Here is a 230686-nt window from a genome sequence, read left to right as displayed (position 1 = left end):
CCGGTCCTCGCGACCATCGGCGCCGACGCCTCCGACCCGATCGGCACCATGAAGGGCCTGTTCACGCTCATCGGCGACGCCACCGGCCGCGCCGAGCGCGCGCAGGTCGTGCTCGACGAGTTCGATGCGCATGTCGCCGAGGCGACCCAGCAGGTCGCCGACGCCGATCTCGCCACCACCGACTTCGTCTACTTCGACGGCTGGGTCGACGGCGGCAACGTCTCCATCCGCCCCTTCGGCGAGGGCGCGCTGTTCTCCGCCCTCGGTGAGGAGCTGGGCCTGACCTGCGTGTGGACCGAGGAGACCGATCCGACCTACGGCCTCGGCCAGACCGACATCGAGGGACTCACCGCCGTCGGCTCCGCGAACCTGATCTACACCTCGACCGACGATCCCGAGGGGAACTACGTCACCGAGCTCGAGAAGAACGACGTGTGGACCTCCCTCCCCGCCGTCGAGGAGGGCCGCGCCTACGGCTTCCCCGCGGGCATCTGGACCTTCGGCGGTCCCCGCTCCTCCGAGCAGGCCATCGACGCCTACGTCGACATCCTGACCGCCCCGTGACCGTCGCTCCTGGGGACCTGCGCGACCGGCAGCCCGACGACCGGCAGCCCGATGGCGGTCGGCCCGATGGCGGTCGGCCCGACGGCGCCGCCGCGCCCGCCCGCGGCGTCCGCGAGACGCTGCGGGTGGGGGCCGGGGGCCTCGTCGGCGGGATCGCGACGCTGATCCTGCTGGCCCTCGCCGTCGTCGTGGTCGGGGCCTGGCATCTGACCCAGGGCACCTCGGGCGTCGGCCTGCAGGACCTGCTGGCGTATCTCGCGGGGGCCGACGGCACCGTCGGCGGCGTCGCGATCTCCGACATCGTCGCGGCCTCCCGCCTGCCGCGTCTGCTCGCGGGCGTCGCCGTGGGCGTCGCGCTCGGCAGCGCGGGCGCGCTGCTGCAGTCCGTCTCCCGCAACGCCCTGGCGAGCCCCGACACCCTCGCCGTGACGGCGGGCTCCTACTTCGCGCTGTGCCTGGTCGCCGCGTTCAACATCGCGGTGCCGCTGTGGGCCTCCAGCGGCGTCGCCTTCCTCGGCGGCCTGCTCGCCGCCGGGATCGTGCTGGCGCTGTCGGGCGGGGCGGGCTCCTCGACGACGCGGCTGATCCTCGCCGGCTCCGCCGTCGCCATGGCGCTGCAGTCCGGCAGCTCCATGCTCCTGATCCTCTTCGAGGCGGAGACCACGGGCCTGTACGCCTGGGGCAGCGGCTCCCTCGCGCAGCTGAACATCACCGCCTCGCTGCGGGCGCTGCCGGTGATCGTCGTCGTGATCCTCGTGGCGCTGGTGCTCTCGCGCCGGCTCGACGTGCTGGGCCTCGGCGACGACGCCGCCTCGAGCCTCGGCGTGCCCGTGCGCTCCACCCGCGTCGTCGCCGTGCTCGCGGCCGTCCTGCTGACCTCGACCGCCGTCACCGTCGCCGGCCCCATCGCCTTCGTCGGCCTCGGCGCGCCCGTGCTCGCCCGGCTCCTCGGCGGCCTCGTGCGGCCCCTGCACCGCCATGCGCTGCTGATCCCCGCCTCGGGCCTGATCGGCGCGCTCGTCGTGCTCCTCGCCGACGCGACCGTGCGCGCGATCCTCGGCCCCCGCGGCGCGACCGCCGTGCCCACCGGCATCCCCACCGCCATGCTCGGCGCGCTCGTCATCATCCTCATGGCCCGCCGGCTCCCGGACTCCGGTCCCGCGAAGCAGCCGCCGCAGGCCCGTACCGGCCTGCGCACCCGCCGCCGCTTCCTGATCGTCCTCGCGCTCAGCGCCGCGGCCCTCGCGGGGATCGCCCTGCTGGGACTGCTCTCCGGCAGCATGTGGCTGCGCACCGGGGACATCGCGCTGTGGATCCAGGGAGAGGCGCCCCGCCTCGTCGGCCGTGCCCTCGGCGAACGGCTCCCGCGCACGACCGCGGCGATCCTCGCCGGCGCGGCCCTCGCGCTCGCGGGCTGCATCGTGCAGTCCACCGTCCGCAACCCGCTCGCGGAGCCCGGCCTGCTGGGCATCACCGCGGGCGCGGGCCTCGGCGCCGTCGTCATCGTGACGCTCGTGGGGGCGAACCGTCCGCTGATGATCGTGTGCGCGGTGCTCGCCGGCATCGCCACCTTCGCCCTCATCGGCCTGCTGGCCTGGCGGGGCGGGCTCGCGCCCGAGCGCTTCGTGCTGGTCGGCATCGGCGTCGGCTACGGGATGAGCGCCCTGACCTCGTTCCTGCTGCTGCAGGCGAACGCCTGGGACACCCCCAGCATCATGACCTGGCTGTCGGGCACCACCTACGGCAGGCGTCTGACCGACGTGATCCCGGTGCTGATCGTGCTGGTCATCGCCGCGCCGCTGCTGATGGCGCTGCACCGCGAGCTCGACCTCCTGGCGATCGACGAGGACTCCCCGCGGATCCTCGGCGTCCGCCTCGAGCGGACCCGCGTGCTCGTGCTCGGCATCGCCGCGGTGCTCTCGGCGATCAGCGTGATCGCCGTGGGCGTCGTCGGCTTCGTCGGCCTGGTCGCGCCGCACCTCGCGCGCGCCCTCGTCGGCGGACGCCACCTGCGCGCGATCCCCGTGGCGATGCTGCTGGGCGGCGTGCTCGTCGGCCTCGCCGACGCCCTCGGCCGCACCCTCATCGCCCCCTCGCAGGTCCCCGCGGGCCTCATGGTCTCGCTCATCGGCGCGCCCTACTTCGTCTGGCTGCTGTGGAGGTCGCGGGCCTGAGCCCGCCGGCGGGTCCGGACCTGCCGACGGGTCCGGACCTGCCGACGGGTCCGGGCCCGCCGGTGCGACCTCAGCGCAGGAGCGAGAACAGGTCCTTCGGGTCCGACGGCGCGGCCACCAGGTCGAGCGGCGTGACGAGGTCCGTGCCCGCAGTCGCCGCATGCGCGAGACGCAGCACGGAGAAGTCCGCGAGCGCGAAGCCGACGGAGTCGAAGAGCGTCACCTCGTCGGCGTCGGCGTCGGCGTCGGCCTCAGGGCCGGTGGTGCCGGTGGGGCCGGCGTCGGTGGCTGTCCGTCGTCCGGGGGCGGCGCCGGTGACGATCTCCCACAGCTCGGTGACCGGGAAGTCGGGCTCGACCTGCTGGATCTCGCCCTCGATGCGGGTCTGCGGGGCGAACTCGACGACGACGCGGGAGGCCCGCACGACCTCCGGCGCGAGCTCGGTCTTGCCCGGGCAGTCGCCCCCGATGGCGTTGAGGTGCAGGCCGGGGCGGAGGTCCTGGCGGTGCAGGACCGCCTGCCGGGCCTTCGCGGCGGTGCAGGTGGTGACGACGTCGGCCCCGTCGAGGGCCTCGGCGAGGGTCGCCGCCGCGCGGATCTCGAATCCCAGCGGCTCGAGGTTCCGGCGCAGCGTCGCGATCGCCGAGAGGTCGGGATCCAGCACCTGCACACGGTCCAGGCCCAGCACGGCCCGCATCGCCAGCGCCTGGAACTCGGCCTGCGAGCCGGCACCGATCATCGCGTGCACGCGCGCCCCGGGCCGGGCGAGGTGCCGCGCCGCGAGGGCCGACATCGCGGCCGTGCGCAGCGCCGTCAGCAGCGTCATCTCGGCCAGGAGCAGCGGATAGCCGGTGGCGACGTCGGCGAGCGCGCCGAAGGCGGTGACCGTCTGCAGCCCGCGCGAGGGGTTCACCGGATGGCCGTTGACGTACTTGAAGGCGTAGAGGCGCCCGTCGGAGATCGGCATCAGCTCGATGACGCCGACGGGGGAGTGGCTCGCGATCCGCGGGATCCGCTCGAACTCCGCCCAGCGCCGCAGGTCCTCCTCGAGGACGCCGACGAGGCGGAGGAGCACCGCCTCCGCGCCCTCGCGCCGCAGCCAGCGCACGGTTCCGCCGACGTCGAGCAGGGACGGCTGGTGACCTGTGCCGACGGGCGGGCCGGCGGCTGATCCATCGGCTGTGCCGGCCGGGGCGGGATCGGGGGCGTGCGCTGCGGTGTGCTCGGACATGACGGCCTCCCCTCGGACGACGCTCCCTCGCGTCGTCGCTGCGATGCTCCTGCCCAGGCTACGCCGGGCCGATTCCGGCGACGCCCGCCGTGGCTCGCCGCCGCCCGGCGTTGCTCGCTGCTGCTTGCCGTTATGCGCATAACCTGTTTCGCTCGTCCTCACCGGGTCGGCACCGTCGCCGTTCCGGGATCGCCGGAGAGGAAGCACCGCGCATGCCGCAGGACATCGTCGCCCCGCCCCGCAGGCCCACCCAGGCCGACGTCGCCCGTCGGGCGGGCGTCAGCCAGGCCGCGGTCTCCATGGCGCTCAACGGCGGCCCCGAGGCGGAGCGCCGGCTCACCGAGGAGACCCGGCAGCGGATCCTCGCGGCCGTCGAGGAGACCGGCTACTGGGGCAACCTCGCCGCCAAGCAGCTCGCCGGCGGCCGCACCTCCGTGCTCGGCGTGTTCACCTACGAGCCCGTGTTCCCGCACGCCGCGAGCGACTTCTACTACCCGTTCCTGCAGGGCGTCGAGGCGGAGGCGCTACGCCACGACGTCGACCTGCTGCTGTTCACCTCCAGCCACCGCTCCCGCGAGGGCGGCGGCGGACAGGGCCTGCGGGACTGGGCGCGCCGCGGCCGCCTCCAGCTCGCCGACGGCTGCATCCTGCTGGGCCGCCACAGCGAGCGCCGCGACCTCGCCGAGCTGCTCGCCCACGACTACCCCTTCGTCTTCGTCGGCCGCCGGGAGGCCGACGGCGTCGCCGTGCCCTACGTCGGCGCCGACTACGAGGAGGCCACCGCCGCTCTCGTCGAGCGGCTCGTCGTGCGCGGGCACCGCCGGATCGCGCTCGCCCTCGAGTATCCCGAGCACGAGTCCGGCGTCGACCGTCGGCGCGGCTTCGACCGCGCGATCCGCCGCACCGGCGCGACCCCGCTGCTGCTCGACGCCGCCTCCGGCGCCTCCTTCGACGCCGCCCCCGACCTCGGCGGCCTGCTCGAGGACGTCGTCGGGACCGGCACCACCGCGATCGCCGCGACCCCCGACATCGCCGCCCGCCTGCGGCTCGAGGCCCTCCGCCGCGGGCTCTCGGTCCCCGGGGACCTCTCGATCGCGCGGCTCGGCGACCCCGAGACCCCGGACCGCTCGGCCGTCGACTGGAGCGGCTTCAGCGTCCCCCGCCACGAGATGGGCACCGGCGCCGTGCAGGTGCTCCTGCGCCTGCTGGCCGACCCGACCGCCCTGCGCGACCCCGCCCGCCTCGCCGAGCAGCAGGTCACGCTGCCGTGCACCGTCCACGCCGGCACCACCGTCGGCCCCGCGCCCACTGTCGGCCCCGCATCCGCCGTCGGCCCCGCATCCGGCGGCGGCCCCGCCGTCGGCCCCGCAGCATCCGAGACCGCCCACCACCCCCAGGAGACCGCCCGATGACCCAGCACGATCCCCATGTCGACCTCCTCGTCGTCGGCGGCGGCCTCGGCGGCGTCGCCGCCGCCCTCGCCGCCGCCCGCCACGGCCTGCGCGTGCACCTCACCGAGGAGTACGCCTGGCTGGGAGGCCAGCTGACCAGCCAGGGCGTCCCGCCCGATGAGCATCCGTGGATCGAGGAGATCGGCTGCACCGCCTCCTACCGGCGGCTGCGCGACGGGATCCGCGCGCACTACCGGCGCGCCTATCCGCTGACCGACGCCGCCCGCGCCCGCGAGGACCTCAACCCCGGTGCCGGCTGGGTCTCCAAGCTGTGCCACGAGCCCCGCGCCGGCGTCGCCGTCATCGAGGAGATGATCGCCCCGCACCTCGCGAGCCGGCGCCTCACGGTCGAGAGGGGCGTGCGTCCCGTCGCCGCCCGCGTCGACGGGGACGCCGTGCGCGCGGTGACCCTGCGCGAGCTCGCGACCGGCGCGGAGCATGAGGTCGCAGCGCAGTACGTCATCGACGCCACCGAGACCGGCGAGCTGCTGCCCCTGACCGGCACCGAGCACGTCACCGGCTTCGAGTCCCGCGCCGAGACCGGGGAGCCCAGCGCGCCCGACGAGGCCCAGCCGGAGAACATGCAGGCCCTGACCTACTGCTTCGCCGTCGACCACATCGAGGGGGAGGACCACACCATCCCCCGGCCCGAGCGCTACGAGCACTGGCGCACGGTGCAGCCGGACTTCTGGGGCGGCCCGCTGCTGTCCTGGACGGCGCCCAACCCGCGCACCCTCGAGATCGGGCAGCGGCACTTCGCGCCCAACCCCGGCGACGACGCCCTCGCCGTCACCGCCGACCAGTCCCGTGACCCCGGTGACGGCAACCTCTGGGCCTTCCGCCGCATCATCGCGCGGGACCTCTACGAGCCCGGCGCCTTCGCCAGCGACATCTGCCTCATCAACTGGCCCAGCATCGACTACTTCGAGCAGCCCGTGGTCGGGGCCGACGAGGCGGAGATCGCCGAGCGCCTCGCCGATGCCAAGCAGCTCTCGCTGTCGATGCTCCACTGGATGCAGACCGAGGCGCCCCGGCCCGACGGCGGCACCGGCTGGCCCGGCCTGCGCCTGCGCGCCGACGTCATGGGCACCGCCGACGGCCTCGCCATGGCCCCCTACCATCGCGAGTCCCGCCGCATCCGCGGCCTCGAGACGATCCGCGAGCAGGACGTCTCCGGGGCGATCCGCGGCGACGCCGGCGCCCGCAGCTACCCGGACTCCGTCGGGATCGGGATGTACCGGATCGACCTGCATCCCTCGACCGGCGGCGACAACTACATCGACGTGCCCGCCGAGCCCTTCGAGATCCCGCTCGGCGCGCTCATCCCGCAGCGCATGACGAACCTGCTCCCCGCCTGCAAGAACATCGCCACCACGCACATCACCAACGGCTGCTACCGGCTGCATCCCGTCGAATGGAACATCGGCGAGTCCGCCGCGCTGCTGATCGTGCACTGCCTGCGGGAGAGCACCTCCCCGCACGCCGTCCACGGCAGCAAGCAGCAGGTCTCCGCGCTGCAGGAGCTCCTCGTCGCCGACGGCGTCGAGCTGCGCTGGCCCGACGGCGTCCACGGCTACTGACCCGAGCACCACCCGACAGATCACCATCCGACGCAGCACCACCCGACAGAGCACCACCCGACAGAGCATCATTCGACCGCGCATCACCGATCCTTCAAGGGAGAAGATCATGATCAACCGCCGACAGTTCGCCACCGGCTCCGTCCTCCTGGGCGCGCTCGGCCTCGGCGCCGCCTCCTGCGGCAGCGGGGACGGGGGCGCCCCCGACGGCCCCGTCGAGCTCCGCATGACCATCTGGACCGCCGACGAGGCCCACCTCGCCCTCTTCCAGGAGATCGCCGACGAGTACGTCGCCGAGCACGCCGACACCGTCTCCGGCGTCGTCTTCGAGACCATCCCCTTCGAGGACTACACCACCACCCTGACCACGCAGCTCTCCGGCGGCAGCGCCCCCGACCTCGCGTGGATCCTCGAGAGCTCCGGCCCCGAGTTCGTCGACTCCGGCGCCCTCGTCGAGGTCGGGTCCACCCTCGAGGCCGCCGAGGGCTACGAGTACGACGACATCGACCCCTCCGCCCTGACCCTCTGGCAGAACGACGAGGGCCTGTTCGCCTACCCCTTCTCGAACTCCCCGTTCTGCGTGTTCCTCAACACCACGCGGCTGCAGGAGGCCGAGCAGGAGGACCTCGTCGCCGTGTTCGACGCGGGGGAGTGGACCTACGACACGGCCTTCGCCGTGAGCGCCGCCAGCGTCGAGGCACTCGGCGGCGCCGGCCTCGTCGTCCGCGACTTCAACTACGAGACCTGGGACAACCTCGCCAGCGTGTGGGCCGGCTACGGCGCCCGCGCCTGGAGCGCGGACGGCACGGCCTGCGAGTTCGCCGAGAAGCCGATGGTCGACGCGATGACCGCCCTGCACGAGGCCGCCTTCGCCACCGGCGCCATGCCCGGCCCCGGCGACGACGTCGACTTCTTCGGCGGCCAGACCACCATGACCATCACGCAGATCTCCCGCGCCTCCGCCCTCGACGGCTCCTTCGAGTGGGACGTGCTGCCGCTGCCCGCCGGACCCGCGACCCAGCAGAACGTCGTCGGCCAGGCCGGCATCGGCGTCCTCGCCCAGGGCCAGGCGCCCGAGATCGCCGCCGACTTCCTCGCCCACTTCACCTCGCCCGCCTCCGCCGAGAAGCTCTCCGCGTTCTTCCCGCCGCCGCGGCTCTCCCTGCTGACCGTCGAGGCGATGGCCGCGGCCAACCCCCTGCTCGACGACGACCAGATCCAGCGCGCGGTCGTCGACGGGATCACCGGCGCCATCACCAAGCCCGCCCACCGGAACTTCGCGGAGCTGCAGACCACGATCCGCAGCGCCCTGGACCCGCTGTGGACCGCCGACGCCGACATCCCCGGCGTGCTGGACGAGGTGTGCACCGTCGCCCAGCCGCTGCTCGAGGCATGACCGCCGCGACCGGCGTCCGCCGCGGCTCCTGGCAGCGGCGGGACTCGCTGCTGGGATATCTCTTCGTGGCCCCCGCCGTGCTGGGCGCGATCGTGCTGGTCATCGTGCCCCTCGGAGCGGTCGCCTGGTACTCGCTGCACGACTGGAACGCCCTGTCGGGCGAGTTCAGCTTCGTCGGCGGCGAGAACTATGCGGCGCTCGCCGAGGACAGGACCCTGCGGGCCTCGCTGCGCGCGACCGTGCTGTTCTCCGCGGGCATCGTGGTCCTGAACATCTCGCTGGCGATGCTGCTGGCGGTGCTGCTGAACCAGAAGGTGCGCGGGACGACGTTCTTCCGGGTCCTGTTCTTCTCCCCGGTCGTGGTCTCGCTGGTCGCCTGGTCGATCGTCTGGGGCTTCCTGCTGCAGAACTCCGGCGGCATCAACGGGATGCTCTCGGTCGTCGGGATCACCGGGCCGAACTGGCTGCGCGAGGGATGGACGGCGCTGCTGGCCGTCGTCGTCGTGCAGGTGTTCAAGAACGTGGGCCTGAACATGGTGCTGTTCCTCGCCGCGCTCCAGGGCGTGCCCGAGGAGATGCTGGAGGCGGCCCGCATCGACGGCGCCGGCGCCCTGCGGCGGTTCTTCTCGATCACGATCCCGCTGATCAGCCCCACCGTCATGCTCGTCTCGGTGATCACCGTCGTCGGCTCGCTGGAGACCTTCGCGCTGATCGACGTGCTCACCGGCGGCGGACCGGGCAACTCCACGAACGTCCTCGTCTACTACTTCTACCAGCGGGCCTTCCGCTTCAACGACTTCGGGTACGCGAGCGCCATCGCCATGCTCCTGTTCGTGATCGTGCTGGCCCTGACGCTGCTGCAATGGCAGACCCGACGGAGGTGGGTGCACCATGAGCGCTGACGTCCATATCCCCGGGCCTCCGGCCCGCACGGGCGACCGTCCCCCGGGGGACCGCCCGGGCGAGCGGCCCGACGACCGGTCGGGCGACCGTCCGGCCCGTCGGCAGCGCCCGCGGCGCATGCGCGGCACCCGACGCCGCACCGTGCTCGTGATCGCCCTGATGGTGGTGCTCGCGATCCCCTTCGTGTTCCCCACCTGGTGGATGATCTCCTCGAGCCTGAAGACCACGAGCGAGATCCTGCAGGTGCCGCCGTCGCTGTGGCCGGCCGACCCGGACGTCTCCAGCTACCGGTCCGTGTTCACGCTGCAGCCCTTCGCACGCCAGTACCTCAACAGCCTCTACATCGCCGTGCTGGTGACCGCGGGGACGATGGCGGTCTCCTCCCTCGCCGGCTACGGCTTCGCCCGGATCCGCTTCCGCGGCCAGAACGCCCTGTTCCTGGTCGTGCTGGTCGGACTGCTGGTGCCGATCGAGGTCACGATCGTGCCGATGTTCCGCGCGGTCAGCGCCCTCGGCCTGATCGACACCCACTGGCCGCTGATCATCATCCCGATCTTCGGCGCCCCCAGCGTGCTGGCGACGTTCATCATGCGGCAGTTCTTCGTGGCGATCCCCGACGAGCTCGAGGAGGCCGGACGCATCGACGGCCTGGGCCGCTGGGGGATCTTCGCGCGGGTCGCCCTGCCGCTGGCCGGGCCGGCGCTGGCCTCGGTCGCGATCATCACCTTCCTGAAGTCCTGGAACATGTACCTCGAACCGGTCGTGTTCCTCTCCAGCCGGGAGATGTTCACGCTGCCCCGCGCCCTGACCCAGTACGTCGACGCCTACGGCGGCCCCATGTGGAACATCCAGCTGGCCGCCACGACGCTCACGGCCGTGCCGGTGCTGATCGTCTTCGTCCTCGCCCAGCGCCACTTCATCCAGGGCCTCGCGCACTCCGGCCTGAAGGGCTGAGCGCCCGGGCCGACGGGCGGGCCGACGGGCCAGGGCCGACGGGCGGGCCGGCAGAACAGGGGAGGGGCAGGGCCGATGCGGCCCTGCCCCTCCCGTCTGCGCTGATCCTCGCGGTCAGCGCTGCTCCCGCGGATCAGCCCTCGTCATCGCCTCCCTCGGACTTCGCCGCGCGGAGGCTCCGCGCCCGGGCCACGAGGCCCACGCCCAGCGCGATCGCCGCCGCGATCATGCCGGCGACCGGCAGCAGGTCGACGCCCGTGCGGGCGAGCGGCCCGCCGTCCTCCTGGCCGTCCTCCGCGGAGGTATCGCCATCGGTGTCGGCGTCACCATCGGTGTCGCCGTCGGAACCGGTGTCGCCGTCGGTGCCGGTGCCGTCGCCCGGCTCCTCCGAGCCGGTGCCATCGCCGGGCTCCTCCGAGCCGGTCCCGTCACCGGGCTCGTCGGTCGACGTGCCGTCGCTGGGCTCGTCGGTGCCGGTGCCGTCGCCCGGCTCCTCCGAGCCGGTCCCGTCACCGGGCTCGTCGGTCGACGTGCCGTCGCCGGGCTCGTCGGTCGACGTGTCATCGCCGGGCTCCTCGGTCGGAGTCCCGTCGCCGGGCTCGTCGGTGCTGGTGCCATCGCCGGGCTCGTCGGTGCCGGTGCCGTCGCCGGGCTCGTCGGTGCCGGTGCCGTCGCCCGGCTCCTCCGTGCCGGTCCCGTCACCGGGCTCCTCGCCGTCGTCGCCGCCGGCCTGCGGGGCCACGAACACGGCGACCGTCGCGGCGGGGACCGTCGCGGTGCCCGTCGAGGCGTCCCAGGTCGATCCCTTGACGACCTCGTCGGAGCCGTCGGCCTGGATCGGCGAGAGCTCGTACTCGAGGCCCTCCATGCCGTCGATGGCCTCGGTGATCGGCTCGCCGGAGGCGTTGAAGACCACCACGATGCCGTCGAGCGCGGAGTCGGCGTCCTCGCCCACGGTGTCGTCGATCCGCATGACCAGCAGGCCCGCGGTGGCGTCGGCACCGGCGTTGGGGAAGGTGACCTTCTGGGTGATCAGGTCCGCGTCGCCGAGGGTGAACAGGTTCGACGAGGAGCGCAGGCGCAGCAGGTCCAGCGTCACATCGCTGCTCAGGGCGATGTCCTCGGCGCTCGGCGTCAGGGACTCGTCCTCCAGCATCGGGGTGATGAGGTCCCAGGCCTCGCCGTTCTTCTCCTCGACCGGCAGGCCGTTGCCGAACCCGTTGGTCATCTCCGTCCAGTCGATCGTGTTGAAGTGATCGCCGGAGTTGTAGCTGTCGCGGTCCATCGACTTCGAGCGCAGCAGGTCGGTGCCGCCGGCCCAGAACGAGGGCGACTGGCCGAGGGTCGCGGTCGCGAGCGACAGGGTGTTCATGCGCACCCGGGTCTCCATGCTCGTGTCCTCGGGCAGCTTCCACACGTTCATGTCGTACAGCGCCTCGTTGTCGTGCGCGTCGACGTAGTTGACCGACTCCTCGGGACGGGTCGCGTATCCGGCGGGGGCACCGTTGTAGTCGAGCTCGTCGCCGCGGGTGATCTCGCCGTCGGAGGCGAGCAGCTCGTAGTCGGCGAGGTTGCCGGCCAGGCCCAGACGGATCAGATCCGTCTGGTGCAGCAGCGTCCGGTACTGGTCCTCCTCGCTCGCCTCGGAGTAGCCGTTGGGCATCGTGTACGAGCCGTTGCCGAAGCCCTGGTTCGTCCGCTTGTCGGTGTCGAACGGGCTGCCGCCGTGGACGGCGTCCCGCAGCCGGTCGTTGAAGGCGCCGATCGAGGTGCCGCCCAGCTGGCCCTGCGTGGCCTGCGTGAAGCGGGCGTTGTCGGCCACCTCGCCGAAGTTCCAGCCCTCGCCGTAGAGGTAGATGGCGGAGCCGTCGACCCCGTCGTCCTCGAGGGTCAGCTCGTCGAGCGCGGCGCGCACGGCCAGCATGTTCTCCACGGAGCTGTGGCCCATGAGGTCGAAGCGGAAGCCGTCGACGTGGTACTGCCGGGCCCACAGCACGGTCGAGTCGACCATGAGCTTCTGCGCCATGGCGTTCTCGGTCGCGACGTTCGAGCAGCAGGTGGAGGTCTCCACCGTGCCCTGGAGGCTGAGCCGCTGGTAGTAGCCGGGGACGATCCGGTCCAGCACGCTGCTGTCGTCCTGCCCGGAGGCGGCGGTGTGGTTGTACACCTGGTCGAGGACGACCTGCAGGCCCATGTCGTGGAGGTTCCCGACCATGGAGCGGAACTCGCTCGTGCGGTCGCCGCCGACCTGGTGGCCCTCGGTGGCGTAGGAGCCCTCGGGGGTCATGTAGTGCAGCGGGTCGTAGCCCCAGTTGTAGGCGTCCTGGTCGGCGACCGCGGAGACCGCGGCCTGCTGCTCGGTCGACGCCGGTCCCGCGTCCGACGGGATGTCGGGCACGGCCTGCTCGGCGCGGTCCTCCTCGATCGTGGCGATGTCGAAGGTCGGCAGCAGATGCACCGTCGTGATGCCCGCGTCGGAGAGCTCCTGCAGGCGGTCGGTGCCGGCGGAGTCCTCGGCGCCGAAGGCGGCGTAGGTGCCGCGCAGGTCCTCGGAGAGGGCCTCGTCGCCGGCCGAGAAGTCCCGGACGTGCAGCTCGTAGATCGTCTGATCGGCGAACTGCTCGACGACGGGCGCCGCGGTGCCGGACCAGATCTCGGGGGCCCAGCGCGGGTCCTCGAGGTTCAGGAGCACCGAGTGCGTGGAGTTCAGCGTCAGGCCCGTGGAGTACGGGTCGGTGACGAGGTTGGTCTCCACCGCGCCGGTCGAGGGCACGTAGACCTCGACCGCGTAGCGGTAGGCGAGATCCTCCCAGTCGGCGGGGCCGGTCGCGGTCCAGACGCCGTCCTCGCCGCGCTCCATCGCGACCTCCGTGGGGGAGGCCGCCGCGAGCTCGGCGGAGAGCTCGCTCGCGGTGCGGTCGGCATCGGAGGTGACCGCGCCGACGCCGTCGAACAGCTGGAGGGTGACGGTCGCGGCCGTCGGCGCCCACAGCGAGAGCGTCACGGAGCCGTCCTCGTCGAAGACCGGCCCGAGAGCGGCGCCCTCGGCGGCGTCCGCGTACAGGGCGTCGAGGACGCCGGGGATCTGCAGGCCGGTGAAGGCCTCGATCGTGCCGTCCTCGGCGATCTGCGCGACCATCAGCTCGCCGCGCAGCGCCTCCTCGAGCTCGGCGTCGGTGACGCCCTCGAGGTCGAGCGCGAGGAACGAGGCCAGATGGGCCCGGTCGGTGAGCTCCTCGTCGGTCAGGGCGCCGTCGCGCAGGGCGAGGGTGCCGAGCTGCGTCCCGCCGGTGATCGCGCCGTCGGCGATCCCGAGCCCGCCGGTGGGGGCGGACCACAGCTGGAAGCTCTTCGCGTCCGCGCCCTCGCTGGCGAGGTAGTCCGGCCAGGCGATGGTGTCGGCGTCCACGAAGTGCGCCAGCTGCTTGCCCTCGCCGGCGGTCAGCGGGTCCTCGGACTCGATGGTCAGCACATGCGTGGCGATGTCGTAGCTGAAGGTCACGACCTTCCCGGCCTGCGTGGAGAAGCCGTAGTTGGCGCCGTCGGGCGCGCCGTCGACCCCGTAGTTCTCGCTCCACGAGCCGCCGTGGACGACCTTCGTCTCATAGGAGCCGGAGGGGATGGCGTCCGTCGTGAAGGTGTAGATCCCGTCGCCGTCGGCGTCCTGCATCCAGGTGCGCATGCAGGAGGGCATCCAGTCCTCGGGGCAGCCCAGCGCCGCGTTGAACGAGCCCGGCAGGGTCACGAACGGCCCCTCGGTGCTCGAGGCGACGACGTGGGTGGTCGGGTCGTACCAGAAGGTGACCTCGCCGCCCTCGGACGTGTAGGTGATGTTGTCGCCGCCGGGCACGCCGCCCGCGCCGTAGTTCTCGTCCCAGGAGCCGCCGACGGCGACCTTGTACTCGTAGGTGCCGGCGGGGATCGAGAAGGTGCCGGTGTACAGGCCCGAATCCGCATCGAGGGTCAGGGCGGCGGCGGTGCAGGAGGGATCCCAGTCGCCGGTGCAGCCCATGGCCGCGTTGTGGCTGCCGGGGAGGGTGACGAACGCGCCCTCGCCCTCGGAGCCGGAGCCGCCGTCGGACGATCCGTCGGCGGAGAGGTCGGCGCCGACGACCGCGGTCGCCGAGGCGGCGACGCGGTTCCCGGCGGCGTCGGTCGAGACCGCGCGGTACTCGACGAGGGTGCCGGTGGGGAGGTCCGAGACGTCGTGGAAGACGCGCGGGCTGTCGTCCTCGGCGGTGCCGAGCGAGGTCCAGGTCGGGTCCCCGGCGAGGCGGAAGCTGAAGGTCGTCTCCGCCCAGCGGTCGTCGGCGATGTCCGCGGTGATCGGGGCGGTGCCGGAGACCTCCGCGCCGTCGGCGAGGCCGAGGCGGATCGCCTGCGCGTCGCCCGCGGCGGCGACCTGCTGGTCGGCCACGAGCACGACGGCGCTCAGCGCGGGCACGGTGATCGTGACGGAGCCGTCGGCGTCGGCGGTGACCGTCTGGTCGGTGCCGTAGAGGGGCGTGTAGGTGGCGCCCGGGGTGAGGGTCGTCAGCGTGACCGTCTGCTCCGAGGAGGCGTTGTTGAGGGCGACCAGGTGCTCGATCTTCTCGTCGCGGTCGACGCGGGAGAAGGCGTAGACGCCCGTGCCGTCCTCGGCGTAGAGCTCGATCTGCGCGCCCGTGGAGAGGGCCGGCGTCGAGGTCCGCAGGGAGGCGAGCTCGCTGATCAGGGTGTACAGCGCGGCCTCCTGGTCGAAGTGGTCGCCGGTGCCGTAGGCGCTGCCGTCCACGAGGGTGTCGTCGAGGTAGGAGTCGACCTGGCTGGCGAACATGGACTGGCGCGCGTCCTTGTCGACGCCGTCGCCCGCGAAGCCCTGCTCGTCACCGTAGTAGATGACGGGCTGGCCGCGGGTGAGGAGCATCGTCTCGTTGGCGAGCGCGGTGCGCTCGTCGACGCGGTCGGAGTCCTTCAGGAGGTAGCCGATGCGGCCCATGTCGTGGTTGCCGAGGAAGGTCGGCAGGTCCGCGGACGAGGAGCTCGCGGTCGTGTAGAGGTCGTCGTCGGCGTAGAGGGAGGCGAGGCCCTGGGCGGTATAGCCCTTGGCCCAGTTCGTCGCCGCCGCCTGGAAGGCGAAGTCGAGGACGGAGTCCATCTCGGTGTCCCGGACGTACGGGGAGAGCAGCTCGGCGTCGGCGTCGTAGACCTCGCCGAAGGTGAAGAAGTCCTCGCCCGCGGGGGTCGCGGCCTGGTGGTCGACGAGCGTCTGCGTGAAGTGCTGCCAGAAGGAGAAGTCGACGTGCTTGACGGTGTCGATGCGGAAGCCGTCGATCCCGAAGTCCATCCAGGTCGTGTAGACGTCCTCCATGGTCTCCAGCACGACCGGGTCCTCGGTCATGAGGTCGTCGAGGCCGTCGAAGTCGCCGAAGGTGACGGACTCGCCGGTCCAGGTCGAGTTGCCGCGGTTGTGGTAGAGCGTGACGTCGTTGAGGGCCTCCGGGACCATCACGGTGTTCTCCTCGGAGCGCACCGGGGTGTAGGGGAAGGAGGTCGCGGCGTCGAGCTCGGGGAAGTCCGAGGACTGCGCGAGGGCGGTCACGTCGACGGGGTCGCCGTTCGCGTCGAGATAGGGGGAGGTCGCCTGGTCGACGTAGGAGTAGGTGCCCTCCTCGTAGTCGATGAGGTCCGCGGTGTGGTTGGTGATGATGTCGAAGTAGACCTTGATGCCGCGCGAGTGCGCGTCGTCGATGAGGTCCTCGAGCTCCTGGTTGGTGCCCAGGTGCGGGTCGATCGTGGTGAAGTCGGTGACCCAGTAGCCGTGGTAGCCGGCGCTGGCGTTCTCGCCCTCGCCCTGCACGGGGTTGTTGGTGAACGACGGGGTCAGCCAGATCGCCGAGACCCCGAGGTCCTCGATGTAGTCCAGCTGGGAGCGCAGGCCGGCGAGGTCGCCGCCCTGGTAGAAGCCCTTGTCGGTCGGGTCGTAGCCGGTCGAGTACCTGTCGCCCTCGAGCCCGCCCTCGTCGTTGGAGGAGTCGCCGTTCTCGAAGCGGTCCGTCAGCACGAAGTAGAAGACCTGGCCGTCGCCGGGATGCCGGTAGGGCTCCTCGGCGAGGTCGGCGTCCGCGTCGGTGTAGTCGCCGGCCGCGTCCGCGAGGGCGACCGAGAGGCGGTGCGTCGCGGAGTCGAAGCGGAAGGTGACCTTCGTGGGGGCGGCGACCGCGAGCGGGATGTTGTCCTCGCCGCCGTCGAGGCCGTACGACTGGTCCCAGCTGCCGCCGACGGTGACCTTGACCTCCCACTGCCCGGCGGGGACCTCGAAGGTCGAGGCGTACACGCCCTCGTCCCCGGTCGGCGCGAGCTTCGTGTCCTCGCAGTCGGCGATCCAGTCGTCGTCGCAGCCGAGCTCCGCCTGCAGCGATCCGGCGAGCACCGGGTCGTTCGGTCCGACGGCGCGGACCATCGGCGCGGTCCCCAGCAGGCTGGCTCCCGCCAGCAGCAGGGCGCCGATGACGGCGATTGCGCGCACACGCGCGGGATGCGCGTCCGCGGCGCGGGGCGGGCCCGCAGGACGCGGGCTCGTCAGGGGGTCGAGAGAGCGTGACCTCGAGGAGGGCATGCGGGACTCCTTCGTCCGGGCGGGGGCCGGGGGACCGGCGGGGAACAGGACGCCGACGGCAGGGGGAGGGGGCTGCCGGATCGGTGCTGGATTCGTCGATGGATCAGGGGGTGCTGTCGGTGCGGCTCGCGCCGCCCTTGCGGTTCTTGCAGTTCTTGCGAGCCCCCATGGCGCCTCCGTGCGCGGGGTAGCTCGCCTCGACCATACGAGGCACGATGAATCGGCTCAAGCGGTTCGACAGGATCTGCAAGAACTTTCAGTCACGAGTCGGTCACGGGGCGTACCCGACGTGAGTAGGGTGCGACCCATGTCGTCGACACCCCCGGCTCCTGCCCCCGACGCGTCCGACGCCCCGGATGCTCCCGCTGTGCCCGCCGATCCCGGCGCGCCCGTCGTCCACGGCACCGTCGACACCCGCACGGGCGGGCCGATGCTCGGCGGCGAGCGCGAGCAGCTCGACGCCTGGATCGCCGAGTACCGTCTGGCCCTGCTGCTGAAGATCGACGGCCTGACCCCGGCGCAGCTCGCCGAGCGCTCGGCCCCGCCGTCGGCTCTGAGCCTCGCGGGGATCGTCCGGCATCTGGCGGAGGTCGAGGAGTACTGGCTGCGGGAGGTGCTGCACGGCATCGACGTGCCGCCGCGCTGGTCCTCGGCCGAGCGGCCCGACGACGACCTCGAGGGCGCCACCGCGGCCACCGCAGCCGACGACGTGCAGACCTACCTGCGCGTGATCGCCGAGACCTCGGCCGACGCCGCCCGCTGGGAGGATCTCGACATCCCCGTCACGGGGCTCCGTCACGGCCAGCCGCTGAACCTGCGGTGGATCCTCACGCACCTCATCGAGGAGTACGCCCGCCACCTCGGGCATATGGACCTGCTGCGCGAGCGCATCGACGGCGCGACCGGCTACTGAGCGCGGGTCGGGGCCGACGGGCGGGTCGGGCCCCGCGCGGGACGGGGCCGACGTGCGGGTCGGCCGCGCGTCGGCCCGCTCAGCGGGTCGAGGAGATCGCCAGCAGCGCGTTCGGCGAGGCGAACAGCGTGGTCAGCACCGTGATGGCGGCATAGCCCGTGAGCACGGTGCACAGCAGCCACTCGCGCTTCGAGCCGGCGTCGCCGAGGATCGGCAGGGCCACGTCGCCGCTGCGTTGCCAGACGTCCGAGGCCAGCCCCTTCGGGGGCTTTGCGACCAGCGGCCAGGTCGGGAAGGGGATCCCGTCGGTCGTCAGCAGATCGCCGACGAGATGGGTCACGCAGCCGACGGCGACGGCCGCCGGCAGCCAGAACGCGGTGTCGGGGGCGATGACGGCGATCATGAGGGCGGCGATGATGCCCACGATCCACGGCAGCACCAGGCCGTCGACCATCTTCAGCGCCCGCGTCCCGAAGGCGCACATCGCGCCCACCAGGAGCGCGGCGCCCGTCTGCACCTCGCCGAGGACCGGCAGCCGCAGCGCCCAGTCCACGGTGTTCACGAGCATCGCGAGCCCGGTGAACACGGCGACGGCGAGGAGTGTGTGGGTCGCGCCGCGATGACCTGCGAAGGAGCTGACCGTGCGGGTGATGGCCTTCGTGAATCCGCCGGCGGAGCGCGAGATCGTCGCGCTGGGATGGTCGACGTCGGGGAGCAGCGCCGCCCCCGTCGCGACGACGGCGCCGGAGAGCACCTGCCCGCTGTCCAGGTCCCACAGGTCCAGCCCGATGGGGTGCCCCAGCACCTGCACCGAGCCCGCCAGGGCCATCCATGCCGCCGTGCCGCTGATCGCGTGATGTCCGCCCATCATGGGGCATCGTCCTCCTCGGGGAACCGGTCCATTGCGCCCCCACCAAGGGAAGGTCGCGGAAGAAACCGCTGGTGGGACGCAGGACGTCGCCGGGCAGGAGGGGCCGTCGGCAGAGTACTGGCGGGAGCCGACAGGCCAGAGCCGAGAGCGCTCCTCGCGCCGGAAGGAGGTGCGGATCACAGCGGGGCCTTGCGGACCGCACCGCGGTCTGCGACCGTCGGCGCCATGACCGGTGCCCCGTCGACCGACCCGATCGTCCCGCCTGCTCCGTCCGCTCTGTCGGCTCCGTCGGCTCCGTCGGCTCCGACGGACTCGACGTCCCCGACGGCGCTGGCGCGCTACCTCGATCGTCTCGCGTCCGACCTCTCCGCCGCGGGCGGCGAGGGCCGCATCCCGTCCCTCTCCCGGCTGTCGGGGGCGAGCGAGGAGCATGTCGGCATCGCCCTGTGCACGGTCGACGGCGAGATCGAGTGCGCGGGCAGCGAGCATCCCTTCCCGGTGCAGTCGATCTCCAAGGCCTTCGCCTACGGGGCCGCGATCGACCTCCACGGCCTGGACTACGTCACGACGATCGTCGACCTCGAGCCGACGGGGGAGCAGTTCAACGCGCTCAGCCTCGACCCCGTCACGAAGCGGCCCAAGAATCCGCTGGTCAACATCGGGGCGATCCGGACGCATGCGATGCTCGGCCCCACCCAGGTCGAGCGCACCGACCGCCTGCGCTCGGCGATGGACGCCGCCGCGGGCCGCGAGCTCGAGGTCCACGGGCCGACGCTCGCCGCCGAGGCCCGCGCCTCCGACCGCAACCTCGCGCTCGCGCACATGCTCCGCGCCGCCGGCTCCATGGACGAGGACGCCGAGGAGGTCGTCGCCGGATACATCGCCGGCTGCGCGGTCCTCGCGAGCGTCCGGGACCTCGCGGTGATGGCCGCGACCCTCGCCTCCGGCGGCGTGAACCCGCTGACGGGGCAGGAGGTCTTCTCGCGGGTCGCCGCCCGCCAGGTGCTCTCGGTGATGCTGACCTGCGGGATGTACGACAACGCGGGGGACTGGGTCAGCGACGTCGGCCTCCCCGCGAAGTCCGGCGTCGCCGGCGGGATCATCGCGGCCCTGCCCTCCCGCTTCGGCATCGCCACCTATGCCCCGCAGCTCGACGGGCACGGCAACTCGGTGCGCGGGACCTGGGCCTTCGAGCGCCTCAGCGAGGACTTCGCGCTCCACATGCTCGACGGCGTCGAGCCCCTGGATCTCCAGGAGCGGGCGCGGGAGCTTCTCGAGGCGGGGGAGCGCCCGTGACCGCGCCGCGGCGGGCCGCGGACGTGCTCGCGTCGCGGCCGCGGAGGGAACGCCGTGGTCGGTAGACTTCCCGCCATGACTTCCGCCCCCAGCAACGACCTGGTCCGTCGCCCCTTCGAGGGCCTGCCCAACGAGCGCGACCTGGTCGCCATGCGGCAGCTGATCCCGGCCGCGACGATGGCCGCGCGGACCACCGCCGAGCACGGCGCCGTGGACGTGGTCCTCGCGACGATCCTGCCGATGGCCTGGCCGGCGGTGCGCCGCTCCGACGGCTCGATCGCGCTCGGCATCCAGGCCACCTATCCCGGCGGCGACCTCTCCCGCGGCCTCGGCCAGGCCCTCGCGCAGGCGCTCGAGGTCGAGGCCGGCAGCCCGGTCACGAGCGTCGAGCTGAGCGCGGACTCCCCGCGCCTGCAGGACCTCCTCGACCTCGACGGCGACTTCGCGATCGAGGTCCACGAGACCTTCGAGTACTGGCTCGACCCGAGCGCAGAGCGCACCGGTGAGGTCGAGGCCGCGATCGCCGAGGCGAACGAGTCGATCATGCCGACGGCGCCCGTCGAGGGCCTCCCGCACGCCTACTGGGTCGACGCCGGTCCGAAGGAGCACCTGCGCTGGGTGCTCGACGCCGACGAGGACCGCGTGATCGATGCGGTCGCCCGTCTCCACGCCCGCCGCGAGTCGGCGATCGGCGAGGGCACGAAGTATGTCGGCTCCTTCCGTGCCGAGGGCCTGACCATCCCCGTGTGGGACCTGCCCTCCGGCAGCGGCGTCGCGGGCGTCGAGGCGGAGGCCGAGGCGTTCCGCATCCGCTTCGAGGAGGCCCTCTCCTCGACGGAGCCGCTGACGGCGCTCGAGCGTCGGGCCCGCGGCGGGATCGTGGCCCGTCAGGTGACTCTGCGATGAGCACGGCGGGGCCGTTGTCCGCGGAGCGACCCGAGCGGGTCGCCGTGGTGATCCCCGCCAAGAACGAGGCGGAGCGCATCGAGGCCACCATCCACGCCGCGCGGGCGATCCACGGGGTCGACCTCGTGGTGGTGGTCGACGACGGCTCCACCGACTCGACCGCGGCGGTCGCGATGGGCGCGGACGCGCTCGTCGTGCGCCACCGCGCGAACCGCGGCAAGGCCGCGGCGATGGCGACGGGCGCCCAGCTCGTCGCCCTGCGGGAGGACGCTGAGCGCGCCGACGGCGGGGCTGACTTCCGCGAGGAGCTCCACGCCGAGCCGCGCGTGCCCGGGCACACGGGCCCGCTGCCCGTGATCCGCCCCGACGGCGACGTCCCCCACGCCCTGCTCTTCCTCGACGCCGACATGGGCGAGTCCGCCTCCGCCGCGCAGCCGCTCGTCGACGCGGTCCTCGAGGACGGCGTCGACATGGCCATCGCGCTGCTGCCCCCGCAGGACGGCGCCTCCGGCATGGGCATCGTCGTGCGGACCTCCCGCAACGGCATCGAGCGCGCGACCGGATGGGCTCCGATCCAGCCGCTCTCGGGCACCCGCTGCATCACCCGCGAGGTCTGGGAGGAGTGCCAGCCGCTCGCGGCCGGATGGGGCGTGGAGACGTCGCTGACGATCGACGCGCTCTCCGCCGGCTTCTGGGTCAAGGAGATCGACTGCGATCTCCACCATCGCGCCACCGGCCGCGACCTGCGCGGACAGCTCCACCGCGCGGCCCAGCTGCGCGACGTGCTGCGCGCCCTCGCCCGTCGGCGCCATCTCGCGCCGCCCGAGCCCGAGGCGGAGCCGGCGTCCGAGGACGCGTCCGGCGTCGGGCCCGACACGGATCCCGGGTCCGTGTCGGAGGGCGCGACCGACAGCACCCCCGACAGCGCTTCCGACGGGGCATGGCCGGAGGCCGACGCCGTCGCGCCGGTCGAGTCCGTCGCCGCCGAGGCCGAGCCGTCGGCCGAGCCGGCCCCCGCCGCGCAGCCGCCCGTCGCCGCCGAGCCCGCCGCCGGACCCGTCGCCGCCGAGTCCGTGGTCGCCGAGTCCGTCGTCGACGAGCGCGCCGCGGACGAGGAGGACGACGAGCCGGAGGCCTCGGCCTGGACGGTCGTCGCCGAGGACCCCGCCCCGCCCGTCGTGCGCCCGCACGATCAGGCCGCGGAGGAGCGCTTCCGCGAGGATCTGCGCGTGCAGCTGACCGACCTGCCCGTCGAGGGCGAGTTCAGCGCGGAGCAGGTCGACCGCCTCGAGGACACCGATCTCGGGGCCCTGGACCGGGCGTTGCGGGCGCTGCCCGTCGAGGGCGACTTCGCCCCCGACGACATCGCCTATCTCGTCGGCACGGATCTGGCGGAGCTCGGCGAGCGTCTGCGGACCGCTCCCGTGACGGGCGCCTTCGAGCCGACGCAGGCGGTCATCATCGCCTCGCATCTCGATCTCCCGCATCCGGAGCTGCCGCGGGCGATCCGTCCGCCGCTCACGCCCGACGAGTACACCTCGCTCGTCGTGCACGCCGCCGTCGAGGCCGAGAACTCCTGACCGCCCGCTGATCAGGCCCCGTCGGCCTCGCCCGGTCGCTCGTCGGCGTCCGACGGGTGCTCGTCGGCCCCGACCGGCAGACCGTCGGCATCCTCCGTGCGCGCGGCGAGCTCGCCGGGGGTCGGGACGACCGCGGGGAGCAGGGCGAGCCACACGCCGAGCATGGCCGCGACCAGCACCGGGCCGGTGTCGTTGACGGCGTAGCCGAGCCATCCGCCGGCCACCAGCGCGATGCGGACGGCGTACGAGGCGGGATGGGCGGCGTCGAGCGCGTCCAGGCGCCGCAGGCGCAGGCGCACGGGCATGAGGATCGCGATCGACAGCAGCACCGTCGCGATCAGCACGAGACCGAGGGACCAGTAGCCGGTGGTCATCGCGACGTTCTGGGCGAGCTTGCGGACGATCACGCTGAACAGCTCCCCGGAGAGCAGCTCGTCGATGAAGCGGCCCAGATGGGTGCGATCCTCCGCGGGCCGCAGCCAGTCCAGGAAGGACACGCCGAGCACGGCGACCGCGCCCGCCGCGCACAGGCCCAGGACGTGCCAGGGCCGCAGGCGGATCCCCGAGACCAGCAGGGCCAGCAGGCCGAAGGTCGGGATCGTCGCGAGCATCGAGCCGAAGTCCGCGCCCATCGACGGGGCCACGCACACGCCGGCGACGACGACGCCCGTCGCGATCGACCAGATCACCCGCGCGCGGCGCGAGGTCACGTGCGCGAACAGGCACAGCAGCGCCATCAGCGAGGCGGCCAGGACCAGGCCGAACAGGTGGTTGGACAGACCGTAGAAGCGTCCGCCGGAGATCGGCTGCGCGCCCAGCGGCGAGGACAGCTGGAGCCGCGACCCGGTCGCGGACTCGCCCAGCACGATCACCGCGATCAGCGCGGAGGAGACGCCGACCGGGCCGAAGCGCGAGCGCCGCCACGGGCCCAGCAGGACGAGCGCGGAAAGGATCAGGCAGCCCGCCCAGACGACGCCCGCGAGCGCGAGCGTCGGATTCTCGGCGCGCCACCAGGGGGCGATCGAGGCGACGAGGCCGACGGGCAGCGCGAGCGGCGCGATCGTCGCGAGCGCCCGGCCGACGGCCGCGAGCCGGGGCCGACGGGCGAGCGGCGGCACCAGCAGGATCACGACCCCGGCGACGCCGAGGGCGAGCCAGGAGCCGAGCGCCGGGACGGTCGCGCCGTCGACCAGGGCGGCGGCCTCGGAGCGGTCCACGGCGAGCTGCTGCGGATCCGCGTGCTCGACGCCGCGGAAGGGCTCGCCGGGGATCAGCCCCTCGGGCTCGACGTCGTAGGAGTCGAGGATCGTCGCGACCACGTCGGTGAGCATGACGATGCCGTCCTGCTTCGTGGACCCGGAGGTCAGCGCCTCGCCCGCGAGGGCGGAATCCATCGCGACCTGCAGGCCGACGGTGCGGGAGGCGACCGCGCCGGTGGCCTCGACCTGCGCCGGGTCCTCCGGATCGGTCGCCGCGACGGACACCAGCAGGGTCCGCGGCAGATCCGCGGACTCGCAGCCGCCCGCGGCCTCGAGCACCATGCCGACGTACTCGTCGACGGCGGCGAGCGAGGCCGTGCGCTCGGGATCGTCGTGGTCGGCGACGGAGCCGACATCGATCTGGACGATCGCCCCGGAGTCGAGGGCGGAGGCGACCTCGTCGGCGGCGGTCACGCCCTCCCCGGCGCCGGTGTCGGCCGCGTCGAGCACGACGGCGTCCACCGGCAGCTGCTCCCACTGGTCGAGGGCGGGGGAGGGGATCCCGCTGGTCCGCGGGGCGGTCTCGGCGAGCCCGCGATAGCCGGAGCGGAGGGTCTCCAGGCCCTGCCGCTCCGTCGAGACGACGGTCGTCGAGGTTGTGTTCATCGCGCCGAGGCCCGAGCGGTCGGCCAGGCACTGGAGGTTCGGGGTCGTCTCCGCGGAGATGTCCTCCCAGCCCAGGCCCGAGGTCGTGAGCACCAGCCGGACCGGGTCCGCGGCCGTCGCCCCGTCGTCGGCCCGGGCGGAGAGCACCGACAGGGGCGCCAGCAGGACCGCCGCCATCACGGCCAGCAGCAGGATCGAGCGCTGTACGGCAAGGCCTCGGAGAGCGGGACCCCGGAGGGCAGGACTCCGGAGAGCGGGACCCCGGAGGGAGGGGCCCCGGAGGGCGCGGGGCGCGGGGACGCGGCGCGGATCAGGCATGGTGCCGATGGTACGGGGCGGGAGGAGGGGGACCGGTGTCGGGAGGCGGGGGCCGGTGACGGGAGGCGGGGGACCGGTGACGGGATCGTGCCGAGTCGGGGCGAGCGGGCCGACTTGTGTCGGGAGGTTGACACAAGAGGCCTCGACGCCGCATTGTGTCACCTAGGCGGTACAAAGGGTGCCGCGCTGCCCACGATCTGCGAGGTCGCCATGTCCGTCGCCCTGCCCGTTTTCGTCCTCGTCGTCCCCGCGGCCGTGCTGCTCGGCGCCGTCGCCCTGCTGCTCACGGCCGGCCTGCTCGGCAGCGAGCGCACCGGACTGCGTCCCGGGGCGCTGGTCGCGCGCTGGGCCGGCCTGCTGCTGGGCACCGTCGGCGTCCTCGTGACCGGTGCCGTCGGGGCCCGCCTGGGCGCCGGCGGCGGAATCCTCGGCTACGGCGCCGCGGCGGCCTTCGCCCCGGCCGTCGGCGCCGTGCTCCTCGCGCTCGCCGTCGGCGCGGGGGAGCTGACCCTGCCCGCCCGCCTCGGCGACGGGCCGCGCACCGCCTCCCTCGTCCCGCGCACGCTCCGCGCCGTGGTGCCGCGCCGGGCCCGCATCGTCGTCGCGATCGGCCTCGCCCATCTGCTGGCGACCACGATCGTCCTGGGGACGATGGCGCTCGACGGCCGCGCCTACGAGACGTACCGCGTCGACGGCACCGGCGAGGCCCACCGCACCGTGAGCACTCCGTTCCCGGGCTGGTGGTACAGCGCCCCGCTGTGGGCCGGACTGCTCGTCGCCCTCGCTGCGGGCCTCGCTGTGATCGCCGTCATCGTGCGGCGCCGACCCAGCGGCGACGTCCACGACCTGCACCTGCGCCGCTGCTCGGCGACCTCGGTCCTCGGCGGCGTCGCGCTCGCGGTCTCCGCCGCGCAGATCGCGATCTCCGCGCTGGCCGCCCAGCGGATCGGCGGCGACGACGTCGGCCTGCTGCAGGGCAGCGAGCGCGCCGCGCTCGTCTACACCCTCCTCAGCGTCGCCGTCGGCCTCGCGTCCCTGCTCGTCGGCCTCGCGATGGTGGTCCTGCCGGCGCTCGTGCTCGGCCCGTCGGAGGCCGGCCGACGCGAGCGCGACGGACGGATCGACGATCGGGCCGACGGGCGGGCGGACGATCGGACGGGAGGGCGCGGGAGCGCGGGCGGGCGCTCCTCGCAGGTCCGGCCTCAGGCGGCGCGATGAGCGACATCGTCGTCGACCTCGAGGACCCGACGCCCCCGTTCGAGCAGGTCCGGCGGGCCATCGCCGATCGCATCCTCAGCGGTGCGCTGCGCGAGGGCGACCGTCTGCCGAGCATCCGCGCACTCGCTCGCGACCTCGGGCTCGCCCCCGGGACGGTCGCCCGCGCCGTGAAGCTCCTCGAGGAGGCGGATCTCGTCGTCACCCGCCGAGGCGCCGGAACGCGGGTCGCGCCGGGAGCGGGCTCCGGCATCGAGGCGACCGCCGGCGCCGAGACGGACGCCGACCAGGGGGATGCGGTCCCGTCGACCGAGCTCCTCGAGATGATGATCGATGCCGTGACCGCCGCCCGCGAGCTCGGCTACGGCGATGCCGAGATCGGCGCCGCCGCTCGCGCCGCGCTCCATCGGCGGCCGACGGCGACGGGGCGCTGAGACGGTGTCGACCCCGGCCGCATCGCCCGCCCCGCCTCTGCGTCTCGAGCCCCTCGCACCGTGCCACGGTCCCGCGATCCTCGCCGGTCAGGACGAGATGCTGGCGCGCGAGGTCGTCGGCCGACGCTGGGAGCCGACGATGCTGCGGGACTTCCTCGAACGGGCGGCGCGCTGGCGGGAGGGCGGGCCCGTCCGCGAGCTCGCCGCCGTCGTCGGCTCCGGTCCTCATACCGGTGCCGGTGCCGGTGCCGGTGCTGGTGCTGGTGCTGACGCGCAGTCGGTGCTGGTCGGCGGCGGGGGCATCGCCCGTCTCGGCGCCGGCCTCGAGCGCGGCGAGGCGTCCCTCAGCTACTGGCTGCTCCCCGCGCACCGCGGCCGCGGCCTCGGGCGGGTGCTCGCCGCCGAGCTCGTCGGCCTCGCGCGCGCCGACGAGCGGATCGACGCGCTCGTCCTGCGCATCGCCCCCGGCAACGCCGCCTCGCAGGCCGTCGCCCGGAGCGTCGGGGCCCGCCCCGTCGGCCGCACCGAGCGCCATCCCGCCGACGCCGCGCGCCGCGTCGATCGCTGGGAGCTGCCGCTGCGCCCGCCGGCCTGATCCGTCGGCCTGATCCGCCGGTCTGATCCGCCGGGCGGATCCGCCCCGCGCTCCCGGGCCGCGGACCGACCGGCCGGCGCCCCGACCCGGCGCTACCCTTCGTCCTATGCGGTACGGATACCTGGGCCCCGAGACGACCTTCACCCATCAGGCGCTGCTGCAGGCGCTCGCCGAGGTGCCGGAGGAGTTCGCGCAGCAGGACGTCGAGACCGTCCCCTTCACCGCGGTCGCCACCGCGGCCGGCGATCTGCTCGCCGGGGACATCGACGCGCTGATGGCGCCGATCGAGAACTCGATCGAGGGCGGGGTCTCCGGCACGCTCGACGTGCTCGCCGCGACCGACGACATCACGATCGTCGCCGAGCAGATCGTGCGCATCACCTTCGTGCTCGCCGCCCGTGAGGGCACGACCCTCGAGGACATCGAGGTCGTCTCCTCGCATCCCCATGCGCAGGCGCAGGTCCAGGGCTGGGTCCGCACGCAGCTGCCGGAGGCGCGGGTGGCGACGGCGTCGTCGACCGCGGCCGCCGCCCGCGACCTCGCCGCGCTGAGCCCCGAGGAGGCGAAGGGCCGCGCCGCCGTGTGCTCGCCGCTGGCCGCCCGGCACTTCGGGCTCACGGTCCTCGCCGAGGGCATCGAGGACAACGAGGGCGCGCAGACCCGCTTCGTGCTGGTCACCCGCGAGGGACGGATCCCCGCGCGCACCGGCGCCGACAAGACCACGATCGTCATCCAGCTCCCGCACAACCGCTCCGGCGCGCTGCTCGAGGCGCTCGAGCTGCTCAACGCCAACGGCGTGAACATGTCGCGGATCGAGTCCCGTCCGCTCGGCGACTTCCTGGGCCGCTACTCCTTCTCGATCGACCTCGAGGGCCATATCGAGGACCGTCGCGTGGCCGCGGCCCTGCGCGGCCTCCACCGCGTGTGCCCGGTCGTCCACTACCTCGGCTCCTACCCGCGCGTCGACGGGGAGGCCCCCGCCATGCGCGAGGACTTCGCCGACGACGCCTACGACGCCGCCCACGCCTGGGTCGACGGCCTCACGGACCTCGTGACCCCGGGGAGCTGATCTCGAGGAGCCATCACGGGGCTGACCTCGGCGGGTCCGAAGCGTCGACCGAGGTCCGCCCGGGATGACGTTGCGGGCCGGGGCCCCTAGGGTGGGGGCATGAGCGCTGCGATCCCTCCCTTCGAGCTGGTCCGACGCGAGATCCTCGACAAGGTCCGGTCCGGGGAACTGCTCCCCGGCGACCGCCTGCCCGCGATCCGAGCCGCCGCCTCCGAACGGCGGCTCGCGGCCGGCACCGTCGCGAAGGCCTACAAGCTGCTCGAGGAGGCCGGGGTGATCCTCACGCGCCGGGGCTCCGGCACGACGATCGCCCCGGAGGCGGTCGCCGCCGCGGAGGAGCAGAACGCCGTCATCGCCCGCGAGAGCGGGGGAGGGGCCGACGAGGACGCGATCGCGCTGCTCGCCGCCCCGATCGCCGAGGCGCTCGAGCGCGGGCACGAGCCCGCGACGATCCTCGCCTCCGTCCGCGAGGCGCTCGCCGCCGCGCAGATGGACCAGAAGGCCCGACCGCGCCGCTGACAGGTCCGGTCTCCCTGCTGACGACCCGCTGACCCGCTGGCGAGCCGCTCAGCGCGAGGCGCCGTCCGGCACCCGCATCAGCAGCGCGCCGGCGTCGACGCGGGCGATGATGTGCGTCGCCCGGTCCTCGGTGTCGCCGTCGAGTTGGACCGGCTGCGGCTTGTGGGTGGTCACGCGGACCTCGGTGACCATGCCCTTCTCCATCGTCGCGAGCTGCGGGTAGGTGGGGGCGTGGGGGTTGACGAGCTTCGCGCCGATCTGGCTGAGGCCGGCGGCGCCGCGCCAGGACAGCGCGAGGATCTCGAGCTTGCCGTTGGAGGCGTCGGCGTCGGGCATGAGCACGATCCCGGCGGGCAGCTTGCCGACGTTGCCGATCAGCACCGTGCGCACGTCGAGGTCCTGGGTGCGGCCGGGGACCATCTGCACGCGGGCGGCGAAGGAGCGGCCGACGATCCTGCTCAGCCCGGGGATCACGTAGGCGGGCCAGCCGATGCGCTTCTTCATCGTCGGATCGGTGGCGCCGATGATCTCGGCGTCGGCGCCGACGCCGGCGATCACGAGGAACGGCTGGGGGTCGGCGCGCTCGGTGTAGGCCTTCGAGGTGCCGGTGCGCATCCATCCAATGTCGACGCCGCGGTCCTCGCCCTCCAGCGCCGTGAGGAGCGCCTTCTCGAGGTCGAGCGGGATCTCGAGGTTGCGGGCCATGAGGTTGCCGGTGCCGACGGGCAGGATGCCCATCCGCACGCCCGAGTGGGCGAGCGCCGCGGCGACCATCCGCACGGTGCCGTCGCCGCCCGCGGCGATGACCAGGTCGGCGTCGTCGCGCAGGGCCGTGAGCGCCTGGCCGTAGCCGGCGTCCTCGCGGGTGGTGTCGTGGAAGGCCAGCTGGACGCCGCCGACGCGCTCGGCGATCAGGCGCAGGCGCTCGCGGAACGCCTCGGGATCGTCGTGCTTGGACGGGTTCATGACCACGGCGACGTGGCGGAACCCGCCCGCCGGGCCCCCGGCCCCGATCCCGGATCCGTCCGGGGCGGCGTCGTCGGCGGCCGCGCGCCCGCGCCGCAGCTCGTCGGAGTCCCGTCGCAGGGCGTCGAGCGCGCCGCGGTGGCGACCGAGCGCGACGAGGACGACGACGAGGAGCACGACGGCGATCACGCTGAGGCCGATCGAGACGGAGGAGAGGACGGCGCCGAGATCCATGGCCACAGCGTACTGACGGAGTCCTCCCGGCGGCGGTGCCCGCGCCGATCCGCGCGCAGGTACCCTGGAGCAATGATCGATCTGCGGCAGCTGCGCGAGAATCCTGACCTGGTCCGTGAGGCACAGAAGGCGCGTCGGCGCGACCCCTCCGCGGTCGACGCCGTCCTTGCGGCCGACTCCTCCTGGCGCGAGGCGACGACCGCCTTCGAGTCCGCGCGCGCCGAGCAGAAGGCCTTCGGCAAGAAGGTCGCGCAGGCCAAGGGCGAGGAGAAGCAGGCGCTGCTGGCGGAGGTCAAGGACCTCGCCGCGCGCGTGAAGCAGCTCGAGGCCGCGGCGGACGAGGCCATCGCCGCCCGCGACGCGGCCCTGCGGGCGATCCCGAACCTCGCCGAGGGCGCCCCCGAGGGTCTCGAGGCCGACTTCGTGGTCCGCGAGACCGTCGGCGAGATCCCGACCTTCGACTTCCCGGTCAAGGACCACCTGGAGATCGCCGAGGGCCTGAAGGCGATCGACATGGCGCGCGGCGCGAAGGTCTCCGGCGCCCGCTTCTACTTCCTCACCGGCGTGGGCGCGCAGCTCGAGCTCGCGATCCTCAACGCGGCGATCGACCTGGCCACCAAGGCCGGCTTCACCCCGATGATCACCCCGACCCTGGTGCTGCCGGAGTCGATGGAGGGCACCGGCTTCCTCGGCGAGCACGCCGACGAGGTCTACCACCTCGACAAGGACGACGACCTCTACCTCGTGGGCACGAGCGAGGTCGCGCTCGCCAGCTACCACCGCGACGAGGTCCTGGACCTCTCCGACGGCCCGATCCGCTACGCGGGCTGGTCGGCCTGCTACCGGCGCGAGGCCGGCAGCTACGGCAAGGACACCCGCGGCATCATCCGCGTCCACCAGTTCCACAAGGTGGAGATGTTCAGCTACTGCCGCCTCGAGGACTCCTACGCGGAGCACGAGCGCCTGCTGGACTGGGAGCGCCAGATGATGGCGACGATCGACGTGCCCTACCGCATCATCGACACCGCGGCCGGCGACCTCGGCACCTCCGCCGCCCGCAAGTTCGACTGCGAGGCCTGGGTCCCCAGCCAGGGCACCTACCGCGAGCTCACCTCGACCTCGAACACGACGCAGTTCCAGGCGCGCCGCCTGAACATCCGCGAGCGCACCGAGGACGGCCTGCGCCCGGTCGCGACCCTGAACGGGACCCTCGGCACCACCCGGTTCATCGTCGCGATCCTCGAGAACCATCAGCAGGCCGACGGCTCCGTCGTCGTCCCCGAGGGCCTGCGTCCCTACCTCGGCGGCCGGGAGGTCCTCGAGCCCGTGCGCTGAGCGCACGACGGAGGGCATCGTCGGTCGCGCCGCCCCTCAGGCGGCGGCACGGCTGAAGGTGCCCTCCTCGACGTCCCCCTCCGGGCCGCCGGCGACCTCCCGGTGGGCGATCTGCCAATGGCACAGCCGGGTCGCCGATGCCGGCGGCCCTGTCGGCGGCGGGGCGATGCCGTCGAGGACGTCGGCCGCATCCGCGTGGGTGCGATGCACGGAGACGTGGAAGGGCCAGGCGCCGTCCGCGATCGTGAGCACCCATAGCCCCCGCGGATCCGGGGCGGAGGCGCCGAAGGAGAGAACGTCCAGCTGCTCGAGGTCCTCCCAGGCCGGCTCGAAGGCCCACGCGCGCTCGTCCTCGGCGAAGGGGTCCAGCGGGCCCTCGCCCGTCCACGGCTCGCGGTCCCAGATCGGATCGGAGGGGTCGAGGAGATCGCCCAGTCCGTCGTCCTCCGCCGGATCGTCGTCCCACACGTCGTCGTCCCAGGTGCCGTCGCTCCAGGAACCGTCGTCCTCGGGTTCGTCCCCCCATGTGCCGTCGAAGGGACCGATCCCTCCCCAGGGATCCTCCTCGGCCTCGTCGAAGGGGCCGCGCACCGGCGGCCACGACCACTGCGCGAAGAAGGAGCCGAGATCGGGCTGCGCAGGATCCGGGAACCAGCGGCCCGCGCGGGCGGCCTCGCCGCCCATCCCCGCGCCCCAGCCCTCCGGCAGCAGCGAGCGCGAGAGCAGCAGCCCCGCGGTGCAGCCCATGACCTCGGCGACCTCGCGCCGTGAACGGGCCAGGCCGATGCGCACGCAGCGGTCGGCGATCTCGTGCTCCCGCGCGTGCACATCGCGGGCGATGGTCGGCAGCGTCTCCCGGCCGTCGGCCCAGGCCCGTTCGAGGCGCTCGTCCAGGGCGGCGTCGAAATAGGGGCGCCGACGGGCCGCATGCCAGGCGCGCGCCCGGCTCTCCCAGTCCCAGTCCGGATCCACGATCGCCTCCGCGGCGAGGAGCGCGAGCCAGTTGCGCCGTCGGCCGATCGCGAGCTCGTCGTCGGGATGGACGACGAGGCAGACGGCGCGGGCACGCAGCGAGTCGGGGGAGCGGCCGAGCTCCCGGGCGATCGCATCGAGCGGACGGCGCGCGCCGAGGCCCTCGACCAGGAGACGGTAGTCCTCCGGATACCAGGGCGTGCCGCGACGATCGGGGATCTGCTGCGGCCCCGCGGCCTCGGTCCCCGCAGAACCCGTCCCCTCGGATCCTGTGCTCCCGGTGTCCGTGCCCCCGGGCCCTGTTCCCGCCATCCTGCCTCCTCCATCGCACCCCTCGGAGCCCTGAGAGTAGGGACGCGCGGGCGTCGTCCGCGCCGGTCGGACCGCGGTTGTGGAGAACCCCCAGCTGGGGAGGAGCGCCCCGGCGGTACGCTCGAGGGCGGGCCCCATGCGGATGAGGGGCCGCAGCGACCGCGGAGGCGGGACGCCGGGCGCAGGTGCGCAGGGCGTCGCGCGAGCGCAGAGGGAGACGACGTGCAGGCAGAATCGGGCAGGATCATCGACGCCGACGAGCTGGGCGCGGACACGCCGCGCCGTGGAGGGCGTGTGGCCCGCTGGCTGGCCCCGCTGCGACGCCTGCGGTTCACCCGGACGTCGGAGGCCGATGGAACACTGGCCGATATGAGCACTCATGCGACCCTCGCAGGCTCCGGGACCGCGCCGTCCCCCTCGGTCACCGCCGCCGAGAGCGCCCGTCGGACCCTTCGCGACCGCCTCGCCGCCCTCCCGGAGGGCCCCCTCCTGATCGGCCTCGACGTCGACGGGACGCTCGTCGACCACGACGGCGCGATGACCGACGCGATGCGCGCGGCCCTGCGCGGCGCCGCCGACCGGCACACCGTCGTGATCGCGACCGGCCGCTCCATCGGCGCGACCGTCCCGGTGGTGCGCGCCGCCGGCATCGAGCACGGCTACGCGGTGTGCTCCAACGGTGCGGTCACCCTGGAGATGGATCCGTCGGCCCCGAACGGCTACCGCGTGATCGACACCCGGACCTTCCAGCCCGGCCACGCCCTCGCCACCCTGCGCGAGGTCGCCCCCGACGCCCACTACGCGGTCGAGACGGCCGACGGCGGCTTCCATGCGACCGCGGGCTTCCAGGACGCCAGCTTCGGCGTCGAGGCCGTCGAATCGGACCTCGACCAGCTGATGGAGCTCGAGGCCGTGCGCGTGGTCGTGCACGTCCCGGACCTCACGCCGCATGAGTTCAGCACCGTCGTCGCCGAATCCGGCGTCCACGGCGTCGAGTACTCGATCGGCTGGACCGCCTGGCTGGACATGGCCGCCCCCGGCGTCTCCAAGGCGACCGCGCTGGAGACCATCCGCGCGGACCTCGGCATCGACCCGGCCGCGACGGTCGCCGTCGGCGACGGCTTCAACGACACCGAGATGCTCGGCTGGGCCGGCGTCGGCGTCGCCATGGGGCAGGCCCCGCAGGGCGTCAAGGACGCGGCCGACGCCGAGACCCTCTCCGTCTACGAGGACGGCACCGTGCTGGTCCTCGAGCAGCTCACCGCCTGACCCGTCGGCGCAGGCTGCTCGCCGGACTCAGCGCCGGGGCCCGGGCAGGTGCTTCGACCAGGCCGACGCCACGATCGCCAGGCACACCGCCGCGAGCACCGTGCCGATGCCGAAGAGCACCGGGTACGGGATCGCGAGGGACAGTGCCGCGAAGATCATCGGGATGAAGAAGCCCAGGTAGGACACCGAGTAGTAGACGGCGGTGAGCCCCGCGAGGTCGTCCTCGTCGGCGATGCGCTGGACCTCGCTGAGGCCCGCGACGAGCGCGAGCCCGTACCCCATGCCCATGGTCGCCGCGGCGAGCAGGCCGACGGGCAGGTCGAGCGTCGTCGCGGCGATCGCCCCGAGGGCGACGCCGACGGTGATCACCGCCATCGCGATCACCGAGGCCCGGGCGGAGCGATGGGTGTCGATCCGCTTGCCGAGCACCTGGATGCCGGCGCCGCAGCCCAGGGTCAGCGCCGTCATCAGACCGGAGAACGCGATCGGCAGGCCATGCGCGCTGTCCATCAGCAGGGAGGGCAGCACCGCATAGGCGGCGCCCGCGCAGCCGAAGACCCACGGCGCGACCGGCAGCACGACCATGAGGAAGCGCCGATGCGCGGCGCTCGGCACCCGCAGCAGCGACAGCACGCCCCGCAGACCACGTCGGCCGTCGGCGGCGGACCGGCGGCCGACGACGCGGGTCTCGGGCGCCGTGAGCACCCAGATCCCGGTCACGGCGGTCAGCAGCATGTGCACCGCGTAGGCGGTCCCCGTCGGCCACGGCGCCCACTGGGCGAGGACCGCGGCGACCCCCGCCCCGACGAGGAAGCCGCCGGTCAGCGACAGGGAGGCGCGACGCGGTCCGGCCCCGGCGTCGGCCGACGAGGCTCCCGGGGCAGCAGAGGCTCCCGAGGCTCTCGAGGCGGCAGTGGCAGCAGAGGAGGCAGCGGCGTCGGAGAGCTCCTTCACCCAGGCGGTTCCCACGGCCATCACGAGGCCGAGCGCGAGCCCGCACAGGATGCGCCCGAGCGCGAGGAGCAGCGGCGCCCCCGGGTTCAGCGCGAGCAGCAGGGAGCCGGCGAAGGACAGCGGCGCCGCGGGGATCATCAGCGCCCGACGTCCGTGGAGGTCCGACAGCGGCCCGCCGAGGAGCAGGGCCGGGACGATGCCGAGGATGTACGCGGCCAGCAGGCCGTCGACGATGAGCGCCGAGAACTCGCTGACCTGCCGATACATCACCAGCAGCGGCGTGAACTCGTTGCCTCCCCAGGCCACGGCGACCATGGCGGCGGCGACCGGCAACCAGGCCCGTCGGCCCACCGGTCGGCGCTCCGGCGCCGACCCGGCCGGCGGGGCGGTGACGGCCGACGAGGCGGCCGCGGCCGGTGCAGCGGCGAGGTCCGACGGATCGGCGAGGGCCGACGGTTCGACGGCGGGTGCGTCGGGGACGACGACGGGGATCGGGGCGGTGGCCGTGCTCATGCGAGCGTCTCGCGGGAGAGGGCGAGATGCTGGTCGAGCTCGAGGAGGTAGCCGTCGGCGTCGGCCGCGCGGAGGCGCTCGAGCAGGCGATGGTGGCCCTCGACGTAGAGCGCGGCGCGCTCGAGGTCGCGCTGCACGGTGTGGGCGATTAGCCGCTCCTGGCGCTCGCGGAGGGTCACCGCGAACTCGGTGACCAGCGCGTTCCCGCCGCCCGCGACGATGCCCTGATGGAAGCGAGCGTCCTGCAGCGAATAGGCCGCGAGGTCCTCCGCGGCGATCGCCGCGTCCTGCGCGGCCAGGATCTCGGCGAGGGCGTCGACGACCCGGGCACGGTCGGCGCTCGGCAGGGCGCAGATCGTCCGGGCGGCATGCGCCTCGACCATGCGCCGGGCATCGAGCACGTCATGCGCCTCGCCCGCGGCCACGGGACGCACCAGGGCGCCCCGCTTGGGGTAGAGGGTGAGCCACTGCTCCGCCTGCAGACGGAGGAATGCCTCGCGCACCGGCGTCCGCGACAGGCCCGTGGCCTCGGCGATCTCGCCCTCGGTGATCATCGAGCCGCCCGCGATCTCGCCCGCCAGGATCCGGTTCTTCACATGCGCGTAGACGCGGTCGGCGGCGGGCGGGGCAACAGCACGGGGAGTCATAGATACATGTTGCATCTAAGGCGGGGGTGTGGCCAAATCTGCGCCGCGGGAAGACCGGAGCGTCACGTCGGGAGGCGGGCCCCGGTGCCGGGGATGCCCCGAGTTCCGGGGGCGGTCAGCGTGCGCGCAGCGGCCGGGCCCAGCGCGGGTAGAGCGCATCCGGCACCGGGAGGAAGGTCATGAGCGCCCAGGCGAGGGGGAGGAAGGCCAGCACGCCCAGGGGCGCGACGAACGCCGTCAGCGAGGGACCGACCCCCGGGAGCGAGATCGCCGCGGTGCAGAGGCTGAGCACCGCGAGGCTCGGCACGCCCAGGACGATGATGCGCTCGTTCCGGGCGCGGGGGCCGACGGTTCCTCGCATCCAGGCCCGGGCCGCCGGGGTGCGCCCGCGACGGGTCCACACGGTGAAGGCGAGCAGGGCGATGCCCAGCAGGGCGAGGCCGAGGGGGGCGAGGAGGCTGGAGAGCTGGTCGTTCACCCCGGCAGTCTGCCATTTGTCGGGGAGATCTCGAGGACGACCTTGCCGAGGTGGCCGCCGCGGTGCAGGATCGCGTGCGCCTCGGCCGCCTGCTCGAGCGGCAGGCGCGCGGCGACGGGGATCCGCACTCGACCGTCCTCGAGGGCGGGCCAGACCAGCTCACGGGTCCGCTCGAGGATCCGACGCTTCTCCTCGACGGGGCGCGGGCGCAGGACGGTGCCGATCACGCGAGCGCGCTTGGCCATGAGCAGGCCGATCGGCAGCTCGCCCGTGCCGCCGCCGAGCGTCCCGATGATGACCAGGCGCCCGTGGACCGCGAGCATCCCGACGTTGTCCGCGAGCATCGACCCGCCGACGACGTCGAGGATCACGTCGGCACCGCCCGCCTCGGCGACGGCGGCGGGCAGGTCCGTCGTGCGCCGGTTCCAGGCCTCGTCGGCCCCGAGCGCGCGCACGGCCTCCGCCGCCTCGTCGGAGCCGACGACGGCGAGTACCCGGGCACCGAGCGCATGCGCGATCTGGACCGCCGCGGCGCCGACCCCGCCGGTCGCGCCATGGACCAGGAGCGTCTCGCCCACCTGCAGTCCGGCCTCGACCACGAGGTTCGAGACGACGGTCGCGGCGGCCTCGACCACCCCGGCGGCGTCGACCGGATCCACGCCCGCCGGCACCGGCAGCAGCTGTCCGGCGGGCACGGCCACGACCTCGGCGTAGCCGCCTCCCGCGAGCAGTCCGACCACGCTCTCGCCGGTGTCCCGTCGTCGGCCGGAGATCTCGAGGCCCGGCAGCGCGGACGCGCCAGGAGGCGGGGGATAGACCCCGGCGACCTGCGCGAGGTCGGCCCGGTTCACGCCCGCCGCGATGACGTCGACGAGCACCTCGCCCTCGGCGGGGATCGGCTCGGGGAGGTCGACGAGCTCGAGGGTCTTCGACTCGGAGATCTGCATCGCGCGCATGCGTCCACGGTAGTCCGGGCCGGGCCGGGCCGGGCCGGGCCGGGCCGGGACGGGGCAAGGCGGGGCGGGGCGGGACGGGGCAAGGCGGGGCGGGGCGGGACGGGGCAAGGCGGGGCGGGGCGGGCTCGGCTCGGGCGGGACGGGCCCCTTGACGCACGCCCCGGTTCCATGGTTCATTAGTGGAGTAATGAACCATGGAACCCCGGGGGCGGCAGCGCCCCGGGCCGAAGGAGCCAGGGAGGCGGCGTGCTCGACGAATCCAAGCCGCTGTTCATCGCAGTGGCCGAGCAGATCGAGAGCGGGATCCTCGACGGCACCTATCCGGAGGACTCCGCGGTCCCCTCGACCAACGAGCTCGCGGCGTTCCTGCGGATCAATCCCGCCACCGCGGGCAAGGGGCTGAACCGCCTCGTCGACGGCGGTGTGCTCGTCAAGCGGCGCGGCATCGGCATGTTCGTCGCGCCCGGCGCGGCGGAGATCCTGCGCGGCCGTCGCCGCGAGGCCTTCCTCGCCGACTACGTCGTCCCGCTGCTGCGCGAGGCGGCCCAGCTCGACATCGGACCGGACGAGCTCGTCCGGATGATCACGAAGGAGGCGTCCCGATGAGCATCATCGAGACCCGATCCCTGACCAAGCGCTACCGCGACGTCGCCGCGATCGACGACGTCGACCTGGACCTCGCCGAAGACGTCGTCCACGGCCTGCTGGGCCGCAACGGCGCCGGCAAGACCACCCTCATGAAGCTGCTGACCGCGCAGGTCTTCGCGACCTCCGGGAGCATCCGCGTGCTCGGCGAGGAGCCGCGGGAGAACGCCGCGGTGCTCTCGCGCACCTGCTTCATCCAGGAGAGCCAGAAGTACCCCGACGGCTTCCGGGCCCGCGACGTGCTGCGGATCGCCGAGGGCGTCTACCCCTTCTGGGACGCCGCCTTCGCCGCCGACCTCGCCGCGGACTTCCGCCTCCCGTCGACCCGGGCCATCAGCAAGCTGTCCCGCGGGCAGCTCTCCGCCGTCGGCATCATCATCGGGCTCGCCTCGCGGGCGCCGCTGACCTTCTTCGACGAGCCCTACCTGGGCCTGGACGCCGTCGCCCGGCGGCTGTTCTTCGACCGCTTGCTCGCCGACTACGGGGAGCATCCGCGCACGGTCCTGCTGTCGACGCACCACATCGACGAGGCCGCGAACCTGCTCGAGCACGTCACCCTCCTCGACGAGGGGAAGGTGCTGCTGCAGGGCGGCACCGACGAGCTGCGCAGCGCGGCGGTCGAGATCAGCGGCCGCACCGAGGACGTCGACGCCTTCCTCACCGGACGCGAGGTCCTGCACCGCGCCCGGATCGGCGCCCTGTCGACCGCGACCGTCGAGGTCGGGGCCGACGGCGGAGTCGTCCGCGCGGCGCGCGCCGCCGGGCTGGAGACCGGCCCGGTCTCCCTGCAGGACTACATCGTCCACCGCACCACCGCCGCCGCGGCCTCCGAGACCGCGTCAGCCCGTTGAGAGGAGACGCCATGCGCTACCGCAGCGTCATCAGCATGCACTTCGTCAACCGTCGGCAGGCGATACTGTGGCCCCTGGCCATCATGCTCTTCGCCCTCGCGATCGTCCTGGTGATCGGCATCGTCGTCGGCTCCCAGGGCGCGGAGGCGCGAGCGGGGATGAGCGAGGGGATGCGCTGGAGCGGCGCGATCTTCGCCCTGCTGGGGCCCATGATCGGCTACGGCTTCGTGTCCATGGGGCAGCACTTCCCGCTCGCCCTGGGCCTCGGACTCACGCGCCGCGAGTTCGCGACCGGCCTCGGGATCGTGTTCCTCGGCAACGCGCTCGCGTACTCGCTCGTGGTCACGATCGGCAAGGCGATCGAGGTCGCGACCGACGGCTACGGTCTCGGCGTGCGCTTCTTCGACGTCGCCTACACGAGCACAGGCAGCGTCGGCCAGACCTTCGTGCAGACCTTCCTGCTGATCACCGCCGTGCTCTTCCTCGGCGCGGCGATCACCTCCGCGCACCTGCGCTTCGGCCAGGGCTTCCTGTGGACCGGCGGCGCGGTCCTCGCGGCGATCGGCGTCGCCGTCCTCTCCGGGGCGATCCTGCTGGACGGCTTCCGCGCCGCGCTCCTGGACATCGTCGAGATGGGCTGGGGACCGTGGATGGGCGTCGTCGCGGCGATCGCCGTCCTCGCCGCCGCGGTCTGGGCGCTCATGGTCCGACGGACCCAGGTGCGGTGAGATAGCTCTCCTCCTCCCCGGAATCCCTGCGTGACCAGGCGGTCGGCGTCCTCGGACGTCGGCCGCCGCACCCAGACTGGGGCGAGGCCGGCGCTCGTCCGGCCCGGATCCCGGGGCCCGGACGCGCGGCACTGCGATCCGCAGCGCGCGCGGGAGGCAGGGCATGGCTCGGGATTCGCAGGCTCGAGATTCGAAGGCTCGAGATTCGAAAGCTCGGGGATCGCAAGCTCGGGGATCGCAGGCTCGAGGGACGCAGCGGAAGGGCCGCCAGGGCATCGGGGCGACCACGAAGGTCGGCGTCCCCACGGTCATCGCCTGCATCGGGATCCTGCTGCTGCTCGTGTTCGGCGACGCTGCCCAGCTCGAGGCCTATCTCGACGAGATCCTCGGCGGCTCCGGCACGACCTCGACCTCCGACTACGTCCCCGCCGCCGACGGCGCCACCGCCCTCGACGAGCTCGAGAGCCTCGAGGTCGAGGGCTTCGCGACGAAGGCCGGCTACGACCGCGACTCCTTCGGGTGGCGCGACGACGTCGACGGCAACGGCTGCGACACCCGCAACGACGTGCTGCGACGCGACCTCACCGACATCGTCCTCGAGGACGGCACCAAGGACTGCGTCGTCGAGACCGGCGTCCTCTCGCCGTCGGCCTACACCGGCGAGATCGTCGAGTTCGACCGCCACGAGGACAACAACCTCGACATCGACCACGTCGTCGCGCTCTCCAACGCCTGGCAGACCGGCGCCTACGCCTGGGACGACGACGTGCGCCGCGAGCTCGCCAACGACCCCCTGAACCTGGTCGCCGCCGAGGACAGCCTGAACTCCTCCAAGGGCGACAAGGACGCCTCCGCCTGGCTCCCGCCGCTCGAGTCCTACCACTGCGAGTACGTCGCCCGGCAGATCGCCGTGAAGGCCAAGTACGAGCTCTGGGTGACGCCCGACGAGAAGGCCGCCATGCAGGACGTCCTCGCGACCTGCGAGGACTATCCCGCCTTCACCGAGCCCACCGCGACCCCCGCCGCCGGCGAGTTCGGCCTCGCCGCCTGACCTCGGCGCGGCCGGGGAGGGACGGCCGTCCGACGGGCCGCCGTCTGCCGGGCCGATGCTCCGCCGGACCGTTGCTCCACCCGGCCGATGCTCCTCCGGGCCGTTGCTCCGCCGGGCCGCGGGCGGTTCAGCCGCGCAGGATGTCGAGGTGCTCCTGCTGGGGAAGGTCGACGGAGGCGTCGAACTCGTGATGCGTGCTGAGCCACCGCACGACATAGGGGCACACCGGCACGATCCGCAGCCCCGCCGCGACGGTCGCCGCGAGGGCCTCCCGGGTGAGCGTCGAGGCCAGGCCCCGGCCGGAGAACTCCTCGTGCACGATCGTGTGGAAGAAGATCCGCTGACGGATGCGCTGCTCGTCGGCGGTGTCCTGTCCGTCGGCTGAAGCCCGCCCGTCGGCCGTGTTCTGCTCGTCGGCCGCGCTCTGCTCGTCGGGCTCGCCCGGCTCGCTCGAGGCGGGGCCGGGCGCGTCGACGTCCTCGTACATCGAGTAGCCGGCGCCGACGCCGTCCACGAGGATGTCGAAGCGCGAGCGCTCGGGGGACTCGACGACGGTGACCGGCGGGGCAGGGCGGCCCGGGTCGGCGCTGTTCTGATCGGTGCTGTCCTGGATGCTCATCGGGGCTCCTCGGCTCGTGATGCGACCACGGTACGCCGCGTATTCGTCCGCCGTCGGGCGGGCGTCGGGCGGGCGCGGCGGGGGCCGGTCGCCGCCCGTCGGCGGCGGGCGTCATCCCGGGGCGGCGGCGCGGTCCGATACCCTTTCCTGTGGTGATCCCCCGGAAGGGTCGGATCCACCGGGAGGGTTGACAGAGCGGCCGAATGTGGTGGTCTTGAAAACCACTGTGCGGCACCCCCGTACCGCGGGTTCGAATCCCGCACCCTCCGCCGTCCGCGGTCCGGCGTCGGCCCGCTGCCGGTCCGTTGCCGGCCCGGCGTCGGCCCGTTGGCTGTCCGTCGGCGGCCCGACGTCGGCTGGATGACGCTGCCCTGCAGGCCGGCCGTCGCCGGTCGTCGGATGTGACCTCGCTCGCCGCTCCGCGAGCGAGGTCCGCCCGAAGAGCCGAAGGACTCCGGCGGGAGCCTCTGCAATGCGTACGATGACGATGTCGCCGCGGCGCGCCCCGGACGCCCGTCCTCCGGGTCCGGCGCCCCGACCGCACTCCAATCAACGGCAGAGGAGAGGGCACGTCATGGCCCAGTACACAGGTGTAGCAGTCAGCCCCGGCCGCGTGGTCGGGACCATCCGGACGATGGCCCCGCCGGTCACCGAGCCGGCCGCCGATCAGACCGCCCCCGAGGGCGTCGCCCCCGAGACCGAGGCCGAGCGCATCCCCGTCGCCGCCGCCGCCGTGCAGGAGACGCTCACCCGCATGGCCGAGCGCGCCACCGGCGGCGGGAAGGCGATCCTCGAGGCCACGGCGCAGATGGCCGCGGACCCGTCCCTCGCCCACACCGCCAAGGGCCTCGTGCTCAGCTCCGGCAAGTCGGCGGAGCGCGCCGTCTGGGAGGCCGGCGACCAGGTCGCCTCCATGCTCGAGGGCCTCGGCGGCTACATGGCCGAGCGCGCGACCGACGTCCGCGACGTCCGCGCCCGCATCGTCGCCGAGCTGCGCGGCGAGCAGGCCCCCGGCATCCCCGACCTCGACGAGCCGTTCATCCTCACCGCGGTCGACCTCGCCCCCGCCGACACCGCGACCCTCGACCCGACGCGCGTGATCGCCCTGGTCACCTCCGACGGCGGACCCCAGTCGCACACCGCGATCCTCGCCCGCCAGCTGGGCCTGCCCGCGATCGTCGCCTGCAAGGGGATCCACGAGTTCGCCGACGGCACCGAGGTCTTCGTCGACTCCGGCTACGGCACCGTCACCGACGAGGTCACCGAGGAGCATCACCGCCTCGCCGAGGCCTGGACCGAGCTGCAGAAGAACCCCCTCACCTACGAGGGCGGGGGCGGCGTCCTCGCCGACGGCACCCGCGTGCAGCTGCTCGCCAACATCGGCGGCGCCAAGGACGCCGAGAAGGCGCATGCCGCCAACGCCGACGGCGTCGGCCTGTTCCGCACCGAGTTCCTCTTCCTGGACCGCGAGGACGAGCCCTCCGTCGAGGAGCAGACGACCGCCTACGCCGAGGTGTTCGCGCACTTCCCCGGCAAGAAGGTCGTCGTGCGCACCATCGACGCCGGCGCCGACAAGCCGCTGCCCTTCCTCACCGACTCCGACGAGCCGAACCCGGCGCTGGGCGTGCGCGCGTACCGCACCTCCTGGGACAAGCGCTCGGTGCTGACGAACCAGCTCGACGCGATCGCCGCCGCCGCGAAGCAGTCGGACGCGACGCCCTGGGTGATGGCCCCGATGATCGCCACCGTCGACGAGACCGAGGACTTCGCCGCCCTCTGCGCCGAGCGCGATCTCTCCCCGGCCGGCATCATGGTCGAGACCCCGTCGGCCGCGCTGATCGCCGACCGTCAGCTCTCCGCCTGCGACTTCGTGTCCATCGGCACGAACGACCTCACCCAGTACACGATGGCCGCGGACCGTCAGCTGGGCTCCCTCGCCCACCTGAACAACCCGTGGCAGCCCGCCGTCCTCGCCCTCGTCGCGATCACCTGCACCGGTGCCCGCACCGCCGGCGGCGACCCCGAGTCCTTCGGCGAGAAGGCCGCCAAGCCCGTGGGCGTGTGCGGCGAGGCCGCCGGCGACCCGGGCCTCGCGGTCGTCCTCGTGGGCCTCGGCGTGAACAGCCTCTCGATGACCCCGCGCTCGCTCCCGGCGGTCGCCAAGGTCCTCTCGACCGTCACCCTCGAGCAGGCCAAGGAGCTCGCGGCCGCCGCGGTCGCCGCCCGCACCGCCGAGGAAGCCCGCGACCTCGTCCGCGCCGGCCTCCCCATCCTCGGCGAGCTCGGGCTCTGAGGTTCGGGCTCTGGGGGGGGCGGCCTCTGAGGCTCGGGCTCTGGGGTTCTGCCTCTGAGGGGGGCTCTGAGGCTCGGGGGAGTGTGCGTCCTGCGGAAGGCTCCCTCCGCGTGAGCGAGTCCGATCCCCGCATCGCCCAGTCCCCGCATCGTCGAGTCCCCGTATCGCCCAGTGTCCCTCAGCCCCCGTTTTGCAGCATGCAAAGCGGGGACTGAGGGACACTGCTCGTGATGGGGGATGACGTCGCCGCTCGGGGAGGGGCCCGCTTCCCCGTGAGGGTCCATTTCCCCTCGAGCGGCCCCCGAAGCTGCAGGGAAGTCGTCGAGTGTCCCTCAACCCTCGAATTGCATCATGCAAAGCGTGGGCTGAAGGACACTGGTCGACGTCAGGAAGGGAACCTCGTCGCGCACGGTCCGCTTCGCCTCGGCGAGAGGTGCCAGGCGGGACACGGCCGGACGTGCACCGTGCTGAGCGGCGAACGCCGAGATCGCGAGGCATCGGGTAGAGAAAGGCCCCTGACCAGCACCGAGACGGTGCAGGTCAGGGGCTTATCCGGGCTGAGCGGCAGCTTGGCTGTGCCTGGTCGACACCTCAGCGAGCACGCCTCCGCGAGTTCGTTGCAGCGACTGCGCCTCGGTGACCTCGCCTCCGCGATGCCACCTCAGCTGCACCTTCTCAGCCTGGCTGCCGGGCAGGGGCCCGGCGGGGGTTCACTGGGCGTCGAGGTCGGTCTCGAGCAGAGCGGCGAGGGCCGCGACGGACTCCTCGGCACCCTCGCCCTCGGCGCGCAGGACGACCTCGTCGCCGTTGCCGGCGCCGAGGGTCATGAGCATGAGCATCGAGGCGGCGGGGACGGGGCTGCCGCCGACCTTCTCGATGGTGACGGAGGCGGGCTGCTCAGCGGCGGCCTTGGAGAAGATGGTCGCCGGGCGGGCGTGGAGACCGGAGGAGCTGGCGATCTTGACGGTGCGCTCTGCCATGGGAGTGCCTTTCGTGGAAGGGGGCCGCGGGAACGGCCCCGTGTGGGTCGGTCGCCGCGGCGGCCGGCATGCCCCGGACGGTCTCGGCCGGGAAGTGTACGGGTCGGACGATAGCTGACGAAGTCGAGCATCGGGCGGGGACGCGGTCCCGGATCGCCGATGGTGCCGGGTGCATCACGTGGATCGTCGCCCCGAGCCCGAGCCCGAGCCCGAGCCCGAGCCCGAGCCCGAGCCCGAGCCCCGAGCCCCGAGCCCCGAGCCCGAGCGCGGAGCCGGGAGCAGGAGGCCGGGCCTCAGAGCTCGGACTGGCGGGCGGCGATGCGTTCGCGCACGGCCGCGCGCAGCGGGTGGTCCTCCTCGAGTCCGGTGATCTCGGCGGTGGCGGCGTCGGCGTCGGAGGTCCGCAGGATCTCCTGCAGTCGCGTGACCTCGTCGTCGCCCTCGGGGGTGAAGGCGAGGGCGGCGGAGAGTGTGGCGAGCAGCCCGTCGTGGCCGAGTCCGCGCTCGGCGAGCTCCGCGGCGGGGCCGACGATGCGGTCGTGCCGGGAGAGCTTGCGCAGCGGCGAGCGGCCGACGCGCTCCACGGGATCGGGCAGCGACCGGTTCGCGAAGCGGCCCATGACCTTGGCGACGTAGGCGCTCTGGGTGTCCTCGGCGAAGCCGTGCTTGGCGACGAGGAGGGCGGAGGTCTCGGCGAGCACGGCCCGCACGGCGGACTCGACGGCGGGGTCTTCGATCGCGTCGGCGATGAGCGCATGGCCCGCCGCCCAGCCGGTCCATGCGGTGGTGGCGTGGCCGGTGTTGACGGTGAACAGCTTCCGCTCGATGTAGGGGCCGAGGTCGTCGACCCAGGTGATGCCCGGGACCTCGGGCTCGGCGCCGTCGAAGGGGGTGCGGTCCACGGCCCACTCGTGGAAGTCCTCGACGGTGACGTCGAGGCCCGCGTCGGGCGCCTGCACGGGGACGATCCGGTCGACGGCGGTGTTGGCGAACAGCGCCTTCGCATCGAGATCGTCGGCCCCGGCCGCCGCAGCGGCCGCGCGGATCTCCTGCTCGAGCAGGTCGGTCGCGTTGATGGCGTTCTCGCAGGCCATGATCGCGAGGCGGGGCGCGTCGGCGGGTCGGCGGGCGATGCCCGCGGCGATCGCCGGGGCGACGAAGCGCAGGATGTGCGCGCCGACGGCGGTGGTGACGATGTCGGCCGAGGCGATCTCGGCGGCGACGTCGTCGGGGTGGGTCTTCGAGTTCACGGCTCGGAACCCGTCGACGACGGTGCTGGTGGGGTTCGCCCCGACGGTCTGCACGGTGTAGGAGTCGGCCTGCTGGAGGGAGTCGATGAGGGCGTCGGCGACGTCGGCGAAGACGACCTCGTACCCGGCCTCGTGCAGCAGGAGGCCGACGAAGCCGCGGCCGATGTTCCCTGCTCCGAAATGGACAGCCTTCATGGGGTGATCACTCTCCGGTCTCGCTGAAGATGGACAGGATCTCGTCGGCGGAGGAGGCGCTCTCGAGCTTCTCCACCTGCACGGGATCGGAGAAGGTCATGGCGACCTTCTGCAGGAGCACGAGATGCTCGTCGCCGATGCCGGCGATGCCGACGACGAAGCGCACCTCGTTGCCGTTCCAGTCGATGCCCTCCGGGTAGCGGGTGAAGGTCATCGCGGAGCGACGGATGGACTCCTTGGCCTCGTTGGTGCCGTGGGGGATCGCCAGGCCGTTGCCCATGAAGGTGGACACCGAGGCCTCGCGGTCGTGCATGGCGGCGACGTAGGACGCGTCGACGGCGCCGGCCGCGACCAGCAGTCCGCCCGCCTCGTCGATCGCCGAGGCCGCGGAGTCCGCGGTCCCGGCGAGGATGATCGACGCCTCGGAGAGGATCTCCCCGCCGCGCGGCGGCACGTCGGCGGCGCGGCGCCCGCGGACGGGTGCGTCGGCCGGCGCGTCCGCCGTTGCATCCGCATGCGCATCCGCCTGCGCGGGAGCGGTCGTCTCGGGAGCGGTCGTCTCGGGAGCCGACGACGGAGCGTCGGCCGCACCGGCGTTGCGCTGACGGACCAGGTCGACGACCTCGTCGTAGCGGGGCGAGTTCATGAACTGGTCGACGCTGACGTGGACTGCGCTGCCGGTGCGCTGTCGGGCGCGGTCGGTGAGCTCCTTCTGCGTGACCACCACGTCCCATTCGTCGCTGAGGGACGAGATGGCCTTGTTGGTGACCTCGATGTCGTCGAAGCCGGCGGAGCGGACCTTCTTGCGCAGCACGGTCGCGCCCATCGCGGAGGAGCCCATGCCGGCGTCGCAGGCGAAGACGATCCGGGAGATGGGGCCGGTACGGCCGGAGGCGGCGGAGGCGGCGGCGAGGTCGCCGGAGGAGTCGCCGACGAGCGCGCCGGCCACGGAGGACTTCTTGCCCTTCATCTGCTCCATCTTGGCGGTGGCGGCCGCGAGGTCGCCGTCGTCCTGCTTGCCGACGCGCAGCAGGATCGCCGAGAGCACGAAGCTGACGGCGGCCGCGCCCGCGACCGCGAGCGCGATGCCGAGGTAGGAGTCGCGGGCGGCGACGCCGAAGATCGCGAAGATCGAGCCGGGGGAGGCGGGCGCGATGAGGCCGGTGCCGAAGGCGACGTTGATGGCGACGCCGGTCATGCCGCCGCCGATCGCGGCGAGGATGAGGATCGGCTTCATCAGCACGTACGGGAAGTAGATCTCGTGGATGCCGCCGAAGAACTGGATGATCGCCGCGCCGGGGGCGGAGGCGCGGGCGGCGCCGCGGCCGAAGAACGTGTAGGCGAGCAGGATGCCGACGCCGGGGCCGGGGTTGGCTTCGAGCAGGAACAGCACGGACTTGCCGTTCTCGGCGGCCTGCGAGATGCCCAGCGGGGTGAGGACGCCGTGGTTGATGGCGTTGTTGAGGAAGAAGACCTTCGCCGGCTCGATGAGGATCGACACCAGCGGCAGCAGGCCGGCGTCGACGAGGGCGCCTACGCCGTTGGACAGGAGCGTCATGAGCCCGTTGACGATGGGGGCCAGGCCGAAGAAGCCGATGACCAGCATGATGAAGCCGAAGATGCCGGCGGAGAACATGTTCACGAGCATCTCGAAGCCCGCGGGGATGCGGTCCGACCACAGCCGGTCGAGCCGCTTCATGAGCCAGGCCGCGAGCGGGGCCATGATCATCGCGCCGATGAACATGTGGACCTCGCCGAGCGCGCTGTACTCGTCGGCGGCGTTGCCGTCGGCGACCCACTGCGCGAGCAGGCGGGCGTTCTCCTGCGCGATCAGCCAGTCGGACCCGGCGATGACGCCCATCGTGGCGATCACGCCGACGACCGCGCCGCGGGCCTCGTAGACCATGCGTCCGCCGGTGTTGGCGATCAGCAGCGGGAGCAGGTAGTGGATCATCGGGCCGACGGCGCTCGCGAGCGGCTCGTTCGGCGTCCAGCCGTCGGGGATGAAGAACGCCGTGAGGATGCCCCAGGCGATCAGGGCGGGGATGTTCGGCATCACCATGTTCGACAGCGAGGTGCCGACCTTCTGCAGCGCCACGCGCGGGCTGAAGCCGCTGGGCGCCTCGGTTGCTGTGCTCATCAGGAGTCCTCATCGACACCCGGGGACGGCAGGCGCCCCGGTCTGGGCGGCTCGGCGCACCGGACGGCGCGCGACGCCGACGGGCGCGACCTCCCCGCAGCACGGGGCAGTGCACCGACAGCGCAGGCCCAGTCTAGGTCGGGAGTGCGCTGCATCACAGGAGGTTGGGGATATGTCCCGCGCGGGGCCCATGCCGCCCAGCGGTCAGCGGGCCGTGCGCCGACGGTCGGCGCGTCGTGCGTCGGCGGTCAGCGCATCGTGCGTCGGTGGTCAGCGGGCCGCGCGCCAGCGGCGGAACGAGAGGACCGTGAGCACGCCGACGAGGATCCAGGCGAGGACGACGGCCGTTCCCTGCGGGATGCCGGGGTCGACGATGAAGGCGCCGATCGCCACCAGCGAGAGCTGGCCGGGCAGGGAGGCCACGCAGGTCGCGATCAGGAACTCGCGGGTGCTGACGCCGAGCGCGCCGCTGCCGTAGTTCACCGGCCAATAGGGGAGCCCGGGCATCAGCCGCAGCGTGCACACCGCCCAGAAGCCGCCGTCCTCGAGCCTCTCCTCGACGACATCCGCATGCGAGCCGAGCAGGCGCATGACGACGTCGCGGCCCAGCAGGCGCGCGATCCAGTAGGCGCCCCAGCAGCCCAGCACCACGCCGACCATCGAGAGCAGGGTGCCTCCGCCGAGGCCGAAGACCATGCCGCCGGCGACGGCCGTGATGGTCACGGGGATCGGCGTCAGCGCGACGAGGGCGTAGATGACCACGAAGCCCAGGGGAGCCCACGGCCCGAGGTCCTGGATGTCCTCGCGGAGGGTGTCGAGGTCGGGGAGGCGCACGTTGGCCGCGAGCCAGATCATCCCGAGGATCGCGAGGGCGAGTGCTCCGTTGCGCAGATAGGTGCCCCAGGGCGTCGTGCCGCGTCGGGAGCCTGCGCCGGTCTCCTCCTGCGGGGACGCCGCGACGGCTGAGTCCGGGGCGGGAGGGGCGGTCGAGGCGGGGGCGGCCGTGCCCGCCGCGGTCGCGTCGGAGGGGCGCACGTCGGGTGAGGGCGCGTCGGGCGTCGGGGACATCCTCGGATCCTACGGTCCGGCGGTCGCGGCATCGGCCGTGCCGCGCGCCGGGCCTCACGCGCCGGGCCCCAGGTGCCGGACCTCAGAAGCCGATGAGCGGCATCTTCTCCAGCGCGCGGTCCACGGCCTCGGAGGGGAGGCCCTCCTCGCCGCTCTCGGCCCAGTCCAGGAGCGCGTCGAAGGTGGCGACCTGGTAGGCGACGGCGATGCCGTGGAGGACCGGGCGGGGGGAGCCGGGCATGCGGTCGGCGAGGAAGTCCTCGAGCGCGCCGATCCAGGGGCCGTGCGCCTCGACCGAGGTCGCGATGAGCGACGGGGCCCCCGAGATGATGCGGAGCCAGTGCGCGATGTCGGGCGAGGAGTCGTCGGAGACGGCGGTCGAGCCGACGATGGCGGTGCGCAGGTCCAGTGCGAGGTCGCCCGTGTCGACCAGGGCCAGCGCGTTGCGGAGCGCGTCGGTCGCGGGGACGATGCCGGTCCAGGCGAGCGTCTCCTTGGTGGAGAAGTGGCGCAGGAGGGTACGGGTGCTGACTCCGGTGGCCTCGCTGATGTCGGCCCAGCTGACGCACTCGAAGCCCTTCTCGTTCCAGAGGCGGAGGGCGGCGGAGCTCACGACTGCTCGATCGATCACCGTGGGGCGACCGCGGCCTGCACGGGGGCGGGGGGCGGACGGGGCCTGGAGAGTGTCGGTGGCAAGGCGGGGAGGGAGCATGGAAGAAATCAAACATCTGGTGGGAAAGTAGTCAACCGGTTCCCGTGGAGGTCATAGAGGTATGGGACTCACTGTGACCTACCAGTCGCCCCTATAGCGTGAGAGCGCGCTCATAGAGAGGAAAGGCAACCCTTCCCGACCTGCAGGGATACTGCAAAGTAATGGAAGTGTGATGCAAGGGGGAGTTACTCCGAAGTCAATTGTTTCCGCCTCTTCCTGTGCTTCACCTGGGCGTTTCAAGGAGCCTTCCCGTTCAGCGCTCCGTCGCCCCCACGGAGCGCTCACCGGAGCGCACTGCGAAGGGCAGGCGGTTTCCCGCCGGAGGTTTCGGACAAGTCGCCCACAGGCTGAACGCGCAGGGGAAGTCGACGGCCCGGTTGAGGTCCACGCGGATCGCCTCGCCGTCGATCTGCGCGCCGACCACCCGCCAGCCCGGGGTCTCGGTCCCGGAGGTGTCGTCGTGGAAGAGGATGCTGGACTCTCCGGTCACGAGGAGCTCCGTCTCCTCGCCCGCGATGTCGAACGTCGCGGTGCCGGCGACGGGGAGGCGCTGCTCGAGCCAGGGCAGGGCGGAGCCGACGACGACCTCCGGCCGCTGACCGTCCGCGCCCGCCTCCGCCGCGACGAAGCGGCCGACGAGCACCTGCTCGGCGTCGAAGGGAAAGACGGGAACGCCGTCGAAGGCGAGTCGGCGCGGAGCCGACGGGTCCAGCACCCGCAGCCCGATCCGATCCCCGCGCGGGATCACGTCGATCTGCACGTCGTCGCCGAAGCGCGCCAGGCGCACGTCGCCCGCGATCTCGCGTCGGGCCCGGTGCCGCCCGGCGCGGTGCTGTCCGGCGTCGTCGGGCTCGTCCTCAGCGCCGGGCTCCAGCAGCTCGAGCTCCTCGCCGCTCCAGGAGACGGTCAGGGTCGTGCCGGTCCGCGACCAGCGGCCGGGAACGCCCTCGAAGCTCTGCTCCCCGGCATCGGGCTCGACCCAGTGGAGAGCGACCTGGGACAGGATCCCGTGGGGCTGGCGCAGGGATTCGTCGCGGCGAGCGCGGAACTCCTCCCACGCGTGCTGAGGGTCGGTGTCGGGGGAGATGCCGGAGTCGGTGGCGGCCATGCGGGCTCCTCGGGTCGATGCGGACGACGACCGAGCGCCCGCGGCGTCCTCGTGCGCGCTCGGCGTCAGCGGCGCTCGACGGATCGGGCGCTCGTTGTCCTCGAAGTCTGCTCCTGTCCGCGGGATCCGTCGAGTCCGTGAACGTTCGCGACGAGTCCCCGGCGCGGTCATCGCGCAGGACCGGGCGCGCGCGGAGCCACGAGGGTCACCCGGGGGCTCGCGCTGTCCTCCCGCAGCAGGCGCACCACCTCCCGCACGGCGAGCTCGGAGACCTCGTCGCGGCGGGGGTCGATCCGCGGGATGCCGGAGAGGAGCGGGCTGACCTCGGCGAGATCGTCGTCCCCGAGGGCGAGCACGCCGACGCGCGGATCGTCGAGCAGGGAGCCGGTGGCGAGGGCGAAGAGCACCTCGCCGATCCCGCCGAGGCCGAACAGCAGCATGCGGCCGCCGTCGGCCGTGCTCCCGCTGTCGGTCGTGCTCCCGCTGTCGGCCGCCGCGGCCGCCGCCTCCGACGCAGCCGACGCGGCAGCCTCGGAGGCGGCGAATCGGGCGCGCACCCGGTCCGGGAGCTCGGCGAAGGATCCCTCGTCGAGCACGAGCGTCAGCGGATGCTCGGTCAGGGCATCCTCCACGCCGGTGAGGAAGCGGGAGGTGTCGGAGCGGTGGCGCTGCCGGGCGGGGCTGCCGACGATCATCAGCTCGTCGGCGCCCGTGGACGCGGCGTGCTCGACGACCATCCGGCCGAGGGCCTCGAAGTCGAGGTCGACGGCGGAGCCGTCGGGCAGGTCCTCGGGGGTGCCGATCAGCACGAACGGCAGGTGCGACTCCAGCAGGGCCTCCATGCGCTCGTCGTGCCGGGAGACCTCCATGAGGATCAGCGCCTCGCAGATGCCGGTGCGCACCACGCGGCGGACCCCGTCGGCGCCCTCCTGCGCGGTCACCAAGAGCAGGTCGTAGCCGTGGCGCCGGGTCTCGCGGGCGATGGTGCCGACGAAGCGCATGGTGACCGGGCGGGCGCCGTCGGCGTCGGGCACCATCAGCCCGATCACCCCGCTGCGCTTCGAGCGCAGGGCCCGGGCGCCGGAGTTCGGGTGGTAGCCGAGCTCCTCGATCGCGGCCTCGACGCGCTGGCGGGTGGCGGGGGAGATGGGGCGGGAGCCGGTGAGGACGTAGCTCACGGTGGATTGGGCGACGCCGGCGAGGCGCGCGACGTCCTGGCTGGTGGGTGCTCTGCGTCGGCGTCCGCCGACGGTCGCGTCGTCGCTGTTCACCGGCATCGGCACCGGCCCCCTCTCGTCCGGGTCGACGGTCCGGGCCGACCGTCCGTGTCAGCGACCGGTCGCTGCGAGGCCGCTGCGGCCATCGTTCCACGCCTCCAGGGCGCGGCTGCGTCCGTCGGCCGCATCCGCCGCCCGCGCCGCGGCGAGGGCCTCGTCGAGGAGCTCGTCCAGGAGCACCCGACGGTGCTCGTCGGCCGAGCGCACCGCCGCCTCGACGATCGCCTGCGTCCAGACGTTGTCGTGGACCTCGGCCTCGGGGACCGTGCCCGCGCGCAGCGCCCGGCAGAACTCGTCGAGCGAGGAGTCCAGCTCCCAGAGCTCGTCGGGCCCGGGCTCGCGGCCGACGAGCGCCGCCGCATCCGCAGCACCCGCAGCGTCCTCGACGTCGGCTGCGCCGTCGGACCCGTCGCGCGGGGCGACGGTCGCCGACGGCACGGCGTCCCCGTCCCACTCGACGGTGCCCTGCGGGCAGGACAGCGACCACTCGCCGTTCCAGCTGGTCTCGCGGCCCGGCGACGCCCAGGAGCCCTCGTAGACGTGGACCGCGCCGGAGGAGTAGCGGATCGTGACGCTCGCGGCGGCGTCCCCGTCGTACCAGCTCCAGGCGGGGTTGAAGGAGACCGCGTCGACGGAGACGGGGTCGCCGTCCACGAGCACGCGGGCCGCGTCGAAGGCGTGGATCGCCATGTCGACGATCAGCGGATGCGCCATCTCCTCGCGGAAGCCCCCGAAGCGGGGGGCGCGCGAGAAGCGGGTGCGGACGATGCCGGCGCCGCCGAGCGCGTCGGCCAGGCGCCGTGCCTCGCGCAGATGCGGATTGTGCCGACGGGACTGGGAGACCATGAACAGCCGCCCGGTCGTCTCCGCGTGCCCGGCCAGCGAGACCGCCTCGGCGAGGGTCGCCGCGCAGGGCTTCTCGCCGAGGATCGCGAGGCCTGCGTGGAGGGCGTCGGCGGTGACCTGGTGGTGGGCGGCGGGGATCGTCACGTCGACGACCGCCTCGGCCCCGGAGCGCGCGGCGACGTCCAGCAGATCGGTGCCGACGGCGACGCCGTCGCGCTCGTCGGCCGGCACCAGGTCCTCGACCGCGCGGCGGGCGGACTCCTCGATCATGTCGACGACGCCGACGAGCGACGCGCCGCGCGAGCGCAGCACCGTCCCGATCCAGGCGCGGCCCATGGCGCCCGCGCCGACGACGACGATGCGGACGGGCGCGTCGGTCCCGCTCGCGCCGGGCGCGGAGGAGTGGGCAGCGGCGGAGGAGGCGGTGGAGGCGGAGGCGGCAGCGGAGGAGGGAGCGGTCATGCGTCGGCCCCGTCCTTGCCGGCCGCCTCGGCGTCGCCGACGCCCTGGCCGCCCTCGCCGGTGAGGAACCAGTCGGTCGGGTAGCGGTCGAGGAAGGGCGCGGTGCGGTCCGCGGAGGCGGGTCGCGCCCAGGAGACGCCGTTGGCGATCACGCGGCGGACGTCCGGGTGCTGGTAGACGGGGTAGTCCTGGTCGCCGGGGGAGAAGTAGAAGATCTTGCCCTTGCCGCGGCGGAAGGTGCAGCCCGAGCGGAAGACCTCGCCGCCCGAGAACGAGGAGACGAAGATCAGCTCGTCGGGGGTGGGGATGTCGAAGTGCTCGCCGTACATCTCCTGCTCGGGGATGACGATCGGATGCGGCACGCCCTCGGCGATCGGGTGCGAGGGGTTCACCGTCCACACCAGCTCGCGGTCCGACTCGTTGCGCCAGCGCAGCGTGCAGGAGGTGCCCATGAGCCTCACGAAGGGCTTGGACCAGTGACCGGAGTGCAGCACGATCAGGCCCATGCCCGACAGGACGTGGCGCTGGACGCGCTCGGCGACCTCGTCGGAGACCTCGTCGTGGGCCATGTGGCCCCACCAGGTCAGCACGTCGGTCTCGGCGAGGACCTCCTCGCTCAGGCCGTGCTCGGGGTCGTCGAGCAGGGCGATCCGCGTGGTCACGGAGTCGCCGAGGGTCTCGACGATGCCGTCGCGGATGGCCGCGTGCATGCCCTCGGGGTAGTGGGAGCGGACGCGCTCGTCGCGCTGCTCATGGCGGTTCTCGCCCCAGACGGTGACCCGCAGGGGAGCGGCGGTCGTGGAGGTGGTCATGCGGTGTCCTTCCCGGATCGTGGCGGGCCCTCGCGGCGCCTGCTCCTGTGCTGGCGCGTCCCGAGGCCTCGGAGTGATCGAATCGTATCGACATCGATGGGGTCCATCCTGTCCGCGTCCGCGCCCGAGCGCAAGGGGGTGCGCCAGGCGGTATTCTCCGGGAAGCGCGCGTGCGCAGGTCACGCGCCGGTCAGGAGCGGCATGGTGCCCACGATGCGCGAGGTCGCCGCGCAGGCCGGGGTCTCCATCACGTCCGTCTCCCGGGTGGTCAACGGTCACCCGCACATCAGCGACGACATCCGCGAGCGCGTCGAGGCCGCGATCCGGGAGCTCGACTGGAGGCCCAACCTCCATGCGCGGACCCTGCGCACCGGGCGCACCGGGGTGCTCGCGCTCTCGCTGCCGGATCTCACCACCCCGACCGCCTCGCGGATGGTCCAGGAGCTGGTCACCGAGGCCGCGCGGCAGGGGATGCTGGTCTCGATCGAGCCCTCGCGCGGGCGGGCCGAGCGCGTGCAGCAGACGATCGACGCCCTCGGCGCCTCCTTCGACGGCGTCGTGCACGTCGGCCCGCTCCCGGCCGGCGTCGCGGTGGATTCAGCGCCGGATCCGGCGCTGGGTCCGGCGGTGGCTCCGGCGTCGGGCTCAGCGGTGGTCGCAGCGGCGGCCGCGGGGCCGCGGGCGCTGGTCGGCGTGATGACCGGTGCTCCGCCCGACGAGCCGCCGGCGGGGATGGATCTCGTGGAGGCCGACGAGGCCGCCGCGGCGCTCGCCGTCGCCCGTCATCTGCGCACCCTCGGCCGCACCGCGCCCGTCCTGCTCGGCCACCCGGCCGGCCGTCCCGACGAGCATCTGCGCCGCCTGGCCGAGGTGCTCCCCGGCGCTCCGGTGCTGCGGCCCCGCGACCAGGCCGACCGGGCGGCGGGCCGCGCGCTCGCCGCCGCGGCCCTCGCCGCGCACCCCGACCTCGACGCCCTGGTCTGCGCCGACGACGAGCTCGCGATCGGCGCCCTCTCGCTGCTGCGCGGGCGCGGCATCGGCGTGCCGGATCCGGTGGCGATCGTCGGCCACGGCGGGCTCGAGGACACGGGCTTCACGACCCCGTCGCTGACCACGGTCGATCTGGGGGCCACGGAGATGGCGCGGCGCGCGGTCGACCTCGTGCGCTCACGCCTCGAGGATCCGCGCCGGCCCCTGCAGCGGACTGTCGCCCCGATCTCGCTCCTGCGCCGGGAGTCCACGCTGGGCGGTCCGCGCTGATGGCCCGCGTGACGCTGGCGGACGTGGCCCGGCGGGCGGGGGTCTCCTCGGCCGCCGTCTCCCATGTCCTCAACGGCACCGGCAGCGGGCGCATCCGCGTCTCCGCGGCCACCCGGGAGCTCGTGGCCCGCGCCGCGGAGGAGCTGCAGTACGTGCCCTCGGCGGCCGGCCGCGGCCTCGCACGGGGCTCGTCGGGGCGGATCGCGATCGTCATCCCGAACCTGTTCCAGCCCTATTTCGCGCGCATGGCCGAGGCGCTGATCCTCGCCCTCGAGGAGCGGGGGCTGTCGACGACGATGCGGCTGACCGAGGACGCCGCCTCCGAGCGCGAGGCCGTCCTCGGCAGGTCGACGGAGGGCGCCGACGGCGTGATCGTCTGCCCGCACTTCCTGACCCCCGAGCTGCTGGCCGGCGAGAGCCCTCGGGTGCCGGTCGTGCAGGTGGGCGGTGGGCCGATGGACGGCATCGACTGCGTCGTGATGGGGGAGCTCGACGGCGCCCTCGACGCCGTGCGGCACCTGATCGACCGCGGTCGGCGCAGCATCGCCTATCTCGCCGAGCCCTGGCTCGACGTCGAGCGCAGCCAGCGCTATCTCGCCTACCGCCAGGCCCTCGACGAGGCCGGTCTCGAGGTCGATCCGCGCCGCGTGGTGCGCGGATCCGACTGGGACCGCCGCGAGTCCGGCATGGAGGCGATGGTCGGGCTGCTGCGCACGGGGGTCGAGGTCGACGCGGTGATGTGCGTGAACGACGCCGTGGCGGTCGGCGCGCTGCGGGCCGCCTCGCTCGCGGGCCTGCGCATCCCCGAGGACGTCGCCTTCGCCGGCTTCGACAACACCGAGGAGGCGGCGTTCACGACGCCGCCGCTGACCTCGGTGGATCCGGGCGTCCAGCAGATGGCCTCGCTCGCGGTCGAGATGCTCGCCGATCGCCTCGCCGGCGCAAGCGGTCCCGATCGTCGCGCGACGGCGGCGACGTCGCTGGTCATCCGCGAGTCCACGGGCATCTGAGCGCACTTGCCCCACGGGCCGACGGCGCTGTCCTCGGTGCCGTCCCTGCACCGCCCCTGCACCGTCTTCGTGTCGTCCCGGCGCCGCCTCGTCACCGTTCCAGCGTTGCCCTTCCGTAACCTTTCAACGTTGTGACTCGCGTTGACAACGCTTTATCGCTCCCGCAGGATGAGCCACGTCACCCCGCTTGATGAGGAGCTCACGTTGACCGACGCGATCCGACCGGCCTCCGCCGGTGCCGCCCTGCTGGACCCCGCCGCGCCCGCCGCGAGCGCCGCCCCTGCCGCGAACGACGTCTCCGCCGTGGACGCCGCCCCCGTCGCGACCGCGGCTCCCGTCGTCGCCCCGGCGCTGCCGCGCTCGGGCGCGGCCGGATCCGGGCTGCGTCCGCTGGACCTGCGGGCGGTCCGCCTCGCCGAGAGCGGTCCGCTCGGGGCGTGGCAGCGGCTCAACGCCGAGGCGACCATCCCGCACTGCATCGAGCAGCTCGAGACCTCCGGCGTGATCGACAACTTCCGGCGGGTGGTGGGGGAGTCCGGTGCCCCGCATCGCGGCTTCGTGTTCGCCGACTCCGACCTGTACAAGGTCATCGAGGCGGTCGCCTGGGAGATCGGGCGCACCGGCACCACCGCGCACGACGCCTGGCTCGACGAGATGATCGCGCTGATCGGGCGGGTCCAGGAGCCGTCGGGCTATCTCCACACCTGGATCCAGGGCGTGCACCCGGAGAAGCGCTTCGCCGAGCTCCACTGGACCCACGAGATGTACGTGCTCGGGCACTGGGTCCAGGCCGCCGTGGCCCTGGACCGGGCCAGCGGGCGCAGCGATCTGCTGGAGATGGCGCTGCGCTTCGTCGACCTCGTCGACCGCCGCTTCGGCCCCGGCCGCGAGGACGGGATCCCCGGGCATCCGGAGATCGAGACCGCGCTGGTCGAGCTCCATCGCCACACCGGGGATCCGCGCCACCTGCGCCTCGCCCAGCACCTGGTCGACCAGCGCGGGCGCGACATCCTGCCCGACGAGGGCTTCGGGCACCACTACTACCAGGATCACCTGCCGGTCCGGGAGGCGGTCGACCCGACCGGCCATGCCGTCCGCCAGCTCTACCTCAACGCCGGCGTCACCGACCTCCACCTCGAGACCGGCGAGGAGGCGCTGCTGGCGGTCATGCGCGAGCAGTGGGACCGCGTCCACGAGCGCAAGATGTACCTCTCGGGGGCATTCGGCTCGCGCCATCGCGACGAGTCCTTCGGCAACGACCACGAGCTGCCCTCGGACCGGGCCTACGCCGAGACCTGCGCGACCATCGCGGACCTCCAGTGGACCTGGCGCATGATGCTCGCGGCCGACGATCCCCGCCACGGCGACGTCATCGAGCGCGAGATCCACAACGCCCTCGCCGCCTCGGTCGACGCCACCGGCACGCGCTTCTTCTACTCCAACCCGATGCAGCGCCGTCCCGACCGCTTCTCCGAGGAGAACGCGCCCGCCGAGCGCCAGCCCTGGTACTCCTGCGCCTGCTGCCCGCCCAACATCGCCCGGGCGATCGCGCAGCTGAGCTCCTACGTCGCGGGCGTCCGCTCCGGCGATTCCGGCCCGACGCTCGAGATCCTGCAGCACGCCGCCGCCGACATCGACCTCCCGGCCGAGATCGGCACCGGGATCCTGCGCATCGCGACCGCCTACCCGGCCGACGGGGAGATCCGTCTCGCGCTCGTGCCGGCGGGGGCCCAGGCTCCCGCGCTGCGAGCAGGCGCGCAGGTCGCGCTGAGGATCCCCGGATGGGCGAGCGCCGGCACCCTCGCCGCAGGCGGCCGCCCCGCACGCGGGCTGACCGAGGACGAGCGCGCCCGCGGCCGCGTCGTGCTGCAGGCCGACGAGGTCGACGGCGCGGTGCTCGTGCTCGACATGACCCCGCGCTGGACCGCCTCCCATCCGCGCGTCGACGCGACCCGCGGCTGCATCGCCCTCGAGCGCGGTCCCGTCGTGTACTGCCTCGAGCAGGCCGATCTGCCGTCGGGAGCGGAGGCCGACGATCTCGTCGTCGCCCTCGGCTCCGCCGTCGAGGAGTCGTCCCCGGCGCCGACCGGCGGGACGCTCCCGGCCCTCGTCGTGCGGGCGTCCGCCCGCCCCGATGCCGGCCCGCTCCTGCGCGCCGCCGGCACCGACCCGGAGGAGGGCGTCGCCGTCGACGCCGTCCTCGTCCCGTTCTCGACCTGGGGCGATCGCGGCCCCGGGGCGATGCGCATCTGGTTGCCCACCAGCTGAGCAGCTTCACCCCATGCCGCCCCGGATGACCGGGGTCCGGCCACCGGGCATCCGGTCCCCGGCGTCGCATCCCCGACGCCGGGCACCGGATCCGTCGGCGCATCCGCGTCGGCGTCGTCGGCGCACCGCGCGCCGCAGCCACAGGAGACGATGATGTCCACCTCGCCCTTTCCCACGCCCCGTCCCACGCCCCGTGCCTCGTCCGGCTCCTCGTCCGGACTCTCCTCCTCGGCCTTCGCCCGTCCCTCGCGCCGCACCGTCCTCGGGGGCCTCGCCGCGACCGCCGCGGTCGGCGGCTCCCTCGGCCTGACGGCCTGCGGCGGCGGGAGCTCCGGCAGCAAGGAGGGCGAGCTGCGGATCCTCGTGATCAAGCACCCCCTCACCAAGCCCATGACCGAGATGGCCTGGGCCGCCGAGCTCGAGGAGGCTGCCGGGATCCCGATCGTCTGGGAGGAGGTCTCCGCGGACTGGGACCAGAAGAAGTCGACGATGCTCGCCGCCGGCGACGTCCCCGATCTCGTCGTCGGCACGCAGGCGATCAACGACTCGGACCTGGCGACCTACGGGTCCCTCTTCGAGGACCTCACGGAGTCCCTCGGCTCCCTGCCGAACGTGTCCGCGATGTTCGAGGCGAAGCCCGAGCTGAAGGCCCTCGCGACCCAGTCCGGCGGCGAGATCTACTCGGTCCCCGGCTACAAGCGGTTCTGGCCGCCGACGGTCCAGCACCAGTACATCAACCGCCGCTGGCTCGACGACCTCGGCCTCGAGATGCCCACCACCTGGGACGAGCTGTTCGACGTGCTCGTCGCCTTCCGTGACGGCGACCCCACCGGCACCGGCCAGACGGTCATCCCCATGGACTGGAGCCCCGTCGGCACCGGCGGCTTCGGCTACTTCCAGTCGATCCTGCTGCTGGGCTCCACCGGCCTGCCGATCTCCGGCGGCGGCGGTCAGGGCTACTTCCTCGAGGACGGGAAGGTGGGCACCTTCCTCATCGACGACCGCTACCGCGAGGTCGTCTCCTTCCTCGCGCGCTGCAGCGAGGCCGGGCTCCTCTCCGGCGAGGTCATGACCCAGGACTACTCGACCTACCAGTCGGTCGCCCGCGGACCCGGCGACGGCACTGCGACCGTCGGCTTCACCTGGGGCTGGACGCGCTCGGACCGCTTCGGCCCCGACATCTACGAGCAGTACGAGGCGATGCCCGTGCTGCAGGCCTCCGCCTCGCAGAGCGCCCCCGTCACCTGGAGCTTCGACCAGTACGGGGAGAACTACCCGGGCAACCAGGTGGTCATGTCCGCGACCTCGAAGAACAAGGAGGCGGCGCTGAAGGCCATCGACGCCTTCTACGGGCAGGACATGTCCCTCCAGGTCCTCTTCGGCGACATCGGACCGAACATCGAGAAGACCGGCGACAGCGCCTACCGGGTCCTCCCGGCGGAGGACGGCACCGACCCCTCCACCTGGAAGTGGACCTCGACCCTCGCCGACAACGGTCCGATGTGGATCCGCGACGACATCGAGGTCGAGCTCCCCACCGACCTGCAGGAGGCCACCGAGGAGTCGGTGCCGCTGCAGCCGGCCATCGACAGCATGGACCTGGACGCCGACGTGTATCCGGGGCTCTTCATCAAGATGAGCGCCGACGACCTCAACGCCATGGCGCTGGTGAACACGACCCTCATGAACGTCACGATGACGAAGTTCGCCGAGTGGGTCACCACCGGCGGGATCGATGAGCAGTGGGACGAGTACGTCGCGACCGTCCAGGAGACCGGCGTCGACGACAACATCGCCACCATGCAGTCGTACTACGACGACTACATGGCCACGAAGGGATGACCCCGATGTCCGCCGACACCGCCGCGACGGAGCGCGGGAGCGCCGGGCCGACGTCGGCCCCGGTGCGTCCCGCGCGCGCCGGCAGGGCTCCTGCGGGACGGGCCGACGCCGTCCCGCAGGGCCCGCGCGCCCGTCTCGCGCGCCACCTGCGCCGCTACTGGCAGCTGTGGGCGATGGTCGCACCGGCCATCGGCTTCGTGGCCGTCTTCTCGTACGTGCCGATGTACGGGATCCAGCTGGCCTTCCGGGAATTCGATCCCACCACGGGGCTCACCGGCGGCGACTGGGTGGGGCTGAAGTACTTCATCCAGTTCTTCGAGAGCCCCATGTTCTGGGATCTCATGCGCAACACCGTGGTGATCAGCCTGTCGACGCTCGTGCTCGGGTTCTTCACCCCGATCGCGCTCGCGCTCGTGGTCAACCAGATCCTGCGCAGCCGGATCAAGCGCTTCGTCCAGACCGTCACCTATCTGCCGCACTTCATCTCCGTCGTGGTGATCGTCGGCATGCTGCAGGTGTTCCTCTCGCCGACCTCGGGCCTGCTCACCCGCGTGCTCGCGGCGATCGGGATCGACGACGTGAACTTCCTGGGATCCACCTCGGCGTTCGTGCCCGTCTACGTCCTCTCCGACATCTGGCAGCACACCGGGTGGAACAGCATCATCTACCTCGCCGCCCTGGCCGGGGTGAACACGCAGCTGTACGAGGCGGCCCGGATCGACGGCGCCTCCCGCTTCCAGATCATCCGCAACGTCGACCTGCCGGCGCTGGTGCCGACGATGATCATCCTGCTGATCCTCACCATGGGCGGGGTGCTCAACACCGGGTTCGAGAAGGTGTTCCTGATGCAGAACACGCTGAACCTGCCGGTCTCCGAGGTCATCGCGACCTACACCTACAAGATCGGCATCCTCTCGAGCCAGTTCAGCTATTCGACCGCGATCGGCCTGTTCAACACGGTCATCAACTTCGCGTTCCTGCTGATCGCCAACCAGATCGCCAAGCGCGTGTCCGATACGAGCCTGTGGTGAAGGAGCCGAGATGACCGCCACCGCCCCCACCGTCCCCTCCGGCGCCCCCGGTCCGGCCTCCGTCCGACCCGCCCGCGCCCGTCGGGCCTCCCGGATCGCCTGGTACCGCGACGACCTGCTGTTCAAGATCGCGATCTTCGCGATCGTCGCCGTCGTGCTCTTCGTGACCGTGTACCCGCTGTACTTCGTGACGATCGCGTCGATCAGCGATCCGACCGCCGTCGCCACCGGCAAGGTGTCCTTCCTGCCCCGCGGGATCAGCTTCTTCGGATACGAGCAGATCCTCGACGACTCGCGGATCTGGACCGGCTACCGCAACACGCTGATCTACAGCATCGTCGGCACCGCCCTGAACCTGCTGGTGACGCTCCCGGCGGCCTATGCGCTCTCGCGCCGGGAGTTCCGGGTCAGGCGCCCGCTGACGCTGTTCTTCGCGTTCACCATGTTCTTCAACGGCGGGCTGATCCCGACCTACCTGCTGTACAAGGACCTCGGCCTGCTCGACAACTGGCTGGTGTTCATCCTGCCGTCGGCGCTGAACGTCTACAACCTGATCATCGCCCGCGCCTTCTTCGAGAACTCCCTGCCCGAGGAGCTCTTCGAGGCGGCGATGCTCGACGGCGTCGACTACTTCCGGTTCTTCACCACGATCGCGCTGCCGCTGTCGAAGGCGCTGATCTCGGTGATCGGCCTGTACTACCTGGTCCAGCACTGGAACGACTTCTTCACCGGCCTGATCTTCGTGCGCGACTACGACAAGCAGCCGCTGCAGATCGTGCTGCGCGACATCCTCCTGTCCAACCAGGCGTTCTCCGGCGGTGCCGGAGGCGCCGGAGGATCCGGCGGCGCCTACGGCCAGCAGTACGCCGACCAGATCAAGTACGGCGTGATCATCGTGTCCACGCTGCCGGTGATCATCCTGTATCCCTTCCTCCAGAAGTACTTCGAGAAGGGCGTCATGATCGGCTCGGTGAAGGGCTGATGAGCGCCGACGCCGGCACCGGCACCGGGCGCTCGCCGTGGACGGCGCTGGCCCCGGCGGTGCGCCTGCACATGGGGCTCGGCGAGCTGGCGCTGCGGCTGTTCCTGCTGCATCTGCTGTGGCTCGCGGGGACGCTGGCCGGGGGAGTCCTGCTCGGGATCGGCCCGGCCACGGCCGCCGTCCACGCGGTGCTGCGCCGCGACCGGATGGATCGTCGGCTCGAGGAGCTGGACCGGCCGGTCCCCTCGCGCGCCCGGCTGGGACGCGAGTTCTGGACGCACTGGCGGGCCGGGCTGCTGCCGGCGAACCTGCTCGCGGCCGTGCTCGGGGCGGGCTGGGCGGTCATCGCCGTCGACCGCTGGGTGCTCGGGCCGGGGATCGGCGCCGCCACCCCGTGGCTCAGCGGCGTCGTCGTCGCCCTCACCGTCGTGCTCGCCCTCCTGAGCGCGGTGGTGTGGCCGCTGCAGGCGCACTTCTCCGACCCGCTGCCGCGGCTGCTGCGGATGGCGCTCGTGCTGCTGCTCGCCCGTCCGCTGCGGACCCTCGCCGTCGCGGGCGTGCTCGCCGCGACGATCGCCGTGTGGGGCGCGGTGCCGGGACTGGTCCCCGTCTTCGGCATCGTCCTGCCGGCCTGGGCGATCACGGCGATCTACTGGAGGGCCGGCGTCCTCGCGACGGAATGAGCCGGGATGATCCCGCGATGAGCCGAGGCCGACGACGGGCCGCCGCAGTGCCCCACGGCACGCCGGCGGCCCGTCGCCGCGCCCGGGATGCTCCAATGGGAGGGTGACGCAGACTCGGAACTCCGCCCCTTCGCCGACCCCGGACCCCTCGCAGGCCCCCGCCGAGGCCCCCGCCTCGTCGGCCGCTCCCACTCCCGCGACCGCCCCGCGGCCCTGGACCTCCATCCCCGCCGGCGGGCAGGACGTCCGCCTCGTCGTGTGCGACATGGACGGCACGCTGCTGACGCCGCAGGGCGAGGTCCCCGCCCGCTTCTGGGCGCTCCAGGAGCGCCTGCGCGAGCGGGGGATCCTGTTCGTCCCCGCGAGCGGACGCCAGCTCGCGACCCTCGAGGGCACCTTCGGCGGAGAGCGGGGCACGACGACCTATATCGCCGAGAACGGCACCGTCGTCGTCCGCGACGGCGAGATCGTCGCGACCGTCGTCGTCGACCGCGCGACCGTGCTCGAGGTCGTCGACGCGGTCCGCCGGCTCGTCGCCGACGGCGCGCACGACCTGGGCCTCGTGGTGTGCGGGGCCCGCACCGCCTACGTCGAGCGCACCGACGAGGCCTTCCTCCGCGAGGCGCGCACCTACTACCGCAGCCTCGAGGTGGTCGAGGACCTCGCGACCGTCGCCGACATCGAGGGCGGGATCCTCAAGCTCGCGGTCCATGACGCCGTCGACGCCGAGGCCACCGCCCGGGAGGACGCCTTCCGTCGCTTCGAGGAGACCCAGCAGGTCGTCGTCTCCGGGCGGCACTGGATCGACGTCATGAACCCGGCCGCGGACAAGGGCCGCGGCGTGCAGGCGCTCCAGCGGGAGCTCGGGATCGCCCCGGCGCAGACCGCCGTGTTCGGCGACTACCTCAACGACCTCGAGATGTACGCGCAGGCCGACTGGTCCTTCGCCATGGCGGCGGCCCACCCCGACATCATCGCCGCGGCGAACTACCTGGCCCCCGGCAACGACGAGGACGGCGTCGTGCGCGTCCTCGCGCACCTGCTGGACCTCGAGCTCGACGCCGACGGGCGCTGAGGGCAGGCACCGAAGGCAGGCACCGAGGGCAGGCGCTGAGGACGAGCACTGAGGACGAGCGGCGGCGGGCCCCGAGGGGCGAGGCGGTGAACCCGGTGGAGCGGGGCGATGAACCTCGGCGGTCGAGGTCGTGCGCTGGATCACAGGAGTCCGGTCTCCGGGGTCCGCGTGCCGTACGCTCGAAGTCGTCGTCCGCGATCACCGGCTCCCAGCCGGCGGGACACGGCCCCGCAGGGGGTCGCATCGGTCCCGGTGGACGGCGCGCACGGCGCAGGACCCCTCGGGGGCTGACCGACGACGGTCGCGCTCATCACGACGAGAACGGGTTCCCATCACACACTCCGCAGCCGGCCCCACCCTGCACCCACCCCAGACCACACCTCGGCGCGCCTCCGCATGGAGCGCGTCCCGTCGAGGTGCCCAGACTCCTGAGCGGCGCTCGTCGCGACGGACATCGAGTCACGACCGTGGCCCGAAGCAGACAGAAGGAAATACCGCCATGGCAACTGGCATCGTCACCTGGTTCAACTCCGACAAGGGCTACGGCTTCATCGCTCCCGAGGACGGCTCCGCCGATGTGTTCGCGCACTTCAGCGCCATCGTCGGCACCGGCCGCCGCGACCTGGTCGAGAACCAGCGCGTCGAGTTCGAGACCGAGCGCGGCCCCAAGGGCCTGCAGGCTGTGAACATCCGCGCTATCTGAGCGTCCTCCGCCGCCCGTCGGCCGCGGTCCTGCGGGACGCGGTGACGGAGACGGAGAACGAGCCCGGCGACGCCCGGACCTGCCTCGTGCAGGCCGGACGGCGCCGGGCTCGTCCTGTTCCGGGGCCCCTTCCGGCACGCTCCAGGGTTCGCCTGCCACCATGGCGGGATGGACCTCTCCCGTCTCGCCCAGGACGTCTGGGACCGCATCCTCCCCGGCACCGCCCCGACCGGCGGCTGGTGGGTGCTCGCCGCGATCGCCGTCGCCCTCGCGCTCGTGGCGCTGCCGACCGCCTGGCGGTTCGCCCGGCTCGGGGTCACGATCGTCCACGAGCTCGGGCATGCGATCGCCGGGATCCTCATGGGCCGACGCTTCACCGGCTTCGTCGTCAGCGCGGACATGTCCGGGCACGCGGTGACCGTCGGCCCCCGCCGCGGCGTCGGCCGCGTCGTCTCCGCCTGGGCCGGATATCCCGCGCCCGCGCTGCTCGGCGCCGTGCTCGTGCAGGTGGCCCTCCACGGCTGGGCCCGCACCGCGCTCTCCGCGGCGCTGCTGATCCTGCTGATCTCGCTGATCTTCTCCCGGTCCCTGCACACCGTGGCGACGGTGCTCGTCGCGATCCTCGGCCTCGGCGCCGCCTGGTGGTGGGCGAACCCGACGACGACCGCGCTCATCGTCCTCGCCGCCGGGGTCTTCCTGCTGGTGGGCGCCTGGCGGCACGTGCTCGCCGTGATGCGTGCGAACCGCGGCGCCGACGATCCCGCGCAGCTCGCCCAGCTCACCCCGCTGCCCGCCTGGGCATGGATCCTCAGCTTCCTCCTGGTCCTCGCCGCCTGCACCTGGTGGTCCTGGACGGCGCTGGCCCCGCACCTGTTCTGACGTCCGGCCGGACCCGACGCCCCGTCGGCCGAGCACGTCCGCCGTCTCATGCCGGGCATCGCCGCGTCGCACCGGACGGCCCCGGTGACCTACGCTGTGCTGTCAGCGATCGCCCGATCCAAGGAGTCCGATGACCTCGCTCGCCCTTCCCGCCCGCCGTCCCGTGCTGGCCGATGCCCTGATCGCGCGCTCCTCGCGCGTCAAGGACGTCGCCCTCGTCCTCGGAGGCGCGCTGCTGGTGGCGCTGCTCGCGCAGGTGACGATCCCCATGCCGTACGTGCCGATCACCGGGCAGACCCTCGCCGTGATCGTCGTCGGCTCCGCCCTCGGGGCCCGTCGCGGCGCCGCCGCCCTGACCACCTACATGGTCGCGGGACTGGCCGGCCTGCCCGTCTTCGCCGGCTTCAGCGGGAGCCTCGCGATGGTCATGCAGCCGAGCTTCGGCTTCATCGTCGGCTTCATCCCCGCCGCCGCGCTCGCCGGCTGGTTCGCCGAGCGCGCCTGGGACCGTCGGGCCTGGACCGCGATGCTCGGCTTCGTCGCCGCGAGCGTCGTCCCTTTCCTCATCGGCGTCCCCTACATGGCCTACATCCTCAACGTCGTGATGGGCCTGGGCATGGACTTCTCCGGCATCATGGCCGCGGGCGTCACGCCCTTCATCGCGGGCGGCGTGGTCAAGGCCGCGATCGCCGCGGTCGCGATCCCGCTGGCCTGGAAGGGCGTGCGCTCGCTCGACGAGCGCGCCTGATCCGACGCCTCCGCCGGGGCTCAGGCCCCCGCGGAGAAGTCCAGCAGCACCTTCAGATCGTCCGACGTCCCGGGCGCGCCCGAGGAGATCTCCTCGAGCGCGCCCGTCGCGCTCTCCAGGGGCACGATGCGGGTGCGCAGCGGGGAGACGTCGGTCCGGCCCGAGGCGATCAGCTCCACCAGCTGCGGGAACACCCCGCGGGAGTTGCGCGAGCCGAGCACGTCGAGCTCCTTGCGGATGAGCACCGACTGGTTCAGCGTGACCTCCTGAACCCCGTTGCCGATCAGGGCGATCCGCGCGCCCTGGGCGCTCGCCTCGATCGCGTTGAGGAACGAGACCGGCCGCCCCGTCGCCTCCGCCACGACGTCGAAGCCGTCCCCGCCGGTCGCCTCCTCGACGACCGCGGCGATGCTCCCGCGCGTCAGGTCGACCGTCCCGCGGGCGCCGAGGGCCGCGGCCCGCTCGAGCCGGGAGGGGACGACGTCGGCGATCCACGCCTCGGCGCCGCGGCTGATCGCGGCGAGCATCGTCAGCTGGCCGATGGCCCCGGCCCCGAGCACCAGCACCCGGTCCCCGGCGCCGACGCGCGCCCGCAGCATGGCGTGGTAGCCGATCGAGAAGGGCTCGACGAGGGCGAGATCGCGCGGATCCACGCCGCGGGACGTGTGCAGGCGCTCCAGCGGCATCGTCACGTACTCCTGGAACGCGCCGTCGCGATGCACGCCCATCGTCTCGTTGGCGATGCATGCGTTGATCAGCCCCCGACGGCACGCGGAGCAGGTGCCGTCCTGGAAGTAGGGGACCCCGGTGACGACGTCCCCGACCGCGAGACCGCCGCCCGACCCGTCGGCCCCGTCGGCCTCGTCGGACCCGCCGTCGGCCGGGACGATCTCCTCGATGCGCGCGGAGAACTCGTGCCCGGGCACCCGCGGATAGGACGCGAAGGGCTGGGTCCCGCGGATCGTCTGCAGATCCGAGCCGCAGACCCCGGCATACAGGACGCGCAGCAGCGCTTCGCCGGGACGGGGGACCGGACGCGTGACCTCGACCAGCTCGATGCGGCCGGGGGCGGTGACGCGGATGGACTTCATCGTCCTCATCGTTCTTATCGTTCTCCTCGTACGGCGGATGCGGTGCGGTGGGCGGGTGCGGTGGGCGGGTACGGCGGGCGGGCGCGGCGAGCCGGGCATCCGGGCGGGTCGGGCACCCGGGAGGGCGGGGATCAGGAGGCGAGCACGGCGGCGCGCACGATCAGCGCGGTGACCGCGAGCGACGGCGCCAGCAGGCCGAAGAACCAGGCGCGACGATAGCTGACGACGGCGATGAACTCCCGCAGCGTGGCGCTGGGGACGTAGTAGAAGCGGGTGGGACCGCCGACGGCCTCGTCGTCGTACCCGAGGCGGCGGGCCAGCAGGCCTGCCCGGAAGGCGTGATACCGGCTGGTCGCGATGAGGTACGGGCCCGTGCGGCCGGACGCGTCGAGGATCCGGTGGGAGAGGCGCAGGTTCTCCTCGGTGGTGGCGGCCTCGGTCTCCGCGACGACCCGGTCCGCGGGCACTCCCGCCTCGTCGACCAGATACTCGGCCATCGCCTCGCCCTCGGGGCGGTCCTCGTCGGCGCCCCGTCCGCCGGAGGGCACGAGCAGCGCGTCGACGCCGCGGGCGGCGAGCTCCTCGCGGGCCGCGACGGCGCGGTCGAGGCGGCCCGCGAGCAGGCGCGTGACCCGGCCCCGGACCAGACCGGAGCCCAGCACGATGACGCCCGTCGCCGGCATCCGCCGCGGGAAGCGCTGGTAGAGCAGGCTCGCAGCCAGGAACACCAGGAACGCCAGGCCGAGATGCAGGGACACGAGCGCCAGCAGCACCCCCAGTCCCAGCGCCGCCGGGTTCGTCGTCGTGACCAGCGCGGCCGACGCCGCGGGGGCCGCGAGCATGGCGAGGCCGGCCAGCAGCGACAGGGCGTTGCCCAGGGAGCGGCCCTCGCGGCGAGCCATGGTCAAGCCGTTGCCGATGAGGAAGAGCGCCAGCGCCAGCACACCGACGACGACCAGCACCATGAGCGCGAGGACGACGGCGCCGCCGACGGGGAGGGCCTCGGCGATCAGCTGCAGCAGCGTCGTCAGGGAGGAGTTCAGAGCCATCAGCACCAGGACGCCGTTGCGGACCCGGCGCCGGTCCTTCCGGAAGGAGAGCGCGAAGACGCCCCACCACGCGGCGGTGATGATCAGCGAACTCAGCATCTCGGCTCCTCCTCGTGGCAGGTGGCGCGGAGGTGCGTCAGGATCCGCATCCGGATAGGCCCGCCGCAGGCCGCTCGAGGTCAATACTGGCACGTCGGGCGCATCACGCGGGGTGCCTGCGCGCGGGCGCTCGGGCGCGGACTGTCCTAGGCTTCGAGACGATGCGAGCGGTCGCCGCACGAGCCGAACGGCGGCCCGGGGCGCCGCCGGAGGGACGGGGATGGACGGGCCGATCGAGCGGCGCAGGGGGAACGAGCGCTCCGGCATCGTCCGGCGTCGACGCCCCGGGATGAAGCTCCTGGTCGTCGGCGTCCTGATGGTCGCCGGCTATGCGGCGGGCTTCCAGGGCATCATGGCCCTCGAGGGACGCACGCACTCCTGGACCACGGCCCTGTACTGGGCGATCACGACGATGAGCACGCTCGGCTACGGCGATGTCGTCTTCGAGTCCGACCTCGGACGCCTCTACTCGATGCTCGTCCTCGGCAGCGGCGTCGTGTTCCTGCTGGTGCTGCTGCCGTTCTTCGTCATCCAGTACGTCGTCAACCCCTGGCTCGACCGGCGCGAGACCGCCCGCATGCCCCGCAAGGTGCCGGCCGCGCTGCGCGACCACGTGATCCTCGTCGGCCAGGGCGCCGTCACCCACACCTTCATGGCACGCGCCGAGCGCTCCGGCGTCCCCGCCGTCATCGTGCTCGAGGACCCGGTGGAGGCCGGCCGCCTGCACGACCAGGGCCAGCAGGTCGTCGTCGGCCCCCTGGACTCCGCGCAGACGTACCGCAGCGCGGGCGCCGAGCGGGCCCGCCTGGTCGCGTCGACGCTCTCGGACACGGCCAACACGAACGTCGCGTTCACGGTGCGAGCGGTCGCCCGCGACGTGGGCATCGCCGTGACCGCCGAGAAGTGGGCCTCGGTCGACGTCCTCGAGCTCGCCGGCGCCGACAAGGTGCTGCAGCTGGGCGCCGTGCTGGGGGAGGAGATGGCGGGGCGCGTGCTCGGCTCGACGGGGCGCGTCCACTGCATCGGCAGCTTCGGACGCACGCTCATCGCCGAGGTCGCCGTCGGCGGCACCGATCTCGTCGGCCGACGCCTCGGCGACGCGCTCGCGGACTCGACCTCGTGCGTGCGGATCCTCGCGGTGATGCGCAAGGGCCGGCTGCGGCCGATGCGCGTCGATCAGACCATCGGCGAGGGGACCGTGCTGGTGCTGGCGGGGGAGCGCGAGGAGCTCGACGCCTTCGACGCCCGCTTCGCCGTGGAGCATCGCACCGAGGACCCCGTGATCATCCTCGGCGGCGGGCGCGTCGGCCGGGCGGCCTCCCGGGCGCTCAGCGCCGACGGCATCCCCAGCACGATCGTCGAGCAGCTGCCGGGCCGGGTCGAGGAGTCCGCCGGCGCGCTCGAGGGCACCGCCTCCTACCGGGTCGTCCACGGCGACGCCGCCGACCACCGGGTGCTGCGCGAGGCCGGGCTCGACTCCGCCTCCGGCATCCTCGTCACCACGCACGACGACGACCTGAACGTCTACCTCTCGCTCTACTGCCGTCGGCTGCGGCCGGAGCTGCAGATCGTCTCCCGCGCCAGCTACGAGCGCAATGTCGCGACCCTGTACCGCGCGGGCGCCGACAGCGTGCTCTCGTACGCGACCATCGGCGCGACGAAGCTGTGGAACCAGGCGGGGCTGAGCCATCGCGTGCTGGTCGCCGAGGGCAACGAGCTGTTCCTCGTGCCGTGCCCGCCGGCCCTCGTGCGCCGCTCCGTCCGCAACTCCGACGTGCACGCGCGCACCGGCTGCCATGTCGTCGCCGTCGCCGACGAGAGCGGCACCCTCAGCTACGACACCGAACGCATCGACGCCGGCACCGCGCAGCTGCTGCTGCTCGGCAACCGCCACGCCGAGAGCGTCTTCCGCCGCACCTACCTGCGCCGACGGCGCGGCCTGCCGCGCCTCCCGAGGCGTTGACCCCCCGATGCAAGGAGAGAGATGACCACCGCCCCCGCCCCCGTGAAGCTCGCCGTCGGCGATGCCGCCCCCGATTTCGACCTGCCCACCGCCGGAGGCGGGCGCGTCAGCCTCTCCGATCTCCGCGGAGCCCCGGCGCTGATCTGGTTCTACCCGGCCGCGAACACCTCGCTGTGCACGAAGCAGGCCTGCGACCTGCGCGACAACCATCAGATGTTCCTCGACGCCGGCTACCGCGTCGTCGGCATCTCGCCGGACCCGATCGCGGACCTCGACCGCTTCGTCGAGCGCCAGGACCTGCCCTACACCCTCGCCGGCGACGAGTCCCACGAGGTCATGACGGCCTACGGCGCCTGGGGCGAGAAGAACATGTACGGCGTGAAGAAGATGGGAGTCATCCGCTCCACCTTCGCGATCGACGCCGAGGGCGTCCTCACCCTCGTGAAGTACCGCGTCGGCACGCCGTCCCACATCGCGCTGCTGCAGGAGAAGCTCGGCCTCTGAGCGGCTCCCGGGCACCCGACGGGATGTGCGGTGTGAGGTGCGCCAAGCTTGTGACGCGTTCCCCTCGCCCGCTTTGGTCATCGCCGCCCCGCTCCCGTATGCTGGATCGGCGCACGGTCCCACGGATCGAGCGAGGAGACGTGGCAGAGCGGCCGAATGCGCTCCCCTGCTAAGGGAGTAGGTGGTGATAAACCGCCTCGGAGGTTCAAATCCTCTCGTCTCCGCCCTGTGACCTCTCGGGACATCGTTCGCTGATGTCCCGAGACGTCGATCTCGAGAAGGGCCCCGGCTTCCGCCGGGGCCCTTCCGCATTCCCCGCTGCTCCGCCGGAGGCGAGCCCCGCCGTCGCGATGCGCTCTGCCGTCGCGGTGCGCTCCGCCGTCGCGATGCGCTCCGCCGACGGACCCTCTCAGGCGCCGCCGATCTCCGGCCACTCGGGGTCGGGCGTCTCCAGCAGCTCGGGGTCGCGCACGAGCTCCTCCCGATCCGGCCCCTTCCGCAGACGCGCCGCGAGGGAGCCGAGGTCCTCCCGCAGCAGGGCGCGCGCCCGGGAGGCATCGCCCGCGGCCAGCGCCGCGACCAGCTCGGCGTGGGTCTCGGGGAGATCGGGGCGGACGCCGAAGCCGCGCGGATCGGAGAACGACCCCAGCCGCGTGAGGATCACGATCGTGTTCATCGCGCTGGTGAGGAACCTGTTGCCCGCGGCCTCGGCGAGCCGCAGGTGGAGGTCCAGGTCGGCCGTGCCGGCCTCGATGACCTCGCCCTGTGCGAGCGCCGTGCGCATCCGCTCGAGGCACTCGCGCAGGGGCGCGATCAGCGCCTCCGCCGCAGGCGGGAGCGCCGCGTCGGAGGCGTCGGACGCGGCGGACGCTGCGGCCCCGTCGGCCTCGGAGGCCGACGATCCGCCGCCGGCCTCGGCGCGCAGCTCGGCGACGCGCTCGGCGACGATCGAGGCCGTCTGCATCTCGATGCCGATGCGGTAGAGCAGGAAGTCCGACATCGTCGCCGCATCCATCTCGGTGACGAACAGGCCGCGCCCCGGATGCTGGGTCAGCAGGCCGTCGCGCACGAGGCGCTGGCAGGCCTCGCGCAGCGAGGAGCGGGAGATGCCCATCTGCGAGGAGACGTGCACCTCGGGGACGGGATCGCCGGGGCGCAGGGAGCCGGTGAAGATCGCTCCGCGCAGCTCGATCTCGGCCTGGTCGATGACCGAGGGTCGGCGCAGCGGCTGCAGCGTGGGCAGCGGTACTCCGGCGGAGAGGGTGTCCATCGGGTGCTCCTGGAGGTCGGGGCGGTACGGGCCGGCGGAGGGATCACGACCACGTCACGATACGCGGCCCGCCTCGGAGTTCGCCTGTCCTGCCGAGTGGAACGCGCTACGGTGGTCGGCGCCGTGTCCGCGCATCGGATTGTCCGACAATCTGATGCGCGACGAATCGTAGAGCGAGAGGAAGCTCCCATGCACGACCGCCGCACGTTCGTCCGCAGGTCCGGACTGGTCCTGTCCGCCGCAGCCCTCGGCGGGCTCGCCGCCTGCACCCGCACCAGCACCGGCGGGGGCACGAGCGACGGGGGCGGGGACGACCTGCTCACCACGCTCCAGAACGCCGGGACGATCACCGTCGGATTCGCCGGGGAGGCCCCGTACAGCTTCGAGGACGGCGGCGAGCTCACCGGTGCGACCGTCGCCATGCACCGCGAGATCTTCGGGGAGCTCGGCATCGACGACGTCCAGGGCAAGCTCACCGACTGGGGCTCGCTCATCCCGGGCCTGAACTCGCAGCAGTTCGACGCCGTGAGCGCCGGCATGTCGATCCTCCCGGACCGCTGCGCCGAGGCCGCCTTCTCCGAGCCCGAGTTCCAGTACACGACCGCGCTGATGGTCCCCGAGGGCAACCCCGAGGGCCTCGTGGACATGCAGTCCTTCGTCGACTCCGGCCTGACCGTCGCGACCATGTCCGGGGCGATCGAGTCCGACTACGTCACTGCGCTCGGTCTGGACAGCATCGAGGTCGGCGGCCCGCAGGACGGCGTGGACGCCCTCAAGGCCGGCAACGCCGACGCCTTCGCGCTCACCGCGATCTCGCTGAACTACCTCGCGGACAACTCCGTGGACGGCGTCGAGGTGACCGAGAGCTTCGTCGCCGAGATCGACGGCGTGAAGCAGTACGGCGCCGGCGGCACCGTGTTCCGCCAGGGCGACACCTCGCTGCTGGACGCCTACAACGAGAAGCTCGCCGAGATCATCGCCGATCCCGACCGCTATCTCTCGATCGTCGGCGAGTTCGGCTTCACCGCCGAGGAGCTCCCGCCGGCGGAGATGACCACGGAGATCCTCTGCTCGGGCGATCTCTCCTCCCTGCAGTGATCGGCTTCCTCGAGGACCTGGGGCCGAACCTCGGCCTGCTGGCCGAGCGCTCCCCGCAGATCCTCGACGGGCTCGCCGTCACGCTGCTGACGACGGCTCTCGGGGCGGCGCTCGCGCTCGTCGTCGCCTTCGTGCTGGGCATCGCGCAGACGGTGCGACTCGCCGCGGTGCGGGTGCTCGCCCGCGTGATCGTGGAGTTCTTCCGCGGCACCTCGCTCGTCGTGCAGCTGTTCTGGCTCGCCTTCGTGCTGCCCCAGCTGCCCTACCCCCTCGGCTTCCGGCTCGACCCGCTGCTGGTGGGCGTCCTCGCCCTGGGCCTGAACTACGGCGCCTACGCCGCGGAGGTCGTGCGCGGGTCCCTCGGCTCCGTGCCGAAGGGCCAGCACGAGGCCATCAGCGCCCTCAGCCTGAGCCCGGCGCGGGGCCTGTTCCGGATCGTGATCCCGCAGGCCTGGGCGCTCATGATCCCCTCGCTGTCGAACCTGTGGATCCAGCTGCTCAAGGGCAGCGCCATCGTCAGCACGGTCACGCTGTACGACCTGTTCTTCCAGGTCGAGCAGCTGCGCGATCGGACCGGCACCTGGTTCGCGTACCTCTTCGCCCTGTTCGCCTACTACCTGATCGCCTGGGTGATCGTCATCGTCATGAACGGCCTCGAGATCCGGGCGAAGCACCGCATCGGGCGCGGCCCGGCGCTGGCGGAGTCCTGGCGCGACCTTTTCCGCGCTCCCGGCAGCGCGGCCCCGGAGAGGGGGACCGCATGAACGACTCCTCCTGGTGGTCCTGGGACCACGCCGCCGCGGCGCTGCCGCATCTGCTCGCGGGATTCCGCTACACGCTGCTCGCGACGGTCCTGGGCACGCTCATCGCCGTCGTGCTCGGCCTGCTCGTCGCGCTCCTGCGCCGCAGCGCCCCGCGCGCGATCTCCGCGCCCGTCACCGCCGTCGTCGAGTTCATCCGCATGACCCCGCTGGTCGTGCAGCTGGTGTTCGCGAACCTCGTGCTCTCGCCGTACGTCGGCAGCACGCTCGCGATCGGCATCGGCGTGCTCGGCATCCACTACACGACCTACATGGCCGAGGTGTACCGGGCCGGCATCGACTCGGTGCCCCGGGGGCAGTGGGAGGCGGCGACCGCGCTGTCTCTGCCGCGCCGGCGCACCTGGCGCGCCGTCGTCGTCCCGCAGGCGCTGCGCAACACCCTGCCGGCGCTGGGCAACTACGCGATCTCCATGTTCAAGGAGACGCCGTTCTTCGTCGTCATCTACGTCGGTGAGATGGTGCGCGAGGCCCAGAACTTCGGCTCTTCGACCTTCCGCTACACCGAGGCGATCACCCTGGCGGGCCTGATCTTCCTGCTCGCCAGCTACCCGACCTCCCTGCTCGTCCGACGTCTGGAGAAGAAGCTTGCCTGAGAACAGCGGCATCCCCGCCGACGCGCCCCAGATCGAGTTCCGCGACGTGGTCAAGCGCTTCGGCGACCACACGGTGCTGTCCGATCTGAGCTTCGCCGTCGCCCCCGGGGAGCGCGTCACCCTGATCGGCCCCTCGGGGTCGGGGAAGACGACGATCCTGCGCCTGGTCATGACGCTCGAGGAGCTCACCGGCGGGTACATCACCGTCGGCGGCCACCCCCTGCAGTACGAGCAGCAGGGCGGGCGTCGGGTGCGGATCCCGGACAAGCGCCGGCGCCGCACCACGCAGGACATCGGCATGGTCTTCCAGCACTTCAACCTGTTCCCCAACATGACCGTGCGGGAGAACATCGTCGAGGCGCCGATCCACGTCAAGGGGATGTCCCGCGACGAGGCCTCCGAGAAGGCCCGCGGCCTGCTGGAGAAGGTGGGCCTCGCGGACCGCGAGGACGCGCGCCCCTCGCAGCTCTCCGGCGGTCAGCAGCAGCGCGTCGCGATCGCCCGCGCCCTCGCGATGGACCCGGCGATCCTGCTGCTGGACGAGGTCACCTCGGCGCTCGACCCGGAGCTCGTGGGGGAGGTGCTCGCGGTGCTGAAGGACGTGGCCGCGAACACCGACATCTCGATGCTCATCGTCACCCACGAGATGCAGTTCGCCCAGGAGGTCTCCGACCGGGTGATGATGTTCGACCAGGGCTCGATCGTGGAGGAGGGCAGCCCGCAGCGGATCTTCTCCGAGCCCGCCCATCGCCGCACGCAGGACTTCCTGCGCGCGGTACTGTGAGATCCGACCCGCCGGTTCCGCCGGGCCGCGCCTGCCCGACCTGACCTGCGGGCCCTTCCTTCCCGCCGCCCGGGACGTCCCGAGTGCTGGCGGCAAAAAGGTCCCGAGGGCCCTGCACTGTAGTCTGTGCCCGTTCATTCCGCGCCGTGGCGGTCGCTCGCACCGCCGACGGCCGCCGTGCGACGCCTCCGATCCCCAGGAGTACATGTGCCTGAAACCGACGCGATCCGCGTTCCGACGCTGACGAGCGAGTTCCCCGTCGTCGGCGATGACCCACACATCGATGCGCCCCTGCGCGCCACCGTCCGTCGGCTCTCGACGGTCCTCGGCCGCACCCTCGCGGACCAGCACGGACCGGAGCTGCTCGAGCTGGTCGAGCAGGTGCGCTCGCTGACCAAGGACGCGAAGTCCTCGGCGTCGACCGCCGAGGCCGCCGACGTGCAGGCGCGCCTCGCGAAGCTGCCGCTCGAGCAGGCGACCGCCCTCACGCGCGCCTTCGCCCAGTACTTCCTCCTCGCGAACGCCGCCGAGCAGGTCTACCGGGTGCGCGCGCTGCGCGAGCGCCCCGCCTCCGAGTCGTGGGTCCCGCGGACGGTCGCCGCCGTCGCCGAGAAGCTCGGCGCCGAGGGCCTGCAGGAGGCCGTCGACTCCCTCGACGTGCGCCTGATCTTCACCGCCCACCCGACCGAGGCGTCGCGTCGCGCGGTGCTGACGAAGCTCCGCAAGGTCTCGGACATCCTCGAGAACGACACGGTCGAGGGAACGCCCGCGCGCCGCCGTCAGGACCACGTCCTGGCTGAGCTCATCGAGTCGCTCTGGCAGACCGACGAGCTGCGCCGCGAGCGCCCCACCCCGCAGGACGAGGCCCGCAACGCGGTCTACTACCTGCGCCAGCTCTACACGCAGACGATGCCGGGCTTCCTCGACGACCTGCGTGAGGAGCTCCGCTCCCACGGCGCCGACCTCGCGGACCGCCAGGTCCCGCTGCGCTTCGGCTCCTGGATCGGCGGCGACCGCGACGGCAACCCGTACGTCACCGCCCAGGTCACCCGCGACGTCCTGCAGCTGCAGGCCGAGGCCGCGGTCGACATCGCGATCTCCGCGGTCTCCGAGCTGATCGCCGATCTGTCGATCTCCTCGGCGCTGACCGGCGAGGACGGGGAGCTGCGCGCGAGCGTCGCCGCGGACCTCGCCTTCGAGTCCGACATCGACGAGGTGCAGCAGCGCCTCTTCGCGGAGGAGCCGTACCGCCTCAAGCTCGGCACCATGCGCGCCAAGCTCGAGGCCACCCGCGAGCGCATCTCCTCCGGCGAGGCCCACGTCCCCGGCCGCGACTACCGCGACGGCGAGCAGCTCCAGGACGACTTCGAGGTCCTGCGCGGCGCGCTCGCCCGTCACGGCGGCAAGCGCGTGGCCGACGGCGCCCTGGCGATCATCCAGCAGGTCCTGGCGGGCTCCGGTCTGAACCTCGCGATCCTCGACGTCCGCGAGCACTCGGAGAAGCACCACGAGGTCGTCGCGCGCCTCTTCGACCGCGTCGGCGAGCTGGACCGGCCCTACGCCGAGCTCAGCCGCGCCGAGCGCACGAAGGTCCTCTCGGCCGAGCTCGCGAGCCGCCGCCCGCTCGTGGGCACCGCGCTCAGCGATGACGAGACGATCCTCGACGACGACACCCGGGTCACCTACCGAGTCTTCGGCGAGATCCGCGACGCGCACCGCCGCTACGGCCAGGCCTGCATCGAGACCTACATCGTCTCGATGACCCACGGGGCCGACGACATCCTCGCCGTCGCCCTGCTGGCCCGCGAGGCCGGTCTCGTCACCCTGCCCGGCGGCGAGGAGAACCGCGCGGACATCTCCTTCGCGCCCCTGCTCGAGGAGGTCAACGAGCTCCGCCACGCCGGCGAGATCCTCGACGAGCTCCTCTCCGACCCCTCCTACCGCGAGATCGTCCGCCTGCGCGGCGACCTCCAGGAAGTCATGCTCGGCTACTCGGACGGCAACAAGGACTCCGGCGTCCTCACCAGCCAGTGGGAGATCCACCAGGCTCAGCGCCGTCTCCGCGACGTCGCCGCCCGCCACGGCGTCACCCTGCGCCTGTTCCACGGCCGCGGCGGCTCCGTCGGCCGCGGCGGCGGCCCGACCTACGATGCGATCCTCGCGCAGCCCTATGGCGTGCTCGAGGGCGAGATCAAGTTCACCGAGCAGGGCGAGGTCATCTCCGACAAGTACATGCTGCCCACGCTGGCCCGGGAGAACCTGGACCTGTCGCTGGCGGCCGTGCTCGAGGGGTCGGCGCTGCACACGCGCCCCCGCTCCACGCCCGAGCAGCTGGAGCACTACGGCGAGGTCATGCAGACCGTCTCCGACGCCGCCTACACGCGCTACCGCACGCTGGCCGACGACCCCGACCTGCCCGAGTACTTCGTGACCTCGACCCCGGTGGAGCAGCTCGGCGAGCTCAACATCGGCTCGCGGCCCTCGAAGCGCGCGACCTCCGAGAAGGGCCTGGACGGGCTGCGGGCGATCCCGTGGGTCTTCGGCTGGACGCAGTCCCGCCAGATCGTCCCGGGCTGGTTCGGCGTCGGCTCCGGCCTGAAGGCCGCCCGCGAGGCCGGCCTCGAGGCGGACCTCCACGAGATGCTCCGCAACTGGCACTTCTTCCGCACGGTCATCAGCAACGTCGAGATGACGCTCGCGAAGACCGACATGGCGATCGCTGCGCACTACGTGCACTCGCTGGTGCCGGAGCGTCTGTGGCCTCTGTACGACCGGATCAAGCAGGAGTACGAGCTGTCGGTCGCCGAGATCGAGCGCCTCACCGGCGTCCTCGATCTCCTGGACGGCCAGCCCGTGCTCAAGCGCACCCTGGCGGTGCGCGACCGCTACCTCGACCCGATCTCCTACATGCAGGTCGCGATGCTGCAGCGGGTCCGTGCCGCCGCCGCGGAGGGTCGCGAGGTCGAGCCCGAGCTGCAGCGTGCGCTGCTGACGACGATCAACGGCGTGGCCGCCGGCATGAAGAACACCGGCTGATCCTCGGATCCGACGACGACGCCCGGCACCTCCTCGAGGTGCCGGGCGTCGTCGCGTCCGGGCCGGCTCAGCGGTCGGGCTGCGCCTGCTCAGCGGGCGGTGCCGTCGATCGCGAACTCGTCGATGCGGGTGAGCTCCTCGGCGGTGAAGTCGAGCTTCTCGAGGGTGCGGACGTTCTGCTCGAGCTGGCTCACCGAGGATGCGCCCACCAGCGCGGTCGTCACCTGCTGATGACGCAGGGCCCAGGCCAGGGCCATCTGCGCGAGGCTCTGGCCGCGCTCATGGGCGATGTCCGAGAGGCCGCGCACGCGCTTCTGGTAGTCGGGGTCCTCGACCTGGCGCTCGGAGAGGAACGGCGAGGAGCCGGCCGCGCGCGAATCCTGCGGGACGCCCGACATGTAGCGGTTGGTCAGCAGACCCTGCTGCAGCGGCGAGAACGCGGCGATCCCGATGCCGAGCTCGTCGACGGTCTCCAGCAGCCCGTTCTCGATGTGACGGTTGAACATCGAGTAGGAGGGCTGGTGGATCAGCAGCGGCACCCCGAGATCGTCGAGGATCGCCGCGGCCTCGCGGGTGCGCTCGGGCGAGTAGTTGGAGATGCCGACGTACAGCGCGCGACCGCTCGTGACGGCCGTGGCCAGGGCGCCCATGGTCTCCTCGAGGGGAGTCTGCGGGTCCTCGCGGTGGTGGTAGAAGATGTCCACGTAGGGCAGGCCGAGGCGCTTGAGCGACTGGTCGAGCGAGGACAGCAGGTACTTGCGGGAGCCGCCGTCGCCGTAGGGGCCGTCCCACATGGGGTAGCCGGCCTTGGTGGAGATCACCAGCTCATCGCGATGATGCTGGAAGTCCTCGGCGAGGATGCGCCCAATGTTGGACTCGGCGGCGCCCGGGGGCGGCCCGTAGTTGTTGGCGAGATCCAGATGAGTGATCCCCAGATCGAAGGCCCGACGGACGATCGTGCGCAGCGCCTGCGGTTCGCGGTTCTCACCGAAGTTCTGCCACAGCCCCAGGGAGATCGGCGGGAGCATCAGCCCGGAGCGTCCGGCCCGGCGATACGGCATGTGGTCGTGGCGGTACATGGCGGGGGAGTAGGCGTCGGTGCTCATGCCCCCATTCTAGAGGCGGAGGTCACAGCGCTGTGAGGACCTCGGCCCAGGGGCTCGGGTGCACCGCCCGGGCGCGCTCCGCCGCGCGGGAGGGTCCTCAGGCCTGCCGGAGCGGGCGCTCCATGCCGACCATCCGGAGCCCGGCCACGGCGAGGTCCGCGGGGTCGCCCGCGAAGGGGAGGATCTGGCCGGTGGGGACGAAGCCGTGCCGGCGATACCAGCCGTGCAGCTCCGGACGGGACTCCAGGACGCGGATGAACAGCACCTCGACGCCCTCGGCGGCTAGGTGGGCCGCCTGCGCCTCGAGCAGACGTCCGCCGATGCCGCCGGACTGGGCGGTCGGGGAGACCGCGAACAGGCCCAGCTCCGCGCGGGAGCGCCCCAGATCGTCGGCGTCCTCGCGATGGGTGTAGCAGCAGCCGAGGATCGCGCCGTCGTCGTCGACGGCGACCAGGAGCGTGACCTCGTCGTCGGCGATCATCCGCGTGACCTCGTCGTCATCGGTGCGGGCACCGCGCACGAGATGCGCTTCGGTGGTCCAGCCGCCCTCGCTGCGATAGGCCGCCTCGACGACGGGGAGGATCCCCGGCACGTCCTCGAGGACGGCGGGACGGATGCTGATCGCGGGGGAGGGGCTGGCGGTCATGCGGCGGGTGCTTCTCTCATGTCGGGGGCGGGCCGGAGGGTACCGGTGAGCCGGAGGGTTCCGGCGGGCCGGACGCCGACGGGATGGCGGGGGCGGATGCGGTGTCAGCGGGCGATGCCGTGGCGGGTCAGCGCGCGCAGCAGGCCGTGCCCGTCGGGCGCGCGGACCGTCGTCGGGCCCTTCCCGGCCGGGGCCGAGGCGTCGAGCGGGCGCAGGGTGCCGTGGGCGAGCAGCTGCTCGGGTTCCGTGAGCTGACGGATCGCGATCGCCTCGACGTTGTCGGGATGATGGCGGGCGAAGCCCGCATAGGTCGCGGGATCGTGCTGGCCGTCGTCGCCGACGAGGATCCAGCGGATGTCGGGGAACTCCCGGGCGAGGCCCTCGAGCGCCCGCACCTTGTGCTCGCGGCCGGAGCGGAACATGCCGGTGTTCGTCGGGCCCCAGTCGGTCAGCAGGAGCGGGCCTTCGGGATATCCGTTCTTGTAGAGGAACCGTCGCAGCACGGGGAACACGTTCCAGGCGCCCGTGGAGAGGTACAGGAACGGCATCTCCGGATGCTGGCGCAGCAGCCGCTGGTAGAGCACGGGCATGCCCGGGACGACCCGACGGGTGGTCTGGTGGGCGACGAACGCGTTCCAGAAGGCGATCAGAGGGCGCGGCAACCAGGTGATCATCACGGTGTCGTCGATGTCGCTGACCAGGCCGATGCGGACGGCGGGGTCCAGGACGTCGACGTCGGCCGTGACCGCGTTGGTGCGGGTCGTCCACAGCTCGGCCTCGTGGCGGCCCGGCGGCAGGTCCACGTCCACCCAGGCGTCGACGATGCCGGAGCGGTCGGCCCGGACGGAGACCTCCCGGTCGCCGATGCGGATGTGCACGGTGCGATGCGCGGCGACCTGCCCGGCGAAGTTCCGCCAGCCGCGGACCGCCATCCGCCGCATGTCCTGGACGGGCTGGTCATGATGGTCGGCGGGCGTGCCGGGCGCCGCATAGCGGACCTTCGCGAGGATCCGCACCCGCGAGGTGCTGCCGTAGCCGTGGAAGGGCTGCAGGCGCAGCTGCCAGTGCAGCTGGCGCAGCACGCGGCCGACCGTCGCGTTCTTGACGTCCTCGACCCGGGCCGCCCAGTGCGGGCGGTCCGGCCGGGGGTCGGTTCCGCGCCGGGTGAGGCGTGCGGGGACGACGGGTCGCACGGAGGAGGCTCAGGCGCTCGGATGCAGGGTGCGGGACGGCCGGCGGGGGCTCAGAGCCCGCGGGACATCTTCACCCAGGCGCTCGAGGGATCGTCCTCGACGATCTGCCAGCGGTCGCCGGTGTCGGTGAAGCCGAGGCTCTCGTACGCCGCACGGGCGCCGGTGTTCGTGGGGCCGACGTACAGCGTGACGGTGTCCGCCCCGTCCTCGGCGGCCCAGGCGAAGACCGCCTCGGCGAGGCGCTGCGCGAGGCCCGCCTTGCGCGACGTGGGGGTGACCCACATGGCCTGGAGCTCGCGCTCGTTCGCGGGGGAGTCCGCCTCGTGGCGGACGGCGACGACACCGATCGGCTGGCCCGACTCGAGGGCCAGGAACCAGGCGGCCTCGTCGACGCGCTGCATCCAGATCTTGTCCTCGTAGGTGGATTCCTTCTCCCAGCTCTGCCCGAACGCTGCGGGGTCGCTGCTGAGAGACCGGAGTCGGATCTCGCGCACGAGCGACCAATCGTCGTCGTGGGCGCGGATGATGTCGACCATTGCTGTCCTCCTGAGCCGTCGGTGCGTCACGGGCAACCCGTCCGAGCGGCTCCTCGGTGCCGCGGTGGCGTGGGTGCACTCCCCTCGACATTGTATGGTCCAAGGCCGTTCGGTCTCTCGGAGAGGCCGGGGAGTTGTCACAATGGTGCCATGGAGTCGTATCGCGTGCTCACCGTCTGCACAGGCAATGTCTGCCGATCCCCTGCGGCCGCGGTGATGCTGCGCGAGGGGGTGCGGCTGGACGGTCTGGAGGACCGTGTCGAGGTCGGGAGCGCGGGGACCAGCTGGGAGGCCGAGGGGCAGCCCATGGACGACCGCACCGTGCTCTCCCTCGAGCGCGCCGGCTACCGCCCGCCGTTCATCCACACGGCCTCGACAATTCATCTCACCGAGCTTCTGACCTGGGATCTCGTGCTCCCGATGACGGCGGAGCATGCCGCGTCGCTGCGCCGGATGGTCGACCACGCGCCCCCCGGTTCACCGGTCCCCGAGGTGGTCCTGTGGCGCCAGTTCGACCCCACCGCGCCCGTCACGGCGACCGAGGCGGAGCTCGGCGTCAAGGACCCCTGGTACAGCGGCCAGAAGTGCTTCGACCGCACGGTCCTCTCGATGCAGGCCGCGATCCCGTCCCTGCTGCTGCATCTGCGGTCCCGTCTGCGCGAACGCGACGAGGCCGCGGATCGTGCGACACGCCGGGACTGAGGTCCCGAAGATTCCGAACTGCTCACGATCCTGAGCGGTGCGCGGCGTTCGATCCGGGGCGTCCCGGAGGGCTCAGAGCCGGCCGCGGCCGTCCCGTCGGGCGACGGCGGCGCTGTGCCGGCTGTGCCAGGTCGCGCCGACGAAGCCCGCTGCTGTGAGGAAGCCGATGCCGAGGGTCGCGACGAGGACCTGCTGCATGCCCAGCGGTCCGTCGTAGTCGTCGGAGAAGGGCTTGAGGAGCTGGACGATGGGCCCGCCGCCGTCCTCGTCCGAGCTCGGGGCGACGGACGCCGCCTCCGATTCGGCCTCGTCCTCGGTCGCGGCACTGTCCTCGGCGGCCGCATCGCCCTGGTCCGCCGTCTCCTCGTCCGCTGCGCCGGACTGCCCGCGATCGCTGGAGCGCGAAGCGGTCAGCTGCGGCTCCTCGACGGGAGAGCCCGTCGGGTCCGCGATCGCGGATTCCCGGGTCGTGCTGGCGCTCGGAGCGGAGGCCGACAGCGGTGCGTCGGTGCTCGCGCTGCTCTCCGGCGTGCTGGTGGTCGGCGCGGAGGGTGCAGGGCTGCTCGGGGTAGTGGCGGTCGAGCCGGTGCCCGTCCCGCCCGATGATGTCGAGGGCACGGACGTCGACGGCGCGGCGGTCGTCGGCTCGGCGGTCGACGGAGCAGAGGTCGACGGTGCGACCGGGGCGCTGGTCGTCGGCTCCTCCGTCGGCGTCGTCGGCTCTTCGGTCGGCCTCGCCGGCTCTTCCGTCGGCTCTTCGGTCGGTGTCGTCGGCTCCTCCGTCGGCTCCTCTGTCGGATCGACGGGGGCGATCGGCTCCGCTGGGTCTTCCGAGGGGGTCGAGGTCTCGGTCGGATCGTCGGTCGGAGCCGTCAGTGCAGGAGCGCTGGTCGACGAGTCGGTCGGCACAGGCTCGGAGGAGACGGTCGGCGCCGGCTCGGAGGGGGCCGCCGAAGGCGTGGCGGACGCCGACTCGGTCGCGGACGGCGATTCCGTCGATGTCGGCTCTTCCGTCGGTGTCGACTCTTCCGTCGGCGTCGCCTCTTGCGTCGGCGTCGCCTCTTGCGTCGGCGTCGCCTCTTCCGTCGTGGTCTCGGCGTCCGTCGGCGTCGCCTCTTCCGTCGTGGTCTCAGCTTCCGTCGGCGTCGCCGTCTCAGCAGCTGTCTCCGTCGACGGCGCAACGGTTGGTTCCGCGGTGGGGGTCGGATCGACGGTGTCGGTCTCCGACGCGGCATCCGTCGGCTCAGTGCTCGTGGGCGCGTCGGGCGTGGTGCTCTCGGGAGTCTCGACCGGCTGGGCCTCAGCCTGCAGACCATCGGTCTGCGGAGCCTCAGCGATCGGAGCCTCAGGGGCCGTCGCCGTCTCGCTCGGCTCGACGGCCTCGCTCGGCGTCGTGGTCTCGCTCGGCCCGATGTTCTCCGTCGGCGTCGCGATCTCGGCCGGTGCGGTGGTCGCGCTCGGCTCGACGGCCTCCGGGGCGTGGGGCTCCGCATCCGTGGTCGCGGCATCCGTGACGGTCTCGGACTCGGCGGCGCCATCGCTGGCGGGAGCGCTCTCGGAGAGGGCGTCCGACGACGTGTCGGAGCCGGTATCGGCGGGCGGATCGCCGTCGGCGGAGGTGTCCTCCTGGGTGACGACGCCCTGGTCAGAGGGCTGTGCGAACCCGACCAGAGCCGCAGAGGGCAGCGCTATCGCCGCAGCTGCGGTGCAGATGCACAGGCGTGATCGCAGGCGCATAGGCGCAGTACCCCCATTCCCTTTTCCGTGGTCCGCCATGGTGCGGCGCACTCGGAGACACTACCGGCGAGGTCGAGACGGCACCGTACCCTACCGACCCTTTACCTCCTCTTCATGGTGTCGTGAGGAAGAGGGTCGAGGCAAGCAGGTGTGCATCGTGACACTACTGACAATAACCGACGAAAAAGTCCCGTGCGCGACCTTCGTCCGCTAAGTGGACTCTGCTCGGTGATCAGCCCTCCGGGAGGGGCGGACGGGCTCTCGGGGAGAGCCGGGCGGGCCCTGGGGGAGGGCCCGCCCGGCGTCACTCGGAGAGGACGCCGTCGACCAGCGACTTCGCCGCCGCCTGGACCTCGGCGAGATGCTCCTCGCCGCGGAAGGACTCGGCATAGATCTTGTAGATGTCCTCGGTGCCCGAGGGGCGAGCGGCGAACCAGGCCGACTCCGTGGAGACCTTGAGGCCGCCGATCGCGCCGCCGGCCGGGGCCTCGGTGATCTTCGCGAGGATGGGCTCGCCCGCGAGCTCGGTCGCGGTGACCTGCTCGGGGCTCAGGACCTTCAGCGTTGCCTTCTGCGCGCGATCCGCGGGGGCGTCGGTGCGGGAGTAGGCGCTCGTGCCGAACTTCTCGACGAGCTCGCCGTGCAGCACGCTCGGGGAGCGGCCGGTGACGGCGAGGATCTCCGAGGCCAGGAGGGCGAGGATGATGCCGTCCTTGTCGGTCGTCCAGACGCTGCCGTCCTTGCGGAGGAAGGACGCGCCCGCGCTCTCCTCGCCGCCGAAGCCGACGGAGGAGTCGATCAGGCCCGGGACGAACCACTTGAAGCCGACGGGGACCTCGAACAGCTCGCGACCCAGGTCCTTCACGACCCGGTCGATGAGGCTCGAGGACACGACGGTCTTGCCGACCTTCGCACCGGCGGGCCAGCCCGGGCGGTGGGCGAACAGGTAGGTGATCGCGACCGCGAGGTAGTGGTTGGGGTTCATCAGGCCGGCGTCGGGCGTGACGATGCCGTGGCGGTCGGAGTCCGCGTCGTTGCCGGTGGCGATGTCGTAGTCGTGGCGGCGCTCGAGCAGCGAGGCCATCGACCAGGGGCTCGAGCAGTCCATGCGGATCTTGCCGTCGCGGTCCAGGGTCATGAAGGAGAACTGCGGATCGACCTCGGGGTTGACGACCGTGAGGTCGAGGTCGTGCATCTCGCCGATCATCGCCCAGTAGTCGACCGCGGCGCCGCCGAGCGGATCCGCGCCGATGCGGACGCCCGAGCGGCGGATCGCGTCGAGGTCGATGACGTCGGCGAGGTCCCGCACATAGGTGTGGAGGTAGTCGTGGCGGCCGGCGTCCTGCAGCGCCTTCTGACGGGGCGTGCGGCGCACGCCCGAGAGGCCGGCGGCCAGGAGCTCGTTGGCGCGGTCGGCGATCCAGGAGGTCGCGTCGGAGTCGGCGGGCCCGCCGTGCGGCGGGTTGTACTTGAAGCCGCCGTCGCGGGGCGGGTTGTGGCTGGGGGTGACGACGATGCCGTCGGCCCGCGCGGGATCGCCGGCGGCGAGGCCGCGGTTGTGCACGAGGATCGCGTGGGAGATCGCCGGGGTGGGGGTGTAGCGGTCGTCGGCGTCGATCAGCGCGCGGACGTCGTTGCCCGAGAGCACCTCGAGCGCCGTGTCGAACGCCGGGCGCGAGAGCGCATGGGTGTCGCGGCCGATGTAGAGGGGACCGCGGATGCCCTGCGCGGCGCGGTACTCGACGATCGCCTGCGTGGTCGCCGCGATGTGGTCCTCGTTGAACTTGGTGTCGAGGGAGGAGCCGCGATGGCCCGACGTCCCGAAGGAGACCGCCTGGTCGGGATCCGACGGATCCGGATGGAGGTCGTAGTACGCGTCGAGAAGGGCGTCGACATCGACGAGATCCTCGGGAAGAGCCTTCTGGCCTGCACGGGGGTGCATGTTCACCACTCCATCCTCGGGTTCGGGGTCACCCCGTCACTCTAGGCGACGGCTCCCGGTCGAGGAGGGCGGGGGATCGACTGCTGAGACGCCTCGGGCGACGGGGCGTCTGGCGGCCGCCAGGGCGTCCGTCGGCCGAGAGGATCGGCGGACGGACGCGCCGACGGACGCACCGGCGCCCGCGCCGTCGGAGGGACGGCGCGGGCGTCGGAGGAGAGCGGAGCGCCGGAGCCGCCGGATCGGCGGAGCCGCCGGATCAGCGGCGGCGGGAGCGCACGAGGCCGACGATGCCGACGATCGTCAGGATCAGGCCGACGAGGCCCGCCACGACGCCGATGAGCGGACCCACGAGCATCGGGGCGGCGCTGCCCAGCAGGTTGTACGGTCCCAGGTATGCGGGGGAGTCGGTGCCCTCGCAGGTGATCGTCACCGTCGTGTCCTCGAGGGCGGCCACGCCGATCTCCTGCTCGTAGACGGTGCCGTCGCCGAACTGCGTGGTGCCGGAGAGGTCCACCACCGAGAGCGAGGCGGACCCGTCGGAGGCCGCCGCGGTGCAGACCGCACCCGCCGCGGAGTCCTCGGCGGGGACGTAGATCAGCAGCATCTCGTTGGCGGGCAGCTCGATCTCGGAGGTGGCCCCGGACAGCGGCTCCGGACCTGCGCTCGCGTCGCCGACGAGCGAGGAGAACGACCACACGATGCCGCCGACCGCGAACAGCGGCGCGATGATCAGCAGCAGCACCAGGCCGATGATCAGCGGCACCAGGCCGCGGCGCCGACGCCGCGGAGGGGCGGGAGCGCCCGCGGGGCCGCCGAAGGCACCGCCCGCGGGACCGGCGAGGGCGCCGCCCGTGGGGCCGACGGCAGGGGCCTCGGAGGCGGAGCCGTACGGAGCGCCGGATCCCTGCGGGGCGGGGCCCTGGGAATAGGCGCCGTACGGCGAGGCGGGGGCGCCCCAGGCGCCCTGCTGGTCGGGGGCGGCCGAGCCGTCGGCGCCCGGACCGGCGAAGGGATCCTGTCCCGGCGCGGCAGGGTCGGGGGTCGGGCCCGGGAGCCCGTAGCTGGGACGTCGGCGCGCAGGCTGCGACGCGGACTCTCCGTCGGTCATGGATCCTCCTCGGATGGCGGCCGGGCCAGGATAGCGGCAGGTCCCGGGAGGAGTCCGAGTCCTCTGTGCCCTCCGAGCCCGTCGGGAGCCCGCTCCGGGGCGCGGGTCAGATCAGCTCCTGGACGACGACGATCGCGGCGGCGCCGACGACGGCGGTCGCGACGGGCGCGGCGAGCCAGGTGCCGACCATGGTCGCCGCGACCTTCCAGCGGACCTGCCGGGGGCCGATCGCCGTGCCGGCGCCGACGACGCTCGAGGACAGCGTGTGCGAGGTCGAGATCGGCACGTCGAAGCCGATCACCGCGAGCCCCATGACGACTGCCGCGGAGGTCTCCGCCGCCATGCCCTGCGCGGACGACAGGTCCGTCAGGCGCCGACCGATGGTGCGGATGATCCGGTGGCCGCCGGCCAGCGTGCCCAGCGCCATCGCCACCGCGATCGGGATCATGAACGCCGTCGTCGAGGCCTCGGTGCTGCCCGTGGCGGTCAGCGCGATCAGCAGCACCGCGAAGGGGAGGCGGGAGTCGCTCATCCCGTGGCCCGTCGCGACGGCGCTCGCGGTGATCGTCTGCGCGAAGCGCAGGTGCCCGATGCGCAGCCGTTCGGCGCGGCCGAAGGCGAGGACCCCGCGCATGGTCGTGAAGCTGACGATCGCGCCCAGCAGCGGGCCGAGCACCGCCGCGATCACCAGCAGCGCGATGACCGGGGCGAAGGCGTCGGGCACCCCGAGAGTGGCCGTCACCCCGAGCGTCGAGCCGAAGAAGGCGTGCCAGGAAGAGGACGGCATCCCCATCCACCAGGTCAGCACCTCCCAGCCGAGCGTCGTCAGCAGGATGACCACGAGCGCCCAGCCCAGCAGGTCGGGGTCCGTGGCGCCGAGGTCGTAGAGATGGTGCAGGCGCAGCAGGTCCAGCGCCCAGGTCGCGGTCGCCGGGATGACCAGCAGACCCAGCAGACCGCCCAGCAGGTTCAGCACGGCCGCCAGCAGCAGCGCGCTGGACTCCTTGAGCGTGCGGGTGGTGATCGTGGTCGAGACGGCGTTGGAGGCGTCGTGGAAGCCGTTGTAATAGGCCAGCAGCATCGTCAGGCCCACGACGAGGGCCAGGAGGAGGGGGTCCACTCAGGCGTCCTTGACGCGCAGCAGGTCCGCGAAGCGCCCGGTGCGCTCCTGCAGGGAAACCGTCATCCCGATCGAGACGATGATGTCGCGCACCGGCAGCATCTCGGAGGCGGCGCCGCCCTGGCGGTACTGCGAGCCGAGGGCCTGGCGGACGAGTCGATCCCCCTGGCGCCGGATCTTGCGCATCTGCGCGTAGTACTCGCCGAGCTCCCGTACGTCGTCGAGCTTCCAGGTGGCGGCGACGGTGATCTCCGCGGAGCGCTCGATCCCGCGGGCGGCCTCCAGGAGCGGCTCGGGGACGGCGCCCAGGCGCGAGAGGACCAGCAGCTCGGAGGTGTTCTCCATCGACGAGATCGCATCGGCGATCGTCAGCGCGAAGTCGTAGAGCAGCTCCGCCTGGTACGGGGTGATGAGCGATTCTGCGAGTCGGTTCGCGATGCGCCGGCACAGCTCCTCGGACCGCGTGACGCGGTCGTGGAGGCGCGGGGTCAGACGCTCGCGCTCGCGCAGACCGCTGCCGAGCACCGTCGAGTGCACGTCGGCGGCCTGGACCTGGGTCTCCGCGAGTTCCGCAAAGAGGTCGTACATCGACCGCTCGACGCGGGTCGGGAAAAGTCGCACCACGTCCAGACGCCTCCTTGCGCCGGGGGCGCAGTGCTCCGTGCGGGCGTCGCCCGCGGGATGCGGAACGCCTCGAGGAAGGTCGCGCGCCGGACCGGGATGCGCCTGTCGGCGCGAAGGCCGCTCGAAGCGGCAAATGTTGGAGCCCGGGGCAACCGCGGCCCGACGCTCGACCATGCTAGGGCACGCTCCGGGGCCCTTGCCACTCCGCCCGGGGCCGACGGCGCGTGAGATGAATCCTGCGACCGCCCGACGGCCGACGAGCCGGTCGCCGAGCCGGCCGACGAGCGGGTCGGCGGCCGGGTCCGGTCAGTCGAGGGTACCGGCCTCGACCCGTCGGCCCGCGGCGACGAGCTCCTCGCCGGTGCGCAGGAGGCGATCGGCCTGCCGGGTCATCGCGTTGTCGGGGTCCGATGCCGGATCGTCGTCGGCCATGTGCACGGTCCCGTGGGCGACGATCGTGGCGACCGCGCCGGCGCGGATCAGCGCGAGGGCCAGGTCCCCGGTGAAGGCGCCGCGCAGGATGTCGTCCATCGCCCGGCGCACCGGCTCGACCTCCGGCGGCTCGGCGAAGCCCGAGAGATACCGCAGCCCCGGGACCGTGCGCGAGCCCGCGCGATAGCGGCGCACGACGTCCTCGCCGGAGCGCTGGACCCAGGTGTGCAGCACGTACAGCCGCCACAGCGCGCCCGGCAAGGTGCTCGCCGGGGAGCTCGACCACAGGGCCGAGAGGTCGCCGAGGCCGTCGTCCGCCGCGAGCGCGACGACCCGCTCCACGACCTCGGGATCCGAGCTGTGGAACACCCCGTCCAGCAGCGCGCGCGCCGAGTCGTGGGCGAGATCGGTCGCGGTCGACGGATCGGGGGCGCCGGGGATCGCATCGGCGGTGCTGGGGTAGAGCGAGGCGGGACGACGGAAGCGCGGTGCGGACGAGCCGGAGGACATGCACGGCACTGTACGTGGCCCGTCCGGGAGCGTCGCGCCGAGAGGCCGAGGAGGCGCAGGGCGATATGGGCAGTTCTCCCCGTCGACCCCGGCGCCGTGCCGGTCTAGCCTGGGACGGTGACCATCCCCCGCAGCCTCGGCACCCCGACGGGTCCCCGGCGCGCGCTGCCCGACTTCACGCGCGGCGCCGCGACCGTCGAGCGGATGCTGCGCGCCCTCGACGGAGGAGCCGGCGCCGACGCCGCCCGACGGGCCGACGGCTCCGCGGCGGGCGTCCGGTCCGCCTCGGCCGCCGCCTCCGCGGCGGGCGGTCGGACTCGGGTCCGGGTGCTCGAGCCCGATCACCGGCTCGGACGGAGCACCGCCTGCGCGATCGTCTCCGCAGCGGGGCTGGGCTCCGCGCCGCTGCCGATCATCGGCGCCGTCCTGCTGCTGATGCGGGTCCCCTCCGGCCACAGCCCCGATCTCGTGACGCTCGCGGTGGTCGCGGCGCTGGTGATCGTCGACCTCGTCCTCGTGCTGACCGGGCTCCGGTTCGGGTACGTCGGCCTCGCGATCGCCCGCTCCCGCGTGGAGATCGCGGCGCGGACGATCCGCGTGCGCGGCGCGGTGCGGGAGCGCGAGATCGACTGGGCCGACGTCGTCGGCGTCGAGGCCCGGGTCGTGCATCCGGTGCACGGCCTCACCGCGGCGCTCCGGCTCGCCGACGGATCGCGCGCGCTGCTGCCGATCCTGGACCGCCCCTTCTGGGAGCACTCGCGGCCCTCCGGACCCCAGATCCGACGGCTTCGGCGCGAGCTGCGCCGGCGCCGGCCGCGCGGATGAGCTGCTGATGAGCTGCGGATGAGCTGACGAGGAGACGCCATGGAAGCACTGCTGATGACGCTCGGATCCGGCTGGGTCTCGGGCATCCGCCCCTACTTCATGATCTTCCTGCTGGGCCTCACCGGCCGCGTCGCCGGGCTCGAGCAGGTCCCCGACGTGCTGCAGCGCACCGACGTCCTGGTCATCGCCGGGATCCTGCTCGTCGTCGACTTCCTGGCGGACAAGGTCGCCTTCCTCGACTCCTTCTGGGACCAGCTGCACACGGTCGTGCGCCCCATCGCCGGCGGCGCGCTCGGCTACCTCCTGGGCGGGGAGACCGATACGACGACGGCCGTCGTCATGGCGGTCATCGGCGCGGCCGCGGCGCTCGGCAGCCATACCGCGAAGGCGACGACGAGAGCGGCCGTGAACGTCTCCCCGGAACCGGTCTCCAACGCCCTCGTCTCCACCGGCGAGGACCTCGCCGCCGTGGTCATGGGCGTGCTGACGATCCTGCTGCCGGTCGTCTCCGGCGTGCTCGCGCTGATCCTGCTGGTGATCGGGGTGTACGTCGCCTGGCGCATCCACCGCACGATCCGCGGCCTGCGGGCGAGGCTGCGCGCGGCCCGCGCCGAGCGCCGGGCCAGCGTCGCCGCGTCCGACGGGGGCATCGCGCAGCCCTGACGCACCGGCGCGCCGCCCGCCGGACCGGGGAGCCGCCCGTCGGACCGGCGCGCCGCCCGTCGGACCGGGGAGCCGCGCCGCCCGGCGCGGCCCGGATCAGGCGGCGGGGACCGTGCTCTCGCCGTCCTCCCACAGCGCCGCGACGCTCGCGGCGAGCGAGGCGCGGGTGGCGTCGGAGACCGAGAGGATGCCCTCCTCGTCGAGCGGCAGATGGCCGGTGCGCCAGGTGCCGTCGGACTCCACGTGGAACATGAGCGGGACCTGCTGCGCAGGATCGGCCAGATCCGTGCGGCGCAGCGAGACGGTGCGCTCGGCGCCCGCGGTGCTCTCGGCGAGGAAGGCCGCGGCGATGTCGGTGATCGTCGCGGGCACCTGCGCGGGATCGGGGAGCGAGGAGACCACGAAGGAGTCGAGCTCGTCCTGGGTGAGCATGAGGACGGCCTGCTTCGCCTTCACGACGAAGGCCATGCGCATCGCCTGGCCCTCGGTGAGCGCGATGCCCAGCCAGCGGTCGGCCGCGGTGAGCACCGTCGCGACGATCTGGCCCTCCTCGCCGAGCAGCCACTGGCCCTCGTCGGAGCGCTCCACCTTCCCGCGAGCGCGCAGGCCGGAGGTGACCGCGGCGGTCACGAACTCGTGCGCCTCCTCGGGCGCCGAGCGCAGGCCGATCTGCTCGCGTGTGATCCGGCCGCTGTCCGTCGGCCGCAGATCCAGCATGAAGTCGATCTCGTAGGCGGTGTAGATCGTCGGACGGTCGTCATCGGACGCGCCCTCGGCGGACGCGCCGGCAGGGCTGGTGCTGGCAGTGGTCATGGATCCCCCTGGGTCCTGGTCGCGGTGCCCGCGCGATGCGCGCGGACGGGCTCCCTGCGCGCACCGCGATGCGCGCGAGCCGTCAGGGGAAGCATGTCAGATCAGGCCCCGCCGTCGCAGGAGATGACGGACGTCGCGGTCGCCGCCGCGGAACTCCCGGTACGCCTCGAGCAGGTCCCGGGACCCGCCGATCGACAGCACCCCGCGGGCGAAGTCCGCGCCCGCCTCGCGGATGCTCGCGCCCCCGGCCAGCCGCTCCTCGAACCAGGTGACGGCGTCGGCGTCGAGCACCTCCGCCCACAGGTACGAGTAGTAGCCGGCCGCGTAGCCGCCCGCGAACGTGTGCTGGAAGTAGCCGGTGCGGTAGCGGGGAGCGACCAGCGGATGCGCGAGCCCCGCCGCGGCGAGCTGCTCGGCCTCGAAGGCCCGCGGGTCCTCGACGATCCCCGCGTCGGCGCCGCGGCGGTGCCAGCGCCAGTCGAGCACGGCCGCGGCCAGGTACTCGACGGTCCGGAATCCCTCGTTCCACAGCGCGGCCGCCCGCACCTTCTCCAGGAGCTCGGCGGGGACGGCCTCCCCGGTGACCGCGTGGCGCGCATAGTGCTCGACGATCCCCGGCCGCAGCGCCCACATCTCGTTGACCTGGCTGGGGAACTCCACCACGTCGCGCTCCACGGCGGTGCCGGAGACCATGCGCTCGCCGACGTCGCTCAGCAGCGCATGGAGCGCATGGCCGAACTCGTGGAACATCGTGTCGACCTCGTCGAGGGTGACGTAGGCGGGGGAGCCCTCCGCCGGTCGCGACACGTTCATCGTGTTCATGGCGATCGTGAGGGTGCCGTCCCGCCGCGACTGGTCCACCAGCGTGCTCATCCAGGCGCCGCCGCGCTTCGTGGAGCGGGCGAAGTAGTCGCCGACGAACAGGCCGCGCAGCGTGCCGTCCTCGTCGGAGACCTCCCAGATCCGCGCCTGCGGATGCGGGGGCGTGAGATCGGTGCGCTCGACGAAGCGCAGGCCGTAGGCCTCGCGGGCGGCGCGGAACACGCCGTCCTCGAGGACGCGGTCCAGGACGAAGTACGGCTGCAGCGCGGCCCGGTCGACCGCGAAGTCCTCCGCCTGCACCTTCTGCGCGTAGTAGGCCCAGTCCCAGGGCTCGATCCGCGCGATCCCGTCGTCGGCCGCGCGGCGGGCGAGACGCTCGGCCTCCCGGCCGAGGTTCCGCATCGCCGGGGCCGCGGCCTGCGCGAACAGCTCCTCGACGGCCTCGGGGGTGCGGGCGGTGCGGTCGGCGACGGCGAGGGAGGCGAAGTCCGCGAAGCCCAGCAGCGCGGCCTTCTCGGCGCGCAGCTGCGCGATCTGCGCCGCGAGCTCCCAGCTGCCCGTGCCGCGCTCGAGCGAGGCGGTGTGCAGGCGCTGGCGCAGCGTGCGGTCCTCGAGGGAGGTCAGCAGGTTCTGCACGGTCGGCAGGATGAGGGTCAGCAGCCAGCCCTCGAGGCCCGCGTCCTCCGCGGCGGTGCGGGCGGTCGCCCGCTGCGCCTCGTCCAGGCCCGCGAGCTCGGCCTCGTCGGTCACGTGCACGGCGGCGCCGTGCAGGTCGGCGGTGACGGTCTGCGTGAACTCCGTCTGCAGGGCGGCGATGCGCTGGTTCAGCGCGGCGAGGCGCTCGCGGGAGTCCGCGTCCAGGAGGGCGCCGCGCAGCGTGAGCCGCAGGTGCACGGACTCGGCGATGTGCCGCTGCTCGTCGGTCAGGCCGAGCTCGTCGGCCCGCCGCCGCACCTCGTCGACCTTCGCGGCGACGACCGGATCCAGCTCGATCTCGTCCTGCAGGGCGGTCAGCTCGGGAGTGATCTCCCGTTCGATCTCCTGCATCTGCGCGGTGCCGTCGGTCGAGAGGAGATGGAAGAAGACCGGCAGGGTGCGGACCAGCAGCGGGCTGCCGTCCTCGAGCGGCAGGATCGCGCTCTCGAAGGTCGCCGGGGCGTCGTCGGCCCGGAGCCGCGCGAGCGCGGCCCGCTGCTCGGCGATGCCGGCGCGGATCGCGGGGGCGAAGTGCTCGGCGCGGATCGCCGCGAAGTCCGGCAGGCTCACGGGCAACGTCGAGGGCACCGCGAAGGGGTTGCCGGTGAGGTCGGGGGAGGCGGCGATGTCGGTCATGACGCCACAGTAGCCGCCGGTGTCCGTACTCTGGACGCATGGATCCCGCCGACGCCGCGCCGCCGCACCCCCCGCAGGCGCCCGCCGCTCCGGGGTCGCCCACCGCCGCGGAGATCTACGAGCATCTCCTGCGCACGGGCCCGCGGGCGCGCACCGACCTGGCCTCCCGGCTGGGACTGTCCGGACCGACGCTCACGCGGCTGACCCGCGAGATGCTCGATCAGGGCCTGCTGCGGGAGCTCCCGCCGCGCCCGCAGACCAAGGGACGGCCGCAGCTGCCGCTGGACGTCGACGAGCACCATGCGCTGTTCGTCGGCCTGAAGATCACCGCGACCGAGGTGCATGCGGTCGTCGTGGACGTGCGCGGCCGCTCCCTCGAGGAGCTCTCCGCGCCGCTGCGGGACACCGCGCCCGCGACGGTCATCCCCGTCGCCGCCGACCTCGCCGGCGCCCTCGTCGATTCGCATCCCCGGATCGCCGGGATCGGGGCGGCCGGCCCCGTCCTCGTCGACGACGAGGGCGAGGTCCTCGAGGCGCGGCTGCTGGGCTGGCCGGGACCGGTCCCGCTGCGGGAGGAGCTGCAGGCGCGCCTCGGCCTGCCCGTCACCGTCAGCAACGACTTCCACGCCCTGCTCGAGGGCCTGATCTGGTTCGGCGCCGGGCGCCGGTACCCGTCGTTCGTGCTGCTCACGATCGGTGCGGGCGTCGCCGTCGGGCATGTGCGCGGCGGCACCGTCCACCGCGGGGGATCGCACCGCGCGGGACTGCTCGGCACCCTCCCCACGATCGCCCGGGACGGCCGCGGGGTCATGCTCGCCGACGTCGCGAGCGCCCGCGACGTGGTCGCCGCGGCCCGTCGGCGCGGTCTGGCCGGCCTTCCGCCGGAGCAGGAGGGCGCGGCGCAGGACGAGGTCGAGGCGCAGGGCCTGCAGCGGGTGATCGCGGCCGCCCGCGCGGGCGATCCGGCGGCGGGGGAGGTCGCCGCCGACGTCGCGCACGCCGTCGGCGTCGTCGCCGCGGGCCTCGTCGGCCTGCTCGACCCGGACGCGGTGCTGCTGGGCGGCGAGGGCGTGGCCCTGCTCCAGCACGGCGAGGAGCTGCGCACGACCCTCGACGGCCTGCTCGCGCCCGTGCACCGCGACGTCGAGCTGCGCTTCCTGCCCGACGACTTCGACGACTGGACCCGCGGCGCCGCCGTCATCGCCCTCCAGCGCTTCATCGCCGGCAGCTGAACGGCGCGGCCGGCCCTCGGCATGAAGCCGAGGGCCGGCCGCGGTCGTGATGGCGCCCGGGGCGGGGTCGCCGCCCGCTCGACTCGCCGCTCACTCGAACAGGGCGTTGACCCGATCGTTGTAGGCGGTGAAGTCCGCGCCGTCGATCCGTCGCATCCAGATCTGGTCGAAGGCGGACTGCATGATCGAGGCGATCTCGGCCGCGTTCTCGACCAGCGGGTACAGGCCCGTCTCGTCGTTCTCGACGCGGTCGGTGAAGGGCGAGACGTCCAGCCCCTTCTCCGTGTACGCGTCGATCGCGGCCTGCGTGCCGGCGTCGGTCGCGGGGAAGACGATGCCGCGCTTCCCGATGATCGTCTGCGAGTCGTCGGAGCCGAGGAAGGCGACCAGGCGGGCGGCCGCCTCGGGGTTCTCCGACTGCGCCGAGATCGAGTCGCCGAGGCCGTTGAACATCGACATGGGGGTCCCGATCGGGCCCGAGGGGAGCGGGGCGATCCCGAGGTCCACGCCCTCGAGGTTCGCGTAGGTGCCGATCATCCACGAGCCGGTCAGGCACAGCGCGCTGCGCCCGCCCTGGAGCTGGGTCTGCGCGGGGCTGGAGTCCCCGAACAGGCCGAAGGCCGGGAGGATGCCCTTGTCGACGAGGCCGAAGTACCAGTCCATGGTGGCCTGGAAGCGGTCGTCGTCGTAGTGGAAGCGGGTGCCCCAGGTGTCGGCGTCGGTGAAGGTCCAGCCGGTGGAGAAGGCGAAGGGCGACCAGGTGGTCTGGCCCGTGTAGTCGGTCCCGGCGTCGGCCGCGAGCCCGTAGCGCTGGATGCTCGTGGGATCGAAGCCGTCCTCATCGCCGCGGACGCCGTTGGTGTCGAGCGTCAGGCGCTTGAGCATCGCCTCGAAGCTGCCGCCGTCCTCCGGGTTCCAGTCCAGGCCGACGAGCTCCTCCTCGTCGACGCCGGCCTCGGCCAGGAGGTTCCGGTCGTACATGATCGCGATCGTGTCGTAGTCCTTGGGCAGCCCGTACCGCTTGCCGTCCTGCCCGGTCCACAGGTCCTGCAGGCCGGGCTGGAAGCTGTCGCCGGGGACCGCATCGATCGGCGCCAGGCCGTCCAGCGGGATGATCACGCCCAGGCGCAGGAACTCGGGGTAGCGGCCCAGATGGTTGGTGAAGACGTCCGGGCCGGCGCCGGCGACGAAGCCCGCCGTCAGCTTGGTCCAGTAGTCGTCCCAGCCCATCTGGGTGATGCGCACCTCGATGTCGTCGTTGCGCTCCATGAACAGGTCGATGGCCTCGGCGTAGCCGGGCAGCTGGTTCGCGTCCCACAGCCAGTAGTCCAGCTGCGTCTTCCCGCCGGCGGCGCCGGATCCGCAGGCGGACAGGGCGCCGGCCGCGGCGGCGGTGCCGACGGCGGCGGCCCCGGTGGCGAGCAGGCGTCGACGGGTCAGACCGGAGGGGCGAGCGACGGGGCGCTCGGGGAGGGAGGGGGTGTGCGTCATCGTCGGTACCTCACTTGATCCCGCTGAAGCCGATGGAGTTGACGATCTTCTTCGCGAAGCAGGCGAAGAGGATCAGCATGGGCGCCGCCGCCACGAGGGTCGCGGCCATCAGGCCGGACCAGTCGGTGCCGGTGTTGGGCGACTGCGCCCGGAACACCGCGAGGGCGACCGTGAGCACGCGCGACTGGTCGGTGTAGGAGACCAGCAGCGACCAGAAGTACTCGTTCCAGGAGCCCATGTAGGTCAGCAGCGCGAGCGTCGCGAGCGGCGCCGAGGAGATCGGCAGGATCAGCGTGAAGAACACGCGGGCCTTCGAGGCGCCGTCGATGAGGGCGGCCTCCTCGACCTCGCGCGAGATGTTGTTGAAGAACTGCCGCAGGAAGAAGATCGCGAACGGCGAGATGAACAGCGCCGGCAGCATGATGCCGAGGAGCGTGTCGATCAGATGCAGGTTCTTGATCAGGATGAAGTTCGGCAGCAGCGTGAAGATCGAGGGGATCATCATCGCGCCGAGGAACACCATGAACACGACCTCGCGCCCCCGCCAGCGCAGGCGGGAGAAGGCGTAGGCCGCCATCGCGCAGGAGAAGGTCTGCACGACGGTGATGACCGTCGCGACGATCACGGAGTTCAGCAGGTAGCGCCAGAAGTTGATGGAGGCGCCGGAGCCGCCCTGGGCGACGGCCTCCTCCACGCTCTGCAGGCCGAAGACGCGCTCGAAGCCGCCGAGGCTGAAGCCCACGGGCAGCAGGCTCGTCGGATCCGTCGCGAGCGCCGTGTTGCTCGACAGCGCGGTGCGCAGCATCCAGTAGAAGGGGAACAGCGTCACGAACAGGATCACGATCATGACGATCCAGGCGACGACGCGCCCGGGGGAGATCCGCCGACGGCGGGCGCGGACCGGGGCCGGGGCGGCGCCCGTCGGATGCGACGGGGCGGCGGGGGAGGCGGAAGCGGTGGTGGTCATCGTTGACTCCTCTCGGTCCGGTCAGTCCAGGTCGGATTCGCCGGCGCGGGTGACGCGGTACTGCACGAACGTGATGATCATGAGGATCACCAGCAGCGCGACCGACAGCGCCGAGGCGTAGCCGAACTGGTACTGCGCGAACGCGTTCTCGTAGATGTACATCTGCAGGACCTTCGAGGCGTCCGCCGGACCGCCCTGGGTCGTCACCGACACGGTGTCGAAGACCTGGAAGCTGCCGATGATCGTCATGATCAGCACCAGCGCGAGGATCGGCCGCAGCAGCGGCAGCGTGACGCGGCGGAACATCTGCCACTCGCCGGCGCCCTCGGTCTTCGCCGCCTCGTACAGGTACGCAGGGATGGACTGCAGGCCCGCGAAGAGCAGCAGCGCGGTGTAGCCCATGTGCCGCCACACGTTGACCAGGGCGACCGTCGGGATCACCCAGGCCTCGTTGGCCCAGAAGGAGATCGGGTCGAAGCCGATCCATTGCAGGAACAGGTTCACGATGCCCAGCTGGGAGTCCAGCAACCAGAGGAACACGATCGCCGCGACGACGTTCGAGACCAGGTACGGGGTGAGCACGAGCGAGCGCAGCCAGGTCGACTGCGTCAGGCGCTGCATGAGCACGGCGATGAGCAGAGCGACGACGGTCTGCACGCCGATGTTGATGACCACGTACAGGACGGTGACCTTCAGCGAGTTCCAGAAGACCGGGTCGGTCAGCATCTCGCGGTAGTTGGCCAGGCCCACCCATTCCGGCGGGGTCAGGATCGTGTACTCGGTGAACGAGTAGTAGATGCCCGTCAGCAGCGGCCAGACCAGGAAGACCAGCAGGCCGACGGAGGCGGGGGCGATGAACAGCAGGGCCAGGCGCGTGTCGTCGCGCCGACGGCGGGGCCGCGGAGCTCCGGCGGCCGACGAGGCGGAGGCGCCCCCGCTGGAGGGGCCTCCTGACGTGGTGGTGACGGTGGACATCGTCGTCCTTCCTTCGAGGGGGATCCGCCGGGGCCGGGACGGCCCCGGCGGACGAGGGGGTCAGTCGATGGCGGCGACCTCCAGCAGCACCGCGGTCTCGGGGTTCATGAGCGGGGCGGTGATGCCGGCGCCGGTCAGCGCGGAGCCGGGCAGCACGAGGCCGTCGACGAGCTCGCCGCCGCGGTACGCGTCGTGGTTCGTGTCGGTCGCGGGGTCCGCGCCGGCACGGGCCCAGGCGGGCCACACGAGACCGCGGGGCGCCTCGCCGATCACGCGCGGCGTCAGGCGGTAGCGGCGCTCGGGATCGAGCCCGGGCAGACGGATGCGGCCGACGGGCGCGATGTCGGGGGTGTCGACGCAGACCAGGGTGTAGAGGCCGCGGTCGCGCTCGGGGGAGAGGACGCCCGTGATCCACAGGCAGTCCTGGCCGCGGTCGGCGCGCACGAGGTCGCCGGTCAGCAGCAGCGCGCGCTCCTGCTTGTAGTAGGCGATCCATGCGCGCAGCTCGTCGAGCTCCGTCGGGGTGGCCTGGCGCAGGTCCCACTCGATGCCGAGGTGGCCGAGGACCGCGCTCGCGGCCCGGTAGGACAGCGAGTGCAGGCGGCCGGTGGTGTGGGAGGCGCCGGAGGCGATGTGGCTGCCCATGACCTCGAAGGGCAGCAGCTGCGCGGTCCAGCGGTTCATCTGCGCGCGCTCGAGGGGATCGATGCAGTCGGAGACCCAGATGCGGTCCGCGATCTCGACGATCCCGAGGTCGACGCGGGCGCCGCCGGAGGAGCAGGACTCGATCTCGAGCCCCGGGTGGCGCTGCTTGAGGGAGGCGAACATCCGGTAGACCGCGAGGGTCTGCTCATGGGTCCCGGCGGCCCCGGTCCCGCGGTGAGCGGCCTCGATCAGGTCCCGGTTGTGGTCCCACTTGATGTAGCCGATCTCGTACTCGTCCAGCAGCGCGTCGATCGCGTCGTGGACATGCTGCCAGGCCTCGGGGATCGCGAGGTTCAGCACCTGCTGGGTGCGGGACTCGCGGGGAAGGCGGTCGGCGCTCGGCGCCATGATCCACTCGGGATGGGCGCGGGCGAGGTCGGAGTCGAGGTTGACCATCTCGGGCTCGAACCAGAGCCCGAACTCCATGCCCAGCCCCGTCACGCGGTCGATCAGCGGGGAGAGGCCGTCGGGCCAGACGTCGGCCGAGACCGTCCAGTCGCCGAGGCCGGAGGTGTCGTCGCGGCGGGAGCCGAACCAGCCGTCGTCGAGCACGAAGCGCTCGACGCCGAGGTCCGCGGCCACCTCGGCGAGGTCGACGAGGCGCTGCAGGTCGTGGTCGAAGTAGACGGCCTCCCAGACGTTCAGGGTGACGGGGCGGTCGGCGTCCGGGGCGGCGAGGCCGCCGTGGGCGGCGCGGTCGCGCACGTGGGCGTGGAAGCGGCGGGCCACGCCGTCCAGGCCCTGGGCCGAGTGCGAGCCGTAGACCCAGGGGGAGCGGTAGGCGGCGCCGGGGGCGAGGCGCCCTTCGCCCGCCTGCAGCAGCTCGCCGCCGCCGAGGACCTGCACGCCGGAGTTCAGCCGCTCGGCGTAGTGGGTGTGATTGCCGGAGAACGCCGTGTGGATCGCCCAGATCTCGCCCTCGGCGAAGCCGAAGCCGGCCGTGCCCAGGTGCAGCACGTAGGCGGAGTCGGCGCCGGTGCGGCCGCGGCGGCCCTCGCGCAGGTGCGTGCCCGTGCCCATGACCTGTCGCTGCGGCGTGCGCTCCTTGCCCCAGCGGCCGCCGAAGTCCAGCAGCTCGGTCGCATCCAGCGGCACCGGCAGCGCGGTGACGAGATCGGCGACCACGTAGTCGTCCGCGCCGGTGTTGACGACCTCGGCGCGGGTGCGCACGAGGCCGCTGGGCAGCAGCTCGATATCGAGCGCGACGGCGAGGCCGAGGACCTCGTCGGCCAGGTCGAAGCGCACGCGGCCCGCCCCGGCCGCGGTGAACTCGGCGCTCAGCGCGGTGCCCGCGGCGTCGGCGGCGTCGGCCACGGAGGCGACGTCGGCCGCAGGGGCCCCCACGGACGCAGCGGACCCGATGGCCCCGACGGGCTCCGCGGTCGAGGCGGCGTAGCCGTCGGCCGTGCCGGGGGCGTGCAGCGAGGCCGCGCGGACCTCGAGGCGCGGCGCGAAGCCGGAGCCGTCGGCGCGGGAGCCGGTCAGCCCGGGGCGGCCCATCCAGCCGTCGGTCTCCTGCGGGAGCACGCCGAGGCGCAGCGGCTGGTCGACGGCGTTGTTCGAGGCGATCGGGGTGGAGGTCGCGAAGAGGGTGCGGGCGTCGTCGGCGTCGATCTCGCCGAGCGCTGAGCCCCAGTGGAGGATCGCGGGGATGCGGCCGTCGGTCGCATCCAGGAGCAGGGACACCCCGGCGGCGCTGAGGTGGATCCGACGGGTGGGGGCGGTGACGGGCATCGATGCTCTCCTGCTCGAGGGGGCGGGCTGCGGGGACGGCGGTCCGTCCGGCGCGGACGCCGGGGACGACGGTGTCCCGAGCGCGCCGCTCTTTATTTACATGGAGAAATTAAACCCTGGCGGCGCTCACGTCAAGAGGGGCCCGCATCCGGCGCCCCCGGCATGGCGCCCGCGATCGGTTCACGGAGCCGACGGAGGCCGCGCGGACGCCCGGCGCGGCGCTACCCTGGTCCGATCCGGCGCACCGGGCGCCGGAGCCGGCCGCCCGCGCGCGGCCGCAACAGGGCCCGCGGGCCCAAGGAGTCTCCTGATGATCTTCACCCAGTCCTCGAAGCTGCGCGATGTGTGCTACGAGATCCGAGGACCGGTCCCCGCAGAGGCAGCCCGCATGGAGGCCGAGGGGCACAAGGTCATCAAGCTCAACATCGGCAACCCCGCGCCCTTCGGCTTCGAGTGCCCCGACGAGATCCTCGTCGACATGATCCGCAATCTGCCCACCGCGCAGGGCTACTCGGACTCCAAGGGCATCCCCTCGGCCCGCCGCGCCGTCGCGCAGTACTACCAGACCAAGGGCATGCCCGGCATCGGCCTGGACGATGTCTACCTCGGCAACGGCGTCTCCGAGCTCATCCAGATGGTCTGCCAGGGCCTCGTCGACGACGGCGACGAGGTGCTCGTCCCCGCCCCCGACTATCCGCTGTGGACGGCCTCGGTCGCGCTCGCCGGCGGCAGGGCGGTGCACTACCGCTGCGACGAGGAGCGGAACTGGTGGCCGGACATCACCGACATCGCCGACAAGGTCACGCCGCGCACCAAGGCGATCGTCGTCATCAACCCCAACAACCCCACCGGCGCGGTCTACCCTGACCATGTCCTGCGGGACATCGTCGAGGTCGCCCGCAAGCACGGCCTCATGATCCTCGCCGACGAGATCTACGACAAGATCCTCTACGACGACGCCGTCCACACGCCGATCGCCTCGCTCGCACCCGATCTGCTGACCATCACCTTCAACGGCCTGTCCAAGGCCTATCGGGTCGCGGGCTTCCGGGCCGGCTGGATGGTGCTGCACGGCCCCAAGGAGCACGCCACGAGCTTCATCGAGGGGCTCGACGTGCTCTCCAACATGCGCCTGTGCCCCAATGTGCCTGCGCAGCATGTGGTCGCCACCGCCCTCGGCGGATACCAGAGCATCAACCAGCTGCTGCTCCCCGGCGGCCGGCTCCGCGAGCAGCGCGATGTCGCCTACGAGGGCCTCAGCGCCATCGACGGCGTGCATGTGGTCAAGGCGCAGGGGGCGCTCTACATGTTCCCCCGCATCGACACCGAGATGTACCGCATCGACAACGACGAGCAGTTCGCCTTCGACCTGCTGCGCTCGAAGAAGCTGCTGATCAACCACGGCACCGGCTTCAACCTCACCACTCCGGACCACTTCCGCCTGGTCACGCTCCCCGGCGTGGACCTCCTCGCCGATGCGGTCGACCGCATCGCCGACCACCTCGCCTCCATCCGGCGCTGAGCCGGGGCGGTCCGCCGGGAGGGCGGATCGCGAGAGTCCGACGGGGCGGGCGCGATCGGCGGACGATCGCCGGAGGCGGATGGAGGGCGGAGCGATGGGACGACGGCCGGGATTCGACCGTGCCCAGGTCGTGCGCCATGCGCGCGACCTCTTCTGGCGCGAGGGCTATGACGGCGCCTCGATGGCCGCGCTCCAGCAGGCCACCGGTCTGAACGCCTCCAGCATCTACCACGGCTTCGGCTCCAAGCGGGGTCTGTTCGACGCCGCGGTGGAGGACTATCTCGACGCGGTCGTGCGTCCCGGGCTCGCCCGGCTGCGCGGCGACAGCATCGACCCCGACGCCCTCGCGCAGTACTTCCGCTCGGCCCGCGAGCTCTTCGCGGACCCGTCCGGCCGCACCCTCCCCGACGGATGCCTCCTGGTGAACACCGCCTGCTCCGGGCTCGCCCGGGATGACGGGATCGCCGAGGTGGTGCGCGCCTATCGCGCCGAGCTGCACGCCGCGTTCGCGCGCGGCGCCGCGGCCCGGGACCCGCTCCAGCCGGCCGCCGAGCGCGACCGGCTCGTCGAGACCTGCACGGCGCTGCTCGTCAGCGCCCTGGTCATGACCCGGGTGGACAGCGGGGCGGCCCTCGCCGCCCTGGACTCCGCCCTCTCCCAGCTCGAACGGAAGGATGCATCATGAAGCCCCTGTACAGCACCGAGGCCCTCGCCACCGGAGCCGGCCGCGACGGCCACGTCGAGGTCGCCGGATCGGACCTCGCCCTCGATCTCGCCGTGCCCGTGGAGATGGGCGGCGCCGGAGGCGGCGCGAACCCCGAGCAGCTCTTCGCCGCCGGCTACTCCGCCTGCTTCCACTCCGCGCTGCAGCTCGTCGCGCGCCAGCGGAAGGTCGGCATCGAGGGCTCGAGCGTCGGCGCCCGCGTGACCATCGGCTCCGAGGAGTCCGGCGGCTTCTCGCTCGCCGTCGAGCTCGAGGTCGTCATCCCCGAGCTCGACCGCGCCCTCGCCCAGGAGCTCGCCGACGCCGCCCACCAGGTGTGCCCGTACTCCAACGCGACCCGTGGGAACATCCCGGTGACGGTCACCGTCTCCGACGACTGAGTCCGGCCCGCCGGCCCGTCGGCGCGCCCCGCCCGTCGGCGCCGCGCCCGCTCGCCCCGCGGACGACGAACGCCGCGCACCGCCCGACAGGATCGGGAGGTGCGCGGCGTTCGTATCAGCGTCCGTCGCGGGAGGCCGCGACGCTGACCGAGCTCGGTGCTCAGGCTCGACGCTCAGGCTCGGGAGGGCTCCTCGGCGTCGGCCTCCTCGGCGGCGGCCTCGGCCTCGGCGATGGCGCGCATGCCCTCGCGGGAGACGCGGACCATCTCGCCGCGCTCGACGACCTTCACGCGAGCGCGCGGGTTGCCGTCGGCGTCGAGGGCGGCGGCGCCGAGCGCCTTCTCGTGCTCGTCCAGGGCGACCCAGCCGTCCCAGGTCGTGTACTGCACGCCCTTGGCGTCGAACAGGCGCAGGATCGCGTCGTCCTCACGGATCGGGGCGGACTCGAGCACGCCCGCGTCGATGTCGGCGAGCAGCGAGGTGATCGTTTCGAGCGCATCGGACTTGGTGGCGCCGATGAGCCCGATCGGGCCGCGCTTGATCCAGCCGTTGGCGTACGAGCCGCGACGGACCGTGCCGTCGGCCTCGGTCACGCGACCGGCCTCGTTGGTGATGACGCCGCGGCGGGCGTCGTAGGGCACGCCCGGCAGCTCGGAGCCGTGGTAGCCCACCGCGCGGTAGACGGCGCCGAGGTCGTAGTCGACGATCTCGCCGGTGCCCTCGAGGTTACCCTCGGCGTCCAGGCGGGTGCGCTCGAAGCGCATGCCGGTGACCTTGCCGTCCTCGCCGAGGACCTCGACGGGCTTGTGCCAGAAGTGCAGGTGCAGGCGGCGCACGACGGGGTTGCCGTGGGCGTCCGTGGCCTCCTCGCCGGCCTCCTCGCGGCGCTTCTGCTCCGCGGTCCACGCCTCGAAGGTCTGGACGATCTGGTCGGTGCGCTTGTCGGCCCGGATGGTCTCCCACTCGGCCTCGGTGATCTGCTCGAGGTCGCGGGGGTCCATGACGACCTGCACGCCCTTGGGGTGGGCGAGCTCGCGGGCCTCCAGCGGCGAGAACTTCGTCTGCGCGGGACCGCGGCGGCCGAAGACGTGCACGTCGGTGGTCTTCGCGGCGGCGAGGCCGGCGTGGACGTTCTCGGGGATCTCCGTGAGCAGCAGCTCGTCGGCGGTCTTGGCGAGCACGCGGGCCACGTCGAGCGCGACGTTGCCGTTGCCGATGACGGCGACGTGCTCGGCGTCGAGCTCCCAGGTGCGGGGGTAGTCCGGGTTGCCGTCGTACCAGGCGACGAAGTCGGCGGCGCCGTGGGAGCCCTCGAGCTCGATGCCGGGGATGGAGAGGTCCGCGTCCTTGAGGGCGCCGGTCGCGTAGATCACGGCGTCGTAGTGGTCGGCGATCTCGTCGGCCGTGAGGTCGGTGCCGAACTCGACGTCGCCGAGGAAGCGGATGTCGCCGCGGCCCAGGATGCGCTGGAGGGCGGTGATGATGCCCTTGATGCGCGGATGGTCGGGGGCGACGCCGTAGCGGATCAGGCCGAAGGGCGCCGGGAAGCGATCGAACAGGTCGATCTTCACCTCGAGGTCGCCGGACTTCACCGGAGCGGAGCGCAGCAGGGTCTCGGCGGCGTACACGCCGGCAGGACCCGCGCCGATGACGGCAAGGCGGAAGGGCTGGGAGGAGGTCATCTCACCTCGGTCTCTCGGCGCCTGACGACGCCTGGTCGGATGTGCCCCAGGGGCACGAAGAATTCCGCACCACCATATACACGTAAATGGCGTACGCCCATGCTCTGTGAACGAGCGCGAACGCGCAGGTCGCAGCAGGGGGAACGGGGCCGACGGACGTCGTGCGAGGTCGAGCGGCCACGCTCTGACCTCCTGATCCTCTCACCGGAGGGGCGTGCGGGGGTAGGGAGGAGAGGTGAGCCTCACGAGAGCGGCGCCACCTCGACCGCGACCTCGGGGGCGCTCCCCGCGCCGGGCGGGCCGACGACGATGCCGGTCAGCGGCGGCACGTCGGAGTAGTCGCGGCCCCAGGCGGTCGTGACGAAGCGCTGGTCGACGAAGGTGCGGTTGGTGGGATCGATGCCGACCCAGCCGGAGCCGGGCACCAGCACCGCGAGCCAGGCGTGCGAGGCGGCGGAGCCGACCATCTCGCCCACGGGCTCGGTGACCAGCTCGCCGTCCGACGTCGGCGCGGTGCGCAGATAGCCGGAGACGTAGCGGGCCGCGAGCCCGACCGCCCGGACCGCGGCGATGCCCGTGTGGGCGAAGTCCTGGCAGACCCCGCGCCGCACCGCGAGCACCTCCTCGAGGGTCGAGGAGACGGTCGTCGCGGCCGGATCGTAGGCCAGCTCGTCGTGCAGGAGCGCCGCCAGCGCGGCCAGGCACTCGCCGATCGCGCGCCCGGGACGGAAGACCTCGGCGGCGATCTCCGCGGCCGCGCTCGGATCGGGCAGGCGCGGCGAGGGCTGGGCGAAGTCGATGCTCTCCGCCGGCATCAGCGGGCCCCAGGCGGAGGGCAGCGCCCGCTGCCACGGGCGGGACATCGACTCCAGCGGGTAGCGCCGCTCGGCGACGGACACGTGGGCGTGGGATCGGACCTCGAGGACGTCGTGCGGCTCGTCGACCAGGAAGTACGTCGAGGTGTTGCCGAAGAAGTCCGAGTGCGAGGACAGGCGCGCGGGGGAGGGGCCGACCTCCACCTCGTGCGAGTGGACGCGCTGGTGCTCCGTCGGCCGCGGGGCGACATGCGCGCGGCCGTCGTTGCGCGAGACGGTCCGCGCATAGCGGTAGCGGGTGAGGTGGCGGACCCGGTAGTGGACGGGATCGGCCTCCGGCGCCTCCGAGGCGAGCGGGATCAGCGGCGGCGGGTCCTGCAGGGAGTCAGGCATCGTCGCGCCCCCAGGAGTGGACGGGATCGGCGCTGCGGAAGCAGCTCTCCTCGATCGCGGCGGCGAGCCGGCGCAGGGCGTCGAGGGCCTCGTCGGCCTCCGCGCGCAGCGGGACGGAGGCGTCGCCGGGCCCGGTCGTCAGGAGCGCGGCCGGGTCCCAGCCGGCGACCTGCGCGCGCAGGTGCGCGAGCTCGGAGCGGACCTCCAAGGAGGGGCCGACGGAGAAGGCGCCCGCATCGCCGGCCGCGACGGCGGAGGCGGTGTCCGCAGCCACGAGCGCGGCCCCGTCCTCGGGCAGGCGCGCCGCGGAGGAGGCGAGCCGATCGAGCTGGAATCCGATCGAGCGGGGGAGGGAGGCGTCCACGAGCAGGAGCTCGAGGAGCAGCTCGGGGTGCAGGCCCGTGCGGAAGACGCGACGGTAGCTCGCCCCGGACTCGGTGATCGAGGCGATCGCTCCGACGACCCGCGCCTCCACGGCGGGGCTGCGGCGCCGGCCCAGGCAGGCCGGCAGCAGCGTGAGCAGGCTCGTGGCGCGCTCGATGCGGCGACCGCATTCGAGCAGGTCCCAGCCGAGCGCCCGCGGCATCGAGTCGGCGATCGCCCCGGAGAGCGTCAGGCAGCCGTCGACGACGGCGCTGAGCTCGGTCTCCAGCGGCTGCTCGGTCCCGCCGAGGCCGCGGATGCGGGCGCGCAGGCGCGAGATCGTCGGCCAGACGCTGTCGGAGATCAGGTCCCGCAGCGGACGGGCCGTGCGCACGAGCGCCGCGGCGGACTGCGCGAGGGAGCCGGGGCGGCCGGTCTCCGTCAGCAGGCTCTCGAGCTCGCGGCGGACCGCCTTCGGGTCGTGCAGGTCGACCTCGTGGAAGCCGGGGGCGGTGGTCGTGACGTCGGTGACCGCGCGCAGCAGGACCGCGAGCGCCGTCCGGGCCGAGGGGCTCTGCTCGGCCCCGAGGTCGTTGGCGACGTCCAGCATGGTGCGCAGGATCCGGGCGGTCGCGTCGACGCGCTCCAGATAGCGGCCGAACCAGAACAGGTCCGAGCCCAGCGAGAGGGTGATGGCGGGGGCGGCGCGCAGCCGGCGTTCGCCGTCGGAGGCCCGGGGGTCGGGCCGACGGGCGTCGTCCTGCGCGGCGTCGTCCTGCGCGGTGGCGTCCTGCGCGATGCCGGAGAGCCCGGCGGCGGAGGGCCCGGCGGCGGAGGGGGCGTCGACCGAGGGACCGGCGTCGGCGGCGGCTGCGGCCGCGGGCAGGCTCAGGGACGCGGTCGTGCTGGTGGCGGCCGGGCCGACCCAGAGGTCCTTGAGCGCTTCGGGGCCGGCGTCGGTCGTCCGGGCGACGCCGCCGGGGACCACCTCGAAGCCGTCGGGTCCGGCGACCGCCATGAGCTGCAGCCGCAGCGGGCGGCCGACGAGCGTCTCGCCGCCGGAGGGGTCGAGGCTCGGCCAGAGCGCGGGCGGCGCCGTCGGCGCGGAGCCGAGCCGCAGGTCCTCGTGCAGGAGGATGCGGCACAGGTCCGGCATGGCCTCGCGCAGCGCGGGGCTCTCGAGGAGGCCCGCGCCGAGCGGGTTGAGGATCTCGACGTCGCCGCAGCGCGCGGCCTCGACCAGGCCCGTGATCCCGGCGTCCGTCGGCTCCAGGTCCAGGGGGTCGAGGCGCTCCGAGGGGACCATGCGGATCAGCAGGTCGACGGGGTCCTCGTCGGCGTGCGGCGGGCGGGCCCCGATGCCGCGGCGGCCCTCCGCGCCCGGGCGCCGCAGGGACAGCCCGGGGGCGCCGACGACGAGATCGCCCGCGGTCACGACCGGGACGCCGAGGAGCGTCGCCAGACGGTGCTGGTCGAAGGCGCGACCGGCGTCGGACGCCGCGGTGAGCACCGCGACCCGGCCCAGCCGTCCGCCGGCGCGGGCGCGCCGGTGCAGTCCCGAGCGGATGCCGTCGAAGAAGGGGTGCAGGCGCTGCAGGGGCGTCGAGCGGTACAGCGCCGGGGCGCTGCGGGAGAGCGCACGACGCATCTCGAGGGTCGCGCCCACGCCCTCGGGCACGTCCACGTGCTCCTCGCGGACGCTCCACGTGCCGTCGGTCGCGAGCTCGACCCACGAGGTCAGCGCGAACAGCCGTCGCGGGCCGCGGGCGGGCATGCCGACCGCCGTGCGGAGGTAGGCGGGGTCGGCGAGCAGCGCCGCCGTCGGCGCGATCCCCGAGGCGAGGCTCGCGCGCGGCCCGTAGAGGTCGGCGTGCAGGGCGTCGAGCAGGCGCGCCCGCTGGACGAGGCCCGCGGAGAGCTCGCGCCAGCGCTCGGCGCCGATCGCCGCCGGGACGGGGTCGATGAGCGGGGAGCGCACGGAGAGGTCGGCCGCGACCATGTCGGACGCGGCCTGCGCGGCGCGGCGCAGCCCGTCGGCGCCGAGACCGCGAAGCTCCCCCTGCAGCGAGGCAGGGGGAGCGGTGACGGCCGGGAAGGGGATGGCGGTCCTCAGCCCTGGACTACCGGGGTGCCCTCGGAGGGCTGCACCACGACGAAGCCCGGTCCGTGGAAGGCGAGCTGGAAGGACTCGCCGGAGCCGCGGCCGATGAACGAGCCCATCTTGAAGTCGTTCTTGATCTGCGGCTGGAGGTTCGCCGACCAGCACACGGCGGCCTGCGGGTCCACGTAGGTGGGCTGCTGCGAGCAGTCCAGCAGCATGGGCGGGCCGTCGGAGGTCACCGCGACCATGCCCTGCCCCTGGAGGAACAGGTTGAACAGGCCGCCGGCCATGAAGCCCGCGCCGCCGAGGGAGCGGATGTCCCACTGGATGGTGCTGTCGAAGGCGAGCAGCGAGCGCGTGTTCAGCGTCAGCGCGTCGTTCTCGAGCTGGACCAGGAAGATCTCGTGGTTCTGGTGGGCGAAGAACACCTCGCCGTGCCCCCGCACCCGCATGAGGTTGCCGCCCTCACCGGTGGCCATCTTCTTGAGCAGCTTCATGCCGCCGCCGGACCCCTGGTAGGAGAAGTCCATCTGCCCCTGGTAGGCGACCATCGCGCCCTGGGCGGCGATGATCTCCGGCGACTGCGGGAACAGCGCGCTGCGCAGCATCTTGTTGGACTGCAGCGTCCACCGGTCGTTGGTCTGCCGCTCCTGGTTGGCGGCGTCGAACAGATTCGAGCGCATGGCCTCACGTCCTCTCGTCCCCCGGGGGCGTGCCCCCTGGCGCTCGTTCGGCGCCGGGGGGCATCGTCCCACAGGGAAGGGCCGTCGGCCCAGGAGGGGCGACGGGGAATCCGGCCGGACCGGCCGAAGCAGGCGGGCTCAGGCGGGCTCAGGCGGGAAGATCGGCCAGGCGGTAGTCCCCGGCCTCGTCGACCGCGGCGGCGACGGCCTCGTCGGTGATCTCCGCGGCGGCGGTGATGGTGACGGTGGAGACGCCGCCGGAGACCAGGTCCACGCGGACGTCGCTGACGCCGTCGAGGGCGGAGATCTCCTCGGTCACGGCGCTCACGCAGTGGCCGCAGGTCAGGCCGGCGACGCCGAAGGTGCTGGTGCTCATGGGTGCTCCTCGTCGGAGAAGGGGGCGGCGCGGGCCGCGGACACGGCGAGCATATACCCCTGCAGGGTATCGATCCAGGCGATCGGTCCCCAGGTCGCCACGATTCCTCCACACCGCTCCTCGTAGCATGGCGACCATGGACTCCGCTTCGACCTCCCGCACCGGCCGCCGCGACCCGCGGCTCGTCGCGCTCGCCGAGGACTCGGGCTATGAGGTGCAAGAACGCATCGGCGCGGGCGGCATGGGCATCGTCTACCGCGCGGTCGACGCCGACGGCACCGACGTCGCGATCAAGCTGCTGCGCCATGACATCGCCGACGACCCGCTCGCGCGCGAGCGCCTGGGCCGCGAGGTCGCCGCGCAGAAGCTCGTGCGCAGCGAGAACATCGTGCGGATCCTCGACGCCGAGCTGGATTCGCCCGACGCCTTCATCGTCACCGAGTTCGTGCCCGGCCCGACGCTCGAGGACGCCGTCCGCGAGCAGGGCGGGCTGCACCCCGAGGCGGTCCGCGAGATCGGCCTCGTGCTGGGGGAGGCGCTCTCGCGCATCCACGAGGCCGGCGTGATCCACCGCGACCTCAAGCCCTCCAACGTGCTGCTCCGCCACGCCGGCCAGGAGGATCTCACCGCCTACGACCCCGACGGCGACCGCCTGGACCCGGTGATCATCGACTTCGGCATCGCGATCGCCGCCGAGGCCTCGCGGCTGACCTCCACGGGCCTCGTGATGGGCACCGCCGCCTATCTCGACCCCGAGGTGATCGTCACCAACAGCACCGGCGAGGCGGGGGACTGGTGGGCCCTCGCCGCGCTCCTCTCCTTCGCCGCGACCGGGCGCGAGCCCTTCGGCACCGGTCGCGCCGACCTCGTCCTGCGCCGCGCGGAGCTCGGGGAGATCGATGTCGTCGGCGCGCCGACCGAGCTCGCGGCCTGGCTGCGCGCCGCGCTCACCGCGGACCCCTCGCGGCGGCCCGATCCCGCGACGATGCTCGCCGAGCTCGCCGAGCTCGACCTCACCCGCTACGACGACCCGGGGCCGACGGAGGCCCTCGAGGCCCGCGGCCGCACCGTGGCCCTGCCCGCCGCCGGGGCTGGCGCGACCGCGGTCCTCGGCGCCGGCCCGGCGGGCGGCTCGCCGACCGGCCCGTCGATCGGTGCGGCCGACGATGCGGCAGGCGCCGCGGCCGACGAGGCAGGCGCGACGCAGGTGCTGTCGGCCGCCGACGCGACCCGGGCGCTGTCGGCCGCGGATGCCACGCAGGCGCTGCCCGCAGCCGATGCGACCCAGGCCCTGCCGGCCGCGGATGCGACCCAGGCTCTGCCGGCCGCGGATGCGACCCAGGTGCTGCCCGTGCACGGGGGCGCCGCCTCGTCGGCCGCCTCCGCCGAGGGCGTCACCGAGGCGATCCCGGCCTTCGGCTCGCCGACGCTGCAGATGCCGCCGATCCGCGAGGACATCCCCGGGGCCTCCCCGGGCTCCCCGCTGCCCGGCGGACGCCCCGTGCGGCGCGGCGTGCAGGACCAGCCGGGCGGTGCCCTCGGGGGAGCGGGCCAGTTCGCCGCGCCCGCGCCCGCTCATCCGACGTCACCCGCCCCGCAGTCGTACCCGGGCCAGCGGTCGTATCCCGCGCAGTCGCCGTATCCGGGGCAGCAGCATCCGGCTCCGCAGGGTCACGCCGCTCCGCAGGCCGCACCGATGCAGCAGCCGTATCCCGCGCAGCAGGCGCGTCCCGCTCCTCCGGGGTACGGGCAGGCGCCGCTCCCGCAGCAGCAGCAGCCGTCGCAGCAGCAGCCGTTCCGCCAGGCCGGTCCGATGCCCGGGCAGGCTGGAGTGATGCCGGGGCACCCCGGGCAGATGGCCCCGCAGGGCCAGCCCGGCATGCAGGGCCAGCCGGGCCAGCCGGGCCAGCTCGCGCCGTGGGCCGGGGCCCAGGGCATGCAGGCCCCTCCGGGCGGCTGGCCGCAGCCGATGATGCCGCCGCGCCGACCGGCGCTCGTCTGGATCGGGCATCTGCTGCTGATCGCCCTCGCCGGCGTCGCGCCCTACGTCGCGATCGCCGCGCTCCTGGTGCTCGGGGCGCTCGCCCGCACCTGGGAGCGCTCGGCGCGCTCCGTCGCCGACGCCCGCATGCGCGGATCCCGGGGATCCGGGCCGCTGTGGGGCACCGGCGCCGCCGCGCCCTTCCGCTTCGCCCTCGGACTGCTCGAGACGGTGCTGCAGGCGATCCTCCCGTTCGTGCTGGGGCTCCTGGTGGGGCTCGCGATCGATGCGGCCTGGACGCTCGCGAGCCCGCCGGCGCCGCCCGACGGCCTCGCCTTCGTCGTCGCGATGACGATCACGCTCCTGATCACCTGGGTGGGCATCGGCAGCCGCACCACCCGCAACGGCGCGCACCGCCTCGTCGATGCCGCCGCGCCCGATCGGCTCTGGACCTCCGTGCTGCTGGGCCTGCTCCTGCTGCTGCTGGCAGCGATCATCACGACCCTCCTGGCGCGGCAGGGGATGGTGGACTACTTCCCCTTCGGCTCCGGACCCCGGCTCGACGACCTCGCCTTCTGGCGTCGCTGAGCCCCTCGCGGACGCCTCCGGCACGTCTGCGACGACGTCTTCCGAGGCCTCTTCTGGGCTGTGTCCGGGCTCGCTCACACCTCCGAGCCTTCGCTGATCTGGCCCCGCTACACTCGCCCCGTCCCGTCGACCATCGCCGAGATCCGGCGAGAGGAGCATCCATGGCCGCGTCCGGTCCTTCGAAGTCCGCGCAGGAGCGCCGCGAGGCGCAGCGCGAGGCCCTGCGCAAGCAGAGGCAGGCGGAGCTGCGTCGGCAGCGCTCGATCCGCAACGCCGTCATCGCCGTGATCGTGGTGATCGCCCTGGCCGCGGCCGGCGGCATCGGCTACGGCATCTACAAGGCGACCCGCCCCGCGGGCCCCGTCGCCGTCCCCGCCGGCATGGCCGAGGATCAGCCGTACCTCGCCTTCGGCGCGGAGGAGGGCTCCGGCGCTCCCGTCGTGGAGCTGCACCTGGACTTCATGTGCCCCTACTGCGGGCAGTTCGAGGCCGCCAACGGCCAGGACGTCCAGGACCTCGTCGCCTCCGACGCGATCACCCTGCACCTCGTGCCGCGCAACTTCCTCGACACCGCGTCCACCACCGGCGACTACTCGAGCCGCACCGCCAACGCGCTGGTGTGCATCTACGAGGAGAGCCCGGATAATGCGCTCACCTTCCTCCAGCTGCTCTTCGAGAACCAGCCGGCCGAGGGCTCCGCGGGCCTGACCGACGACGAGATCTGGGGCTACGCGCAGGAGGCCGGCGCCTCCGACTCCGTCCAGGAGTGCCTGACCGCCGGCACCTACACCGACTGGGTCGACGACGTCGCGGATCCGTACGCCTCGGAGACCGGCGGCGGCACCCCGTACCTCACCATCGACGGCACGGAGTTCCAGGACTTCTATACCGAGGGTGCGTTCCTCGAGGCCGCCGTCGCGGCCGGGGCGACGATCAGCTCGACGGCGTCCGACGCCGGCGGCGACGAGTCCACCGCCTCCGATGCGGGCGGCGCCGAGGCCACCGGCACCGCCGCATCCGACGGCGGCGAGGGCTGAGAGCCATCCGGTAGTCTCAGGGGCCGGTCGAGCAGTCGGCCGGCCCCACCCCCGCTGGAGTGGCGCAACGGTAGCGCACCTGTCTTGTAAACAGGCGGTTGCGAGTTCGAATCTCGTCTCCAGCTCCGAAGCAGCCCCTCATCTGCGCGGCATCTGACAGGATGTCCCGAGGTGAGGGGCTGTTCTGGTCTCCGGAGCTGCGTCGGAGGCTGCTTTGCAGGCTGCCTCGTCTCCACCTCTGTCAAACGATTGACAGATCGCGTACCCTGGCCCGCGTGACGACAGCTCCCGACGTGGCGGCCTCCTCCCGCCCCCAGTTCCACCTGACCGCGCCCCAGGGTCGGATCAACGACCCCAATGGGCTGATCATGCAGGGCGGCACCGCCCATGCCTTCTTCCAGTGGGGCCCGGGCTTCCCGACCGATCGTCGGATCGGCTGGGGCCACGCGGTCTCCGAGGACCTCCTGCGCTGGACGATCCGTCCGCAGGCGATCGCCCCGGACACCTGGTACGACGAGGACGGCTGCTACTCGGGCGGCGCCGTGGTCCAGCCCGAGGGCGCCGCGTTCCTCTACACCGGCAACGTGAAGAAGGGTGACGTGCGGCAGGCCCATCAGGCGCTGCTGCGCACCGCGGACTTCGAGACCTTCGAGAAGAGCCCGCAGAACCCGGTCCTCCCCGACGCTCGTCGGCCCGAGGGGTACACCGCCCACTTCCGCGATCCGATGGTCTTCGAGACCTCCGAGGACGGCTACCGGATGTGCCTCGGCGTGCAGCGCACCGACCTCACCGGCGCGATCCTGCTCCACTCGGCGCCCGCGCTCGAGGGGCCGTGGACCGTGGACGGCGAGATGACCTTCACGGGCCCGCACGCCGCCGAGCTGCGGAACCTCGGATACATGTGGGAGTGCCCCGCGATCCTCGTCCTGCATGACCATGAGCTCGGGCGGGACCGGCACGTCCTGATCTTCTGCCCGCAGGGCGCCGGGGTCGAGGGCAGCGATCCCGAGACCCGTCCCGATGTGGCGGGCTACGTCGTCGGCGACCTGGTGGGCACGGAGCTGCGTGCCGCCACGGCGTTCCGTCCGCTGGACCTGGGCTTCGAGTTCTACGCCCCGCAGGCCTTCGCCGGCCGCGAGGGCACGCAGGACGCCGTCCTGCTCGCCTGGCTCGGCAACCCGGCGCAGGACGACCAGCCGAGCCTTGCGGAGGAGGGCTGGGTGCACACGCTGTCCCTGCCGCGCCGCCTGAGCCTGCACGGCGGGATCCTGCGCCACGAGCCCGCCGTCGAGCTCGCGCAGATCGGTCGGCCGACGCCCGTCGCCTCGCTGCCGACGGAGCTCACCGCCGCGCCGAGCGCGATCGCGGAGCTCGCCGGCGCCCGCTCCTTTGCCCTCCGGGCCGTCGTCGAGCTCGACCCCGATGCGGACGCCGATGCAGACGCCGATGCGCCTGCCGATGCTGCGACCCCGTCCCTCGCCCTCGAGATCGCCGCGGGCGAGCACGCCGTGCGGATCGAGCTCGACGCCGAGCGCCTGCGCGTGGACCGGAGCGCGAGCCGCTACCCGCTCGGCGGGGCGCGCGAGGCGACCCTGCCGCCCGCGAGCGGGCCGCGCCGCCTGACCGTGGTGCACGACCGCTCGGTGACGGAGATCTTCGTGGACGACCTGCTCGCCTTCTCGCTGCGCAGCTTCCTCGGCTCCGGCGAGCCCGAGGTCCGCGTCGCGGCGCCGACGGGTCGCGCGCGGCTCGTCGGCCCGATCGCCCACCCCTCCGCCTGACCCGCCATCCGGCCTCGGCGCGTGATGCAGATCTCGCGCCGAGGTCGTTCTTGAGGCCCCGTGCGGGCGGTCCGATCGCTAATGTGTCATTCGATTGACATACCGCATCGGCCGCCCGGAACGACCCGGCCGTTCCGACATTCCAGCTCCGAGCCCCCTGCTCGTAGGAGATCCCGTGCAGCACAGCGACGTCGCCCGCTCCGTCCTCTCCGCCCTCGGCGGTCCACAGAACATCCAAGCCGCAGCCCACTGCGCCACCCGACTGCGCATGGTCGTGGTCGACGAGAAGGCCATCGACCAGGCCGCCCTCGACGCGAACCCCGACGTCAAGGGCACCTTCATGGCCGGTGGGCAGTACCAGGTCATCATCGGCCCCGGCGACGTGGACATCGTCCACCGCGAGCTCGTCGCCCAGGGCGGCATCACCGAGGCCGGCAAGGACGAGCTCAAGGAGATCGCCGGCCGCCGCGGCAACCCCGTCGTCCGGTTCATCAAGATCCTCTCGGACATCTTCGTGCCGATCCTGCCGGCGCTGATCGCCGGCGGTCTGCTCATGGCGCTGCACAACGTGCTGACCGCCGAGGGCCTGTTCGGCCCGGCCTCGCTCGTCGAGCGGGCCCCCTGGCTCGCCGATCCCGCGGACCTCGTGAACCTGCTGGCCTCCGCGGCCTTCACCTTCCTGCCGATCCTGGTCGCCTTCTCGGCCGCCAAGCGGTTCGGCGCCAACCCCTACCTCGGCGCCGCACTCGGCGGCGCGATGGTCATGCCCTCGCTGGTCAGCGGGTACGACGTCGCGCAGTCGATCACCGAGGGCACCATGACCTACTGGGACGTGCTCGGGCTGCAGGTCGCCCAGGCCGGCTACCAGGGCACGGTCATCCCCATCCTCGCCGTGGTCTACGTCCTCTCCCTCGCGGAGAAGCTCTGCCGCAAGGTGCTCACGGGCACCTTCGACTTCCTCTTCACGCCGATGCTCTCGCTGCTGGCGACCGGCCTGCTCACCTTCATCGCCGTCGGCCCGCTCATGCGCGGCCTGAGCGACGCCATCACCGCGGGCCTGGAGTGGATGTACACCGCCGCGGGTCCCTTCGGCGGCGCCATCTTCGGCGCGGTCTACTCGCCCGTCGTCGTCACCGGCCTGCACCAGAGCTTCCCCGCCGTCGAGCTCAGCCTCATCGGCCAGGGCGGATCCTTCATCTTCCCGATCGCCGCCATGGCCAACATCGCCCAGGGCGCCGCCACCCTCGCGATCTTCGTGTCCCTGCGCGGACCGGGCAAGCTGCGGGCGATGGCGGGCGCCTCGAGCCTGTCGGCGCTGCTCGGCATCACCGAGCCCGCGATCTTCGGCGTGAACCTCCGCCTGCAGTTCCCCTTCTTCATCGCCCTCGGCGCCGCCGCCGTCTCCGGCGCCCTGGTCAGCATCTTCAACGTGGTCGCGGTGTCCCTCGGCGCGGCCGGACTGATCGGCTTCGTCTCCATCAAGGCCTCCAGCATCCCGGCCTTCCTGCTGTGCGCGGCCGTGAGCTTCGCGCTCTCCTTCTCCGCGACCTGGGCCTACACCCGCTGGAAGATCTCGCGCGGCCACGTGCTGGACCCGTCGGCCGTCGACGCCGCCGCCAGCGCGGCGACCGCCGCTGCGGCGACCTCCTCGGCGGACGCTGCGGCCACGGCGCCCGTGACCGTCGGCGACGCCACCGCGATCGGCTCCCCGGCGCTCGGCACGGCCGTTCCGCTCGCCGCCGTCGCCGATCCGATGTTCGCCGGGGCCGTGCTCGGCCCGGGCGGCGCCGTGGTCCCCTCCTCCGGCCCCGTGGTCTCCCCGGTCGACGGCACCGTCACGGTCGCCTTCCCCACCGCCCACGCCTACGGCATCACCAGCGATGACGGCGTGGAGATCCTCGTGCACGTCGGCCTGGACACGGTCCAGCTGGGCGGGAAGCACTTCACCGCCGTGGTCAGCGCCGGGCAGAAGGTCTCCCGCGGCGACGTCCTCGCCGAGGTCGACTGGGCGGGCGTCATCGCCGCCGGCTACGACGTGACCACCCCGGTCGTCATCACCAACGCGGCCGACCGCTACACCGTCGAGCAGACCGCCGCGGCGGACGCCCCGCTCGAAGCCGGCGACAGCTTCCTCGCCGTCCGCACGCTGGCGACGGATGCGACCGACAAGGCCGACGAGACGGATGCGGCCGACGACGCCGCGAAGGAGCCGGCCCCCACGGCCTGACCCTCGCATGACGGCCGACGACGGCCGACGGATCGCCGTCGGCCGCCCTCGGCCGTCGTCGGACCGGAGGACTCGGTAGCCCTCGGGGCCGCACTGCTCAGGCGGTGCGGCCCCGATGCAGCGTCACCGGCAGCACGCGGTCCGCGGTGCGGGACTCCGCGGCGTCCGCGCCGTCGGAGGAGTCCTCGTCGAGCCGATCCAGGAGGATCCGCACGGCGACGTCGGCGATCTCGCCGATCGGCTGCACGACCGTCGTGAGCCCGGGGCCGATCTCCCGGACCACGGCGGTCCCGTCGTATCCGACGACGCGCAGGCTCTCCGGCACCGCGACGGCGTTCTTGCGGGCCCAGTCGATGACCATCGAGGCGCTGATGTCGTCGGAGGCGAAGACGGCGTCGGGCCGATGCTCCTCCAGATGCCGTTCGATGATCCCGCGGCGCTCGGCATGGGGGATGCCGAAGCCGTAGGCGAGGATGCGGGGCGCGAGCCCGTTCTCGGCGAGGACCTCGAGATAGCCGGCCATGCGCTCGTTGCTCGCGTCGTCGGTCGCGGTCACGTGGAGGATGTCGCGGCCGCCCTCGGCGACCAGCAGCTCCGTGGCCAGGCGTCCGCCGGCGCGGTTGTCGCTGCGCACGTTGGGGACCGCCCCGCCGGGCAGTCGGCGGTCCAGCGCGACCACCGGCAGGTCGGTGCGCCGGTAGTGGGGGATGTCGTCGTTGTGGGTGGAGGTGAGGATGCCGTCGACCTGCTGGGCCAGCAGCATCTCGAGGTACTGGACCTCCCGCTCGCGGTCGTCGCCGCTGTCGCACAGCAGCATCTTGTAGCCCTCGCGGGCGAGGGCCTCCTCGACGGCCGCCGCGAGCTCCCCGAAGAAGGGGTCGGCGACGCTGGGGACGACGAGCCCGACCAGGCGCGTGCGCTTGCCGAGCAGCGAGCGGGCGACCTCGTGCGGGCGGTAGTCGAGGGCCGCGATGGCCTCCGCGACCCGGCGCCGGACGTCGGCGCTGAGGTAGCCGCGGTCGTTGAGCACGCGGGAGACCGTGGTGACCGAGACGCCGGCGTGCTCGGCCACGTCCTTCAGCTTGGGTCTGCCCATCCTCGTGCTGCTCCGCTCCGTCGTGGTCCTGGGGGTCGGGCCCTGGGGCTGGGTCCTGGGGTCAGAAGGTCCGGTACTCGTCCCGGTTGACCATGAATCCCTTGCCGGTCTTGATGTTCCAGCAGGTCATGCCGTCGGAGCGGCTCGTGCAGGCCACCTCGCCGATGGTCGTGCTGCTGCCGTACTCGAGGGTCGTCGCGCTCTCGGAGCCGTAGACGGTCCCGCAGGCAAGGGCGGCCTCGCCCGAGCTGATCGCGATCGAGAACGCGGTCTCGGAGCAGTCCTCCTGGTCGCCGGCGGAGAAGTCCCGCTCGGAGACCGAGCAGCCGACGGAGCCCTCGGCGAGGGAGCAGCGGATGTTGCCCGTGGGCGACTGCACGGAGGTGAGGTCGAGCGAGCCGTCGGGGGCGGGCGAGACGTCCTCCTCCTCGCTCGGCTCCGTGGTGGCCTCCTCGGAGGCGTCCTCGGACGGGGCCTCCTCGGAGCTCTGCGCGGTGGTGGACTCGGAGCTGCGGGAGTAGCCGTCGTCGTCCCCGCCGAGCCAGGCCCGCACCCCGAAGACGCCGACGATCACCAGGATCAGCACGAGCAGGAGGCATCCGGCGCAGGCGATCCAGGTCCGACGACGATCCTTGCCCTCGCCGGAGTCCGCCGGAGCGGCGCCGGGAGCGCCTCCCGCCGGAGCGCCGCCGGCCGGCGGCGGGGTACCGAAGACGGCGGCGCCCGCCGGGGCGGCGGCATAGCCCGCTCCGGACGGCGCGGCAGCCGGGTAGCCGGTGCCGGGGGCCGCCGGAGCGCCCGCGGCGGCTGACCCCGCCGGGCCGTAGCCGTAGCCGCCGCCCGGCTGACCGGGGGAGGCCTGCCCGTAGGCGGGCTGGCCCGGGGCGGGCTGGCCGTAGGTCGGCTGGCCGGGCGCCGCCTGCGCCGGGGCGGGGGCCCATGCCGGCGAGGCCGGCGGGGCCGCGGGCGCCGGCGACGGCACCGGGTAGCTCTCGAGGGGGCGCGTGGCGTCGGCGGATCCGACGGATCCCATCGGGCTCGGCGCGGATCCCTGCGGGCTCTGCGGGGAGCCCGATGCGGCCGAGGAGCCCGCGGGACCCAGCGGTACGACGCCGCCGGAGGCCAGCCGCACGCCGCTGCCCGCCGGCGCATCGGAGGAGGACCCGCCGGCCGACGGCGCGGGGGCCGACGGCGCGGAAGCCGACGGAGCAGGGGCCGACGGAGCGGGCGCGCTCGGCGCCGCGGTCTCGGCGGAGGCCGCGGTGGGGAAGGGTCCCCAGGCGGAGGCCTGGTCCGCCTCCGACGGGGACCGGTCCGGGGCGTCGAACGTCGGCACCGGGGCGTACCCGGCGAGGCGGACGTCCTCCGCGGAGGCGCTGATGGGGGAGACCACGCGCGGGGCGGGCGCGGGATCCGGGACCGCTGTGGAGGGTCCGGTCTCGTCGAACACCGGGGTGAACGGGGCCGTCTCCTCGCTGACCGGCGCGGAGGGCCCGGTCTCGTCGAAGACGGGGGTGTAGGTCGCGGTCTCCTCGAGGGAGTTCCCGGCGGCGTCGTCCTCGTCGAACGGATCGGCGGTGGCGACCGAGGCGCCGGCGGAGGCGCCGAGGCTCGTGCGGTCCGCGGGGGACCCGGCCGACGGCAGGACCGCCGGCTGCTGGCCGGTGCGCTCGCGCTCGGCGTGGGCGGCGTCGACGGCCTCGGCGATCTCGCCGGGCGCCGCGCCCTGCTCGTAGAGCCGCTTCGCCCCGGGGTTCGTGGCGAGGATCCAGTCGCGCGCCACGGCCGGGCACGACGGGTTCGCGACGATGAGGCCCTGCAGCTCCGGATGGCGGTTGGTGAGCTCGAGGAGCCGCTCCGGGGAGGTCCCCGGGTCCTGTGCCTCCTCGGCCGCTGATCGCGCTGTGCTCACACTGGTCTCCCGTTCCGTCGCTTCGGAGCGCACCGCATCGAGCCCGTTCTCGGGGCGATGACGGAGGCCCGCTCCATCTGCCGATCACCGAGAGTGCCACACCTCCCCAGGAGCATGCCGGAGATCCCGCCCCGGCGGGTTCCAGATCACCCGCCGGGCAGAACGCCCCGTCGTCGACTGTCCGGTGCACGGAACGGACGAATCGCCCGCCCTGCTCCGCTCGCCCCGTCGGCCGTGCGGGCTCAGAGGCCGACGGCCCCCTCCTCGGCCGGCGCCGGCTCCTCGGCCAGCGCCGGCATGGCGGTCGTCTCGGTGAGGGGCTCGCCGTCGGCGCTCAGCGGGCGGACCCGCAGCCAGTAGTAGCCATGGGTGCCCAGCGTGATCGTCATCGACCCGTCCTCCGCGACGGCCGGGAACTCGTGGCCGCCGAAGAGGTCGCGGACGGTGCGGCGGGCCAGCTCGGGGGCGTCGAGGGAGACCGTCACCGGATGCGGGGCGAGGTTGAACACGCACAGCAGCGTCTCCGCATGCTCGGCGGCCTCCTCGCCGTGCTCGGCGCCGTCGGAGGAGCGGATGAAGGCGAGGACGCGGTCGGAGTCCGCGGGGACGCTGCGGTAGTCGCCCAGGCCGAAGGCCTCGTGCTGGCGGCGCACCGCGATCATCCAGCGCACGAAGTGCAGCAGCGAGCCCGAATGCGCCATCTGCGCCTCCACGTTCGCCGTCGCGTAGTGGTAGACGAGGTTCTGGATCACCGGGAGGTAGAGCTTGCCGGGATCGGTGATCTCGCTGAAGCCGGCGTTGCGGTCGGGCGTCCACTGCATGGGCGTGCGGACGGCGTCGCGGTCGTCGAGCCAGATGTTGTCGCCCATCCCGATCTCGTCGCCGTAGTAGAGGAACGGGGAGCCGGGCAGGCTCAGCAGGAGCGCATGGATCAGCTCGAGCTCGGAGCGCGAGTTGTCCAGCAGCGGCGCGAGGCGGCGTCGGATGCCGACGTTCGCCCGCATCCGCGAGTCCGGCGCGTACCAGCCGAGCATCGCCGAGCGGTCCTCGGGGGTGACCATCTCGAGCGTGAGCTCGTCGTGGTTGCGCAGGAAGGTGCCCCACTGCGCGCCGCGCGGGATCGCCGGGGTCTGCTCCATGATCTCGATGATCTGGCGGGCATTGCCCTCGCGCAGCGCGTAGAACAGCCGCGGCATGACGGGGAAGTGGAAGCACATGTGGCATTCCGGCGCCTCCTCGGTGCCGAAGTACTCCACGACGTCGGAGGGCCACTGGTTCGCCTCGGCGATGATCACGCGCCCCGGCCAGTGCTCGTCGACGAAGGCGCGCAGCTCCGCGAGGAACTCGTGGGTGCGGGGATGGTTCTCCCCGTCGGTCCCCTCCTCCTCGAAGAGATAGGGGATCGCGTCGGCGCGGAAGCCGTCGATCCCCTTGTCCATCCAGAACCGCACCACGTCGAGCATCGCCTGCCGGACGGCCGGGTTCTCGAAGTTCAGGTCGGGCTGGTGGGAGAAGAAGCGGTGCCAGTAGAACTGCCGACGCACCGGGTCGAAGGCCCAGTTCGACTCCTCGGTGTCCACGAAGATGATGCGGGCCTCGGCGTACTTCTCGTCGGTGTCGGACCAGACGTAGAAGTCGCCGTAGGGGCCGTCGGGGTCGGAGCGGGATTCGAGGAACCACGGATGCTTGTCGCTGGTGTGGTTCAGCGGCAGGTCGATGATGACGCGGATGCCGCGCCGGTGGGCCTCGGAGATGAGGCGCTCGACATCGGTCAGCGAGCCGAACTCCGGCAGCACCGCGCCGTAGTCGGAGATGTCGTAGCCGCCGTCGCGCAGCGGGGAGGCGAAGAAGGGCGGCAGCCACAGGCAGTCGATGCCGAGCCACTGCAGGTAGTCGAGGCGGTCGATGAGCCCGGTGAAGTCGCCGGTCCCGTCGCCGTTGCCGTCGGCGAAGGCGCGCACCAGCACCTCGTAGAACACGGCGCGCCGATACCAGTGCGGGTCGTAGTCGACACCGGGTCCCTGCGGGGAGAACTGCGAGGCGTTCAGGGGCATGAGATCCTCCGCGAGCGTGCTGCGGTCGGCGAGGGCCCGGCCGACGGACGGCCCCCGGCCGACGGGCGGTCGTCCGAAGGGCCCACAGTACTGGCGCGGGCCCCGGACCGGCAGGCCCGCACCGGCCGTGTCCACGTACGATGGCGGGCGAACCGGGGGAGACGGCGCGGGCGATGCCGCCCGCGCGAGAGGGGGAGCGATGGACCAGCGGCCATGGGGCGGTCATGACCGTCCGACGGAATCCTTCGCGAGCGCGCCCACCGAGCCCTTCGCGAGCTCCCCGCTCGCCCCGACCCGGCGCTTCACGGTCCAGCAGCCCGGCGGCCCGCAGCCCGGTGGCCAGCTGTCCGGCGGCCAGCCGGGTGCGGCGCCGCAGGGCTCGATGCCGACGGGCGGGCCCGCGTCCTTCGCCCAGCCCTCGCAGCCGGCCTGGCAGGGCCAGCCCTCGCAGCAGGGGCAGGCGGGGCAGCACGGGCAGACGTGGCAGCAGGGGCAGGCGGGGCAGTACGGCGGCCCGCCGGAGCCGCCGCGTCGGCGCACGGGCCTGTGGATCACGGTGGGCTGCGCCCTCGCGGTGATCGTGCTCCTGCTCCTCGCCGTGACCGGCGGCATCGTCTACCTCGTCGCCGGCCGCGACGGCGACGGCGGGGAGACGGGCACGGAGACGACCCCGGCGGGGACCGTCGTCGAGAGCGACGGGTTCACCGTCGTCTACCCCGAGGGCTGGTCCGAGGGCGAGCGCGAGGACTACGCGATCGACGCCGGCCAGCTGGTCCTGCTCCGGAGCGAGGCCGTCCTCGGCGAGGACGACGAGGCGGTCCGCGACAGCGTCACGGTCTACCGCTACGACTCCGGTCTCCACGCCGTCGCCGAATGCCGTCAGCAGGCGATCTGGATCGGCTTCGAGTTCGACTACGGCTCGACCTCGGATGCCGAGGAGCTCGAGATGACGACGATCGACGGGGTCGACGCCGCCCACCATCGCGTCACCGGGACCCGGGCGGGCTTCGACGCCGTCGCCGAGACCTGGTGCATGGACGACGGCGACGACATCGTCCAGATCTCCGTCGAGTCCTACGGGGACACCGCGCTCTCGCCCGAGGTCGAGGGGATCGTCGAGAGCTTCACCTGGACCGCCGCGTCCACCTGACGTCGGGCCCGCCGGCCCCGCGGGCCCGCCAGCCGCGAGAGCGCGCCGGCCCCGCGAGCCCGTCGGCCGCCGATCAGCCCTCGCGGACGACGCGCCAGTCGACGGGCTCGGCCCCCTGCGCGGCGAGCAGCTCGTTCGCGCGCGAGAACGGCCGGGAGCCGAAGAAGCCGCGCGAGGCCGACAGCGGGCTCGGATGCGCGCTCGCGATGTGCGGGACCTCGCCGAGCAGCGGGACGAGCGACTGCGCATCGCGGCCCCACAGGATCGCCACCAGCGGTCCGCCGCGCGCGACCAGCGCCCGCAGCGCCCGCTCGGTGACCTCCTCCCAGCCCTGCCGGCGGTGCGAGGCCGGGGCGCCGGGGGAGACCGTGAGGACGCGGTTCAGCAGCAGCACGCCCTGGTCCTGCCAGGCGGTCAGATCGCCGTGGGGCGCAGGGGCGATGCCCAGGTCGTCCTGCAGCTCGCGGTAGATGTTCGCGAGCGAGCGCGGCAGCGGCCGCACCTGCTCCTCGACGGCGAAGGACAGCCCGATCGCATGGCCGGGCGTCGGATACGGGTCCTGGCCGACGATCAGCACCCGCACCTCGGACATCGGGCGGGAGAAGGCGCGCAGGACCCGGTCGCCGGAGGGGAGGTAGCCGCGGCCGGCCTCGGTCTCGGCGCGCAGGAAGTCCCCCATGCGGTGGATGACGGGCTCGACGGGCGCGAGGGCCTCGGCCCAGTCGGGGCTGACGATCTCGGAGAGCGGCTTCGGCATGGGGACAGTCTCCCAGCTCACAGCGGTGAGGCGGTCCCCGGTTCCGCGTCTCCGCCCGACTACCCTGGATCCATGCCCTCCACGACCCCCTCCGATGAGACGCCCGCCCCCGCCCCCGGGACGGCGGAGCTCTCGGACCGGGACCGGCGGATCCTCGCCCTCGAGGGGCGGACCTTCCGCTACGTCGGCACCAAGGAGCGGGCGATCCGCGAGGAGATCGGCCTGTCCCGCACCGCCTACTACGTGCGGCTGAACGCCCTGCTCGACGACCCGCGGGCGCTGCGCGAGGCCCCCGCCGTCGTGAACCGCCTGCGGGCGCGCCGGGTGAGCGCCGAGGGCGGGCCCGCAGCCTCCCCGGGCGCCGACCGTGTGGCCTGAGGCGCACTCCTGAGCGGTCCTCCGGGCAGTCTTCACGAGATCCGCGCAAGCGCACCCCACCGGGGACGATGCGCCCGCCGCCGCGGACGGGCCTGCCGGTCATGTCCGAGATGCCCGCGTCAACGGCACGCCAACGGCGCGTCAACGCGAGCCCATGGCGCGTGTGCTCCCGCCACCGCGGCGACGCAACGGGTTTAATGGGCGCGTGGCAGATTCTCAGTATCCGTACCCGCCCGATCGTTTCGACGATGAGGCCGACGCGGCCTCGTTCCACGGCGCGCACCGCGCCGAGGAGCCGTTCTGGCGCCAGAATCTCGTGTACATCGTCATCATCGGGGCCGCCTTCGTGACCCTCCTGGTGCTGCTGTTCCTGATCGGCGGCATGGGCGGCGGGTCCGACGACCGGGCCGACGAGCCGACGACCGCGGCCGCGGAGACCACCGCCCCGAGCGAGGCGTCGGACGCCGGCGGCGAGGCCGAGGAGGCCACCGAGGAGCCGGCCCCCGAGGCCGACAAGTCCGTCGCGGTGCTCGTCGTCAACGGCGCGGGGATCAACGGCCTGGCCGGGTCCTGGCAGACCTACCTCGAGGGCGACGGCTGGGAGTCGATCGAGGTCACCACCGGCGACAACATCCAGCAGGAGCCGGTCGTCTTCTACCGCGACGAGGCCGACGCCGCGACCGCCGAGGCGCTCGCCGAGGTCGTCGGAGCCGACGGCGCCACCCAGAGCGACGAGTACGACTCGCCCGTGACGATCGTCGTGGTCTCGGATCCGCCCTCGGGCGACGGCTCCGACGAGGGCTGATCGCCTTCGCGACGCCGCGCTGACGCCGCCGATCCCGCCGCGCAGCCGCTGATGACGGTCCCCGCCTCGATGCCCGGAGGCGGGGACCGCTCGCGTTCGCGGGGCGCCCGCCCGTCGGCCGCGCCGACGGCGGCCCCGTCGGCCGTGCGAGCGTCGGCCTCGCCGGCCGCTCGGCCGAGCGCGAAAAATCTCCATCGGGGGTTAGCACTCTCAGGGGGAGAGTGCTTATGATGATCTGGCACTCGCCGATGGAGAGTGACAGCGTCGATCGGCGCCGTCCTCGCCGCGAGGGTGCAGCGATCGTCCGGCGGCGGAGCCGTCGGCCGACCACGAACATTCCGGCCCCGTGAGGTGCCCGGTGCTGTGGGACGTGACCACGGCACCGAGCATCGTCCGTCGCGGGCACTGGGTCGGGTGGACACCACACCACACGGGAGAGATTCCACAATGGCCAAGCTCATTGCCTACGACGAGGAGGCCCGGCGCGGTCTCGAGCGCGGTATGAACCAGCTCGCCGACGCCGTCAAGGTCACCCTCGGCCCCAAGGGCCGCAACGTCGTGCTCGAGAAGTCCTGGGGCGCCCCCACGATCACCAACGACGGCGTCTCCATCGCCAAGGAGATCGAGCTCGACGACCCGTACGAGAAGATCGGTGCGGAGCTCGTCAAGGAGGTCGCCAAGAAGACCGACGACATCGCGGGCGACGGCACCACCACCGCCACCGTGCTGGCCCAGGCCCTGGTCAAGGAGGGCCTGCGCAACGTCGCCGCCGGCGCCAACCCGATCGCGCTCAAGCGCGGCATCGACAAGGCCGTGGCCGCCGTCTCCGAGACCCTGCTCGCGCAGGCCAAGGAGATCGAGACCAAGGAGCAGATCGCGAACACCGCCGCGATCTCCGCCGCCGACCCGGCGATCGGCGAGCTCATCGCCGAGGCCCTCGACAAGGTCGGCAAGGAGGGTGTGATCACGGTCGAGGAGTCCAACACGATGGGCCTCGAGCTGGAGCTCACCGAGGGCATGCGGTTCGACAAGGGCTTCATCTCGCCCTACTTCGTTACCGACGCCGAGCGCCAGGAGGCCGTGCTCGAGGATCCCTACATCCTCCTGCTCTCCTCCAAGGTCTCCTCCGTCAAGGACCTGCTGCCGCTGCTGGAGAAGGTCATCCAGTCCGGCAAGCCGCTGGCGATCATCGCCGAGGACGTCGAGGGCGAGGCCCTGGCCGTCCTGGTCGTGAACAAGCTCAAGGGCTCGTTCAAGTCCGTCGCCGTCAAGGCCCCCGGCTTCGGCGACCGCCGCAAGGCGATGCTCGAGGACATGGCCATCCTGACCGGTGGCCAGGTCATCGCCGAGGAGGTCGGCCTCAAGCTGGAGACCGCGGGTCTCGAGCTGCTGGGCCAGGCCCGCAAGGTCGTCGTCACCAAGGACGAGACCACCATCGTCGAGGGCTCCGGCGACGCCGAGCGCATCGCCGGCCGCGTGAAGCAGATCCGCTCGCAGATCGAGTCCTCGGACTCCGACTACGACCGCGAGAAGCTGCAGGAGCGCCTCGCGAAGCTGGCCGGCGGCGTGGCCGTCATCAAGGCCGGCGCCGCCACCGAGGTGGAGCTGAAGGAGCGCAAGCACCGCATCGAGGATGCCGTGCGCAACGCCAAGGCCGCGGTCGAGGAGGGCATCGTCGCCGGCGGCGGCGTGGCCCTGCTGCAGGCCGGCAAGGACACCTTCTCCGCTCTCGAGCTCGAGGGCGACGAGGCCACCGGTGCGACCATCGTGCGCATCGCCATCGAGGCCCCGCTCAAGCAGATCGCCGTCAACGCCGGCCTCGAGGGCGGCGTCGTTGCGGAGAAGGTCAAGAGCCTCCCCGTCGGCGAGGGCCTCAACGCCGCGACCGGCCAGTACGAGAACCTGCTCGAGGCGGGCGTCCTCGACCCGGTCAAGGTGACGCGCTCCGCGCTGCAGAACGCCGCGTCCATCGCGGGCCTGTTCCTCACCACCGAGGCCGTCGTGGCCGACAAGCCCGAGCCCGTCAAGGCCCCCATGGGCGGCGACGAGATGGGCGGCATGGGCGGCATGATGTGATCCAGCCGCACGGCTGATCGCGTCGCTCCACCCGAGCGCACGGCGGGCCCCGATCCTCTCCGGAGGGTCGGGGCCCGTTGCATTCCCGTCCGCCGGCATACCCGTGCCCTGGCGTTCTAGTGCACCGTCCGCCGAGGCATCCGGTCGGGGCACGGGCACAATGGCCGCATGACTTACGAGCTGCAGGAGTCGATCATCGTGCCGTCCTCCCCGGAGGAGGTGTACGCGCTGGTCAGTGACGTCACCCGGACGGGGGAGTGGAGCCCCCAGTGCCGCCGCTGCGAGTGGGAGGACGCGCGGCGGGGCGTCGGCGCCCGCTTCGTCGGCCACAACCGCACCCCCGAGCGCGAGTGGAGCACGACCTCCGAGGTGATCGCCGACGTGCCCGGCGCGCACTTCGCCTGGTCCGTGGGGCCCGGCCGCGCGGAATGGGGCTACCGCCTGCGCCCGGTGCCGGGCGGCACCGAGCTCACCGAGTACACGCGCACCACCCCGCTGCTCCAGGAGGCCTTCGCGGAGCGCTACGGGGACCGTGCGGAGGAGGAGATCGCCCGCCGCCAGGATGCGGCCCGTGCCGGCATCCCCGCGACCCTCGCCGCGATCCGCGAGGTGCTCGCCGGAGCGCCGTCCCCGATCCGCGTCCTCACCCAGAACATCCGCACCGCGATCCCCGGGGTCGCCCCCGGCGAGGCCGACCGCTGGGAGGATCGGGCGAGGGTCCTCGCCGATCTCCTGCGCTCCGTCGACGCCGACGTCATCGGCGTCCAGGAGGTCGCCCTCGCGCAGATCCCCGTGCTCGATGAGCTCCTCCGCGCCACCCACCTGCGGCTCGGCATCGGCCGCGAGGGCGGGGGCCGCGGCGAGCACGTGCTGCTCTGGCTACGGCTGGACCGCTTCGAGGTCCTGGACTGGGACCAGCTGTGGCTCGCCGAGGACCCGCGGCGCATCGGCGCCGTCGGCTGGGACGGGCGCTACCCGCGGGTCGCCGTGTGGGCGCGGGCGAGGGACCGCGCGACGGGCGTCGAGCTGGTGCTGGCGACCACCCACCTCGACCACGGCGGGGAGACCGCCCGGGAGAAGGGCGCCGGGCTGCTCGCGCAGCGTCTGCGGGAGGAGTCCCGCGGTGCCCCCGTGATCCTCACCGGCGACTTCAACGCCGCCGGGGGCGACAGCATCCCGTGGCGCGTCCTGCGCGACGCCGGCTACGCGGACGCCCACGACGTCGCCGCCGCGCAGGACGGCCCCGACATCGGCACCTTCCCCGACTACGGCGAGGCCGTCGAGGGCGGGGAGCGGATCGACTGGATCCTCGTGCGGGGCGCCGAGGTCCTCACCTACGCCGCCCGCGACCACCAGGTCGACGGCGTGCACGCGAGCGACCACGCGCACGTCCTCGCCGAGGTCGTCGTCGGGGGCTGAGTCACTCCCCGGGGCTCGGCTCCGGCGGTCGCGGATGCGACCGCAGTCGGATCCTCGTGACGACGTGCGTGTCGATGATCCACAGGTACCACGGGTTCTCGGTGATCGGCCGCGCGGGGACGATCCTGCCCTGCTCGACGACCGCCTCGGTGTCCTCGGCGACCCGTCGGCCGAGGATGATCAGCTGGCCCCGCCCTTCGGCGAGCTCGGCCGTGCTGAGCTCCAGCCAGTCGCCCAGCATGTGCGCGGAAGGATGGTAGGCCCGTCCGAACCCCGGGGTCAGGGCGGGGTCGGGACGGAGCTCCAGGAAGGCGTCGGCCGGCGAGAGGTGGACGAGCGTCCCCCAGCGTTCGGCGAAGAGCTCGACGCAGGTCTCCAGCTCGCTCCGGATCCGCAGCATGCCCTGGGTGGCGTCGGCGACGGCGAGGCGACCTGCACCGGCGAGCGCGCCGTAGGCCGGGAAGGGGTACCCGTCCTGGCGGCGGGTCACCGTGTGCAGGAGCTCCTCGAGCTTCTCCGCTCCGAGCAGATCATCCAGAGCGGCGTTCGCGAGGAGGCTGAGCATGATGGGGGAGGCATCGGCGGTATCGGCTGCCGCCTCGGCGTCCATCAGCTCGGGGAGGAGGGCCTCGAGCGCTGTGAGGGCCGGGAGGCGATGCACGGCGTCGGACGGGACGTCGTCGATCCCGACCTCCTCGACGTGCTGCCGGCCGGAGGCGTCGGCCCAGCCCTTCAGCGCGGTGAGCGTTCCGTCGTCGTCCGCGACGGCGAAGACGGGCAGGCCCTGCTCGAGCTCGAGGAAGAGGGATGCGAGAAGCGCCTCGGTGGCGTAGGCGGCGGCCACCGTGTGCACGGAGCGTCCGGCCGAGGTGACCACCCGCCGTCCGTCGACCGAGGACACCAGGCGGACGGTCGCGCCCTTCCGCTCGAGGGTCTCGAGGGCCGCCTCGAAGGCCGCGTCGTCGTCGGGGGCGTCGAGAGCTGATTCCGACACGGGACCGCTCATGTGATATTCCTGTCGGCATCCTCATTGCGGGAGGAATGCTGTTCTCCGAGGGCCATGCTGAACTTTATCCCATTCTTGGTGTCTCTAATGGTACCGTCTTGCCGTACTGACCATCCGGACTGAGATCCCTTCTTGTTTTTTGCGAGTTTCCAATAGGAGTCAGCGTGCCCTCCGTAGTCTCGCTCGATGCGGTATGCGCTGGAGCTGGATCCCGTCGTGCGAGCCGAGCCTGACTGCTTTCCCTGCTTGTTGGTAAATAGGCTCAAATTGAGTTTTCCGCTCGAGGTTAAGAGCCGAGAAGGGACTCCGTATCCGCATGCGACCAGGGGCGTGTGATCATATGTGCTGGGCTCCGGGGCGACAAAGCTGCAATTGTATATAGTGCCAGCCTTCTCTGTCTCGTATTGGGCACCTATGGTGACCGATGCGGTCAGTGACACGGTTGCGAGGAGGGCGAGTATGGAAAGGCTGCCTCGGGTGGAGTGCATGGGGTAAAGGATAGCAGAGCATAGATGGGAGGGGTGTCGATGCGAATGCTTTGGTGTTGGATTTGCGATGAGGTGTCGAGTTCCAAGAGGCTGACGGTAGCCTCTGACTCGTCGCTGCTCGCGCTGCCGATGTCGAACCTGGTCAGAAACTCGGCGCTTCAGCGTGGGGTCAGGTGGGACGGGATAGCTCGTGGACTGAGATCACTCCCCGGGGCTCGGCTCCGGCAGTCGCGCGGTGCGCTGCGGTCTCAGAGGAAGGGGTTCCAGAACCGTCCGCCGTTCGCCCCCAGCAGCAGGAGCGGAACGAGGACGAGCACCGCGGCGAGGGCGATGATCGCCGCGTCCGCCGGGCGCAGCGGCGTCCGCACCGACCAGGTGCGTCGTCGGCCCCGACCGAAGCCGCGCAGCTCCATCGCGGTGGAGACGGTCTCGATGCGGTCGAAGGTGCCCAGCAGGAGGGGCATGAGCACGGCGGCGAGGTTCCGGATCCGGGTGCGCAGGGGCACCGCCCGGGAGGTGTCGATGCCGCGCGCCTGCTGCGCCTGGGAGATGGTGCGCAGGTCTCGCTGCACGTCCGGGATGTAGCGCAGCGCGAGGGAGACCGCGTAGGCGATGCGATAGGGCACGCCGATCCGTGCCAGCGAGGACGCGAACTCGGGCGGCCTCGTGGTCGTGACGAACAGCAGCACCGAGGGCAGCACCGCGAGGTACTTCAGCGTCACTGCGCCCTGGTAATAGAGCTGCTCGAGGGTGAGGTCCCAGCGTCCGGGCCCGTCGACGAGCAGATGGCGGGTGCCGAACAGCTCGGACCCGTAGCCGGGGGCGAAGAGGAAGATGCCGATGCTGTTCAGCGTCATGAAGACGGCGATCAGCCACAGCACGACGGCGAGGTCGCGCAGGCGCACCCCCGACAGCGCCCACAGCACCGCCGAGAGGACGCCGACGGCGGCGAGGTAGCGCACGTCGAAGCCGATCATCGCGCCGATCACCACGCCGAGGACGAGGGCGAGCTTGGAGACCCCGGAGAGGCGGTGCAGCGGCCCGGGGCGGTCGATGTAGCCCAGCAGCGGCGCGCTCATCGGTCCGCCTCCTGCGCTCCCGCGGCCCGTCGGGCGGTGCGGTCGGCGCGGGCGGCGCGGTCGACGTCCACGAACCGTCGCACGAGGGCATGCGGGTCCGCGATGCCGCAGCGCTCCGCGAGGGCGTGCAGGCCGGTGGTGACGAGGTTCGCGCGGGCGGTGAGGTCGGGGTCGACGAGCACCCGGGCGGGGTCCGCGTCGGCCAGCAGGTGGCCGTCGGCCATGACGAGCACGCGGTCCGCGTACTCGAGCGCGAGATGCATGTCGTGCGTGATCAGCACGACCGTGGTGCCCAGGGCGTTGACGTCCCGCAGGAACTCCATGAACTCGGTGTAGTGCGCGAAGTCCTGGCCGGCGGTGGGCTCGTCGAGGATCAGGACCTCGGGCTCGAGGGCCAGCACGGAGGCGATGGTGACCCGCTTCCGCTGGCCGTGGCTGAGGGCGGAGACGGGCCAGGACCGGAAGGGGCGCAGCCCGCACACCTCGAGCATCCGCTCGGTGCGCTCGGCGACGGTCGCCTCGTCGGCGCCGCGGGCGCGCAGCCCCAGCGCGATCTCCTCGGCGATGAGGGGCCGGGAGATCATCTGGCCCGGCTCCTGGAGCACGAAGCCGACATGGGCGCCGCGCTCGGCGAGGCTCCAGGAGGCGGCGTCGGCCGAGCCGATCCGCACGGTGCCGCCGGTCGCGCGCTCGAAGCCGCAGACGGTGCGTGCGAGCGTCGACTTGCCGGCGCCGTTGGCGCCGAGCAGGCCGATCATCTCGCCGCGGCGGATGCGGGCGCTCACGCCGTCGAGCGCGAGCCGGAGCTCTCCGCCGCCGGCGGGCAGGGCGCAGGAGACGTCCTCGAGCTCGAGGGCGGGCGGCGCGGGCGCGGGGGCCGACGAGGCGGCCTGGGGCGTGGATCCGTCCGTCGGGGTCGCGTCCGACGGGGCGGTCGCAGGGGTCGCGTGCGACGGGGCCTCGGCGACCCAGCGGCGGACCGCCGCGATCTGCTGCTCGGTCAGCGCGAGCGTCCCGATGCGGGAGGGCCGCTGCGCGGCGGTCACCGGGGCGCCCGCATGGGCGAGGGCGGCGACGTGCAGGGGAGGACGGATGCCGTGCGCCTCGAGCAGGCCGGAGGCGACGATCTCGTCCGGCGGGGCGTCGGCGACGATCCGGCCGTCGGCCATCAGCACGATCCGGTCGACGTCCCGGTGCAGGACGTCCTCGAGCCGGTGCTCGACGACGATGACGGTGCGGCCGTGGTCGCGGTGGAGCGTGTCCAGGAGCTCCACGGCGGCGCGCCCGGTGGCGGGATCGAGGTTCGCGAGCGGCTCGTCGAGCAGCAGCACCTCCACGTCGTCGACGAGCACGCCGGCGATCGCGACCCGCTGCTTCTGGCCGCCCGAGAGGTCGCGCGGGGAGGATGCCAGACGGTCCTCGATCCCCGCGAGGGCCGCCGCCTCCCGCACCCGCGCGGGCATCTGCGCGTGCGGGACCTGCTGGTTCTCGAGGCTGAAGGCGATGTCCTCGGCGACGGTGAGGCCGACGAACTGGCCGCTGGTGTCCTGCAGGACGGTGCCGATCACGGCGGCGGTCTCCACCAGCGGCACCGCGGCCGGGTCCGTGCCCGCGACGCGCACGGTGCCGGTGGGGGTGCCGCGGTGGCGATGCGGGATCATCCCGTTGATCGCGCTGATCAGCGTGGACTTGCCGGAGCCGGACGCCCCGACGATCGCGATCTTCTCGCCGCGGCGCACCACGAGGTCGATGTCCCGCAGGGTCGGAGCGGACTGCGCGCGGTACTGGAAGGAGTACCCGGAGAGCTCGATGAGGATCTCCGGATCCTCCCGAGGGCCCGCTGCCTGATTCGCTGCCTGATTCGCTGCCCGATCCGCTGTCCGGTCCGCTGCCTGATCGGCTGCCCGGTCAGCGCCCCGGGCCGGCGACGCCGAGCTCACTGATCATGGCTCAGCGAGCCGGTGCGGGTGCGGGTGCGGGCGTAGGCGGCGAGGATGATCGTGCCGAGGATGCCGGCGGTCAGCGTGTTGGCGATGAAGGCGAAGCCGCCCTGCGCCCACACCTTCCCGGCCGGCTCCGCGTAGATCAGGACGTCGCCGAGCGGGGCGACGAGCAGCCAGGCCACGGCGTTGGCGACGATGATCGCGAGGTTCACGCGGATCGCGGTGCCGCGAGTGAACTCGCCGTCCTCGATGGCGTTGCGGAGCAGGGCGAAGCCCACGATCAGGCCGAACACGGCGGAGCCGAGCTCCCAGGAGACCCAGATGCCGTAGCCGGTGGCGTCGACGAGCACATGCCCGATGAGACCGGCGAGGAAGCCGACGAGGGGGCCGTAGAGGACGGCGAGGACGGCGAGGATCGCGTACTGGATGGAGATCGAGGTGTTCGGCAGGAACGACGGGATCGCGACGAAGCGGCCGAGCACGAAGAACAGGGCGGCGCCGATGCCGATCGCGACCACCTGGGTCACGGGCGAGTGGGTGCGGGTCATGGGGAGCCTCCGGAGGGGGAATGAGGGGGACGCGGGGAATGAGGGGGATGGGGACTGCGGGGGAGGGCCGTGGGGCCGCGCGGTCAGCGGACGGGGTCGAGGGTCACGTGCCAGGAGGCGCCGGTGCCCAGGGAGAAGGCCCGCGCGTAATGGCCGCGGTTGATGGCGATCGCCATGCGGTCCAGGGAGTTGACGTAGAGCAGGGATTCGCCCACCTCGACGGCGGCGAAGCTGCGGGCGTAGGTGACCTGGGCGGCGTGGACCACGGTGTCGTGGTGGCGCACGCGCACGGTGACCCGGTCGCCGGGGGAGACGCCGAGCTGCGCGAACAGCGTGCGGGGGATCGAGGTCCACAGGGAGCCGTAGCGCACGTCGAGGGTGTCGATCGTGCCGGTGACGCCGTGGTCGGTGAGCTCCGGCGGAATGATCGGCAGGCGGACGACGTCGGCGACGCTGAGGGCGGGCCCGATGTCCTCGAAGGAGGCGGCGCCCGAGGCGAGCCGGGCACCGGTGAAGGCGTAGATGTCGCGGCCGTGGAAGGTGTAGGACTCCTCGGAGCCCGGACGACGGTGCTGCGACTCGTCGATCTCGCGCAGCTCGGCGACGCCGAAGATCGCATCGAGGTGCGTGAGGGTGCCGTTGTCCGGGGTGACCACGAGATGTCCGGTCGCGAGGCGCGCGACGACGGACAGCCGGTCCGAGCCGACGCCCGGATCCACGACCGAGACGAACACCGTCCCCTCGGGCCAGTAGGAGAGGACCTGGGCGAGGCGGTAGGAGCCCTCCCAGATGTCGTAGGGAGGGATGTTGTGGGTGACGTCGTGGATCCGCAGGGCAGGATCGACGCCCACGGCGACGCCGTACATCGCGCTGACCGCGCCGTCGTCGAGCCCGAAGTCGGACTGCAGGACCAAAGCACTCATGAGGGGATTATGCAGGTCCGACGCGCGCGGCGGCAGAGGGGCGCGGGTCCCGTGTCATGCACGGTCACGTGCGGGCGCCGCCGCGGGGCGGACGTCACAGCGGGCGCGGCGGCGGCGCCGTCGGCGTCACATGTCATGCAGCGCGAGCACCAGCTCATCGCCGCCCGGGCAGACCGCGGCGACCTCGATCGCGTCGCCGGCGGCGGAGTGGTCCGACGATGCGGTGTCCTCGGCGAGTCCGTCGGCGACCGAGACCCAGCCGTCGGGACAGGCGGGCAGGCCCTGCTCCAGGGTGGGCACGAGCGCGAGGCGGAGCGTCTCGTCGGGGATGGTCTCGGCGTCCGACGAGGAGTCCTCGATCAGGGCCGCGACGACGGCCGGGTCGAGCTCGACCCGTGCCTGCCACCAGTAGTCGTCCTGCGCGGGCAGGATCTCGCGGCCGCCGGGCTCGGTGAAGCTGCCGTCGGCGAAGGTGACGGTGCCGAGGCCCGTGAGCGAGGGGAAGTGCTCGCGGACGGTGCCGCTCGACAGCTCGAGCAGGCCGGTGCGGTAGTAGCGTCCGCTGTCCTCGTCGAGCGCCCAGCCGGTGTCGCCGTCGGGATCCGTCCCGCCCGTCGGCATCGTGCACCCGGCGAGACCGGCCGCCGCGAGGCAGAGCGCGGAGAGCCCGAGGAGCGCTCGACGGACGGCCGGAGCCGCCGACGCTGCCGCGTCGGCGGTGGTCGCGCCGGTGGCGGTCGCGCCGGCGGTGGTCGCGCCGGTGGCGGTCGCGCCGGCGGCGGTCGTCCGTCGAACCATTGGGGTCAGAGCCCCCAGGCCTCGGCGAGCAGCTCGATCCCGCGCACGCGATGCTCCGGGTCGAAGTAGTTCGCGGAGACGATGAGCTCGTCGGCCTCGGTGACCCGGACGATCTCCTCCAGCTGGGCGACCACCGTGCTCGGCGAGCCGACGGCGCGGATCGAGAGGGTCTGCTCGACCTGCTGGAGCAGGTGCTCGGGGTACAGGTTCTCGAGGTCCCGCGGCGGCTGCGTCTTCAGACGCTGACCGGTGATGACGCCGAGGAACTGCTGCACGTTCGTGGTGAACAGGTGCTGCGCCTCCGCATCGGTGGGGGCGATGACGACGTTCACGCCGACCATCGTGTGCGGGGCCTCGATCTGCGCGGCCTCGCTCTGGGTGGCGGAGAAGCTCTCGCGGTACACGCGCAGCGCATCGAGGTACTGGAAGGGCGCGAAGTGCGAGGCGACGGAGAAGGGCATGCCCAGCTGCGCGGCCAGGCGCGCACCGTTGGTGGTGGATCCGAGGATCCACATCGGCACCTCGGTGCCCTCGGCGACTGCGGCGCGGATCGGCAGCTGACCGCTCGGCTCCGCATGGGACCAGTCGCGCATCTGCTCGACGGCGGCGATGAACGCGGCCGGCTCCGCGGAGGTGCGGGCCAGCAGCTGCGCCGTGTACTGGTCGGTGCCGGGCGCCCGGCCGAGACCGAGGTCGATGCGGTCGCCGTGGAACTGCACAAGCGTGCCGAACTGCTCGATGACCGCGAGCGGGGAGTGGTTGGGGAGCATGATGCCGCCGGAGCCGACGCGGATCCGCTCGGTGAGCGAGGCGGCGCGGTCGATCAGCAGGCTCGTCGCGCTCGAGGCCAGCGAGGCCGTGTTGTGGTGCTCGGCGAACCAGTAGCGGTGGAAGCCGGAGCGGTCCGCGGCCTGCGCGGACGCCATCGACGTCTCGACCCCGTCGCGGGTGCTCTGGCCCTCGCTGATGGGGACCAGATCGAGGATCGACAGCGGGATATGCGGAGTGCTCATGCGGCGAGCCTATCGACGCTCCGCGGGTCGTGGAGGGGGTCCGGGCCAGGGGAAGGATCACCGGCGCCGGGGCCCTCGATCGGGAAGAGACCAGGGGGTCCCGGCGTTGCGGATGCCGTGGAACTCTCCCTGCTGGATCGGACGCGCACGCGCATCGGACTGGCCGAGCAGACGGCGCTCGGCCATAGCCTCGAGCGCGCCGTCGCCGCCGAGGAGGCCGGCTATCACCGCTTCTGGGTCGCCGAGCATCACGCGGTCCCGGGCATCGCGAGCGGATCCCCGGCGGTGCTGCTCGCCGCGATCGGCCAGCGCACGCACCGGATCCGGCTCGGCTCCGGCGGGGTCATGCTCCCGAACCACCGCCCGCTCGTCGTCGCCGAGCAGTTCCTCATGCTGGAGGCGCTGACCCCGGGCCGCATCGACCTGGGGCTGGGACGCTCGCTCGGCTTCACCGCCCCCGTCCGCGAGGCCCTCGGACGCACGGAGGCGAGCCCCGAGGACTTCGCCGTCGAGGTGGGGGAGGTGCGGGACCTCCTCGCCGGCGCCGCCGGGATCACCGCCCGCCCGTCGGCCGACGCGCCCCCGCCGATCCACCTGCTCGCCACCGGCGAGGGCCTGCGCACCGCCGCCGAGCTGGGCCTCGGCGTCGTGCTCGGCGGTCCGGCGCTGCTCGCCGACGACCTGCCCGAGCGACTGGCCGCCTACCGTCGCGGCTTCCGCCCCCATCGCGGCAGCGTTCCGCACGTCATGCTCTCGATCGACCTGCTGGTCGCCGACACTGACGCCGAGGCCCGCGAGCTCGCTCTCCCCGAGGTCTGGGCGATGGTCTCCTCACGCATGACCGGTGCGTTCCCGCCGCTCGAGGACCCCGTCGCGATCAGGCGGCTCGACCTCCCGGACCGCGAGCGCACCCGCCTCGAGCACGGTCTCGACACCGCCTGGGCCGGCTCCGAGGCGACCGTGCGCGCCCGCGTCGGCCGACTGCTGGAGACGACGGCGGCCGACGAGCTCCTCCTCTCCGGCTCCACCTACGACCGCGAGGCGCTCGCCGCCTCCGACCGGCGCGCGGCGATGCTGCTGGGCTGACGCCCCGCCGGGTTGGCGCCCCGCTGGGCTGACGCCCCGCCCGGCAGAGGCGCCGCCGGGCTCAGCGGTAGCCGACGGGCGCCCCTGCGCCGTACGCCATCGCGTGGGCGGTGGCCCGCTGGCGCTCGTTGTGCGCGGAGGCGGCCATGCAGCTCCACACGAGGCACACGATCGCGATCACGATGTACGCCGGGATGAGGAGGAACAGGCCGAGGCCCAGCGAGATCGCCGTCAGGATCCAGCCGACGACGCTGACGACGAGGTCGATGCCCAGCATCACGAGCCCGCCGACGACGGTCGAGTAGAGCATCCCGAGCGGGCCGAAGAAGAAGGTCAGCACGAAGGCGGTGGCCACGCTCTTCTCGGGCGCGAGCATCACGACCGGCGGCTGCCCCGGCAGCGGCTGCAGCGGCACCGGCTGCGCCGCCGGGACGATCTCGCCGCGGATGACCGGTCCCCCTCCCGATCCGTACGGTGCGTTCGACATGGTTCCCCCTTCGTCGGCCGGACCGTCGGCGGGCCGCGCGACGCGCTCCGGCGCCCTGCCATCGTAGGGAGCGGCGCCGACGCCCGCACCGTCGGACGCAGGATGTGGACGACGGCCGACGGCGGCCGGCGACGGCTGACGGCGGCGGATGACGGACGCGGACGGACGGATCAGCCGGGCGGGCTCGTCGCCTCCCCGGCATCGCCGTGGATCGGGACATGCGCCTCGGGGATGTCCTCGTAGCTCGCGGGATCGGAGATGGGCTCGAGGTGGGTGAGGACCCGCAGCCCGGGCAGGGCCCGCATGAGCTCGATCTCGACCTCCTCGATGCAGTCGTGCCCCTGCTTCACGGTCCACTCGTCGGGCACCAGCACATGGAGGGTCATGAACTTCTCCTGCCCGGCCTCGCGGGTCTGCAGGCCGTGGAAGGCGATCCGCCCGTCGGCGCTGCGTCGGCGCAGGATCTCGGTGATGACCTCGTGGTCCTCGTCGTCGAGGGCCTTGTCGAGGAGCCCGGAGGCGGACTCGGTGATGAGCCGGATGCCGGTGATGACGATGTTGACGCCGACCGCGAAGGCGACCACCGCGTCCAGGCGGATCCAGCCGGTCAGCGCCACCAGGCCCACGCCGACGAGCACGCCGGCGCTCGTGACGACGTCGGTCATCAGGTGCCGGCCGTCGGCCCGCAGCGTGATCGAGCGGTGGCGCCGGCCCGCCCGCAGGAGCACCACGGCGACGGCACCGTTGACCAGGGAGGCGACGACGCTGATGAGCAGGCCCCAGCCGACGTTCTCCAGCTCCCGCGGATGCACGAACCGCTCGACGGCGCTCACCAGGATGACCGCGGCGGCCACGAAGATCATCATCCCCTCGACCGCGGCGGAGAAGTACTCCGCCTTCGCCCGGCCGTAGAGATAGCGGTCCGTCGCCGGCCGCGCCGCGACCCGCAGGGCGATCAGCGCGACGACCGCGGCGACCAGGTTCACGGTCGACTCGGCGGCGTCCGAGAGCAGACCCACCGAGCCGGTGAGCGCCCAGGCCCCCGTCTTCAGAGCGATCGTGAGGATCGCCGCGGCGATCGAGAGCCAGGCGAAGCGGGTGAGGTCCTGCGTCTGCACCGTCGGGCGCCGCGAGGTGTCGGGTTCTGCGTCGTCCATGGCCCGAGTGTCCGCTCCGGCCAGCAGGGATGCAAGCGGCCCGGGTCCCGATGGGGACCCGGGCCGATCGGCGGTCGCGCGCCGGAGCGCGCGGAGACGTATCAGCGACCGCGGCGCGAGGAGCCCGTGGAGCTCGAGGAGTAGGCCGCGAGGCCGCCGCCCGAGCTGCGGGAGGAGCGGCCCTGACGGGACTGGCCCTGCCGGCCCTGCGAGGACTGGCCCTGGCGCGACCCGCCCTGACGGGACTGGCCGCCCTGCTCCTGGCCGCCCTGGCGCGGACGTCCGCCGCCCTGGCGCGAGCGATCGGAGGAGCGCTGCTGGCCGCCGCGCTCGCCGCCCCGCTCCGCGGTGCCCTGCTCGGTGGAGCGCCCGCGGCCGCCGGAGCGCCCGCGACCGCCCTGGCCGCCGCCCTGGCGGGAGCGGTCCGAGGAGCCCTGCTCGCCGCGACCGCGGCCGCCGCCCTGGCCGCCGCGCCCGCGACCGCTGGGGCCGCGCGCGCCGGAGCGCTGGTCGAAGGTCTGCTCCTCGGCGCTCGCCGGGGTGGTCGCATCGGCGACGGTGCGCTCGCCGGGGGCGAGGTCCTGCAGCACGCTCGAGGAGGTGGTGACGCGCTGGTGATAGGTCGGGGTGATGCGCGCCTTGCGCATCAGGTCCTGGACGTCCCGCTTCTGCTCGGGCACCTGGACGGTGATGACGGTGCCGGACTCGCCGGCGCGCGCGGTGCGGCCCGAGCGGTGCAGGTACGCCTTGTGCTCGACGGGCGGATCGGCGTGGACCACGAGCGCGACCTCGTCGACATGGATGCCGCGGGCGGCGATGTCGGTGGAGACGAGCGTGGTGGCGGTGCCGGTGCCGAAGGCCTCGAGGTTGCGGGTGCGGGCGCCCTGCGAGAGGTTGCCGTGCAGCTCGACCGCGTCGATCCCGCGGGCGCTGAGCTTGCGGGCGAGGTTCTTCGCGCCGTACTTGGTGCGGGTGAACATGATGGTGCGGCCCGGGGCGGCGGCGAGGTCGCGCAGCACGTCGAAGCGATCGGTGGGCTCGACCTCGAGCACGTGGTGCTCCATGGTGCCGACGGGGCTCGAGGCCGGGTCGGCCGAATGGGTGACCGGCTCGTGCAGGTAGCGGGTGACGAGCTTCTGGACCCCGTTGTCGAGGGTCGCGGAGAACAGCATCCGCTGACCGTTCTGCGGGGTCTTGTCGAGGATCCGCTGGACCATCGGCAGGAAGCCCATGTCGGCCATGTGGTCGGCCTCGTCGATGATCGTGATCTCGATGGCCGAGAGGTCCACATGGCCCTGGCCCATGAGGTCCAGGAGTCGACCGGGGCAGGCGACGAGCACGTCGACGCCGCGGCCGATCGCGTCGACCTGCGGCTTCTGGCCGACGCCGCCGAACACGACGGTGCTGTGCAGGCCCGCGGCCTTCTGCAGCGGCATCAGGGAGCGCTCGATCTGCGAGGCGAGCTCGCGGGTCGGGGCGAGCACCAGCGAGCGGGGCCGACGGGCGGCGCGGCGGCGCGGGGTCGCCGTCAGGCGCGCGACCAGCGGCAGCAGGAAGGCGTAGGTCTTGCCCGAGCCGGTGCGCCCGCGGCCGAGGACGTCGCGCCCGGCGAGGGAGTCGGGCAGCGTCGCGGCCTGGATGGGGGTGGGATCGGTGATGCCCTGCGGTGCGAGGGCGGCGATCAGCTCGGCGGGCACGCCGAGGCGTGCGAAATCAGGGGAGGTCACGTGGGGTGATCCGTTCTGCGGTGAAGTCCCGCACGACGCGCTCGACGTCGGAGAGCGCCCGGGCCCGACGGCGCGGGGCCCCGGAGATGCGGATCGTGGATCCGGATCCCGGCCTGCGACGGACGGTCCCCCGGCGGCGGCCTCGAGTCGGCGCTGTCACCGCACCGGGGCGGGACCTGTGCCGCGGCGGGGTGACGGCACTCTGCGCCCACCGTATGCCCCGCGGCGCCCTCCCGGCGAGCGGCCGACGGCGCCCTGTGAGATACGCCCGTCGGACGGGCCCCGCTCGCCCCGCTGTTCCCACGTGAGATGATCGGCGTCGGCAGCGACGTCAGCGGAGGCGTCGGAGACGCGGGAGGGAGCGGCCATGGCTCGGAGGGTCAGCATCAAGGACGTCGCGCTGCGCGCGGGCGTGTCCTGGAAGACGGTCTCGAACGTCGTCAACGAGCGCCCGGTGGTCAAGGAGGCGACGCGGGAGCGGGTGCTCGCGGCGATCGCGGAGCTGGGATACGTCCCCAACCACGTCGGCCGCGAGCTGCGCGGCGGGCCCACCCGGGCGATCGCCCTGGTGGTGCCCGAGCTGCAGAACCCCTATTTCGCGCGCCTCGCCGAGCGGATGCAGGCGGCGGCCCGCGCCCGCGGCGTCAGCGTCAGCGTCGAGGTCTCCCTCGGCAGCGCCGAGACCGAGCGCGCGCACGTCACCGGTCAGACGACCCGTCCGGTGGACGCGGTCGTGATCTCGCCGTCGGCCCTCGCGCCGCTCGAGCTGGTGCATCGCGAGAGCGGGCCGCGCGTGGTGCTGCTGGGGGAGTCCGTGCCGGGCAGCGCCGACGTCGTGCACGTGGCCATCGACAACGTCGCCTCCGCGGCCGACGTGGTCCGCCTGCTGGTCGCCGACGGCCGTCGGCGCCTGCTGTTCCTCGGTGCCGACGACGCGGTCCGCTCGCCGAACTCGCTGCGACTGGACGGGTTCCGCGCGGCCAGCCGCTTCGCCGACCTCCAGCAGGATCCGCGGATGGTGCGCCGCACGACGCTGTGGACCCGCGAGTCGGGGCGCGCGGAGATGCTCGCCGTGCTCGACGAGGGGATCGAGGTCGACGCCGTCGTCGCCGGCAACGACCTGCTGGCGATCGGCGTGATGGCGGCGCTGGCCGAGCGCGGGATCCGGGTGCCCGAGGATGTCGCGGTCGTGGGCTGGGACGATCTGCCGGAGTCGGCCTGGACGCATCCGCCGCTGACGACCGTCGCCCCGGACCTGGACACGCTGATCGAGGCGGCGCTGGACGCGGCCCTCGCCGATGCCGATGCGATCGCCGAGACCGCCGCCGAGCGCGTCGTCGCCCATCGGCTCGTCGTGCGCGGATCCACCGGCGCCTGAGCCGAGCGCCGGAGCCGGGCTCCGGAGCCGCACGTCGGAGCCGCTGGCTCCCGGCGCGGGCCCGGCTCACAGAATTCTCACGTTGCAATTCTGGTCGGGCTGCGGTTCACTGGAGGCATCGCGACGACCGGCCCCGCCGGGAGCGCGGACGACCCAGCGATCATCGTCGATCCCTCGAGGAGCCCCTCCGTGACCCATCAGCCCGCGGCCCTTCCCGCGTCCCTGACCGCCCTCTTCGCGCGCGCCGACGAGCTCGCCGGACTGCTCGACGCGCCGCTGTCGGCCGCCGTCGACGTGCCCCGGCCCGAGCATCCGCGCCCGCAGCTCCACCGTCCCGCCTGGCTGAACCTCAACGGCACCTGGCAGTTCGAGATCGACCGCTCGGACTCCGGGCGCGAGCGCGGCCTGCTGGAGCGCGAGCTCGCCGGCGAGATCACCGTGCCCTTCGCCCCCGAGACCGCCGCCAGCGGCATCGGCGAGCGGGACTACCTCGAGGCGGTCTGGTACCGCCGCACGATCACCGTCCCCGCCGATTGGGAGGGCCTGCGCCCGATCCTGCACCTGGGCGCCGTCGACCATGACGCGACGGTGTGGGCGAACGGCGTCGAGGTCGCCCGCCATCGCGGCGGCTTCACCCCCTTCCGGGCGGACCTCTCGCAGGTCGCGGGCGTCGGCGCCGGCAGCGAGGTCGAGATCGTCGTGCGGGCGCGCGACCCCAAGGACGGCCCGCAGGCCCGCGGCAAGCAGTCCCTCTGGTACCGCGCCACCCATGCCACCTACCACCGCACCACCGGCATCTGGCAGACGGTCTGGCTCGAGGGCGTCCCGGCCGACGAGATCCGCTCCCTGCGCATCATCCCCTCGCTCGCCGCCGGCTCCTTCGCGATCGACGTGCCGCTCGCGCGCTCGACGCCCGGCACCCGCCTCGAGGTCGTCGCCTCCGTGCCCGGCGGTGCGGAGGTCGCCCGCGCCGACGTGCGCGCGGACCTCGACCTCGCCCCGCACCTCGAGCTCGCGATCCCCGAGGACGCGATCCGCGTGTGGGGGCCCGGCGCCCCCGAGCTGTACGCCCTGCAGGTGCGCCTGCTCGATGCCGAGGGCGGCGTGCTCGACGAGGTCTCCTCGTACGCCGGCCTGCGCTCGACGACCCTGAACGGGCACGAGTACCGCATCAACGGGGAGAAGGTCTTCCAGCGCCTGGTCCTGGACCAGGGCTACTGGGAGGACACCTTCATGACCACGCCCGACGACGAGGCCTTCCGCACCGACATCCGCCTCGCCTACGAGGCCGGCTTCAACGGCGCCCGCCTGCACCAGAAGGTCTTCGAGGAGCGCATGCTGTTCTGGGCCGACCTGCACGGCTATCTCACCTGGGGCGAGTTCGGCGACTGGGGCGTCTCCGGCATGGGGCCGACGGGCGACAACCAGCAGCCCACCGCCTCCTTCATCGGCCAGTGGGTCGAGGCGCTCGCCCGCGACATCAACCATCCCTCGATCGTCGGCTGGTGCCCGCTGAACGAGACCCACCAGGTCCTCCACGACCGGCTCACGCAGCTCGACGACGTCACGCAGGCGATGTACGACGCGACGAAGCTCGCCGACCCCTCCCGCCCGGTGCTCGACGCCTCCGGCTACAGCCATCGCGTGCGGGGCGCCGACGTCTACGACTCCCATTCCTACGAGCAGGACCCGGAGCGCTTCCGCGCCGAGCAGTCGGGCCTCGCCGAGGGCACGCCCTTCGCGAACCGTCGCGAGCTCGGCCCCGACGAGATGCCCTTCGCCGACGGCGCCTTCTCCCTCGCCTACGCCGGACAGCCGTACTTCGTCTCCGAGTACGGCGGCATCTGGTGGAACGAGCAGGAGGCGCGCGAGGCCGCCGAAGCGGAGCGCGCGGGGAACAACGCCGGGGAGTCCTGGGGCTACGGCCAGCGGATCGGCAGCGAGGAGGAGCTCTACGCGCGCTTCGAGGGGCTCACCCGCGTGCTCCTCGAGGACCCGCTCATGTTCGGCTACTGCTACACGCAGATGACCGACGTCTTCCAGGAGAAGAACGGCGTGGTCGACTTCGACCGCGGCCGCAAGCTCGACCTCGCCCGCCTCCGCGCCGTCCAGGAGCGCCCCGCCGCCTACGAGCAGGAGGGCTGACGCCGGCCCGTCCCATGCCGGCCCGTCCCACGCGGGCCCGGTCCACGCCGGCTCGTCCGCCGCCGGGACGCTCGCGCCCTGCTCGCCCGGGCCCTACGGGGCGACGTCCTCGATGAGGAGCTGCACCGTGCCGGTGCCGGGGACCTCGGGATCGTCCTGCGCGTCGAGCAGCGTGACCCGCGTGCGCGCGGTCTGCGCGTGCTCGCCGAGGCGGAGCAGGACGTCGAGCGTCGCCGAGGAGTCCCGCAGGGCGAGGCGAGCGGCGGGCTCCCCCTCGGCCAGCCCGGCGCCGATGACGCCGATGCGGAGCCCGTCGGCGATGATCTGCGTGCCCTGCCGTGCCGTGCGCGTCTGACTCATGGGTGTCTCCTTCGAAGGGGCGTCGTGGTCGGCGTCGTCGTGGTCGGCATCAGCGGGTGGCGACCGAGGAGGCGGCGCGGAAGTTGTCTCGGTACTCCTGCTCGGTCAGGTACAGGTCGCCGAGCTGACCGCCGCTGTCGTTCTCGTCCGGTCCCCACGGGTTGTCGAGGTGGATGCGGTCCTCGTCGGAGACCGTGCCGTCCGGTGCGGGCGTGCCGGCGGGGATGAAGCCGTGGACGTTGTACTCGTGATTGGGCACGATCGTCGGGTCGTCGACCTCCCCGGTGAAGCGCCACCACTCCCGGGGCTGCTCGGTCGCCGCCGTGACCGGCCCCTCCTGCAGGCGCGCGGAGAGATCGGCGAACGAGGACTCGTCGGTCCGCTGCGCCTCGTTCCCGGTCAGGATCGTCAGGTACTCGTCGCCGTACCCGCCGTTGTTCAGCTCCTCGTACGACGGGGCGCCGTACTCGCTGGTGAACTCGGCCATCGCCTTCTCGTAGATGGTCACCCAGGAGAACCGCGCGTGGTACTCCTCGACGCCGTCGCCGTCCAGGTCGGCCGGGACGAGCGAATGCCCGCCCTCGGCCGGCATCGTGGAGTCGACGGTGATGGGGACGGCGAGGCCGTCCTTGTACAGCGTGACCGTCCACGTGCCGTCGTCGTTGCGGACGAGGTTGTCGCGGATGAGGTCGGGATCGCTCTGGGCGAGGGCCATCAGCGAGGCCATGAGGCCGCAGTCGCCCACGCCGCCCTGCTCCACCATGTCGGGGTCGATCGCCTGCTCGGCGACCCGCTCGGAGGTCTCCGGCGTCCAGCCCTCGTCGAAGGGCATGTACTCGACGTAGTCCCCCCGGGGGGCCGACAGGGTTCCCGTCCTGGTCCGCGCCCTGCGGCGCATCGCCGTCCGACGCGCCCGCCAGCCCGGGATCGGGATCGCTGGCATGGTCCTGCTCCTCGGCGTGCTGCTGCATCTCCGCACGGACGCCCAGGAGCGCGTCGGCGAGCGAGGAGAGGTCCCCGGCGACCCGGTGGGCGCACGCCCGGAAGTCCTCGGCATCGGGACCGGTCCAGGCGCATCCGGCGGCCCGGGCCGCGATCGATGCGGCATCCTCCCGCAGCTGGCCGGCCGCCCGCTCCGCGTCGGTCGACCATGCGGTCATCTGTGCTGTGTCGGCTCCGAAGAACATGTTCCCCCTCGTGATGTCCGTCCTCCGTAGGAAGGGCGCGCCGACGGGCGCGATGGGGAGCACTCCCCATCGAGGGCGTCGCCCGGCCGCACTAGCATCGGGACGCCATGGACCCCGTGACCGCTGCCGCCGCCCCCCGACGACGAGCCCGCATCGCCGCGGCCGTCGCGCGGCTCTCCGTCGCCCTGCTCGCCGTCGCCCTGCTCGCCGCCGCGATCCCCGGCTGCGGAATGCGCGCGCAGGCGCTGGGCGTCGAGGAGGCGCACGAGCAGTACGCCGGGATCGCCGAGGAGCTGCGCGAGACCCTCGCCGAGCGCTTCGACGACGTCCGCAGCGCGGATGACGGCCTGATCGCCTACGCCGTGACCGCCGATGGCGGCTGCGCGTGGCATCCGGGATCGATCACCGTGATGAACGACGGCTCCGCGGGGCTGCGCGACGCCGTCGGCGAGGCGGTGGGGCCGGTGCTCGCCGCCCGCGGGTTCGGGGACCTGGAGGAGACGGCGCAGGCGAGCACGGAGCCGCATCTGGCGGCCGCGGACGAGCACGGCGCCGAGATCACCGTGACGGAGTTCGGCGATGTGATCGTCGGACTGTCGATCCCCGTCGACACCGAAGGACGGGCCTGCGACGACGCCGCACTCGCCTGAGCGCCCGCGGACGGAGCGCCGTTCCTAGGATGGCCCGGTGCCCTCTTCGCCCGCAGCCTCGCCCACATCCGACTCCCGCTCCGCGGTCGCCGTCTCCTGGGACGTCCTGACCCTGGACGACGTCCCCGCGCTCACCGCCCTCCTGAACCGCATCGATGCGGCCGAGGGCACCGACGATCCGGCCGAGGAGCCCAGCATCCGCGAATGGCTCACGATGGACGGCCGCGACCTCGCCCGCGACAGCGTGGCGGCACGGGCGGCGGATGGGGGAGAGCTGCTCGCCTTCGGGCTCGTCGACGTCTCCGTCGCCCGTGATCGCGACGGACGGGTCCGCTGCTCCCTGATGGGCGGCGTCGATCCCGCGCGGCGCGGCCAGGGCCTGGGCGGACGCATCCTCGACGAGCTCTCCGCACGTGCCGAGACGCGGGCCGCGGCGCTGCATCCGGGCGTCCCCGCGGTGCTGCGCGTCGGTGCCGGGCGCGACCCGGAGCCGACGGGCGAGGCGACGGGCGGATCGACGGGCGGGCCGACGGGCGAGGCGGCCCCGGCCGGTCCCGCTCCGGTCGCCGGCGGCGCCGACGTCCGTCCGCTGCTGGACGCCCGCGGGTTCTCGCGGGTGCGCAGCTGGCTGGAGATGGAGCGGATCCTGCCCGGTGCCCCGCTCGCGGCACCGGTCGTCGGCGGCGCCGACGGCATCGGCCGCGCGGACGGCGCCCACGGCATCGACCGCGCGGACAGCTCCGAGGGCATCGAGGTCGTGGCTCCGGCGGAGGGCGCCGCCGAGGCGACCCGGCTGGCGCACATCGCCGCCTTCGCCGACCACTGGGGATCGACCCCGCCGACCCCGGAGCGCTGGCGCACCCTGTGGGACTCCCACACCGCCCGCCGCGAGCACTCCACGATCGCCCTCGCCGACGACGCGACGGTGCTCGGCTACGTGCTGGCCTCGGAGGACCTGCCGGGGCAGCTCCACATCGCGCTCGTCGGCACCCGCCCCGAGGCGCGCGGACGGGGCCTCGCCCGCGCGATGATCGCCCGCACCCTCGCCTCCGCGGCGGCGGCCGGATACGGGAGCGCCCGGCTCGAGGTCGACGCCGAATCGCTGACCGGCGCGACGCGCCTCTACGACGCCCTCGGCTTCGAGCGGCGCCATGTCTACGCGACCTACGAGAGGGCGCTGCCGCAGGGCTGAGCCGCGGCGGTCCTCTCGTCCGCCTTGCGTCCTCCCCACCCCTACTGTCTATAGTGAATATGAACAGTAGATGCAGTCGGCGTCGTCGACATGCGAGCGCGAGCGCAGGAGGGGGCGGACCGTGCACATCCCGTTGGACCCCGCCGATCCCGCGCCCATCTACGAGCAGATCCGCGCGCACCTCGCCGAGGCGATCCTGCGCGGCGACCTGGCGTCGGGGGAGGCCCTTCCGTCGATCCGGGTCCTGGCCCGAGACCTGCGCGTCAGCGTCATCACGACCACGCGCGCCTACAACGAGCTGGTCGCCGACGGGCTCGCCGACGCCGTCCGCGGCAAGGGCGTGTTCGTCCGCGAGCAGCGGGCCGACGAGATCCGCTCCCGCGCGCTCGCCCGGGCCGACGAAGCGCTCGCCGAGGCCGTGCGGGTCTCCCGCGGCGCCGGGATCGAGGACGAGGAGCTGCGGCGGCGCTTCGAGCGGAGACTCGCGGCCGGAGCCGATGAGGCGTCGGCCGAGGAACGGACGGAGGAGTGACCGTGAACGACCTTCCTCGCCGCGACGATCGCGAGAGCCGTCCCTCGGACCTGCCGGAGCCGGCGGTGCGGGTGCGAGATCTGCGCGTCGCCATGGACGCGCTCGACGTGCCGGCCGGCGCCGCGGACCATGCCGCCGCGCGCCTCGACGCCGTCCGCCGCGCGAGCTTCACCGCTCCCCGCGGATGCGTCACGGCGCTGGTCGGGGCGAACGGAGCGGGGAAGACCACCCTCCTGCGGACGCTCACCGGCGCGATCCCCGCGACGAGCGGGGACGTCGAGATGCTCGGCACGATCCTGGGCGCTGCGCGCACGGGACTCCCCGCGGGCATCGCCGTCGTCCCCGACGCTCCCGAGCATCCGAGCTCCTGGCGGCCGCGGGATCTAGCCCGCGCGCATCGAACGACGGGCCGCGGGCGCTTCGACGACGGGCGCTTCGCCGCGCGGCTGACAGCATGCCGCGTGCCGCTCGACCGCCCGCTGCGGACGATGTCGCGCGGCGCCGTCCTGCAGGTCGCGCTCAGCGCCGCCCTCGCGACGGATCCGGAGCTGCTGATCCTCGACGAGCCCTTCGCACGGCTGGACCCCCTCGCGCGCGTCGACCTCGTCGACGAGCTGCGCACCGTCCTGCTCGACGAGAACCGGTCGATCCTGCTGTCCACCCACGACCTCGAGGGGATGGAGCGCTTCGTCGACCGCCTCGTCGTCCTCGCCGACGGCTCCACGATCCTCGAGGGCGACGTCGAGGACCTGCTCGACGAGCATCTCCTGCTCGAGTGCGCCGCCGACCCGGCTGACCCCGCCGACCCCGCTGACCCGGGTGACCTGCACGGCCCGGTCCCCGACGGTCCCCGTCCGATGCCCTCGGGGCTGATCGGCCCGGTGCGCCGAGGCGGGATCCTCCGGGCCCTCGTGCATGCCGACGACGCCGTCGGCCTCCCGCCGAGCGCCGTGCTGCGCCGGCCCGACATCGTCGACCTGGTCTCGCACATCCTGCGGGCCGCGACCCCGAAGGGAGCCACCCCCTGATGACCGTCCGCCGCGCCCTCGCCCTCGAGCTCCAGCTCAGCACGTCGCGCTGGGTGCTCAGCCTCCTGCTGTGCGCTCTGGTGCTCGTCGTCGCCGCGCTGGGCACCGACTCCCTCGCGACCATCCTCCCGATCTGGGCGGCGCTCGCCTGGTACCGCCACGGTCGGGGCGACACCCCCGAGCGCGCGGAGCTGCGGGCCTCCCTCGGCGCCTCCCGCGCCGACCGCGTGCACGGGCGCATCGCGCTCATCGCCGTCGAGTCCGCCGTGCTCGCCCTCACCGGCGCCATCGCGCCGCTGCTGTGCTCCGCCCTCGGGCACGAGGCCGTCACCTCGGCCGGTCCCACCTTCGCGGTCTCCGGACGCCCCGGCCTCTCCCTCCTGGTGACCGTCGGCATCGGACTCGCCTACCAGGTGGCGGTCCTGTTGATCACGGCGATCGGCGTCGGCGGCAGCGCGATCCTGCACCGCCCCGCCCACGGGCATGCGGTCATCTCCGTCCTCGTCTACCTCGGCGCCGGGCTGCTGCTGTCCCTGGTCTGGGTGCTCGTGGCCGGGACGATCGTGGCCGGCATGGACAGCCCCGCGTTCTACGGCGGCCTGATCGCGGGCTTCGTGGTCCTGTGGGTCCCACTCGGGCTGATCGCCCGACGACGGGCCCGCGGCTGGATCGACCGGCTCGACGCCGGAGCGACGCCGACGGCGGCCGTCGCATGAGTGCCGCCGTCCGCGTCGAGGGCTGAGCGTCGAGCTCGCCCGCCAGAGCGGTCCGCTCCGTCCCGTTCGCACCGTCCGCGCCCTGGAGGACGTCTCCTTCACCGCGCCCAGCGGATGCGTGACCGCGATCGTCGGCACCAACGGCGCCGGCAAGACCACCCTCCTGCGCGCCCTGACCGGGGCCGTCCCGGTGGCATCCGGCGCGATCGAGGTGCTCGGCGCGCCCGTCGGCCCGGCCTCCCTGGCCCGGCCGGCGGGAGTCGGCGTCGTCCCCGATGCACCGCTCCTGCCCCCGGACTGGTCGGCCGACGACGTGGTCCGGCTGCACCGTCGGCTCGGCGACCCGCTCGACGTGCCCGCGCTGGGGCGCGATCTCCGGCGCCACGGGATCGACCCTGGCGCCCCGATATCCCGGCTCTCCGCCGGCCAGGCCACCCGCTTCTCGCTCGCCGTCGCGCTGGCGCAGGATCCGGCCCTGCTCCTGCTCGACGAGCCCCTCGCGCGGATGGACCCGCTCGCACGGCGCGAGCTCCTCGACGACCTGCGGGAGCACCTCGCGCGGAGCGGGCCGACCGGCGGCGGGCCGACGGAGGTCGGGGCGACGGGGGACGGATCGACGGAGGACGGACCGATGCGGAGCATCCTGCTGTCGACCCACGACCTCGACGGCATGGACCGCTTCGTCGACCGCCTCGTCGTCCTGCATGAAGGACTCACGGTGCTCACCGGCGACGTGGACCGCCTGCTCGAGGACCACCTGGTCGCCCTCATGCCCTCCGCCGACGCCTCGGCACGCTCCTCGCGCGGCGCCGCGCGCAGTCCAGGGACCCGCGAGCGGCTGCTGCCCCTCGATGACGCCGTCGGCCTCCCGCCCGGGACCGCGCTGCGCGAGCCCGACCTCGCCGACCTGGTCGAGCTCGCGCTCGCCGGAGCGAAGGAGCACTCATGACCCCCACCGCCGACCTCGGTCGCGACCGCCGCCGCACCCCGGGGGCCGACGCCCGCCGCGCCCTGCGGCCCGACGTCCGCGGTGTCCTGCGGTCCGACGTCCGCCGCGCGCTCCGCCTGGACCTCCTGCTGCACCGACCGCTGCTGCTCGGGACCGGTGCCATCGCGCTCGCGGTGCTCGCCCTCGCGGCCGTGCAGATGCAGAAGGCGGGCATCGTGGTCCTCCTGCTGGCCACCGCGCTGCCGGTCGGAGCGGCCGCGCGCGACGTCCCGTCGGAGGCCGCGCTGCGGGGCGCGCTCGGCGTCTCCCGCGCCGCGCACGTCCTGGCCCGGACCCGCTGGATCCTCGCCGCCCAGCTCGCGATGATGCTGATCGTCCTGCTGGTCCTGCTCCTCGGACCGATGGACGACGGGGCGGGCATGGTGACGATCGGCGAACGCCTGGCGGATCCTGCGCTCTGGGAGGACGTGCTGCGCTGGTCGGGCGGTGTGCTGCTCTCCCACCTGTGGTGCGGGCGGGACGCGCTGCGCCGGACGTCGGGGAACATGCTCTGGATGTCGGCGCTCGGCGGGTACGGGATCGGGTACGGCTCGATCATGGTGCTGCAGTACGGAGCCTTCCTCGCCGCGGTCTACGGCGGCGCCCTGCTCGATCGGCTGGGGTGGTGGGATCGCGGATCCGGGCTTGCCCCGGACATGCTCGAGGCGGGTCTGTCGATCGGGCTGGGCGTCGTCGGGATCGCCGTGATCCTGCTGCTGCTCCGTCGACGCTCTCGGGTGTGGGCCGCGACCGCCTGATCGCCGAGGTCACGCCGGCGCCTGGCGAGCCCTGACGGCCCGTTGTGGAACGATTGCCCCCATGACCATCACCGCTGCGGCCGACGGCTCCGCCCTCGGCAACCCCGGACCCGCCGGCTGGGCCTGGTACATCGACGACGACACCTGGCGCGCGGGCGGCTGGCCCCACGGCACCAACAACATGGGGGAGCTGAAGGCCGTCCTCGACCTGCTCGAGGCGACCGCCGTCGACGCCGACGAGCATCTGAAGGTGCTGTGCGACAGCCAGTACGTCATCAACTCGGTGACGAAGTGGATGCCCGGGTGGAAGCGCAAGGGATGGCGCAAGGCCGACGGCAAGCCCGTCATGAACGTCGAGCTCCTCAAGGCGATCGACGCCGCCCTCGTCGGTCGCAGCGTCGAGTTCGAGTGGGTCAAGGGGCACTCCGGCCATGCCATGAACGAGGCCGCCGATCGTCGCGCGAACGGTGCGGCGACCGCCTTCTCCAAGGGCCAGGACCCGCAGGTCGGGCCCGGGTATCGGGCGGCCGCGCCAGCAGCTCCGGCTGCTCAGGCGGCGACGATCTCTCCGGCGGCTCCTGCGGCTCCGGCGGCCGACGACGGGGCGCTCGAGCTCGGCGACGGGGAGTTCCTGCTGCAGTCCCCGCCCTCGCCGCTGCCGGCGCCGGGCCGCTCCGCCTCCTCCCCGGCGTCCCCGGCCGCGGCATCGTCGTCGTCGGCAATGTCGGCGTCGTCGGCGAGCTCCCCGTCGTCGGCCTCCCGCGGCGGCGCGGCCGCGCGCGCGGCCGCCGCGGAGCCCGTCGTCACGGCTCTGCCGGAGGACGACCTCTTCAGCCTGTTCGAGGAGGAGACCCCGCCCGAGCCCGCCGCCGACGCCTGCTCCACCTTCGTCGTCCCGACCGGGCCCGCGGGCACCCGCGGCACCGTCGAGGAGCAGGTCGTCGCCCATGAGCGCGCGCTCCTCTCCGACGCCGTCCGCGCCGACCCGCCGAGCGTCGCGGCGCTCCTGCACCCCGACGTCTGCGAGATCGGCGAGAGCGGGCGCACCTTCGATCTCGAGGAGATCCTCGAGGCCGTCGCACCCGTCGACGGCTCCTCCGCCGCCGGCTTCGTGGCCGAGGAGGTCGCGCCCGGCGTGGTCCTGCTCTGCTACGAGACGACGGGCCCGCAGGGGACCGTGCTACGCAGCTCGCTGTGGCTGCGCGACGGCGACCGCTGGCAGCTGCGCCACCACCAGGGCACTCCCGCGGCGCGCCGATGATCCTCGACGGTCCGCGCCGGGCACCGACCCTCGGGTCGGTGCCGCTGACGCTGCGGGCCGGCGGACCGGATCTCGCGCGGGGCATCGCCCTGCTCGGCATCGGCGCGGCGAACACCGTCGGCTGGCTGCACGGGGAGCGCTGGACCGTGCTGCTGAAGCAGGCCGACGCCGGCGGGTGGGATCGCGCGGTCGACGTGCTCGTCGCGCTCCTCGCCGACAACCGCGGCTTCCCGCTGTTCGCGATGCTGTTCGGCTTCGGCCTCGGCGTCATGCACCGCCGCTCGGCGGCCGCCGGGGAGAGCGCCCGACGCTTCCTGCTGCGGATGCTCCGCCGCCTCGCCGTGCTGGCCGCGATCGGCCTCGCCCACGCGATCCTGCTGTTCCAGGGCGACATCCTCGTCGCCTATGCGGTCATCGGGATGCTCTGCGCCGTGCTCGTCACGCGGCGCACCTGGGTGCTCCTGGTCGGCGCGGCGCTCGGGCTGCCCTCGCTGGCGCTGTGGGGATGGACCGACGGCACGATCGGCCTCGGCGGCGGCACCGGCTACGCCTCCGCGCAGACCGCGACCTGGGCGGAGGCCGTCGCGATGCGCGCCCCGTCCGCGCTCGAGGACCTCGCCCTCGCCCCGATCACCGACCTCGGCCTGCTCGCCCCCATGGCCATCGGCGCGATCCTCGCCCGCACCGGCCTGCTGGAGGACGTCGGCCGCTGGCGGACGGAGCTCGTCGGGCGCGCCCGCTGGGGCTTGGGCATCGGCCTGGTCGGCGCCCTGCCGCTGACCGGCGTGCTCCTGCTGGACCCGCATCTGCAGACCGTCTCCTCGGAGGCCGTGCTCGGGGTGCTGGGGATGATCCACCAGCTCAGCGGCCTGATCGGGGCGATCGGCATCGCCGCCGCCTGCTCCCTGCTCGCCGACCGCGCCGCGAGCTCGGGCCGCGCCGCGTCGGCGCGCGCCCTGGGCGCCCTCGAGGCGCTGGGGGCGACCGCGCTGAGCGCCTACATCGCCCAGTCCCTCGCCCTCGCCCTGCTGATGCCGCCGTACGCCCTGGACCTCGGGGCCCGTCTCGGCAGCGCGGGCGCCACCGCGATCGTCGCCGGGATCTGGCTCGCGACGCTCGTGCTCGCGGCGCTCTGGCGCCGCACCGGGCGCCGCGGCCTGCTCGAGGCGGTTCTGCGCCGGCTCGGCGGCTCCGCCCGGCCGACGAGCGCCCGCCCGACGAGCGCACCCACGACGAGCGCACCCACGACGAGCGCACCCACGACGACCGCGTCGACGCCGCCGGGCCGATGGGGAGCGCGCCGATGACGACTCTGCCGACGATGCAGGAGGACGACCGATGACCGTCTACGCGGATACGCCCCGCTGGCCCCGCCACGGCACCGTGTGGGGGCACATGATCTCCGACGCCTCGCTCGAGGAGCTCCACGACGCGGCGGCCCGAGCCGGGCTCCCCGGGCGCGCCTACGACCTCGACCATTATGACTGGCCGCTGTCCTCCCGCGCCGATCTCGAGGCCGCGGGCGTCGTGTTCGTCGGCGACAGGGAGCTGACCCGGATCCTCCTCCGCTCCGGTCTGCGCATCCCGCTGCGGGACCGGCCGGCCGCGCGCGCGGAGCGCACCGCCCGGGACCTGCGAGCGATCGGGGCGGACGACGCCCCGTCGTCGGAGTCCCCGTCGTCGGACGCCCTGCCGCCGGATGTCCTGCCGTCGGATCCCGCACCGTCGGATGCGCCGATCGGAGGCGGCCTCCTGCGCCCGCGGGACTTCCTCTGGGGCACCCTCGGACACGCCGACCCGCTGCCGCCGGCCGAGGCCGTGCCCGTCGGCTCCTTCCGGATGACCTGCGACGGCGCCCAGGCGGAGCCGCGCGTCGAGGCGCACGACGACGAGGGCCGGGCCGACGCCGCGCGCTGGGCCGCGCACCTGCACCGCCTCGCGCGGGCGGCCGGGCGCCCGGAGGGGTTCGTCGGCCAGCTGCTGGTGGTCCCGGGCGCCTAGCGCTCGATCGGCGCTCAGCGCTCGGTCGGCGACCCGGGGGAGACCGGCGTGCCGGGCGGAACCGGGGAGCCGGGGCCGTCGAGCCGCTGCGGGTCGATCAGGGCATGCCTCTGGTCGGGGACGGCCAGATGCTCCTCGTCGACCTCCGCGGCCTGCAGCTCCACCCAGAAGGTGGCGCCGCCGCCGGGCGTCTCGGTGACGCCGACGCTCCCGCGATGCTGCTGGACGATGGTCGCGGCGATCGAGAGGCCGAGGCCCGCGCCGCCGCCCTGCGCGGCCGAGCGGACGCGCGACTCGTCGGTGCGGTAGAAGCGCTCGAACACCTTCTCGCGATGGTCCTCGGGGATCCCGTCGCCGTGGTCGCGCACCTCGATCCGCATCCGTCCGGGACCGGCGGAGCCCACGGCGAGCTCGACCGGGGAGCCCTTGGGGGTGTGCCGGTTCGCGTTGCCGACGAGGTTGAGGATCACCTGGCGCAGGGAGGCCTCGTCGCCGAGCACGCCGACCGCCTGATGGGGCGCGACCGGCAGCGGGACGCCCGCGAGGGACACGACCATCACCTGCCGTGAGGGGTCCAGGGCCCGCAGGTCCTGGGCGGCGTCGAAGAGCGCGTCGGAGAGGTCCACGGGAGCCAGATCCAGGGCGGGGTTCTCATCCAGGCGGGCGAGGCGCAGGAGGTTCTCGACGAGGGAGCCCATGCGGCGGGCCTCGTCCTCGATGCGCCGCATCGCCTGGGCGACGTCGTCGTCGGTGCGCAGGGCGCCCATCCGGTACAGCTCGCCGAAGCCGCGGATCGCCGCGAGGGGCGTGCGCAGCTCATGCGAGGCGTCGCCGACGAAGCGCCGCATCCGCGCCTCGGAGCGCGTCGCATGCTCCTCGGAGTCCGACTGGGCGGCGAAGGCCTGCTCGATGCGCACCAGCATCTCGTTCAGGGAGATCGCCAGCGCGTTCACCTCGAGGCTGGTCTCGGTGACGGGGACGCGGCGGGAGAGGTCGCCGCCGGCGATCTGCGAGGCCGTCGCCTCGACGTCCTGCAGCGGCTCGAGGGAGCGGTGGGCCATGTAGCCGCCGAGGCCCATCCCCACGAGCACCACGAGCGTCCCCACCAGCACGATGATCAGGGCCATCTCGTGCATGGTGCGGTCCACGCCGTCCAGCGGGAGCGCGACGTAGACGCTGCCGCCGATCGGGCTCGTGTTGACCGCGGCCGTCACCCGCCAGCGGTTCTCCTGCGAGTCGACGACGGTGAACGGCTTCCCGCCGAGCGCGTAGATCTGCTCGTCGGTCAGCTGCGGGAAGGGGATCTCGATGGAGGTGTCGTCATACCGCGAGATGTACGTCAGGACCGCGTCGCCGTCCTCATTGCGGATCAGCACCGCGTACTCGACGGGCGTGTAGATCCCGTCGCTCGAGGACTCGTCGCCGGCGTCGAGCTCCTTCTGCGCCATCTTCAGCATGTCGTTGCGCGCGGACGCCAGGTTCGAGTCGACGGACTGGATGAGGGTGCGGTTGAGCAGGAACAGCGAGAGGCTGCCCGTGATCAGCGTCCCCGCGACCAGCAGCAGGGAGATCAGCGCGACGATCCGCGTCCACAGGGACACCGGACGCTGGGCGCGTAGGGACGGCGTGGCCACGCGGAGGCGCCTCGTTCCGGGGCGGGGTCAGCGGGCGTCGGCCGCGCGCAGGACGTAGCCGATGCCTCGCTTGGTGTGGATCATCGGCTCGCCGACGACGTCGATCTTGCGGCGCAGGTACGAGATGTAGGACTCGACGATGCCGACCTCGCCCGACCAGTCGTAGTCCCACACGTGATCGAGGATCTGCGTCTTGGAGACCACGCGGCCCGCATTGAGCATGAGGTAGCGCAGGAGCTTGAACTCGGTGGGGGAGAGGTCGATCGTGACGTCCCCGCGGTAGACCTCGTGGGAGTCCTCGTCGAGGCTGAGATCGCCGACGACCAGCGCGCTCTCCACGGCCGGATCCGCCCCGCCGTGGGTGCGGCGCAGCACGGCGCGGATGCGGGCGACGACCTCCTCGAGGCTGAAGGGCTTGGTGACGTAGTCGTCGCCGCCGACGGTGAGCCCGGCGACCTTGTCCTGCGTCTCGTCCTTCGCGGTGAGGAAGAGGATCGGCGACTGCTCCCCGCGGTCGCGCAGGCGCCGGGTGACGGTGAAGCCGTCCATGTCCGGGAGCATCACGTCGAGGACCATCAGGTCGGGCTTGTGCTCGGTGGCCTCGCGGATCGCCTCGTTGCCGGTCGATGCGGTGAACACCTCGAATCCTGCGAAGCGCAGCGAGGTCGCGAGCAGGTCGCGGATGTTGGGCTCGTCGTCGACGACGAGCAGGCGTGCCTCGTACTCCTGATCCGTGGTGTTCATGGGGACACCGTCCTTCGAGTGCTTGGGAATCGGCTGGATGTCTGCTGGATGCGCGGGGGAGGGGGTCCCAGGATCGCGCGATGATGCTGGTGAGGGCTCAGCGTGAGGCCTTGAGCACCTTCTCCTGCGCCTTGCGCAGCTTCCGGAGCGACCAGCTCAGCTGGATGATCCGGACGGACCCGACGAGGCCCATCACGAGCGCGCCGGCGATCGCCGCGAGCAGCATCGCCACGCCGAGCGGGAGGTCGAACTGCGTGCCGAGGTACTGGAACGACGTGGTCACGTTGTTCTGGATGATGAAGATCAGCAGCAGCACCAGCACGATCGCGCCGAGGAGCAGCGAGATCCACAGCGCAGCGGTCCTGCCGCCGCCCCGGGCGTCGGCCTCGCCGACGATCGGCGTCGCGGGCTTCGACGCGGTCTTCTCGGTCTTCTCAGGCTTCTCAGTCGTCCCGGGCTGCTCCGTCGTCGCGGTCCTCGCGGGGTCGGGTGCGGTGGCGGGGCGCGCGGCGGGGGCCGTCGGCGCGGCGTCGGACTGCGGAGCGCGGACGACGGGGCGGTCCGTGCCGCCCGCCGCGTCGGCGCCGCCTGCCGTGCCGACGGCCGGGGCGCCGCCGCTCGCCGGGGTGCTGCTGCCCGTCTGATCGGATCCGGTGGTCATGATCGCTCCTCGTGCAGAGGTCGGGTCGGCGTGGGCGCGCCGCGGATGCTGGGCCGCCGTCGCCGCTGCCGCCACTCTAGCCATCCAGGGGGCTCCCAGACAGGGTGCAGGGCGAACACGTCGCGGGCAGGCGGGCCGGGACCCGGCGAGCCGTCTCAGCGGGCGCCGCTGGCCTCGAGGTCCTCCGCGTCGACGATCGAGTAGGCGTAGCCCTGCTCGGCGAGGAAGCGCTGGCGATGGGCGGCGAAGTCCTGGTCCTGCGTGTCCCGCATGACCACCGTGTAGAAGTGGGCGGTGCGGCCGTCGGCCTTGGGACGGAGCAGGCGGCCGAGGCGCTGGGCCTCCTCCTGGCGCGAGCCGAACGCCCCGGAGACCTGGATCGCGACCGACGCCTCCGGCAGGTCGATCGAGAAGTTCGCGACCTTCGAGACGACCAGGCGGTCGATCTCGCCGGCCCGGAAGGCGTCGAAGAGCTCCTGACGGCGCTTGACCGGGGTCTGCCCGGTGATCAGGTCGCAGCCGAGATGCGCGGCGATCTCCTCCAGCTGGTCGATGTACTGGCCGATGACGAGCAGCGGCTCGCCCGGATGGCGCGCCGCGAGGCGCTCGACGACCGCCATCTTGGCAGGATGCGCGGCCCCCAGCCGCGGACGATCCTCGGCCTCCGCCATCGCATAGGCCATGCGGTCCTCGGCGGGCATCGCCACCCGCACCTCGGTGCACTCCGCCGGGGCGATGTACCCCTGCGCCTCGATGTCCTTCCACGGCGCGTCGTAGCGCTTGGGACCGATCAGCGAGAAGACCTCGCCCTCGCGGCCGTCCTCGCGCACGAGCGTCGCCGTCAGCCCGAGCCGGCGCCGGGCCTGCAGATCCGCCGTCATGCGGAACACCGGGGCGGGCAGCAGATGCACCTCGTCGTAGACGATCAGGCCCCAGTCGCGGGCGCTCATCAGCTCCAGATGCGGGTGCACGCCCTTCCGTTTCGTCGTGAGCACCTGATAGGTCGCGATCGTGACGGGCCGGACCTCCTTGGAGGTGCCCGAGTACTCGCCGATCTCGTCCTCGGTGAGCGTGGTGCGGCGCAGCAGCTCCGCCTTCCACTGGCGGGCGGAGACCGTGGAGGTGACGAGGATGAGCGTCGTGCGCTGCATCGCGGCCATCGCGCCCGCGCCGACGAGCGTCTTCCCGGCGCCGCAGGGCAGGACGACGACGCCGCTGCCGCCGTGGCGGAACCCGTCGACGGCCTCCTGCTGGTACGGGCGCAGCTGCCAGCCGTCCTCGGCGAGGGCGATCGCATGGGCCTCGCCGTCGACATAGCCGGCGAGGTCCTCGGCGGGCCAGCCGAGCTTCAGCAGCGCCTGCTTGAGGGCGCCGCGCTCGGAGGGATGGACGACGACGGTCGCCTCGTCGATCTCGGCGCCGAGCATGCCCTGGATGCGGCGGGCCCGTCGGACCTCCTCGAGGACCGCCCGGTCCAGCGCATGGAGCACCAGGCCGTGGCGGGGATCCGAGAGCAGCTGCAGACGGCCGTAGCGGTCCATCGTGTCGGCGACGTCGATCAGCAGCGAATGGGGGACCGTGTAGCGGGAGCTGTCCACGAGCGCGGCGACGACGGACTCGGCGTCGTAGCCGGCGGCGCGGGCGTTCCACAGCCCCAGATCGGTGATCCGGTAGGTGTGGACGTGCTCAGGGGCGCGCTCGAGCTCGGCGAAGGGGGCGATCGCCGCACGGGCGGCATGCGCGCGGGGGTGGGCGACCTCCAGCAGCAGGGACTTGTCGCTCTGGACGATCAGGGGGCCGTCGGTCATCCGTCCAGGCTACGCCGCGCGCCCGCCCGCCGGGAGGCGGACGGGCGCGCTGTCACAGGGCCGACGGGCGAGCTGCGGAGCGCCGACGGGCGAGCTGTCACAGGGCCGACGGGCGAGCCGCGGAGGGCCGGGGTCCGACGGTCGAGCCCCGCGGGTCGGCGCCCGACGGGTCGGGGCGGGAGCCTCAGGCCATCGCGGGCTCGGGGAGGGCGCGGCCGCTAATGCGCTCGTACATGCCCAGCTGGAACAGGATGATGAACGGCAGTGCGACGACGATGCCGATGATCAGGCCGCCGGCGACCGAGGAGATCACGTTGAGGATGAGCCAGGCGACGATCGTGGTGCCGAGGTTCGCGCGGGCCAGCGCGAAGCTCTCCTTGACCGCGGCGACGGGCGAGGCGCCGCGCGCCGCGGCGGGGATCGCGTAGAACATCAGCACGGAGGCGATCAGGCCGGGGATGTACAGCAGGAGCGTGCCGACTCCCGTGATCAGCCCGACCAGCAGCGCGGTGAGGATGATGCGGCCGGGACCGACCATGGCCTGGCCGATGCTCGGCCGACCGCCCTCGAGCACGATCTCGGCGGCGCGGCCAGAGCCCGACTCCCACAGCAGCGAGACCGGGACCGCCAGCAGGACGATCCCGAAGACGATCGCATACATGACGAGCAGCATGCCGATCGGAGGCTCATCCCCGGTCAGGGCATCGGCCTGCGACAGCATGTATCCGACTCCCGCGGCGACCGCGCCGGCGGAGATGACCATGATGACGACGAAGTAGATCGCGCCCACGACCAGGTACGTCACCGGGTTGCGCAGCAGCGCCCGGCCGGCGAAGGAGAGGGCGGCACCGAGATCGGCGGCGAGATCGGTCCCGGGCTTCGGGCCGACGACCGGCGCCGCACCCGCGGCCTGGCCCGCGTGGGGCTGGCTTGCAGAGGGCTGGCCCCCGTAGGGCTGCCCGGCCGATGGCTGTCCGGCCGAGGGCTGTCCGGCATACGGATCGCCGCCGGAAGCCTGCCCGGCGGCCGACGGATCGGTGGGCGGCAGCGCGGTCCAGCCCTGGCCGGGCTGTGCGCCGTAGGACGGGTCAGGCTGCGCGCCGGACGACTGGCCGTAGGACGGGCTGGCCTGCGCGCCGGACGACGGGTCGGGCTGCGGGGACGGGTACTGGTTCTCGGACATCAGCGGTGCTCCTGGTGCTCGGGTGCGCCATGACACTACTGGCCCGCGGGCCTGCGCCCCACCGACTCACGTCGAGGATCGCGGGGCGCAGGATCCGCCGTCGGTCGCGTGTGGTGCAGAAGACTTCGTCGTCGGACGGCGCGGGCCGAGCCGAGGTCGTCGGCGGATCTCGCGCGGGACGACGACCGGCAGGTGGGAGCAGGTGGGAGGCGCCATCGCGGCGTCGACGACGCGTGCGCGCGGGAATATCCGACGGCCGGGGAGGTCGTCCAGCCGGGACCCCGGAGGTGGCCGAACGGTGACCGTCCCGGTGACAAGGCGTGGCACGGCGCGACGGCGGTGCCGCGACGTCCCTAGAATGGACGGCGATGCCCCGGGGCATGTTGCGCGTGAGCGGTCGATGAAGCGGTCGCCGCGTCGGCCCCGGATCGACTGTCGCCCGACTTGAGGAGATCCCATGGCAAGCTTCGCTCCGTCCCCCGCCGATGTCGCAGACATCGGCGTCACCGGCATGGCGGTGATGGGCTCCAACCTGGCCCGCAACCTGGCCCGCAACGGCTTCAAGGTCGCCATCCACAACCGCAGCGTCGCCAAGACCGAGAAGGTCGTCGACTCCTACGGCACCGAGGGCGAGTTCTTCCCCTCCGAGTCCTCCGCCGACTTCGTGGCCTCGCTGCAGAAGCCGCGCGTCGCGATCATCATGGTCAAGGCCGGCAAGCCGACCGACGCCGTCATCGACGAGCTCTCCGCCCTCATGGAGCCGGGCGACATCATCGTCGACGCCGGCAACGCCCTGTTCTCCGACACCCGCCGCCGCGAGGCCGCGCTGCGCGAGAAGGGCCTGCACTTCGTCGGCGCCGGCGTGTCCGGCGGCGAGGAGGGCGCGCTCAACGGCCCGTCGATCATGCCCGGCGGCACCAAGGAGTCCTACGACCGCCTCGGCCCGATGTTCGAGAAGATCTCGGCGCACGTCGACGGCACCCCCTGCTGCACGCACGTCGGCGCCGACGGTGCCGGCCACTTCGTGAAGATGGTCCACAACGGCATCGAGTACGCCGACATGCAGGTCATCTCCGAGGCCTACGACCTCATGTCGAAGGCCCTCGGCAAGAGCGCCTCCGAGATCGGCGACGTCTTCGCCGAGTGGAACAAGGGCGACCTCGAGTCCTTCCTCATCGAGATCACCGCCGAGGTGCTCCACCACGTCGACGCCACCACCGGCAAGCCGTTCGTGGACGTCATCCTCGACCAGGCCGCCCAGAAGGGCACCGGCGCCTGGACCGTGCAGACGGCCCTGGACCTCGGCGTCCCGGTCACCGGCATCGCCGAGGCCACCTTCGCCCGCTCCGTCTCCGGCTCGACCCCGCAGCGCGAGGCCGGCCGTGCGGTCCTCCCCGCCGAGGCGCAGGACCTGGAGATCGCCGATCCCGCCCAGTTCGTGGACGACCTGCAGAAGGCGCTCTACGCCGCCAAGCTGGTCTCCTACTCGCAGGGCTTCGACGAGATCGCCGCCGGTGCCAAGGAGTACGGCTGGGAGATCGACCTGGGCTCGATGGCCCGCATCTGGCGCGGAGGCTGCATCATCCGCGCCAAGTTCCTCAACCGCATCACCGAGGCCTACGAGCGCAACGCCGAGCTGCCCCTGCTGCTGTCGGACGAGTACTTCACCGCCGAGATCGCCAAGTGCGTCCCGGCGTGGCGTCGCGTGGTGGCCTTCGCCGCCGCCGCCGGCTACCCCGTCCCGGTGTTCGCCTCGACGCTGTCCTACTACGACTCGGTGCGCTCGGACCGCCTGTCCGCCGCCCTGGTCCAGGCCCAGCGCGACTTCTTCGGCGCCCACACCTACAAGCGCGTCGACACCGAGGGCACCTTCCATGTGGAGTGGTCCGAGGACCGTCGCGAGACGAAGCAGGACTGATCTGCTGATCGGCTGATCGGTTGAACGCCTCGGCTGTTCTTCCGATCTGCTGAGATCTGCGGCCGCCGTGCGGGAGCGATCCTGCGCGGCGGCCGCCGTCGGTTCCGGCTCCGCCGGGCACGACGCCGCTGGGCACGACGACGCTGGGCACATCGCCGCTGGTCTCGGCTCCGCCGGGCCCGATGCGGCCAGCAGCAGAACGGACCCCGCACCTTCCGGTGCGGGGTCCGTTCTGCTGCTGGCGGTCGTCGGTCCGAGCCGACCCGTCGGGTCGCGCGTCGGCTCAGGAGCCGAGAGCGCTCAGTAGGTGCTGACCGACGCGGTGAATGCGCCGGTCAGGAGGAGGATCGCGTAGAGGCCGATGATCACGACCAGCCAGATCACGTAGATGATCCAGCCCCACTTGTAGTACTTGTTGGCGGTCTCGAGGTCGGTGTCGGCCTTGACCAGGCCGAGGATCGCGAGGATCACCGTGATGATGTTGCCGCCGCAGAGGAGGGCGACGACGAGCTGGACGATCCACTTGGTCTTGCTGACGGGCGCGCCCGCGAAGTTCTGGTTGGACATGGGTGTGGCCCCCTGGGGTGAGCGGGAGTCTCCTCCCTGTTATCGAATGCAACAGCGGACGGGCATGATGCTCGCTCCGCGCCGTGGCAAATACTAAACATGAGAGAACCCTGGATCGCCATGGGGAGGAGTCCCCATGGCGTGTCCTCCCGAGTCGTGGGATGGCCGCTCGGGCCGGGATCGGCGCGCCGACGCCACTCGTGACCAGGATGTTCTCGACGGTGCGGTGCGTCGAGGAGGCGGTCGCGGCGTCCTTCGGCCCTGACCAGGATCCGGACGCTAACCGAGGGTCACGCGGTGGACGAGCACCGTGAACTCGGCGTCGGCCTCCGCGGTCGCCGTCGCAGTCGTCGCCCGGGCCCGCAGGCGACCGCCCTCGAGCGACAGCGGCACCGCGCGGCGGACCTCGACGCCGCCGCGGCCGTCGACGATCCCCAGCTCGATCTCTGCGCCCTGCCCGATCGCCTCCAGCAGACGGTCCGTCACCGTCAGCTCCGTCTCGCCGTCGTCGGCGGCGCGGATCCGCGCGACCGCCTCCCCGGCGGGCAGGCGCAGATCGGGGCCGTCGACCGTCACGAGATCCATGTCGATCGGTCCTCCGACGAGCGCATGGGCCAGCTCCGGGCCGCCGGAGCGGCCGTCCGGGCCGACGGCGACGGGGGACAGCCCAGCCCGTCGGGCGACCTGGAGGGCGAAGCCCGCATCGGAGGAGGTCACTGCGACCGTCGGCGCGATCCGGTGCAGCGTCAGCACGGCGGCCTCCGAAGAGGCCTGCAGCAGGTCCAGCACCTCGGGTTCCGCGGTCAGCACGGTGGACGTCCGCGACACGTGCACGCGTCCGTGGCGGCGCCGCTCGTCCTGGATGAGGTAGTCGAGCGCCTGCGGCAGCGGGGTGCGTGAGGACGCGGTGAGCAGCTCGCGCAGCTCCTCCGGATCGCGCCCGGCGGCGATCGCCCGACGCAGCGTCGCCGAGCTCAGCCGCAGGGTGATCGCGCCGCCGCGGGAGACGACCTCGCCCCAGTCCAGCAGCGTCAGCAGGCGTTCGGAGGGACGTCCGGGGATCACGACCGTCAGGTCCGCGTCCAGCAGCACCTCGTCGACCGGCGGGGGAGCGGTCTCGCGCAGCGCCGCGGCGAGCCGCTCGTCGGCCTCCACCACCCCCAGGTCGAGAGCATGGACCAGCTCCTGGCCGAGGACGGTCAGCGCGCCGTCGTCGATCAGGCCGAGCACCTCGCCCTCGGCCAGCAGCGCCGCCGTCTCCTCGACGATGATCGCCTGCGGGACCAGCGGGAACGCCCACGCGAGCGAGGCGTTCAGCGACTCCGGCGTCGCGGCGATACCCGGGGAGGTCAGCAGCGCTCCCAGCAGGCTCCCGCGCCGCGTGCGCACGCCGTCCCGACGCGTCAGGTCCGAGAGCAGCGAACGGGTCGTGCCCGTCGGATCCGGGGTGCCGACGACCGCCGCGAGGTGATGCCCGCGAGCCCACGCGAGCGCGATCTCCGCCCAGCGCTCCTCGGCCGGCAGACCCCGATGCGCATCCCAGTCGCGCGTCGGACGCCACTCCTGGCCGTCGTGCCCGATCAGCCCGGCCTGCCACGCGGTCTGCAGGACCGTCGCCATCGCCACGACCTCGACGCCCGACCGCTCGGCCAGCCGCTTCAGGTCCCGCTGCGGCAGACCGCCGCGGCGCAGCACGCCCGGCGGATCCTCGTCGAACCCGCGCACCGTGCGGAGGATCCGCAGCACCTCGAAGGCCCGTTCGACCGCCTGCGCGGTGCGCGACCCGGGGAAGCGCTCATGCAGCTCCGGTCCCTCCGGGAGCGGCCGACGAGCGATGTGCACCCGCCGCACCCGGCCATCGCGCAGGACCAGATGGACGCTGCGCGGAATGCGGAGGACGCCGTCGTCGTCGGCCCGCACGATCCCCGTGCGGCGCAGAGCCCGCGCGAGCTCCCCCTCGCCCGTGACCTCGCTCGGACCCCATGCGAGCGCGTCGAGGACCGGCGCCAGCCGCTCATCGGACCGGGCACGGTCGACGATCGCGGCGGCCTCCGCAGGACCCGGGTCCGTGCGGTGCACCGGGGACAGGCCCGCCGGGGCGCGCAATCCCTCGCGCAGCGGACGCACCAGGTGAAGGGCATCCTCGCCCCACACCAGGGCGAGCGTCTCCAGGCGCTCGAGCTCGATGGAGATCGTCGCCGGGTCCGACGAGACCGCTGCCGCGAGCGCCGCCGGGGAGGTGCCCGCCTCGGATGGGGCGGCGGGGGATGGCGTGGGGGCCGTGGGGGAGGCCGTGCGCGAGGCGCTGGGGGAGGAGCTGGGTGCAGTGCGGGGTGAGGTGCTGGGTGCAGTGCGGGGGGAGGCAGCAGGGGAGTCGCGGTGCGCGGCGGTGGACGCGCTGGTCCGGGGAGATCCGAGCGCGGCGCCGTCTTCGAGCACGGCGAGCGCCTCGACGAGATGCAGTTCGGGCAGCGTCAGCGCATCCAGCGCCCGACGCGCGGAGGTCGCGCCGGCCGCCCGCGCGGCCAGCGGTGCGATCCCCTGGGGGACGGGCGAGGCGAGATCCGGTCGGGCGATCAGCAGCGCCTCGAGGCGGTCATCGCCGAACCGTCGCAGGGAGTCCGCGAGGGACCGGATCTCAGCGGTCATGATGCATCCCAGCATAGGCTGGCCCCCGCCCCCATAGCCCAATCGGCAGAGGCGGCCGCCTTAAAAGCGGCACAGTGCGGGTTCGAACCCCGCTGGGGGCACCAGCGCGGCATGGCGCTGCGCGACTCGGCTCGGCTTGATGCGACGGGCTGGCTTGCGCGGCGGGCTGGCTTGCGAGGCAAGGCGAGGCTGGCGCGGCCGGCGGGCTCGCGAGGCGGGCTGGCAAAGCGCGGTGCGGTGGGCGTCGGTGGGGCGCCTGCATCGTCAGGGCAGTGGCCGTTTCCTGTCGGAATTGGAGCGCTTCAGCTACTGCTTGTGGACACTCGCGGCGTTGAGCGCCTCGGCGAGGGCGGGACGGTCGCTTCTTCCGAGGGCAGTGGCCGTTTCCTGTCGGAAATGGAGCGCTTCAGCTACTGCTGGTGGACAGTCGGGGGCCGGGAGTCGCCGCGAGGCCGATTCCGGTGGTCAGCGAGTCGGTGAGAGCCTGAGCGGCACGCTGGACGGGCCTGGGCGACAATGGATGCATGACCTCCCCTCTCTCCTCCGACCCCGACGTTGCTTCCCCCGACGTTGCTTCCGCTGACGTTGCTTCCCCCGACGTTGCTTCCGCTGACGTTGCTTCCGCTGACGTTGCTTCCGCCACCGTTGACTCCGCTGGTGACCTCGCCGGTCCCGCCTCCGGCCCCTCCGCCGACCTGGCTGCGCGGACGGCGGATGTGCTGGCGCGTCTCGATGCCGCCGCCGGCCGTGCCGGTCGCGACCCGCAGGGGATCCGGCTGCTGCTGGCGACGAAGACGCGGACCGCGGCGGAGATCGCTGCGGCCGTCGAGCTGGTGCAGGGGAGCGGTCGGGACGTCGTCGTCGGCGAGAACCGGGCGCAGGAGATCGCGAAGTACGACGCGGACCTGCTCGCGCTGCTCGAGGAGAAGGGCGTGGAGCGCCACTTCATCGGGCGCCTGCAGACCAACAAGGCACGCGACGTCATCGCCTTCGCGGAGACGATCCACAGCGTCGACCGCGATGACATCGCCGCGGCGCTGGAGCGTCGGGCCGAGCTCGCGGACGTCCGACGAGAGGTCCTCGTCCAGGTCAACACGTCGGGCGAGGAGTCCAAGGGCGGGTACGCCCCGACGCTCGAGGCGCTCGTGCCGATCCTGGAGCGCCTCGCCGCGAGCGAGCGCCTCACGCCCGTCGGCCTCATGACGATCGGCGCGAACACGAGCGATGAGGCCGCGGTCCGGGCATCCCTGCGGAGCCTGCGCGAGCTCGCCGAGCAGCTGCGCGAGCGCCCCGGTCTCGAGGGCGTCCGCGAGCTGTCGATGGGCATGAGCGGGGATCTCGAGATCGCCGTGGAGGAGGGGGCGACGATCGTCCGCGTCGGCTCGGCGATCTTCGGAGCGCGCCCCGCCTGATCGCCGCCGAGCCGCCCGACCGCCCGGTCGCCGGGCCGAGGTGCCGCCGGGCCGCTGGGCCGCCTGACCGCCCAACCGCCGGACCGCCGATCCGCCGGGCCGACGGGCCGACGGGGCCCGCGGTTCACCGGCGGACACGCGGGACCCGTCGGCCCCGATCGGTGCCTACCCTGGGAAGGGTGCCCATCCGCGGACGCCCGCGGCGGCGCCCGCCTTGGCGCCCGTGATGGCGCGATCCCGCGCCCCGAGGAGGACCCGGTGCACATCCGGACGACAGCGATCCATGCCCTGCGCGCGCACGATCCGGCGCCGGGCGCTCCCGGGGCCGCTCCGTCGTCGGCCGACGACCATGGCGCCGTGGTCCCGCCCCTGCACCTGGCCTCGACCTTCGCGCACGACATCGACACCGAGGAGTCGGTCTTCCACTACCAGCGGGCCGCGAACCCGACCCGCGCGCAGCTCGAACAGGTGCTCGCCGCGCTCGACGGCGCCGAGCACGCTTTCGCCTTCGCGACCGGGATGGCGGCGATCGCGGCCGCGTTCTCGACGCTACGGCCCGGTGACGAGGTGATCCTCCCGGCGAGCGTCTACGGCGGCACCTACCGGTATGTGCGCGAGGTGCTCGCGCCGCGCGGCGTCGTCGGCCGCTTCGTCGCCGACATCGGGGCCCTCGGCGACGCCGACTTCGGGCCCGCCACGCGGATGCTCTATCTCGAGACGCCGTCGAACCCGACGCTGCGGGTCACCGACCTGCGCCGCGCGGCGGACCTCGCCCATCGTCACGACGCCCGGGTCGTCGTCGACAACACCTTCCTCTCGCCGGTGCTGCAGCGTCCGCTCGCGCTCGGGGCCGACGCCGTCGTGCAGTCAGCGACCAAGTACCTGGCCGGCCACTCCGACCTCCTGGCGGGGGCTCTGACCACCTCCGATGCCGCGCTCGCCGAGGCGTACGCGCTCGCGCAGACGATCGAGGGCGGGGTCCTCGCACCCATCGACGCCTACCGTCTGATCCAGTCGATCAAGACCCTGCCACTGCGGCTCGAGCGTCAGCAGGACAATGCGATCGCGATCGCCGAGCACCTGCGCGAGGATCCGTCGGTCGCCCGCGTGCTGGTGCCCGGGTGGGCCGACGAGGAGGAGGCCCGCGTCCAGGCTGAGCAGGCCGACGGCCCGGGCGCCGTGCTCTCCTTCGAGCTCGCCCCGCACCTCGACCGCACCGCGTTTCTGAAGGCGCTGCGGCTGCCGGTCTACGCGGTGAGCCTCGGCGGCGTCGAGACCCTCATCTGCCGTCCCGCCTCGATGACCCAGGAGGCGATGACCCCCGCCGAGCGCACGGAGGCCGGCATCTCCGAGGACCTGCTGCGCCTCGCGGTCGGCATCGAGGACCTCGGCGACCTGATCGCCGATCTCGATCAGGCGCTCGCCGCGGCCGGCTGACGGTGCTCGGGCGCCGACGAGCGGGCGATGGCGGGCCGGCGGGCCGACGAGCGGGGCCGACAGCCGCAGCCGACGAGCGGGCCCGGTTCTGAGCTCTGGGCGAAGCGGACGGATCGGCGCACTTCGCCCAGCCCTATCCGAGGGAACGTCGGTAGACTGGACCGATCGGCACGCATCCCCCTCGTGAGGAGCCCCATGGCACGCCACAACGTCGTCTTCGGCAACGACAAGGTCGTCCAGAACGGGAGCGCGCAGCACAGCGCCCCGCAGTTCGGCCAGTCCTTCCCGCAGCAGGCCCCCTTCGGCCAGCAGAACCAGGCCTCGTCCTCGCAGCAGACCGCATGGTCCGGCGGCTTCGACCAGGCGCAGTCCACCGCGAACCTCGAGGCGATGTACGCCCGTCCCGCGGCATCCGGCCATGACACCGGCCGGATGACGATGCGCGACGCGCTCAACGCCATCACCGCCACCCTCGGCCTGATCCTCGTGGTCGGCTTCGTCGTCGCCGTGACGCCGAAGCTGCTCGGCGCGGTCGCCGGCGACGACGGCCTGGCGATCGGTCTCGTGATCGCCGGCGGCGCCACGATCATCGGCCTCATCGGCGGCCTGATCACCTCGATGATCAACATCTTCAAGAAGACGCCGTCGCCGGTCCTCGTGCTGGCCTACGCGCTCTTCGAGGGCCTCCTGCTGGGCGGCATCTCCGGCTCGATGGAGGTCATCTACCCGGGTATCGCGCTGCAGGCGGTCGTCGGCACCCTCGCCGTCGCCGGCACCGTGCTCGTGCTGTTCCGCGCGGGCATCCTGCGCACCTCGCCCGTGCTCACGAAGATCTTCATGGTCGCGATGATCGCGTACCTGATCTTCGGACTCTTCAACATCGGCTACCTGCTCTTCACCGGGCAGAGCCTGCGCGACGGCGTCATCGGTCTCGTCATCGGCGGCCTCGCGGTCGTCATGGCGTCCTACTCGCTGGTGATGGACTTCGAGGACGTGCAGCGGGCGGCGGAGTCGGGCGCACCGCGCGTGTACGCGTGGCGCTGCGCCTTCGGCCTCGCGGTCACCCTCGTGTGGCTGTACATCGAGATCCTGCGCATCATCGCGATCTTCCGCGGGAACGACTGACCGGACGCGGGGCGCCGCGCCTGTCGGCGGTCCTCCCGCCCCTATGCTGAACGGCAGGTCCCTCCGGGGACCTGCCGTTCTCGCATCCCCGCGTCCCCGTCGTCCCCGCTCTCCGGAGGTGCCCCGGTGGGAATCTGGCAGTCCTTCCTCGACTACTCGGTCGTCGGCACGTACGTCTATCTCGGGATCGACGTGCTGCTGCGGATCATCGGCGTGATCATCGTGCCGCGGAACCGTCGGCCCGGATCGGCGCTCGCCTGGCTGATGGCGATCATGGTGCTCCCGATCGTCGGGTTCCCGCTGTACCTCATGCTCGGCAACGCGCGCCTGCCCCGGAAGCGGCGGCTCAAGCAGGAGGCGATCAACGAGGTCATGAAGGAGCGCGCGATGCGCATCCCCGACAGCGACCTCGACGAGGACAGCCCCAGCTGGCTCCAGTCCGCGGTGCGGCTGAACCGCGAGCTCGGGGCGTTCCCGCTGACGGGCAACAACTCCGCCGACCTCGAGATCGACTACGAGGCCTCGATCGCGGGCATGGCCGCGGACGTCCGCGCTGCGAAGATCGACGTGCACGTCCTCTTCTACACGATGGGCCTCGATGAGACGACCGCCGACTTCTTCGCCGCCCTCGGCGAGGCCGCCGACCGCGGCGTGACGGTGCGGGTGCTCTACGACCACTGGGGCTCCGTCAGCCATCGCGCGCAGTATCGGGCGATGCGCCGCCTCCTCGACTCCCACGGCATCGAGCACTATCCGATGATGCCGTTCAAGCCGTTCAGCGACGGCGCCTTCCAGCGTCCCGACCTGCGCAACCATCGCAAGCTCCTGGTGATCGACGGCGTCGTCGGGTGGATGGGCAGCCAGAACATGATCGCCTCGCACTACGACAAGGGATCGAACATCCGTCGCGGTCTGCACTGGCAGGAGACGATGGCGCGGCTGCGCGGCCCGATCGTCGCGGAGATGAACCTGCTGTTCGCGATCGACTGGTTCTACGAGGCCGGCGAGCAGCTCACCGAGGAGGACCTGGTGCGGCCCTCGCCGGACACCTCCGGCACCTACGAGTGCCAGATGGTGCCCTCGGGCCCCGGGTTCGTGTTCGAGAACAACCTGCTGCTGTTCAACCAGCTGTTCTACTCGGCGCAGGAGCGGATCGTCGCGGTCAGCCCGTACTTCGTGCCCGACGAGTCGATGCTCGCAGCGCTGCAGACGGCCGCCCGGCGCGGCGTCGAGGTCGAGCTGTTCGTCTCCGAGATCGGGGACCAGTTCCTCGTCTTCCACGCGCAGCGCTCCTACTACGCGGCGCTGCTGGAGGCGGGGGTGCGGATCTGGCTCTACCGGTCGCCGACGATCCTGCACGCCAAGCACGTCACCGTCGACGACTCGGTGACGGTGATCGGCTCCTCCAACATGGACATCCGCTCGTTCCTGCTGGACATGGAGAGCTCTCTGATGATCGGCGGGACCGACTTCATGGAGAAGATGCGCGTCGTCGAGGACGAGTACCGCGCGCAGAGCCGCGAGCTGACCCTCGAGGAGTGGAACGCGCGGCCGCTGCCGATGGCGCTCCTGGACAACATCTGCCGCCTGGCCTCGTCGGTCGTCTGAGCCGGCCCGACGAGCCGGCCCGGCCAGTCGGTCCGGCCAGTCAGCTCCGCAACGGCCCGGCGAGCGGATCCGACGAGCGGGTCCGACGAGCCGGCTCCGCTCAGCCGGCGACGATCGTCAGGGAGTCGTAGGCGTCCACCGCGCCCTCCTCGTGATCGGTCATGCCGACGCCGATCTCCGAGATGAACACGCTCGCGCCCTCCGGGGTGTCCAGGTCCGGCGTGTCCACGACGACGACCGTGATGGTCGTGGCGTCGATCGCCTCGAGCGGGTCCTCGCCGAACTGGAGCGTCGCCGTGGTCTTGTAGCCGGCCTTCCCGGCGACGGTCACGGGCACGGTGGTCTGGTCGTGCAGCGAGTTGTTCTTGGTGTCGCCCCAGTTCGCGGAGTTCGCGTAGATGCACTCGAGGATCCGCTCCGAGGCCTCCTTCTCGCCGGGGTACTCGATGCCCGGCTGCCATTCGACGGCGCCGACGACGAGCACGTCCACCCAGGACGACTCGATGTCGGCCGTCGCGACCTGGGCGTCGTTGACGAAGGAGGCGTAGGACTGGCTGTAGCGGTCCGTGAACTCCGCGGGCGGGATGAACTCGAGGCCGCCGCCGCGCAGGCGCCCCGAGGAGTTCGCCGAGACCCGCTCGTACTCGGGCCACCAGCAGCGGTCCTCCTCGACGGACTCCGAGGGCGTGGTCACCGGGTCCGTCGTCGGGGTCGTCGTGACGGCCTGGCTCGAGGAGGCGCCCTGGCGGCCCTCGGCCCCGGAGCTGCGCAGCACCAGATAGCCGACGGTCCCGCCGATGATCAGCAGGAACACCACGGCGAAGGCGATGATGCCGACGATCAGGGCGCTCCCGCCGCCGCCCGGGCCGGGGCGCTGCGCGGACGTGGACTGGGTCGTGGTGTGCATCGATGCTCCTCCTGGGCGGCGCCCGGCGTCATCGTCCGGGGTCGGGTCGGGCTCGGCGTCGGGATCCGCGGGTCAGTCGACGACCGTCAGGCTGGCGATGATCTCCTCGAGGCCCTGGACGTGGTCCTCGTGATCGGCGGCGACGTCGGAGACGAGGGCGCTGGCCCCGTCGTCGGTCTCCACGACGATCGAGGTGACGATCGAGGCGCTCGTCGTGGAGAGGCTGTCGGGGTCCTCGAAGTGGTAGGTGGCCTGTACGATCCAGCCGCTGTAGCCGTCGACGTCGAAGGTCTCGCTGCGGTAGTCGGTGACGGTGGGGTTCTCGCCGAACTGGGAGAGGACGCCCGCGGTGGTCGCGTAGCACTGGAAGAGCGCCACCGCCGTCGGCTCGAGCCCGGGATAGCCGCCCTCGTTCTCGGGCCAGCTGACCCGGCCGAGGTTGACCACGCTGTACCAGTTGCTCTCCACCTGGCGGCCCTGGCCGTCGGTCTCCGTCATGTACGGCAACGAGCTGGAGCCCCAGGGGAAGTCCCAGTCGTCGGGGATCGTGTACTGGAGGTCGCCGCCGCGGACGGTCCCGGAGGGGGCGGACTGGGCGGGGGTGTAGTCCGAGGGGATCGAGCAGGCCGTCTGCGGGGCCTGGGTGAAGATCTCGGGCGGCGGGGCCAGATCCGGATCCTCCTCGTCGGGGATGTACTCGGTCTGCCCCTGGGCGGTGCGGTCGCCCGCCGCGGTGTAGGCGTCGTCCTCGTCGTCGTCGAGCACCGAGCGGAAGACGGTCTGCGAGAGGACCAGCGCGACCACCGCGAGCAGGACGACGCCGGAGCCGACGACGGACAGCGTGATCGCCAGGGTCCGGTTCCGGCTGCGCTCGCTGGGCTCGCCGACGGTGACGCCGTCGTGCGCACCGGCCAGGTCGGGCAGGCCCTCGACCGGGCCGCCCTGGGCGGTGAAGTCCGGCAGGGAGCCGTCGGAGCCGGAGGCGCCCGAGAAGGAGGGCAGGCTCTCGCCGGGCCCCGTCGCCGACGGGTCGTCGCGGCCGCTGCCGTGTAGGTCCTCAGTCATCGCCACCTCCCCGGCGCTCCCCTCGGGGCGCCGCCTCGGGTCGTCGTCCCATGACGCCCCCGTGCGGGACGCGCCCCGGCCGATTCTCGCACGAGTTCCCGCACCGGCGTCCGGGCGCGCCCCGGCGCGGCCACGGCGTCCGCCCAGGCGGGCGTTGATACGCTCCCGATCACCTCGACGAACGGAGCCCCGCATGCGCCCGCCCATCGCCCTGACCGTGTCCGGCTCGGCATCCGACGGCGCCTCCGGCGTCCAGGCGGATCTGAAGACCTTCACCGCCCTCGGCGTCCACGGGGCGAGCGCGATCACCGCGGTCTGCACCGTCACGGGACATCGGAGCCTGGGGACCCATCATCTTCCGGCGGCGGTCGTGCGCGAGCAGGTCGACGCCGTCGCCGAGGACCTCCTGCTGGACGCCACCAAGCTCGGGTCGCTCGGCAGCGCGGCCGTCGTGCGGACCGTCGCCGAGGCGGTGCGCGCGCACGGCCCGCGCCTCGGACGCATCGTGCTGGACCCGGTCATGGTGGACTCCGACGGGACCGCGCGGATCTCCGCCGAGGGCGCCCGGGCGCTGCGCGAGCAGCTCGTGCCGCTCGCCCACGTGCTCACCCCGAACATCGCCGAGGCCGCACAGCTGCTGGGCGTGCGCCCCGCGACGTCGATCGAGGAAATGCGCGAGCAGGGCCTCGCCCTCCAGGCGCTCGGCCCCGAGGCCGTGGTCGTCACCGGCGGTGCTCTCGGAGGGACGGAGGCGGTCGACGTCGTCGTGCATCCGGGCGGCACCGACCTGCTGCGCACCCCGCGGCACCGCGGTCGGAAGGTGCGCGGGGCGGGTGCCACGCTCTCCGCCGCGATCACCGCGCAGATCGCCCGGGTCGCCGAGCTCGACCGGGCCGGGGAGCTCGGCGAGATCGGCGACGAGGGTGCTCAGGACGATCTCGCGGTCCTCATCGCGACCGCCCGCGAGTTCGTCGCCTCCGCGACCGCGAACTCCGCCGACTGGGAGGTCTCCGACCGACCGGGCGGATTCCATCCGCTGAACCACCTGGTCACGCTCGGCAAGGACTGACGCGGCGCGGGCCAGCCCGGCGTAGGCCAGCCCGGCGCGGGCCAGCCAGGCGTAGGCCAGCCCGGCGCGGGCGGGCGCGGCGCGGGCCGGGCGAGTTCCGCTCAGCCGTCGAGGAGGCCCCTGCGCTCCTTGACGGCGAGCATCCGCGCGGCGGAGGCACGGACCCGAGCCCCCTGCTCCTCGCTCTCGGCGGCCCACGCCTGGATCGCGTCGACGAGCGCGCCGGTGAGCGACGGATCCGCCGTCAGCAGCACGTCGCCGCCGGCGGCGAGCAGCCGGGTGGCCCGCTCGGCGACGGGGATCGACTGCACGGCCTCGGCGATGCCGATGTCGTCGGAGACCACGAGGCCGTCCCAGCCGAGGCGGTCGCGCAGCAGGTCGGTGACGACCGCGGGGGAGAACATCGCCGGGACGTCGGCCTCGATCCGCGGATAGACCGCCGAGGACAGCATCACGGCATCCGCCCCGGCGTCCATGCCGGCGACGAACGAGGCGAGGAAGGGATCCTCGGCGTCGGTGACGTCGTCGACGATGCCCTCGGCGGAGAAGTCGGTGTTCTGCTCGACCCGCCCCAGGCCGGGGAAGTGCTTGAGCGTTCCCCCGACGCCCGCGGAGGCGAGCCCCTCGATCGCGGCGGCGACGCACGCGCCCACGTGCTCGGGATCCGTGCCGAAGCCGCGATCCAGGCCGCCGACCGGCTCATTCGCGTCCCCGAGGTCCGGGTCGACGACGTCGGCGACGGGGGCCAGGGCGAGCGGCAGACCCAGCGCCGCGAGATCCTCGCCGATGGTCTTATAGGCCTCGCGGACGGCGTCGACGCCCTCCGCCCCGAGCTCCTCGGCGGAGGCGGTCCGATGGCCGGCGTCCCCGCGCAGCCGCCGCACCTGCCCGCCCTCCTGATCTACGGCGAAGAGGGCGCCGCAGTCGGCGGGGGAGAGGTCCTGGGCGGCGGCCGTCAGAGCCTCGACCTCGGCGGCGTCCTTCCAGTTCCCGAGCAGGAAGAACCCGCCGGCATGGTGCTCCTCGACGAGCTCCGGAGAGATCGTCGAGCCCTGCTGGATGCCCACCAGGACCAGCTGGCCGGCGATCTCCCGGGCCGAGAGCGCCGAGAGCCTCTGCTCGGCGAGGGTGGGCGGCGCCGTCGTCGGATCGGTGGTCGTGGAGCCGTCGCTCGCGCCGTCGCCCGTGCTCGTGGCCCCGCCGTCGTCGGAGCCCGCGCCGTCGGACCCCGGCGGGGTGCCGGCGGCGGTCGCGGAGCCGCCGTCGGAGGCGGAGCCGTCCCCTCCGACGCTCGAACAGGCGCCCAGGGCGAGCACGGGGGCGAGGGCGATCAGGTGTCGACGCTGCATCGGGCCAGTCTGGCATCCGGGGCGGACTCCGCCGCTAGGGTGAGCCCATGGACTTCGTGACCCCGCCGACGGAGCATCCCCGCGCCGGCGCGATCGCCGGCGGAACCGGCGTCGGCCTCGACGACTGGGCGCGCCGGCTGGACGCACTCGGCGCCCGCGACCTCGCGCATGCGGCGATCGCGCGCGAGATCATCGAGCGCTGGGAGCTGTCGGGCTGGTGGGCGCAGGGCGTGACCGTCGCCTACGAGCAGCTGATCGGGCGACGCGAGATCGGGCAGAGCAGCGACGGGGCCTTCGCGGCCTCGGCCTCGCGCACCGTCGCGGGCGACCCCGACGCCGTGCGCGACGCCTGGCACGCCTTCCTCGACGACGACCGCCGGGCGGCGCTCGGGATCGGTGTGCCAGCGCTGTCGGGCACCGAGCGCTGGCGCTACTGGCGGGCCGACGCCGAGGGCGCCGGCCGCGTCGCCGTGAGCATCAGCGCGAAGCCCGCGACACCCGCGGCGGCGGCCCGCAGCGTGCTCGGCCTTGACCACAAGGGGCTCGCCTCCGCCGAGGAGCGCGAGACCTGGAAGACCACCTGGACCACCATCCTCGACGCCTTCGTCGTCGACCGCGAGGAGAACCGATGACCGACCCCCAGCAGCCTGCGTCCCCGGCCCAGGCCGCCCCTGTGCCCCAGCTCCCCGCGCCCGACGGCTCGGCCGACCCCCACCAGTGGCTCGAGGACATCACCGGCGAGGAGGCGCTCGCCTGGGTGCGCGAGCGCAACGGCCGCGCCGAGAGCGCGCTCGACGCCGTCGTCGACCCCCGCGATCCCGAGGGCGAGGGGCTCGCGGCGACGCTGCAGCGGGAGATCCTCGCGATCCTCGACGCGAAGGACCGGATCCCCGGCGTCACCAAGCGCGGCGACCACCTCTACAACTTCTGGACCGACGCCGAGCACGAGCGCGGGCTCTGGCGCCGCACCACCCTCGCCTCGTACCGCACCGACGAGCCCGAGTGGGAGATCCTGCTCGACGTCGACGCGCTCAACGCCGCCGAGGGCGAGGACTGGGTGTGGCACGGCGCCCGCCTGCTGCGCCCCCGGGGACGCGCCGAGGGCGAGCCCTACCGTCGGGCGCTGATCGACCTCTCCCACGGCGGCTCCGACGCCGACGTCACCCGCGAGTTCGACCTCGAGGCGCTGGCGTTCGTCGGCCCCGAGGACGGCGGCTTCCTGCGCCCCGAGGCGAAGGGCTCGCTGAGCTGGATCGACGAGGACACGGTGTGGGCGTCGACCGAGGTCGGCGAGAACAGCACCACCTCCTCGGGCTATGCGCGCCAGGCTCGCGTCTGGCGGCGCGGCGAGGCGCTCGCCGACGCCGCGATCGTCTTCGAGGCGAGCGAGGACGACATGGCCGTCTTCGCCTCCCACGACTCCACGCCGGGCTGGGAGCGCGACTGGGTCGTTCAGGCCCACGCCTTCTACGACAGCAGCGTCCGCGTCGTCGACCTCTCCCAGGAGCCGCCGGCGCTCGCGCTCGTCGACGTGCCCCGCGACCTCGAGGTCAACGCCCACCGGGACCTCGGCGTCTTCAGCCCCCGCTCCGACTGGGAGGTCGACGGGTCGGTGTATCCGGCCGGCTCGCTCGTCGTCGGAGACTTCGACGCCTTCCAGCGCGGCGAGCCGGAGCTGACCATGCTCTTCGAGCCCACTGACGCGACCTCTCTCGCGGGAATGACCATCACCCGCTCGACGATCGTGCTGACGATCCTCGAGGACGTCGTCGAGCGGCTCGAGGTGCACCACCGGTCGGCCGACGGGCGCTGGATCCACCAGGACCTGTACCCCGAGCTCGAGGGCTCCCTCGGCGTGAGCGCCGTCGACGCCGACGAGAGCGATGAGGTGTGGGTGACCGTCACCGGCTTCGTCGAGCCCACCCGCCTGCTGCTCGGCGACCTCGCCGAGATCCCCGCGGGCGGCCCCGCCGGCCCCCTCGAGAGCATCAAGAGCGCGCCCTCCCGCTTCGACTCCGAGGGCCTCTCCGTCACCCAGCACTTCGCCACCAGCGACGACGGCACGCGCGTGCCCTACTTCGAGATCGGCCGCGCCGACCGCGAGGAGAGCGCCGAGCCCACTCCGACGCTCCTGTACGGGTACGGCGGCTTCGAGGTCTCCCTGACGCCCTCCTACCTCGGCGGCATCGGCAAGGCCTGGCTCGAGCGCGGCGGCACCTACGTCCTGGCGAACATCCGCGGCGGCGGCGAGTACGGTCCCCGCTGGCACCAGGCCGCCCTCAAGGAGAACCGCCACCGCGCCTACGAGGACTTCTCGAGCGTCGCGAAGGATCTCCTCGAGCGCGGCGTCACCGACCGCGACCATCTCGCGGTGCGCGGCGGCTCCAACGGCGGCCTCCTCACCGGCAACATGGTCACCCAGTACCCGGACCTGTTCGGCGCCGTCGTCATCCAGGTCCCGCTGCTGGACATGAAGCGCTACTCCCACCTGCTGGCCGGCGCCTCCTGGATGGCCGAGTACGGCGATCCCGACACCGAGGACTGGGAGTTCATCCGCACCTTCAGCCCCTACCACCTGCTGCGCGAGGACGTCGACTACCCGCCGACCTTCCTGCTGACCTCCACCCGCGACGACCGCGTCCACCCCGGCCACGCCCGCAAGTTCGCCGCCGCCATGGAATCCCTCGGCGCCGACGTCCGCTCGTGGGAGAACACCGAGGGCGGGCACGGCGGCGCCGCCACCAACGAGCAGGCCGCCCGCATGAACGCCCTGATGTACACGTTCCTGTGGGACGCTGTCGGCGGGCCCGGGGCCTCGCTCATCGCGCCGTGAGTTTCGCGCCGTGAGCACCCGCGAGCTGTTCGACCGCTCGGCCCAGGACGACCTGCTGTCGATCCGCAACGACCTCATGACGGTCTACCGCGAGTTCTCCGCGGACGACGACCGGCTGTTCCCCCTGCGCTACGCCCGCACGACGCCGCGGCATCCCTGGCCCCAGGACCTCATCGCCCGGCGGGGCACCGCCCCGCCGGAGGCGCCCCTGCTGATCATCCCCGACGGGCCCGGCGGCGCCTCCGTACTGCCGTACTTCCCGATGCGCCGCACCCTCGCCGCCCGCGGACTCGACGTGCTGATGATGGAGCATCGCGGCGTCGGCCTCTCGCGACTGGACTCCACCGGCCAGGATCTCCCGATCCAGGCCGTCCGCGTCGCCGAGGTGATCGACGACCTCGTCGCCGTGCTCGACCATGCGAAGGTCGAGCGGGCGAGCGTCTACGGCTGCGGCTACGGCGGCTACCTCGCCCAGGCGCTCGCCGCGCTGCATCCCGAGCGCGTGCACTCCCTCGTCCTCGACTCGGCGCTGACCAGCAGGGACGACGAGGTCATCGGCCAGCGCGCGCTGCGCACCGCCTACTGGGACGGCGACGTGCCCGCGACCTCCACGATCGCCTCCGTGCTGCGCCGCCTCGGCGAGGAGGGCGTCGTCGACGTGGCCCGCGGCGGACCCGTCGTCCTCGCCGTCCACGAGCACGGCGGGCCCGACGCCGTGCGCGACCTCGTGGACCTCCTGGCCGTCGGCCGCGGACGCCTGACCTGGTCGAGCGTCCGCCAGGTCCTCGCGCAGGACTGGCTGCAGTCCACGCCCTACGTCGTCGAGCACGACCTCGCCGCCGGCATCGCGCACACCGAGCTCGGCATGGGACGGCACGCCGACGGCGGACCCCTCGACCCCCTCGTCCTCAGCGGCGCCCGCGCCCGCGCCCTCCCCGCGGCCGCCCAGGAGCCCTACGACCTCCACGCCCTCGCCCGGGAGATCCAGGCCCCGACCCTCGTCGTCGCCGGTGCCCGCGACCTCGTCCGCCCCGTCGAGATCTCCCGCGACCTCGCCGCACGGATCCCCGGCGCCGCCCTCCTCGAGCTGCCCGGCGTCGGCGACGCGATCCTCGACTCCCGAGAGCACATCGCCCAGATCGCCGCCCGCTGGGCGAGCGCCGGCATGGGCCCGCAGCTCGCCTCGCACGCCGCCCAGCTCGCCGCGCTGCCCGCCACCCCCACCGACCAGACCCTCGCCCGCGGCCTCCGCCTCGCCCTCGTCGCCGAGCGCCATTCGCCCTGGCGGCTGTGGGTCGAGAGCGCCCGACGACGCCGCCAGGACGCCCAGGTCGACCCCCTCGCCCGCCGCGCGCGGACGGTGCGGATGTAGCGGAGGCAGATGATGGCGGAGGCGGCGGAGACGGCGGGGCCGTCGGGCTGGACCGTCGGGCGGGGCTGTTGGGCTGGACCGTCGGGCGGGGCTGGTGGGCTGGGCCGTCGGAGGCTGGCGTCGGCACCTGCGGGCGGGATCGTCGGGCCCTGTGGGCCGGGCTGTCGGACCCCGGGTCCGCGATGCGGACTCATGACCGTTGTCTCCTGGCTTCCCGGTGCGGGCCGTCTCTCGGTACTCTGTGGCCTGTGCGCCGATCTCGGCGAACGGTGCGAACCGCACTCCGCGCGCGACGCGGGACGGGCCGCACGCGATGTCGTCGATGTTGTCCCGAGGGAGCGAGGAGCTCATGCGCAAGCGCCTGACCGGTATCCGCAGCGATGAGCCGCCCCGTCCCCGCCGTCCCTGGGCGGCCGCGGCGATCGCCTCCGCCGTCGTCGTCACCGTCGGCAGCCTGACCGGCTTCGGCATCGCCGGCCTCGGCCCGCTCGCGGCCCTCGCCGGCGAGGAGGACAGCTACCACCATCGGGCGGAGACCGTCGCCGACCCCACCGTCGAGGAGACCTCCGAGACCACCGACGCCCCCGAGTCCACCGCTTCGAGCGAGGAGCCGACGACGGAGGAGCCGGAGGAGGAGACCACCGAGGCCAGCGAGGAGCCGACCGCGGAGGAGACCTCTGACGAGGACCCCGCTGACGCGGTCGAGGCCGCCGACACCGGGACCGACGAGTCCGGTGCGTCCGGCACGTCTTCTTCCTCCTCCTCGTCGTCCTCGGGGCGCTCCGGCGGCTCGTCCTCGTCCTCCAGCACGGGATCGACGAGCGGATCCACCGGCTCATCGAGCGGGAGCACGGGATCGTCGGGCGGGAGCACGGGCTCGTCGGGCGGCGCGACGACAGGCTCGGGCGACAGCGGCTCGGGCGACAGCGGCTCGGGCAGCACCGGCGGGTCCAGCGGCAGCGGATCCGGTGGGACATCCGAGCCGACGACAGGTGGCACGGACTCCCCGACCACCCCGGGCACGGAGGAGTCGACCCCGCCGAAGACCACTTCGCCTGCGGAGCCCACGGAGGACTCTGAGCCGACAACGGATCCGGAGACCGGTACCGGCGGAGATACGGGCACGGGCACCGGCACGGGCACGGGTACGGGTACGGGCACGGAGGATCCCGGCGACTCGGATGATGACTCGTCCGACGGCGGTTCGACCAGCACCCCGACATCCACGCCCGCGCCGAGCGACGGGTCCAAGAGCACCCCGTAGGCCCTCGAACTACAGCCGAGGATCCCCTCGACACGCTTCGTTCGCCCAGGCGCGTCGAGCTCCGCCCTCCTCTGCTCGGGATGCGCGCGGGGAAGCGCTCAGCGGCAGCCATCGTGGCCCTCTGTGGTCGTTGTCCTCAGCGGTCGTGGCCCTCATCAATAGGTAGTAGTGGCCCTCAGCAGTAGCTGAAGCGCTCCATGCTGTGAGCAGTGTCCCTGAGCAGTACCTAAAGCGCTCCATTTCCGAGCATTTCTGCCCACTGCTCGCGTGGCGATGGTGCTGCGAGCGCAGTGCTGAGCTCCGGCGCCCCCAGAGCCGGTGCCAGTGGCCCTCAGCAGGAGCTAAAGCGCTCCACGTTGTGAGCGGTGTCCTTGAGCAGTAGCTAAAGCGCTCCATTTCCGAGCATTTCTGGCCACTGCTCGGGTGGCGATGCAGACCTGGCCGAAGCTCCTCCTTCCCGGGACGGTCCGCTGCGCTGAGTTCGGCTGGACTCGGCTGGACTCGGCTGGACTCGGCTGGACTCGGCTGAGCTCGGCTGAGCTCGGCTGGGGGTCGGCGGGAGTGGCCGTCAGCGGCAGCTAAATCGCTTCAATTCCGGGTACTTTCGCCCACTGGCCCTGCGGAATTGTCAGATGCCCGGTGGGAGACGCTCACTTCTCCAACCCGCTCACTGCTGAATCCCATCTCCGCCTCTGAACCCCTCAACCCCGGCCGCGCACCCCTGAACCCCGGGCACGCACCACTCAACTCCAGGCGCGCACCCCCCCCCAACTCCAGGCGCGCACCCCCCAACCCCGGGCGCGCACCCCCCAACCCCAGGCGTCAGCGCTTCGCGTCGGCGGGCGCGCGGGGGAGGAGGAGGGCGACGAGGCCGATGGCGGCGGCGGCGCCGAGGACGAGCATCCAGGTGCCGAGGTCCACGCCGAGGAGGGCCAGGACGACGACCGCCCCGATGATCGCTGCGGCGAGGACCTGGAGGAGGGCGGAGCCGGCCAGGAGCCAGGCCTCCCGCGTGAGCTCGCCATGGGCGGGGGTCATCGCGGCCAGGGCCCAGCCGACGTGCATCACGAGGATCAGCGCCCCGGTGGCGAGGGCGACCAGGACGGTGAGCTCCCCGCGGAGGGCGAGGCCGAGGACGAGGGCGAGCGGGGCGATGAGGGCGAGGTCCGAGTCGGGGGAGAAGGTCGCGATGAGCACCCCGACGGCGACGGCCAGCGTCACCAGCATGCCGAAGAGGTTCGTGACGATCCCCTGCGGGTAGAGCACGGCCTGGGCGCCGGCGGCTGCGAGGATCGGGGCGAGGCGCAGCAGCCACTGGGCGGCGCTGACGCGTCGGAGCCCGAGGGCGGCCTCGGCGATCGGGTCGGCGAGGCGGTTCAGGAAGCGCATGGGATCAGGACCTCCTCATCCTCGGCGCGGTGCGCGAGGCGGACAGGGACAGCAGCACGGGGGCGAGGGAGCTGGGGCCGTCCCAGGCGGTGACGGGGACGCCGGCCTCGCGGAGCTCGCGGACGGTGCGCTCGCGCAGCAGGCGGCGGATCGCCCAGGCCTCGGGCCAGTAGCGGGCGGAGTCGACGCCGTCGACGCGCAGGGGGCGGCCGTTCAGCACGGACACGTCGCCGATGCTGGGCGGGAGGGTGTCCACGACGATGACGTCGGCGCCGTGGGAGACGAGCACGCCGATCTGCTCGATCGCCGCGGGATGCAGGAGCGGTGTGCAGACGGCGACGAGGGTGCCCGGGCGGATGCTGCGCACCCGGTTGGGGGTGCGGGGGACGCCGTCGTCGCGGCGGGCGCGGGAGAGGGCGTCGGTGAGGACGCGCAGCTGCCGGGGCCCGGTGCCGGCGGGGACGGCGCCGATGAGGTGGCCGATGTCGGCGATCGCGACCCGGTCGCCGGCGGTCAGGTAGTGGCGGGCGATCGCGGCGGTCGCCCGAATGGTCATGTCCAGGCTCGTCGGCGCCTCCTCGCCCGCCCAGGGCGCCGGGTGCACGTCGGAGACGGTGTCGGTGACGATGAGGACGTCGGTGTCCTGCTCGGTGAAGGTCGCGTTGGTGTGGAGGGTGCCGGTGCGGCTGGTGACGCGCCAGTTCACGCGGTGGAGGCGGTCGCCGGGGCGGAACTCGCGGACCTCGCTGAGGGCGGTCCCGTCGCCGCGGCGGCGGGAGAGGTGCACGCCGCTGATGCCGATCGGGGTGGGCACCTCGATCGGGGCGTCGAGCACGGAGGAGCGGGGCACGGCGCGGATGCCGACGGCGGGCAGCGTCTGCTGGGCGCGGTGGGCGCCGAGGGCGTCGGCGACGAGCACGTGCGTCGGCCCCATGGTCACGAGCCCCCAGCGATGCGAGGTGACGCGCACCCGGACCTCGCCGGCGGAGACGATGGCGCCGTAGCGCGGGGCGAGGTCGGTGTGCGCGCGCAGGGGCACGGTGGCGGCGAGCAGCAGGCCGGGCGCGGTGCGGACCGTGAGCGAGGAGGAGGCGCCCTCCTCGATGACGGCGCGTCCGGCATGCGCCGTCGGCCGACGCACCCCGCGCTCCTCGCCGCGCGCGATCCGTCGGGCGAGGGCGACGAGCGCCCAGGCGAGGACGGGCACGGCGGCGAGCACCAGCAGGGGCCGGCCGAGCAGGAGCGCGAGGACGAGCAGCGCGCCGCCGGTGAGGATCGCCCGCAGCATCGCCGCCGTCGGCCGCGTGGGCAGCGGCGGCAGCGTCGGCGCGTCGGCCGCCGACGGACCGTGGGCGGCCGACGAACCGCGGGCGGCCGACGGATCGGAGGCGGCCGACGGCGCGGAGGCCGCGGCGGGAGGAGTACTGCTCACGCCCGGTCGCCGCTGCGGACGAGATCGCCGTCCGCAGCGCCCTCCGGGCCGTTCGCCGCACCGCCCGTCGGACCTCCGGCCGCACCGCCCGTCGGATCTCCGGCCGCGCCGCCGGTCGGGCGCGCCGCCGGGTCCTGCGCGGCGGCGGGGACGTGGACCTGCGAGAGGACGGCGTCGACGACGCCCGCGCCGGTCGCGTTCTGCAGCCAGAGCTCGGGCTTGACGGTGACGCGGTGGTCGAGCGCGGGATGCGCGAGGGCCTTGATGTCCTCGGGCACGACGAAGGCGCGTCCGCGGATCACCGCGAGCGCGCGGGCGCAGGTGATGAGCGCGAGGGTGCCGCGGGGGGAGGCGCCGACGAGCGCATGCTGGTGCTCGCGGGTGCCGGCGACGATCTCGACGGCGTAGCGGCCGATCGAGTCGTCCACGTGCACGGTCTCGACGGCGGCCTGCACGCCGAGCAGCCCGGCGCCGTCGAGGACCTGCGCGACCGACTGGTCCTCGGTGCGTCGGCCGATGCGACGGGAGACGACGTCCCATTCCTGCTCGGGCGTCGGATAGCCGAAGCTGAGGCGGAGCAGGAAGCGGTCCAGCTGCGCCTCGGGCAGCGGGTAGGTGCCCTCGTGCTCGACGGGGTTCGCGGTCGCGAGGACGTGGAAGGGGCGGGGGAGCGGGCGCGTGGTGCCCTCGACGGACACCTGCCGCTCCTGCATCGCCTCGAGCAGTGCGGACTGGGTCTTCGGGGGCGTGCGGTTGATCTCGTCGGCCAGCAGCAGGCCGGTGAACACGGGGCCCGGACGGAACACGAACTCGCCCGTGCGCTGGTCGAACACCTCGGCGCCGGTGAGATCGGCGGGCAGCAGGTCGGGGGTGAACTGCGCGCGCGTGAACGGGAGGCCGAGCGCCTGCGCGAAGGAGCGGGCGGCGAGGGTCTTGCCGAGGCCCGGCAGGTCCTCGAGGAGGACGTGTCCGCCGGCGAGGATGCCCGCGAGCACGAGCTCGAGCGCGGGACGCTTGCCGACGACGGCCGTCTCCACCGCGTCGAGCACGCGGGTCGCCGCGGCCGCCGCCTCGGGGATCGACATGCTCCTCGCCTCGGGCGCCGACGCGCTCGCCGCGTCCGGGGCCGTCGGGGCCGACGCGTCAGGGGCCGACGGGCCCGTCGGCGCAGGGTCCGGAGTCGGCACGGAGGCCGACGACGGTGCGCTCCCCTCGGGCTGCGGGCGGTTGTTCTCGGTTCCCTCTGCTGGCACGGGCTGGCCCTTCTGCGGTCGACGGTGCCGCCGCGATGCGGCACGCTTCCTCCGACCCTACGCGAGCGGGACGCGCCCCGGGGGCCTCCGACGGCCTCCGGACAGCGCTCGCCCGTCGGCGACCGATGGTCCGACGGGCGAGCCGACGATGGTCCGACGGGCGAGCCGACGACGGCCCGGGGGCGGGCCGACGAGCGGGGATGCGGCCGGTCAGATCACGGTTCGGTCAGGATCGGACCGGGGTCGTCCATACATGGTCCTCGGAGGGACCGCCGGGATAGTCTGCTCGATGAGACGGACCGTTCGTCGGTCCAGGAGCATCGTGCCCGTCGGCGTGCGCGGCGGCCCCGGCGGAACCGTGCCGGGAGCCCCCGGGCGGCGACGCAGAACCATCAGAGGCAGGAACATGTCCGAACCGATCCTTACCGTGAGCGACCTCAGCGTGACCTTCCCCTCCGAGGCAGGTCCCGTGCACGCCGTGAAGAACCTCAGCTACGAGGTCAGGGCGGGGGAGGCGCTCGCGATCGTGGGCGAGTCGGGCTCGGGGAAGTCCGTCAGCTCCCTCGCGGTGATGGGTCTGCTGCCGAGCACCGCGAGCATCTCCGGGTCGATCGACTTCATGGGCCAGGACCTGTTCGCGCTCGATGACCGCCAGCTCTCGAAGCTCCGCGGCGACAAGATCTCCATGGTGTTCCAGGACCCGCTGTCGGCCCTGACCCCGGTGTACACGATCGGCGACCAGGTCGCCGAGGTGATCCGTCTGCACGACGCGTCGGTCTCGAAGGCGGCCGCGGCGGATCGCGCCGTGCAGCTGCTGGAGGCCGTGGGCATCCCCGAGGCGCGCCGGCGGGCGAAGCAGTTCCCGCACGAGTTCTCCGGCGGCATGCGCCAGCGCGTCATGATCGCGATGGCGATCGCCAACGAGCCCGAGCTGATCATCGCCGACGAGCCCACCACCGCCCTCGACGTGACGATCCAGGCGCAGGTCATGGATCTGCTGAAGACGGCGCAGGAGATGGTCGACGCCGCGACGATCCTCATCACCCACGACCTCGGCGTCGTCGCCGGCTTCGCCGACCGCGTGCTGGTCATGGAGAAGGCGGTGCTGGTCGAGGAGGGCCCGGTCGACGACATCTTCTACCATCCCCGCGAGGCGTACACGCAGAAGCTGCTCTCGGCGGTCCCGCGCGTGGACGGCCAGGCGATCGCCTCCGAGCGCGTCGCCATCGAGCGCGGCGAGATGAAGGCCTCCGAGGCGAGCGAGGTCGGCGGCATCGCCCCCGAGGCCGCCCAGGAGGAGGCCGTCGACACCACCCGCGCCCCCAAGATCCTCGAGGTCGTGGAGCTGGAGCGGATCTACCCGATCACCAAGGGCATGGTCTTCCGCCGGCAGGTCGGCGAGCAGCGCGCGGTCGACGGCATCTCCTTCGACATCCACGAGGGCGAGTGCTTCGCCCTGGTGGGCGAGTCCGGCTGCGGCAAGACGACCACGCTCATGGAGATCATGAAGCTCGAGAAGCTGCAGGGCGGCGCGATCCGCTTCAACGGCACCGACACCTCGGAGCTGACGAAGGCCGACCGCAAGCGCCTGCGCGCCGAGATCGCGATCGTCTTCCAGGATCCGATGGCCTCGCTGGACCCGCGCCTGCCGATCGCCGACTCGCTGCGCGAGCCGATGCAGGTGCAGGGCTACTCGAAGAAGCAGATGGACGACCGCATCGCCTGGCTGCTCGACACCGTCGGCCTGCTGCCCGAGCATGCGGGGCGCTACCCCCACGAGTTCTCCGGCGGCCAGCGCCAGCGCATCGGCGTGGCGCGCGCCCTCGCCTGCGAGCCCAAGCTCATCGTGCTCGACGAGCCGACGTCGGCCCTCGACGTGACGATCCAGGCGGGCGTGCTCGAGCTGCTCGAGAAGCTCAAGCGGGAGCTGCAGGTCAGCTATCTGTTCGTCTCCCATGACCTGTCGGTGGTCCGCAACATCTCCGACCGCATCGCCGTGATGTACAAGGGCCGCATCGTCGAGATGGGCCGCACGGAGGACGTCTTCGACCACCCCGAGCACCCGTACACCCAGGCGCTGCTGTCGGCCGTCCCGATCCCGGACCCGGAGATCGAGCGCGGCCGCGAGCGGATCTTCCTGGACCGCGACGAGCTGGACGCCAAGATCGCCTCCGGGGAGGCCGTCGAGGCGCTGAGCGCCTGAGCCATGGCGCGTCTGGGCACCGCCGAGCGCGGTGACGGCTCCACGCACATCCGCCCCTCGAGCGCGATCCTGCTCAGCGCGATCGTGTGGGCGCTGTGCGCGGCGACGATCGTGCAGGGGCTGTGGGTCTACGGCGCCTCCGGCCTCCGCTTCGCCGAGCTCCCGACGGCCGTCGCGCTCGTCGTCTGGGCGCTGCTGTGGGCGCCGCGCGTCATCGTGCGCGCCCACGAGATCGAGGTGCGCAACGTGCTGCTCGTGCACCGGCTCCCGCTGGCGGCGATCGCCGACGTGCGCCTCGGGGCGATGCTCCGCTTCGTCGTCGCGCCCCGTTCCGCGAGCACCGGCACGGACGCCGACGCCGACGCCGTCGTCATCACCGCCTGGAACGCGCCGGGCGTCGGCAAGGACCGCCCGCGCGAGCGCCTCGCCGCCGCCGACCCGCGCTCGCAGGCGGCGGGTCGGGGCCGCTCCTCCGTCCGGTCCTCCGGCCGCGGCGGCCGTGGCGGCGGCCGACGGGCGACGGGACCGGACTGGTCCCAGCGCCTGGTCGAGGACCAGCGTTCGAGCCCCAGCTATCCGGCCCTCGCCGCCTGGCAGCGCTGGGAGCGGGCCGCAGGGTCCGATACCGCGGGCGCCGATGCCGCACCGGGCTCCGACGTCGGCCCGGCGGCGGTCGCCGCATCGGCCACGCAGCGGGTGAACGTCCCGGTCGTGGTGGGCCTCGCCGCGGCGGCGGTGCTCGTCGTCGTCCACTTCGCCTTCTGAGCCCGGGCGCACTCTGAGCCCGGGCGCCCTCTGACCCCGCGGCCCCCGAGTCCCTGTGCCTGCGCCCGCGCGCTGCCGGCCGCGGGTGCGGCGGGTGCGCGGCGCACCCGGCGCCGTCCTGTCCGATCCACCGTCCCGTCGGACCGATCGTCCCGTCGGCCCGATCGCCCTGCCGGACCGACCGCCCCGTCGGCCCGATCGCCCCGCCGGTCGCCGAACGGCCCGGTCGCCTCGCGGAGGAGGCGGCCGGGCCGTTTGGGGCGCGGGGGAGGCGTCAGGCCTTGAAGCCCACCGTGGTCCAGTCGACGGTCTCGAACTGGGCGGCGCCGTAGTTCACGATGCCGTCGGTGACCGCGACGATGTTCGGGGTCGCGTAGAACGGGATGCACGACCAGGAGGCCGCCACGATCGCCGAGAACTCGTTGGAGGCGGCCATGCGGGTGGCGGGGTCGAGCTCGGTCTGCATCGAGTCCGCGAGGTCGCCGAGCTGGTCGTCGAGGTCCTGGCCGGTGAAGTTCTGGCCCGAGTCCGCCGGGTAGAACAGGTTGCCGGAGGACTGCTGCGGGAACAGCGTGCCCTGCCAGGAGAAGGTCACCAGGTCGAAGTTCACCGGCGTCACGTACTCGGAGAAGTACGAGTCGGAGGGGACCGTCTGCAGCTCGACGTCGAAGCCGACCGCGTTGAGGTTGTTCATGATCTGCGTGGCGCGGTCGGCGTTGGAGGTGACGTCTGCGGGGATGATGATCTTCAGCGAGAGCGTCTCGCCGTCCTTCTCGCGCACGTCGCCGTTGAGCTCCCAGCCGGCCTCGTCGAGCAGGGCGGCCGCGGCGTCGGCGTCGAGGGTCAGCGCCGAACCGGTGCCGGCCTCGAAGGAGTCCTCGTAGCCGTCCTGTCCGGGCATGAACACGTAGTTGTCGACGTTCACGACGGGGGCGTCGAGCGGACCCACGACGGCCTCGCCGACGGCGTCGCGGTCGATCGCGCGGGCGATGGCCTCGCGGACCTTCGCGTCGGCGAGCTTGCCGTCGCCGCCCTTGGCGTTGATGTACACGTGGGTCCAGGTGACGCCGTTGGTCTTCTGGATGACCGCGTCCGAGCGGGAGCTCGCCTGCGAGTAGGTGTCGCCGTCGGCGACGTCGATCGAGTCCAGCTCGGCGTTGGCGAACGAGGCGGGCATCTGCACCTGGCTGATGACCGAGTACACGATGGTCTCGAGCTTCGGGGCCTGGCCCCACCACTTCTCGTTGCGCTTGAGGGTGACGACGCCGCCGGTCTGGTCGACGCTGTCCACGACGAACGGGCCGTAGGACGGGGTCGGCGTGGTCAGGAAGCCCTCGTTGAAGGAGGCGGCATCGCCGGAGACGGTCTGCGGGATGTCCGGGTAGATGTACTGGATCCAGTCCGGGAAGGAGCTGGAGAACTCGATCTCGCCCGTGTACTCGTCATCCGTCTGGCGGACGTCGGCGATGCTCTCCCAGCCGGTCGTGGAGGCGACGAGGAAGGCCTCGTCGGAGCCGTTGCAGGCCTTCCACTGGGCGGTCAGGTCCGCGATCGTGATCGGGGTGCCGTCCTCCCAGACGGCCTCCGGGTTGAACTTCACGGTGACGACCTGCGGGTCCTCGCCGGTGAGCTCGGCCGAGACGATCACGTCGGGGTTCGGGGAGACGGCGCCGGACTCGTCGGCGATGAGGGGACCGGGCGCGGTGGCGGCGCGGACCGTGGTGAGGTCGGCGAGGGCGCCGTCGAGGTGGTAGCTGTTCCAGTTGGTGGGCAGCTGGGAGACCGCGAGGCGGAGGGTGCCGCCGTCCTGGACCGCGTCGTAGTCGGCGCGCTCCCAGTCGGTGCTGGGGAGCGCCGAGGCCTCGGCCGCCGCGCTCTCCTTCTCCTCGGCGGCCTGGCTGGCGCGCTCCTCCTGGGACTCCTGGCCGCAGGCCGCGAGAGCGCCGACGCCGCCGATGACGGCGGTCCCCTGCAGGAACCGGCGACGGTTGCTGGTGATGGTCATGATGGATCTCCTTTGGGGTGACGCCGCCGCGGGACGGACGGACGCGGGATGTCGGCCGGAACGTATGGCCGAGGGGTCGAGGAAGTCGGAGGGGGGAAGCGGGAGGGAGAAGGTCGAGGGAGAGGACGGGAGCCCGGGGACGACGGCCGACGGAGGCCGGAGGCCGACGCCGTCGATCAGCTCCGGTCGGTGCCGCTGGTCGGATCGAGGGCGTCGCGCAGGGCGTCGCCGACGAGGGAGACGGAGGTCAGCAGCGCGACCAGGAAGCCGGCCGGGAAGAAGAAGAGCCAGGGGCGGGCGACGACGGCGGAGGTGCCCTTCTGGAGCAGGGTGCCCAGGGAGACGTCCGGCGGCTGGATGCCGAGGCCGAAGTACGACAGCGAGGTCTCCGCGAGGATCGCGGAGCACACGCCGAGGGTGGCGTCGACGATCAGCAGCGAGGACACGTTGGGGATGATGTGCCGGGTCAGGATCCTGAAGGTGCCGACGCCCGTGAACCGGGCCGAGAGCACGAACTCCCGCTCTCGGAGCGATTTCGTCTGGTTCTTGACGATCTGCGACATGATCATCCAGCCGAAGAGCGCGATCGCGACGACGAGGATCAGCCAGGAGAAGTTCGCGAGCATCGGCGAGATGATCATGAGGACGTAGAACACCGGCAGCACCAGCAGCAGGTTCACGACCCAGCCGTGGAGGAGCTCGATGGGACCGCCCAGGTAGCCGGCGAGGGAGCCGACGAGCGCCGCGATGATCGTCGCCAGCGGCGCCGCGATCAGACCGATCAGCAGCGACTTCCGCAGCGCCGCGGTGATCGCGGCGTAGAGGTCGAAGCCGTTCTGGTCGGCGCCGAACCAGTGCTGGGCGCCCGGCGGGGAGTTGAAGCCGTAGCGGTCGGCCTGGTTGACCTCGTAGATGTTCGGGAGGTTGCCCAGCAGCGAGAACAGGATGATGGCCAGCAGGATGCCGCCGCCGATCCAGAAGTTCGGCTTGCGCTTGAGGCGCTGCCACACGAGGGCGTTGCGGGAGACGGGGCGGGCCTGGCGGTCGCCGGCCTCGGCGTGCTCGGGGAGCTCCGCGGTCGGATCCGGCTCGCCGGGGGCCTCGGGGGCGGAGGCGGGGGGCGGGGTGAGCATGGACATGGGTCAGACCCTCACTCTCGGATCGAGCGCGGCATAGAGGAACTCCGAGAGCGTGGAGGCGAAGAGGATCAGCACGGCGGAGAAGAAGACGTTGCCGGCCAGCGCGTTGATGTCGGACTGCTGCACGGCCTGGATGCCGTACTTGCCCATGCCCTCCCACGAGAAGACGATCTCGAGGAAGGCGGACCCGGACACCAGGGTGCCGAACGAGTAGGCGAAGTAGGTGGACATGGGGATCAGCGCGACGCGCAGGCCGTGCTTGATGAGCGCCTGCGAACGGGTCGCGCCCTTCGCGCGGGCGGTGCGGATGAAGTCCGAGCCGAGCACGTCGAGCATCACCGAGCGCTGATATCGGGAGTACGCGGCGGCGCCGAAGAAGGTCAGGGCGAGCGTCGGCAGCAGCAGATGCGAGGCGAAGTCGGCGATCTGCGGCCAGAAGCCGTCGATCCCCGGCGTGTACGCCTTGGAGAAGCGGATGAGTTGGACACCGGCGAGGTTGTTGATCTTCGTCGCCGCGACCATGAGGAGCACGCCGCCGACGAACGTCGGGGTCGAGATCAGCACGTAGGAGGCGTAGGAGATGATCTGGTCGGGTGCCTTGTACTGCTTCACGGCGCCCCAGACGCCGGCGGCGACGCCGAGCAGGGCGGCGAGGATCGATCCGATGATCAGCAGGCGCAGGCTGATGCCCGCGCGGCCCAGCCAGGCCTGGTCCCAGAAGCGCCACCAGTCGTCGAGGTTGCCGACCATGGCGGTGACGACCTGCTGGCCGGTGCGGTCCGCGCCGAGCTTCTCGTCGAAGGGCGCGGTGAGGATCCGCTCGAACCACCACCAGGTGCGCAGCAGCACCGGGTCCTTGTCGTTGATGCCCTGCAGGCTCAGCGCGGCGTCGATCGACTCCTCGGACAGCGGCGGGTTCTTGCCGAGGTAGAGGTTGCGCGGGTTGAAGAAGCTGCTGGCCGCGATGTAGGCGAAGACGGTGGCGAGGGCCGTGAGGATCGCGTAGTTCACGAACCGTCGCAGGAGGTACTTGATCACCGATTGGCTCCTGGGAACGGCGGACGACGGAGGACGCGATGCCCGGACTGGGGCGCGGGTCCGTGCTGGGGAAGCGTCGGAAGGAACTGCTGCACTGGTCATCCTCACGTCGGCGGCGGAGTCTGCCCGGATGGGGTGATCCAGTCGTACCCCCAAGGGGTACGAGCCGTCGACACTTTGTTTCGGTCTGCGTCGGTTTTTGAACTCTAGGACACGCGGGGGAGTACATCGGGTGTTCCGAGGGTCTCCGCGGCCGAATCGTTACCGATGCGTCGCAAGGTGCGGGAGGGCGCCGGTGGGGACGGGCCCTTCCGGATCATCCCTCCTGGTCAGAGTGACGAGAAAGCTCGCGCAGGTAGCGATGCAGGTGGCGCCGGTCGATGGGCCCGACGGGGTGCGCCGCGGCATCGCCCTCGCGCGCTGCGCGGAGGATCGCGTCGAGCTCACCGCTGAGCGGCGGCGCGGCCGTGTCGTGCCGACGCTCGTCGTCGATCTCGGCGAGCGTGCGCGCGAGTCCGCGAGAGGTCATCCGACGGCTCGGCTGCGCTCCGTGGATCATGTCCTCGGTCCGCCGCACGCGCATGTCCTGGGCGTGGGGGAGGGCGAAGTCGGCGTCGAGGTCCAGGCGCGGCGCGTCGACATGGTCGGCCCGTCGGGGCGTGCTGTTCAGCAGCCAGCTGATCGCGCCGATGATGAGCGCGAGGGCGATCGGCAGCGGCAGCGAGAACCGCAGGCCGAAGGCCGCGCAGACGCCGACCACGGCGAGCATCCCCGCCGTCGAGATCGCGAGCCGCAGCAGCAGGCTCCTGAGGTCGGCGTTCATCGCCCGGCTCCCGTCGTCCCCGTCGTCCCCGTCATGCCCGTCGTGCCCGTCGTGCCTGCGGCACCGGTCGAGCTCGTCGCGCCCGTCGGACCGGCCGCGGCGGCGCTGCCGCCGAGCTGCGCGGTCAGCGCGTCCAGCAGGGTGAAGGCGCTCTCCCGGTCGGCCTCGAGCAGCGGCATGTCGTCGAACAGCGCGCGGCGGTAGAGCGCGGCGAGCCGGTCGAGGGCGGCGGCGTCGAGGTCCAGCGAGGCCAGGACCGTGACCACGAACTCGAGGGTGGTCTGGTCGGGCCGTCGGCGGATCCCGGCGCCGGCGATCGCCCGCTCGAGAGCGAGCCAGGCCGCGATCACCGCGTCATGGGCGTCGACCACGGTCGAGAGGCGCTCGCGGGCGTCGTCGAGCGCGGCGCGGGCCTGGGCGACCGTGAGCTCCTCGATCTCGGTGTCCGTCGCCTCGGCCGCGAGCGGGGGCGGGGGCGCGGCGAGCCGGCGCATGCGGTGGACGACCCACACGGCGAGCACGACCAGGGCCGCCACCAGGAGGCCGACGACGACGGAGGAGATCGCGCGCCCGACCTCGGGCCGCGGCTCGACGGTCTCGACCTCGAAGGTCGACCAGTCCGGTTCGTCGTACTCCTGGGCGGGGAGCTCGACCGGCGCATAGGACTGCTCGCGCTCACCGCTGTAGCTCACGACCTCTCCGCGATCGGCGGTCGCGCCGAGGGTGACCAGCGCGAGCGCGCCGAGGGCCACCAGCAGCAGCATCAGCGCGACCGTGCGGCCGGGGGCCGCCTGACCGGAGGCGGGGGCTGCGGAGGTCGAGGGGGCCGCGGCAGGCGGGGTGGACGTCGGCGTCGTCGACGACATCCGAGGGGCATCAGGCATGGGACGTCTCCTGGGAGGATCCGGTGGGGTGCGGGGAGGCGACGATGACGCTCTGCTCCCCGGCGATGCGGGTGAGCACGAGGGTCGCGCTCTCGTCGCCGAAGCGGCGCGGACGGAGCTTGCGACGCAGCTCGTCGGGCTCGACGGCGGTGCCGCGCTTCTTGATCTCGAGCACGCCGAGGCGGTGCTCGCGCAGGTAGGAGGTGAGGCGCTTGAGCCCGAAGGGCATGACGTCGCGGATCGCGTAGCCGCGTGCGAAGGGCGTGTCCAGGCGCCGGTCCGAGGTCAGGTAGGCGATCGTCGGGTCGAGGGTGCGGGCCTCGAGCCGCTCGGCGACGGTGCCGAGGAGGCCCGCGCGGATGACCGCCCCGTCGGGCTCGTAGAGATGGTCGCCGACGGCGCCGACGGAAGGATCTCCGGGGGAGTCGGCGCGGGAGCGGAGGGTGTGGGTGCCGGAGCGGTCGATGACGAGGGCGGAGGTGGGGACGCCCTCGGTCGCGAGCGGGCCGAACCAGCAGGCGGCCTCGAGAACCTGCCCGTGGAAGGACAGCCACTGGGTCTCGGTGCCCTCCGGCAGCGCCTCCCGGTCGATCGCGGGGCCGAGCTTCGCGCCGAGCGGTCCGAAGCCGCCGGGGGCATCCTCCGCCCCGTCGGCCCGTCGCCGCTCCCCGAGCTGCCGGGCGAGCTCGACGACCCGCGACAGCGGGGGCTCGTACTCCTCGGGGTCGTGCAGGCGGCGGGTGCCGCGGGCGCTCCCGCGCGCGGGGGCGCGGCGGGCGGGGTCCAGCCAGATGCCCTCCGTGGACGCCGGGTCGTGGTCCTCGACGCGGCCGAGGCGCACCTCCGCGGAGGGGAAGGGGCGCAGGTTCACCGTCGCGACCGCCACGGTCACGGGATCGCGGTCGATCGCGCGCACGTCGATGTCGAAGCCGGCGAGCGCCATCGCGTCCCCGCCGATGCCGCAGCCGAGGTCGGCGACGGAGGCGACACGCGCGTCCCGGAAGCGGCGCGCGTGCAGTGCGGCGATCGACAGCCGTGTCGCCTGCTCGAGGCCGTGCGGGGTGAAGAGCATGTTCCGGGCGAACTCGCCGAACTTGTCGCTGCCCTTCGCGCGCAGGCGCGACTGGGTGAGCACGGCGGAGACGAGCTCGGGGGAGTGGCCGGCCGCGCGGAGGGCGGCGCCGCGGCGCAGCGCGTCCTTCTCCTCGTAGGGCGGGAGGGAGTTCAGCAGCGACCAGCCGCCGGGATGGAGGACCGGTTCGATGGCCCTGACCGCCTCGTCGGCGACGGCGGCATCTTCGGCGGCAGGGGGAACGACCATGCTCGCGAGCCTACCCGCCCGCGCGGGTCCGCCGGTCAGACCGGTGCGGTCGCGCGCTCAGGCGGTCGCGTCCAGGACGAGCTTCCCGCGGGTGTGGCCCTCCTCGAGGAGGCGGTGGGCGCGGGCGATCTCGCCGAGGGGGAGGACCTGCGAGGCCTCGAGCGGGTAGGCGCCCGAGCGCATGCCCTGCACGAGGTGGTCGAGGCGGGCGCGGCGGATCACGATCTGCGGGATCAGCGCGGTGATGCCGCGCTCCTTGGCCGGGGCGAGGTCCGCCAGGGTCGGCAGGGCGACGATGCGGCCGCCGGGGGCGAGACGGTCCAGGCTCGGCAGGAAGGTCGAGAAGTAGTGCGTGTCGAGGATGACGTCGACGCCGCGGCCGTCGGTCGCCCGGTCGATCGCCTGCCCCCAGTCCTCCTGGTCGTAGGCGATGGGGCGGGCGCCGAGCTCCTCGATGCGGGCGGCGTTGGCGGCGCGGCCGGTCGCCCAGACCGTCGCGGCGCCGGCCTCGAGGGCCATGGGGATCAGGAGCTGGCCGACGCCGCCGGTGCCGCCGTGCACGAGGACGGTCTGCCCCTCGGTGATCTGCGCGCTGTCCTGGACGGCGGCGATCGCCGTGAGGCCGACGAGGGAGAGGCCCGCCCAGGCGGGGATCGCCTCGGCGGGGACCTCGTCCGGGATCGGGGCGAGGTCGTCGGCGCTGATGGCGATGATCTCGGCGGCGGTGCCGCGGCGGTCGGAGGGGTTGCGCATGCCGAACACGCGCGTCCCGGGCGCGACCCCGCGGGAGGCGAGCTCCGCCTCGTCGAGGTCCGCGGAGGCGCCGATGACGACGCCGGCCATCTCGCGCCCGGTCCCGGCGGGGAGGTCGAGCGAGGCCGACATGCCGGAGGAGCCGTCGCGGATCTTGTAGTCCACGGGATTCAGGCCCACGAAGGAGACCTGCACCAGCACCTCGCCCGGGCCGGGCTCGGGGACGGGGGCGTCCTCGTGGAGGGTCAGGACCTCGGGGCCGCCGAAGCGGTCGAAACGGATCTCGCGCATGCCTCCATCATGCACCTCGCGCGCCGCCGGGTGCAGGCCCTGTGGACGGCGGTCGTCGTGGCAGGATCGACGCAGGTCCGCCCGAAGGAGCAGCATGCCCGACCCGACAGCGCAGCCCGACGCCCCCATCGCGTCCGATGCCGCGGAGCACCGCACGACCGTCGCCGAGTGGCGCGAGCATCTCGCGCGCGAGATCGCGATCCGGCCGCCGCGGCTCGACCTGGCGCCGGAGGAGGCTCGTGGGCGGATCCTCGCGGCCGACGTGATCAGCCCGGAGGACGTCCCCGCTGTCCCGATCTCCGCCATGGACGGCTTCGCGGTGCGCCGCGCCGACCTCGCCCCCGGCACCTGCACGCTGCCCGTCGTCTCCGATCTCCCCGCCCGTCCCGGGGCGCCGACGACGCTCCCCGCGGGTGCGGCCGCCCGCATCATGACCGGGGCGCCCGTGCCGCATGGCGCGGACCTCGTGATCCAGGTCGAGGCGACCGACGCGGACCCCTTCGCGCCGGCCCCCGCGCAGGTGCGCATCGTCCTCGATGCCCTGCCCGATGCCGGCCGCCACATCCGCGGCCGCGGCGAGGAGACCGCCCGCGGCAGCGCGATCGCGCGCGCGGGGGACCGGGTCGGCGCCGGGCTGATCGGCATCGCCCGCTCCCTCGGGATCAGGACGCTGCCCGTGCTCGCGGCTCCGCGGATCGCCGTCGTGGTGACCGGGGACGAGCTCGTCGGGGCCGACGACGCCGCCGGGGGCGAACGGGTCCCCGGCGCCGTCCGCGAGTCCAACGGGACGATGCTCGCGGCGGCGCTGCGGGCCGACGGCGCCGACGTGTCCGCCTGGCGCAGCGGCGACGACCCGGCCCAGCTGCGCGAGGTGCTCGCCGAGGCCGCGCGCGCGGCGGATCTCGTCGTGACCACCGGCGGCATCGGCCAGGGCGCCTATGACGTGGTCAAGAACCTGCTCGGTCCCCGCGGCGAGGACAGCTCCCGCTTCGCGCACCTCGCCCTCCAGCCCGGCGGCCCGCAGGGCGCCGGGCGCCTCGACGCGGGCGGCGGCGAGGGCACGCCCGTGCTGCACCTGCCGGGCACGCCCGTCGGTGCGCTCGTGGGGCTGCACCTGTTCGTCCGGCCGCTGCTGCCGGGCTCCGACGCCGCGATCCGGCGCCTGCCGCTCGGCATCGACGACGAGGACGGCGCCGGCGGGCATCGGGCCCGGCGCGCACGGCCCGGGATCTCCGCACGGCCCGGCCGGCGCCGGATCTCTGAGGATGGGGTCGAGGTCGTCGACATCGTCCCCGGCAGCCGTCTGACGCCCTTCGCGCGCGCCGACGCGATCGTGCTGCGGGAGCGTCCCGCGCCCGCCGACCGGACGGTCGTCGAGGTCATCCCGCTCTGACGCGGCCCCGCCGAGCGGGCTCGGCGGTGGCGGCTCGGCGGTGGCGGCTCGACGGTCGCCGGCGCGGAGAGGCCGCGTCGGGCGCGGCTCAGCCGCCGGCGAAGGGCGGGAGCACGTCCACGCGGTCGCCCGCGGCGAGGGGGCGGTCGAGGTCGGTGCGGGCGGAGCCGTTGACCAGGAAGCTGGAGCGGCGGATCGCCGTGGCCCCGCGCTCGGTGGTGCCCGCGACGAGGGCGTCGAGGACCTCCTGCAGGGTCGTCCCGCGGACGGTCGCGGTCTCGGCCCCGTACTCGGCGGCGGCCCCGGCGAACAGGCTCACCGCGATCTCCGGGGCAGCGGGCGTGGTGGTGGGGGGCGTGGTCATCGTGCGGCCTCGGCTCTCTTCTCTCGTCGTGTCTCGTCTCGTGGCGGCGCACCGCGTCCGTCGGGCGTCGGGCCCGGTCCCGCCGGCGGCGCCGGCGCTCAGCCGCCGATGGCGCTCATGGGGCGCTCCGGCTGGCGGAAGTCGTCGCGGTCCATGCCGTGGCCGGCCTTCTTGCCCCAGTGGGCGGCGCGCCAGATGTCGGCGATCGCCTCGTCGTCGGCCCCGGAGCGCAGGGCGCCCCGCAGGTCCGTCTCCTCGCGGGAGAACAGGCAGGTGCGCACGCGGCCCTCGGCGGTCAGGCGGGTGCGGCGGCAGTCGGCGCAGAACGGGCGGGTGACGGAGGCGATGATCCCGACCCGGCCGCGGGGCCGTCCGTCGGCGCGATCGGCGACGTCGTAGAGCTCGGCGGGGGCGCCGTCGCGGCGGACGTCCGCCGGGGTGAGGACGTAGCGGTCCGCGAGCAGCGCATGGATGTCGGCGGCGGTGATCATCGTGCCGCGGTCCCAGCGGTGGTCGGCGTCCAGCGGCATCTGCTCGATGACCCGCAGCTGCAGGTCGCGCTCGAGGCACCAGTCCAGCAGGTCGGGGAGCTCGCGGTCGTTCACGCCGGGCATCAGCACGGCGTTGACCTTGATCGGGTCGAGGCCCGCGGAGCGGGCGCCGTCGATGCCCTCGAGCACCCGGTGCAGCAGCGGGCGGCGCGTGATCCGCTCGAAGGTCTCGGAGACCACGGAGTCGAGCGAGACGTTGATCCGATCGAGACCTGCCGTCCGCAGCCGCTCCGCGCGGGCCTCGAGGCCGATCGCGTTGGTCGTCAGCGAGATGTCCGGACGGTGCTCGAGGGCGGCGACGCCGGCGACGATCTCGTCGAGATCGGGGCGGGTGAGGGGCTCCCCGCCGGTGAACCGCACCTGGGTGATCCCGAGCCGGTCCACGCCGATCCGCACCAGGCGCACGATCTCCTCGACCGACAGCATCTGATCCTTGGCCAGGAACGTCAGCCCCGAGGCGGGCATGCAGTAGGTGCAGCGCAGGTTGCAGAAGTCCGTCAGCGAGAGCCGCAGGTCGGTCGCGGAGCGGTCGAAGCGGTCCAGCAGGCCGGGGGAGGCCGGACGATCCGTCGTGTCGGGGAGGGCCGGGGAGGTCTCGTCGGTCGTGCGGGGGCGCGGCATGCCGAGCGCGATCGTGCGCGGAGACATCGCCATCCACCTCCAGCTGCCGCGGCGCTCTGCCTCGGCGATGCCGTCCAGCATAGGACGGTCGGCGTCCATACTGGAGGGACGTGCGACCCCGGCCGACGGTCGCTCCGCCTCGCTGCGACCAGCGGCGGAGCGGACGGCCCGGCGACCTGACGGGCGGACGGACCGACGGGCGGACCGGCGAGTGCGCCGACCGCTGGCCGGCCGCACCGCCGCAGCTGAGGCCGGGACGGGGACGCGGGACCGCAGACGAGGAGTCGGCGGACGGACGACGGAGGACGGTGCGGATGGCAGAGCCGACGGCACGACCGGAGACGGAGTGCGGAACGGAACCGGCGACGCGACCGGGAACGGGACGCGGAGCGGGCGCAGGAGTGACCCGGATCTCTCTCGAGGAGCACGTGGCCGACGCGATCGCCCTGCTCGCGCCCCTGCACGCGCGAGTCCCCGTGCGCCTGGGTGCGGAGGCCGCGGGCCGCGTCGTCGCCCACGACGTCCGCGCCCGCGTGGACGTCCCCGCCGCCGACAACTCGCAGATGGACGGCTACGCCGTCCGCGGCGCCGACCTCTTCCGCGTTGCGGCCGGGCCGTCGGGCGCCGATGCTCCGTCGTCCGACGGCGTATCAGGGGCCGACGACGGGCCGGGCGTCGACGACGGGGCCGTCGTGCTCCGGCTCGGGCCGACGATCGCAGCGGGCGACCCGCCCTCGACGCTGGAGCCCGGCACCGCCCGCCCGATCATGACCGGTGCGCCGATCCCCGACGGCGCGGACCTCGTGATCCCCGTCGAGGAGTCCGTGCTCGGCGCCTTCCCCGCCTCCGTCTCCTCCGTCCCCGCCGGGAGCGACCCCAGCGCGACCGTGGTCCTGCGCCCGAAGGACGCGAGCGTCGGCCGCTTCGTCCGCCCCCGCGGATCCGACACCCATGCCGGGGACACGATCCTGCGCGAGGGCACGCTGCTCACGCCCGCGCGGATCGCGCACCTGGCCGCCTGCGGGATCGGCGAGGTGGAGGCGATCGCCCCGCTCCGCGTGCTCGTCCTGTCCACCGGCAGCGAGGTCGCCTCCGCCGACGGTCCGTCGTCGGCCGCAGCAGCCGGCGGCTCCGCAGCAGCCGGCGGTTCCGGAGCATCCGGCATCCCCGGGATGCCCGCGCTCCCGCCCGGCGGCGCCTACGACGCCAACGGGCCCGGTCTCGCCGCGGCGCTCGCCGAGGCGGGGGCGGAGGTCGTCGGCGTCGGCTCCGTGCCCGACGACCCCGAGGCGCTGCTCGCGCATCTGCGCTCCGAGCTCGCGCGCACCGATGCCGACCTGATCGTCACCAGCGGCGGCGTCAGCGCGGGCGCCTTCGAGGTGGTCCGCCAGGCGGCCGAGCTGCCGGGCACGACGCTCGCCTTCCCGAAGGTCGCCCTGCAGCCCGGCGGCCCCCAGGGCATCGGCACCCTCGATCTCGACGCCGCCGTCGCACCCGGGGAGGCCGCGTCCGCCCGTCCGGCGCGCCGCGTCCCCTGGCTCGCGTTCCCCGGCAACCCGGTGTCGGCGCTGCTGAGCTGCGAGCTCATCGCCCGGCCCGCGCTGCGCGCCCCCGCCCGTCAGCGCCTGCGGCTGCCTGTCTCCCTCGACGAGGGGGAGGTCTCCTCGCCGCCCGCGCTCGCGCAGTACCGTCGCGCTCGCGTGCTGCCCTCGGGGACGGTGCGCCTCGTCGGCGGGGCGAGCTCGCATCTGATCGGCGGCTATGCGGCCGCCGACGCCCTGGTCCTGATCCCCGCCGGCGTCGACCGCATCGCGGACGGCGACCTGCTCGAGACGATCCTGATCCCCGGAGGAGAGCGATGAACGACCTCACCCATGTCCGCGCCGACGGCTCGGCCCACATGGTCGACGTGACCGGCAAGGCCGTCACGGCCCGCGAGGCCGTCGCCCGCGGCGTCCTGCGCACCCGGCCCGACGTGGTCGCCCGCATCGCCGAGGGCGACCTGCCCAAGGGCGAAGCGCTGTCGGTCGCGCGGATCGCCGGGATCATGGGCGCCAAGCGCACCAGCGAGCTGGTGCCGCTGTGCCATCCGCTGCCGATCTCGGGGGTCGAGATCGACCTGGTGCCGGTCGAGGACCGGGTGGAGATCACCGCGCGGGTGCGCACCAAGGGCGTCACCGGCGTCGAGATGGAGGCGCTCACCGCCGTCAGCGTCACCGCGCTGACCGTCTACGACATGATCAAGGCCGTCGACCACCTCGCCACGATCGAGGGCATCGGCGTGGTCGCCAAGTCCGGCGGGAAGAGCGGCGACTGGACCCGTGAGGAGATGCTCGCCGCGCAGCAGCGCGCCGAGATCGCGGAGGCTGCGGAGATGACGGAGACCGCGGAGATGACGGAGGCCGTGGAGACGGCGAAGGGCGCCGTGTCCGCGCAGGAGCAGCAGACGGCGCAGATCCAGCAGGCGCAGCAGCAGCAGGAGCGGGCATGAGGGAGATCCCCGCGATCCGCCGCGACGCCGACTGCACCCGCCGCGAGGACGAGCGCGCGCCCCGCCTCGCGGGCGGCGCCCGCGTGGTCATCGCCTCCACCCGCGCCGCCGACGGCACCTACGAGGACCGCACCGGCCCGCTCCTCGAGGACTGGCTGCGGGGGCGGGGCCTCGATCCGGTCCGTCGCGTCGTCGTGTCCGACGGTCCCGCCGTCGGCGAGGCCGTCGCCGCGGCGATCGCCGCGGGGACGGACGTGATCGTCACCTCCGGCGGCACCGGCATCAGCCCCACCGACGTCACCCCCGAGCAGGTCGCCCCGCTCATCGACCGGGACATGCCGGGGGTCCTCGAGGCGGTCCGCCGACGGGGTGCGGCGACGACCCCGACGGCGATGCTCAGCCGCGGGGTCGCGGGCATGGCCGGGGCGAGCTTCGTGGTGACGCTCCCGGGCTCCCGCGGCGGCGTCCGCGACGGGATCGCCGTTCTCGACCCGATCCTCGACCACCTGCTGGACCAGCGCGACGGCGGCGACCACCGCGGCGAGGCCGTCGCGGAGAGCGAGCACGCCGCGGAGGACGGGCCCGCCGCGGAGGACGGGCCCGCCGCGGGGTGCGAACCCGCCGCGGATCCCGGGCCCGGGCCGACGCCCTTCGGCGCGTCCGCCGAGGATCTGCGGGTCCCCGGGGACCCGGGCATGGGCGAGGCCGACGAGCGGGTGCGCCGCGCCGAGGTCGGCACCGCCCCGATCTCCGTCGACGCGATGGCCGAGGCCGTCGCCGATCCCCGCTGCGGGGCCGTCGTCACCTTCGACGGCGTCGTGCGCGATCACGATGGCGGCCGGGGCGTCCGCGCCCTGACCTACACCGCGCATCCCTCGGCCGATGCGGCGATCGCCGAGGTCGCCGCCGAGATCGCGGCCCGCTACCCGGACGTCCTGGTCGCCGTCGCGCACCGGCACGGACCCGTCGCGATCGGGGAGAGCGCCCTCGCCTGCGCCGTCTCGGCCCCGCATCGCAAGCAGGCCTTCGCCGCCTGCGACGACCTCGTCGACACGGTCAAGCGCCGCGTCCCGATCTGGAAGCACCAGGAGTTCGCCGACGGCACCGAGGAATGGGTCGGCGCCCTGGGCTGAGCGCACGACCGTCGGACGCGGGTCCGGTTGGGACGCCGTTCACGCGCCCGCCATGCACGGCGCCTACGGTGGCGGCATGCGCATCCTCCACCTGACCGACACGCACCTCTACGGCGATCCGTCGGCCCGCCACTACGACCGCATCGACACCGCCGCCGCCCTCGAGGGCCTGCTGGCGCGCCTCGAGGACGTCCGGGACATCGACGCGATCGTCCACACCGGCGACGCCTCGGAGGACGGCACCGCGGAGAGCTATCGGCGCCTGCATGCGCTGCTGGACCCCTTCGCGGCCGAGCGCGGTGCGGCGCTCGCCGTGGTGATGGGCAACCATGACGTCTCCGCGGTCTACGGCGAGTCCGTCGCCCTCGGGGATCGCGGCACGAGCGTGCAGGACCGCGTGATCGCCGTCCCCGGCGGCGGCCGCATCGTGGTGCTGGACTCGAGCGTCCCCGGCGCCGGCTACGGGCACCTGGACCCCGAGCAGCTGCAGTGGCTGAGCGAGGTGCTCGCGGAAAGCGCCCCGTCGTCGGCCGACGGCGCCGAGGTCGGCACCGTCCTGGCGATCCATCATCCGCCGCTGCGGGCGGCCACCCGGCTCCTCGCCGGCCTCGAGCTCGACGGGCTCGACGAGCTCGCGGCGGTGCTCGCGGGCTCCGACGTGAGGATCGTGCTGTCCGGCCACTACCACCACGCGATGGACGGGCGGATCGCCGGGATCCCCGTGCACGTCGCGCCGGGCGTGACCAACGTGGTCGACCCCGTGACCGCGGGAGCGAGCGAGCGGGCGCTGGCCCTGTCGGGGGCGAGCATCGTCGAGCTCGCGGAGGACCCACGGGTGATCACCTCGGTCTACCCCAGCACCGGCGACACGCTGCCCGACGGCGACGCCCTCGAGACCCCGGTCTACGAGTTCACGCCGGAGCAGGTCGAGCAGATCATCGCCGCGGCCGGACGACCCGCTGGGGCCTGAGGAGCCGGCCTGGGCGTCCGGGCGTCCGGGCCCCGGATGCAGAAGGGCCCCGTCCTCGAGGACGGGGCCGGGGCTGCCGGGCACGGAGGCGCGGGCTCAGCGGTGCAGGCGCAGGATCGCGGGCTCGGAGGCGCGGGCTCAGCGGCGGTCGGTCAGCGGCCGAGGCCGATGACGGTGCTGCCCTGCGACTGCCGGGTGCGCATGAGGGCGGCGTAGTCGGCGCCGGAGCGGCGCTCGTGCGCGGTGCCGTAGCGCTCGACGTCCTGGCCCTGCATGCGGTCGGCGAGGCGCTCCATGGCGGTGTTGAGACGGCGCAGGAAATGCATGGCGGTGGTGCTCCCCTTCGGTTCGGGTCGGATGAGCGGGCCGGGCGGCTCGGCGCCGGACGGCCCCTGGGTCGCAGGTGACCCGCCCGACGCTCCGCTCACCCTCTGTTCTACCGCGCTCTCCCGGTTCCGTCACGGACGCCGCCGGGACTCGTCGTCGGGCTCACAAGAAGTGCGTGACCGGGGACGCAAGCGGGTCGAGCGGTCTGGGGGCGGCGGGAGCGGGCGGCGGTCGGGCGGCAGCGGAGCGCGTGTTCGCCGACCGCGATTAGCACTCGTCTTGCGTGAGTGCCAGAGCGGTCCTAGAGTTGGCCCCGTTGGCAGTCGACGGCAGAGAGTGCCAGAGGCTGCCGCAGGACCTTCCCCCGGTCGGCACCGCGACGACGCCCGGGACCCGGGTCCGTGACCCCAGAACTCATCAGAGTCATCTCTTCATGAAGGAGTGAGCCGCATGTCGGTCTCCATCAAGCCCCTCGAGGATCGTGTCGTCGTCAAGCCGCTCGAGGCCGAGCAGACCACCGCGTCCGGCCTCGTGATCCCCGACACCGCCAAGGAGAAGCCCCAGGAGGGCGAGGTCGTCGCCGTCGGCGCCGGTCGCTTCGACGACAAGGGTGCGCGCATCCCGGTCGACGTCAAGGTGGGCGACAAGGTCGTCTTCTCCAAGTACGGCGGCACCGAGCTGAAGTACGGCAACGAGGAGTTCCTCGTCCTGGGATCGCGCGACATCCTCGCGATCATCGAGAACTGACCCGATCGAGGCATCTGATCCATGGCTAAGGACATCATCTACGACGAGGACGCCCGCCGCGCCCTCGAGCGTGGCGTCGACAAGCTCGCCGACACGGTCAAGGTGACGCTCGGCCCCAAGGGCCGCAACGTCGTCCTCGACAAGAAGTGGGGCGCCCCCACGATCACGAATGACGGCGTGACCATCGCTCGTGAGGTCGAGCTCGAGGATCCCTTCGAGAACCTCGGCGCGCAGCTCACCAAGGAGGTCGCGACCAAGACGAACGACGTCGCGGGCGACGGCACCACCACGGCCACCGTGCTGGCGCAGGCGCTGGTCCACGAGGGCCTGCGCAATGTCACCTCCGGTGCCGCTCCGTCGGCGCTCAAGCGGGGCATCGAGAAGGCCGTCGAGGCCCTCTCGGAGAAGCTCGGCGAGATCGCCATCGAGGTCGACGACAAGGCGCAGATCGCCAACGTCGCGTCGGTCTCGAGCCAGGACCGCGAGATCGGCGAGCTCCTCGCCGACGCGTTCGACAAGGTCGGCAAGGACGGCGTCATCACGGTCGAGGAGTCCTCCACGACCGCGATGGAGCTCGACTTCACCGAGGGCATGCAGTTCGACAAGGGCTTCATCTCCCCGCACTTCGTCACCGACGGGGAGCGCCAGGAGGTCGTCCTCGAGGACGCGCAGGTGCTGCTGCACCAGGGCAAGATCTCGGCCGTCGCCGACATCCTCCCGATCCTCGAGCAGGTCGTCGAGGGCGGCAAGCCGCTGTTCATCATCGCCGAGGACGTCGACGGCGAGGCCCTGTCCACGCTGGTCGTCAACAAGCTGCGCGGCACCTTCAAGGGCGCCGCCGTGAAGGCCCCGGCCTTCGGCGACCGCCGCAAGGCGATGCTCCAGGACATCGCGGTCCTCACCGGTGCCCAGGTGGTCACCGCGGATCTCGGCCTGGACCTGAAGACCGTCGGCACCGAGGTGCTCGGCCACGCGGGCCGCGTCGTCATCACCAAGGACGCCACGACGATCGTCGGCGGCGCCGGCGACGACGAGGCCGTGGCCGACCGCGTCGCGCAGATCCGTTCCGAGATCGCCGCGACCGACTCCGACTGGGACCGCGAGAAGCTCCAGGAGCGCCTCGCCAAGCTCGCCGGCGGCGTGTCCGTCATCAAGGTGGGCGCCCACACCGAGGTCGAGCTCAAGGAGAAGAAGATGCGCATCGAGGACGCGGTCTCCGCGACTCGTGCGGCCATCGAAGAGGGCATCGTGGCCGGTGGCGGCAGCGCCATCGTCCAGGCCTCGAAGGCACTCGAGGGCGACCTCGGCCTCGAGGGCGACGAGGCCGTGGGCGTCCGCCTGGTCGCTCGCGCCGTCGTCCAGCCGCTGCGCTGGATCTCCGAGAACGCGGGCCTCGAGGGCTACGTCGTCGTCGAGAAGGTCAAGGAGGCCGAGACCGGCCACGGCCTGAACGCCGCGACCGGCGAGTACGTCGACCTCCTGGCCGCCGGCATCATCGACCCGGTCAAGGTGACCCGCTCCGCTCTGCGGAACGCCGCCTCGATCGCCGGCCTGGTGCTGACGACCGAGACCCTCGTGGTCGAGAAGCAGGAGGAGGACGAGGACTGATCCTCGGGCGGCCCCGAGCCGCCGGACGGGCCCGACCCGTCGTCCGCCGAGGGGCGGGCGGGGCAGGAGAGATCCTGCCCCGACCGCCCCTCGCTCCTCTCCTCCGCACCCCGGTCCGCCCCGGGCAACAGGCGGAAACCGATCGTCCGTCGAGCGGATGACCAGGTCCGATGCGTTTCTGGCGGCTGTCGCCGAGCGGTGAGCTTTCTCCGGCCTCTCCCGCCTTCCCCCGTCCGGGCTTCCGTCCTACCCTGGAGCCTCCGGGTGCCGGCGGGCCGATGATGGCCTGTGCACGCCCGGCATCCCTGGCTCCAGCCCTCCTGCCCGCCCGCATCGGCGCGCCCGCAGGCGACTTCCCGCGGTCCCACCGGCACTCGCCGACGAGACGACCCCGAGGAACGGAGGACCTGCGTGACGGACCCGAGCACGACGGAACCCAGCGCGAACGACCCCAGCACGCCCCAGCCCGGCGCGCCCGACCCCAGTACGCCCGAGCCCCGCTCGGCGGCGCGGCTCGAGGGCGAGCGCGCCGCCGGCGAGATCGCCCGCGGCAAGCTCAGCGCCCAGGCGGAGGCCGAGCGGCAGCGCCACCGACGGGAGGAGCGCGAGCAGCGGGAGTCCCTGCGCGCCCCGACCCTCAAGGGCGACCTCGCCAAGGGGCAGCGGGACCTCGCGGACGACGAGCGCCGTCCCGCGGCCCCGGCGGGCCCCCGCGTCAACTGGGTCGTGTTCTCCGTGGCCTCGGGGATCATCCTCGCGTTCTCGCTGTGGACGATCCTCAGCCCCGAGCAGGCCCGCTCCGTCATGCTCGCCGTGGTCACCTGGATCTCCCAGGACCTCGGCTGGTTCTACGTCGTCACCGTGTCGCTGGTGATCCTGTTCGTGCTGTGGGTGGCGCTGTCGCCGGAGGGGAGGGTGCGGCTCGGACCGGACCATTCCCGGCCCGAGTACAAGCTGTTCACCTGGGTCGCGATGCTCTTCGCCGCCGGCGTCGGCATCGACATGCTGTTCTACTCGGTGACCGGTCCGATCTCGCACTACATCACGCCGCCGACGGCCGACCCCGAGTCCGCCGAGGCGCTGCAGGACGCCGTGGTGTGGACGATGTTCCACTACGGCGTCGCCGGCTGGTCGATGTACGCCCTGCTGGGCATGGCCATGGGCTACTTCGCCTACCGCTGGGGCATGCCGCTGTCGATCCGGGCGGCGCTGTACCCGCTGCTGGGACGGCGCGTGCGCGGCGCCGCCGGGAACGTCATCGACATCGTGACGCTCGTGGGCACCGTCTTCGGGGTGGCCACGTCAATGGGCATCGGCGTGGTGCTGCTGAACGTCGGCTTCTCCTGGCTGTTCGGCCTGCCCCAGGGCCTTGCCCTGCAGGTCGCCCTCGTGCTCGTCGCGGTCGTCATGACGATCGTCGCGTGCACCTCCGGCGTCGACAAGGGCATCCGCCTGATCTCCGAGCTGAACCTCTGGATCGCCGGGGCGATGCTGCTGTACATCCTGGTCACGGGGAAGACCGCGTTCCTGCTGAACGCGATCACCGAGAACATCGGCCGCTTCATCGCGACCCTCCCGGAGCGCACCGCCCAGACCCTCGCCTACCAGGACGACGGCGCCGCCTGGATGGCGGGCGCGACCCTCTTCTTCTGGGCGTTCTGGCTGGCCTGGGGGCCGTTCGTCGGCCTCTTCCTGGCGCGCATCTCGCGCGGCCGCACGCTGCGCGAGTTCGTGATCGCCGCGATCACCGCGCCCGTGCTGTGCGATCTGCTGGTCGTGACGATCTTCGGCAACAGCGCCCTGTCCGTCGTCCTCGAGGACACCCCGGCCTCGCGCGCCTTCGCGCAGCTGGCGATCGACAGCCCCGAGCAGGGCTGGTACGCGCTGCTGGAGATGTTCCCGGGCGCGCCCTTCCTCATCGGCCTGGCCACGCTCTCGGGCCTGCTGTTCTACCTCACCAGCGCGAACTCGGGCGCGATGGTCATGTCGACCTTCTCCTCGCGGATCCCCGACCCCGGCCAGGACGGCCCCAAGTGGCTGCGGATCTTCTGGGCGCTGCTGACCGCGCTGCTGACGATCGCGATGCTCGTCGCCGGCGGCGTCACGACCATGGAGTACGCGACGCTGATCTTCGGCCTGCCGGTCACGGTCATCGCCTATCTCGTGATGCTGTCCTTCTCCAAGGCCCTGCGGATGGAGCGGGCCGACCGCGAGGGACGCGTGCCGCGGCGCGCGGATGTCGCCGCCCACGGCGGCTACGTCCCCGAGAAGTCCTGGCGGCAGCGCCTGGCGAACCTGCGCTCCTACCCGAGCACCCGCGCGGTCGCGCAGTTCGCGACCGGCACCGTGGTCCCTGCTCTCGAGGACGTCGCCCGCGAGTTCGCCGAGCAGGGCTATGCGGCGAGCACCGAGCAGGACGCGGATCCGATCTCGGGGATCGCGATCGTCTCGCTGCGGATCCGGATGGGGGAGGAGCGCGACTTCCTCTACCGGGTCGCCCCGGTCGAGGCGCAGGTGCCGACCTTCGGCGCGCGCGTGGCCCCCGAGCGCAGCACCTACCACCGCCTCGACGTGTTCACGCAGACCGGCGCCGAGGGCTACGACATCGGCGGGCTGACCCGCGCGCAGATCATCGCCGACGTCCTGGACCGCTACGAGAACCACATCCGGTACCTCTCCTATGCGGCCGAGGTCGACAGCGCGAGCCTGCTGACGCCGAGCGTCTACACCTCGGCGGAGGAGACGCCCGTCACCGGCGCGGACACCCGCCCCGGAGGCCCCGCGGCGTTCTAGGATGAGCAGGTCCGGACGGTCCTGACGGTGCGAGGAGGTGCGATGGCGGACAGCCCCGAGCGCCCGGGAGCCGGCACCGGAGACGGCGCCGAAGACGGCACGGCGTCCCTCCCCACGCGCACCTTCGGACCGCCCGCCACGGTCGTGCTGAGCTCCCTGGTCACCGGGGTCGTACTGGTCGTCGTGCTGGAGTTCCTCGTGATCATCAGCTTCGTCGGCCAGCGGCTGTGGCAGAGCCCGCTGCTCGGCCACGACCCGTACTTCACGCTCCCGTTCGCGGTCTGGGTCGTGGTGCTGGTCGCCGCGATCGTCGCGACCCTGCGGAAGTCGACGGCCTGGCTGCAGCTCGACGAGCACGGCTTCCGTCTGCAGGGCCTGGGCCGACGCACGGTCGCGGCCCGCTGGGACGAGACGGGGCGGGTGATCGCGGTCCGGTCCGTCGGCCGCGACGACGAGCCCGGCCCGTTGCCGGACTCCGGCGACAGCCTGTACGACGGCGTCTACGTCCTGGACCGGGACGACCGGCGGCTGATCTCCGTCTCCAGCCGCTTCTTCGGCCCCCGCGCCCAGGAGATGACGCTGCGCCGGGCCCGCGAGGCGGGCGTGCGGATCGACCACGTCGACGCCCTCTCCACGGCCGAGCTCGTCGCCCAGGTGCCGCAGGCGCTGACCTTCGCCGACCGCCATCCGAACCTGATCCTGCTGGCGCTCGCGCTCTTCTACACCTGGCACAACGTGATCACCTTCGTCATATGGGGGCTGTGAGCGCGTCGGGCCGCAGTCCCCGTCCCAGCCCCGGCACCAGTCCCGCTTCCCGTCCCGGCCGCGCGGCGCGCCGTCGCGCCCGTCGGCTCCCGCCGCCGCTGCCGCAGCGCGAGGGGCTGGATCCCGTGCGCTGGAGCGTGCCGCCGGGCACCGTCCCGCAGCCGGCGCTCGCGGCGCTGCTCGGCCGCTTCCCGCCGCTCGCGGACCCGGCCGCCGCGCCGCTCGCCGAGCGCTTCGCACGCGGGGAGGTCGTCGCGGCCGACGGTGCGCCCTGGGCGGCCGACGATCCCGTCGGCCCCGGCGACGAGCTGTGGTTCCACCGCGAGCTCGCCCCCGAGGAGGTCCCTCCGATCGCCCTGCGGATCCTCCACCGCGACGAGCACCTGCTGATCCTCGACAAGCCGCACGGCATGGCCACCGCGCCCCGCGGCGCCCATGTGCTCGCGAGCGCCCTCGTGCGCCTGCGCCGCGAGACCGGGCTGACGACCCTCAGCCCGCTGCACCGCCTCGACCGGCGCACCGCCGGCGTGCTCGCCTTCGGGATCGTCCCGGCGGAGCGCGCCGCCTACCAGCAGCTCTTCGCGAGCGGCGGGATCCGCAAGGAGTACCTCGCCCGCGTCGCGCCCGACGACGCGGGCGCGCTCGACGACGCGGGCGCGCTCGACGACGCGGGCGCGTCCGACGGCGGCGCACCGCTCGTCGTCGGCTCCCGTTGGGAGATGCGGGACCGGCTCGAGAAGCGGCGGGGCGAGCTGCGCACCCGGATCGTCGCAGGGGAGCCCGATGCGATCACGGACGTCGAGGTGCTCGCGCGCGAGGCCGACGGCACGGCCCTGCTGCGGCTGGTCCCGCTGACCGGCCGCACCCATCAGCTGCGGGCCCAGCTCTCCGGCCGCGGGCTCCCGATCCTCGGCGACGACCTCTACCCGGTCCCGCGGGAGGAGCCGGCGCTGCCGCTGCAGCTGCTCGCCCGCTCCCTCGCGCTCACCGACCCCATCACCGGCCAGGAGCGGGCCTTCCGCAGCGAGCGCACCCTCGAAGGGCCGCGTAGCCTGGACGGGTGAGCACCCACGCCCCCGGGACCGTCGGCGGAGAGCCCGCCGATGCGCCGCCGGTCCGTCCCCCGTCCCCGCGCCGCACGCGCGCGGGAGCCGTCGTCGTCGGCCCCACCGTGGGTGCCCGCTACCTGCCCGGCGTCCTCATGGGGCTGCCGCTGGTCTCCCTGCTGCTCTCGCCCTTCGCCGGCGCGGGCATCCAGGAATGGCGGCGCTCGCGCCTGGCCGACGGTCATCGCGGCGCCCTCGAGGACCTCCTCTCCCACGCCCCCGTCCAGCTGCTCCTCGGCGCGCTCGCGCTCTGGGCGCTGTTCGCGCTGTGGGCGCTCGTACCGCTCATCGCCACGCACCAGGTCGCGCTGCTCGACGAGACGAGCGGACGCCTGACCTTCCGGCGCGGACTGCGCACGGCCGACACCGCCGACCTCGCCGACGTCCTCCTCGCCGTGGGCGGGCCCGAGCGCGGGGACTCCGCAGGCATCGACCTGCGGGGCGACCGGCAGTGGATCGTCCCCGGGATCGGCTGGGACGACCGCTCCTTCGACGGCCTGCGCGTCCTGCAGGAGGCGGCCGGGCTCCTCGTCGCCCCGGACCGCGAGCAGCTCGTCGCCGGCGCCCGGCATGCGCGCCGCACCGCCCTGAACCGCCAGTACGCCGAGCGACTCGGCATGCCCTGGCGCGAGGAGTACGAGCACGACGAAGCGGCGTTCCAGCAGGAGTTCGACCGGATCCGCCGCGTCCTGGGCGGCCGCGAGAGCGCCCGCCCCGGGGACCCGACGCCGTGAGCGGCGAGCAGAACGGCGCGGCGAGGCGCGCGGAGGACAGCGGGACGGGCGGCGGGACGGGCGGAGCGAGGAGCAAGCCGGATGCGGCGCTGAGCACCGCCACCAGCCCGTTGGGCGTGCCGGACTCGCTCACCGTGCGCTCCGAGGCCGCGGCCGCCGTCGGCAGCGAGCTCCTCGCCAGCGGCATGGCCTCCTACCGGGTCAAGGCCGCGATGAGCCGGACCGCCCGCGCCCTCGACCTGGACTCCTTCGTCTCGGTGGTCACGGCCTCCGACATCACCGCGACCGCCACCTACGGCGGCCGTTACCGCACCCGCATCACGCAGCCCTCGCACGTCGGCGTGGACGTCGACCACCTCTACCGCACGCAGCGCTTCGTCGACGCCCTCCCCGCCTCCGGGACGAGCGCCGCCGAGGTCTACGACGAGCTCGGCCGGATCCGGGCCCGCGGCCCCCTGCACTCGCCGCTGGTGAACGCGCTCGCCGCGGGCCTCGCCTGCGCTGCCTTCTCCTTCCTCAACGCGGGCGGGATCGTCGAGATCCTCGCGGTGCTGGTCTCCGCGACGCTCGGCCAGGCCGTCCGACGGCGCCTGCAGCGCAGGAGCTGGAACCAGCTCCTGGTCACGGTGATCGCCGCGGTCATCACCACCGCGCTCTACCTGCTGCTGGTCGGGATCCCCGCGGCGGCCGGCTGGATCGCCCCCGGGCACGCCGCCGGGCACCTCAGCGCCGTGCTCTTCCTGGTGCCCGGGTTCCCGCTGATCACGGGTCTGCTGGACCTCGTGCGCGGAGACTACTCGGCCGGCATCCAGCGCCTCGCCCACGCGGCCGTCATCATCGTCGGCGCCGCCTCGGCGGTGTGGACGGTGGCGCTCGCCGCCGGCGTCGAGGCCCAGCCGCTCGCGGCCGCGGCCCTTCCCTTCGCCGCGATGCTCGGCCTGCGGGCGCTCGCGACCTTCATCGGCGTGCTCGGCTTCGCGGTGCTGTTCAACTCGCCCTGGCGGATCGCCCTGGCCGCCGCCGGGGTGTCCCTCGTGGCGAACTCGCTGCGGTTCTCGCTGACCGAGGCGCAGATCCCCGACCAGATCGCCACGCTGCTGGCCACCGCCCTGGTCGGCGCCATCAGCTATGCCATCGCCCGCTCGTACCACGTGCCGCGGCCGGCGATCTCGGTGCCCGCGGTCGTCATCATGATCCCCGGGTTCGCGATGTACGACGGCTTCGCGCAGGTGTCCTCGGGGGATGTCGTCACCGGGGCGCTGCAGCTGCAGGGGGCCGCGCAGACGGTCGTCGCGGCGGCCTTCGGCCTCGCCCTCGCGCACCTGGCGACCTCGCCGCAGTGGCGCCACGTCGAGCATCCGCGCTGAGCCTCCGTCGTCGGCCGGCGGCCGGCGGACGTCGGCCCGTCGGCGGCGCCCGACGTCGTCCCGGCAGGCGTGATCCCGCCCACGATCGACGTCGATGCTGGTCACAGGGATGTCGAGGAGGGCGCGCTGCGGTGGTCGGGACTGCCCCCGGCCCGCGAGCGCGGCTACCATCGATCCATGACGAGCGCGGATCCCTTCGGTTTCATCGGACTCACCTACGACGACGTCCTCCTCCTCCCCGGGGAGACGGACGTGATCCCCTCCGAGGCGGACACCAGCAGTCGCCTCACCCGCGAGATCACGCTGCGCACGCCGCTGGCGTCCGCGGCCATGGACACGGTCACCGAGTCCCGCATGGCGATCGCCATGGCGCGCCACGGCGGCATCGGCATCCTCCACCGCAACCTCTCCATCGAGGACCAGGCCCACCAGGTCGACCTCGTCAAGCGCACCCAGACCGGTCGCATCACCAACCCGGTCACGATCGGGCCGGACGCGACCCTCGAGGACTTCGACGCCGTGTGCGGGCAGTACCGCGTCTCGGGCCTGCCCGTGGTCGGCGCCGACGCCCGCCTGCTGGGCATCTGCACCAACCGCGACCTGCGCTTCATCCCCGTCGCCGAGTGGGCGACCACCAAGGTCGGCGACGTCATGACCACCGAGCTGTTCACCGCTCCGGAGGACGTCAGCCCCGAGCAGGCCACCGCGCTGCTGCGCAAGAACAAGCGCGAGCGCCTTCCGCTGGTCGACGCCGAGGGCCGCCTGACCGGTCTCATCACCGTCAAGGACTTCGTGAAGTCCGAGCAGTTCCCCGACGCCTCCAAGGACGGCCAGGGCCGTCTGCTGGTCGGCGCCGGCGTCGGCTTCTTCGGCGACTCGATCGAGCGCGCGGGCGCACTGCGCGACGCGGGCGTGGACGTGCTCGTCGTCGACACCGCCAACGGCCATGCCCGTCTCGCGCTCGAGATGATCCGCCGCATCAAGTCGGATCCGTACTTCGCCGACGTCCAGGTCATCGGCGGCAACGTCGCCACCCGTCCGGGCGCGCAGGCGCTCGTGGACGCGGGGGCCGACGCCGTCAAGGTCGGCGTGGGCCCGGGCTCGATCTGCACCACCCGCGTGGTCGCCGGCGTCGGCGTCCCGCAGGTCACCGCCATCCACGAGGCCTCCAAGGCCTGCGGCCCCGCGGGCGTCCCGCTGATCGGCGACGGCGGCCTGCAGTACTCCGGCGACATCGCCAAGGCGCTCGTCGCCGGGGCCGACACCGTCATGGTCGGCTCCCTGCTGGCCGGCACCGAGGAGTCCCCGGGCGAGGTCGTCCTCGTCGGCGGCAAGCAGTTCAAGGCCTACCGCGGCATGGGCTCGCTGGGCGCCATGTCCTCGCGCGGCAAGAAGTCCTTCTCCAAGGACCGCTACTTCCAGGCCGACGTCCCCAGCGACGACAAGATCGTGCCCGAGGGCATCGAGGGCCGCGTCGCCTACAAGGGCGGGCTCTCCACCGTCGTGCACCAGCTCGTCGGCGGCCTGCACCAGTCGATGTTCTACGTCGGCGCGAACACCGTGCCCGAGCTCAAGCAGAAGGGCCAGTTCGTGCGCATCACCGCGGCGGGCCTCAAGGAATCCCACCCGCACGACATGGCCGCGATCATGGAGGCCCCGAACTACTCGGCCCGCTGATCGCACCCCTCTTAGGGCGGACCGCCCCTCCGGCGGTCCCTCGGCCCCGCGGCCCCTGTCGACGCACGGCGTCGGCGGGGGCCGCGTCCGTCGGTGCTCCAGCGCCCGGTCGATCGAGGGTCGAGCACCGGCGGGCCGGAGGTCAGTCGGTGCGCGCAGCGCCGTCGGGGTCGACGCCGTGCTCGAAGCCGACGAGCCACCGCACCCCGAAGCGGTCGCGGACCTGGCCGTCGGAGGCGCCCCAGGCGCGCCGTTGCAGGGGATCGAGCACCTCACCGCCCTCGGACAGCGCGACGAACCAGCTGCGCAGGACCGCAGGGTCCCGGCGGCCGAGCAGCGCCAGCAGGAGGCCCTCGACCTGCAGAGCGTCCTCGCCCTCGGCGGCGTCCGCGGCGCACAGGTCGACCGGCCCCTCCAGCAGGCCGTGGGCGATCGCCGTGGCGGGGCCGTCGGTGCGCTCGAACTGCTCGTAGGTGTGCAGGGTGAGCTCGCCGCCGAAGATCCGCTGATAGGCCTCGAGGGCCTCGCGGGCGGTGCCGGGCAGCAGCAGGTACGGCAGGGGTGCGGGCATGGGGCGCTCCTGGGATCGGGGCCTCGATCATCCCGCCCGGGAGGGCGGCCGTCCAGCGGCGGGCCCGCGCAGCGGTCCTCTCCTGCGCAGAGGTCCCCTTCCGTGGAGTGCTCCTCCCCAGGCGGCCGTCGTCCACCGTCGGCCCCGCCCGGGCGTCCGGCGTCGGGGCGGGCCTCTAGGGTGGGTCCATGAGTCAGACCTCCGCATCCGGCCGCTGGATCGACCGGCCCCTCCTGGGCTTCGACACCGAGACCACCGGCACCGACACCTCCACCGACCGCATCGTCACCGTCGCGCTCGTGCATTCGGTCGCGCCGGGCCGCGCGGGGGAGACGGTCGCGACCTGGCTGATCGATCCCGGAGTCCCGATCCCCGAGCAGGCGCAGTCGGTGCACGGCATCAGCACCGAGCACGCCGCCGCGCACGGCATGGACCCGGCGACCGCGCTCGACGAGGTCGCCGCGCTCCTGACCGACGCCCTCGCGAAGGACGTCCCGGTGGTCGCGTTCAACGCCGCCTACGACCTCCAGATCATCGAGAACGAGCTGCGCCGCCTGGGCCTGCCCACGGTCGCCGACCGGCTCGGCCACGACATCGTCCCGGTGATCGACCCGCTGGTCATCGACCGCGGGGTGGACCGCTACCGCAAGGGGAAGCGGAGGCTCGTGGACCTGCTCGAGCACTACGACATCCAGCAGGACGGCCGTCTGCACACCGCCGACGTCGACGTCTCCAGCACCCTCGACGTGCTGCGCGCGATCGTCACGGCGTTCCCGCAGGTGGGAGCGTCCTCTCTCGAGGACCTGCACCGCGAGCAGATCGCCTGGCATCGCGCCTGGGCGGAGAACTTCAACGAGTTCCTGCGCAAGAAGGGCCGCACGCCCGACGTCTCCCTGACCTGGCCGCTCTGATCGGAGCGATCTGGCCGGACGCCCCTCGCCCGACACCTCTGGCCCGACACCCCTGGCCCGACACCTCTGGCCAGACATCTCTGGTCCGACACTCTGACCGGACTGCGCTGGCCGGGCCGCTCGCCGATCGGATACGGTCATCGCCATGACCGCCGACGATGCCATGGCCTCCGCTGACGTCACGACCGCCGACGACGCCCCGACCGCCGGTCGATCCCTTCCTCTGATCACGGGGGCGGCGGCGCTCCTGCTCGGACTGATCGCCGCCGCGGACCTCCTGCAGATGCTCCTGGGTCTCCCGTTCACCGCGAACGATCTCCTCTTCTCCGTGTGGCCCCGTCCCGAGTGGCCCGAGTTCGTCTTCGGCGTCGCCCTCAACGCCGTCCAGACGCTGTTCTGGGCGGTCATCAGCGGGGTCGTCCTGGTCGGCGGGGCGCTGTGCATCGCGCGCCGCCGGGGGCTGTCGGCGGCGGCGGGCGTGCTCGCGATCCTCGCGGTCGCGCTGCCGACGGTGCTCCATCTGGGGCTTCTGACGCTGCTGCAGTGGAACCGCGTGATCTACTCAGACCTCTCGCTGACGATTGCCCGGCTCTCCCCGAGCGCGACGATCCTCGCCGGCATGGTCCCCGCGCTGATCGCCGGCACGATGCTCCTCCTCTCCGTGCGGCGGCGCATCCCGGCCGTCGGCCCGCGACCCTTCGCGGCGCTGGGGCTCCTCGGCGCCGCGATCCTGCTGATCGCGAACCTGCATTCGCTCATCCAGGTCGTCGCATCGCGCTTCAGCTGGTGGGCGGTGCAATGGTCCGGCGTGCAGCTGCTCGGACCGCTCGCCGTCGGCGCGGTCGTGACGGCCCTCCTGATCACCGTGCTCGCCGGGGCGATCGGTGCGGCCTTCCTGCTCGGCTCCCGGTCGCGCATCGCGCGGGCGGGCGGGACTCTCGTGCTCGCGTCCGTCGTCGTCCGGCTCCTCTCGCAGACGATCCTGCTGGGGATGAACTCGTGGCTGACCCGGCGGATCTGGTACGCCATCGACTTCTCCGTGCTCTACACCGGCGAATGGGCCGTGACGATCCTCGTGCTCGCTCTGTCGGTCGTCGGGATCGTGCTCGCGATCGCGGGCCTCCTGCGCGCAGCGGTCTCCGGGTCGGAAGGCGCGACGGGCTCCCACGCCCCGCCGCAGTCCGGGCCGTCGACCTCGCCGGAGCTGCCGCGCCGGTAGACTGCCCGGCGTGATGAGCGAGATCGAGATCGGCCGGAACAAGCGCGGGCGCCGCAGCTACAGCTTCGACGACGTGGCGGTGGTGCCCTCCCGCCGCACGCGCGACCCCGAGGACGTCTCCACGTCCTGGCAGGTGGACGCCTACCGCTTCGACATCCCGATCTTCGCCGCGCCCATGGACTCGATCATGTCGCCCGAGATCGCGATCCAGCTCGGCGAGCACGGCGGCCTCGGCGTGCTCGACCTCGAGGGCCTGTGGACGCGGTACGAGGATCCGACGGCGCAGTACGAGCGCATCGCCTCCGCCGCCGACGCGGACGTCGTCGCCGTCATGCGCGAGGCCTACGACGAGCCCGTCAAGGCCGAGCTGATCCGCGACCGCATCCAGCAGCTGCGCGACGCGGGTGTGACCGCCGCCGGCTCCCTGTCCCCGCAGCGCACCCAGGAGCACTGGAAGACCGTCGTCGACGCCGGCGTGGACCTCTTCTTCATCCGCGGCACCACGGTCTCCGCCGAGCACGTCTCCTCCAACCGCGAGCCGCTGAATCTCAAGCGGTTCATCTACGAGCTCGACGTGCCCGTCATCGTCGGCGGCTGCGCGACCTACACCGCGGCCCTGCACCTGATGCGGACGGGCGCGGCCGGCGTGCTCGTCGGTTTCGGCGGCGGCGCCTCGCAGACCACCCGCGAGACCCTCGGCATCTCCGTCCCGCTCGCGAGCGCCGTGGCCGACGTCGCCGCCGCGCGCCGCGACTACATGGACGAGTCCGGCGGCCGCTACGTCCACGTCATCGCCGACGGCGGCCTCGGCCGCTCGGGAGACCTCGTCAAGGCGATCGCCTGCGGCGCCGACGGCCTCATGGTCGGGGCGGCCCTCGCCCGCGCCGAGGAGGCTCCGGGACGCGGCCACCACTGGGGCAGCGAGGCCCACCATCCGACCCTCACCCGCGGCCACCGCGTGCAGGTCGGCACGGCGGGGTCCCTCGAGCAGATCCTCTTCGGCCCCTCGATCGCGGCCGACGGGACGACGAACCTGGTGGGCGCCCTGCGCCACGCGATGGCGACCACCGGCTACACCGATCTGAAGGAGTTCCAGCGCGTCGAGGTCGTCACCACGCACTGACGCCCGGACGCCGGAGCCCGAACCCCGCGGGCGACCATCGGGGCATGGGGGAGTGGAGAGGATGCCGACGCCGAGCACGGGGGCCGCCGGGCGCGTGCCCGCTCGCGGGATCACGCCCCGGACGAAGGCCGTCGTCGGCACGATGTTCGCAGTCGTGTCGCTGGCGCTGTGGTTCCTGCCCCTGCCGGGGCTCGTCTACAGCAGGTCGGTCGCCGACCTCGCCTTCTACCGTCTCATCGTCCTGATCAACCGGGGCGCGGCGGAGGCAGGCCTGTCGCCCTCCTTCGGCTATGCGATCGGGGAACGGCTTCCCGCCGTCCTCGTCGTGCTGACGATCGTGCTGCTGGTGGTCCTCCCCTGGTGGAGCGCCCTGCGGCACCTGCGCATCGAGGATGCGGCGATCTCCTACCGGCACGCCGCCGTCGCCGCGGCCGACGAGGTCCGCCACCTCGACGACGGCCGGATCATCGGCGACGACCAGTCCCTGACCGGGCATATCGAGCGCACCCCGCGCCAGCTCGCCCGCCTCGCGAAGGCCCGCCGCATGCGCTGGCATTCCGACTACGACAGCCCCGGCGGCGCCCGGGTCCTGCTCGACCTGATCGATGCGCTGGACACCGGTCGCACCGTCGGAACGCCGACGGGCGGGGTCCGCGATGCCGATCCGCGACCGTCTCGCCGCACGGCGCCTGAGCCGTCGATGGAGCCGTCGATGGAGCCGTCGCGGGGTGCGGAGCCCGCGCCGTCGCCGGAGCCGGGGCGGTCCGCCCAGGTCGCCGCCTTCCTCGGCCTCGCCGCACCGCTGCGGGCACCGGATGCGGCCTCGGACCAGGACACGGCAGACCCGAGCGCGCCGTCTCTGCCGACGCCGTCCCGAGCGGTCCCGGACCTCTCCGCGGCTCAGCCCCCGACGCCCGTCCACTCCACGCCCCTGTACCCGACCCGGATCGACCCGGCATCAGACCTCGCGACGACGGTCTCCGCCGACTCGCTGCCCGCCGGTGCGCTCGACGGCGATGACGCGCTCGACGATGACGCTCTCGGCGATGACGCGGGCGACGGCGGCACGGTCGACGGCGTCGAGACCGTTGTCCCGGCCGTCCCGGCCGCGCAGGGCGACGAGCAGGCGGCCGGCGAGCAGGTGGTTGACGAGCAGGCGGCCGACGAGCACGCCGCCGCCGATCTCGAGACGTCCGACGGCATCGGGTCGGTGTACACCCCGACCGTCCTCTACACCTCGAGCGCGGCGTCGAGCACCCGGGGTGCCGATGATGCCTCGGCCGGTTCCGATCGGGCCGACGACGAGGAGGAGGGGAACGCATGAGCCGCGGTCACGGGCCGACGGACGGGTACGGCGGCTCCGGCAGGTCCGGGGCGCGGCGCGCCGCCGTGACGCTGTTGCTGCTCGGGGCATCGATCCTGGTCGCGCTGTGGGTGCTCGCGCCGACCTTCCACTGGGCGCTGCGGATCGATCTGCTCGATCATCTGCTGCCCTCGCTGCTGTGGCCGCGCACGGGCATGCTGAGCCTCATCGGCGCTCTGTTCCTCCTGACCGGAGGCTCGTACCTGCTCATCACGGCCCCGATTGCGCGAGCCCCCGGACAGGATCCGCAGGGCGCCGCCGCCCTCGCCGAGGAGCTCGCGCACGGCACCAAGGGCCCGGCGCTGCGGATCCCGATCGGACCGGTGACCGCGCTGGACGCCAGGGCCCGACGACAGGCCGCGAAGGCCCTCGAGATCGGATGGGACGACGCCTGGGCGTCGGACGACGAGCGCTGGCAGCGCGCCTACGAGGACGGGATGGGCGAGGCCCTCGAGATCCTCCGGCGCGGGACCCGCGCCTGACGGGGCGCTCTACCCGGGGCCTGGCCGGCGCCCGGGGCGCGGCCGGGTCCCGGGGCGCGGCCGGAACCGCGCGCCGCGTTCAGGAGCGGATGCGCGCGACGATGCCCCAGATCAGCATGATCAGGGCGATGATCCCCAGGCCGATGGCGATGGCGGCGCCGACTCCGGCGAGGATGAAGGTGGGCAGCATGCCCATCGTCGAGTAGGCGGCCGCGCTGGTGTCCGTGCAGGTCATGGTGACGGTCGCATCGCCGAACGACTGCACCGTGTAGATCTCGACGTACTCGACGCCGTCGAGCTCCCCGATGCTGATCTCCGGGTCGTAGCTGGGCGTGACCTCCAGGTCGCCGCCCTCGAACGCGCAGGACGCGTTGGGCGCCTCGTCGGCCGGGACCCAGACGGTCACGAGGTTCGTCGTGCTGGTCTCGAAGGTGCCGCCGTCGGGGGACAGGGGCTGCAGATCGAGCAAGCCCACGGCCGCCATGATGATCCCGATGAATCCGCCGATCACGGGCATCAGGAACAGGCCCACGGTGTTGGCGAGGATGCCCAGGATCCCGAAGACGATGCGCTTCATGCCGCGCTTCCTCCGGGGCGGGGCGTAGCCGTAGTTCGGGGCGGAGGAGTATCCGGGGTAGCTCATGCGGTGCTCCGGGTGTCGTCTTGGCGGTTCCCTGCAGGGCAGGGACCGGGGGCGGGATGCGGGACCGGCGGGGACGGCCGTGGTGGCCCAGCGTAGCGGGATGGCCCGTCGGCTCGGAGCCGCGAAGGTCTACTGTGGACGACCGACCCGTCCGAGAAGGAGCCCGCATGCAGCATGACCTCGTCCTCTCCTGGGAGGACGTCGTCCTCCGGCCCCTGCGCCCCGAGGACGACGCCGCGCCCCTGCGCGCCCTCGTCGACCGGGAGTCGTGGTCCGGGATGTCCAGCCCGCTGCCCGAGACCGATGAGGAGATGGACCGGCACCTGCGGTCCCTCACGGAGGGCGCGGCCGCGCTCGCGTTCGCCGTGGAGCTCGACGGTCGCTTCGTCGGACGCACGACGCTCTACGACCTGGTGCCGGGCCTGCGGGTCGAGATCGGCAGCACCGTCTATGCGCGCGATGTCTGGGGGACCCGGGTGAACCCGGCCGCGAAGCTGCTGCTGCTCGAGCATGCCGTGGAACGTCTCGGCGTCGGCCGCGTCGCCCTGCGCTGCGACCATCGCAACGCCCGTTCGCGGGCGGCGATCGAGCGGCTGGGCGCCCGCTTCGAGGGGACGCTGCGGGCGTTCCGACGGGCGGCCGACGGGTCGATCGCCGACATCGACTACTTCTCGGTGCTCGCCTCCGAATGGCCCGAGGTGCGGGCGGGGCTGCTGGAGCGGCTCTCCTCCTGAACCGAGGCCCTGTCGTCGGCCGCCTCGTCGATCGCCCCGTCGGCAGAAGCCGGGGCCGCGTCGCCGCCGCGACGGCCGAGCCGCACCCCGAGCACGACGGCGATCGCGATGATCGCGGCGGCGACCAGCAGCTGCGTCCAGGCCGCGGCGAAGCGGGTCGTCGACTCCGCCTGCACGGTCCCGGTGCGCTCGTCGACGCTGAAGGAGCTGGTGGAGACGTCGATCCGGTTGCGCAGCAGGGCGCGGGCGTCGACGGTCGCGGTGCCGGCGACGAGGATCCCGGCGAGCAGGGCCAGCAGGTCCCGACGGAGCGGACCGGCGGACCCCCGCATCGCGTCGACGGGGTCCTGCACGGCAGCGGTTCCAGGCGCCGACGGGACGGGGGAGGGGAGCGGGATCATGCGAGGCCCTCCTGCGGGGCACGGGGGCGGGACGGGGCGGCGGCGGGGCCGCGCCGGGGGACCACCAGCAGGTCGTCGGTCCCGGGGACGACGGTCACGGTGACCGGATGGTCGTAGACCTCGCTCAGCAGAGCCGCGTCGAGGACGTCCGACGGGGCGCCGTCGGCCCGGATCCGCCCGTCGTGCAGCAGCAGGATCCGGTCCGCGTACGCGGCGGCGAGCGAGAGGTCGTGGAGGATCACCAGCACGGCGGCTCCCGCGGCGGCGCGCTCGGCGACGACCGCGAAGACCCGCTCCTGATGACGGATGTCGAGCGCCGCGGTCGGCTCGTCGAGCAGCAGGATCCCGGTCTCCTGGGCGAGGGCCCGGGCGAAGGCGACGCGGGCGCGCTCGCCGCCGGAGAGGACGGGCACCTGCTGCTCGGCGAGGGCGCGGGTCTCGCTCGCGGCCAGGGCGAGCTCGACGACCTCCGCGTCGCGCTCCTCCTCGGCGGTGCCGGTCCACACGGTCCCGGCGGCCGGGAGCAGATCCCCGGCGAGCACCGAGAAGAGGGTGGACTTGCCGGCGCCGTTGGGGCCGACCAGCACGGTGACCTCGCCGCGGCGGAGGTCCACATCGACGCTGGAGAGGATTGGCCGGCCGCCGAGGACGACGCGGACGTCGCGGCAGCGCAGCAGCACGTCGGGGCTCATGACCAGCCTCCCGAACCGCGGCGCGTGCGACGGATGAGGTAGAAGAAGAAGGGGCCGCCGACGAGTGAGGTCAGCAGTCCGATGGGAAGGTCCGCGTAGGCGACTCGACGTCGACGCCGAGGTGGCGCGCGGGTTTCTCCCCGAGGGCGAGGAGGTCCAGCGGCCGCGCGACCGGACCGATCGCGGCCAGGCCCAGGACGACGACGGGCTCGATCACCGCGACATGCACCCAGCGGCTGCCGTTGAGGCTGCCGAGCTGCCAGAAGATGATCTCCTCGCGGGAGGCGTTGTCCCCGAGGAAGGTCATCAGCGCGATGATCGCGCCGCCGACGGCGTTCACGGCGATGCCGGTGAGCACGAGGGTGACGACCTCGGTGCGTCCGCCCTGCCGGGCGGTCCCGTAGACGACGGCGGTGGCGGCGAGGCCGCCGAAGAAGGCGCCGACGACGAGCGTCCACGGTCCCAGTACGTTCAGCCCCAGCACGATCACCACGCAGGCCGCGGCCGCCGCGCCCGAGGAGACCCCGACGACGCCGGGCTCGGCCAGCGGATTCCCGAAGACGCCCTGCATGAGCGCCCCGCCGACGGCGAGCGCCGCGCCGACCAGCAGCGCGATCACCGCGCGCGGGAAGCGCACGGTCCACAGGGTCGCGTCGGCCATCCGGGTGGCGTCGTCGTCGGCGGCGGTGCCGACGATCGCGCGCCCGATCCCGGCGAGCACCTGGCCGGGCGAGATCGGGTACTGGCCGCTCGCGGCGACCCAGACGACGCCGAGGACGAGCGCGATCGCGATGCCGAGCAGCAGCCACGGCGCGCGCCGAGCCCGACGGTCGCCGACGGGCCGCTCCGCGTCCGTCGGCATCGCAGGCGTCGGCATCGTTGCCGTCGGCGTCGTGCCCGGCGTCGCGGCCGTCGGCGTCGCGCCGGTCAGCAGCCCGGGGGCGCCGATGTCGGACGGGGTGTCGAGGCGCAGGGGCGCGCTCATGCGGCGGCTCCGTCGGCGGCGGGCGTCGGAGCGTAGATCGCGATGGCGAGGGCCTGCAGGACTCCGGCGGTCGTGGGGCCGAAGCTGAGGATGTCGGTATCGGCCATGTCGACGATGCGGCGCCGCTGCCCGGCGGTGGTCAGGGCGATCGCCGGCTTCGAGTCGAGCAGGCCGTCGACGCCTCCGCAGGACTCGAGGCCTTGGTCATCATCAGCAGCAGGTCGGGATCGGCGTCGATGATCGCCTCGTCGGTCATCGGCTGCATGCCGGACCAGCCGATCTCCGCGGCGACATCCACCCCGCCGACGCCCCCGCTCCCTTCTCGCAGCGCCTCCGGGAGGAGACCCGCTCGGAGCACTCCTCCGCCGAGGGCAAGGGCTTCATCTCCGCGCTCATGGGAGGCGGCCTGACCGAGCTCGACTACTGGCGGCTGCTCGGCCAGTACCTGCCGCTCTACGAGGCGCTCGAGACGGCGACGGCCCGCGTCGCCGCGCAGGACCCGCTCGTCGGCTCGTTCCACGACGAGCGCCTCTCGCGCGCCGCCGCGATCCGCGCCGATCTGCACGCGCGCTTCGGCAGCGAGCATCCCGAGGTCGACGGCGTCGACCTCACCGCACCGCTCCCGGCGACCGTCCGCTATGTCGAGCGCATCGAGGCCGCCTCCACCCCGGCGCTCCTCGCGCACCACTACCTGCGCTACCTCGGGGACCTCTCCGGCGGCCAGGCGATCGGCGCGCTCGTCGCCCGGCACTACGGCATCCCGTGCGAGCGGCTGACCATGTGGGACTTCTCGGAGATCGACGCCCCCAAGCGCGTCAAGGACGACTACCGCGAGCGCCTCGACCGGATCGTCGACGCGCAGGTCCAGGAGGAGTACCTGGAGGAGGCGCGCGCCGGCTACGTGCTGGCCGGCGAGCTGTTCACGGCGCTCGAGCCGGCCTGACCCGTCGGGCCCGGCACGACAGGGCCCGGCGCAGCAGGGCCCGGCATGACAGGGCCCGGACATGACGGATCCCGCGCAGGCGACCGTGCCTGCGCGGGATCCGTCATGCGGTGGGGCCGCCCGAAGGCGGCCGAGGAGGGTCAGCCGCGGGCGACCTCGAGGGCCTGGCGGGCGATCGCGAGCTCCTCGTCCGTGGGGACGATGAGCACGCGCACGCGCGAGGACTCCGTGGAGATCGTGCGGATGCCCTTCTCGCGTCGGGCGTTGGCCTCGGCGTCGATCTCGATGCCGAAGGACTCGAGGCCCTCGAGCGCGCCGCCGCGCACCTCGGGGACGTTCTCGCCGATGCCCGCCGTGAAGGCGATGACGTCGAGGCCGCCGAGCGCGAAGGCGTAGGAGCCGACGTACTTGCGCAGGCGATGGAGGTAGATCTCCATGGCGACCTTCGCGTCCTCGTGGCCCTGCTCGATCGCCGCGGTGATGTCGCGGAAGTCGCTCATCCCGCACAGGCCCTTCATGCCCGACTGCTTGTTCAGCAGCGCGTCGATCGCGTCGACGGTCATCCCGGCGCTGCGATGCAGGTGCGCGTAGACCGCGGGATCGATGTCGCCCGTGCGGGTGCCCATGACCAGGCCCTCGAGCGGGGTCAGGCCCATGGAGGTGTCGATCGGGGCTCCGCCGCGGACCGCCGAGGCGGAGGCGCCGTTGCCCAGGTGCAGCACGATCTGCTTGAGGTCGGAGACGTCCCGGCCCTCGGCCGCGAGGGTCGCGGAGACCTGCTCGGAGACGTACTGGTGGCTCGTGCCGTGGGCGCCGTAGCGGCGGATCCGGTACTCGCTCGCCACGCCCTTGTTCAGCGCGTAGTTCTTCGATCGCTCGGGCAGGTCCACGAAGAAGGCGGTGTCGAACACGGCCACGTGGGGGATGTCCGGGAGCAGCTCGCGGGCGGCGTCGATGCCGTTCACGGCCGGCGGGTTGTGCAGCGGGGCCAGCGAGCTGAGATCCGAGATCTGGTCGCGCACCCACGAGTCGATCCGGTGGGGCTGCGAGAAGCGGGCGCCGCCCTGGACGACGCGGTGGCCCACCGCCACGACGTTCGCGTCCGCGAGGGACAGGCCGACCTGGTCGAACAGGTCCGAGACGATCGCCATCGCCTGCACATGGTCGCGGACCTCGCCGCGATAGGGGGCGCGGGCGCCGCCGGCCTCGATCCGGGCGTCGCCGGAGTCCAGGCCGATCCGCTCGACGATGCCGGAGGCGTACACATGCGGGGTCAGCGGGTCCACCAGCTGGAACTTCAGCGAGGAGGAGCCGGAGTTGACCACCAGCACGGTCTCGGCGCCGGAGGGGGCGACGGCGCCGAGCTCGGCGGAGTCGGAGAGGCCGGAGGTCTGCGGGCTCATGCGTGATCCTTCGTGTCGATGGCGGGGGCGGCGGCGTCGTCCTCGGCCTGGGCCTGGATGGCGGTGATGACGACGGTGTTGATGATGTCGTCGACGAGGGCGCCGCGGGAGAGGTCGTTGACCGGCTTGTTCAGGCCCTGCAGGACCGGGCCGATGGCGATCGCGCCGGCGGAGCGCTGGACCGCCTTGTAGGTGTTGTTGCCCGTGTTCAGATCCGGGAAGACGAACACGGTCGCGCGACCGGCGACCGAGGACTCGGGCAGCTTGGTCTTCGCGACCGAGACGTCGACCGCGGCGTCGTACTGGATGGGGCCCTCGACGTCGAGATCGGGACGCTGCGCGCGCACCGTCGCCGTGGCCTCGCGGACCTTGTCGACGTCGGCCCCGGTGCCGGAGGTGCCGGTCGAGTAGGAGAGCATCGCGACCCGCGGGTCCACGCCGAACTGGCGGGCGGTCTGCGCAGACTGGACGGCGATGTCGGCGAGCTGCTCGGCCGTGGGATCCGGGTTCACCGCGCAGTCGCCGTACACGAGGACGCGATCCTGCAGGGCCATGAGGAACACCGAGGAGACGATCTTCGCGTCGGGCTTGGTCTTGATGATCTCGAAGCTCGGGCGGATGGTGTGGGCGGTCGAATGGACGGCGCCGGAGACCATGCCGTCGGCCTCGCCCATCTGCACCATCATGGTGCCGAAGTAGGAGACGTCCTGGACCTTCTCGCGCGCCTGCTCGAGGGTGATGCCCTTCTTCGCCCGCAGCCGCGCGTACTCCTCCGCGTACCGCTCGACCAGCTCGGGATCGTGCGGGGAGACGATGCGGGCCTCGGTGATGTTGTGGCCCAGCTGGGACGCCTTCGCACGGATCGCGTTCTCGTCGCCCAGCAGGATCAGGTCCGCCACGCCGCGCGCGAGGAGCGTGTCGGCCGCGGCGAGGATGCGCGGCTCGTCGCCCTCGGGCAGGACGATCCGCTTCTTCTCGCCGCGGGCGCGGGCCAGCAGCTCGAACTCGAACATGAGCGGGGTGACGACCTCGCTGCGGGACAGCTCGAGGGCCTCGATCACCGCATCGGTCGGCAGGTGCTCGGCGAGGGCGCGCCGGGCGGCATCGAGCTTCTGCGGGCTGTGGGCGTTCAGGCGCCCGCGCGTGCGGTCCACATGCACCGCGGTGTCGAAGGTCGACATGTCCGTGGCGATGATCGGGAGGTCCTGCTGGACGCCCTCGATCAGCAGCGCGACGGACTCGGGGATCTCGTAGCCGCCGGTGAGGATGATCGAGGACAGGGTCGGGAAGGTGCCCGACTGCTGCGCCATGACCAGGCCCGGGATCAGGTCGTAGCGGTCGCCGGGGGCGACGACCGTGGCGTTCTCCGTCAGATGCTGGAGGACGCTGGGGAGGGTCATGGCCGCGACCACGGTGCCGAGCGCCACGCGCTCGAGCCACTCCTCGCTGCCCATCAGGAGCGTGCCGTCCACGGCCCGCAGCAGCTCGGCGACCGTCGGCGCCATGATCACGGGGTTCTCGGGGATCGCGGAGACCAGCGCCGAGGGGACCTTCGCGCGCACCGCCTCGCGCACCGTCCCGAGCTGATCCGGGGCCGCCCGGTTCACGATCACGGCGATCGGGGTCGCGTGATGGCCGACGAACTCGCCGACGGCGACGGCGGCGAGGGACCCGATCTGCTCGGGCGTGCGCCCGAACCCGGAGACGACGACCACGACGGGCGCCGACAGGTTCGCGGCGACCTCGGCGTTGAACGACAGCTCGGTGGGGTTGGCCAGGTCGTCGTAGTCGGAGCCGATCACGACGAG

The 230686-nt window shown here is 73.1% G+C and carries 192 protein-coding genes, 4 tRNA genes and 2 pseudogenes (2 of these 198 only partly in view); 107 read left to right on the top strand and 91 right to left on the bottom strand.

Features of this window, described 5'->3' with window-relative positions; translation table 11 throughout:
* On the top strand, positions 1–564 hold the 3' portion of the coding sequence (locus ACXET9_RS03265; protein ID WP_457884778.1) for an iron-siderophore ABC transporter substrate-binding protein. Its footprint begins 498 nt before the window's first position; 564 of the gene's 1062 nt are visible here — the last part of the coding sequence; the start codon falls outside the window, past its left edge; its stop codon occupies positions 562–564.
* Positions 565–689: 125 nt separating this feature from the next.
* Positions 690–2738: an iron ABC transporter permease gene (locus ACXET9_RS03260; protein ID WP_457884986.1), complete on the top strand. Its 2049-nt coding sequence runs from the start codon at positions 690–692 to the stop codon at positions 2736–2738.
* Between the two features lie 70 nt (positions 2739–2808).
* On the opposite strand, the gene ACXET9_RS03255 is transcribed toward ACXET9_RS03260, so the two are convergent.
* On the bottom strand, positions 2809–3969 hold the full coding sequence (locus ACXET9_RS03255; protein WP_457884776.1) for an ornithine cyclodeaminase: 1161 nt from the start codon (positions 3967–3969) through the stop codon (positions 2809–2811).
* A 212-nt stretch (positions 3970–4181) separates the two neighbouring features.
* Here ACXET9_RS03255 and ACXET9_RS03250 point away from each other — a divergent pair, with 212 nt between their 5' ends.
* The 5 genes from ACXET9_RS03250 (at position 4182) to ACXET9_RS03230 (ending at position 10253) form a co-directional block, all read left to right on the top strand.
* Positions 4182–5381: a LacI family DNA-binding transcriptional regulator gene (locus tag ACXET9_RS03250; RefSeq protein WP_457884775.1), complete on the top strand. Its 1200-nt coding sequence runs from the start codon at positions 4182–4184 to the stop codon at positions 5379–5381.
* Complete coding sequence (locus ACXET9_RS03245) at positions 5378–7000, top strand: FAD-dependent oxidoreductase (protein ID WP_457884773.1); 1623 nt, start codon at positions 5378–5380, stop codon at positions 6998–7000. Before ACXET9_RS03250 ends, ACXET9_RS03245 begins: the two co-directional genes overlap by 4 nt.
* A gap of 109 nt (positions 7001–7109) precedes the next feature.
* Entirely contained in the window at positions 7110–8396 is a 1287-nt protein-coding gene (locus ACXET9_RS03240; RefSeq protein WP_457884772.1) for an ABC transporter substrate-binding protein, read from the top strand.
* Positions 8393–9298 (top strand): carbohydrate ABC transporter permease, encoded by a 906-nt coding sequence (locus tag ACXET9_RS03235; RefSeq protein WP_457884771.1) that lies wholly within the window; start codon positions 8393–8395, stop codon positions 9296–9298. The genes ACXET9_RS03240 and ACXET9_RS03235 overlap by 4 nt, the downstream gene beginning before the upstream one ends.
* Positions 9288–10253, top strand: coding sequence for a carbohydrate ABC transporter permease (locus tag ACXET9_RS03230; RefSeq protein ID WP_457884770.1), 966 nt, complete (start codon positions 9288–9290; stop codon positions 10251–10253). Before ACXET9_RS03235 ends, ACXET9_RS03230 begins: the two co-directional genes overlap by 11 nt.
* A 133-nt stretch (positions 10254–10386) precedes the next feature.
* Here the strand turns inward: ACXET9_RS03230 and pulA are convergent, their stop codons facing one another.
* Positions 10387–16761: a pullulanase-type alpha-1,6-glucosidase gene (pulA, locus tag ACXET9_RS03225; protein WP_457884768.1), complete on the bottom strand. Its 6375-nt coding sequence runs from the start codon at positions 16759–16761 to the stop codon at positions 10387–10389.
* A gap of 397 nt (positions 16762–17158) precedes the next feature.
* Between pulA and ACXET9_RS03220 the strand changes: the two genes are divergently transcribed.
* Entirely contained in the window at positions 17159–17764 is a 606-nt protein-coding gene (locus ACXET9_RS03220) for a DinB family protein (protein ID WP_457884766.1), read from the top strand.
* Positions 17765–17843: 79 nt separating this feature from the next.
* Here ACXET9_RS03220 and ACXET9_RS03215 read toward each other — a convergent pair whose 3' ends face one another.
* Complete coding sequence (locus tag ACXET9_RS03215; protein WP_457884764.1) at positions 17844–18635, bottom strand: metal-dependent hydrolase; 792 nt, start codon at positions 18633–18635, stop codon at positions 17844–17846.
* A 225-nt stretch (positions 18636–18860) separates the two neighbouring features.
* On the opposite strand from ACXET9_RS03215, the gene glsA reads away from it, so the two are divergent.
* The 3 genes from glsA to ACXET9_RS03200 all read left to right on the top strand — a co-directional run bounded on the left by glsA (position 18861) and on the right by ACXET9_RS03200 (position 22417).
* Positions 18861–19931: a glutaminase A gene (glsA, locus tag ACXET9_RS03210; protein ID WP_457884762.1), complete on the top strand. Its 1071-nt coding sequence runs from the start codon at positions 18861–18863 to the stop codon at positions 19929–19931.
* A gap of 75 nt (positions 19932–20006) precedes the next feature.
* Entirely contained in the window at positions 20007–20837 is an 831-nt protein-coding gene (locus ACXET9_RS03205; protein ID WP_457884760.1) for a DUF5926 family protein, read from the top strand.
* Entirely contained in the window at positions 20834–22417 is a 1584-nt protein-coding gene (locus ACXET9_RS03200) for a glycosyltransferase family 2 protein (protein ID WP_457884758.1), read from the top strand. Before ACXET9_RS03205 ends, ACXET9_RS03200 begins: the two co-directional genes overlap by 4 nt.
* Before the next feature lie 11 nt (positions 22418–22428).
* Here the strand turns inward: ACXET9_RS03200 and ACXET9_RS03195 are convergent, their stop codons facing one another.
* Positions 22429–24459, bottom strand: coding sequence for a hypothetical protein (locus tag ACXET9_RS03195; protein WP_457884984.1), 2031 nt, complete (start codon positions 24457–24459; stop codon positions 22429–22431).
* Between the two features lie 351 nt (positions 24460–24810).
* Between ACXET9_RS03195 and ACXET9_RS03190 the strand changes: the two genes are divergently transcribed.
* From ACXET9_RS03190 to ACXET9_RS03170, 5 genes are all read left to right on the top strand, one after another.
* Positions 24811–25818: a hypothetical protein gene (locus ACXET9_RS03190; RefSeq protein ID WP_457884756.1), complete on the top strand. Its 1008-nt coding sequence runs from the start codon at positions 24811–24813 to the stop codon at positions 25816–25818.
* Positions 25815–26249 (top strand): GntR family transcriptional regulator, encoded by a 435-nt coding sequence (locus tag ACXET9_RS03185; RefSeq protein ID WP_457884754.1) that lies wholly within the window; start codon positions 25815–25817, stop codon positions 26247–26249. The genes ACXET9_RS03190 and ACXET9_RS03185 overlap by 4 nt, the downstream gene beginning before the upstream one ends.
* A gap of 4 nt (positions 26250–26253) precedes the next feature.
* Positions 26254–26844 carry a GNAT family N-acetyltransferase gene (locus tag ACXET9_RS03180; RefSeq protein ID WP_457884753.1) on the top strand — a complete coding sequence of 197 codons (591 nt, stop codon included), beginning with the start codon at positions 26254–26256 and terminating at the stop codon, positions 26842–26844.
* Positions 26845–26950: 106 nt separating this feature from the next.
* The gene (gene pheA / locus ACXET9_RS03175) at positions 26951–27913 is read left to right on the top strand and encodes a prephenate dehydratase (RefSeq protein ID WP_457884751.1); all 963 of its coding nucleotides are present in this window, start codon (positions 26951–26953) and stop codon (positions 27911–27913) included.
* A 99-nt stretch (positions 27914–28012) separates the two neighbouring features.
* Complete coding sequence (locus ACXET9_RS03170; protein WP_457884750.1) at positions 28013–28432, top strand: GntR family transcriptional regulator; 420 nt, start codon at positions 28013–28015, stop codon at positions 28430–28432.
* 48 nt (positions 28433–28480) lie between these two features.
* Here ACXET9_RS03170 and ACXET9_RS03165 read toward each other — a convergent pair whose 3' ends face one another.
* Positions 28481–29632, bottom strand: coding sequence for a diacylglycerol/lipid kinase family protein (locus tag ACXET9_RS03165; protein WP_457884748.1), 1152 nt, complete (start codon positions 29630–29632; stop codon positions 28481–28483).
* A gap of 72 nt (positions 29633–29704) precedes the next feature.
* Between ACXET9_RS03165 and serS the strand changes: the two genes are divergently transcribed.
* Entirely contained in the window at positions 29705–30967 is a 1263-nt protein-coding gene (gene serS, locus ACXET9_RS03160; RefSeq protein WP_457884746.1) for a serine--tRNA ligase, read from the top strand.
* A 36-nt stretch (positions 30968–31003) separates the two neighbouring features.
* On the opposite strand, the gene ACXET9_RS03155 is transcribed toward serS, so the two are convergent.
* Positions 31004–32251 (bottom strand): hypothetical protein, encoded by a 1248-nt coding sequence (locus tag ACXET9_RS03155; protein WP_457884744.1) that lies wholly within the window; start codon positions 32249–32251, stop codon positions 31004–31006.
* 369 nt (positions 32252–32620) lie between these two features.
* Between ACXET9_RS03155 and ACXET9_RS03150 the strand changes: the two genes are divergently transcribed.
* Positions 32621–33520 carry an HAD family hydrolase gene (locus tag ACXET9_RS03150; protein ID WP_457884743.1) on the top strand — a complete coding sequence of 300 codons (900 nt, stop codon included), beginning with the start codon at positions 32621–32623 and terminating at the stop codon, positions 33518–33520.
* 27 nt (positions 33521–33547) lie between these two features.
* Here ACXET9_RS03150 and ACXET9_RS03145 read toward each other — a convergent pair whose 3' ends face one another.
* The 4 genes from ACXET9_RS03145 to ACXET9_RS03130 all read right to left on the bottom strand — a co-directional run bounded on the left by ACXET9_RS03145 (position 33548) and on the right by ACXET9_RS03130 (position 37068).
* On the bottom strand, positions 33548–34987 hold the full coding sequence (locus ACXET9_RS03145; protein ID WP_457884741.1) for an MFS transporter: 1440 nt from the start codon (positions 34985–34987) through the stop codon (positions 33548–33550).
* The gene (locus ACXET9_RS03140) at positions 34984–35634 is read right to left on the bottom strand and encodes a GntR family transcriptional regulator (protein ID WP_457884740.1); all 651 of its coding nucleotides are present in this window, start codon (positions 35632–35634) and stop codon (positions 34984–34986) included. The genes ACXET9_RS03145 and ACXET9_RS03140 overlap by 4 nt, the downstream gene beginning before the upstream one ends.
* Positions 35635–35749: 115 nt before the next feature.
* Complete coding sequence (locus tag ACXET9_RS03135; protein WP_457884738.1) at positions 35750–36112, bottom strand: hypothetical protein; 363 nt, start codon at positions 36110–36112, stop codon at positions 35750–35752.
* Entirely contained in the window at positions 36109–37068 is a 960-nt protein-coding gene (locus ACXET9_RS03130; protein ID WP_457884737.1) for a zinc-binding dehydrogenase, read from the bottom strand. Before ACXET9_RS03130 ends, ACXET9_RS03135 begins: the two co-directional genes overlap by 4 nt.
* Before the next feature lie 246 nt (positions 37069–37314).
* Between ACXET9_RS03130 and ACXET9_RS03125 the strand changes: the two genes are divergently transcribed.
* From ACXET9_RS03125 to ACXET9_RS03110, 4 genes are all read left to right on the top strand, one after another.
* Positions 37315–37674 carry a GntR family transcriptional regulator gene (locus ACXET9_RS03125; protein WP_457884736.1) on the top strand — a complete coding sequence of 120 codons (360 nt, stop codon included), beginning with the start codon at positions 37315–37317 and terminating at the stop codon, positions 37672–37674.
* Positions 37671–38564 carry an ATP-binding cassette domain-containing protein gene (locus ACXET9_RS03120; RefSeq protein ID WP_457884734.1) on the top strand — a complete coding sequence of 298 codons (894 nt, stop codon included), beginning with the start codon at positions 37671–37673 and terminating at the stop codon, positions 38562–38564. The genes ACXET9_RS03125 and ACXET9_RS03120 overlap by 4 nt, the downstream gene beginning before the upstream one ends.
* Positions 38565–38575: 11 nt before the next feature.
* Positions 38576–39292, top strand: coding sequence for a hypothetical protein (locus ACXET9_RS03115; RefSeq protein WP_457884733.1), 717 nt, complete (start codon positions 38576–38578; stop codon positions 39290–39292).
* A gap of 340 nt (positions 39293–39632) precedes the next feature.
* Positions 39633–40343 carry an HNH endonuclease family protein gene (locus ACXET9_RS03110; protein WP_457884732.1) on the top strand — a complete coding sequence of 237 codons (711 nt, stop codon included), beginning with the start codon at positions 39633–39635 and terminating at the stop codon, positions 40341–40343.
* Positions 40344–40470: 127 nt separating this feature from the next.
* On the opposite strand, the gene ACXET9_RS03105 is transcribed toward ACXET9_RS03110, so the two are convergent.
* Positions 40471–40962, bottom strand: coding sequence for a GNAT family N-acetyltransferase (locus ACXET9_RS03105; RefSeq protein ID WP_457884730.1), 492 nt, complete (start codon positions 40960–40962; stop codon positions 40471–40473).
* 181 nt (positions 40963–41143) lie between these two features.
* On the opposite strand from ACXET9_RS03105, the gene ACXET9_RS03100 reads away from it, so the two are divergent.
* Positions 41144–41231: transfer RNA gene (locus ACXET9_RS03100), tRNA-Ser, on the top strand.
* A gap of 305 nt (positions 41232–41536) precedes the next feature.
* Positions 41537–43255 (top strand): phosphoenolpyruvate--protein phosphotransferase, encoded by a 1719-nt coding sequence (ptsP, locus tag ACXET9_RS03095; RefSeq protein ID WP_457884729.1) that lies wholly within the window; start codon positions 41537–41539, stop codon positions 43253–43255.
* 710 nt (positions 43256–43965) lie between these two features.
* Here ptsP and ACXET9_RS03090 read toward each other — a convergent pair.
* The 9 genes from ACXET9_RS03090 to ACXET9_RS03050 form a co-directional block, all read right to left on the bottom strand.
* Positions 43966–44235, bottom strand: a complete 270-nt coding sequence (locus ACXET9_RS03090; RefSeq protein WP_457884728.1) for an HPr family phosphocarrier protein — start codon at positions 44233–44235, stop codon at positions 43966–43968.
* Positions 44236–44528: 293 nt separating this feature from the next.
* A complete protein-coding gene (locus ACXET9_RS03085; protein ID WP_457884726.1) occupies positions 44529–45680 on the bottom strand; it encodes a mannitol-1-phosphate 5-dehydrogenase in 1152 nt (383 codons plus the stop codon).
* A 7-nt stretch (positions 45681–45687) separates the two neighbouring features.
* On the bottom strand, positions 45688–47820 hold the full coding sequence (locus ACXET9_RS03080; RefSeq protein ID WP_457884724.1) for a PTS sugar transporter subunit IIA: 2133 nt from the start codon (positions 47818–47820) through the stop codon (positions 45688–45690).
* A 270-nt stretch (positions 47821–48090) separates the two neighbouring features.
* Positions 48091–48888, bottom strand: coding sequence for a TVP38/TMEM64 family protein (locus tag ACXET9_RS03075; RefSeq protein ID WP_457884723.1), 798 nt, complete (start codon positions 48886–48888; stop codon positions 48091–48093).
* An 82-nt stretch (positions 48889–48970) separates the two neighbouring features.
* A complete protein-coding gene (locus ACXET9_RS03070; protein ID WP_457884721.1) occupies positions 48971–49501 on the bottom strand; it encodes a TetR/AcrR family transcriptional regulator in 531 nt (176 codons plus the stop codon).
* 352 nt (positions 49502–49853) lie between these two features.
* A complete protein-coding gene (locus ACXET9_RS03065) occupies positions 49854–50708 on the bottom strand; it encodes a DUF1684 domain-containing protein (RefSeq protein WP_457884719.1) in 855 nt (284 codons plus the stop codon).
* A 167-nt stretch (positions 50709–50875) separates the two neighbouring features.
* Positions 50876–51985 (bottom strand): LacI family DNA-binding transcriptional regulator, encoded by a 1110-nt coding sequence (locus ACXET9_RS03060; protein ID WP_457884717.1) that lies wholly within the window; start codon positions 51983–51985, stop codon positions 50876–50878.
* Between the two features lie 51 nt (positions 51986–52036).
* Positions 52037–53293, bottom strand: coding sequence for a Gfo/Idh/MocA family protein (locus tag ACXET9_RS03055; protein WP_457884716.1), 1257 nt, complete (start codon positions 53291–53293; stop codon positions 52037–52039).
* Positions 53290–54105: a ThuA domain-containing protein gene (locus tag ACXET9_RS03050; RefSeq protein WP_457884715.1), complete on the bottom strand. Its 816-nt coding sequence runs from the start codon at positions 54103–54105 to the stop codon at positions 53290–53292. Before ACXET9_RS03050 ends, ACXET9_RS03055 begins: the two co-directional genes overlap by 4 nt.
* 201 nt (positions 54106–54306) lie before the next feature.
* On the opposite strand from ACXET9_RS03050, the gene ACXET9_RS03045 reads away from it, so the two are divergent.
* The 11 genes from ACXET9_RS03045 (at position 54307) to ACXET9_RS02995 (ending at position 66586) form a co-directional block, all read left to right on the top strand.
* Positions 54307–55365, top strand: a complete 1059-nt coding sequence (locus ACXET9_RS03045) for a LacI family DNA-binding transcriptional regulator (protein ID WP_457884713.1) — start codon at positions 54307–54309, stop codon at positions 55363–55365.
* The gene (locus ACXET9_RS03040) at positions 55365–56375 is read left to right on the top strand and encodes a LacI family DNA-binding transcriptional regulator (RefSeq protein ID WP_457884711.1); all 1011 of its coding nucleotides are present in this window, start codon (positions 55365–55367) and stop codon (positions 56373–56375) included. The genes ACXET9_RS03045 and ACXET9_RS03040 overlap by 1 nt, the downstream gene beginning before the upstream one ends.
* Before the next feature lie 204 nt (positions 56376–56579).
* Positions 56580–58643 (top strand): glycoside hydrolase family 127 protein, encoded by a 2064-nt coding sequence (locus ACXET9_RS03035; protein ID WP_457884709.1) that lies wholly within the window; start codon positions 56580–56582, stop codon positions 58641–58643.
* A gap of 153 nt (positions 58644–58796) precedes the next feature.
* On the top strand, positions 58797–60485 hold the full coding sequence (locus ACXET9_RS03030) for an ABC transporter substrate-binding protein (RefSeq protein WP_457884707.1): 1689 nt from the start codon (positions 58797–58799) through the stop codon (positions 60483–60485).
* A gap of 5 nt (positions 60486–60490) precedes the next feature.
* On the top strand, positions 60491–61516 hold the full coding sequence (locus ACXET9_RS03025) for an ABC transporter permease (protein WP_457884705.1): 1026 nt from the start codon (positions 60491–60493) through the stop codon (positions 61514–61516).
* Between the two features lie 10 nt (positions 61517–61526).
* Positions 61527–62498, top strand: a complete 972-nt coding sequence (locus tag ACXET9_RS03020) for a carbohydrate ABC transporter permease (RefSeq protein WP_457884703.1) — start codon at positions 61527–61529, stop codon at positions 62496–62498.
* On the top strand, positions 62498–63181 hold the full coding sequence (locus tag ACXET9_RS03015; protein WP_457884701.1) for a YesL family protein: 684 nt from the start codon (positions 62498–62500) through the stop codon (positions 63179–63181). Before ACXET9_RS03020 ends, ACXET9_RS03015 begins: the two co-directional genes overlap by 1 nt.
* Before the next feature lie 103 nt (positions 63182–63284).
* Positions 63285–64256 (top strand): Cof-type HAD-IIB family hydrolase, encoded by a 972-nt coding sequence (locus ACXET9_RS03010; RefSeq protein ID WP_457884699.1) that lies wholly within the window; start codon positions 63285–63287, stop codon positions 64254–64256.
* Between the two features lie 499 nt (positions 64257–64755).
* A complete protein-coding gene (locus ACXET9_RS03005; protein WP_457884697.1) occupies positions 64756–64959 on the top strand; it encodes a cold-shock protein in 204 nt (67 codons plus the stop codon).
* Positions 64960–65127: 168 nt separating this feature from the next.
* Positions 65128–65838, top strand: a complete 711-nt coding sequence (locus tag ACXET9_RS03000) for a M50 family metallopeptidase (RefSeq protein WP_457884696.1) — start codon at positions 65128–65130, stop codon at positions 65836–65838.
* Positions 65839–65968: 130 nt separating this feature from the next.
* Positions 65969–66586, top strand: a complete 618-nt coding sequence (locus ACXET9_RS02995) for a biotin transporter BioY (protein ID WP_457884694.1) — start codon at positions 65969–65971, stop codon at positions 66584–66586.
* A 20-nt stretch (positions 66587–66606) separates the two neighbouring features.
* Here the strand turns inward: ACXET9_RS02995 and ACXET9_RS02990 are convergent, their stop codons facing one another.
* A complete protein-coding gene (locus ACXET9_RS02990; protein ID WP_457884692.1) occupies positions 66607–67677 on the bottom strand; it encodes a zinc-binding alcohol dehydrogenase family protein in 1071 nt (356 codons plus the stop codon).
* Between the two features lie 131 nt (positions 67678–67808).
* Positions 67809–68825 (bottom strand): YdcF family protein, encoded by a 1017-nt coding sequence (locus ACXET9_RS02985; RefSeq protein ID WP_457884690.1) that lies wholly within the window; start codon positions 68823–68825, stop codon positions 67809–67811.
* Positions 68826–69114: 289 nt separating this feature from the next.
* Between ACXET9_RS02985 and ACXET9_RS02980 the strand changes: the two genes are divergently transcribed.
* From ACXET9_RS02980 to ACXET9_RS02970, 3 genes are all read left to right on the top strand, one after another.
* Positions 69115–70788, top strand: coding sequence for a potassium channel family protein (locus ACXET9_RS02980; protein ID WP_457884688.1), 1674 nt, complete (start codon positions 69115–69117; stop codon positions 70786–70788).
* Between the two features lie 21 nt (positions 70789–70809).
* Positions 70810–71292: a peroxiredoxin gene (locus ACXET9_RS02975; protein ID WP_457884687.1), complete on the top strand. Its 483-nt coding sequence runs from the start codon at positions 70810–70812 to the stop codon at positions 71290–71292.
* 134 nt (positions 71293–71426) lie between these two features.
* Positions 71427–71516 (top strand) — tRNA-Ser (locus ACXET9_RS02970).
* Between the two features lie 185 nt (positions 71517–71701).
* Here ACXET9_RS02970 and ACXET9_RS02965 read toward each other — a convergent pair.
* Positions 71702–72562: a GntR family transcriptional regulator gene (locus ACXET9_RS02965; protein WP_457884686.1), complete on the bottom strand. Its 861-nt coding sequence runs from the start codon at positions 72560–72562 to the stop codon at positions 71702–71704.
* A gap of 189 nt (positions 72563–72751) precedes the next feature.
* Between ACXET9_RS02965 and ACXET9_RS02960 the strand changes: the two genes are divergently transcribed.
* The 5 genes from ACXET9_RS02960 (at position 72752) to ppc (ending at position 78894) form a co-directional block, all read left to right on the top strand.
* Entirely contained in the window at positions 72752–73660 is a 909-nt protein-coding gene (locus tag ACXET9_RS02960; protein ID WP_457884684.1) for a transporter substrate-binding domain-containing protein, read from the top strand.
* Positions 73657–74424: an amino acid ABC transporter permease gene (locus tag ACXET9_RS02955; RefSeq protein WP_457884683.1), complete on the top strand. Its 768-nt coding sequence runs from the start codon at positions 73657–73659 to the stop codon at positions 74422–74424. Before ACXET9_RS02960 ends, ACXET9_RS02955 begins: the two co-directional genes overlap by 4 nt.
* The gene (ehuD, locus tag ACXET9_RS02950; RefSeq protein WP_457884681.1) at positions 74421–75074 is read left to right on the top strand and encodes an ectoine/hydroxyectoine ABC transporter permease subunit EhuD; all 654 of its coding nucleotides are present in this window, start codon (positions 74421–74423) and stop codon (positions 75072–75074) included. The genes ACXET9_RS02955 and ehuD overlap by 4 nt, the downstream gene beginning before the upstream one ends.
* Positions 75067–75858, top strand: a complete 792-nt coding sequence (ehuA, locus tag ACXET9_RS02945; protein ID WP_457884679.1) for an ectoine/hydroxyectoine ABC transporter ATP-binding protein EhuA — start codon at positions 75067–75069, stop codon at positions 75856–75858. Before ehuD ends, ehuA begins: the two co-directional genes overlap by 8 nt.
* A gap of 207 nt (positions 75859–76065) precedes the next feature.
* Positions 76066–78894, top strand: coding sequence for a phosphoenolpyruvate carboxylase (gene ppc, locus ACXET9_RS02940; protein ID WP_457884677.1), 2829 nt, complete (start codon positions 76066–76068; stop codon positions 78892–78894).
* Positions 78895–78983: 89 nt separating this feature from the next.
* Here the strand turns inward: ppc and ACXET9_RS02935 are convergent, their stop codons facing one another.
* The 4 genes from ACXET9_RS02935 to ACXET9_RS02920 all read right to left on the bottom strand — a co-directional run bounded on the left by ACXET9_RS02935 (position 78984) and on the right by ACXET9_RS02920 (position 82375).
* Positions 78984–80000 carry an aldo/keto reductase gene (locus ACXET9_RS02935; protein WP_457884675.1) on the bottom strand — a complete coding sequence of 339 codons (1017 nt, stop codon included), beginning with the start codon at positions 79998–80000 and terminating at the stop codon, positions 78984–78986.
* A 97-nt stretch (positions 80001–80097) separates the two neighbouring features.
* Positions 80098–80646, bottom strand: a complete 549-nt coding sequence (locus ACXET9_RS02930; protein ID WP_457884673.1) for an N-acetyltransferase family protein — start codon at positions 80644–80646, stop codon at positions 80098–80100.
* Between the two features lie 104 nt (positions 80647–80750).
* Positions 80751–81839, bottom strand: coding sequence for an App1 family protein (locus ACXET9_RS02925; protein ID WP_457884672.1), 1089 nt, complete (start codon positions 81837–81839; stop codon positions 80751–80753).
* Between the two features lie 50 nt (positions 81840–81889).
* A complete protein-coding gene (locus ACXET9_RS02920; protein ID WP_457884670.1) occupies positions 81890–82375 on the bottom strand; it encodes a GNAT family N-acetyltransferase in 486 nt (161 codons plus the stop codon).
* Positions 82376–82525: 150 nt separating this feature from the next.
* Between ACXET9_RS02920 and ACXET9_RS02915 the strand changes: the two genes are divergently transcribed.
* Positions 82526–83077: an arsenate reductase/protein-tyrosine-phosphatase family protein gene (locus tag ACXET9_RS02915; protein WP_457884668.1), complete on the top strand. Its 552-nt coding sequence runs from the start codon at positions 82526–82528 to the stop codon at positions 83075–83077.
* A 72-nt stretch (positions 83078–83149) separates the two neighbouring features.
* Here the strand turns inward: ACXET9_RS02915 and ACXET9_RS02910 are convergent, their stop codons facing one another.
* On the bottom strand, positions 83150–83695 hold the full coding sequence (locus ACXET9_RS02910) for a hypothetical protein (RefSeq protein ID WP_457884667.1): 546 nt from the start codon (positions 83693–83695) through the stop codon (positions 83150–83152).
* Here ACXET9_RS02910 and ACXET9_RS02905 point away from each other — a divergent pair.
* Entirely contained in the window at positions 83664–85028 is a 1365-nt protein-coding gene (locus ACXET9_RS02905; RefSeq protein ID WP_457884665.1) for a hypothetical protein, read from the top strand. The two genes, ACXET9_RS02910 and ACXET9_RS02905, sit on opposite strands and share 32 nt — an antisense overlap.
* 90 nt (positions 85029–85118) lie before the next feature.
* On the opposite strand, the gene pgm is transcribed toward ACXET9_RS02905, so the two are convergent.
* From pgm to ACXET9_RS02880, 5 genes are all read right to left on the bottom strand, one after another.
* Complete coding sequence (gene pgm / locus ACXET9_RS02900; protein WP_457884982.1) at positions 85119–86756, bottom strand: phosphoglucomutase (alpha-D-glucose-1,6-bisphosphate-dependent); 1638 nt, start codon at positions 86754–86756, stop codon at positions 85119–85121.
* Positions 86757–87012: 256 nt separating this feature from the next.
* Complete coding sequence (locus ACXET9_RS02895; RefSeq protein ID WP_457884664.1) at positions 87013–87864, bottom strand: hypothetical protein; 852 nt, start codon at positions 87862–87864, stop codon at positions 87013–87015.
* 106 nt (positions 87865–87970) lie between these two features.
* The gene (locus ACXET9_RS02890; protein WP_457884662.1) at positions 87971–88984 is read right to left on the bottom strand and encodes an anion permease; all 1014 of its coding nucleotides are present in this window, start codon (positions 88982–88984) and stop codon (positions 87971–87973) included.
* Entirely contained in the window at positions 88985–89608 is a 624-nt protein-coding gene (locus ACXET9_RS02885) for a DUF47 domain-containing protein (protein ID WP_457884661.1), read from the bottom strand.
* Positions 89609–89914: 306 nt separating this feature from the next.
* Positions 89915–90550, bottom strand: a complete 636-nt coding sequence (locus tag ACXET9_RS02880) for a hypothetical protein (protein ID WP_457884659.1) — start codon at positions 90548–90550, stop codon at positions 89915–89917.
* Positions 90551–90667: 117 nt separating this feature from the next.
* On the opposite strand from ACXET9_RS02880, the gene ACXET9_RS02875 reads away from it, so the two are divergent.
* Together ACXET9_RS02875 and ACXET9_RS02870 are read left to right on the top strand one after the other, a co-directional pair.
* On the top strand, positions 90668–91375 hold the full coding sequence (locus ACXET9_RS02875; RefSeq protein WP_457884657.1) for a PH domain-containing protein: 708 nt from the start codon (positions 90668–90670) through the stop codon (positions 91373–91375).
* A gap of 39 nt (positions 91376–91414) precedes the next feature.
* On the top strand, positions 91415–92038 hold the full coding sequence (locus ACXET9_RS02870) for a DUF4126 domain-containing protein (RefSeq protein WP_457884656.1): 624 nt from the start codon (positions 91415–91417) through the stop codon (positions 92036–92038).
* Between the two features lie 96 nt (positions 92039–92134).
* On the opposite strand, the gene ACXET9_RS02865 is transcribed toward ACXET9_RS02870, so the two are convergent.
* Both ACXET9_RS02865 and ACXET9_RS02860 read right to left on the bottom strand, forming a co-directional pair.
* Entirely contained in the window at positions 92135–92851 is a 717-nt protein-coding gene (locus tag ACXET9_RS02865; protein WP_457884654.1) for a hypothetical protein, read from the bottom strand.
* 96 nt (positions 92852–92947) lie between these two features.
* Positions 92948–95005, bottom strand: coding sequence for a M3 family metallopeptidase (locus tag ACXET9_RS02860; RefSeq protein ID WP_457884653.1), 2058 nt, complete (start codon positions 95003–95005; stop codon positions 92948–92950).
* 38 nt (positions 95006–95043) lie between these two features.
* Here ACXET9_RS02860 and ACXET9_RS02855 point away from each other — a divergent pair, with 38 nt between their 5' ends.
* A complete protein-coding gene (locus ACXET9_RS02855; RefSeq protein WP_457884651.1) occupies positions 95044–96237 on the top strand; it encodes an ROK family protein in 1194 nt (397 codons plus the stop codon).
* Between the two features lie 90 nt (positions 96238–96327).
* Here ACXET9_RS02855 and ACXET9_RS02850 read toward each other — a convergent pair whose 3' ends face one another.
* From ACXET9_RS02850 to ACXET9_RS02835, 4 genes are read right to left on the bottom strand one after another with little or no spacing between them, the layout of a single operon-like run.
* Positions 96328–97728 carry an ABC transporter substrate-binding protein gene (locus ACXET9_RS02850; RefSeq protein ID WP_457884649.1) on the bottom strand — a complete coding sequence of 467 codons (1401 nt, stop codon included), beginning with the start codon at positions 97726–97728 and terminating at the stop codon, positions 96328–96330.
* 10 nt (positions 97729–97738) lie between these two features.
* Complete coding sequence (locus ACXET9_RS02845) at positions 97739–98695, bottom strand: carbohydrate ABC transporter permease (protein WP_457884648.1); 957 nt, start codon at positions 98693–98695, stop codon at positions 97739–97741.
* Positions 98696–98716: 21 nt separating this feature from the next.
* Positions 98717–99670 carry a carbohydrate ABC transporter permease gene (locus tag ACXET9_RS02840; protein WP_457884646.1) on the bottom strand — a complete coding sequence of 318 codons (954 nt, stop codon included), beginning with the start codon at positions 99668–99670 and terminating at the stop codon, positions 98717–98719.
* Between the two features lie 60 nt (positions 99671–99730).
* Entirely contained in the window at positions 99731–102109 is a 2379-nt protein-coding gene (locus tag ACXET9_RS02835) for an alpha-galactosidase (protein WP_457884644.1), read from the bottom strand.
* 310 nt (positions 102110–102419) lie between these two features.
* Here ACXET9_RS02835 and ACXET9_RS02830 point away from each other — a divergent pair, with 310 nt between their 5' ends.
* From ACXET9_RS02830 to ACXET9_RS02820, 3 genes are all read left to right on the top strand, one after another.
* Positions 102420–103631 (top strand): pyridoxal phosphate-dependent aminotransferase, encoded by a 1212-nt coding sequence (locus ACXET9_RS02830; RefSeq protein WP_457884642.1) that lies wholly within the window; start codon positions 102420–102422, stop codon positions 103629–103631.
* Positions 103632–103725: 94 nt separating this feature from the next.
* Positions 103726–104316: a TetR/AcrR family transcriptional regulator gene (locus ACXET9_RS02825; protein WP_457884641.1), complete on the top strand. Its 591-nt coding sequence runs from the start codon at positions 103726–103728 to the stop codon at positions 104314–104316.
* A complete protein-coding gene (locus tag ACXET9_RS02820) occupies positions 104313–104735 on the top strand; it encodes an organic hydroperoxide resistance protein (protein WP_457884640.1) in 423 nt (140 codons plus the stop codon). The genes ACXET9_RS02825 and ACXET9_RS02820 overlap by 4 nt, the downstream gene beginning before the upstream one ends.
* A 173-nt stretch (positions 104736–104908) precedes the next feature.
* Here ACXET9_RS02820 and ACXET9_RS02815 read toward each other — a convergent pair whose 3' ends face one another.
* The 5 genes from ACXET9_RS02815 to ACXET9_RS02795 form a co-directional block, all read right to left on the bottom strand.
* Positions 104909–106417 carry an FAD-dependent oxidoreductase gene (locus ACXET9_RS02815; protein ID WP_457884638.1) on the bottom strand — a complete coding sequence of 503 codons (1509 nt, stop codon included), beginning with the start codon at positions 106415–106417 and terminating at the stop codon, positions 104909–104911.
* Positions 106418–106659: 242 nt separating this feature from the next.
* Positions 106660–107625, bottom strand: coding sequence for a transglutaminase family protein (locus ACXET9_RS02810; protein ID WP_457884636.1), 966 nt, complete (start codon positions 107623–107625; stop codon positions 106660–106662).
* Positions 107618–109987, bottom strand: a complete 2370-nt coding sequence (locus ACXET9_RS02805; RefSeq protein WP_457884635.1) for a circularly permuted type 2 ATP-grasp protein — start codon at positions 109985–109987, stop codon at positions 107618–107620. Before ACXET9_RS02805 ends, ACXET9_RS02810 begins: the two co-directional genes overlap by 8 nt.
* A gap of 110 nt (positions 109988–110097) precedes the next feature.
* Positions 110098–110772 (bottom strand): AIM24 family protein, encoded by a 675-nt coding sequence (locus ACXET9_RS02800; protein WP_457884634.1) that lies wholly within the window; start codon positions 110770–110772, stop codon positions 110098–110100.
* 148 nt (positions 110773–110920) lie between these two features.
* A complete protein-coding gene (locus tag ACXET9_RS02795) occupies positions 110921–111148 on the bottom strand; it encodes a heavy-metal-associated domain-containing protein (RefSeq protein WP_457884633.1) in 228 nt (75 codons plus the stop codon).
* A 136-nt stretch (positions 111149–111284) separates the two neighbouring features.
* Here ACXET9_RS02795 and ACXET9_RS02790 point away from each other — a divergent pair, with 136 nt between their 5' ends.
* The 5 genes from ACXET9_RS02790 (at position 111285) to ACXET9_RS02770 (ending at position 118762) form a co-directional block, all read left to right on the top strand.
* Positions 111285–113717, top strand: coding sequence for a protein kinase domain-containing protein (locus ACXET9_RS02790; RefSeq protein WP_457884631.1), 2433 nt, complete (start codon positions 111285–111287; stop codon positions 113715–113717).
* A 161-nt stretch (positions 113718–113878) separates the two neighbouring features.
* Positions 113879–114754: a DsbA family protein gene (locus tag ACXET9_RS02785; protein ID WP_457884629.1), complete on the top strand. Its 876-nt coding sequence runs from the start codon at positions 113879–113881 to the stop codon at positions 114752–114754.
* A gap of 53 nt (positions 114755–114807) precedes the next feature.
* Positions 114808–114879, top strand: a tRNA-Thr gene (locus tag ACXET9_RS02780).
* 150 nt (positions 114880–115029) lie between these two features.
* Entirely contained in the window at positions 115030–116535 is a 1506-nt protein-coding gene (locus ACXET9_RS02775; RefSeq protein WP_457884627.1) for a glycoside hydrolase family 32 protein, read from the top strand.
* A gap of 175 nt (positions 116536–116710) precedes the next feature.
* Positions 116711–118762, top strand: a complete 2052-nt coding sequence (locus ACXET9_RS02770; RefSeq protein WP_457884626.1) for a sucrose-specific PTS transporter subunit IIBC — start codon at positions 116711–116713, stop codon at positions 118760–118762.
* 97 nt (positions 118763–118859) lie between these two features.
* Here ACXET9_RS02770 and ACXET9_RS02765 read toward each other — a convergent pair whose 3' ends face one another.
* The 3 genes from ACXET9_RS02765 to treS form a co-directional block, all read right to left on the bottom strand.
* Entirely contained in the window at positions 118860–119858 is a 999-nt protein-coding gene (locus tag ACXET9_RS02765) for a LacI family DNA-binding transcriptional regulator (protein ID WP_457884624.1), read from the bottom strand.
* A gap of 61 nt (positions 119859–119919) precedes the next feature.
* Positions 119920–121770 (bottom strand): variant leucine-rich repeat-containing protein, encoded by a 1851-nt coding sequence (locus tag ACXET9_RS02760; protein WP_457884622.1) that lies wholly within the window; start codon positions 121768–121770, stop codon positions 119920–119922.
* A 242-nt stretch (positions 121771–122012) separates the two neighbouring features.
* On the bottom strand, positions 122013–123824 hold the full coding sequence (gene treS, locus ACXET9_RS02755) for a maltose alpha-D-glucosyltransferase (RefSeq protein ID WP_457884621.1): 1812 nt from the start codon (positions 123822–123824) through the stop codon (positions 122013–122015).
* Between the two features lie 199 nt (positions 123825–124023).
* On the opposite strand from treS, the gene ACXET9_RS02750 reads away from it, so the two are divergent.
* Positions 124024–124974 (top strand): hypothetical protein, encoded by a 951-nt coding sequence (locus tag ACXET9_RS02750; RefSeq protein WP_457884619.1) that lies wholly within the window; start codon positions 124024–124026, stop codon positions 124972–124974.
* 73 nt (positions 124975–125047) lie between these two features.
* Here the strand turns inward: ACXET9_RS02750 and ACXET9_RS02745 are convergent, their stop codons facing one another.
* The gene (locus ACXET9_RS02745; protein WP_457884618.1) at positions 125048–125731 is read right to left on the bottom strand and encodes a uracil-DNA glycosylase; all 684 of its coding nucleotides are present in this window, start codon (positions 125729–125731) and stop codon (positions 125048–125050) included.
* A gap of 72 nt (positions 125732–125803) precedes the next feature.
* Between ACXET9_RS02745 and ACXET9_RS02740 the strand changes: the two genes are divergently transcribed.
* The 4 genes from ACXET9_RS02740 to ACXET9_RS02725 all read left to right on the top strand — a co-directional run bounded on the left by ACXET9_RS02740 (position 125804) and on the right by ACXET9_RS02725 (position 130409).
* On the top strand, positions 125804–126109 hold the full coding sequence (locus tag ACXET9_RS02740) for a DUF3263 domain-containing protein (protein ID WP_457884617.1): 306 nt from the start codon (positions 125804–125806) through the stop codon (positions 126107–126109).
* A 205-nt stretch (positions 126110–126314) separates the two neighbouring features.
* Entirely contained in the window at positions 126315–126914 is a 600-nt protein-coding gene (locus ACXET9_RS02735; RefSeq protein ID WP_457884615.1) for a LytR C-terminal domain-containing protein, read from the top strand.
* A gap of 447 nt (positions 126915–127361) precedes the next feature.
* Positions 127362–128990: a chaperonin GroEL gene (gene groL, locus ACXET9_RS02730; RefSeq protein WP_457884614.1), complete on the top strand. Its 1629-nt coding sequence runs from the start codon at positions 127362–127364 to the stop codon at positions 128988–128990.
* 168 nt (positions 128991–129158) lie between these two features.
* Positions 129159–130409 (top strand): endonuclease/exonuclease/phosphatase family protein, encoded by a 1251-nt coding sequence (locus ACXET9_RS02725; protein ID WP_457884612.1) that lies wholly within the window; start codon positions 129159–129161, stop codon positions 130407–130409.
* A 1-nt stretch (position 130410) separates the two neighbouring features.
* Here the strand turns inward: ACXET9_RS02725 and ACXET9_RS02720 are convergent, their stop codons facing one another.
* From ACXET9_RS02720 to ACXET9_RS02690, 7 genes are all read right to left on the bottom strand, one after another.
* Positions 130411–131415 (bottom strand): hypothetical protein, encoded by a 1005-nt coding sequence (locus ACXET9_RS02720; protein ID WP_457884611.1) that lies wholly within the window; start codon positions 131413–131415, stop codon positions 130411–130413.
* 736 nt (positions 131416–132151) lie between these two features.
* Positions 132152–132982, bottom strand: coding sequence for an energy-coupling factor transporter transmembrane component T family protein (locus ACXET9_RS02715; RefSeq protein ID WP_457884610.1), 831 nt, complete (start codon positions 132980–132982; stop codon positions 132152–132154).
* Positions 132979–134799 carry an ABC transporter ATP-binding protein gene (locus ACXET9_RS02710; protein ID WP_457884980.1) on the bottom strand — a complete coding sequence of 607 codons (1821 nt, stop codon included), beginning with the start codon at positions 134797–134799 and terminating at the stop codon, positions 132979–132981. Before ACXET9_RS02710 ends, ACXET9_RS02715 begins: the two co-directional genes overlap by 4 nt.
* Before the next feature lie 119 nt (positions 134800–134918).
* Positions 134919–135473 carry an ECF-type riboflavin transporter substrate-binding protein gene (locus tag ACXET9_RS02705; protein WP_457884609.1) on the bottom strand — a complete coding sequence of 185 codons (555 nt, stop codon included), beginning with the start codon at positions 135471–135473 and terminating at the stop codon, positions 134919–134921.
* A gap of 83 nt (positions 135474–135556) precedes the next feature.
* On the bottom strand, positions 135557–136396 hold the full coding sequence (locus ACXET9_RS02700; RefSeq protein ID WP_457884608.1) for an SAM hydrolase/SAM-dependent halogenase family protein: 840 nt from the start codon (positions 136394–136396) through the stop codon (positions 135557–135559).
* A 126-nt stretch (positions 136397–136522) separates the two neighbouring features.
* Positions 136523–137194, bottom strand: coding sequence for a hypothetical protein (locus ACXET9_RS02695; protein ID WP_457884607.1), 672 nt, complete (start codon positions 137192–137194; stop codon positions 136523–136525).
* A 5-nt stretch (positions 137195–137199) separates the two neighbouring features.
* Positions 137200–138207, bottom strand: a complete 1008-nt coding sequence (locus tag ACXET9_RS02690; RefSeq protein ID WP_457884605.1) for an LLM class flavin-dependent oxidoreductase — start codon at positions 138205–138207, stop codon at positions 137200–137202.
* 117 nt (positions 138208–138324) lie between these two features.
* Between ACXET9_RS02690 and ACXET9_RS02685 the strand changes: the two genes are divergently transcribed.
* Positions 138325–139293, top strand: a complete 969-nt coding sequence (locus ACXET9_RS02685) for an MsnO8 family LLM class oxidoreductase (RefSeq protein WP_457884604.1) — start codon at positions 138325–138327, stop codon at positions 139291–139293.
* Positions 139294–139354: 61 nt separating this feature from the next.
* On the opposite strand, the gene ACXET9_RS02680 is transcribed toward ACXET9_RS02685, so the two are convergent.
* From ACXET9_RS02680 to ACXET9_RS02670, 3 genes are all read right to left on the bottom strand, one after another.
* A complete protein-coding gene (locus ACXET9_RS02680; RefSeq protein WP_457884603.1) occupies positions 139355–139780 on the bottom strand; it encodes a hypothetical protein in 426 nt (141 codons plus the stop codon).
* Positions 139781–139950: 170 nt separating this feature from the next.
* A complete protein-coding gene (locus tag ACXET9_RS02675; protein WP_457884602.1) occupies positions 139951–140937 on the bottom strand; it encodes a cation diffusion facilitator family transporter in 987 nt (328 codons plus the stop codon).
* A gap of 101 nt (positions 140938–141038) precedes the next feature.
* Positions 141039–142664 carry a DEAD/DEAH box helicase gene (locus ACXET9_RS02670; protein WP_457884600.1) on the bottom strand — a complete coding sequence of 542 codons (1626 nt, stop codon included), beginning with the start codon at positions 142662–142664 and terminating at the stop codon, positions 141039–141041.
* Between the two features lie 367 nt (positions 142665–143031).
* On the opposite strand from ACXET9_RS02670, the gene ACXET9_RS02665 reads away from it, so the two are divergent.
* Together ACXET9_RS02665 and ACXET9_RS02660 are read left to right on the top strand one after the other, a co-directional pair.
* Positions 143032–144042, top strand: coding sequence for a LacI family DNA-binding transcriptional regulator (locus ACXET9_RS02665; protein ID WP_457884598.1), 1011 nt, complete (start codon positions 143032–143034; stop codon positions 144040–144042).
* A gap of 189 nt (positions 144043–144231) precedes the next feature.
* Complete coding sequence (locus ACXET9_RS02660; RefSeq protein ID WP_457884597.1) at positions 144232–146187, top strand: glycoside hydrolase family 2 protein; 1956 nt, start codon at positions 144232–144234, stop codon at positions 146185–146187.
* A gap of 93 nt (positions 146188–146280) precedes the next feature.
* On the opposite strand, the gene ACXET9_RS02655 is transcribed toward ACXET9_RS02660, so the two are convergent.
* Entirely contained in the window at positions 146281–146547 is a 267-nt protein-coding gene (locus tag ACXET9_RS02655; RefSeq protein ID WP_457884596.1) for a hypothetical protein, read from the bottom strand.
* A gap of 49 nt (positions 146548–146596) precedes the next feature.
* A complete protein-coding gene (locus tag ACXET9_RS02650; RefSeq protein WP_457884595.1) occupies positions 146597–147490 on the bottom strand; it encodes a C2 family cysteine protease in 894 nt (297 codons plus the stop codon).
* Positions 147491–147841: 351 nt separating this feature from the next.
* On the opposite strand from ACXET9_RS02650, the gene ACXET9_RS02645 reads away from it, so the two are divergent.
* From ACXET9_RS02645 to ACXET9_RS02600, 10 genes are all read left to right on the top strand, one after another.
* On the top strand, positions 147842–148384 hold the full coding sequence (locus ACXET9_RS02645; RefSeq protein ID WP_457884593.1) for a hypothetical protein: 543 nt from the start codon (positions 147842–147844) through the stop codon (positions 148382–148384).
* Between the two features lie 37 nt (positions 148385–148421).
* Positions 148422–149576, top strand: coding sequence for a GNAT family N-acetyltransferase (locus ACXET9_RS02640; RefSeq protein ID WP_457884591.1), 1155 nt, complete (start codon positions 148422–148424; stop codon positions 149574–149576).
* Positions 149577–149697: 121 nt separating this feature from the next.
* Positions 149698–150108 (top strand): GntR family transcriptional regulator, encoded by a 411-nt coding sequence (locus ACXET9_RS02635; protein ID WP_457884590.1) that lies wholly within the window; start codon positions 149698–149700, stop codon positions 150106–150108.
* 2 nt (positions 150109–150110) lie between these two features.
* A complete protein-coding gene (locus ACXET9_RS02630) occupies positions 150111–151136 on the top strand; it encodes an ATP-binding cassette domain-containing protein (RefSeq protein ID WP_457884588.1) in 1026 nt (341 codons plus the stop codon).
* Complete coding sequence (locus ACXET9_RS02625) at positions 151136–151852, top strand: hypothetical protein (RefSeq protein WP_457884586.1); 717 nt, start codon at positions 151136–151138, stop codon at positions 151850–151852. Before ACXET9_RS02630 ends, ACXET9_RS02625 begins: the two co-directional genes overlap by 1 nt.
* 22 nt (positions 151853–151874) lie before the next feature.
* On the top strand, positions 151875–152801 hold the full coding sequence (locus ACXET9_RS02620; RefSeq protein WP_457884978.1) for an ATP-binding cassette domain-containing protein: 927 nt from the start codon (positions 151875–151877) through the stop codon (positions 152799–152801).
* Positions 152798–153598: a hypothetical protein gene (locus tag ACXET9_RS02615; RefSeq protein ID WP_457884584.1), complete on the top strand. Its 801-nt coding sequence runs from the start codon at positions 152798–152800 to the stop codon at positions 153596–153598. Before ACXET9_RS02620 ends, ACXET9_RS02615 begins: the two co-directional genes overlap by 4 nt.
* A 61-nt stretch (positions 153599–153659) precedes the next feature.
* Positions 153660–154859, top strand: coding sequence for an RNase H family protein (locus ACXET9_RS02610; protein WP_457884583.1), 1200 nt, complete (start codon positions 153660–153662; stop codon positions 154857–154859).
* Entirely contained in the window at positions 154856–156166 is a 1311-nt protein-coding gene (locus tag ACXET9_RS02605; protein WP_457884581.1) for a DUF418 domain-containing protein, read from the top strand. The genes ACXET9_RS02610 and ACXET9_RS02605 overlap by 4 nt, the downstream gene beginning before the upstream one ends.
* A 31-nt stretch (positions 156167–156197) precedes the next feature.
* On the top strand, positions 156198–156860 hold the full coding sequence (locus tag ACXET9_RS02600; RefSeq protein ID WP_457884579.1) for a DUF4031 domain-containing protein: 663 nt from the start codon (positions 156198–156200) through the stop codon (positions 156858–156860).
* Positions 156861–156874: 14 nt separating this feature from the next.
* Here the strand turns inward: ACXET9_RS02600 and ACXET9_RS02595 are convergent, their stop codons facing one another.
* The 5 genes from ACXET9_RS02595 to ACXET9_RS02575 all read right to left on the bottom strand — a co-directional run bounded on the left by ACXET9_RS02595 (position 156875) and on the right by ACXET9_RS02575 (position 162890).
* Complete coding sequence (locus ACXET9_RS02595; protein ID WP_457884578.1) at positions 156875–158494, bottom strand: HAMP domain-containing sensor histidine kinase; 1620 nt, start codon at positions 158492–158494, stop codon at positions 156875–156877.
* A 27-nt stretch (positions 158495–158521) separates the two neighbouring features.
* Positions 158522–159238, bottom strand: coding sequence for a response regulator transcription factor (locus tag ACXET9_RS02590; protein WP_457884576.1), 717 nt, complete (start codon positions 159236–159238; stop codon positions 158522–158524).
* 97 nt (positions 159239–159335) lie between these two features.
* Positions 159336–159899: a LapA family protein gene (locus ACXET9_RS02585; RefSeq protein WP_457884574.1), complete on the bottom strand. Its 564-nt coding sequence runs from the start codon at positions 159897–159899 to the stop codon at positions 159336–159338.
* A 155-nt stretch (positions 159900–160054) separates the two neighbouring features.
* Positions 160055–161707, bottom strand: coding sequence for a DNA repair helicase XPB (locus ACXET9_RS02580; RefSeq protein WP_457884572.1), 1653 nt, complete (start codon positions 161705–161707; stop codon positions 160055–160057).
* Positions 161708–161891: 184 nt separating this feature from the next.
* Positions 161892–162890 (bottom strand): hypothetical protein, encoded by a 999-nt coding sequence (locus tag ACXET9_RS02575; protein ID WP_457884570.1) that lies wholly within the window; start codon positions 162888–162890, stop codon positions 161892–161894.
* Positions 162891–163347: 457 nt separating this feature from the next.
* Between ACXET9_RS02575 and gndA the strand changes: the two genes are divergently transcribed.
* A complete protein-coding gene (gndA, locus tag ACXET9_RS02570; protein ID WP_457884568.1) occupies positions 163348–164808 on the top strand; it encodes an NADP-dependent phosphogluconate dehydrogenase in 1461 nt (486 codons plus the stop codon).
* A 300-nt stretch (positions 164809–165108) separates the two neighbouring features.
* On the opposite strand, the gene ACXET9_RS02565 is transcribed toward gndA, so the two are convergent.
* Both ACXET9_RS02565 and ACXET9_RS02560 read right to left on the bottom strand, forming a co-directional pair.
* Positions 165109–165375 (bottom strand): hypothetical protein, encoded by a 267-nt coding sequence (locus ACXET9_RS02565; RefSeq protein WP_457884567.1) that lies wholly within the window; start codon positions 165373–165375, stop codon positions 165109–165111.
* Positions 165376–165654: 279 nt separating this feature from the next.
* Positions 165655–168024 carry a helicase-associated domain-containing protein gene (locus tag ACXET9_RS02560; protein ID WP_457884566.1) on the bottom strand — a complete coding sequence of 790 codons (2370 nt, stop codon included), beginning with the start codon at positions 168022–168024 and terminating at the stop codon, positions 165655–165657.
* Positions 168025–168051: 27 nt separating this feature from the next.
* On the opposite strand from ACXET9_RS02560, the gene ACXET9_RS02555 reads away from it, so the two are divergent.
* From ACXET9_RS02555 to cls, 5 genes are all read left to right on the top strand, one after another.
* A tRNA-Leu gene (locus tag ACXET9_RS02555) sits at positions 168052–168128 on the top strand.
* Between the two features lie 420 nt (positions 168129–168548).
* Positions 168549–169436, top strand: a complete 888-nt coding sequence (locus ACXET9_RS02550; protein ID WP_457884565.1) for a YggS family pyridoxal phosphate-dependent enzyme — start codon at positions 168549–168551, stop codon at positions 169434–169436.
* A gap of 258 nt (positions 169437–169694) precedes the next feature.
* A complete protein-coding gene (locus tag ACXET9_RS02545) occupies positions 169695–170873 on the top strand; it encodes a trans-sulfuration enzyme family protein (protein WP_457884563.1) in 1179 nt (392 codons plus the stop codon).
* Positions 170874–171068: 195 nt separating this feature from the next.
* Positions 171069–171998, top strand: a complete 930-nt coding sequence (locus ACXET9_RS02540) for a Bax inhibitor-1/YccA family protein (RefSeq protein ID WP_457884561.1) — start codon at positions 171069–171071, stop codon at positions 171996–171998.
* Between the two features lie 126 nt (positions 171999–172124).
* The gene (gene cls, locus ACXET9_RS02535; protein WP_457884560.1) at positions 172125–173606 is read left to right on the top strand and encodes a cardiolipin synthase; all 1482 of its coding nucleotides are present in this window, start codon (positions 172125–172127) and stop codon (positions 173604–173606) included.
* A 100-nt stretch (positions 173607–173706) separates the two neighbouring features.
* Here the strand turns inward: cls and ACXET9_RS02530 are convergent, their stop codons facing one another.
* On the bottom strand, positions 173707–174513 hold the full coding sequence (locus tag ACXET9_RS02530) for a hypothetical protein (protein WP_457884558.1): 807 nt from the start codon (positions 174511–174513) through the stop codon (positions 173707–173709).
* 72 nt (positions 174514–174585) lie between these two features.
* Positions 174586–175578, bottom strand: a complete 993-nt coding sequence (locus tag ACXET9_RS02525; protein WP_457884557.1) for a hypothetical protein — start codon at positions 175576–175578, stop codon at positions 174586–174588.
* Positions 175579–175771: 193 nt separating this feature from the next.
* Between ACXET9_RS02525 and thiD the strand changes: the two genes are divergently transcribed.
* Positions 175772–176647, top strand: a complete 876-nt coding sequence (gene thiD, locus ACXET9_RS02520) for a bifunctional hydroxymethylpyrimidine kinase/phosphomethylpyrimidine kinase (RefSeq protein ID WP_457884555.1) — start codon at positions 175772–175774, stop codon at positions 176645–176647.
* Positions 176648–176748: 101 nt separating this feature from the next.
* Here thiD and ACXET9_RS02515 read toward each other — a convergent pair whose 3' ends face one another.
* Positions 176749–177996, bottom strand: a complete 1248-nt coding sequence (locus tag ACXET9_RS02515; protein WP_457884553.1) for a glycoside hydrolase family 3 N-terminal domain-containing protein — start codon at positions 177994–177996, stop codon at positions 176749–176751.
* 47 nt (positions 177997–178043) lie between these two features.
* Between ACXET9_RS02515 and ACXET9_RS02510 the strand changes: the two genes are divergently transcribed.
* The 4 genes from ACXET9_RS02510 to ACXET9_RS02495 all read left to right on the top strand — a co-directional run bounded on the left by ACXET9_RS02510 (position 178044) and on the right by ACXET9_RS02495 (position 183465).
* Entirely contained in the window at positions 178044–178628 is a 585-nt protein-coding gene (locus ACXET9_RS02510; protein ID WP_457884551.1) for a hypothetical protein, read from the top strand.
* Positions 178625–180829, top strand: coding sequence for a prolyl oligopeptidase family serine peptidase (locus ACXET9_RS02505; RefSeq protein WP_457884549.1), 2205 nt, complete (start codon positions 178625–178627; stop codon positions 180827–180829). The genes ACXET9_RS02510 and ACXET9_RS02505 overlap by 4 nt, the downstream gene beginning before the upstream one ends.
* Positions 180830–180839: 10 nt before the next feature.
* Positions 180840–182201, top strand: a complete 1362-nt coding sequence (locus ACXET9_RS02500; RefSeq protein WP_457884547.1) for an alpha/beta fold hydrolase — start codon at positions 180840–180842, stop codon at positions 182199–182201.
* A 349-nt stretch (positions 182202–182550) separates the two neighbouring features.
* Positions 182551–183465 (top strand): hypothetical protein, encoded by a 915-nt coding sequence (locus ACXET9_RS02495; protein ID WP_457884545.1) that lies wholly within the window; start codon positions 182551–182553, stop codon positions 183463–183465.
* 822 nt (positions 183466–184287) lie between these two features.
* Here ACXET9_RS02495 and ACXET9_RS02490 read toward each other — a convergent pair.
* The 3 genes from ACXET9_RS02490 to ACXET9_RS02480 are packed head-to-tail and all read right to left on the bottom strand — an operon-like array spanning position 184288 to position 187371.
* The gene (locus tag ACXET9_RS02490; protein WP_457884544.1) at positions 184288–184854 is read right to left on the bottom strand and encodes a hypothetical protein; all 567 of its coding nucleotides are present in this window, start codon (positions 184852–184854) and stop codon (positions 184288–184290) included.
* Between the two features lie 4 nt (positions 184855–184858).
* On the bottom strand, positions 184859–186286 hold the full coding sequence (locus ACXET9_RS02485) for a DUF58 domain-containing protein (RefSeq protein WP_457884542.1): 1428 nt from the start codon (positions 186284–186286) through the stop codon (positions 184859–184861).
* Positions 186283–187371: an AAA family ATPase gene (locus ACXET9_RS02480; protein WP_457884541.1), complete on the bottom strand. Its 1089-nt coding sequence runs from the start codon at positions 187369–187371 to the stop codon at positions 186283–186285. The genes ACXET9_RS02485 and ACXET9_RS02480 overlap by 4 nt, the downstream gene beginning before the upstream one ends.
* 595 nt (positions 187372–187966) lie before the next feature.
* Here ACXET9_RS02480 and ACXET9_RS02475 point away from each other — a divergent pair.
* Together ACXET9_RS02475 and ACXET9_RS02470 are read left to right on the top strand one after the other, a co-directional pair.
* On the top strand, positions 187967–189742 hold the full coding sequence (locus ACXET9_RS02475) for an ABC transporter ATP-binding protein (RefSeq protein ID WP_457884540.1): 1776 nt from the start codon (positions 187967–187969) through the stop codon (positions 189740–189742).
* A gap of 3 nt (positions 189743–189745) precedes the next feature.
* Positions 189746–190507 carry a hypothetical protein gene (locus tag ACXET9_RS02470; RefSeq protein WP_457884538.1) on the top strand — a complete coding sequence of 254 codons (762 nt, stop codon included), beginning with the start codon at positions 189746–189748 and terminating at the stop codon, positions 190505–190507.
* A gap of 274 nt (positions 190508–190781) precedes the next feature.
* Here ACXET9_RS02470 and ACXET9_RS02465 read toward each other — a convergent pair whose 3' ends face one another.
* From ACXET9_RS02465 to ACXET9_RS02435, 7 genes are all read right to left on the bottom strand, one after another.
* On the bottom strand, positions 190782–192512 hold the full coding sequence (locus ACXET9_RS02465; RefSeq protein ID WP_457884536.1) for an ABC transporter substrate-binding protein: 1731 nt from the start codon (positions 192510–192512) through the stop codon (positions 190782–190784).
* A 176-nt stretch (positions 192513–192688) separates the two neighbouring features.
* The gene (locus ACXET9_RS02460; RefSeq protein WP_457884535.1) at positions 192689–193651 is read right to left on the bottom strand and encodes an ABC transporter permease; all 963 of its coding nucleotides are present in this window, start codon (positions 193649–193651) and stop codon (positions 192689–192691) included.
* Positions 193652–193654: 3 nt separating this feature from the next.
* The gene (locus ACXET9_RS02455; protein ID WP_457884533.1) at positions 193655–194689 is read right to left on the bottom strand and encodes an ABC transporter permease; all 1035 of its coding nucleotides are present in this window, start codon (positions 194687–194689) and stop codon (positions 193655–193657) included.
* 316 nt (positions 194690–195005) lie between these two features.
* Positions 195006–195512, bottom strand: coding sequence for a hypothetical protein (locus ACXET9_RS02450; RefSeq protein ID WP_457884531.1), 507 nt, complete (start codon positions 195510–195512; stop codon positions 195006–195008).
* A complete protein-coding gene (locus ACXET9_RS02445; protein WP_457884529.1) occupies positions 195509–196396 on the bottom strand; it encodes a DUF4129 domain-containing protein in 888 nt (295 codons plus the stop codon). Before ACXET9_RS02445 ends, ACXET9_RS02450 begins: the two co-directional genes overlap by 4 nt.
* Positions 196389–197717, bottom strand: a complete 1329-nt coding sequence (locus ACXET9_RS02440; RefSeq protein ID WP_457884527.1) for a THUMP-like domain-containing protein — start codon at positions 197715–197717, stop codon at positions 196389–196391. The genes ACXET9_RS02445 and ACXET9_RS02440 overlap by 8 nt, the downstream gene beginning before the upstream one ends.
* A 57-nt stretch (positions 197718–197774) precedes the next feature.
* A complete protein-coding gene (locus tag ACXET9_RS02435; RefSeq protein ID WP_457884525.1) occupies positions 197775–198761 on the bottom strand; it encodes an NADP-dependent oxidoreductase in 987 nt (328 codons plus the stop codon).
* A 94-nt stretch (positions 198762–198855) separates the two neighbouring features.
* On the opposite strand from ACXET9_RS02435, the gene ACXET9_RS02430 reads away from it, so the two are divergent.
* The gene (locus tag ACXET9_RS02430; RefSeq protein WP_457884523.1) at positions 198856–200154 is read left to right on the top strand and encodes a molybdopterin molybdotransferase MoeA; all 1299 of its coding nucleotides are present in this window, start codon (positions 198856–198858) and stop codon (positions 200152–200154) included.
* A gap of 88 nt (positions 200155–200242) precedes the next feature.
* Here the strand turns inward: ACXET9_RS02430 and ACXET9_RS02425 are convergent, their stop codons facing one another.
* Positions 200243–200518, bottom strand: coding sequence for a MoaD/ThiS family protein (locus ACXET9_RS02425; RefSeq protein ID WP_457884521.1), 276 nt, complete (start codon positions 200516–200518; stop codon positions 200243–200245).
* Positions 200519–200616: 98 nt separating this feature from the next.
* On the bottom strand, positions 200617–201717 hold the full coding sequence (gene moaA, locus ACXET9_RS02420; protein ID WP_457884519.1) for a GTP 3',8-cyclase MoaA: 1101 nt from the start codon (positions 201715–201717) through the stop codon (positions 200617–200619).
* A 374-nt stretch (positions 201718–202091) separates the two neighbouring features.
* Here moaA and ACXET9_RS02415 point away from each other — a divergent pair, with 374 nt between their 5' ends.
* The 4 genes and pseudogenes from ACXET9_RS02415 (at position 202092) to ACXET9_RS02400 (ending at position 206284) form a co-directional block, all read left to right on the top strand.
* Positions 202092–203552 carry a molybdopterin molybdotransferase MoeA gene (locus ACXET9_RS02415; RefSeq protein ID WP_457884518.1) on the top strand — a complete coding sequence of 487 codons (1461 nt, stop codon included), beginning with the start codon at positions 202092–202094 and terminating at the stop codon, positions 203550–203552.
* Positions 203549–204016: pseudogene (gene moaC, locus ACXET9_RS02410) on the top strand (cyclic pyranopterin monophosphate synthase MoaC); the annotation flags it as partial. The gene ACXET9_RS02415 and the pseudogene moaC, both read left to right, overlap by 4 nt.
* A 161-nt stretch (positions 204017–204177) precedes the next feature.
* A complete protein-coding gene (locus tag ACXET9_RS02405) occupies positions 204178–205314 on the top strand; it encodes a molybdenum cofactor biosynthesis protein MoaE (protein WP_457884516.1) in 1137 nt (378 codons plus the stop codon).
* A 76-nt stretch (positions 205315–205390) separates the two neighbouring features.
* Positions 205391–206284 carry a metallophosphoesterase family protein gene (locus tag ACXET9_RS02400; protein ID WP_457884514.1) on the top strand — a complete coding sequence of 298 codons (894 nt, stop codon included), beginning with the start codon at positions 205391–205393 and terminating at the stop codon, positions 206282–206284.
* Positions 206285–206436: 152 nt separating this feature from the next.
* Here the strand turns inward: ACXET9_RS02400 and ACXET9_RS02395 are convergent, their stop codons facing one another.
* Positions 206437–206610: a hypothetical protein gene (locus ACXET9_RS02395; RefSeq protein ID WP_457884512.1), complete on the bottom strand. Its 174-nt coding sequence runs from the start codon at positions 206608–206610 to the stop codon at positions 206437–206439.
* A 451-nt stretch (positions 206611–207061) separates the two neighbouring features.
* On the opposite strand from ACXET9_RS02395, the gene groES reads away from it, so the two are divergent.
* From groES to guaB, 8 genes are all read left to right on the top strand, one after another.
* Complete coding sequence (groES, locus tag ACXET9_RS02390; RefSeq protein ID WP_457884510.1) at positions 207062–207358, top strand: co-chaperone GroES; 297 nt, start codon at positions 207062–207064, stop codon at positions 207356–207358.
* Between the two features lie 21 nt (positions 207359–207379).
* Positions 207380–208966: a chaperonin GroEL gene (gene groL / locus ACXET9_RS02385; RefSeq protein ID WP_457884508.1), complete on the top strand. Its 1587-nt coding sequence runs from the start codon at positions 207380–207382 to the stop codon at positions 208964–208966.
* A gap of 411 nt (positions 208967–209377) precedes the next feature.
* Complete coding sequence (gene betT / locus ACXET9_RS02380; protein ID WP_457884506.1) at positions 209378–211759, top strand: choline BCCT transporter BetT; 2382 nt, start codon at positions 209378–209380, stop codon at positions 211757–211759.
* A gap of 42 nt (positions 211760–211801) precedes the next feature.
* Positions 211802–212524, top strand: a complete 723-nt coding sequence (locus ACXET9_RS02375) for a hypothetical protein (RefSeq protein ID WP_457884504.1) — start codon at positions 211802–211804, stop codon at positions 212522–212524.
* Positions 212512–213588 (top strand): pseudouridine synthase, encoded by a 1077-nt coding sequence (locus tag ACXET9_RS02370; protein ID WP_457884502.1) that lies wholly within the window; start codon positions 212512–212514, stop codon positions 213586–213588. Before ACXET9_RS02375 ends, ACXET9_RS02370 begins: the two co-directional genes overlap by 13 nt.
* Positions 213585–214364 (top strand): hypothetical protein, encoded by a 780-nt coding sequence (locus ACXET9_RS02365; RefSeq protein ID WP_457884500.1) that lies wholly within the window; start codon positions 213585–213587, stop codon positions 214362–214364. The genes ACXET9_RS02370 and ACXET9_RS02365 overlap by 4 nt, the downstream gene beginning before the upstream one ends.
* The gene (locus ACXET9_RS02360) at positions 214361–215731 is read left to right on the top strand and encodes a threonine/serine ThrE exporter family protein (RefSeq protein ID WP_457884498.1); all 1371 of its coding nucleotides are present in this window, start codon (positions 214361–214363) and stop codon (positions 215729–215731) included. Before ACXET9_RS02365 ends, ACXET9_RS02360 begins: the two co-directional genes overlap by 4 nt.
* Before the next feature lie 177 nt (positions 215732–215908).
* A complete protein-coding gene (gene guaB, locus ACXET9_RS02355) occupies positions 215909–217408 on the top strand; it encodes an IMP dehydrogenase (RefSeq protein WP_457884496.1) in 1500 nt (499 codons plus the stop codon).
* Between the two features lie 142 nt (positions 217409–217550).
* Here the strand turns inward: guaB and ACXET9_RS02350 are convergent, their stop codons facing one another.
* Positions 217551–217979, bottom strand: coding sequence for a VOC family protein (locus ACXET9_RS02350; RefSeq protein ID WP_457884494.1), 429 nt, complete (start codon positions 217977–217979; stop codon positions 217551–217553).
* Between the two features lie 188 nt (positions 217980–218167).
* On the opposite strand from ACXET9_RS02350, the gene ACXET9_RS02345 reads away from it, so the two are divergent.
* From ACXET9_RS02345 to ACXET9_RS02325, 5 genes are all read left to right on the top strand, one after another.
* On the top strand, positions 218168–218890 hold the full coding sequence (locus tag ACXET9_RS02345) for an exonuclease domain-containing protein (RefSeq protein ID WP_457884492.1): 723 nt from the start codon (positions 218168–218170) through the stop codon (positions 218888–218890).
* Positions 218891–219035: 145 nt separating this feature from the next.
* Positions 219036–220109 (top strand): hypothetical protein, encoded by a 1074-nt coding sequence (locus ACXET9_RS02340; protein ID WP_457884491.1) that lies wholly within the window; start codon positions 219036–219038, stop codon positions 220107–220109.
* A gap of 13 nt (positions 220110–220122) precedes the next feature.
* On the top strand, positions 220123–221232 hold the full coding sequence (locus ACXET9_RS02335; RefSeq protein ID WP_457884490.1) for a GuaB3 family IMP dehydrogenase-related protein: 1110 nt from the start codon (positions 220123–220125) through the stop codon (positions 221230–221232).
* 61 nt (positions 221233–221293) lie between these two features.
* Positions 221294–222556 (top strand): hypothetical protein, encoded by a 1263-nt coding sequence (locus tag ACXET9_RS02330; protein ID WP_457884488.1) that lies wholly within the window; start codon positions 221294–221296, stop codon positions 222554–222556.
* Positions 222553–223077 (top strand): hypothetical protein, encoded by a 525-nt coding sequence (locus ACXET9_RS02325; RefSeq protein WP_457884486.1) that lies wholly within the window; start codon positions 222553–222555, stop codon positions 223075–223077. Before ACXET9_RS02330 ends, ACXET9_RS02325 begins: the two co-directional genes overlap by 4 nt.
* A gap of 79 nt (positions 223078–223156) precedes the next feature.
* Here the strand turns inward: ACXET9_RS02325 and ACXET9_RS02320 are convergent, their stop codons facing one another.
* Complete coding sequence (locus ACXET9_RS02320) at positions 223157–223720, bottom strand: hypothetical protein (protein ID WP_457884484.1); 564 nt, start codon at positions 223718–223720, stop codon at positions 223157–223159.
* A 167-nt stretch (positions 223721–223887) separates the two neighbouring features.
* On the opposite strand from ACXET9_RS02320, the gene ACXET9_RS02315 reads away from it, so the two are divergent.
* Positions 223888–224454 carry a GNAT family N-acetyltransferase gene (locus ACXET9_RS02315; RefSeq protein WP_457884482.1) on the top strand — a complete coding sequence of 189 codons (567 nt, stop codon included), beginning with the start codon at positions 223888–223890 and terminating at the stop codon, positions 224452–224454.
* Here ACXET9_RS02315 and ACXET9_RS02310 read toward each other — a convergent pair.
* From ACXET9_RS02310 to ACXET9_RS02295, 4 genes and pseudogenes are all read right to left on the bottom strand, one after another.
* The gene (locus ACXET9_RS02310; RefSeq protein WP_457884480.1) at positions 224385–224855 is read right to left on the bottom strand and encodes a hypothetical protein; all 471 of its coding nucleotides are present in this window, start codon (positions 224853–224855) and stop codon (positions 224385–224387) included. The two genes, ACXET9_RS02315 and ACXET9_RS02310, sit on opposite strands and share 70 nt — an antisense overlap.
* Positions 224852–225547 carry an ATP-binding cassette domain-containing protein gene (locus ACXET9_RS02305; RefSeq protein ID WP_457884479.1) on the bottom strand — a complete coding sequence of 232 codons (696 nt, stop codon included), beginning with the start codon at positions 225545–225547 and terminating at the stop codon, positions 224852–224854. The genes ACXET9_RS02310 and ACXET9_RS02305 overlap by 4 nt, the downstream gene beginning before the upstream one ends.
* Positions 225544–226409, bottom strand: a pseudogene (locus ACXET9_RS02300) (FecCD family ABC transporter permease). Before ACXET9_RS02300 ends, ACXET9_RS02305 begins: the two are co-directional and overlap by 4 nt.
* A gap of 262 nt (positions 226410–226671) precedes the next feature.
* Positions 226672–226890: a hypothetical protein gene (locus ACXET9_RS02295; RefSeq protein WP_457884477.1), complete on the bottom strand. Its 219-nt coding sequence runs from the start codon at positions 226888–226890 to the stop codon at positions 226672–226674.
* On the opposite strand from ACXET9_RS02295, the gene ACXET9_RS02290 reads away from it, so the two are divergent.
* The gene (locus tag ACXET9_RS02290) at positions 226792–227475 is read left to right on the top strand and encodes a biliverdin-producing heme oxygenase (protein ID WP_457884976.1); all 684 of its coding nucleotides are present in this window, start codon (positions 226792–226794) and stop codon (positions 227473–227475) included. The genes ACXET9_RS02295 and ACXET9_RS02290 overlap by 99 nt on opposite strands.
* 140 nt (positions 227476–227615) lie before the next feature.
* Here ACXET9_RS02290 and ACXET9_RS02285 read toward each other — a convergent pair whose 3' ends face one another.
* Together ACXET9_RS02285 and pta are read right to left on the bottom strand one after the other, a co-directional pair.
* A complete protein-coding gene (locus ACXET9_RS02285; protein WP_457884475.1) occupies positions 227616–228878 on the bottom strand; it encodes an acetate kinase in 1263 nt (420 codons plus the stop codon).
* Positions 228875–230686, bottom strand: partial view of a phosphate acetyltransferase gene (gene pta / locus ACXET9_RS02280; protein ID WP_457884474.1) — the 3' portion only. The gene runs 297 nt beyond the window's last position; the window shows 1812 of its 2109 coding nt (coding positions 298–2109); its start codon lies off the right edge, out of view — the gene reads right to left on this strand; it ends in the stop codon at positions 228875–228877. Before pta ends, ACXET9_RS02285 begins: the two co-directional genes overlap by 4 nt.

It is taken from the genome of Brachybacterium netajii (SeqCode) (assembly GCF_054114245.1).
This window is presented reverse-complemented; position numbering and strand designations above follow the sequence as displayed.

Excerpts from the sequence above, each read along its gene's own strand:
- guaB (WP_457884496.1), top strand. The coding sequence starts at position 215,909 with ATGACGAGCGCGGATCCCTTCGGTTTCATCGGACTCACCTACGACGAC.
- ACXET9_RS03205 (WP_457884760.1), top strand. The coding sequence starts at position 20,007 with ATGACTTCCGCCCCCAGCAACGACCTGGTCCGTCGCCCCTTCGAGGGC.
- ACXET9_RS02625 (WP_457884586.1), top strand. The coding sequence starts at position 151,136 with ATGACCGTCCGCCGCGCCCTCGCCCTCGAGCTCCAGCTCAGCACGTCG.
- ACXET9_RS02805 (WP_457884635.1), bottom strand. The coding sequence starts at position 109,987 with ATGGTCGCGGCCGACCTCTCCGTGCGCTCCCCGCTCATCGACCCCGTC.
- ACXET9_RS02915 (WP_457884668.1), top strand. The coding sequence starts at position 82,526 with ATGGAGTCGTATCGCGTGCTCACCGTCTGCACAGGCAATGTCTGCCGA.
- ACXET9_RS03105 (WP_457884730.1), bottom strand. The coding sequence starts at position 40,962 with ATGAGCATCCAGGACAGCACCGATCAGAACAGCGCCGACCCGGGCCGC.
- ACXET9_RS03145 (WP_457884741.1), bottom strand. The coding sequence starts at position 34,987 with ATGAGCACGGCCACCGCCCCGATCCCCGTCGTCGTCCCCGACGCACCC.
- ACXET9_RS03195 (WP_457884984.1), bottom strand. The coding sequence starts at position 24,459 with ATGGCGGCGGTCCTGCTGGCGCCCCTGTCGGTGCTCTCCGCCCGGGCC.
- ACXET9_RS02430 (WP_457884523.1), top strand. The coding sequence starts at position 198,856 with ATGCCCGACCCGACAGCGCAGCCCGACGCCCCCATCGCGTCCGATGCC.
- ACXET9_RS02815 (WP_457884638.1), bottom strand. The coding sequence starts at position 106,417 with ATGACCTCCTCCCAGCCCTTCCGCCTTGCCGTCATCGGCGCGGGTCCT.
- ACXET9_RS03040 (WP_457884711.1), top strand. The coding sequence starts at position 55,365 with ATGGCCCGCGTGACGCTGGCGGACGTGGCCCGGCGGGCGGGGGTCTCC.
- ACXET9_RS02695 (WP_457884607.1), bottom strand. The coding sequence starts at position 137,194 with ATGGTTCGACGGACGACCGCCGCCGGCGCGACCGCCACCGGCGCGACC.
- groES (WP_457884510.1), top strand. The coding sequence starts at position 207,062 with ATGTCGGTCTCCATCAAGCCCCTCGAGGATCGTGTCGTCGTCAAGCCG.
- ACXET9_RS02825 (WP_457884641.1), top strand. The coding sequence starts at position 103,726 with ATGGGACGACGGCCGGGATTCGACCGTGCCCAGGTCGTGCGCCATGCG.
- ACXET9_RS02510 (WP_457884551.1), top strand. The coding sequence starts at position 178,044 with ATGGACTTCGTGACCCCGCCGACGGAGCATCCCCGCGCCGGCGCGATC.
- ACXET9_RS02650 (WP_457884595.1), bottom strand. The coding sequence starts at position 147,490 with ATGCCAGCGATCCCGATCCCGGGCTGGCGGGCGCGTCGGACGGCGATG.
- ACXET9_RS03130 (WP_457884737.1), bottom strand. The coding sequence starts at position 37,068 with ATGCGCGCGATGCAGATCTCCGAGTCGAAGACCCTCGAGCTCGTCGAC.
- ACXET9_RS02315 (WP_457884482.1), top strand. The coding sequence starts at position 223,888 with ATGCAGCATGACCTCGTCCTCTCCTGGGAGGACGTCGTCCTCCGGCCC.
- ACXET9_RS03025 (WP_457884705.1), top strand. The coding sequence starts at position 60,491 with ATGTCCGCCGACACCGCCGCGACGGAGCGCGGGAGCGCCGGGCCGACG.
- ACXET9_RS02990 (WP_457884692.1), bottom strand. The coding sequence starts at position 67,677 with ATGAAGTCCATCCGCGTCACCGCCCCCGGCCGCATCGAGCTGGTCGAG.
- ACXET9_RS02725 (WP_457884612.1), top strand. The coding sequence starts at position 129,159 with ATGACTTACGAGCTGCAGGAGTCGATCATCGTGCCGTCCTCCCCGGAG.
- ACXET9_RS03045 (WP_457884713.1), top strand. The coding sequence starts at position 54,307 with ATGGTGCCCACGATGCGCGAGGTCGCCGCGCAGGCCGGGGTCTCCATC.
- ACXET9_RS02575 (WP_457884570.1), bottom strand. The coding sequence starts at position 162,890 with ATGTCCGAGAACCAGTACCCGTCCCCGCAGCCCGACCCGTCGTCCGGC.
- ACXET9_RS03170 (WP_457884750.1), top strand. The coding sequence starts at position 28,013 with ATGAGCGCTGCGATCCCTCCCTTCGAGCTGGTCCGACGCGAGATCCTC.
- ACXET9_RS02860 (WP_457884653.1), bottom strand. The coding sequence starts at position 95,005 with ATGACCGACATCGCCGCCTCCCCCGACCTCACCGGCAACCCCTTCGCG.
- ACXET9_RS02565 (WP_457884567.1), bottom strand. The coding sequence starts at position 165,375 with ATGTCCAACCAGAACTTCGCGGGCGCGCCCGTCAGCAAGACCAAGTGG.
- ACXET9_RS02530 (WP_457884558.1), bottom strand. The coding sequence starts at position 174,513 with ATGCACACCACGACCCAGTCCACGTCCGCGCAGCGCCCCGGCCCGGGC.
- ACXET9_RS02680 (WP_457884603.1), bottom strand. The coding sequence starts at position 139,780 with ATGTCGAACGCACCGTACGGATCGGGAGGGGGACCGGTCATCCGCGGC.
- ACXET9_RS02460 (WP_457884535.1), bottom strand. The coding sequence starts at position 193,651 with ATGTCCATGCTCACCCCGCCCCCCGCCTCCGCCCCCGAGGCCCCCGGC.
- ACXET9_RS02550 (WP_457884565.1), top strand. The coding sequence starts at position 168,549 with ATGACCTCCCCTCTCTCCTCCGACCCCGACGTTGCTTCCCCCGACGTT.
- pgm (WP_457884982.1), bottom strand. The coding sequence starts at position 86,756 with ATGCACCCCCGTGCAGGCCAGAAGGCTCTTCCCGAGGATCTCGTCGAT.
- ACXET9_RS03230 (WP_457884770.1), top strand. The coding sequence starts at position 9,288 with ATGAGCGCTGACGTCCATATCCCCGGGCCTCCGGCCCGCACGGGCGAC.
- ACXET9_RS02715 (WP_457884610.1), bottom strand. The coding sequence starts at position 132,982 with ATGAGCGCGCCGCTGCTGGGCTACATCGACCGCCCCGGGCCGCTGCAC.
- ACXET9_RS02345 (WP_457884492.1), top strand. The coding sequence starts at position 218,168 with ATGAGTCAGACCTCCGCATCCGGCCGCTGGATCGACCGGCCCCTCCTG.
- ACXET9_RS03005 (WP_457884697.1), top strand. The coding sequence starts at position 64,756 with ATGGCAACTGGCATCGTCACCTGGTTCAACTCCGACAAGGGCTACGGC.
- ACXET9_RS03085 (WP_457884726.1), bottom strand. The coding sequence starts at position 45,680 with ATGAAGGCTGTCCATTTCGGAGCAGGGAACATCGGCCGCGGCTTCGTC.
- ACXET9_RS02450 (WP_457884531.1), bottom strand. The coding sequence starts at position 195,512 with ATGAACGCCGACCTCAGGAGCCTGCTGCTGCGGCTCGCGATCTCGACG.
- ACXET9_RS03020 (WP_457884703.1), top strand. The coding sequence starts at position 61,527 with ATGACCGCCACCGCCCCCACCGTCCCCTCCGGCGCCCCCGGTCCGGCC.
- ACXET9_RS02645 (WP_457884593.1), top strand. The coding sequence starts at position 147,842 with ATGGACCCCGTGACCGCTGCCGCCGCCCCCCGACGACGAGCCCGCATC.
- ACXET9_RS02740 (WP_457884617.1), top strand. The coding sequence starts at position 125,804 with ATGCCCTCCACGACCCCCTCCGATGAGACGCCCGCCCCCGCCCCCGGG.
- ACXET9_RS02285 (WP_457884475.1), bottom strand. The coding sequence starts at position 228,878 with ATGAGCCCGCAGACCTCCGGCCTCTCCGACTCCGCCGAGCTCGGCGCC.
- ACXET9_RS03055 (WP_457884716.1), bottom strand. The coding sequence starts at position 53,293 with ATGACCGCTCCCTCCTCCGCTGCCGCCTCCGCCTCCACCGCCTCCTCC.
- ACXET9_RS03030 (WP_457884707.1), top strand. The coding sequence starts at position 58,797 with ATGTCCACCTCGCCCTTTCCCACGCCCCGTCCCACGCCCCGTGCCTCG.
- ptsP (WP_457884729.1), top strand. The coding sequence starts at position 41,537 with ATGGCCCAGTACACAGGTGTAGCAGTCAGCCCCGGCCGCGTGGTCGGG.
- ACXET9_RS03120 (WP_457884734.1), top strand. The coding sequence starts at position 37,671 with ATGAGCATCATCGAGACCCGATCCCTGACCAAGCGCTACCGCGACGTC.
- ACXET9_RS03155 (WP_457884744.1), bottom strand. The coding sequence starts at position 32,251 with ATGGCGGGAACAGGGCCCGGGGGCACGGACACCGGGAGCACAGGATCC.
- ACXET9_RS02325 (WP_457884486.1), top strand. The coding sequence starts at position 222,553 with ATGAGCCGCGGTCACGGGCCGACGGACGGGTACGGCGGCTCCGGCAGG.
- ACXET9_RS03215 (WP_457884764.1), bottom strand. The coding sequence starts at position 18,635 with ATGATGGGCGGACATCACGCGATCAGCGGCACGGCGGCATGGATGGCC.
- ACXET9_RS02305 (WP_457884479.1), bottom strand. The coding sequence starts at position 225,547 with ATGAGCCCCGACGTGCTGCTGCGCTGCCGCGACGTCCGCGTCGTCCTC.
- ACXET9_RS02605 (WP_457884581.1), top strand. The coding sequence starts at position 154,856 with ATGATCCTCGACGGTCCGCGCCGGGCACCGACCCTCGGGTCGGTGCCG.
- ACXET9_RS02985 (WP_457884690.1), bottom strand. The coding sequence starts at position 68,825 with ATGCTGAGTTCGCTGATCATCACCGCCGCGTGGTGGGGCGTCTTCGCG.
- ACXET9_RS03185 (WP_457884754.1), top strand. The coding sequence starts at position 25,815 with ATGAGCGACATCGTCGTCGACCTCGAGGACCCGACGCCCCCGTTCGAG.
- ACXET9_RS02560 (WP_457884566.1), bottom strand. The coding sequence starts at position 168,024 with ATGACCGCTGAGATCCGGTCCCTCGCGGACTCCCTGCGACGGTTCGGC.
- ACXET9_RS02995 (WP_457884694.1), top strand. The coding sequence starts at position 65,969 with ATGACCTCGCTCGCCCTTCCCGCCCGCCGTCCCGTGCTGGCCGATGCC.
- ACXET9_RS02785 (WP_457884629.1), top strand. The coding sequence starts at position 113,879 with ATGGCCGCGTCCGGTCCTTCGAAGTCCGCGCAGGAGCGCCGCGAGGCG.
- ACXET9_RS02810 (WP_457884636.1), bottom strand. The coding sequence starts at position 107,625 with ATGCCTGACTCCCTGCAGGACCCGCCGCCGCTGATCCCGCTCGCCTCG.
- ACXET9_RS02335 (WP_457884490.1), top strand. The coding sequence starts at position 220,123 with ATGAGCGAGATCGAGATCGGCCGGAACAAGCGCGGGCGCCGCAGCTAC.
- ACXET9_RS02700 (WP_457884608.1), bottom strand. The coding sequence starts at position 136,396 with ATGAGTGCTTTGGTCCTGCAGTCCGACTTCGGGCTCGACGACGGCGCG.
- ACXET9_RS02600 (WP_457884579.1), top strand. The coding sequence starts at position 156,198 with ATGACCGTCTACGCGGATACGCCCCGCTGGCCCCGCCACGGCACCGTG.
- ACXET9_RS02350 (WP_457884494.1), bottom strand. The coding sequence starts at position 217,979 with ATGCCCGCACCCCTGCCGTACCTGCTGCTGCCCGGCACCGCCCGCGAG.
- ACXET9_RS02930 (WP_457884673.1), bottom strand. The coding sequence starts at position 80,646 with ATGACCGCCAGCCCCTCCCCCGCGATCAGCATCCGTCCCGCCGTCCTC.
- ACXET9_RS02750 (WP_457884619.1), top strand. The coding sequence starts at position 124,024 with ATGGACCAGCGGCCATGGGGCGGTCATGACCGTCCGACGGAATCCTTC.
- ACXET9_RS02850 (WP_457884649.1), bottom strand. The coding sequence starts at position 97,728 with ATGACGCACACCCCCTCCCTCCCCGAGCGCCCCGTCGCTCGCCCCTCC.
- ACXET9_RS02795 (WP_457884633.1), bottom strand. The coding sequence starts at position 111,148 with ATGAGCACCAGCACCTTCGGCGTCGCCGGCCTGACCTGCGGCCACTGC.
- ACXET9_RS02935 (WP_457884675.1), bottom strand. The coding sequence starts at position 80,000 with ATGAGCACCGACGCCTACTCCCCCGCCATGTACCGCCACGACCACATG.
- ACXET9_RS02435 (WP_457884525.1), bottom strand. The coding sequence starts at position 198,761 with ATGCGCGAGATCCGTTTCGACCGCTTCGGCGGCCCCGAGGTCCTGACC.
- ACXET9_RS02525 (WP_457884557.1), bottom strand. The coding sequence starts at position 175,578 with ATGACTGAGGACCTACACGGCAGCGGCCGCGACGACCCGTCGGCGACG.
- ACXET9_RS02540 (WP_457884561.1), top strand. The coding sequence starts at position 171,069 with ATGGCACGCCACAACGTCGTCTTCGGCAACGACAAGGTCGTCCAGAAC.
- ACXET9_RS02330 (WP_457884488.1), top strand. The coding sequence starts at position 221,294 with ATGCCGACGCCGAGCACGGGGGCCGCCGGGCGCGTGCCCGCTCGCGGG.
- ACXET9_RS03015 (WP_457884701.1), top strand. The coding sequence starts at position 62,498 with ATGAGCGCCGACGCCGGCACCGGCACCGGGCGCTCGCCGTGGACGGCG.
- serS (WP_457884746.1), top strand. The coding sequence starts at position 29,705 with ATGATCGATCTGCGGCAGCTGCGCGAGAATCCTGACCTGGTCCGTGAG.
- ACXET9_RS02845 (WP_457884648.1), bottom strand. The coding sequence starts at position 98,695 with ATGACCACCACCGCTTCCGCCTCCCCCGCCGCCCCGTCGCATCCGACG.
- ACXET9_RS02920 (WP_457884670.1), bottom strand. The coding sequence starts at position 82,375 with ATGGTCGACATCATCCGCGCCCACGACGACGATTGGTCGCTCGTGCGC.
- ACXET9_RS02465 (WP_457884536.1), bottom strand. The coding sequence starts at position 192,512 with ATGACCATCACCAGCAACCGTCGCCGGTTCCTGCAGGGGACCGCCGTC.
- thiD (WP_457884555.1), top strand. The coding sequence starts at position 175,772 with ATGCGCCCGCCCATCGCCCTGACCGTGTCCGGCTCGGCATCCGACGGC.
- treS (WP_457884621.1), bottom strand. The coding sequence starts at position 123,824 with ATGCCCCTGAACGCCTCGCAGTTCTCCCCGCAGGGACCCGGTGTCGAC.
- ACXET9_RS02490 (WP_457884544.1), bottom strand. The coding sequence starts at position 184,854 with ATGCGCTTCCTGAACCGCCTCGCCGACCCGATCGCCGAGGCCGCCCTC.
- ACXET9_RS02585 (WP_457884574.1), bottom strand. The coding sequence starts at position 159,899 with ATGACCACCGGATCCGATCAGACGGGCAGCAGCACCCCGGCGAGCGGC.
- ACXET9_RS02440 (WP_457884527.1), bottom strand. The coding sequence starts at position 197,717 with ATGGTCGTTCCCCCTGCCGCCGAAGATGCCGCCGTCGCCGACGAGGCG.
- ACXET9_RS02375 (WP_457884504.1), top strand. The coding sequence starts at position 211,802 with ATGGCGGACAGCCCCGAGCGCCCGGGAGCCGGCACCGGAGACGGCGCC.
- ACXET9_RS02690 (WP_457884605.1), bottom strand. The coding sequence starts at position 138,207 with ATGAGCACTCCGCATATCCCGCTGTCGATCCTCGATCTGGTCCCCATC.
- pheA (WP_457884751.1), top strand. The coding sequence starts at position 26,951 with ATGCGGTACGGATACCTGGGCCCCGAGACGACCTTCACCCATCAGGCG.
- ACXET9_RS02425 (WP_457884521.1), bottom strand. The coding sequence starts at position 200,518 with ATGACCACGCCCCCCACCACCACGCCCGCTGCCCCGGAGATCGCGGTG.
- glsA (WP_457884762.1), top strand. The coding sequence starts at position 18,861 with ATGACCGGTGCCCCGTCGACCGACCCGATCGTCCCGCCTGCTCCGTCC.
- ACXET9_RS02800 (WP_457884634.1), bottom strand. The coding sequence starts at position 110,772 with ATGCGCTCGAATCTGTTCGACGCCGCCAACCAGGAGCGGCAGACCAAC.
- ACXET9_RS03050 (WP_457884715.1), bottom strand. The coding sequence starts at position 54,105 with ATGACCACCTCCACGACCGCCGCTCCCCTGCGGGTCACCGTCTGGGGC.
- ACXET9_RS02445 (WP_457884529.1), bottom strand. The coding sequence starts at position 196,396 with ATGCCTGATGCCCCTCGGATGTCGTCGACGACGCCGACGTCCACCCCG.
- ACXET9_RS02470 (WP_457884538.1), top strand. The coding sequence starts at position 189,746 with ATGGCGCGTCTGGGCACCGCCGAGCGCGGTGACGGCTCCACGCACATC.
- ACXET9_RS02590 (WP_457884576.1), bottom strand. The coding sequence starts at position 159,238 with ATGAACACCACGGATCAGGAGTACGAGGCACGCCTGCTCGTCGTCGAC.
- ACXET9_RS02855 (WP_457884651.1), top strand. The coding sequence starts at position 95,044 with ATGGATCCCGCCGACGCCGCGCCGCCGCACCCCCCGCAGGCGCCCGCC.
- ACXET9_RS02615 (WP_457884584.1), top strand. The coding sequence starts at position 152,798 with ATGACCCCCACCGCCGACCTCGGTCGCGACCGCCGCCGCACCCCGGGG.
- ACXET9_RS03245 (WP_457884773.1), top strand. The coding sequence starts at position 5,378 with ATGACCCAGCACGATCCCCATGTCGACCTCCTCGTCGTCGGCGGCGGC.
- ACXET9_RS03075 (WP_457884723.1), bottom strand. The coding sequence starts at position 48,888 with ATGTCCCCGACGCCCGACGCGCCCTCACCCGACGTGCGCCCCTCCGAC.
- gndA (WP_457884568.1), top strand. The coding sequence starts at position 163,348 with ATGGCAAGCTTCGCTCCGTCCCCCGCCGATGTCGCAGACATCGGCGTC.
- ACXET9_RS03115 (WP_457884733.1), top strand. The coding sequence starts at position 38,576 with ATGCGCTACCGCAGCGTCATCAGCATGCACTTCGTCAACCGTCGGCAG.
- ACXET9_RS02895 (WP_457884664.1), bottom strand. The coding sequence starts at position 87,864 with ATGACCGACGGAGAGTCCGCGTCGCAGCCTGCGCGCCGACGTCCCAGC.
- moaA (WP_457884519.1), bottom strand. The coding sequence starts at position 201,717 with ATGTCTCCGCGCACGATCGCGCTCGGCATGCCGCGCCCCCGCACGACC.
- ACXET9_RS02965 (WP_457884686.1), bottom strand. The coding sequence starts at position 72,562 with ATGGACACCCTCTCCGCCGGAGTACCGCTGCCCACGCTGCAGCCGCTG.
- ACXET9_RS02675 (WP_457884602.1), bottom strand. The coding sequence starts at position 140,937 with ATGGACGACGCAGAACCCGACACCTCGCGGCGCCCGACGGTGCAGACG.
- ACXET9_RS03140 (WP_457884740.1), bottom strand. The coding sequence starts at position 35,634 with ATGACTCCCCGTGCTGTTGCCCCGCCCGCCGCCGACCGCGTCTACGCG.
- ACXET9_RS03240 (WP_457884772.1), top strand. The coding sequence starts at position 7,110 with ATGATCAACCGCCGACAGTTCGCCACCGGCTCCGTCCTCCTGGGCGCG.
- ACXET9_RS02655 (WP_457884596.1), bottom strand. The coding sequence starts at position 146,547 with ATGAGTCAGACGCGCACGGCACGGCAGGGCACGCAGATCATCGCCGAC.
- ACXET9_RS03000 (WP_457884696.1), top strand. The coding sequence starts at position 65,128 with ATGGACCTCTCCCGTCTCGCCCAGGACGTCTGGGACCGCATCCTCCCC.
- ACXET9_RS02495 (WP_457884545.1), top strand. The coding sequence starts at position 182,551 with ATGCGCAAGCGCCTGACCGGTATCCGCAGCGATGAGCCGCCCCGTCCC.
- ACXET9_RS02370 (WP_457884502.1), top strand. The coding sequence starts at position 212,512 with ATGGGGGCTGTGAGCGCGTCGGGCCGCAGTCCCCGTCCCAGCCCCGGC.
- ACXET9_RS03150 (WP_457884743.1), top strand. The coding sequence starts at position 32,621 with ATGAGCACTCATGCGACCCTCGCAGGCTCCGGGACCGCGCCGTCCCCC.
- ACXET9_RS02580 (WP_457884572.1), bottom strand. The coding sequence starts at position 161,707 with ATGACCGACGGCCCCCTGATCGTCCAGAGCGACAAGTCCCTGCTGCTG.
- ACXET9_RS02960 (WP_457884684.1), top strand. The coding sequence starts at position 72,752 with ATGCACGACCGCCGCACGTTCGTCCGCAGGTCCGGACTGGTCCTGTCC.
- ACXET9_RS03060 (WP_457884717.1), bottom strand. The coding sequence starts at position 51,985 with ATGCCGGTGAACAGCGACGACGCGACCGTCGGCGGACGCCGACGCAGA.
- ACXET9_RS02830 (WP_457884642.1), top strand. The coding sequence starts at position 102,420 with ATGATCTTCACCCAGTCCTCGAAGCTGCGCGATGTGTGCTACGAGATC.
- ACXET9_RS02310 (WP_457884480.1), bottom strand. The coding sequence starts at position 224,855 with ATGATCCCGCTCCCCTCCCCCGTCCCGTCGGCGCCTGGAACCGCTGCC.
- ACXET9_RS02705 (WP_457884609.1), bottom strand. The coding sequence starts at position 135,473 with ATGACCCGCACCCACTCGCCCGTGACCCAGGTGGTCGCGATCGGCATC.
- ACXET9_RS03165 (WP_457884748.1), bottom strand. The coding sequence starts at position 29,632 with ATGGATCTCGGCGCCGTCCTCTCCTCCGTCTCGATCGGCCTCAGCGTG.
- ACXET9_RS02320 (WP_457884484.1), bottom strand. The coding sequence starts at position 223,720 with ATGAGCTACCCCGGATACTCCTCCGCCCCGAACTACGGCTACGCCCCG.
- ACXET9_RS02870 (WP_457884656.1), top strand. The coding sequence starts at position 91,415 with ATGGAAGCACTGCTGATGACGCTCGGATCCGGCTGGGTCTCGGGCATC.
- ACXET9_RS03235 (WP_457884771.1), top strand. The coding sequence starts at position 8,393 with ATGACCGCCGCGACCGGCGTCCGCCGCGGCTCCTGGCAGCGGCGGGAC.
- ACXET9_RS02840 (WP_457884646.1), bottom strand. The coding sequence starts at position 99,670 with ATGTCCACCGTCACCACCACGTCAGGAGGCCCCTCCAGCGGGGGCGCC.
- ACXET9_RS02865 (WP_457884654.1), bottom strand. The coding sequence starts at position 92,851 with ATGACCACTGCCAGCACCAGCCCTGCCGGCGCGTCCGCCGAGGGCGCG.
- ACXET9_RS02820 (WP_457884640.1), top strand. The coding sequence starts at position 104,313 with ATGAAGCCCCTGTACAGCACCGAGGCCCTCGCCACCGGAGCCGGCCGC.
- groL (WP_457884508.1), top strand. The coding sequence starts at position 207,380 with ATGGCTAAGGACATCATCTACGACGAGGACGCCCGCCGCGCCCTCGAG.
- ACXET9_RS02405 (WP_457884516.1), top strand. The coding sequence starts at position 204,178 with ATGAGGGAGATCCCCGCGATCCGCCGCGACGCCGACTGCACCCGCCGC.
- ACXET9_RS02340 (WP_457884491.1), top strand. The coding sequence starts at position 219,036 with ATGACCGCCGACGATGCCATGGCCTCCGCTGACGTCACGACCGCCGAC.
- ACXET9_RS02515 (WP_457884553.1), bottom strand. The coding sequence starts at position 177,996 with ATGCAGCGTCGACACCTGATCGCCCTCGCCCCCGTGCTCGCCCTGGGC.
- ACXET9_RS02745 (WP_457884618.1), bottom strand. The coding sequence starts at position 125,731 with ATGCCGAAGCCGCTCTCCGAGATCGTCAGCCCCGACTGGGCCGAGGCC.
- ACXET9_RS02835 (WP_457884644.1), bottom strand. The coding sequence starts at position 102,109 with ATGCCCGTCACCGCCCCCACCCGTCGGATCCACCTCAGCGCCGCCGGG.
- ACXET9_RS03220 (WP_457884766.1), top strand. The coding sequence starts at position 17,159 with ATGTCGTCGACACCCCCGGCTCCTGCCCCCGACGCGTCCGACGCCCCG.
- ACXET9_RS02765 (WP_457884624.1), bottom strand. The coding sequence starts at position 119,858 with ATGGGCAGACCCAAGCTGAAGGACGTGGCCGAGCACGCCGGCGTCTCG.
- ACXET9_RS02480 (WP_457884541.1), bottom strand. The coding sequence starts at position 187,371 with ATGTCGATCCCCGAGGCGGCGGCCGCGGCGACCCGCGTGCTCGACGCG.
- ACXET9_RS03255 (WP_457884776.1), bottom strand. The coding sequence starts at position 3,969 with ATGTCCGAGCACACCGCAGCGCACGCCCCCGATCCCGCCCCGGCCGGC.
- ehuD (WP_457884681.1), top strand. The coding sequence starts at position 74,421 with ATGAACGACTCCTCCTGGTGGTCCTGGGACCACGCCGCCGCGGCGCTG.
- ACXET9_RS02980 (WP_457884688.1), top strand. The coding sequence starts at position 69,115 with ATGAAGCTCCTGGTCGTCGGCGTCCTGATGGTCGCCGGCTATGCGGCG.
- ACXET9_RS03190 (WP_457884756.1), top strand. The coding sequence starts at position 24,811 with ATGTCCGTCGCCCTGCCCGTTTTCGTCCTCGTCGTCCCCGCGGCCGTG.
- ACXET9_RS02720 (WP_457884611.1), bottom strand. The coding sequence starts at position 131,415 with ATGAGCGGTCCCGTGTCGGAATCAGCTCTCGACGCCCCCGACGACGAC.
- ACXET9_RS02505 (WP_457884549.1), top strand. The coding sequence starts at position 178,625 with ATGACCGACCCCCAGCAGCCTGCGTCCCCGGCCCAGGCCGCCCCTGTG.
- ACXET9_RS02790 (WP_457884631.1), top strand. The coding sequence starts at position 111,285 with ATGGACTCCGCTTCGACCTCCCGCACCGGCCGCCGCGACCCGCGGCTC.
- ACXET9_RS02400 (WP_457884514.1), top strand. The coding sequence starts at position 205,391 with ATGCGCATCCTCCACCTGACCGACACGCACCTCTACGGCGATCCGTCG.
- ACXET9_RS02880 (WP_457884659.1), bottom strand. The coding sequence starts at position 90,550 with ATGTCCTCCGGCTCGTCCGCACCGCGCTTCCGTCGTCCCGCCTCGCTC.
- ACXET9_RS02395 (WP_457884512.1), bottom strand. The coding sequence starts at position 206,610 with ATGCATTTCCTGCGCCGTCTCAACACCGCCATGGAGCGCCTCGCCGAC.
- ACXET9_RS02610 (WP_457884583.1), top strand. The coding sequence starts at position 153,660 with ATGACCATCACCGCTGCGGCCGACGGCTCCGCCCTCGGCAACCCCGGA.
- ACXET9_RS03200 (WP_457884758.1), top strand. The coding sequence starts at position 20,834 with ATGAGCACGGCGGGGCCGTTGTCCGCGGAGCGACCCGAGCGGGTCGCC.
- ACXET9_RS03080 (WP_457884724.1), bottom strand. The coding sequence starts at position 47,820 with ATGAGCACAGCAACCGAGGCGCCCAGCGGCTTCAGCCCGCGCGTGGCG.
- ACXET9_RS03250 (WP_457884775.1), top strand. The coding sequence starts at position 4,182 with ATGCCGCAGGACATCGTCGCCCCGCCCCGCAGGCCCACCCAGGCCGAC.
- ACXET9_RS03090 (WP_457884728.1), bottom strand. The coding sequence starts at position 44,235 with ATGGCAGAGCGCACCGTCAAGATCGCCAGCTCCTCCGGTCTCCACGCC.
- groL (WP_457884614.1), top strand. The coding sequence starts at position 127,362 with ATGGCCAAGCTCATTGCCTACGACGAGGAGGCCCGGCGCGGTCTCGAG.
- ACXET9_RS02975 (WP_457884687.1), top strand. The coding sequence starts at position 70,810 with ATGACCACCGCCCCCGCCCCCGTGAAGCTCGCCGTCGGCGATGCCGCC.
- ACXET9_RS03065 (WP_457884719.1), bottom strand. The coding sequence starts at position 50,708 with ATGGCCGCCACCGACTCCGGCATCTCCCCCGACACCGACCCTCAGCAC.
- ACXET9_RS02665 (WP_457884598.1), top strand. The coding sequence starts at position 143,032 with ATGGCTCGGAGGGTCAGCATCAAGGACGTCGCGCTGCGCGCGGGCGTG.